At 60.2% G+C, this 230,686-nt stretch carries 193 protein-coding genes and 3 pseudogenes (2 of these 196 cut by a window edge); 91 read left to right on the forward strand and 105 right to left on the reverse strand.

The features are described from left to right. The 4 genes from V7773_RS00500 to V7773_RS00515 form a co-directional block, all read right to left on the reverse strand. A protein-coding gene (locus V7773_RS00500) for a TRAP transporter large permease (protein ID WP_092143479.1) crosses the window boundary here: on the reverse strand, positions 1-1,213 show its 5' portion. It extends 68 nt beyond the left edge of the window; 1,213 of the gene's 1,281 nt are visible here — the first part of the coding sequence; it begins with the start codon at positions 1,211-1,213; its stop codon lies off the left edge, out of view. Further along, complete coding sequence (locus V7773_RS00505; RefSeq protein WP_336071624.1) at positions 1,214-1,831, reverse strand: TRAP transporter small permease subunit; 618 nt, start codon at positions 1,829-1,831, stop codon at positions 1,214-1,216. Between the two features lie 91 nt (positions 1,832-1,922). Further along, on the reverse strand, positions 1,923-2,978 hold the full coding sequence (locus V7773_RS00510; protein WP_336071626.1) for a TRAP transporter substrate-binding protein: 1,056 nt from the start codon (positions 2,976-2,978) through the stop codon (positions 1,923-1,925). Positions 2,979-3,051: 73 nt separating this feature from the next. Continuing rightward, a complete protein-coding gene (locus tag V7773_RS00515; RefSeq protein WP_336071628.1) occupies positions 3,052-3,723 on the reverse strand; it encodes an RraA family protein in 672 nt (223 codons plus the stop codon). Positions 3,724-3,835: 112 nt separating this feature from the next. Between V7773_RS00515 and V7773_RS00520 the strand changes: the two genes are divergently transcribed. Next, positions 3,836-4,735 carry a LysR family transcriptional regulator gene (locus V7773_RS00520; protein ID WP_336071630.1) on the forward strand — a complete coding sequence of 300 codons (900 nt, stop codon included), beginning with the start codon at positions 3,836-3,838 and terminating at the stop codon, positions 4,733-4,735. Positions 4,736-4,817: 82 nt separating this feature from the next. Here V7773_RS00520 and V7773_RS00525 read toward each other — a convergent pair whose 3' ends face one another. The 5 genes from V7773_RS00525 to V7773_RS00545 all read right to left on the reverse strand — a co-directional run bounded on the left by V7773_RS00525 (position 4,818) and on the right by V7773_RS00545 (position 9,363). Further along, entirely contained in the window at positions 4,818-5,633 is an 816-nt protein-coding gene (locus tag V7773_RS00525) for an HpcH/HpaI aldolase family protein (protein ID WP_092143464.1), read from the reverse strand. 38 nt (positions 5,634-5,671) lie between these two features. Beyond that, positions 5,672-6,475 carry a carbon-nitrogen hydrolase family protein gene (locus tag V7773_RS00530; RefSeq protein ID WP_092143461.1) on the reverse strand — a complete coding sequence of 268 codons (804 nt, stop codon included), beginning with the start codon at positions 6,473-6,475 and terminating at the stop codon, positions 5,672-5,674. A 72-nt stretch (positions 6,476-6,547) separates the two neighbouring features. Next, a complete protein-coding gene (locus V7773_RS00535; RefSeq protein ID WP_092224531.1) occupies positions 6,548-7,546 on the reverse strand; it encodes a TRAP transporter substrate-binding protein in 999 nt (332 codons plus the stop codon). Between the two features lie 27 nt (positions 7,547-7,573). Beyond that, positions 7,574-8,857 carry a TRAP transporter large permease subunit gene (locus V7773_RS00540; protein WP_092143455.1) on the reverse strand — a complete coding sequence of 428 codons (1,284 nt, stop codon included), beginning with the start codon at positions 8,855-8,857 and terminating at the stop codon, positions 7,574-7,576. Next, positions 8,857-9,363, reverse strand: coding sequence for a TRAP transporter small permease (locus tag V7773_RS00545; RefSeq protein WP_092143452.1), 507 nt, complete (start codon positions 9,361-9,363; stop codon positions 8,857-8,859). The genes V7773_RS00540 and V7773_RS00545 overlap by 1 nt, the downstream gene beginning before the upstream one ends. Positions 9,364-9,734: 371 nt before the next feature. Between V7773_RS00545 and kdgD the strand changes: the two genes are divergently transcribed. Continuing rightward, positions 9,735-10,646, forward strand: coding sequence for a 5-dehydro-4-deoxyglucarate dehydratase (kdgD, locus tag V7773_RS00550; RefSeq protein ID WP_336071637.1), 912 nt, complete (start codon positions 9,735-9,737; stop codon positions 10,644-10,646). A 122-nt stretch (positions 10,647-10,768) separates the two neighbouring features. Here kdgD and V7773_RS00555 read toward each other — a convergent pair whose 3' ends face one another. Genes V7773_RS00555 through V7773_RS00585 form a run of 7 tightly spaced genes read right to left on the reverse strand, consistent with a single transcriptional unit; the run spans position 10,769 to position 18,716 of the window. After that, positions 10,769-12,013, reverse strand: a complete 1,245-nt coding sequence (locus tag V7773_RS00555) for a TIGR02270 family protein (RefSeq protein ID WP_336071639.1) — start codon at positions 12,011-12,013, stop codon at positions 10,769-10,771. A 15-nt stretch (positions 12,014-12,028) separates the two neighbouring features. Then, positions 12,029-12,895, reverse strand: coding sequence for a hypothetical protein (locus V7773_RS00560; protein ID WP_336071641.1), 867 nt, complete (start codon positions 12,893-12,895; stop codon positions 12,029-12,031). Further along, positions 12,895-13,809, reverse strand: coding sequence for a DUF4150 domain-containing protein (locus V7773_RS00565; protein ID WP_072345251.1), 915 nt, complete (start codon positions 13,807-13,809; stop codon positions 12,895-12,897). Before V7773_RS00565 ends, V7773_RS00560 begins: the two co-directional genes overlap by 1 nt. After that, entirely contained in the window at positions 13,806-14,870 is a 1,065-nt protein-coding gene (locus V7773_RS00570) for a 3-oxoacyl-ACP synthase (RefSeq protein WP_336071644.1), read from the reverse strand. Before V7773_RS00570 ends, V7773_RS00565 begins: the two co-directional genes overlap by 4 nt. After that, complete coding sequence (locus tag V7773_RS00575; protein ID WP_336071645.1) at positions 14,867-16,009, reverse strand: DUF2169 family type VI secretion system accessory protein; 1,143 nt, start codon at positions 16,007-16,009, stop codon at positions 14,867-14,869. Before V7773_RS00575 ends, V7773_RS00570 begins: the two co-directional genes overlap by 4 nt. 12 nt (positions 16,010-16,021) lie before the next feature. Beyond that, positions 16,022-16,474, reverse strand: coding sequence for a DUF6484 domain-containing protein (locus V7773_RS00580; protein ID WP_336071647.1), 453 nt, complete (start codon positions 16,472-16,474; stop codon positions 16,022-16,024). Positions 16,475-16,490: 16 nt separating this feature from the next. Then, positions 16,491-18,716 (reverse strand): type VI secretion system Vgr family protein, encoded by a 2,226-nt coding sequence (locus V7773_RS00585; RefSeq protein ID WP_336071648.1) that lies wholly within the window; start codon positions 18,714-18,716, stop codon positions 16,491-16,493. A 549-nt stretch (positions 18,717-19,265) separates the two neighbouring features. Between V7773_RS00585 and V7773_RS00590 the strand changes: the two genes are divergently transcribed. The 6 genes from V7773_RS00590 to V7773_RS00615 all read left to right on the forward strand — a co-directional run bounded on the left by V7773_RS00590 (position 19,266) and on the right by V7773_RS00615 (position 24,791). Next, on the forward strand, positions 19,266-19,970 hold the full coding sequence (locus V7773_RS00590; RefSeq protein WP_092143433.1) for a heavy metal response regulator transcription factor: 705 nt from the start codon (positions 19,266-19,268) through the stop codon (positions 19,968-19,970). After that, positions 19,970-21,343 carry a heavy metal sensor histidine kinase gene (locus V7773_RS00595; protein WP_336071649.1) on the forward strand — a complete coding sequence of 458 codons (1,374 nt, stop codon included), beginning with the start codon at positions 19,970-19,972 and terminating at the stop codon, positions 21,341-21,343. The genes V7773_RS00590 and V7773_RS00595 overlap by 1 nt, the downstream gene beginning before the upstream one ends. 130 nt (positions 21,344-21,473) lie before the next feature. Then, the gene (locus V7773_RS00600; protein WP_336071651.1) at positions 21,474-21,734 is read left to right on the forward strand and encodes a DUF2790 domain-containing protein; all 261 of its coding nucleotides are present in this window, start codon (positions 21,474-21,476) and stop codon (positions 21,732-21,734) included. Between the two features lie 45 nt (positions 21,735-21,779). Continuing rightward, positions 21,780-22,826 (forward strand): oxidoreductase, encoded by a 1,047-nt coding sequence (locus tag V7773_RS00605; protein WP_336071653.1) that lies wholly within the window; start codon positions 21,780-21,782, stop codon positions 22,824-22,826. Between the two features lie 67 nt (positions 22,827-22,893). Further along, the gene (locus V7773_RS00610) at positions 22,894-24,216 is read left to right on the forward strand and encodes an NTP/NDP exchange transporter (protein WP_336071655.1); all 1,323 of its coding nucleotides are present in this window, start codon (positions 22,894-22,896) and stop codon (positions 24,214-24,216) included. A 71-nt stretch (positions 24,217-24,287) separates the two neighbouring features. Continuing rightward, positions 24,288-24,791, forward strand: a complete 504-nt coding sequence (locus V7773_RS00615; RefSeq protein WP_336071657.1) for a lipocalin-like domain-containing protein — start codon at positions 24,288-24,290, stop codon at positions 24,789-24,791. A 139-nt stretch (positions 24,792-24,930) separates the two neighbouring features. Here V7773_RS00615 and V7773_RS00620 read toward each other — a convergent pair whose 3' ends face one another. Together V7773_RS00620 and V7773_RS00625 are read right to left on the reverse strand one after the other, a co-directional pair. Further along, positions 24,931-25,338, reverse strand: coding sequence for an ACT domain-containing protein (locus tag V7773_RS00620; protein WP_092143415.1), 408 nt, complete (start codon positions 25,336-25,338; stop codon positions 24,931-24,933). 253 nt (positions 25,339-25,591) lie between these two features. Continuing rightward, a complete protein-coding gene (locus V7773_RS00625) occupies positions 25,592-26,323 on the reverse strand; it encodes a hypothetical protein (RefSeq protein WP_336071658.1) in 732 nt (243 codons plus the stop codon). Positions 26,324-26,729: 406 nt separating this feature from the next. On the opposite strand from V7773_RS00625, the gene V7773_RS00630 reads away from it, so the two are divergent. Together V7773_RS00630 and V7773_RS00635 are read left to right on the forward strand one after the other, a co-directional pair. Continuing rightward, on the forward strand, positions 26,730-27,410 hold the full coding sequence (locus V7773_RS00630; protein WP_336071660.1) for a peptidoglycan-binding domain-containing protein: 681 nt from the start codon (positions 26,730-26,732) through the stop codon (positions 27,408-27,410). Continuing rightward, the gene (locus V7773_RS00635) at positions 27,407-29,320 is read left to right on the forward strand and encodes a protein Hnh (protein WP_336071662.1); all 1,914 of its coding nucleotides are present in this window, start codon (positions 27,407-27,409) and stop codon (positions 29,318-29,320) included. The genes V7773_RS00630 and V7773_RS00635 overlap by 4 nt, the downstream gene beginning before the upstream one ends. Here the strand turns inward: V7773_RS00635 and V7773_RS00640 are convergent. From V7773_RS00640 to V7773_RS00680, 9 genes are all read right to left on the reverse strand, one after another. Next, entirely contained in the window at positions 29,315-29,848 is a 534-nt protein-coding gene (locus tag V7773_RS00640) for a carboxypeptidase-like regulatory domain-containing protein (RefSeq protein WP_139232353.1), read from the reverse strand. The two genes, V7773_RS00635 and V7773_RS00640, sit on opposite strands and share 6 nt — an antisense overlap. Before the next feature lie 207 nt (positions 29,849-30,055). Beyond that, positions 30,056-31,024 carry an ABC transporter ATP-binding protein gene (locus tag V7773_RS00645; protein ID WP_092224486.1) on the reverse strand — a complete coding sequence of 323 codons (969 nt, stop codon included), beginning with the start codon at positions 31,022-31,024 and terminating at the stop codon, positions 30,056-30,058. Beyond that, positions 31,024-32,013, reverse strand: coding sequence for an ABC transporter ATP-binding protein (locus V7773_RS00650; RefSeq protein WP_092224484.1), 990 nt, complete (start codon positions 32,011-32,013; stop codon positions 31,024-31,026). Before V7773_RS00650 ends, V7773_RS00645 begins: the two co-directional genes overlap by 1 nt. A 2-nt stretch (positions 32,014-32,015) precedes the next feature. Beyond that, a complete protein-coding gene (ddpC, locus tag V7773_RS00655; RefSeq protein ID WP_092143359.1) occupies positions 32,016-32,897 on the reverse strand; it encodes a D,D-dipeptide ABC transporter permease in 882 nt (293 codons plus the stop codon). A gap of 1 nt (position 32,898) precedes the next feature. Next, a complete protein-coding gene (locus tag V7773_RS00660) occupies positions 32,899-33,915 on the reverse strand; it encodes an ABC transporter permease (RefSeq protein ID WP_003201952.1) in 1,017 nt (338 codons plus the stop codon). A 76-nt stretch (positions 33,916-33,991) separates the two neighbouring features. Next, complete coding sequence (locus V7773_RS00665; RefSeq protein ID WP_336071670.1) at positions 33,992-35,572, reverse strand: ABC transporter substrate-binding protein; 1,581 nt, start codon at positions 35,570-35,572, stop codon at positions 33,992-33,994. A 162-nt stretch (positions 35,573-35,734) separates the two neighbouring features. Further along, positions 35,735-36,274, reverse strand: coding sequence for a D-alanyl-D-alanine dipeptidase (gene ddpX, locus V7773_RS00670; protein ID WP_092412971.1), 540 nt, complete (start codon positions 36,272-36,274; stop codon positions 35,735-35,737). A gap of 38 nt (positions 36,275-36,312) precedes the next feature. Further along, positions 36,313-37,167, reverse strand: a complete 855-nt coding sequence (locus V7773_RS00675; RefSeq protein ID WP_092143349.1) for a MurR/RpiR family transcriptional regulator — start codon at positions 37,165-37,167, stop codon at positions 36,313-36,315. Positions 37,168-37,366: 199 nt separating this feature from the next. Beyond that, positions 37,367-38,743, reverse strand: coding sequence for an XAC2610-related protein (locus V7773_RS00680; RefSeq protein ID WP_336071674.1), 1,377 nt, complete (start codon positions 38,741-38,743; stop codon positions 37,367-37,369). Positions 38,744-38,898: 155 nt separating this feature from the next. Between V7773_RS00680 and V7773_RS00685 the strand changes: the two genes are divergently transcribed. Both V7773_RS00685 and V7773_RS00690 read left to right on the forward strand, forming a co-directional pair. Then, the gene (locus tag V7773_RS00685) at positions 38,899-39,528 is read left to right on the forward strand and encodes a LysE family translocator (protein WP_336071676.1); all 630 of its coding nucleotides are present in this window, start codon (positions 38,899-38,901) and stop codon (positions 39,526-39,528) included. Between the two features lie 63 nt (positions 39,529-39,591). After that, a complete protein-coding gene (locus V7773_RS00690) occupies positions 39,592-40,272 on the forward strand; it encodes a class I SAM-dependent methyltransferase (protein ID WP_336071679.1) in 681 nt (226 codons plus the stop codon). On the opposite strand, the gene V7773_RS00695 is transcribed toward V7773_RS00690, so the two are convergent. From V7773_RS00695 to V7773_RS00705, 3 genes are all read right to left on the reverse strand, one after another. Next, positions 40,261-40,833: a phosphoglycerate mutase family protein gene (locus V7773_RS00695; protein ID WP_092346425.1), complete on the reverse strand. Its 573-nt coding sequence runs from the start codon at positions 40,831-40,833 to the stop codon at positions 40,261-40,263. The two genes, V7773_RS00690 and V7773_RS00695, sit on opposite strands and share 12 nt — an antisense overlap. 166 nt (positions 40,834-40,999) lie before the next feature. Then, on the reverse strand, positions 41,000-42,238 hold the full coding sequence (locus tag V7773_RS00700) for an OprD family porin (RefSeq protein ID WP_336071682.1): 1,239 nt from the start codon (positions 42,236-42,238) through the stop codon (positions 41,000-41,002). Between the two features lie 119 nt (positions 42,239-42,357). Further along, a complete protein-coding gene (locus V7773_RS00705) occupies positions 42,358-43,641 on the reverse strand; it encodes an MFS transporter (RefSeq protein ID WP_336071684.1) in 1,284 nt (427 codons plus the stop codon). 262 nt (positions 43,642-43,903) lie between these two features. Between V7773_RS00705 and V7773_RS00710 the strand changes: the two genes are divergently transcribed. The 4 genes from V7773_RS00710 (at position 43,904) to V7773_RS00725 (ending at position 47,287) form a co-directional block, all read left to right on the forward strand. After that, a complete protein-coding gene (locus tag V7773_RS00710; RefSeq protein WP_336071686.1) occupies positions 43,904-44,851 on the forward strand; it encodes a LysR family transcriptional regulator in 948 nt (315 codons plus the stop codon). Positions 44,852-44,943: 92 nt separating this feature from the next. After that, positions 44,944-45,735, forward strand: a complete 792-nt coding sequence (locus V7773_RS00715; RefSeq protein WP_063321235.1) for a putative hydro-lyase — start codon at positions 44,944-44,946, stop codon at positions 45,733-45,735. A 39-nt stretch (positions 45,736-45,774) separates the two neighbouring features. Continuing rightward, positions 45,775-46,308: a hypothetical protein gene (locus V7773_RS00720; RefSeq protein ID WP_072345300.1), complete on the forward strand. Its 534-nt coding sequence runs from the start codon at positions 45,775-45,777 to the stop codon at positions 46,306-46,308. Positions 46,309-46,366: 58 nt separating this feature from the next. Further along, complete coding sequence (locus tag V7773_RS00725; protein WP_336071689.1) at positions 46,367-47,287, forward strand: LysR family transcriptional regulator; 921 nt, start codon at positions 46,367-46,369, stop codon at positions 47,285-47,287. A 3-nt stretch (positions 47,288-47,290) separates the two neighbouring features. Here the strand turns inward: V7773_RS00725 and V7773_RS00730 are convergent, their stop codons facing one another. After that, positions 47,291-48,469 (reverse strand): FAD-dependent oxidoreductase, encoded by a 1,179-nt coding sequence (locus V7773_RS00730; protein ID WP_336071691.1) that lies wholly within the window; start codon positions 48,467-48,469, stop codon positions 47,291-47,293. A gap of 353 nt (positions 48,470-48,822) precedes the next feature. Between V7773_RS00730 and V7773_RS00735 the strand changes: the two genes are divergently transcribed. The 4 genes from V7773_RS00735 (at position 48,823) to V7773_RS00750 (ending at position 53,483) form a co-directional block, all read left to right on the forward strand. Continuing rightward, entirely contained in the window at positions 48,823-50,202 is a 1,380-nt protein-coding gene (locus V7773_RS00735) for a UDP-glucose dehydrogenase family protein (RefSeq protein ID WP_336071693.1), read from the forward strand. 177 nt (positions 50,203-50,379) lie between these two features. Beyond that, on the forward strand, positions 50,380-51,087 hold the full coding sequence (locus tag V7773_RS00740; RefSeq protein WP_057450721.1) for an HPP family protein: 708 nt from the start codon (positions 50,380-50,382) through the stop codon (positions 51,085-51,087). Between the two features lie 134 nt (positions 51,088-51,221). Continuing rightward, complete coding sequence (locus V7773_RS00745) at positions 51,222-52,328, forward strand: enoyl-CoA hydratase/isomerase family protein (protein ID WP_336071696.1); 1,107 nt, start codon at positions 51,222-51,224, stop codon at positions 52,326-52,328. A gap of 3 nt (positions 52,329-52,331) precedes the next feature. Next, complete coding sequence (locus tag V7773_RS00750; protein WP_092346441.1) at positions 52,332-53,483, forward strand: acyl-CoA dehydrogenase family protein; 1,152 nt, start codon at positions 52,332-52,334, stop codon at positions 53,481-53,483. A gap of 230 nt (positions 53,484-53,713) precedes the next feature. Here V7773_RS00750 and V7773_RS00755 read toward each other — a convergent pair whose 3' ends face one another. The 11 genes from V7773_RS00755 to pssA all read right to left on the reverse strand — a co-directional run bounded on the left by V7773_RS00755 (position 53,714) and on the right by pssA (position 65,704). Next, the gene (locus V7773_RS00755) at positions 53,714-54,487 is read right to left on the reverse strand and encodes an enoyl-CoA hydratase (RefSeq protein ID WP_003202009.1); all 774 of its coding nucleotides are present in this window, start codon (positions 54,485-54,487) and stop codon (positions 53,714-53,716) included. A 13-nt stretch (positions 54,488-54,500) separates the two neighbouring features. After that, on the reverse strand, positions 54,501-55,628 hold the full coding sequence (locus V7773_RS00760; protein WP_063321224.1) for an acyl-CoA dehydrogenase: 1,128 nt from the start codon (positions 55,626-55,628) through the stop codon (positions 54,501-54,503). Between the two features lie 9 nt (positions 55,629-55,637). Then, positions 55,638-56,825 (reverse strand): acetyl-CoA C-acyltransferase, encoded by a 1,188-nt coding sequence (locus V7773_RS00765; RefSeq protein ID WP_336071699.1) that lies wholly within the window; start codon positions 56,823-56,825, stop codon positions 55,638-55,640. A gap of 16 nt (positions 56,826-56,841) precedes the next feature. Further along, positions 56,842-57,603, reverse strand: coding sequence for an SDR family NAD(P)-dependent oxidoreductase (locus tag V7773_RS00770; protein WP_336071701.1), 762 nt, complete (start codon positions 57,601-57,603; stop codon positions 56,842-56,844). 16 nt (positions 57,604-57,619) lie between these two features. Further along, a complete protein-coding gene (locus tag V7773_RS00775) occupies positions 57,620-59,284 on the reverse strand; it encodes an AMP-binding protein (protein WP_336071703.1) in 1,665 nt (554 codons plus the stop codon). A gap of 317 nt (positions 59,285-59,601) precedes the next feature. After that, entirely contained in the window at positions 59,602-61,059 is a 1,458-nt protein-coding gene (locus V7773_RS00780) for an ArnT family glycosyltransferase (protein ID WP_336071917.1), read from the reverse strand. Positions 61,060-61,126: 67 nt separating this feature from the next. Continuing rightward, positions 61,127-61,420, reverse strand: coding sequence for a lipid-A-disaccharide synthase N-terminal domain-containing protein (locus V7773_RS00785; protein ID WP_063321222.1), 294 nt, complete (start codon positions 61,418-61,420; stop codon positions 61,127-61,129). Between the two features lies 1 nt (position 61,421). Next, positions 61,422-62,165: a glycosyltransferase family 2 protein gene (locus tag V7773_RS00790; protein WP_336071706.1), complete on the reverse strand. Its 744-nt coding sequence runs from the start codon at positions 62,163-62,165 to the stop codon at positions 61,422-61,424. A gap of 33 nt (positions 62,166-62,198) precedes the next feature. Next, positions 62,199-63,170 (reverse strand): NAD-dependent epimerase, encoded by a 972-nt coding sequence (locus tag V7773_RS00795; protein ID WP_336071707.1) that lies wholly within the window; start codon positions 63,168-63,170, stop codon positions 62,199-62,201. A 162-nt stretch (positions 63,171-63,332) separates the two neighbouring features. After that, positions 63,333-64,349 (reverse strand): AraC family transcriptional regulator, encoded by a 1,017-nt coding sequence (locus V7773_RS00800; protein WP_092463540.1) that lies wholly within the window; start codon positions 64,347-64,349, stop codon positions 63,333-63,335. An 11-nt stretch (positions 64,350-64,360) separates the two neighbouring features. Then, positions 64,361-65,704, reverse strand: a complete 1,344-nt coding sequence (gene pssA / locus V7773_RS00805) for a CDP-diacylglycerol--serine O-phosphatidyltransferase (RefSeq protein ID WP_092224242.1) — start codon at positions 65,702-65,704, stop codon at positions 64,361-64,363. Between the two features lie 121 nt (positions 65,705-65,825). On the opposite strand from pssA, the gene V7773_RS00810 reads away from it, so the two are divergent. The 4 genes from V7773_RS00810 to V7773_RS00825 all read left to right on the forward strand — a co-directional run bounded on the left by V7773_RS00810 (position 65,826) and on the right by V7773_RS00825 (position 67,869). Then, entirely contained in the window at positions 65,826-66,389 is a 564-nt protein-coding gene (locus tag V7773_RS00810) for a TetR/AcrR family transcriptional regulator (protein WP_092224240.1), read from the forward strand. 45 nt (positions 66,390-66,434) lie between these two features. Further along, positions 66,435-66,914 (forward strand): nuclear transport factor 2 family protein, encoded by a 480-nt coding sequence (locus V7773_RS00815; RefSeq protein WP_336071711.1) that lies wholly within the window; start codon positions 66,435-66,437, stop codon positions 66,912-66,914. A 145-nt stretch (positions 66,915-67,059) separates the two neighbouring features. Next, entirely contained in the window at positions 67,060-67,227 is a 168-nt protein-coding gene (locus tag V7773_RS00820; protein ID WP_158265815.1) for a hypothetical protein, read from the forward strand. A 240-nt stretch (positions 67,228-67,467) separates the two neighbouring features. Then, positions 67,468-67,869 carry a hypothetical protein gene (locus V7773_RS00825; protein ID WP_083569150.1) on the forward strand — a complete coding sequence of 134 codons (402 nt, stop codon included), beginning with the start codon at positions 67,468-67,470 and terminating at the stop codon, positions 67,867-67,869. Positions 67,870-67,905: 36 nt separating this feature from the next. Here V7773_RS00825 and V7773_RS00830 read toward each other — a convergent pair whose 3' ends face one another. The 4 genes from V7773_RS00830 to V7773_RS00845 form a co-directional block, all read right to left on the reverse strand. Further along, a complete protein-coding gene (locus tag V7773_RS00830; RefSeq protein ID WP_336071713.1) occupies positions 67,906-70,329 on the reverse strand; it encodes a TonB-dependent receptor in 2,424 nt (807 codons plus the stop codon). A gap of 67 nt (positions 70,330-70,396) precedes the next feature. Beyond that, a complete protein-coding gene (locus V7773_RS00835; protein WP_063321216.1) occupies positions 70,397-71,341 on the reverse strand; it encodes a FecR domain-containing protein in 945 nt (314 codons plus the stop codon). After that, positions 71,341-71,850 (reverse strand): sigma-70 family RNA polymerase sigma factor, encoded by a 510-nt coding sequence (locus V7773_RS00840; protein ID WP_063321215.1) that lies wholly within the window; start codon positions 71,848-71,850, stop codon positions 71,341-71,343. Before V7773_RS00840 ends, V7773_RS00835 begins: the two co-directional genes overlap by 1 nt. Positions 71,851-72,039: 189 nt before the next feature. Next, on the reverse strand, positions 72,040-72,561 hold the full coding sequence (locus V7773_RS00845; protein ID WP_072345326.1) for an SgcJ/EcaC family oxidoreductase: 522 nt from the start codon (positions 72,559-72,561) through the stop codon (positions 72,040-72,042). A 173-nt stretch (positions 72,562-72,734) separates the two neighbouring features. Between V7773_RS00845 and V7773_RS00850 the strand changes: the two genes are divergently transcribed. Genes V7773_RS00850 through V7773_RS00870 form a run of 5 tightly spaced genes read left to right on the forward strand, consistent with a single transcriptional unit; the run spans position 72,735 to position 78,286 of the window. Next, positions 72,735-73,919 (forward strand): sensor histidine kinase, encoded by a 1,185-nt coding sequence (locus tag V7773_RS00850; RefSeq protein ID WP_092143270.1) that lies wholly within the window; start codon positions 72,735-72,737, stop codon positions 73,917-73,919. Then, positions 73,916-74,584, forward strand: a complete 669-nt coding sequence (locus V7773_RS00855) for a response regulator transcription factor (RefSeq protein WP_336071718.1) — start codon at positions 73,916-73,918, stop codon at positions 74,582-74,584. Before V7773_RS00850 ends, V7773_RS00855 begins: the two co-directional genes overlap by 4 nt. Next, complete coding sequence (locus V7773_RS00860) at positions 74,581-76,893, forward strand: ATP-binding protein (protein ID WP_170862073.1); 2,313 nt, start codon at positions 74,581-74,583, stop codon at positions 76,891-76,893. The genes V7773_RS00855 and V7773_RS00860 overlap by 4 nt, the downstream gene beginning before the upstream one ends. Continuing rightward, positions 76,890-77,357, forward strand: coding sequence for a response regulator (locus tag V7773_RS00865; protein WP_018610463.1), 468 nt, complete (start codon positions 76,890-76,892; stop codon positions 77,355-77,357). The genes V7773_RS00860 and V7773_RS00865 overlap by 4 nt, the downstream gene beginning before the upstream one ends. A gap of 32 nt (positions 77,358-77,389) precedes the next feature. Further along, positions 77,390-78,286 carry a helix-turn-helix domain-containing protein gene (locus V7773_RS00870; RefSeq protein ID WP_336071723.1) on the forward strand — a complete coding sequence of 299 codons (897 nt, stop codon included), beginning with the start codon at positions 77,390-77,392 and terminating at the stop codon, positions 78,284-78,286. Between the two features lie 142 nt (positions 78,287-78,428). On the opposite strand, the gene V7773_RS00875 is transcribed toward V7773_RS00870, so the two are convergent. From V7773_RS00875 to V7773_RS00895, 5 genes are all read right to left on the reverse strand, one after another. Continuing rightward, a complete protein-coding gene (locus V7773_RS00875) occupies positions 78,429-79,244 on the reverse strand; it encodes an energy transducer TonB (RefSeq protein ID WP_336071725.1) in 816 nt (271 codons plus the stop codon). Next, a complete protein-coding gene (tolR, locus tag V7773_RS00880) occupies positions 79,241-79,687 on the reverse strand; it encodes a protein TolR (RefSeq protein WP_063321210.1) in 447 nt (148 codons plus the stop codon). The genes V7773_RS00875 and tolR overlap by 4 nt, the downstream gene beginning before the upstream one ends. 13 nt (positions 79,688-79,700) lie before the next feature. After that, positions 79,701-80,408: a protein TolQ gene (gene tolQ, locus V7773_RS00885; RefSeq protein WP_092224226.1), complete on the reverse strand. Its 708-nt coding sequence runs from the start codon at positions 80,406-80,408 to the stop codon at positions 79,701-79,703. A gap of 64 nt (positions 80,409-80,472) precedes the next feature. Further along, complete coding sequence (locus V7773_RS00890; protein ID WP_442963436.1) at positions 80,473-82,398, reverse strand: phytase; 1,926 nt, start codon at positions 82,396-82,398, stop codon at positions 80,473-80,475. A gap of 162 nt (positions 82,399-82,560) precedes the next feature. Further along, positions 82,561-85,083 carry a TonB-dependent receptor gene (locus V7773_RS00895; RefSeq protein ID WP_336071730.1) on the reverse strand — a complete coding sequence of 841 codons (2,523 nt, stop codon included), beginning with the start codon at positions 85,081-85,083 and terminating at the stop codon, positions 82,561-82,563. A 447-nt stretch (positions 85,084-85,530) separates the two neighbouring features. Here V7773_RS00895 and V7773_RS00900 point away from each other — a divergent pair, with 447 nt between their 5' ends. After that, positions 85,531-86,445, forward strand: a complete 915-nt coding sequence (locus V7773_RS00900; RefSeq protein WP_092143243.1) for a GGDEF domain-containing protein — start codon at positions 85,531-85,533, stop codon at positions 86,443-86,445. Further along, a complete protein-coding gene (locus V7773_RS00905) occupies positions 86,442-87,479 on the forward strand; it encodes an AraC family transcriptional regulator (protein ID WP_063321206.1) in 1,038 nt (345 codons plus the stop codon). Before V7773_RS00900 ends, V7773_RS00905 begins: the two co-directional genes overlap by 4 nt. A gap of 175 nt (positions 87,480-87,654) precedes the next feature. On the opposite strand, the gene V7773_RS00910 is transcribed toward V7773_RS00905, so the two are convergent. From V7773_RS00910 to nirB, 3 genes are all read right to left on the reverse strand, one after another. After that, a complete protein-coding gene (locus tag V7773_RS00910; protein WP_063321204.1) occupies positions 87,655-88,095 on the reverse strand; it encodes a CBS domain-containing protein in 441 nt (146 codons plus the stop codon). Positions 88,096-88,245: 150 nt separating this feature from the next. Continuing rightward, positions 88,246-88,632, reverse strand: a complete 387-nt coding sequence (nirD, locus tag V7773_RS00915) for a nitrite reductase small subunit NirD (RefSeq protein ID WP_063321203.1) — start codon at positions 88,630-88,632, stop codon at positions 88,246-88,248. Next, positions 88,632-91,193, reverse strand: coding sequence for a nitrite reductase large subunit NirB (gene nirB / locus V7773_RS00920; protein ID WP_336071735.1), 2,562 nt, complete (start codon positions 91,191-91,193; stop codon positions 88,632-88,634). The genes nirD and nirB overlap by 1 nt, the downstream gene beginning before the upstream one ends. 558 nt (positions 91,194-91,751) lie before the next feature. Between nirB and V7773_RS00925 the strand changes: the two genes are divergently transcribed. Next, a complete protein-coding gene (locus V7773_RS00925) occupies positions 91,752-92,165 on the forward strand; it encodes a CBS domain-containing protein (protein WP_072345929.1) in 414 nt (137 codons plus the stop codon). Between the two features lie 79 nt (positions 92,166-92,244). Here the strand turns inward: V7773_RS00925 and V7773_RS00930 are convergent, their stop codons facing one another. Next, a complete protein-coding gene (locus tag V7773_RS00930) occupies positions 92,245-92,868 on the reverse strand; it encodes a TetR/AcrR family transcriptional regulator (RefSeq protein ID WP_336071738.1) in 624 nt (207 codons plus the stop codon). A gap of 82 nt (positions 92,869-92,950) precedes the next feature. On the opposite strand from V7773_RS00930, the gene V7773_RS00935 reads away from it, so the two are divergent. Continuing rightward, positions 92,951-93,580 (forward strand): NAD(P)H-dependent oxidoreductase, encoded by a 630-nt coding sequence (locus V7773_RS00935; RefSeq protein ID WP_336071740.1) that lies wholly within the window; start codon positions 92,951-92,953, stop codon positions 93,578-93,580. A gap of 2 nt (positions 93,581-93,582) precedes the next feature. Here the strand turns inward: V7773_RS00935 and V7773_RS00940 are convergent, their stop codons facing one another. Next, positions 93,583-95,145 (reverse strand): L,D-transpeptidase family protein, encoded by a 1,563-nt coding sequence (locus V7773_RS00940; protein ID WP_336071742.1) that lies wholly within the window; start codon positions 95,143-95,145, stop codon positions 93,583-93,585. Between the two features lie 162 nt (positions 95,146-95,307). On the opposite strand from V7773_RS00940, the gene V7773_RS00945 reads away from it, so the two are divergent. Further along, a complete protein-coding gene (locus V7773_RS00945; RefSeq protein WP_336071920.1) occupies positions 95,308-95,991 on the forward strand; it encodes a murein L,D-transpeptidase catalytic domain family protein in 684 nt (227 codons plus the stop codon). 172 nt (positions 95,992-96,163) lie between these two features. Continuing rightward, on the forward strand, positions 96,164-97,126 hold the full coding sequence (locus V7773_RS00950) for a class I SAM-dependent methyltransferase (RefSeq protein ID WP_336071743.1): 963 nt from the start codon (positions 96,164-96,166) through the stop codon (positions 97,124-97,126). Between the two features lie 3 nt (positions 97,127-97,129). On the opposite strand, the gene V7773_RS00955 is transcribed toward V7773_RS00950, so the two are convergent. Then, a complete protein-coding gene (locus V7773_RS00955) occupies positions 97,130-102,226 on the reverse strand; it encodes a leucine-rich repeat domain-containing protein (protein WP_336071745.1) in 5,097 nt (1,698 codons plus the stop codon). A 152-nt stretch (positions 102,227-102,378) separates the two neighbouring features. After that, positions 102,379-103,323 carry a LysR family transcriptional regulator gene (locus V7773_RS00960; RefSeq protein ID WP_063321195.1) on the reverse strand — a complete coding sequence of 315 codons (945 nt, stop codon included), beginning with the start codon at positions 103,321-103,323 and terminating at the stop codon, positions 102,379-102,381. A gap of 126 nt (positions 103,324-103,449) precedes the next feature. Between V7773_RS00960 and V7773_RS00965 the strand changes: the two genes are divergently transcribed. From V7773_RS00965 to aldA, 4 genes are read left to right on the forward strand one after another with little or no spacing between them, the layout of a single operon-like run. Then, complete coding sequence (locus tag V7773_RS00965; protein ID WP_336071748.1) at positions 103,450-104,745, forward strand: MFS transporter; 1,296 nt, start codon at positions 103,450-103,452, stop codon at positions 104,743-104,745. 17 nt (positions 104,746-104,762) lie between these two features. Beyond that, positions 104,763-105,962 (forward strand): L-rhamnonate dehydratase, encoded by a 1,200-nt coding sequence (rhmD, locus tag V7773_RS00970; RefSeq protein ID WP_063321193.1) that lies wholly within the window; start codon positions 104,763-104,765, stop codon positions 105,960-105,962. Continuing rightward, positions 105,959-106,759 carry an HpcH/HpaI aldolase/citrate lyase family protein gene (locus V7773_RS00975; RefSeq protein ID WP_336071751.1) on the forward strand — a complete coding sequence of 267 codons (801 nt, stop codon included), beginning with the start codon at positions 105,959-105,961 and terminating at the stop codon, positions 106,757-106,759. The genes rhmD and V7773_RS00975 overlap by 4 nt, the downstream gene beginning before the upstream one ends. A gap of 11 nt (positions 106,760-106,770) precedes the next feature. Next, complete coding sequence (aldA, locus tag V7773_RS00980; RefSeq protein WP_336071753.1) at positions 106,771-108,204, forward strand: aldehyde dehydrogenase; 1,434 nt, start codon at positions 106,771-106,773, stop codon at positions 108,202-108,204. Between the two features lie 186 nt (positions 108,205-108,390). On the opposite strand, the gene V7773_RS00985 is transcribed toward aldA, so the two are convergent. The 8 genes from V7773_RS00985 to V7773_RS01020 form a co-directional block, all read right to left on the reverse strand. Then, on the reverse strand, positions 108,391-108,993 hold the full coding sequence (locus tag V7773_RS00985; RefSeq protein WP_336071755.1) for a LysE family translocator: 603 nt from the start codon (positions 108,991-108,993) through the stop codon (positions 108,391-108,393). Positions 108,994-109,047: 54 nt separating this feature from the next. Then, positions 109,048-109,884: an AraC family transcriptional regulator gene (locus V7773_RS00990; RefSeq protein WP_092143204.1), complete on the reverse strand. Its 837-nt coding sequence runs from the start codon at positions 109,882-109,884 to the stop codon at positions 109,048-109,050. A 183-nt stretch (positions 109,885-110,067) separates the two neighbouring features. Then, positions 110,068-110,493: a GlcG/HbpS family heme-binding protein gene (locus tag V7773_RS00995; RefSeq protein WP_336071758.1), complete on the reverse strand. Its 426-nt coding sequence runs from the start codon at positions 110,491-110,493 to the stop codon at positions 110,068-110,070. A gap of 69 nt (positions 110,494-110,562) precedes the next feature. After that, complete coding sequence (locus V7773_RS01000; RefSeq protein WP_063321187.1) at positions 110,563-111,345, reverse strand: ABC transporter substrate-binding protein; 783 nt, start codon at positions 111,343-111,345, stop codon at positions 110,563-110,565. 144 nt (positions 111,346-111,489) lie between these two features. Next, a complete protein-coding gene (locus V7773_RS01005; protein ID WP_063321186.1) occupies positions 111,490-111,840 on the reverse strand; it encodes a RidA family protein in 351 nt (116 codons plus the stop codon). After that, on the reverse strand, positions 111,837-113,210 hold the full coding sequence (locus V7773_RS01010) for an FAD/NAD(P)-dependent oxidoreductase (protein WP_336071761.1): 1,374 nt from the start codon (positions 113,208-113,210) through the stop codon (positions 111,837-111,839). The genes V7773_RS01005 and V7773_RS01010 overlap by 4 nt, the downstream gene beginning before the upstream one ends. Continuing rightward, a complete protein-coding gene (locus V7773_RS01015; RefSeq protein ID WP_336071763.1) occupies positions 113,203-113,532 on the reverse strand; it encodes a (2Fe-2S)-binding protein in 330 nt (109 codons plus the stop codon). The genes V7773_RS01010 and V7773_RS01015 overlap by 8 nt, the downstream gene beginning before the upstream one ends. Then, on the reverse strand, positions 113,522-114,646 hold the full coding sequence (locus tag V7773_RS01020; RefSeq protein WP_086936577.1) for an NAD(P)/FAD-dependent oxidoreductase: 1,125 nt from the start codon (positions 114,644-114,646) through the stop codon (positions 113,522-113,524). The genes V7773_RS01015 and V7773_RS01020 overlap by 11 nt, the downstream gene beginning before the upstream one ends. A gap of 157 nt (positions 114,647-114,803) precedes the next feature. Here V7773_RS01020 and V7773_RS01025 point away from each other — a divergent pair, with 157 nt between their 5' ends. The 3 genes from V7773_RS01025 (at position 114,804) to V7773_RS01035 (ending at position 117,880) form a co-directional block, all read left to right on the forward strand. Beyond that, positions 114,804-115,709: a LysR substrate-binding domain-containing protein gene (locus V7773_RS01025; RefSeq protein ID WP_336071767.1), complete on the forward strand. Its 906-nt coding sequence runs from the start codon at positions 114,804-114,806 to the stop codon at positions 115,707-115,709. A gap of 138 nt (positions 115,710-115,847) precedes the next feature. Then, a complete protein-coding gene (locus tag V7773_RS01030; protein ID WP_336071769.1) occupies positions 115,848-116,933 on the forward strand; it encodes an aromatic ring-hydroxylating dioxygenase subunit alpha in 1,086 nt (361 codons plus the stop codon). Next, a complete protein-coding gene (locus tag V7773_RS01035; protein ID WP_336071771.1) occupies positions 116,930-117,880 on the forward strand; it encodes a PDR/VanB family oxidoreductase in 951 nt (316 codons plus the stop codon). Before V7773_RS01030 ends, V7773_RS01035 begins: the two co-directional genes overlap by 4 nt. Positions 117,881-118,063: 183 nt before the next feature. Here the strand turns inward: V7773_RS01035 and V7773_RS01040 are convergent, their stop codons facing one another. Both V7773_RS01040 and V7773_RS01045 read right to left on the reverse strand, forming a co-directional pair. Continuing rightward, positions 118,064-118,777 carry a GntR family transcriptional regulator gene (locus tag V7773_RS01040; protein ID WP_336071772.1) on the reverse strand — a complete coding sequence of 238 codons (714 nt, stop codon included), beginning with the start codon at positions 118,775-118,777 and terminating at the stop codon, positions 118,064-118,066. Positions 118,778-118,877: 100 nt separating this feature from the next. Then, positions 118,878-119,909, reverse strand: a complete 1,032-nt coding sequence (locus V7773_RS01045) for an Ldh family oxidoreductase (protein ID WP_336071774.1) — start codon at positions 119,907-119,909, stop codon at positions 118,878-118,880. Between the two features lie 234 nt (positions 119,910-120,143). Here V7773_RS01045 and V7773_RS01050 point away from each other — a divergent pair, with 234 nt between their 5' ends. Then, the gene (locus V7773_RS01050; RefSeq protein WP_336071776.1) at positions 120,144-124,976 is read left to right on the forward strand and encodes a dermonecrotic toxin domain-containing protein; all 4,833 of its coding nucleotides are present in this window, start codon (positions 120,144-120,146) and stop codon (positions 124,974-124,976) included. 159 nt (positions 124,977-125,135) lie between these two features. After that, on the forward strand, positions 125,136-126,137 hold the full coding sequence (locus V7773_RS01055) for a FecR family protein (RefSeq protein ID WP_072345955.1): 1,002 nt from the start codon (positions 125,136-125,138) through the stop codon (positions 126,135-126,137). Between the two features lie 221 nt (positions 126,138-126,358). Here V7773_RS01055 and pvdQ read toward each other — a convergent pair whose 3' ends face one another. Further along, positions 126,359-128,707, reverse strand: coding sequence for a bifunctional acylase PvdQ (pvdQ, locus tag V7773_RS01060; RefSeq protein WP_336071778.1), 2,349 nt, complete (start codon positions 128,705-128,707; stop codon positions 126,359-126,361). A gap of 295 nt (positions 128,708-129,002) precedes the next feature. On the opposite strand from pvdQ, the gene V7773_RS01065 reads away from it, so the two are divergent. After that, complete coding sequence (locus V7773_RS01065; protein WP_063321175.1) at positions 129,003-129,383, forward strand: hypothetical protein; 381 nt, start codon at positions 129,003-129,005, stop codon at positions 129,381-129,383. A gap of 9 nt (positions 129,384-129,392) precedes the next feature. Here the strand turns inward: V7773_RS01065 and V7773_RS01070 are convergent, their stop codons facing one another. Further along, the gene (locus V7773_RS01070) at positions 129,393-129,581 is read right to left on the reverse strand and encodes a hypothetical protein (protein ID WP_003202135.1); all 189 of its coding nucleotides are present in this window, start codon (positions 129,579-129,581) and stop codon (positions 129,393-129,395) included. A gap of 150 nt (positions 129,582-129,731) precedes the next feature. On the opposite strand from V7773_RS01070, the gene V7773_RS01075 reads away from it, so the two are divergent. From V7773_RS01075 to V7773_RS01150, 16 genes are all read left to right on the forward strand, one after another. Further along, a complete protein-coding gene (locus V7773_RS01075) occupies positions 129,732-129,869 on the forward strand; it encodes a hypothetical protein (protein ID WP_175456207.1) in 138 nt (45 codons plus the stop codon). 230 nt (positions 129,870-130,099) lie between these two features. Next, positions 130,100-130,546, forward strand: coding sequence for a DUF411 domain-containing protein (locus V7773_RS01080; protein WP_092143174.1), 447 nt, complete (start codon positions 130,100-130,102; stop codon positions 130,544-130,546). Beyond that, positions 130,546-130,980 carry a YqaA family protein gene (locus V7773_RS01085; RefSeq protein WP_336071785.1) on the forward strand — a complete coding sequence of 145 codons (435 nt, stop codon included), beginning with the start codon at positions 130,546-130,548 and terminating at the stop codon, positions 130,978-130,980. The genes V7773_RS01080 and V7773_RS01085 overlap by 1 nt, the downstream gene beginning before the upstream one ends. An 85-nt stretch (positions 130,981-131,065) precedes the next feature. Beyond that, positions 131,066-132,097 (forward strand): alpha/beta fold hydrolase, encoded by a 1,032-nt coding sequence (locus V7773_RS01090; protein WP_336071786.1) that lies wholly within the window; start codon positions 131,066-131,068, stop codon positions 132,095-132,097. A gap of 11 nt (positions 132,098-132,108) precedes the next feature. Further along, on the forward strand, positions 132,109-133,071 hold the full coding sequence (locus V7773_RS01095; RefSeq protein WP_336071787.1) for a D-2-hydroxyacid dehydrogenase family protein: 963 nt from the start codon (positions 132,109-132,111) through the stop codon (positions 133,069-133,071). Between the two features lie 633 nt (positions 133,072-133,704). Beyond that, positions 133,705-135,276, forward strand: a complete 1,572-nt coding sequence (gene glgA / locus V7773_RS01100) for a glycogen synthase GlgA (protein ID WP_092143163.1) — start codon at positions 133,705-133,707, stop codon at positions 135,274-135,276. Positions 135,277-135,283: 7 nt separating this feature from the next. Continuing rightward, the gene (gene treZ / locus V7773_RS01105; RefSeq protein WP_336071790.1) at positions 135,284-137,086 is read left to right on the forward strand and encodes a malto-oligosyltrehalose trehalohydrolase; all 1,803 of its coding nucleotides are present in this window, start codon (positions 135,284-135,286) and stop codon (positions 137,084-137,086) included. Beyond that, entirely contained in the window at positions 137,083-139,161 is a 2,079-nt protein-coding gene (malQ, locus tag V7773_RS01110) for a 4-alpha-glucanotransferase (RefSeq protein ID WP_336071792.1), read from the forward strand. The genes treZ and malQ overlap by 4 nt, the downstream gene beginning before the upstream one ends. Further along, a complete protein-coding gene (locus V7773_RS01115) occupies positions 139,158-141,944 on the forward strand; it encodes a malto-oligosyltrehalose synthase (RefSeq protein WP_092224187.1) in 2,787 nt (928 codons plus the stop codon). The genes malQ and V7773_RS01115 overlap by 4 nt, the downstream gene beginning before the upstream one ends. Before the next feature lie 20 nt (positions 141,945-141,964). Continuing rightward, complete coding sequence (locus V7773_RS01120; RefSeq protein WP_063321168.1) at positions 141,965-142,318, forward strand: DUF2934 domain-containing protein; 354 nt, start codon at positions 141,965-141,967, stop codon at positions 142,316-142,318. Positions 142,319-142,547: 229 nt separating this feature from the next. Next, a complete protein-coding gene (glgX, locus tag V7773_RS01125) occupies positions 142,548-144,707 on the forward strand; it encodes a glycogen debranching protein GlgX (RefSeq protein ID WP_092143151.1) in 2,160 nt (719 codons plus the stop codon). Positions 144,708-144,957: 250 nt separating this feature from the next. Continuing rightward, positions 144,958-145,722 carry a PIG-L deacetylase family protein gene (locus V7773_RS01130; protein ID WP_063321166.1) on the forward strand — a complete coding sequence of 255 codons (765 nt, stop codon included), beginning with the start codon at positions 144,958-144,960 and terminating at the stop codon, positions 145,720-145,722. 204 nt (positions 145,723-145,926) lie between these two features. Beyond that, positions 145,927-146,691, forward strand: a complete 765-nt coding sequence (locus tag V7773_RS01135) for an endonuclease/exonuclease/phosphatase family protein (RefSeq protein ID WP_219737683.1) — start codon at positions 145,927-145,929, stop codon at positions 146,689-146,691. A gap of 387 nt (positions 146,692-147,078) precedes the next feature. Further along, the gene (locus V7773_RS01140) at positions 147,079-149,538 is read left to right on the forward strand and encodes an autotransporter family protein (RefSeq protein ID WP_336071798.1); all 2,460 of its coding nucleotides are present in this window, start codon (positions 147,079-147,081) and stop codon (positions 149,536-149,538) included. Positions 149,539-149,832: 294 nt separating this feature from the next. After that, the gene (locus V7773_RS01145; RefSeq protein ID WP_336071800.1) at positions 149,833-150,747 is read left to right on the forward strand and encodes an autotransporter outer membrane beta-barrel domain-containing protein; all 915 of its coding nucleotides are present in this window, start codon (positions 149,833-149,835) and stop codon (positions 150,745-150,747) included. A gap of 196 nt (positions 150,748-150,943) precedes the next feature. After that, a complete protein-coding gene (locus V7773_RS01150; protein WP_336071802.1) occupies positions 150,944-152,569 on the forward strand; it encodes an NADP-dependent glyceraldehyde-3-phosphate dehydrogenase in 1,626 nt (541 codons plus the stop codon). 19 nt (positions 152,570-152,588) lie between these two features. On the opposite strand, the gene V7773_RS01155 is transcribed toward V7773_RS01150, so the two are convergent. Continuing rightward, the gene (locus V7773_RS01155) at positions 152,589-153,482 is read right to left on the reverse strand and encodes a DMT family transporter (protein ID WP_336071804.1); all 894 of its coding nucleotides are present in this window, start codon (positions 153,480-153,482) and stop codon (positions 152,589-152,591) included. Positions 153,483-153,615: 133 nt separating this feature from the next. Here V7773_RS01155 and V7773_RS01160 point away from each other — a divergent pair, with 133 nt between their 5' ends. Next, positions 153,616-154,053, forward strand: a complete 438-nt coding sequence (locus V7773_RS01160; RefSeq protein WP_003202176.1) for an Lrp/AsnC family transcriptional regulator — start codon at positions 153,616-153,618, stop codon at positions 154,051-154,053. 160 nt (positions 154,054-154,213) lie between these two features. Here V7773_RS01160 and V7773_RS01165 read toward each other — a convergent pair whose 3' ends face one another. Both V7773_RS01165 and V7773_RS01170 read right to left on the reverse strand, forming a co-directional pair. Next, a complete protein-coding gene (locus V7773_RS01165; protein ID WP_336071922.1) occupies positions 154,214-155,563 on the reverse strand; it encodes a hypothetical protein in 1,350 nt (449 codons plus the stop codon). Between the two features lie 311 nt (positions 155,564-155,874). Next, a complete protein-coding gene (locus V7773_RS01170; RefSeq protein ID WP_336071807.1) occupies positions 155,875-158,361 on the reverse strand; it encodes a UvrD-helicase domain-containing protein in 2,487 nt (828 codons plus the stop codon). A 235-nt stretch (positions 158,362-158,596) separates the two neighbouring features. Here V7773_RS01170 and V7773_RS01175 point away from each other — a divergent pair, with 235 nt between their 5' ends. Then, positions 158,597-159,292: a pirin family protein gene (locus V7773_RS01175; RefSeq protein ID WP_092143129.1), complete on the forward strand. Its 696-nt coding sequence runs from the start codon at positions 158,597-158,599 to the stop codon at positions 159,290-159,292. A 176-nt stretch (positions 159,293-159,468) separates the two neighbouring features. Here V7773_RS01175 and pgm read toward each other — a convergent pair whose 3' ends face one another. The 4 genes from pgm to V7773_RS01195 form a co-directional block, all read right to left on the reverse strand. After that, positions 159,469-161,115, reverse strand: a complete 1,647-nt coding sequence (gene pgm / locus V7773_RS01180; RefSeq protein WP_092463484.1) for a phosphoglucomutase (alpha-D-glucose-1,6-bisphosphate-dependent) — start codon at positions 161,113-161,115, stop codon at positions 159,469-159,471. Positions 161,116-161,206: 91 nt separating this feature from the next. Next, entirely contained in the window at positions 161,207-162,604 is a 1,398-nt protein-coding gene (locus V7773_RS01185) for an aminotransferase-like domain-containing protein (protein ID WP_336071811.1), read from the reverse strand. A 96-nt stretch (positions 162,605-162,700) separates the two neighbouring features. After that, entirely contained in the window at positions 162,701-164,191 is a 1,491-nt protein-coding gene (locus V7773_RS01190; protein ID WP_336071813.1) for a hypothetical protein, read from the reverse strand. 681 nt (positions 164,192-164,872) lie between these two features. Then, complete coding sequence (locus tag V7773_RS01195) at positions 164,873-165,898, reverse strand: zinc-dependent alcohol dehydrogenase family protein (protein ID WP_072345999.1); 1,026 nt, start codon at positions 165,896-165,898, stop codon at positions 164,873-164,875. Positions 165,899-166,155: 257 nt separating this feature from the next. On the opposite strand from V7773_RS01195, the gene V7773_RS01200 reads away from it, so the two are divergent. Then, positions 166,156-167,070 (forward strand): LysR family transcriptional regulator, encoded by a 915-nt coding sequence (locus tag V7773_RS01200; RefSeq protein ID WP_003202191.1) that lies wholly within the window; start codon positions 166,156-166,158, stop codon positions 167,068-167,070. Positions 167,071-167,167: 97 nt separating this feature from the next. Here V7773_RS01200 and V7773_RS01205 read toward each other — a convergent pair whose 3' ends face one another. Next, entirely contained in the window at positions 167,168-168,151 is a 984-nt protein-coding gene (locus V7773_RS01205; RefSeq protein ID WP_336071924.1) for a 5'-nucleotidase, read from the reverse strand. 304 nt (positions 168,152-168,455) lie between these two features. Here V7773_RS01205 and V7773_RS01210 point away from each other — a divergent pair, with 304 nt between their 5' ends. Together V7773_RS01210 and V7773_RS01215 are read left to right on the forward strand one after the other, a co-directional pair. Next, on the forward strand, positions 168,456-168,746 hold the full coding sequence (locus V7773_RS01210) for a type II toxin-antitoxin system ParD family antitoxin (RefSeq protein ID WP_336071818.1): 291 nt from the start codon (positions 168,456-168,458) through the stop codon (positions 168,744-168,746). Positions 168,747-168,748: 2 nt separating this feature from the next. Further along, complete coding sequence (locus V7773_RS01215; RefSeq protein ID WP_336071820.1) at positions 168,749-169,105, forward strand: type II toxin-antitoxin system RelE/ParE family toxin; 357 nt, start codon at positions 168,749-168,751, stop codon at positions 169,103-169,105. A 142-nt stretch (positions 169,106-169,247) separates the two neighbouring features. On the opposite strand, the gene V7773_RS01220 is transcribed toward V7773_RS01215, so the two are convergent. Next, positions 169,248-170,273: a LacI family DNA-binding transcriptional regulator gene (locus V7773_RS01220; RefSeq protein ID WP_336071822.1), complete on the reverse strand. Its 1,026-nt coding sequence runs from the start codon at positions 170,271-170,273 to the stop codon at positions 169,248-169,250. Between the two features lie 340 nt (positions 170,274-170,613). Here V7773_RS01220 and V7773_RS01225 point away from each other — a divergent pair, with 340 nt between their 5' ends. The 3 genes from V7773_RS01225 to V7773_RS01235 all read left to right on the forward strand — a co-directional run bounded on the left by V7773_RS01225 (position 170,614) and on the right by V7773_RS01235 (position 174,112). Beyond that, on the forward strand, positions 170,614-171,642 hold the full coding sequence (locus tag V7773_RS01225) for a Gfo/Idh/MocA family oxidoreductase (protein ID WP_336071824.1): 1,029 nt from the start codon (positions 170,614-170,616) through the stop codon (positions 171,640-171,642). Then, positions 171,639-172,598 (forward strand): sugar phosphate isomerase/epimerase family protein, encoded by a 960-nt coding sequence (locus V7773_RS01230; RefSeq protein WP_092412948.1) that lies wholly within the window; start codon positions 171,639-171,641, stop codon positions 172,596-172,598. The genes V7773_RS01225 and V7773_RS01230 overlap by 4 nt, the downstream gene beginning before the upstream one ends. Before the next feature lie 95 nt (positions 172,599-172,693). After that, a complete protein-coding gene (locus V7773_RS01235) occupies positions 172,694-174,112 on the forward strand; it encodes a sugar porter family MFS transporter (protein ID WP_336071827.1) in 1,419 nt (472 codons plus the stop codon). Positions 174,113-174,143: 31 nt separating this feature from the next. On the opposite strand, the gene V7773_RS01240 is transcribed toward V7773_RS01235, so the two are convergent. Then, a complete protein-coding gene (locus tag V7773_RS01240) occupies positions 174,144-175,079 on the reverse strand; it encodes a helix-turn-helix domain-containing protein (protein ID WP_336071828.1) in 936 nt (311 codons plus the stop codon). Positions 175,080-175,641: 562 nt separating this feature from the next. On the opposite strand from V7773_RS01240, the gene oxdA reads away from it, so the two are divergent. The 10 genes and pseudogenes from oxdA to V7773_RS30315 all read left to right on the forward strand — a co-directional run. Continuing rightward, on the forward strand, positions 175,642-176,697 hold the full coding sequence (oxdA, locus tag V7773_RS01245; protein WP_092143067.1) for an aliphatic aldoxime dehydratase: 1,056 nt from the start codon (positions 175,642-175,644) through the stop codon (positions 176,695-176,697). A gap of 87 nt (positions 176,698-176,784) precedes the next feature. Further along, positions 176,785-177,651 (forward strand): transporter, encoded by an 867-nt coding sequence (locus tag V7773_RS01250; RefSeq protein WP_092346639.1) that lies wholly within the window; start codon positions 176,785-176,787, stop codon positions 177,649-177,651. A 106-nt stretch (positions 177,652-177,757) separates the two neighbouring features. Beyond that, positions 177,758-178,282: a group I truncated hemoglobin gene (locus V7773_RS01255; protein ID WP_092412946.1), complete on the forward strand. Its 525-nt coding sequence runs from the start codon at positions 177,758-177,760 to the stop codon at positions 178,280-178,282. 236 nt (positions 178,283-178,518) lie between these two features. Beyond that, on the forward strand, positions 178,519-180,033 hold the full coding sequence (locus V7773_RS01260) for an amidase (protein WP_336071831.1): 1,515 nt from the start codon (positions 178,519-178,521) through the stop codon (positions 180,031-180,033). A 76-nt stretch (positions 180,034-180,109) separates the two neighbouring features. Continuing rightward, the gene (gene nthA, locus V7773_RS01265) at positions 180,110-180,742 is read left to right on the forward strand and encodes a nitrile hydratase subunit alpha (protein ID WP_336071833.1); all 633 of its coding nucleotides are present in this window, start codon (positions 180,110-180,112) and stop codon (positions 180,740-180,742) included. Between the two features lie 20 nt (positions 180,743-180,762). Beyond that, positions 180,763-181,416 (forward strand): nitrile hydratase subunit beta, encoded by a 654-nt coding sequence (gene nthB / locus V7773_RS01270; protein WP_336071835.1) that lies wholly within the window; start codon positions 180,763-180,765, stop codon positions 181,414-181,416. Further along, entirely contained in the window at positions 181,413-181,853 is a 441-nt protein-coding gene (locus V7773_RS01275) for a nitrile hydratase accessory protein (RefSeq protein WP_336071837.1), read from the forward strand. Before nthB ends, V7773_RS01275 begins: the two co-directional genes overlap by 4 nt. Before the next feature lie 59 nt (positions 181,854-181,912). After that, positions 181,913-182,590: an energy-coupling factor ABC transporter permease gene (locus tag V7773_RS01280; protein WP_336071838.1), complete on the forward strand. Its 678-nt coding sequence runs from the start codon at positions 181,913-181,915 to the stop codon at positions 182,588-182,590. Between the two features lie 115 nt (positions 182,591-182,705). After that, positions 182,706-183,698 (forward strand): annotated as a pseudogene (locus V7773_RS01285) (PAS domain-containing protein); the annotation flags it as partial. A gap of 30 nt (positions 183,699-183,728) precedes the next feature. Next, a pseudogene (locus V7773_RS30315) lies at positions 183,729-183,989 on the forward strand (methyl-accepting chemotaxis protein); the annotation flags it as partial. A gap of 79 nt (positions 183,990-184,068) precedes the next feature. Here the strand turns inward: V7773_RS30315 and V7773_RS01290 are convergent. Beyond that, a complete protein-coding gene (locus V7773_RS01290; RefSeq protein WP_336071842.1) occupies positions 184,069-185,187 on the reverse strand; it encodes an NADH:flavin oxidoreductase in 1,119 nt (372 codons plus the stop codon). Positions 185,188-185,288: 101 nt separating this feature from the next. Between V7773_RS01290 and V7773_RS01295 the strand changes: the two genes are divergently transcribed. Next, the gene (locus V7773_RS01295) at positions 185,289-185,672 is read left to right on the forward strand and encodes a winged helix-turn-helix transcriptional regulator (RefSeq protein ID WP_336071844.1); all 384 of its coding nucleotides are present in this window, start codon (positions 185,289-185,291) and stop codon (positions 185,670-185,672) included. 18 nt (positions 185,673-185,690) lie between these two features. Here V7773_RS01295 and V7773_RS01300 read toward each other — a convergent pair whose 3' ends face one another. Both V7773_RS01300 and V7773_RS01305 read right to left on the reverse strand, forming a co-directional pair. After that, complete coding sequence (locus V7773_RS01300; RefSeq protein ID WP_336071846.1) at positions 185,691-187,895, reverse strand: TonB-dependent siderophore receptor; 2,205 nt, start codon at positions 187,893-187,895, stop codon at positions 185,691-185,693. A gap of 326 nt (positions 187,896-188,221) precedes the next feature. Further along, positions 188,222-189,079, reverse strand: coding sequence for an AraC family transcriptional regulator (locus V7773_RS01305; protein ID WP_092143037.1), 858 nt, complete (start codon positions 189,077-189,079; stop codon positions 188,222-188,224). Between the two features lie 150 nt (positions 189,080-189,229). Here V7773_RS01305 and V7773_RS01310 point away from each other — a divergent pair, with 150 nt between their 5' ends. Then, a complete protein-coding gene (locus tag V7773_RS01310; RefSeq protein ID WP_092346666.1) occupies positions 189,230-189,613 on the forward strand; it encodes a hypothetical protein in 384 nt (127 codons plus the stop codon). Positions 189,614-189,659: 46 nt separating this feature from the next. Here the strand turns inward: V7773_RS01310 and V7773_RS01315 are convergent, their stop codons facing one another. From V7773_RS01315 to V7773_RS01340, 6 genes are all read right to left on the reverse strand, one after another. Then, positions 189,660-190,940, reverse strand: coding sequence for an OprD family porin (locus V7773_RS01315; RefSeq protein WP_336071849.1), 1,281 nt, complete (start codon positions 190,938-190,940; stop codon positions 189,660-189,662). Between the two features lie 275 nt (positions 190,941-191,215). After that, entirely contained in the window at positions 191,216-191,911 is a 696-nt protein-coding gene (locus tag V7773_RS01320) for a DUF4286 family protein (protein ID WP_057400013.1), read from the reverse strand. A gap of 22 nt (positions 191,912-191,933) precedes the next feature. After that, the gene (locus V7773_RS01325) at positions 191,934-192,827 is read right to left on the reverse strand and encodes a fumarylacetoacetate hydrolase family protein (RefSeq protein ID WP_092143025.1); all 894 of its coding nucleotides are present in this window, start codon (positions 192,825-192,827) and stop codon (positions 191,934-191,936) included. A 3-nt stretch (positions 192,828-192,830) separates the two neighbouring features. Then, on the reverse strand, positions 192,831-193,631 hold the full coding sequence (locus V7773_RS01330; protein WP_336071853.1) for a 2-keto-4-pentenoate hydratase: 801 nt from the start codon (positions 193,629-193,631) through the stop codon (positions 192,831-192,833). After that, positions 193,628-194,434: an IclR family transcriptional regulator gene (locus V7773_RS01335; RefSeq protein ID WP_336071855.1), complete on the reverse strand. Its 807-nt coding sequence runs from the start codon at positions 194,432-194,434 to the stop codon at positions 193,628-193,630. Before V7773_RS01335 ends, V7773_RS01330 begins: the two co-directional genes overlap by 4 nt. Positions 194,435-194,714: 280 nt before the next feature. Next, the gene (locus tag V7773_RS01340) at positions 194,715-195,893 is read right to left on the reverse strand and encodes a fumarylacetoacetate hydrolase family protein (RefSeq protein WP_336071857.1); all 1,179 of its coding nucleotides are present in this window, start codon (positions 195,891-195,893) and stop codon (positions 194,715-194,717) included. Positions 195,894-196,013: 120 nt separating this feature from the next. Between V7773_RS01340 and V7773_RS01345 the strand changes: the two genes are divergently transcribed. The 6 genes from V7773_RS01345 (at position 196,014) to V7773_RS01370 (ending at position 204,078) form a co-directional block, all read left to right on the forward strand. After that, complete coding sequence (locus V7773_RS01345) at positions 196,014-197,000, forward strand: LysR family transcriptional regulator (protein WP_336071859.1); 987 nt, start codon at positions 196,014-196,016, stop codon at positions 196,998-197,000. A 123-nt stretch (positions 197,001-197,123) separates the two neighbouring features. Beyond that, on the forward strand, positions 197,124-198,671 hold the full coding sequence (locus tag V7773_RS01350) for a UxaA family hydrolase (protein ID WP_336071861.1): 1,548 nt from the start codon (positions 197,124-197,126) through the stop codon (positions 198,669-198,671). Positions 198,672-198,731: 60 nt separating this feature from the next. Beyond that, a complete protein-coding gene (locus V7773_RS01355) occupies positions 198,732-200,312 on the forward strand; it encodes an aldehyde dehydrogenase (NADP(+)) (RefSeq protein WP_336071862.1) in 1,581 nt (526 codons plus the stop codon). Positions 200,313-200,513: 201 nt separating this feature from the next. Then, complete coding sequence (locus tag V7773_RS01360; RefSeq protein WP_092143004.1) at positions 200,514-201,956, forward strand: MFS transporter; 1,443 nt, start codon at positions 200,514-200,516, stop codon at positions 201,954-201,956. A 147-nt stretch (positions 201,957-202,103) separates the two neighbouring features. Next, positions 202,104-202,928, forward strand: coding sequence for a shikimate dehydrogenase family protein (locus V7773_RS01365; RefSeq protein WP_092143001.1), 825 nt, complete (start codon positions 202,104-202,106; stop codon positions 202,926-202,928). Between the two features lie 151 nt (positions 202,929-203,079). Then, positions 203,080-204,078 carry a Gfo/Idh/MocA family protein gene (locus V7773_RS01370; protein ID WP_336071865.1) on the forward strand — a complete coding sequence of 333 codons (999 nt, stop codon included), beginning with the start codon at positions 203,080-203,082 and terminating at the stop codon, positions 204,076-204,078. Positions 204,079-204,355: 277 nt separating this feature from the next. On the opposite strand, the gene V7773_RS01375 is transcribed toward V7773_RS01370, so the two are convergent. Beyond that, on the reverse strand, positions 204,356-205,273 hold the full coding sequence (locus tag V7773_RS01375) for a LysR substrate-binding domain-containing protein (RefSeq protein WP_336071866.1): 918 nt from the start codon (positions 205,271-205,273) through the stop codon (positions 204,356-204,358). Between the two features lie 190 nt (positions 205,274-205,463). Here V7773_RS01375 and V7773_RS01380 point away from each other — a divergent pair, with 190 nt between their 5' ends. From V7773_RS01380 to V7773_RS01395, 4 genes are all read left to right on the forward strand, one after another. Next, the gene (locus V7773_RS01380; RefSeq protein ID WP_072346036.1) at positions 205,464-206,213 is read left to right on the forward strand and encodes an SDR family NAD(P)-dependent oxidoreductase; all 750 of its coding nucleotides are present in this window, start codon (positions 205,464-205,466) and stop codon (positions 206,211-206,213) included. A gap of 96 nt (positions 206,214-206,309) precedes the next feature. Next, entirely contained in the window at positions 206,310-207,611 is a 1,302-nt protein-coding gene (locus V7773_RS01385) for an MFS transporter (RefSeq protein WP_336071868.1), read from the forward strand. 17 nt (positions 207,612-207,628) lie between these two features. After that, a complete protein-coding gene (locus V7773_RS01390) occupies positions 207,629-208,477 on the forward strand; it encodes a transketolase (protein WP_336071870.1) in 849 nt (282 codons plus the stop codon). Further along, entirely contained in the window at positions 208,474-209,496 is a 1,023-nt protein-coding gene (locus V7773_RS01395; protein ID WP_336071872.1) for a transketolase family protein, read from the forward strand. The genes V7773_RS01390 and V7773_RS01395 overlap by 4 nt, the downstream gene beginning before the upstream one ends. 249 nt (positions 209,497-209,745) lie before the next feature. Here V7773_RS01395 and V7773_RS01400 read toward each other — a convergent pair whose 3' ends face one another. From V7773_RS01400 to V7773_RS01470, 15 genes and pseudogenes are all read right to left on the reverse strand, one after another. Then, positions 209,746-211,032 (reverse strand): type II toxin-antitoxin system HipA family toxin, encoded by a 1,287-nt coding sequence (locus V7773_RS01400; protein ID WP_336071874.1) that lies wholly within the window; start codon positions 211,030-211,032, stop codon positions 209,746-209,748. After that, on the reverse strand, positions 211,025-211,342 hold the full coding sequence (locus V7773_RS01405; RefSeq protein ID WP_072346046.1) for a helix-turn-helix domain-containing protein: 318 nt from the start codon (positions 211,340-211,342) through the stop codon (positions 211,025-211,027). The genes V7773_RS01400 and V7773_RS01405 overlap by 8 nt, the downstream gene beginning before the upstream one ends. Positions 211,343-211,495: 153 nt before the next feature. Further along, positions 211,496-212,677, reverse strand: a complete 1,182-nt coding sequence (locus tag V7773_RS01410; RefSeq protein ID WP_336071876.1) for a hypothetical protein — start codon at positions 212,675-212,677, stop codon at positions 211,496-211,498. Next, positions 212,674-213,975 carry a trypsin-like serine protease gene (locus V7773_RS01415; RefSeq protein ID WP_336071878.1) on the reverse strand — a complete coding sequence of 434 codons (1,302 nt, stop codon included), beginning with the start codon at positions 213,973-213,975 and terminating at the stop codon, positions 212,674-212,676. The genes V7773_RS01410 and V7773_RS01415 overlap by 4 nt, the downstream gene beginning before the upstream one ends. 448 nt (positions 213,976-214,423) lie before the next feature. Beyond that, positions 214,424-215,128 (reverse strand): phosphoribosyltransferase, encoded by a 705-nt coding sequence (locus V7773_RS01420; RefSeq protein WP_336071880.1) that lies wholly within the window; start codon positions 215,126-215,128, stop codon positions 214,424-214,426. 236 nt (positions 215,129-215,364) lie between these two features. Then, positions 215,365-216,087, reverse strand: coding sequence for a haloacid dehalogenase type II (locus tag V7773_RS01425; protein ID WP_336071881.1), 723 nt, complete (start codon positions 216,085-216,087; stop codon positions 215,365-215,367). Positions 216,088-216,623: 536 nt separating this feature from the next. Beyond that, on the reverse strand, positions 216,624-217,610 hold the full coding sequence (gene acuI, locus V7773_RS01430) for an acrylyl-CoA reductase (NADPH) (protein WP_336071883.1): 987 nt from the start codon (positions 217,608-217,610) through the stop codon (positions 216,624-216,626). A 30-nt stretch (positions 217,611-217,640) separates the two neighbouring features. After that, positions 217,641-218,159: an SDR family NAD(P)-dependent oxidoreductase gene (locus V7773_RS01435; protein ID WP_336071884.1), complete on the reverse strand. Its 519-nt coding sequence runs from the start codon at positions 218,157-218,159 to the stop codon at positions 217,641-217,643. Positions 218,160-218,163: 4 nt separating this feature from the next. Beyond that, positions 218,164-218,313: pseudogene (locus tag V7773_RS01440) on the reverse strand (hypothetical protein); the annotation flags it as partial. Positions 218,314-218,481: 168 nt separating this feature from the next. Continuing rightward, the gene (locus V7773_RS01445) at positions 218,482-222,240 is read right to left on the reverse strand and encodes a M10 family metallopeptidase (protein ID WP_336071885.1); all 3,759 of its coding nucleotides are present in this window, start codon (positions 222,238-222,240) and stop codon (positions 218,482-218,484) included. Positions 222,241-222,332: 92 nt separating this feature from the next. Beyond that, positions 222,333-223,673 carry a TolC family protein gene (locus tag V7773_RS01450; protein WP_336071886.1) on the reverse strand — a complete coding sequence of 447 codons (1,341 nt, stop codon included), beginning with the start codon at positions 223,671-223,673 and terminating at the stop codon, positions 222,333-222,335. Position 223,674: 1 nt separating this feature from the next. Further along, a complete protein-coding gene (locus V7773_RS01455; protein ID WP_336071888.1) occupies positions 223,675-224,985 on the reverse strand; it encodes an HlyD family type I secretion periplasmic adaptor subunit in 1,311 nt (436 codons plus the stop codon). A 19-nt stretch (positions 224,986-225,004) separates the two neighbouring features. After that, positions 225,005-226,720, reverse strand: coding sequence for a type I secretion system permease/ATPase (locus tag V7773_RS01460; protein WP_336071889.1), 1,716 nt, complete (start codon positions 226,718-226,720; stop codon positions 225,005-225,007). Positions 226,721-226,952: 232 nt separating this feature from the next. After that, complete coding sequence (gene fabF / locus V7773_RS01465) at positions 226,953-228,245, reverse strand: beta-ketoacyl-ACP synthase II (RefSeq protein ID WP_336071891.1); 1,293 nt, start codon at positions 228,243-228,245, stop codon at positions 226,953-226,955. A gap of 42 nt (positions 228,246-228,287) precedes the next feature. Then, on the reverse strand, positions 228,288-230,686 hold the 3' portion of the coding sequence (locus V7773_RS01470) for an efflux RND transporter permease subunit (RefSeq protein WP_336071892.1). 682 nt of this gene lie beyond the right edge of the window; 2,399 of the gene's 3,081 nt are visible here — the last part of the coding sequence; its start codon lies beyond the right edge, outside the window — the gene reads right to left on this strand; it ends in the stop codon at positions 228,288-228,290.

Here is a 230,686-nt window from a genome sequence, read left to right on the forward strand (position 1 = left end):
ATACGAAACAGAAGGGCAAGGCGCCGTAGATCACATCCAGGAACTTGCCTTTGTTGCGAATACTTTGCACCACGAACAGATTCATCCCGAATGGCGGGGTAATTTGTCCCATTTCGCACAGGATGATGAGTATCACGCCGAACCACAGCGGATCGAAACCCAAGGCGACAATGACCGGCACCACCAGCGGTGCGGTGGTGATCAACATGGCCAGCGTGTCCATGAAGCAGCCGAGGATGATATAGAACACGATGATGGCCAGTAGCGTACCCATCGGCGACATGTCGAGACCCGTCACGAAACTGACCAGGGTTGCTGTCAGCCCGATGGATGACAGCACGAAGTTGAGGAAGAACGCCGACAGGGTGATGAAAATGATCATCCCGGTCGTGCGCATGGTGGACTCGAAGGCCTGCCCCAGGTTTTGCCAGGTGAAGGCGCGCCGCCACAGGCCCAGGGCGAACGCGGCGATGACCCCCAGGGCCGCCGACTCACTGGCGGTCGCGAAACCGCTGTAGATGGCACCGACCACCAGGGCGAAGATGGCCAGCGGCGGCAGCAGGTCTGGGATGCTGTCCAGTCGTTCGGCCCAGGTCGAGTGCTCCTTTTTGCCGCCCAAATCGGGACGGATAAGGCAAGCGAACACGATGATCGCCACGAACATGAAGCTCAGCAGGATGCCCGGGATCGTAGCCGCCAAGTACAGCTTGGGCACCGAAAGATTGGCGATCAGCGCGAAGAGAATCATGTTGATCGAGGGCGGAATCAAAATGCCGAGTGTACCGCCGGCGGCGATCGAGCCAAGGAACAGCGGGGCAGGGTAGCCTTTTCGTTCCTGCTCCGGCAGGGCTAGGGTCGAGATGGTGGCGGCGGTCGCCACGCTGGAGCCGCTGGTTGCCGAGAACAGCGCCGAGGCGCCTATGTTCGAATTCATCAAGCCACCGGGCAACCACGAAAGCCACTTGGCAACGGCACCGTACATGCGCCCGGCGACGCCTGAACACACCAGTAACTCGCCCATGAGTATGTAGAGCGGAATAGCGACCAGCAAGAATTCGGCGCTGGTGCTCCAGGCAATTTCGCCTATGGCGTTGCTGAGCGGCAGTGTCGAGAACAACTCTGACAGCGAAAGGCCCAGCAGGCCGACGCTGACCGCCGCAGCCACGCTCAAGCCAAGTAGGGCCAGTAGGGTGAATAGGGTAAAGGCGAGCATTTAGTGCGCTCCATTCGACGGAATCGTTGTGTGCCCTGGCGCGGGACGATGGGTTTCTTCTTGAATGTCCTCCTCGACGGAATTGATGCCGATCAGCGCAGTAATCGAGGCCCATCGTTGCTGACGCAGCTGGATAACGCTGGCGCAGCCCAGCACAACGATGGTCAGGGCAAAGAACAGGTAACCGGCGAACCAGGCAGCTTGAGGCACCCACTGCTGGATTTGCAGCGGTGTGGTGGAAGTCGAGCGGTACTGGATGGAATCCCACAGCACGTCCCACGCGTGGAACAGCACGGTGCCGACGAAAAGTGCCATACAGCTCAACGCCAGCAGATCCAGGGAGGTCCTGAATTTGAGGGGCAGGCGCGAATAGACAATGTCCACCCGGATATGGGAGCGTTTTAACAATGCGATGGAAAAGGCCCAGGTGCTGACAATGGCCAGGACATAGCCGGCTATTTCATCGGCACCGCCCATGGACAGGCCGATGGTCTTGCGCAGGATCAGGTCAATGCCGATCATCAGTGCGGTGCCCATCAGGGCAATACCGCCCAGCCAGGCGCTCAGCCTGGCAATGCTGTTCACGAGCCGGATAGCAGAAGATTCAGTGCGTTTCATGGATGGGGTTCTCCGCAAACGTGGGGGCGTTCAGAACGCGCGACAAGCTTTGTCGCGCATGCTCCACAGGTGTTCAACGCATGGGCGCGGGTCAGGGGTTGTGCAGGCTCACGCCAAGGGACGCGCCTGCCGTGGCATTCCAACGCTCGACACACGGCGCACCACAACGCTTGCCCCAGTCGTTGGCAATCTTGAGAACGGCGCTCTGCAGAACCTGCTTCTCGGCATTTGTCGGTGTGCTGACCTGCATATGAGCCGGGTGGTGAATCTGGCAATCAGGTGCACCGATGTTGCAGGCCAATGCAGAGTGATTTTCTTTGGCGGTTTCTTCCCACAACCGGTCTTCCAAGACTTGGGATTGTGCCTGGAGCAGGCGTTGTACAGGCTCGGGCAACGCCTGCCAGCGTTTCAGGCCAATGGCATAGAAACCAACCGACCAGTCCACTGGCAGGTTGTAGAGGTGGTTGGCCACGTCATACCACCTGGCCGCGTTGCCTGAGCCGATGCCTGTCACCGCACAGTCAATGACGCCGGTCTGCATGGCCGTCACCACCTCGGCGAACGGCAAGGTCATGGGCGATCCGCCGAGCGCTTTGATCAACTCGGACATATTGCGCCCGCGTACGCGAATCTTGCGTCCCTTGAGGTCTGCGATGGAATTGACGGGGTCGCGACAGAAGAGCACCTGCGCCGTATAGGGCACCGTCGCCAACAGCTTGACCCCATGTCGTTCGGCCATGCGTTCTGCCAACACTGGTTTGAACGCCGTCGAAACCCGATGAGAGGTTTCAATATCAGCGGCCATGCCGGGCAGGTCGATCCCTTCGAAAAAGGCGTCGTCGCCGGCCACGAAAGCAAAGACGCCCATGCCGATTTCAACCGCGCCAGAGCGGATCAAACGCACCATCTCAGCGCCTTTGAGGCCACTTTCCGATAACCCTCTGAGGCGCGCCGTGACGGCGCCACCGGAACTGTCGGGCAGCGTTTTGTTCCAGAACGGCTTCTCCACCGCACGGAAGGTGTAATTGTGGCTGCCACCGCCAATCACATTGAAGTGGGTGGTCGCCTGGGTGTCCGCCAAGGCTGCTGGCCCGATCAGGCCGTAGAGCATGGCGAAGATCAGAAGGGAAGTCTGGTACGCTTTCATGGTAGTCCTGTTGTTTTTTTGAGGGAGCTACATGGCAGAAACGAAATGGCAACGTGCGTCTGTGTTTTCTTGTTCAGGATCGGCCCAGCGTGGCGGCGTCGATGATGGATCTGGAACCGGTGACATCCGGGAATTTCTCGCCGTTTGCCAGTCTCGCCAAGGTGATTTTTTCGTTCTCCTGAAACGCGATTGCGCGCCGGGCCAGTGGGAACACCTGGCCGGGGGTGATGACGACGATGCCGTTCTCGTCGGCTACCACCGCATCACCGGGATGGACCACGACACCGCCACATTGGACCGGGGTACAAAACTCACCTTCTTCACCCTTGATCCGAGTGGTAATGGCACTGGCGCCCCAAGACCATATGGGAACCCCATGCTGGCGTAACTCGCTCAGGTCGGTGACGAATCCGTCAATGACGATGCCGGCGATTCCGGCCTGTTTGGCTGCATACGCCATGGCGCCGCCCATGGCTGCCGTGACCCGCTCACCGCAACGATCCACGATCAGGAAGTCACCTGGCCTGGCGCAACCCATCGCGTAATGCAAAATGCCCCCATCGGCTCCAGGCATTCTCACTGTGACGGCGGTTCCAACCGCTCTAATGTCTTGGAAATGGGCTTTTATACGGGCACTTAGAATACCTTTAGTGACGAAGTGGCCGATGGTTGCCGGCTCGGCCGCGAGAAGAATCGAAAGTTCTTCCGCGGCGATCTGTTGCGGTAGTTCTTTAATAATATACATGCTGGTATTTACTTGTTTTTGATGAATGTCTGATACAGTCAGTGCAGCCTAACAAGCATGAATCCAATGCGATAATAAAAAACAACGAGTCAACGCCAGGACGATTTTTATCATGAGAATTACCCTGATGCAGATCGAGGCCTTCTATTGGACTGCTCGATTAGGCGGCGTCCATGCTGCCTCGCGACATCTTCATTTAACACAACCGGCCATTTCCTCTCGAATTCGCGAGATGGAGTCGTTGCTGAGCGTGAAACTTTTTGACCGCAGCAAGCAACGCATGATCATCACCCCCGATGGCCTGATCGCCCTGCAGCATGCCGAGATGGTGCTTAACAACAGCGTCAAGCTCGAGCAGTTCGCGGCCAAGCAAAAGCACAATCGCAGATTGCGCGTCGGCGCTGACGAGTGTTCGGCAATGGTTGGGCTGACCGCGGTCATCGCCGAGATCAAGGCGCATTTTCCAGAAATCACCCTTGAAATCACTATTGATGTGGGGGCGGTGCTTAACCGAAAGCTGAACGATCACGAGCTTGACCTGGCGCTTCTGACCAATCCGATGACACGAGACGATGTCACTGACATCTTTTTGGGCTGGATGACCTTCCAGTGGGTCGCCGCCGCCCAGTTGGAAATTGAAGGCGGGGCATTCCTACCCGAACATGCTGGTGCCTATCCCATCGTGACGCATTCCGCGCCCTCGACTTTGTACTCGGTCGTTGAGCGCTGGCTGAAAGAAGGGGGGAATGTGTCCGAGGCTTTTCACTCCAGTAATTCCCTGGCGTTCATCGCGAAGATGATCTCTGCCGGACATGCTATTGGTATTCTTCCTGTTCCGTTAATTCGAGATATGTTGGCAGTGGACATGTTGAAAGTATTGCCCTGTCATCCGCCCATCGCGCCGGCCAGGTTCTGCTTGTCTTATTTAACGGAAAGGCCCGATGTTCAACTCGATGAGTTGGTCGCGCTGACGCGGGCGACGCTGTTGCGTCAGAACTTTCTGGTCAACTAGTCGTTTGCGCATGTAGTTCAAGGCCGAAGCAAGTTTATTGATTCGGCCTTGAACTATGGGGAGGCTTATAAGTTGCGTGGTTTCAGGCGCCAGCGTATTGGGTCCCCTGGAGCGTTTTTTGGATCGCGGCGATGTGTTGTCCCGCCTGATTCAGCCATGAAAGATCACTGCCCATCAGTAACATGTCACAGCCCATATCCAACAGGCGCCTGGCTGTTTCCGTGTCTGCTGGAAAGCAAGGCACCATGACTTGGACCGAGCGCCTGTGGCATTTCTCGATCAGTAACGCCAGGCGCGCCTGGACTTCAGGGTTGCCGAGGCGATAGTCGACCGACAATTGACGGGACAACGAGTAATCCGCCGGGCCGAAATGCACCGCATCGATGCCTTCGACATCGAGGATTTCATCGATGTTGTCGAAGAACTCGTAGCTCTCGGCCATGGGTACGATCACGCTACGGGCGTTTTCCTCTTGCGTGTAGCGGGCCCAGTCAAATCCCGGGCCGGCGTAATTCGCCGAGCGAACCGAGCTGTCACCGCCGCGCCGGCCGAACGGTGGGAATTTGCTGCAGCGGATGATTTCCCGCATCTGCCCAGCATTGTGGACCTGGGGAACGATGACCCCAGCAGCGCCCATTTCCAGGGCTTTACGGATGTCCCATTCGAGGGTGCCACGAACGCGAACCAGGCTGTGGATAGCAGCGTGGTTGGCCGCCAGAATCAGTTTTTCCATGTCTTTATCGACGCCCAGAGCGGTGTGCTCGGCATCGATGAAGACAAAGTCCAGCCCCCAGTTGCCAGCCACTTCGATGGGCATGCAGGCCGTACTGTAGATGTTCATCCCGAACGTTGGGCCGTCCGCCATTCGATCTTTCAGCGAGGTGATCTTCTTGTGCATTGCAATTACCTGAGAATACGTTTTCTGTGGCGGTCGTGTCAGAGGCGATAGGTTTCTGGCAGACGGTCGCGGAAGGGGTGTATCTCGAACACACCAGGGTCGCGGATCAATGACTTGTTGCGCGCTTTGTCCAGGTCGATGTCGACGCTGAAGATGCCGTCCTCTTGTCCGGCGCGGATCAAGGTCTGCCCCGACGGTTCGATGATGTGACTCATGCCGATGAACTGCATGCCGCCGTCCATGTCGTTACGGTTCGAAGCGACGAAATAGACGATGTTCTCGGCGGCGCGCACGTTGCTGAAAATGTCCGGCAGCAAGCGCGCCTGCTCGGGCCAGGCCGCGGGCAGGACAACAATGTCGGCCCCTTCCAACGCCAGGGTGCGTACGACTTCCGGGAAGCGGATTTCGTAGCAGATCGCCAGGCCGATACGGCCGATTTCAGTATCGAATACCGGCGGTGTCCATTCGGCTGGGCGATCAGTGAAGCGATCACCAATCATGAAGGGCAGATGGCGTTTGCGATGCAGGCCGATGATCCCTTTGGGTCCCACCAGTGCGGCGGTATTGAAGATCGACTCGGCGTATTGCTCATAGAAGCCGACGACAATGTGGATGCCGGTTTCAGCGGCAACCGCCAGCAAAGGCTTAAGGGCATCGATGCTGATGGCGCCTTTTTCCAGGTCTTCGCGGCTGTCGAACGAGCCTCCGGTCAGCAGGCATTCGGCAAAGGCGATCAGGCGCGAGCCTTCTTTTGCGGCTTGCCGTGACAGCTCAGCGACGTTGTCGATGGTTTGAGCCGGATTGCCCACAACAGGGTGGATCTGTGCGACCGAAATCTTCATGGTTTGGTTTCCTTGTGATGGATGCTGGGCGTGCGCTGAGTGGGGTGCTCAGCGCAACTGTGGGCGGCGCCGTTATTGCGGGTGGTAATCCACGGCCGTGTAGACTTTCTTAACCAGTTCGGGGTTGATCTGCGCGGCGTATTTATCGAGCACCGGGCGGATTTTTTGCTGGATGCGCGCGATCTCTTCGGGAGCCAGTTCGTTGACTTGCATGCCGGCGCTGCGCAATTCGGAAATCGTCCTGCTGTCGGCCTGGCGGGAAATCTCCCGTTGCTCAAGGCGCACTTCCATGGCGACCTCCGTCAGCAGCGCCTTCTCATCGGCATTCAAGCTGTCCCAGAAGGGCTTGCCGATCAGGACGATCTGCGGGTTGTAGTTGTGATGGGTCAGGCTGAGGTATTTCTGCACTTCATTGAACCTTGAGGCGAGGATCAGGGCCGCCGGGTTTTCCTGACCGTCCACGGTGTGGGTTTCGAGCGCGGTGTGCACTTCGGTGAAGGGCAAAGGCGTGGGGTTCGCCCCGAGCGCCGTCCACACATCCAGGAACAATGGCGATTGTTGCGCACGAATCTTCATGCCGGCGATGTCTTCCATCTTCTGCACCGGCCGCACGTTATTGGTCAGGTTACGCACGCCCAGCTCCCAGAACGCCAGGCCCACCAGGTTCTTCGCGGGCAACTGGTCGATCAGCATCTTGCCGACTTCGCCATCGAGCATGGCGTCGACCTTGGCGGTATCGGTGTAGATAAAGGGGAAATCGAGAATGCCGAAGTCGGTCACATGATTGAGCATCAGGCCGGCGTTCCAGGTCATCATTTCCACCACGCCGCCCTGTAACGAGGACAGCACTTGTACGTCGCCGCCCAGCACGCCATTGGGGAAGGTCCGCACTTTAATCTTGCCGCCGCTGCGTTCATTGACCTTCTTGGCAAACAGCTCCATGCCAATGGCCGGCGGCGTTCCCTTCGGGCTGGTTGCGGCAAACTTGATCGTGCGAGCGTTGTACTCGGCGGCGAAGCTCAAGCTGCTGGCCAGCAGCAGGGCAGCCAGGACGGTTAGATGCTTGATCATGGTTTTTCCTTTTTCTTGTCGGTTGTTTTAGTGGGCGAACCATTGCGCTGGAACAGTGACCAGGTCAGGGAACATCACCAGGAGGAAAAGGACGATAATTTCGGCGATCAGGAACGGGACGGTGCCCTTGAGCAGCGCTTCGTAGCGCATGTTGCCGATGCCACAGACGACGTTGAGCACCGTGCCCACGGGCGGGGTAATCAGGCCGATGGAGCAATTGATCATGAACAGCACGCCGAAGTAGATCGGGTCGATGTTCGCGGCGGTTACGACAGGGACGAGGATCGGCGCCAGCAGCAAAATCGTCGGTGTCAGGTCCATGACCATGGAAATCAACAGAATCAGCAGCATGAGCACCACGATCAACAGCTTCGGGTTGTCCATGACCGGTTGAATGAGGTCGATGATCTGCCCCGGGATGTCCGCGATGGTGATCATCCAGGCCGGGATCGAGGCGGCGGCGACCAGGAACATGACGGCCGCGGTTGTTTTTCCTGCACGCAGTAGCAATTCGCTGAGTGACTTCAGGCTCAGTTCCCGGTAGATCAGCGAGGACACCAGCAGCGCATAGACACTCGCCACCGCACCCGCCTCGGTAGGCGTCACGATGCCGAAGCGCAGACCGACTACGATGATCACCGGCAACAGCAGCGCCCAGGTGCTGTCGGCCAGGGCCTTGATGCGTTCCTTGCCAGACGCCTTGGGGCTCAGTTCGATGTCGTTGTCGCGACGAGACACTAGCCACCAGGTGATGACCAGCGCAGTGGCGATCATCAGCCCCGGGGCGATACCCGCCAGGAACAATTTGGTGATCGACAAGCCGGAGGCGACCCCCAGGACCACGAAACCAATGCTGGGTGGAATAATCGAGCCAAGTACCGAGACCGAGGCAATCAGGCCGCCGGATCGATTGCGGTTATAGCCTGCGATGACCATCATCGGCAGCAGCAGTGCGGTCAGTGACGCCGCATCGGCCAGTGCCGAGCCCGACAGGCTGGAGAGCAGTACCCCGGCGAAGATGGTGACGTAGCCAAGGCCGCCGCGCAGATGGCCGACCAGGGAAATGGCCAGGTTGATAATGCGCTTGGACAGGCCGCCGCTGTTCATCACCTCGCCAGCGATGATAAACAGAGGAATGGCCAGCAATGGGAAGCTGCCCGCTGAGTTGATAATGTTCTGCGCGATGATCTGGCCATCGAACAACCCGAGCAGCCACATCAGGGCAACGCCGCAGAGGATCAGTGCATAGGCGATTGGCGCGCCTATGAATAAGGCGGCCATCAGCACGCCAACAAAAACGCCCAGGGCCATTATTCGAGCACCCCGTGTGCGGCTGAAGACAAGGGCACGCCAGCCGGTGTGGCCAGATGCTTCACCAATTGAGCGCAGAGCAGCAGGGTGCTCAAGATGCAAAAGACCAACCCGGCGCCATAAAACAAGCCCATGGATACTCCGGTGGAAGGGGCACCCACATCCAAGTTGATCAAGGTCTGCTTCCAACTGCCCTGGAGAAACAGCGACGTGGCGAACAGCATCAACAGATAGGTCAACGTCAACAGGTGTTTGGCTATCTTGGGCGAGACACGGCTGGTCAGGATATCGACGCCGATATGACCCTTTTCATGAAGCATGAGTTGGGAGCCGGCGAAGACCAGCCAGACGAATGCCAACCTGGAAATTTCTTCAGTGAAAAACAAGCCGGAATTAAAACCGTAGCGCAACACGACATTGGCGAAAATCAGCGCCGTGATAGAAACCAGGCACGCAATGATCAATACCTTAAGCGCTAGAAAATAGAGTTTCAGGATGTCGTTCATGGCACTTGCACCAGGTTGAGGGTATGGAGGCTGCGCAACGGCGGTGTTGCAAGGAGAACCGCGCCGCTGAGCCGATTGGAGCGAGCTGCAAGAAGATGCGAACGAAACATAAGTAAGGTCACCTTTTTATTATTTGTTATAAGTCGTCGTACGACATGAGTGATTCTTTCCTTCCATCGAAGTTGTGTCAATGCCAATGACAATGTTGGATAAGTCAATGTTCTTATTAGTTAGATAAGGAATATTAATCAGCTTGGAAGAGGGGCGAAAGTTGTGACTACTTGTTTTAAGTGTTGTTTTATTTGTTGTTATATGATGACGTATGACGTCAACAGCTTTTCCAAATGACAATCAAAAACAGGTGATAAACAATGACTCCATCGGAGCTTAAATCCGTGCTTTCCTCGGGACTGCTTTCGTTCCCGCTGACTGATTTCGACAGCCGCGGCGAATTCAATGCCGCCGGGTATGCGCGACGCTTGGAATGGTTGGCGCCGTATGGCACGAGCGCGCTGTTTGCCGCAGGGGGAACCGGGGAGTTCTTTTCCCTGGCGGCCGATGAATACAGCGCAGTCATCAAGACCGCAGTCGATACTTGCGCCAGCAGTATGCCGATCCTGGCGGGGGTGGGCGGATCCACGCGTCAGGCGATTCAATATGCCCAAGAGGCCGAGCGATTGGGGGCCAAAGGGTTGTTGTTGCTCCCTCATTATTTGACCGAGGCGAGCCAGGAAGGTGTGGCCACCCATGTCGAGGCCGTGTGCAAATCGGTCAAGATCGGCGTGGTGGTTTACAACCGCAATGTGTGCCGCCTGACCGCTGCGCTTCTGGAACGGTTAGCCGAGCGCTGCCCGAATCTGATCGGCTACAAGGACGGCTTGGGCGATGTTGAATTGATGGTGTCGATCCGTCGTCGCCTGGGCGATCGACTCTCGTATCTGGGCGGTCTGCCTACGGCTGAAGTCTACGCCGCGGCCTACAAGGCGCTGGGGGTTGCGGTGTACTCGTCGGCGGTATTCAACTTCGTCCCTAAGCTGGCGATGGATTTCTATCACGCGATTGCCAGGGAAGATCACGTGGCCGTTGGCAAAATGATCGACGATTTCTTCTTGCCCTATCTGGACATACGTAACCGCAAGGCGGGCTATGCAGTCAGTATCGTCAAGGCTGGTGCGAGAATTGTCGGCCATGACGCAGGCCCTGTACGTACGCCGCTCACCGACCTGTCTTCGGAAGAATATAAGCTGCTCGCTGCGCTGATCGAAAAACAGGGCGCGCAATAACCCCACCATGATTCAAAACCACTGAAGACACAGTGGTCGGCGAGACACCCTGCAAGAGCAAAGCTCTCGCGGGGTGTTTTGATTTCTGAGAGGGGCGTCGGATTGCGTGATATATCGCCTGCTTATCGCCCGAACAACAACCGCTTTTGCCGCCAGACCGGCGCGCTCGTGGGGAAAAGCACTTCGGTTGGTCGATAGCGGGCGAGACCGCAGGCGGCGGCGATGCGCTGGCGTTGCTGGCCGCGGACAAGGGCTTGCTGAAAGCTGTGTTCACTATGGGCCAATCCCAGCATATAACGAGTACCCTCCTGGAAGTGTCCGCTATTGGCTTGCCACCATCTTTCGATTGCCTGTGAATCGGGCCAGGGCAGGTTTTCATCGGGGTCCATGGCGACATTGGGATCTTCAGGGTTGTCGTTCGGGCCCGCATCGAAATTCGGCAGGGCCTGCAATTCCAGATCAAGCAACGCCAGGTCCGCGCCGGTGATCATGCTGAAGGCTTCGCCGGCGACGCGGGCATAGGGCAGGTCGCTCATCTGCTGGATCAACCAAGGCACGCAGACCGGATCGCCCAGCAGTCCAAGGGACTGGACGCCGATGCGCCGATCCCGGGGATCCTGTACCCATTGCCGTATCCAGGCGATGCTGGGTTCGCGTTCTTGCCAGGCCAGCAGTACGCAGAGCGCGCGGTACTGGAACTCGCCCGGTTGCTCGGCGAATGAGCGCAGAGCCTCCAAGGCTTGCTGGTCGCCCATTTGGCTGGTGGCCCAGTTGGCCCAGAAGCGCGTGGCGGCGTCTTCATGCTGGCGGTGGGCACGAATCGCCGGCAGCAGGTCACGCCGGCGCAGCTCGCCAGCCGTGCGGGCGGCACGTGCCAGCACGCTGGGGTCGGCGTGGGACAGTTCGGTCAGCAGGATAGGGCCGGGATTCTGGCGATGCATGCCGCAGGCCGCCAGGCCGAGGCGGTGAAACAAGGGCTCGGGGGAGGCGAGCATGCGCTCGATCCAGGGCGATACACGCTCCCAGTCTAGCCACCCCAGGGCCATCAGGTAACCTCGTTCAGTTTCCGTGGCACTTCTCAAGTGCTCGCTGAGCCGCGACAGCACCTTCGCATTGGCCGTCTCGAAGGCCAGCAGCACACAGGCGAACATCTCTCCGACGCTGTGCGAGCCCAACTGGGTCAGCAGAATCTCCAGGCTCGTTGAGCCGGCAATACGCAGGCCATCGAGATGAGCGTCGATGCGTTCGTCCAGTTTGCCGAGGTCATCAAGGTCATAGTGGGGCGCGCGCACGGCGTGATCGTGCAGGAGGATGAGGAAGCAAGCTTCTTCGGCATGTTGCTCGATCATTGATGAGATGGGGACCATGACGTCTCTGTCTTGTTACGGCACCAGGTTTCCAAAGAAGTAACGTTTACCGACTTCGAAGTGCAGGGGAGAGGCCATGTATCGGTCCAGGACAGCGGCCGCATTCAGCGGTTGAAACTCGCCTTTTTTTCCGTAGAAGCTGGAACAGTCGACGCCGGAATACACTTCGAATTTACGCCTCCAGATGAGAAAGTTGCTCCAATCGATCCATTCATCAGTGCCTGACGGAACCAGGGACTTTCTCATGACCCAGACTTGTTTGTTCATGTCGACGGGCATCCCCCCGGAAATTGAGCAGCGATCGCTGCCATAAGCGTTCTGCAGTTGGCTGAGTCGTGAATCGACAGCCGCTTTGTAGTCGACTTCGTTCAGGCCACTGTCAAAAAACTCGGGTTCGTTTTCGATGGGGTCAAGAAGATTGGTTAAATTGGCTTCCACGGCGGCTCGGTCGGCCCGACGCGCAAACATGCGCCATGCCTCAACCATGAAAGGTATCAGCCACAGCACACCAGACCACTGGGCTGCCAGGCACGCCTCGATGCGAAGGTAAGTGGGGCCTTCGAGTATGAGTTCGGCCAGGAAATCCAGGTCAGTGTCGAGCCCTGCATCAGCGGTCAGACCGAGGCAGGCCGATACCAGCGTTGGATCGCAATCGGGGTCCACTATCCATTTGCGCAGTTGGGAGACATGGCTGTAATTTCCACGCTTGGCATGCTCCAGAATCGCAGCAAGTGCAATCCACGGGTCATGGCTCATCCATCCGTCAGCTGACAATACTTCTGCCGGAGCGCTACCGCTGTAGTGATATCCGCGTCCTTTCCAATAGAAGCTGTCTTGAAGGAAAGCGGGTCTTTGGGTGTGCTTGTAAATAGAGGCTTTCATCATTCGGGCCTTGGAAAACTATTGATGCGTGTCTCTTGAAGTGCGCTCAGCTCTCCTTCGAGCTTCTCACACTTCTTGCCAGTAGGGGCGAGATTCCCTTGCCCGGACGGACAACCTCCGGCCGCCTTGGGGACTCTATGCGCCACCGGCTCTCCTTGGCCCACTTCTTTCCAACGCATATAGCCTGGCCGGTTAATCGCCCAATCATTTTCAATGTTGGCTTTCTCTCGTTTGCTCGTTACGTAGTACTTATTACAGCCGCTCGGTTGCTTTCCGGCGGGTGGCAACAGGTGCCTGCACTTGGGATTGGCCCGGACTTTGGCGAGGACGGCTGCATTCTTGGGATTTTCTGCGGTGCCGTAGAACTGGTCTTCCGTCATGTACTCCCCGTTCGCTTGAGCCTTGGAGTGCGCCGCGCCGCCGCAACATTCACATTTGTGTTTGCCCGGTACCTTGGCGTCTTGTTGCACCGGACTGTATTTGGCGGTGTTGACCATGGGCACGGCCGCATTCGCTGCGGGGCTGGCATGATTCGATGTGGTGAGATCGGTATGTCGGTCTACGTTCTGGCCTTCGAAAAGAACATCCATTGACCATGAAACAAAATAGGTCTTGCCGGTGATGACATGAGTGATGACACCGGCCCCCTGACTTCTTGTGGCGGCTTCATCGCCCAGCGGGGAGGTTTTATAGAAGGAGCGATTTTTTAACATGATCTCCTTGTTTTCGATCTTGACGGTCTTGCTGCCTTTCTTCATGTCCTTGGAAAACGAAGTGTCCGGATAGGGCACCGGGATGGGTCCCCCCGGAGGTGGCGGTGGTGTCAGGCAGACATCCGGGAACGCCGCGATGACCTTGCCGCCACCCGCTTTGCATGCAATCTCATCGCCGTTTGCGTAAACGTCGCAGCTCATAGGTCCCCCTCTGGCTGGCTAAGGTCGCGCACGACAGCCGCCGCGCGTGCACCGGCCAGGGCACTGCTCAGACAGATCGCGGTGGTTCCCGGTGCATAGCCTTTGCGAAAGGCCTGGTCGGCGAGTATCAATTGGACGATTCCAGCAATGGCCCCGGTGTCACCCATGGCCTCTGCCCAATGCCACAGTGGCTGATCCTCTTTTCGCACTGTCCGAAAAAGCCGGGCCTCCATCAGCGGAAGTTCCTTGAACCCGTATTGCTCTCCCGTGACATCGGACAGGCGCAGATCAATTTCATGCAGACCCAGCTTGGCCTGTGCGAGTGCCGTACGAGCAGCGTCGGTCAGCCCGCCTGCTCGCAGGGGTTTGCTCGACAAAAGAGGCGCCTCTTCTTGCCCAAAGCCCAGGCCTGAGATTTTCAAGCAGGTGCCAGGTTGCCGATAGGCCTGAATCAGAATGGCCGCAGCCCCTTCACCAGGAAACAAGCCGTCTTTGTGAGTGGCCGTTTTCAGCCGGCGATGCTCGTCCAGCCACTGCAGCGTCAAGGCGCTGAGCAGTGAGTCAACACCCGCCACCACACAGGCGGGGACCCGTGTTTCCTGCATTAATCGACTGGCTTCATGAAGGGCGTGCATGCCGGCAACATGGCCGGAGGGGATGACCCTGGAATGCGTTGGATGGAACCGTATGCCCAACTTGGAAGATACGTCCTGTATGACGGCCTGGGCTATTTCCCTGATATTGATTCCGGGGCGCTCCGGTTCAGCCAGGCACAGGAGAAATGGCACTTCTGTCCAATCCAGCTTCGGCGCACCCTGTATCAACTCGACCAGTGCATGCTGCATGAGCTCGGACATGCGCGCTGCTGCCGGCAAAGCCAGGTCAAGGCTGGGCACCGCCGCGCCGATGATCGGTTCGCACGCGTTGTCAAAAAACGGCAGCTCCTGGAGTGCTGACAGCCCGGCGCGCTTGGCAGCACAGGCACTGGCAACGCATAAGCCCACGGGGCAGGCCATGCCCATGCTGGTAATGAAGAGGGCGTGCCCCTGCATGGAGGTCATGTTTCCTCTTCCGCGGGAGGATAGGCGTCCTTTGTCCACGCGATGAGTTGAGCCAATGACTTGAAGTGTTGTTTCGCACGCATGCGTTCTTCGTTGGCCTTGGCCTGTTCGAACTGAGCGGCGGTTTGCCCGACGATGACCTTGGCCACCTCCCTGATGTTGCGCCCGAGGGGTGAAGAAGCTCGCCATGTCAGCGTCAGGCGATTCGCGTCTGGTTCAAGAATGATGGTGTCGACCACGGCGACGGCTTCCCGTGTGCTGTCGTCGTGAAAAACGACAAGCATCGCGAGTTTCAGATTTGCCGGAAGCCTGAATGCCGAGCGGCCTTTATCACTCAGGTTAAGCAGCGCGACTTCTTCGCCCCCACGGGGATAATCGATTTGCTGGTCCTCGGGTGCGCATTGGAAGTAGCGCACGTCAAAATCTTCGGGAAGAAATGGAAATTGATGATCAAGCCACGCCTGATCATAAGTGCCTGCCCATTGGATACGCTGCCGCCATGCCCGACCAATCGGGCCAAATGCCATTGGCTTGTAATGTTCGTGGGGAGCGGTGACCGGCCTGTCCAGTTCTTCGGTATTGGGGAGCGGCAAGCCATTGGTCTGGGTACTGCTTGCCGAGGGGTAAAATCCGACTCCAACCGGGTTCCATGGGTACCATTTGTGTTTGGCCGGGTCTGCATGCGTGCGATCCACGCCGCCGAAAGCCTGCGCGTAGGTAATCGGCATTGTGGTGAATGGAACAGGTTTGCTTATCGAGTGGGAGAGGGCGCTATCCTCATAGTTTCGTGCCCCAATCACTTTGAATGCCTTGACGAGAGTCCCCACTTTCAGCGCTACGTTCACCTCTGTTGCCGGCTCACCGTTGGGGGCGTGGCAGTGGCCGTTAAGCAGAACATCGCAGCGGGGCTTGTGCAGCGCAAAATCGTTTTCGTATAAGGCGGCTGATTCGCAGGGCTCCCCTGGGAATACATCGGCCATGATCAGCGGAACCTGTTGCTCAAGCAGGCGCGGCGGATGTCCAGGGTGATCTGGAATGCCGTAGGTCCCTTTCGCCACCACGACCAGCCATTCACGGCCCGTTTTATCGGTTGAGGTCGTATAGCCGCCGACGAGGCGGGTCTTGTTTACCAATTCCATGGCGTCACTGCCTCAGTTGATCTGTACCGAGCCGCCCTTGATGCGGTTCACGCCGGATGATCGACTCGACAGGTAGGCCCCTCGGATAAGTATCTTGCCTTCGCGCGTGAGGGTAATGCTCGCCTTGCCGCAGCGCAGGACGATTTCCCGTTCTGCGGTGAATTCCAAGCGCTCGCCGTCCAGCTGGGCGACGGCAGGCGCGGCGGTTTGCGGCAGGCGCTGGATGCGGCCGATCACCAGTGGTCGGGCCACGTCGCCGGCCTCGAACATCAGCGCGACCTGGGCGCCGATGTCCTCTCGGCTCAGCGGTGTGGTAGTGCGCGCAGCGAGGCCTGTATCAGCGGGGCAACCGGGGAAGGCCACCACTGGGGCGTCCGCCTTGGGCACATCCAGAAGCACGCCAATCACGACGCCCTCCACGCGCACTGGCGTGGAGGAGGCAGGGAGGTGGTATTCAACGGTCATAGCGCCTACTCCATGGCTAGTTCTGCAGAATCTTCTGGCCTTTGACGACCACATTCTTGCTGGCCTTGATCTTGATGGCACCGGAGCCGTCGATGGTGATGTTCTTGCCGCTGATCATGATCGTGCCGTCCTTTTTCATGGTGATGCTGGCGTCGCCCGTGGTCAGGCTGATGGAGTCACCGGCGGTCAAGGAGAAGTGCTTGCCAACGTCCAGGCTGTCGTTCTGCTTGATGTTGGTGGTGCGGTTCTGGGCGACGTCGCGCGATTCGTTCTGGCCGATCTGGGTGCTCTGGTTGCCGCTGATCTCGATGCCTTCGTTGCCCTGGACCGTTTCGTTACGGTTGCCGGTGATGCCGATGGTCTCGTTGCCGCCCACGTCCTCGGTGCGGTTGCTGGCGATGCTGATTTTCTCGTTGGCACCGACTTTTTCGGTGCGGTCCGCGCCGATGGTGATGGTCTCGTTACTGCCCACGTTCTCGGTGCGATTGGCGCCAATGGTGATTTTCTCGTCGCTGCCCACCTTCTCGGTACGGTTCACGCCAATGGAAATGGTTTCGTTATTGCCGACCTTTTCCGTGCGATCCACACCGATGGTGATGGTTTCGTTGTTATCGACGGTTTCGGTGCGGTCGTGTTTGACGTGCACGGTTTCGTCGTTGTCGATGGTCTTGCGGCGGTCATGGCCAACCCAGTGGGTCTCGTCGTTCTCGACCTCGATGTCCTGGTTTTTCTCGGCGTGGATAAACAGCTGCTCGGCGCCTTTCTTGTCCTCCATGCGGATTTCATTGAAGTTGGCCGGTGAGCCGCCCTTGCTCGAGCGGCTTTTCACCCCGCTCTGGGTGGCATTGGCCGGCAACCCGTAGGGCACGGTCTGTTCGGCGTTGTAGACGCGGCCGGTGATGATCGGCCGATCCGGATCGCCCTCGAGGAAACTGACGATCACTTCCTGGCCGATCCGCGGGAGCTGCACGGATCCCCAGTTCTTGCCGGCCCAGGCCTGGGAAACACGAATCCAGCAGGAGCTGTTTTCATTGGACTGGTCATGGCGATCCCAATGGAAATGCACTTTGACCCGGCCATATTGGTCGGTCCAGATTTCCTCGCCACTGGGCCCCACCACCACGGCGGTCTGCGGTCCACGGACGATGGGCATCGGCGTGAGGGGCAGAGTTCGGAAGGCCTGGTTGGCATCCATGCAGTCCAGTTCGCTGACGAACTGTTCGGCGACGTCCGACTGTCCGCTTTCATAGGCGTCCTGACGAATCTGATAACGGGCGGCCACCACGAGATACTCGCGGTTCTGGTCTGCACGGTCATATCCCGTCAGCGTGAACACATGACCGCAACCGATGCCGCGGGCGCGACCGCGTAATTGCACACGCTCGAACTGGCTGTGAATGGCTTCGATGCGAGTACGCGCATAGTGATCGCCATCGTTGCTCTGGACGTACTCACCGGGGTAGTCGTAGAGCGGGTAGTCGGCGTTGGTGTGGGTGCGCGGCACACTGGAGCGCACCTCAAGGCTGGCGCGTGGACGCAGGAAGTCATAGTCGTTCAGCGCCAGCGAGCCGGGTTGGACTTCCCGTGCCAGTTGCCAGTCGTAGAAATGATCGCGCTCGCGCATTTGCCGATCGGGCGGATAGAAGGGCACCGATTCATAGTCTGCCGCCGTGGAGTGAGCGCCATAGGCGTCGGCCAGCACCAGGACATGCCGCGACTTGTCATGGCGAAAGTAATAATAGATGCCTTCCTGCTCCATCAACCGGCTGACGAAGTCGAAGCTGGTTTCGCGGTACTGCACGCAATATTCCCACTCGCGGTAGCTGCCGCTCAGGCTGTCCTCGAAATCGGAGAAGCCGAGGTCGCGGAACACCTGCTTGATGATGTCCGGCACCGTCTTGTTCTGGAAAATCCGGCAGTCGGAGGTGCGCGTGAGCAGCCAGAACCACGGGCGCAAGCTGACGCGGTAACCGGCGAACTGACCGTGGCCGGTCAATTGCCGGCAACTGCAGACAATGCCGTGAAAATAGCGCTTGCCGCCGTCATACAGCTCCAGGGTCAGGCCCATCGGCTTACCCAGCAATTGGTCGAACGTGATTGCCCGGTCTTCGGAGGTCAGGTCCAATTCGTAGTGAAACAATCGCCCCAGCTCTTCGCTGCCTTCCATGCTTTGCAACAACAGGACATCGCCGCCGAGGGGGCTGTCGACCTGCACCAAACGGTTGTTTTGCGTGATTGCCATGAACGGCTTCCTTTGGCTCGTGTTCGGGCGTCAGTCGGCCGTGGTAAAGAAGGTGGCGTCGCACGCATAGTCGTCGCCATAGGGGATGCCAGGGGAATTCGAGTCCAACACTTGCTGCACATCCACCACAGGGGGATCTCCTTATCGGTATTGCGGTCTTCAATCGAACTGAACGTACGAGCAGATCCTCATCCTGCGGATTGACGTGTGTCTGGAGCCCGTTAGATAGCGTTCCGAGCATCGCCCGGAATGGGACGGATACCTGACGTCAAGATAGGTGACGGAAGGTCGTCTACGTAGTTTCGTTAGCTATAACTGTCATTCCAAAATCGAATAACACTATGAGAGTGACGGACTCGGCCTTTGCAACCTTTCTGACAAGAATGTCAGGAAGCGGTCAGCCTGCGGACACCTTCGCAGCCTAGACTGGGGAAAATGTACATCCAGGCGATCTTGCAGGGGGCTTGAAGCATCAGCCCCCAGCCAAACATCGGGATCGGCTATTGGGTCTCCTAATTTGTGGCACCGTTTTAAGAGAGGCGTTACCCGATGCGTTTGCTCATTGTCGAGGACGAAGAAAAAACCTCCTCCTACGTCCATCGTGGCTTGACCGAGCTTGGCTACATTGTCGACGTTGCCACGAATGGTATCGATGGCCTGCATTACGCACTGGAATGGGACTACGACGTGGTGATCCTGGATGTGATGCTGCCGGGCAAAGACGGCTATGACGTGCTGCAAGGCCTGCGCCTGCACAAGAAAACCCCGGTCATCATGTTGTCGGCCAGGGGGACGGTGGATGATCGCATTCGCGGGCTGCGCGAAGGCGCCGATGATTACCTGGGCAAACCTTTTTCATTTGCCGAACTCGTCGCACGTGTCCAGGCCTTGATCCGTCGTCACGCAGGTGACTCGGCCGACCTGACGCATTTGCGCATCGACGATCTGGAGGTCGACCTGCAAGCGCGCAAGGTGACCCGGGGCGGGCTGCGGCTGGACCTGACGGCCAAGGAGTTCTGTCTGTTGAGCCTGTTGGCGCGGCATCAAGGCGAGATCCTTTCCAAGTTGATGATTGCCGAGCAGGTCTGGGACATGAATTTCGACAGTGACGCCAACGTGGTCGAGGTTGCGATCAAGCGCGTCCGCGCCAAGGTAGATGCCCCGTATCCGCGCAAGCTGCTGCATACCGTCCGTGGCATGGGGTATGTACTGGAAAGCCGAGAGGCAGATGGCAGGCAAACGGGTACGCCTTGATGAAACGATCGATCGCCAAGCGGCTCGCCCTGATGTTCGCCCTCGCTGTCCTGCTGATCATGTCGATCAGTGCGACGCTGTTGCGCTGTTCCTTGAAGCAATCGCTCGATGAGCAGATGCAAAACGAGCTGGTGCTGCGCCATTCCGTGCTCGACCCGGTGCTAGCCAAATACGATTCGCCAGCATTCTGGGTCGGTTTGCGCCAGAAGCTCGACGGCCTGACGCCCGCGGATGAACGAGTGCGCTATTGGATCCTGGTAGACAACCCGGCCTTCAGTTACGGCGGGGCGATGCCCGATGGCCAGGATTGGTCGAAGCGCTCCGATGGGCTTTTTACCCTGGATCTACCTGACCGAGAGCGCCCCATGATGGTGTTGCTCAAGACCATTCCCGCCATGGGCAACCGTCCGGAACTGCGTTTTATCGTGGGGCTGGACTCAACGCCGTTCAGGAAGACCCTGGACCACTTCACCAAGATATTGGTCCTGACCTCGGCGTTGGGCATCGGGCTGGTTGCGCTGCTCGGTTACTGGATCGCGCGTTTTGGCCTGGGACCGGTGAGGCGCTTGAGCCGTCAAGCCAACAGCCTGCCGCCGGGGGATTCGAAGCAGCGACTGGACACCGAAGCGCTACCTGGCGAATTGCAGGAACTGGCGGTGTCATTCAACGGCGCCTTGGCGCGCCAGGAAGCGGCCTGGTGCCAGCTCGAAGGATTCAATGCCAATGTGGCCCATGAGCTGCGAACGCCCCTGACCAACCTGATCGGACAGACCCAGGTGGCATTGGCCCACGGGCGTGAGGTGAGCGAGCTTCAGGACTTGTTGCAGTCGAACCTCGAAGAGCTGGAACGGATGGGCACCATCGTCAATGACATGCTGTTCCTGGCCGGGGCCGAGAGCGGGCAACGAGCAACCGAGCTCAGTGACGTCTCGCTTTATGAAGAGGCGGCGAAGACGGTGGAGTATCTGGAGCCGGTCTTGCATGACAAACAGCTGAGCGTGGTGATCCAAGGCGACATGCGCGTGTGCATCGACCGACGCCTCTTTCACCGCTCCCTGGCCAATTTGATACAGAACGCGGCGCGCTACGCGGTGCCGACAAGCACCATCACGGTGACGCTGGTCAGCCACGGCATGCAGGTCGAGGTGAGCGTTTCCAATGCCGGAGAGCCCATCGACAATTCGCACCTGGAGCGTTTGTTCGAGCGTTTCTATCGCGCCGACACCGCCAGGGCGCGAAGCGATGCGCACCATGGCCTGGGCCTTTCCATCGTGCGTGCGGTGGCGTCCATGCACGGTGGACGCGTGTTTGCCCACAGCGAAAACGGGCTCAACACCTTCGGATTTTCCTTGATGAACCAGACCGCGCGTTAGTCGTCGCCCCTGGGAGTAAAGTCCGCCCGCGTTTGACATCTTCCCGTCAGCCAGCCGTCACCTTGACGTCAGTCGCCCCCGCCTAAAGTGCCACGACCATCCCAACGAGGACAGTGTCGTGGAGCCCACTATGAACATTCGAAACCTGTCGATTGCCGGCCTGCTGGCAGTCATCTCCTTGAGCGGCTCGCCGCTGCTCGCCAAAGAGCAAGCGCAGTTCCCGGCCTACGAATATGGCATGCCGCTGGACATCGCCAGGGTCATTCATATCGAGGAGGCGACATCGCCGGTATGCGAGGTCGTGCAAGCCAATATGACCTATTTGAATACCCAAGGAATAAAGAAGCACGTCAGCTTTCTGCAGTTGGCTGAGGCGTGCTCGAAACAGTGACCGTCCGGCGATGCCGGTTCATTTCTTCAGACAGGGACCCTCACCATGTGGAATAGCACAACAACACCTGCCATTGGCCGCATGAGCCGGCTTGGAAGACTGGCGAAAACCCTCACCGCAGGCATCGCACTGCTCAGTGCAGTGAGTATCGAAGCTTCCAATCGCATTACACCGAAACCAGACTGGTCGACCAGCGACATACCGTCCCAGAAAGGCCGGATTGTCCTGATCACCGGTGGCACCAGCGGCATGGGCTACGAGGATGCGCTGGCCTTGGCGCGTGCCGGCGCCGAGGTCATCATCGCCGCGCGCAACCCGGAGCGCGGCGCACAGGCCATTGCGCGTATCCGCGAGTCCGTGCCCGACGCCAAGGTGCAGTTCGAGAACGTGGACCTGGCTGATCTTTCATCGGTGCGCGGCCTGGCCCAGCGGCTCAATCAGCGACTGCCGCGCCTCGACGTGTTGATCAACAATGCCGCCGTCATGGCGCCTCCCGAGCGAGGTACGTCTGCTGATGGCTTTGAACTTCAATTGGCCACCAATTACCTGGGGCACTTCGCGCTGACCGGCCTGCTGGTGCCGCTCTTGCGTCAAAGCGAGGATGCCCGTGTGGTGAGCCTGTCAAGCATTGCGGCGGCGCGCGGCGCGATGAATCTCGATGATCTGCAGAGCGAGCAGAAGTACGACCCCTACGCGGCTTACGCACAATCGAAACTGGCCATCCTGCACTGGGCCTTTGCCTTGCAGCGGCGCAGTGACGCCGAAAACTGGGGAATTCGCAGCATGGCGGCGCATCCCGGCGTTGCGGTCACCGAGTTGGTCGCGCGGGGGCCAGGCCTGGACAGCGAGTTCGGTCGGCGCTGGGCAAAGGACCGCGATGCGTACCACTCGGCAGCACAAGGGGCGTTGCCCACGTTATATGCCGCCACGGCTGCCCAAGCCGTAGGCGGGGCTTATTACGGCCCGACCGGTGACGATGAACGACGCGGTCCGTTGGGCTTCGCCAAGACGCCGCCCGCCGCCAACACGCAGGCGGATGCCGAGCGACTCTGGGCTGTCTCCGAGCGCCTGACCGGCGTGACCTATCGCTGATGCAACCCTGGGCGCGGGCGTCCGTCCCGCGCTTGACCTTTGCCTTTGCCGTCTCCCCGGAGTCCCTATGAGCACGCCTTCCTATTTGCACCGCCTGAGTCTCGCCCTGAACGCCCGCGACGGCGAGTTACGTCCAGCGTTGTGCGGATTCCTGCTGTTCCTTTGCCTCTTCACCGGTTACTTCATGCTGCGCCCGATCCGTGAGTCGATGGGTATCGCGGCGGGGGTGGAGAATCTGCAATGGCTGTTTACCTCGACCTTCCTGGTCATGCTGGCAGCCGTGCCGTTGTTCGCCTGGCTCAGTTCCCGAGTGCCGCGCCTGCGCCTGATCGACTGGGTGTACGGCTTCTTCGGTTTCAACCTGCTGATGTTCGTCGAGTTGTTCCAGTTCCAGCCGGACAGTGTCTGGCTGGCCCGGGTCTTTTACGTCTGGATCTCGGTTTACAACTTGTTCGTCGTATCAGTGGCCTGGAGCCTGATGGCAGATGTATTCGACAGCGAGCAGGCCAAGCGTCTGTTCGCCTTCATCGCCGCGGGCGCCAGCGTCGGCGGTTTGTTGGGGCCGGCCCTGAGCGCGCTGCTCATCGACCCCCTCGGCGCCTCGGGATTGATGTTTCTGGCGGCCTTGTTGCTCGGTGCCACGCTGGTGTTGAAACGGGCGTTGATGGGGTGGCGCGAAACGGGCGGGGCTGGACGTCCCGGTGCCGCGCCGACGCAAAGCCCCCAACAGCCATTGCACGGTAATCCGTTCAGCGGGTTGACGACGGTGCTCAGGTCACCTTACTTGCTGGGGATCGCCGGCTTCGTGGTGCTATTGGCGACGGTCAGCACCTTTCTCTATTTCGAGCAGGCGCGCCTGGTGGCCGAGCATTTTCCGGATCGCCAGGCGCAGGTACGCATCTTCGGCACCATCGACATCATCGTGCAGGCGGGCGCGTTACTGTCCCAGCTGTTCATCACCGGCCGCATAGCGCCGAAGTTGGGGGTGCGTGCTTTGTTGGCCGTCGTGCCGCTGCTCATGTGCATCGGCTTCCTCGGCCTGGCGTTGGCGCCGGGGTTCGCTCTGCTGGCGGCGGTGATGATCGTGCGACGAATCGGTGAGTACGCGTTCGTTCGGCCGGGTAGGGAAATGCTGTTCGCGTCGCTGGATGCCGAGAGTAAATACAAGGCCAAGAACTTCATCGACACCGTGGTTTATCGCGCGGGTGACGCCATGAGCGGCTGGGCCAAGAGTCTGCTCGACCTGCTAGGGCAGGGGGCCGGTCTGGCCGCGATAATCGGCGCCTGTTGTGCACTGCTTTGGGGTTACCTGGGCTGGCAACTGGGGCGGAGGGCGGATAATGCCACGTTGCGGGAGTTACGTTTGGCGACCATCTCGGCCAGGGCATGAAGACCGTACCGACCAGCATGAAACCCACTCTATTGTCTGCCGCGTCGTTGCGGCGAGGAAAGGTGAAGCGGATGAGTCTGAAAAACAAGGTACTGGCGATCGTAGCGGCGGTTGTTGCTTTCTCGGCGCTCTCCACAGCGTTTGCGGGCAAAGAAAACGCCCTGGTCGGGACATGGCGCATGGTCAGTGCAACCGTTGAGAGCCAGGGCAGTAGATCGGATGCTTATGGCCCCGATCCCCATGGGTGGCTCGTCTTCACGCCAGAGCTGACGTTTGTCGAAGTACTCACGGATCCACGCGTGCCGGCGTTTCGATCCAACGTTCGTGGCGAAGGCACGGATGAGGAAAACCGGGCAGCAATGGCGGGGAGCATCGGTTTTTTCGGGCGATATACCGTCGACCGGAACGGTGAGTTCACAGGCAACACTGTCAAAGGGTCTACGTTCCCGAACTGGGTGGGGGCTGTGCGCACCCGGGACGACCTGCAGTTGAAGGTCGATGGCAACCGGATGGTAGAAGATTTTCGCCGCCCGGATGGGGCGAAGGTTCACATCGTCTTTGAGCGTGTAAGGTAATTTCGAAGCGTCGCGTGCAACCAGATGATGGCCTTTTCCACCGGGCTGACACCGATAGAAAAGGAGCCGCAATCGCGGCTAATGCCAATCAGTTAAGGATCAAGCGACACAAACCGATTCAAATGCCTCAAGGTGCTTCCTAGTCAGCAGATCCAGATCGCGCGAGCGCCTGCAGCACCTCGATTGCTTTCTGGGCATCATCTTTGCCCACAAAAATGTGGTCGTGGTAGTAAGCCGCGATGACATTACAGCTGATGCCAGCATTTCCCAGTGCAGTTGCAAAGGCAGCCGTCAAGCCAACGGCATCCAGCGCCGAATGGACGGTCAAGGTAATCCAGGCGGCGACATATTCGAATTCAAGACCCAGCGCCAGGGCTGCGGATTGCTCGAGGATGACCGTCAGGCCTTCCTTCTCCCGAAAGCTCCCCAGCACTTCCTGCCCCTCCAAGATGTTGCTGTTTTTGACAGTGCAGAAGACATAGTTACCCTCATTCAGTAAAGGGCTCATGCCATGGAGTAGCTTTGCTATTGATTTTTCACCCGACATTTCATAAGTCTCTATTGATTGTTGACGACCCAGTCTCGGCTTTTTTCGCGATAAGAAAAGTTAAATTTCATGATGCAGGATTAGCAGATCTAATATTGCATGAGGGCGTCTGGCATCTTGTCTTGTGACTCCTCTTGGTACCCCTAAATGGGGCTGCGGCCACCACCGTCGCGGGGTGGATAACGGTAATAGCATAGGCGGGAGGAGGGTGACGCCAACACTCAAACGAAGTATTGAATAGGAGATTCCTGTTCTATTTGTTTGATTTAAGTCCATTGTAGAACTCACGCACCATTTCTTCGGAGACGTCCATGTTCTGTCGAAACTTACTCGGGCGCAAATCATGGTCGCCATTGTACTTGGCGTCTATTCCGGAGCCGAAAGCTTCATCTTTCTGGATCATTGAGTTTAGCGCTTTAATCAATGCGCCATCGCTAGTGGCAATCTTATGCGCGCCTACGTAACCATCCACGAGCGTTTCGGCGTACCCATGAATCTCGCAGTTATGATAAAGGTAGAGCTTCATGATGCAGGCAAATGAATGAGCGAAAGATTTTTTGGCGCCGTTTGGCAATGCCGAGTTACAGCCATAAATTTTTATCTTCCCGGCAAAGCTTTTATTCAACGAAACTTCATTTTTTAAAGTTTTAGCCAGGGCAAAGGCAGTGATGGATTCGCTGCTAGCAGAGGTTTCCTTGGACAAGTCAATGCTTCCTGGAGCGCAATGTCCGAAAATGTAGATGACCTCGTTAGGGCCTATGCAGCTCTTCAAACGCTCTTTAAGCCTTTTTTTCGAAGGTCCATCGAACGTGAAGAACTCATAGTCGGCCAGGTCGGTCCGTTCTGTGTTGGCTTCAATCTTCGAGCGCCTGGCTTTTCGCCAGTTTTCCCTCGTATTGACCCATTGCTTGGACTGTCCTGAAAACGGAAATATCACGATTCGTGAGTGATTAGGGGGGCTGTCGTCGTTGCCGTTATCACACATAGCGCTGGCTCCACGTGAAGGATCTCCTTGTCGAAGAGATTCTAGTCAAGCCTGTGGATTTGGTAGCTATTGATGCTTAAGCGTTCTGGTCTTTGGAGCTGAGGGGGAGATAGGAGGCAGATGGCTCAGGCGAAGGAGTAAACATTTACCCATACGCCGTTTAACATAATATACATTATGTGTACTCACAGATATTCCCACGGCCCCCATTGATGGCTGGATTTGAAGCCAATCTCATCCTCTCAATTCAATGCTGTACCGTGACGTCATCGATATCCCTCAACCCACTGTCGCCAAGTTCTCCGTGTTCCCAAAAAGGCAAATAACGTACTAAGGTTTAAATCGCCTGCTGAATGGGTGCGATTTCCTACACACGACCTCAGTGCGACATACAAGGATAGACAGTATGAATGCCAGATCGGACCCTGGCGGTGACGGCATCGTCCTGGCACTGGGAGCCGCCGAAAGCGTCGACAGCGTGGCCTACGCTTATGGACATGTGCGCTCGACACTCTGGGATCACCCACGCAATGCCAATCTGCGCCAGCAACACCCGGACGGGACGACGCTCGCGTCGGGGGATCTATTGTTCGTTCCCCCGCGCACGAAAGCGACCTTCGAACAGAACGCCACCGGGCGAAGGCACACTTTCCGCGTGCTGAACACGCCTGCCTTGCTTCGGTTTCGTCCTTATGCGCTCGCCGGACAAGGCCTGGCGCGCCACTTTGAAGTACTGCGTGGTGACACGCTGCTGGGGCGTGGCACGGCTGAAGCGAACGGCGATATTGTCTGGCCGCTCGAGCCAACCGCCGATGACATCACCGTACGCGTAACCTTTGACGGCTTCTCCCGCGACTACCCATTGAGGCTTCGCGCGCTCGACCCGATCAGCACCCTCAAGGGCGTGCAACAACGCTTACGTGGTCTCGGCTACTTCCGCGGCGAATGCGATGGTCAGTTGAATGACGCGACCCGGGTGGCCATCGGTGCTTTCAAGATGCAGGCCGGGTTGCCTGACGACGATGAGTTGCTGAGCGATGCCGTACGCGCGACGCTCCACGGCTACCATGGAGAGGCCTCCCTATGATCCAGGTTCACAAAACGCCAACGGCCCCTCCCGCGCTACAGCGCTCGCATGCTGAGATGCAAAAAGGCATCCAGCAAGCTGTCCAGGCTGGCGCCATGGTGGTCCTCTGCACCAAAGGCACCAACACCGCCAAAACAAAAAGTGTTCCAAAAGGCGCGGTGAAGATCGTCATCGACGACGATCAGTACAAGCCGCCTCACGCCAAGGCGCTGCTGAAGGTGGACCAATATGGCAAGTGTGCCTTTTGCGAGGCGCGCTTCATGAGCACCGCAGGCGGGGATGTCGAGCACTTTCGACCGAAAAAACGCCACGACGGTTTCGTCCCTGTGGGCGCCCAGGCACTCGATAACCTCGGCTATTTTCAATACGTTTATGACTGGAGCAACCACTTGTGGTCATGCAAGGAGTGCAATGAGACCTACAAGAAAAACTACTTCGACGTGATACCGGACAACCTGACGACCCCACCGCCGCGCCTGGAAGACTTCGACACCGAGGACGAGTTCTGGGCAGCCATTAACGAATGGGGTCGTTTGGGTCCACCGCGACACGACGCATGGAACAACCCGAGCAATGCCGAAAGGCCGGTGTTGATCAATCCTGTCACCGAGAATCCGCGCGAACACATCAGCTTCGATTCAGAGACGGGAGAAGCCGTCCCCGCTCCTCTCGACGACCTTAACCAACAAATGCAGCCCACGAGCGACAGGGGTGGCAAGAACATTCTTGTCCTCGGCCTGAACCGCAAGGAGCTTGTGTTCGCCCGCATGCGGCACCTGGCAATGTTGCGAGGCGTGTTTCTGGAGATGACCCACAGCCTCGACCTAACGATCGAGTTCCTGAAATGGCAGCGTGGAGACGAGTGGTTCAAGACCCTGACGGTGCCAACATTGCGCGACAAAGTGAAACGCTACACCGCTTACCCCGTGTCGGAGAATCAAACCCGCTCGGCCATCGAGTTCTTGTATTACTCCACGACGCCCCAGGCGCCGTTTTCGGCGTTGGCGATGGATGCCCTTGCCTGCTGGAGCCTGGAGCTGACCAGACACGTGCTGCAGTCACGCGAGCACATCACTCAGCTGCAGGCCGCACAAAGCGGGAATGCCCCGGCCACCCGCAGCGTCCACGAACTTCCCCGGCTCGGCGTGCATGCGGTCATCCTGGCTACTTACCAAGCGGACATGGAGGCGCTGAAAGCGTCGCGTGACACCCTTGGTGCGTATGCCCCGTTATGGAATGCCGGATTTGAGCAAACGCACATCGAATACGTCTGCCGGGACCGCCTGGCAAAGGTCATGGCTCTGCACGCCAAATTTTACAAGGACCAAAAAGGCTATCCCCGTCACGACCCGGCTTTTGTCACTGCTTTTCTGAGCCACGAGCGCGATGTCCTTGATGTCTGGAATGCCCTGGAAACCTATGAGTGCGACAAGGATACATGGAGCAGCGCGATGGACACGATGAACCAGAACCTGACGGAATATGGGCCGGATCTCGCAGAAGACCTCACTGTCCATTGCAACCAGATCGTCGTCAGACTCAACCATGCGACACAAGCGTTCAACCTGAATCGAAGCTTGAATCAGACAGCGCCCTGGTGCGACGAAGTGGTCAGGATCGGTCAGGCTGGTGAGCAACTTACCGCTGAGCTCGACCGTCGGTGCCAGGCTTGCGCAAACGAAGATGTGAGCAACAGCACCAGCAGCATGCGCGTCACACTGAAGGAAATTGCCGAGGCCGTCGCTAAACTGAAAATAGGCAATATTCCCGAAACAGTGATGCCATTTCCGTTGCCAGCCCCACCAAAACCCTGGATCACGCCCAAGGCCACCGGGCTGCGCAAACGCGCCGGCATGCCCCAGAATTTGGACGCCGCGTGGCAGCATATCCGTCTCAAGTCCAATTCATGAGCCCTTCCAGCGCTCCACCGCACGCTGATCCAATTCCGGAAACGTCACCTGACAGTTGCCCGGATCAAGGCCATCCACCCTCGCCCGTCCGAACGCGTCAAGCACACCGCTGTGCTGGGTCCCGTTTGGTAATGCAATGACATAGGATTCCCCGGCAACGGGCTGCCCCTGCATATCCAACAACTCGATCTCCACGAATGTCAGTACCACCGGCTCAGGTCGACTGGCAGATTCGGAAGAGGCTTTTACTGGCAGACGCCTGCGGGCTGCGGCGGACACCGGCGCAACGACCTCTTCTACAGCGACCGAGGCCGGTACGCGAACCGGCATCGGCCGTTGGTATGGAAAAACGTAAGCACACAGCTCCCCGCGCCATAATTTGCTGGCTACCTGGCGGTGAACTTCGCGATCATCCAGCAGATGGACCAGAGACTCCTGGGCGGATAACAGCGCGCGCAAACGGTGTATCTGATCGGCTCCGGCAAAATGTCGGTGAATAAAACTGTCGGCCTGCCACGGTTCACGCATTTCGATCCTGGTCGCCCCGCTCCCCCCTTGCTGCATGGACGGACCGTCAGCAAAGCTGGATCGAGAGCCCAGTTCGATGCGATCAGCCCCGTCAAAAAAACATATCCGCATAGGCTGCCAGTCCCGGGCAGGAGGATGAAGGAGCAGTCTAGATGATTATCATGGAGACCCTGCTACAGGCCATTGATAAGTCCGGTGCTCAGTGACTCAATCCTGTAAATGACATCGCACACGCTGCAGCTCATCGCCCAGCAAGGCCTGAGGCTTCTCGCAGCCAGTGGTGCATAGACTGCACCGTTCGCGGAAGAAGCAGCCGCTCGGTAGTCGGCGGTTCCCTGGTAATTCGGTCGGCGCCGCGACTTGCTCGTCGTGCAGTGGCACGCCCAGTCGTGGTACCGCCTCGAGCAACAAACGGGTATAGGGGTGACGTGGCTGATCGAGCACTTGAGCCACGCTACCCAGTTCAACGATTTGCCCCAAGTACATCACCGCTACCCGATTAGCCATATGACGCACCACGGATACGTTGTGAGAAATCAGGATGTAAGTCAGATTGCGGGCACTTTGCAGCTCTGCCAGCAGATTGAGAATCTGCGCCTGAACCGAGATATCCAGCGCCGATGTAGGCTCGTCCAGGACAATGATATCCGGGTCTGACGAAAGGGCTCGGGCGATGGCGATGCGTTGACGCTGCCCACCGGAAAACTGATGCGCGAAGCGGTCCAGATATTCCGGGCGGATGCCGACTTGGGCCGCGACCCTGGCGGCTACATCGCGCATCTGCGCATGGCTGACATGGCCTCGGGCGTATAACGGCTCGGTGATGATTCTCCAGATAGGCAGGCGCGGATCAAGGGACGACTGTGGATCCTGGAAAACAATCTGAACGTTGCTGCGACCTTCGCCGCTGCGATTGGCCCAATTCATCTCCCCGCTGCTGGGCGGCAGCAGGCCCATCAACAGCTGGGCCAAGGTGCTCTTGCCGCAACCTGACTCGCCGACAACCCCCAGGGTCTCGCCTGCCCGCACCTGAAGATCAATGCCGTTCAAGGCGTGGGCATATCCACGCGGTCGCCCCAACCAGTCATTGCTCACGGGGAAACGAACGTGAACATCGTCAAGTTGAAGAATCGTGGGAGCCATTTGGGTGATGGGTTGAAAGACGGCACTGTTCATCACGAAAGCTCCTTGACCGGTAACCAGCACGCGCTTTTACGTTGGTCATTACCGTTGATAGTGTTGAGATTCGGGCGCTTGCTACAAACCGGCATGGCGTATGTACACCGCTCCTGAAAAGTACAGCCCACGGGCAAAGAGGCCAGGTTCGGCACCTGACCGGGAATGGTCAGCAGCGGCTGGCCCGGCTCGACCATTTCCGGCAGACCACTGAGTAAACCTTGCGTATAGGGATGTTGCGGATTTCCCATGACATCGGCCGTGCGGCCCTCCTCGACCACAGCTCCTGTGTACATGACGTAGACCCGGTCGCAGAACTGCGAAACCAATGCCATGTCATGGGTGATGAGCAAGATGGCCGTGCCCCGCTGCCTGGCTTTTTCTCGCAACAGCAACAGCACCTGGCGTTGCACGGTCACGTCGAGGGCCGTTGTCGGCTCGTCGGCAATCAGCAATTGGGGTTCGCAGGAGAACGCCAGCGCGATCATCACCCGCTGGCGCATGCCGCCAGACAGCTCGAAAGGATAGCTCTCCAATACCTGTTCAGGACTGGCGATGTGCATGTCGCGCAACAGTGCGATCGCCTTGAGACGGGCTTGGGCGACGCTGATCCTCTGGTGATGAATGATCACATCGAGCATTTGCCTACCGATGCGCCGGGTCGGGTTCAAGGCGGTCATCGGCTCCTGGAAAATCATCGCGGCATCGCGCCCACGAATCGTCAGTAACTCTTTTTCAGGCGCTGCCAGCATGTCACGACCGAGCATGCTCAAGCTGCCGGCGGTGATGCGATAGCTGCGCTCGGGCAACAACCGCATGCTGAGCATGGCCGTGACCGACTTGCCCGATCCGGACTCGCCGACGACGCCGACGATTTCCCCGGGATTGACATGCAGCGACACGCCGTTCAGCGCTTTGACGTTGTTTTTGTAAGCCGGGAATTCCAGGCTCAGGTTGTCGATGGACAATACTGGACTCGACGTCTGCATGGTCACTTCCCCTGTTGCCGTGGATCGAGCAGATCGCGTACGCCATCGCCCAGCAAGTTGAACCCGGTGGCCGTGATCAGAATCGCCAGGCCTGGAAAGGTCGAATACCACCAGTTATCGAGGATGTAGTTGCGCCCGGTGGCGACCATCGCGCCCCACTCGGCCGTAGGTTGCTGCGCTCCCAGGCCGATAAAGCCCAGGGCCGAAGCCATGAGGATCGCGCTGCCGATATCCAGGCTCAGTTGCACCAGCAATGGCGGCATTGCGTTGCGCGCCACGTGCCAGTGCACCAGGTGCCAGCGCCCTGCCCCGAAGGTTTGGGCGGCCTTGACATAACCCATCTCGCGGATGCTCAAGGCTTGGCCGCGGGCTAGCCGGACATAGGACGGAATTCGTACAAGCGTAATCGCCAGCATCGCGTTGAACAGGCTCGCCCCCAACGCAGCCGCCAAGGCCATGATCAGCACCAGCGAGGGCACCGACAGCATGATGTCCATCAGGCGCATGATCAATGCGTCGAAACGACCACCGATGACCCCGGAAAAGCACCCCAGCAACCCGCCGATAAAACAGGATGCAAAAGCCACGAACAGACCGACACCCACCGACTGCTGGCTACCGAACAGCACGCGGCTGAACAGGTCGCGACCGACTTCGTCGGTGCCGAACCAATGGGTGCTGGATGGCGGCGTCAGGCGTTCGGCCAAGTTCAGCGCGTTGGGGTCGTGACTGGCGAGCCAAGGGGCGAAGATCATGCACAGCAAGACGACACAGGTGATCGCCAGGCCCGCCATGGTCAGCGGACTGCGGCGGACGCGGTAGGTCAGATAGGCGATTTTTTCGTTCCAGCGCGGGCGGCGCGTGGCCATCAGGGTAGCGGACATTTCAACTTACCTCGCCGATGCGTGGGTCGATCACGCGGTACACAATATCGATGGCCATGTTCAGCAGCACATAGATGAACGAAACCAGAATGGCGAAGCCCATCACCGCCGGGAAGTCCAGCGACTGGATCGACTTGACGACATAGGCGCCCATGCCGGGCCAGGCGAAGACCGTTTCGGTCAGCACCGCGCCATACAGCAAATCTCCGAGGGTCAGCCCCAGGACTGTCACCGAAGGAATGAGCGCGTTAGGCAGTGCGTGGCGCAGGATCACAGTCCATCGCGACAAGCCGTAGGCGCGGGCGGTGCGGATATAGTCTTCGCCGAGTTGATCAAGCATGGCTGAACGAATCTGCCGGGCGACGACGCCCAAGGTCACGAATCCCAGGGTCGCCGCCGGCAGAATCAGATGCTCGACGGCATCGAGAAACAGCGCGCCCTCACCGGCGAGCAGCGAGTCGAGCAGATAAAAACCACTGATTGTCGGCGGCGGAGCAAGCCCTTCGGACAGCCGCCCTCCTCCCGGCAACCAGCCCAGATGCCCGTAGAACAGAACGATTGCGCCCAGGCCGAGCCAAAAGGCCGGCGTTGAAATTCCGGTGACTGCAAGCGTGCGGGCGATCTGGTCAATCGCCCGATTGTGATAAACCGCTGACAGCACGCCAAGCGGCACGCCGGCCAGGATCGCAAGCACCAGCGCTACCAGCGCCAGCTCCAGTGTCGCCGGGAAGAACGTCTGCAGGTCTTCCAGAACGGGACGGCTGGTGCGTATCGAGGTTCCCAGGTCTCCCTGCACCAGGTCCATCAGGTAACGACCGTATTGTTGATACAGCGGCAGATCCAATCCCAGTTGATGACGTATACCGGCCACCAATGCATCACTGGCCCGGTCGCCAGCGATCAATCGAGCAGGATCACCCGGGATCAGATGCGAAATTGCAAAGGTAATCAGCGAAACGCCGAACACGACCAGCAACAGGCCGAGCAGGCGCTTGCGCAACAAAGTCAGGAAGGCCATTTTGGCTCCTCGGTAACACCCGCGACGAAAATCAGAAGCCGCGCCAGCCATGAATGGCCAGCGCGAGGGAGTCGGTTTACTTGCTCATACTGCCCAAGTTGAATACCTGTTCGAGCATGGGGTTGAACACGTAACCCTTGACCGAATCACGCATCGGCAAGGTGTAGCTCTTCTGGTAGAGGTAGGCGTAGACGCTGTCCTTGAGCACCATTTTCTGCGCGCTCTGGTACAGCTCGACGCGCTTCGTGGTGTCGCTATTAGCGGCGGCTTCTCGAATCAATTTGTCGACTTGCGGGTTGCTATAGAACGAGCGGTTGCCCTGCAGACCCTGCATCTTGGAGTCGAACCAGAAGTTCATGAACATGTACGGGTCGGCAAAGTCCGGGCTCCAGGCACCGACCGCGATGTCGTAGTCCGCCTGGCCGACGCGCTCACGCAGCGTGGCGTTGGCTAGCTTTTCCAGCTTGAGGTTGATGCCCAGTGGCGCCAATGCAGCTTGCAGGGTCAGGCCGATCGGTTCCCAGTTAGGATCCTTGTCCGAATACATATAGCTGAGGTTGGTGATTTTCTGCGACGTTTTCGCGAGGCTTTCCTTGGCGGCTGCCATGTCCTGCTTCATCGGCGGCAAGGAGCTGTCATACGCCCACATGCCGTCCGGGATTGGCCCGTTCAGGAGCTTGGCCTTGTCCCTGAGAATGCCTTTGACGATGCCGTTGTAGTCCACCGCTTCGGTGATCGCGCGACGTGCATCGACGCTGGTCAGTGGGCCTTTTTTGTTGTTCAGGTAGAGATAGGTGACCCGTAGCGACGGGAACTCCTTCACCGCCACGCCGGGCTTGCTGGCAAGAACGCCGAGCTGGTCTTCGGGCATGTCTTCGATGATGTCCAGGTCACCCCGCTCCAATTGCAGACGACGCACGGAGGGCTCACCGATGATTTTGATGACCACGGTTTTCAGCGCAGGTTTGGGGCCGGCGAAGTAGGTGTTGGGCTCCATGGTCAACGACTGGCCTTTTTGCCAGTTGCTCAAGCGGAAGGGACCGGAGCCTGCGGTGTGGCTCGACAGCCAGGCATTGAGGTCCGCGCTTTTATTGACCACAGCGGGGTTGATGATCGACGCGCCATTGTGGGCCAGGGTAAACAGGAACGGCGAGAAAGGCGTCTTCAGGGTGAACCGGATAGTCTGCGGGTCGACGACCGCGACCACCATGTCCTCCGGAAATGCACCGGAAGGTCCCTGCTTGAGCGTCATCAAGCGATCAAAGGAAAACTTCACCGCGGCGGCATCTACAGGGGCGCCGTCGTCAAATTTGTTACCAGGTTTGATTTTGAATTCCCAGACCAGATTGTCCGGAGAAACGGTCCAACTCTCGGCCAGGTCACCCTGAACTTCGGTGCTGCTTTTATCGCCTTCGACCTTGTAGCCAACCAGGCGCTGGTACGACGGGTAGGTAATGGTCCAGTCGTTGTTATCGAAGGTCACGGCCGGGTCGAGGGTCTGGGGATCAGCGGGTTTGCCGATGACCAGGGTGTCTTGTGGTACAGCCGCTGTCGCGGCCTGCCAGGCACCAAGGCTCAATGCACTGCACAAAACGCTCAGCAATAGCTTGCCGGCGCCGGGAAAGGTTTTGCTGGTCACGGTGTTCATTGGGTTCATGCCGGTTTCCTTGATCATTCGATAGAGGGAAGTACGTCAGGTTTTTTATAAAAGCTATAACCGGGCAGTTGCAGGTGAAACGTAAGTAACGCTGTCTTGTTATTGTGATCAGCCGCACCGAGCGTGGGCTGCGCGGTGCTATCTGTTGGTGAATCAGTGGTTTTAAACGTCTTCCAGCAAGGGGTAATCGTCGGCATTCGGAAGTTCGTAATGCCACCACTCGGTAGCAATCGCCTGGAAGCCGGCGGCGAGCATGATCCCCACCAGCAGCAGTCGATTGCGTTGCACGTCTACTGGCAAGCCGGGATGGAACTGGTGGGATTTCTCCTCCATTGCGTCGAATTCAGTGCCCATATCCAGCGGCTCGCCATCAGTACCGACCAGAGTCAGATCCACCGCCACACCACGGCTGTGATGGGAGCCCAAATGTGGGTCACGCACGTAGTCGTTGTTTGGCAGTGCGTCCCACAACAGGTACTGAGCGTAAGGCGGCCGATAGGCGTCATAGATGCGAAGGGTAAGGCCGGCCTGACGCGCGAGCTGACTGGCCTTGGACAAACAGTCGGCAGCCTGGTGATGTAACAGGCAACGCGCATCTGGATAAATCACTCTTCCTGCCAGGTTGTCTGCACCGGCGTAGATCAAATCGATTTGCAGCTGGTAGCGCTGGGCATCGATCTCTACAAGGGGGCTGTTGTTCACGCCAATACTCCAGTTGGGATTCGGTGGGACGATGAGGATCAGCCTTCGAACTGACCGAAAGCTTTTTGCAATTGACGGTTCTTGGCCAAGCGCTCATCGAGCCGATCCCCGTATTTCTCAGCGACGGCCGACACGATGAGATTTAACAGGCAGGCCAATGGCGCAGGCGAATCCCAGAACTGCCCGACATCGGTTTTCAGTTGCAAGAGGTCAAGTGGGTAGTCCCTGGCCCAGGGGCATTGCAGGTCGGTGATCAGGGCCAATGGGAGGTTGTTATCTATGGCCGCGTCGCAGAAAGTCTGAGTCACGCTGGAATAAGCGCGGAAATCCGCAATGATTGCGTAGGGATTGGCAAAGCCGGAGTTCAGGGTTTCTGCGTAGATGCCGGACAGACCATCGACGTAGTAGACCTTGGGCCGGATGTACTCAAGATGGCTATGGAACGCTGTGAGAATCCCTCGAGTGGACTGAATGCCGAGAATGAACACTGCATCGGCTTCGTAGATACGTTGCACGATATCGGCGAAGGCGTCGCTGCGCGCTAGACCGTAGACATACCGAATGGCCTCGATCTCACGACTCAGGGAACGATCAAGAGCATCTTGCTGATTGCTTTCGGCACGAAAGGCGCCGATGCGATCAGTGATAAGCCACGACGTGGGTGTTTCAACGCGCAGGCTCTGTTTGATTTCATCGATGTTCTGGTAACCAAGGGATCGAAAAAAACGCCCTACGGAAATCCCAGTGGTGGAGGTCTGCTGCGCGATGCTATCGGCCGACTCGAACGGAAGCTGTTCTGGGTTACCCAACAGATAACTGGCGATCCGCTTGCCAGTCGGGGTCAGGTTGGAGAACTCTCGCTCCAGCAACTGCAGGAAGCTGTTCTTTTCCATGGTTTCAGAGCTCCCGAACGCAAAATGTTACCGCGATGACATTAATTTCTATCGTGTTAAAACAATAACATTCGATTTCGAAGCAATACAATGACTATTTTCAGCAGGCGTCCTGCGGTGATTGTGTTGGGTCTCGATGAATAAGCTGGGTACAGGTGGAGGCAAGTGCGGTTTCGGTGCGTCCTAACGGAGGCTGCGTTCACTGCTTCAAATACACCCCCAGCCCCTCCTGCGAATCCGGCCCAGCGTTGTTCCCAATGACCGCGAAGCCTTTCACCAATTGAATGTGATACGGAGCGTTTTTCTCGGAGACTTGCGGCTCGCGCACGATGATCAGGTTTTCGCTTTCCATCGGTACGATGTGATGCTCGGTCACGCCGCCCTTCAAGGTCACGCTCAATTCCGCGATTTCTTTTCCGTTGGCGTCGCGGTCCGGCAGGATCTTCAAGTCCAGGTCGGCGTCGCGCCCCAGGGCGTCCTGGCGCATCTGGTAATGGCCGCTGCGCTGGTCAGCGTCGACGTCGTCGATTTTGTCGCCATCCAATTCCCGTTCTTCATCGTGCAGCAGGATCGCCAACTTGCTGTCGTCGCCCTGAATGCCGCTGACCCAGGTGCCGGTGTGATTGTAGGGTTCGACTGTTTCCCGGGAGATCCGCCAGGTACCGGTTTGACGACCGTCATCGGCGTATTCGTGGAGGCTGATGAGATCGTCGTCGGCGTCTTCCCGGGTTCCCAGCAGCTTGATCGCTTCGCCTGTGCCAGCCTGGGTGTAGCGCACCTCGCCAATGATCACGGTTCCCTGTACCTGGTACCAGAGCTCTACCGGGGTCCTGGCGTCGAGGGTTCCGGCAAGAATCACTGGATCCTCCTTTTCCGGACCTTCCAGGCTCGATTGTTCGAGCCACTGGCCATCTTTCAATTCACCGGTGGTGCGTCGCGTGTAGCCGCTGGGCATGCTGGTATTTTCGCCCTCCTCGGTCGGCTGGATTTGCTCCTCGGTGTCTGAGTGAAGCAGGACCAACTCGTCGCCGCGCATTTTCCAGTGGGTGGCGCGAGTCCAGCAGCAGTCGCGGTCGGTTTGCGAAAGCAGGACGCCGTCCAGCGGGCTGACGGAGAACATGCCTTTGCTGTCCTCCTTTGCCAGGCCCGTCAGCGCAGGATTGAGGACCCATTGGGTTTTCTGCGGGTCTTGCAGGTAGACGTCGAACGCCGGTTTGTAACTCGCGTCGGGATCGTTACCGTTACGAATCGCCAAGTCCAGGCGGCCATCGAAGTTGAAGTCATCGAAGTACAACAGGCTCTGGGGGCCGAGTAACCAGTTATCGACCTTGCCGTTGCGGTCCACGGGCACATTGCCGGCGGGCGTCTGCAATTGCTGCAGGGCTTGGTGGGTGGTGTTGTCGCGAATGGTGATAAAGGCGCGGGCCAGTTGATGCGGGTCTTCCGGCGGCTCCGGGAACAACACGTCGACCAGGTATTGGCCGCTACGATCATTCACCGAAAACGCCCTTGGCTCGGCCATGACCGGGGATACCAGCGTCATGGAAAGAAGCACACTGCTGACGAGCGAACGCATCCACCCACTTCCTTGCTGAAATTCGGGCCAGCAGTTTAGCGATTGCCTTGATGCATCGCGAGAAACGACTGTTGCTATCAGATTGGCCCGGACTGTAACTGACGCCCTCCTCGTCATTCGCTTACTGTCGTGGCTCACCCCACGGAGTGATCCCCATGCCGGATACCGCCAATCTCTACCTGTTCGTGGTTGCTGTTGTGCTTCTGCTGATCGTCCCAGGACCCAACATGGCCTTTGTCACCAGTCATGCGCTGGCCCACGGCTGGCGTGCCGGTATTGCCGCCGCCCTTGGCATTTCCTTTTCGGACGTGCTGATGACGATGATGGTCAGCGCGGGCATTGGTGCGCTGGTGATGAGCTGGGCGCCGGCGTTCGACATCCTGCGCCTGGCCGGGGCTGGTTATCTGCTTTGGCTTGCCTGGCAAGCACTGAGAACGCCAGCAGCGACTCAGGATAGCCAGCTCCAGGTGGCTTCGCTGTGGAAAATCTTCTGCCGGGGCGCCCTCAACAGCCTCTTGAATCCCAAGGCGCTGCTGTTCTTCATGGTGTTCCTGCCCCAGTTCGTCAACGTCAAGGCTGGAGGCGTCAGTGTGCAGTTGATCTTCCTGGGCGCGTTGCTGGCGCTGATTGCACTCGTCTTTCATACGCTGTTGGGTGTTTGCGCCTCTCAGCTCAGGGCGAAGCTGGCAAGCGGCGGGATTTCAAGGCGCCTGGGCACGTATGGTTTTGCCGGGGTCATGGCAGCGCTGGCCGCACGCCTGTTGTTTCTTGACCGCCCGCTTTGACCACTGGCTTCCCTGCGCCAGCGATTGGCCTATGCTTACCCAATCCATTGCGGAGCTGGATCAATGTCGTCTTCGGAAACCGCCCTCCTTCAAAGCTGGCACCACAATGCCCAATCCTGGATCGAAGCCATCCGCACGGGGGCCATCGAAAGCCGGCTGACGGTCACGGACCAGGCCATGCTACTGGTGGTGCAGAGCCGCCAGCCCGAGCGTGTGCTCGATCTGGGCTGCGGCGAAGGCTGGCTGTTGCGGGCGCTGGCTGACAGGGGCATCGAAGCGGTCGGTGTGGATGGCGACGCGACGCTGGTCGAAGCGGCCCGGGCGGCGGGTTCCTCGCCGGTGCATCTGGCAAGCTATGACGCGCTGGTGGAGACGAAGGTGGACGTTGGCAGCGGCTACGACCTGATCTGCACCAACTTCGCCCTGCTGCACCAGGACATCATCCCATTGCTCGCTGCGATGAATGCCCTGCTCAGCCCAGGCGGAGCGCTGGTGGTTCAGACGCTGCATCCATGGACCGTGGCGGCGGGCGATTATCAGGACGGTTGGCGAGAAGAAACCTTCGATGGGTTCAAAGGCCAATGGCAACGTATGCCGTGGTACTTCCGCACCTTGTCCAGTTGGCTCAATGCCCTGGACATGGCCGGTTTCCGATTGGTGCTCCTGCAGGAACCTCAGCACCCACAAAGCCCGGTGCCGCAGTCGTTACTGCTGGTGGCCGAGCAATCCCCGTCATGGCGTTAGCGACTCGACGGTAAAACACCCCGAGCGATACACCCTGCGCGCCTGCAATCCGCGCTTTTGCAGGGTTTTCCTGACGGTTCTGAGAAACATGCCGTGAGACACCACGATCGTGGTCTTCCCCGGTTCGCCGCAACTGTTGTAAAGCTCATCGGCGACACCGAGCGCCCGCTGGTGTTCGGCTTTCCAGCTGGCGGCCCCCAGTGAAATCCCCAGCAACCACAGGATCCTGTGCAAGGCGAACCAATGCCTCACGCCCATTTTCAAGACAGGAATGCTGCTTAACCGCAGGTCGTATTCACGTAGTCGAGCATCCTGTTGGATACGTGTGGCTTCGAATAGCCGGCATGCCGTCGCGTAGGCTCTGTTGACGGGCGAGGAAATGATGTTGGCTTCGGTCGCCAAAAGCGCTTGGGACAAATCCGGTTGGCTCAGGAATGCGGCAATTTCACCCTCATCGATGGACGAGGTCTGATTGTATTCATCCAGCAGCAACTTGGCTGAATGCGCATTGCAGGGCTTGTAATCGATCAGCGGCGTGGCATGGCGTATCAGGTAAATCACAGCGACAGCTCCCTTGTTTTGCCTTGAAAATCCCTTTCGAAGCGCACCTGTATACAGGCAACGACGCCATTGATCGAGTGCAATGCTCCTTTTATCCAAGGAGTGATGACCCTGTGGCGAGGGAGCCAGTTCTTGCGCCACAGGATCGGTTTTACCAGCGATATCTTTACCAAAGCGCCATCGTGTAGCTGACGATCAACCGGTTCTCATCCAGGTCGTTGCCAAAATTCGAGCGCACCGTTGCGTTGCGCCATTTCAAGCCGAGGCCCTTCAAGGTGCCATCCTGTACCACATAGGCAATATCCGTGTTGCGCTCCCATTCCTTGCCTTCGCCCGGTGCGCTGCGCTGGACGTTGTCGCCGGTGATGTAGCGAGTCATGAAGGTCAACCCGGGTACGCCAATAGCCGCAAAGTTATAGTCATAGCGCGCTTGCCAGGAACGCTCGTCGATGTTGGCGAAGTCGCCGATCTGCACAAAGTTGACCAGGTAGGGATCGCTGCGTCCGATGTACGGGAACGGATCGTCGCCGCTCATGCGCTGGTAGCCCAGGCCCAACGCATGGCCCGCCAGGCTGTAGGTGAACATGGCGCCGAAAGCCTGGTTGTCGAGTTCGCGAAAACTGCCGTCTTCGGTGCTGCGCGAATAGCGCACGTCGCTCTTGAACGACTGGCCTGCGCCCAGGTCCACGGTGTGGACGAAGCCGAGGTAGTTCTGCTGGTAGATGTCTTCCAACAGGCTATAGCGGTATTGCGCCGTGAGGTTCGGCAGGAACTGATAGTCGGCTCCGGTGAACTGGAACTTGTCGCTGCTGCCGCCGATGCGGTTGGCGGTCATGTCCTGGTAATCGGTGGAGTCGACAAAATTGATCTGCGTGAGTTGCCCGGCGGTCAGCTTCAAACGATCGATTTCCTGCACGCTCAACAAGCCGCCCTTGAAGGTTCCCGGCAACAGGCGCGTGTCGTTGGAACTTACCGCAGGGTCCTTGATCTGCAACGTTCCCAGCTTCAAGGTGCTGTTGGACACACGGACTTTGGCGGTCAGGCCCAGTTCGCCATAGCGGTCTTGCGAGCCGCCAGACCGATCTGCTGGCAGCAGGTTGGTGCCCGCCGTACCGCCCCCGGAGTCCAGTTTGAAACCGGCCATGCCCAAGGCATCGAGGCCGAAACCCACGGTCCCGGCGGTGTATCCTGACTCCATCCGCAGCAGAAAGCCCTGCGCCCATTCTTCGGCCTTGTCCCGTGCCCCTTCCTGGCGGAAGTCGCGGTTGAAGTAGAAGTTGCGGGCCTCCAGGCTGCCTTTGCTGTCGGCGATGAAGTCGGCCTGGGCGTTCGGCACGCCGATCAGGCTCAGGCCCAGCAACGTACCGGCGGGGGTATAAAACCAGGTGGATGTGAAATGCCCCATGGCATGCTCCTTTTTTATGGACGCGAGCGAACCCTCTCGGGGGCGTTGCAATCGCGTCCGATGGTTGTTGTTTTAAGGGTTGTAGCGGCGTCCGCGCTGTGCGCGGACGTCACGGGTGGTCAGGACTCGAGCTGCCTGCCGCGGGTTTCCGGCAGGCTCAACGCCGCCAGGATCACCACACCATAGGCGCCGGCCGCAAACACGCCGATCCCGGTGCCGATGGGCAAGGTGTTGCTCAACGCGCCGATGAACAATGGGAATAGCGCCGCGATGGAACGCCCGGCGTTGTAGCAAAAGCCCTGCCCCGACCCGCGCATGCGGGTGGGAAACAGCTCGGTCAGGAATGCGCCCATGCCGGCGAAGATGCCCGAGGCGAAGAAACCCAGTGGAAAGCCCAACCAGAGCATCCAGGTGTTATCGATTGGCAATTGGGTGTAGGCCAGGACGATGGCCATGGACCCGACGGCGAACAGGATGAAATTCTTCTTGCGGCCGATGGCATCGGTCAGCAGCGCACTGGTCACGTAGCCGATGTAGGAACCGACGATGACCATCGCCAGGTAGCCGCCCGTACCGAGCACACTCAGGCCGCGCTCGGTTTTCAGGTACGTCGGCAACCACGTGGTGATGGCGTAGTAGCCGCCCAGCGCACCGGTGGTCAACAGCGAGGCGCGCAACGTCGTGCTGAGCATCCGTGGGGCGAAGATCTCGAAGAAGGCCCAGCGAGAGCCCAGTTCCGGCTTGGCCTGGCGCTGCCGCACCGCATGTTCGAAAGTCTCCGACTCCTTGACCAGTCGACGGATCACCAGCACAAACAGCGCCGGCATCAGGCCAATCAGGAACAACGCCCGCCAGGCGTCTTCCGGCGGCAGGAAACTGAACAGCCCGGCATACAACAGCGCCGTCAGCCCCCAGCCCAGCGCCCATCCGGCCTGCACCATGCCCACCGCTTTGCCACGGTCCTTGGAGCGGATCACCTCGCCGATCAATACCGCCCCTGCGGTCCATTCACCGCCGAAGCCAAAACCCATCAAGGTCCGGACCACCAGTAATTGCTCGTAATTCTGCGCCAGCCCACACAAGAAGGTGAAGAATGCGAACCACAGGACCGTCAATTGCAGGGTTCGTACCCGGCCGATTCGGTCGGACAGGATCCCGGCGATCCAACCGCCGGCCGCCGAGGCCAGCAGCGTGCAGGTGCCGATCAAGCCGGCGTCACCTTTGGAAATCCCCCAGGTCGCGATCAGGGTCGGGATGACGAAACTCAGCATCTGTGTATCCATGCCGTCCAGGGCATAGCCGATCTTGCAGCTCCAGAATGTACGTTTTTCATTTTTCGACAGGGGACCGTACCAACTGAACGGGCCCGTGCGCCCTGTCCCGGTGGTTACGCAGTCAGTCATGGTCTTTTCCATGGAAGGTTCCTGCGGCAGCAAGCGAAGATGACGGACACGCCTCGTTATTTTTTTGTGAAGGCGTTGTCGTTGGGGACGCGGACGCAGTGGCTGCGTCGTGGAGCGGATTCTTGGTGGCGGATCGGCACAGCGTCAAACGGGAAAAACACCAGATGGGACATAAGAAAATTTGATGCCCCAACGGCCCGATCTGGAGTGACAATTGCAAAACAATTGCAACATAAGAACCACCCGCCCCCAGAGAGCCCTCATGAACCTCAAATTCCTCGAAACTTTTGTCTGGGTCGCCCGGCTACAGAGTTTCAGCCTCACCGCCGAGAAGATGTTCAGCACCCAGGCGGCGATCTCCAGCCGAATCGCTTCGCTGGAAGAGGAGTTGGGCCTGCGCCTGTTCGTACGGGATTCGCGCGGGGTTTCGCTGACCCCCGAAGGCCTCAAGGTGCTCGACTACGCCGAGCAGATGCTCGAAGTGCAGCGGGCGTTGAAGCAGTCACTGGACACCACCAGTGCGCAGCAAGGCCTGGTGCGCATCGGCGTGATGGATACGGTGATCCACACCTGGCTCAGCCCGTTGATGTCGATGCTGATGCAAGCCTTCCCCGCCGTGGAAATCGAAATCACCGCCGATGCCGCGCGCAATCTCTGTGACCAATTGCAAAAAGGCTACCTGGACATCGTGTTCCAGACCGATCTGGTCCGCCACGAAAGCGTGCGCAACCTGGAATTGGGTCACTACCCCATGCACTGGATCGCCGCCAGCCAGTCGATCTATGCCCGCCCCTACGCGTCACTGGTGGAAATGGCCGGCGAGCGCATCATCACCTTCGTCAAGCATTCGCGGCCGCATCAGGATGTACTCAACCTGTTGTACGCCCATGGCGTGAATGCGCCACGGGTCAGTTGCGTCAACTCGGTGTCGGCCATGACCCGATTGATTCGCGACGGATTCGGCATCGGCGCCCTGCCCGCCGCGCTGGTGGCCAAGCCCCTGGCCAGCGGCGAATTGATCCAGCTCGAACCCGGCACCGCCCTGCCCCAACTCGACGTCGTCGCCTCGTGGCGGGCGGGTGTCGGCCTGGAACTGGTCGAGAACATCGTCCAGATGAGTCGCCAGGTGGTCAGCCAATACGCCGTTGATGTCGGGCCGCAACGCATGGTGGCCGCTCCCGGGCTGAACGGCCAACCACCTCTTGAATAACTTTTAGTTGTCACGGGGTAGCAATATTCCTTGTTGGACGTCATCCCCACGCTGTTCTCAAAGTAGCGAACGAACGCTTGGAGAGCCCCGTAATGATGTCCTTCGAACAACTGCAGCAATGCACACCCCTGGCCCTGCGCCAAAACATCGCCGCCGGTCAGTACCAGGGCCATACCAGCGGCCTGGGCCAGGGCCGCGTGCAAGCCAATATCGTGATCCTGCCCGGCGACTGGGCCAATGAATTCCTGCGCTACTGCACCCTCAATCGCCAGGCTTGCCCGGTGCTTGACGTGACCGAGCCAGGCGATCCGTTCTTCCGTAACCTGGGCGCCGCCATCGATATCCGCCACGAGGTACCTCAATACCGGGTCTACCGCCACGGCGAGTTGAGCGAAGCGCCGCTGGACATCGAACACCTGTGGCAGGACGACCTGGTGGCCTTCGCCCTCGGTTGCTCGTTCTCGTTCGAACAACCCCTGCTGGAGGCCGGCATCCGTTTGCGGCACATTGAGTTGGGGCGCAATGTCGCGATGTTCCAGACCAACATCGACACACGCCCCACCGCCCGCCTGTCTGGCAAAATGGTGGTGACCATGCGGCCGATGAAAGCCGCCGCGGCGATCCAGGCGATCCAGATTACCGGGCGCATGCCCAACGTTCACGGCGCCCCGGTACACATCGGCGATCCGTCACTGATCGGCATTCAATCCCTGGACTCGCCGGATTACGGCGATGCCGTGCCGGTGGAAGCGGACGAGATCCCGGTATTCTGGGCCTGCGGCGTAACGCCTCAATCAGTGGTCCAGGCCTCACGTCCACCGTTGTGCATCACCCACGCCCCTGGCTGCATGCTGGTGACGGACTTATGGAACAGTGATTTGTAAACCTCAGACGAGGCCGTTTTCAACTTGAAGGGACACACGATGAACACCGCTCAGCAATCGATTCAACAATACATCAGCGCCAAGGACGGCAATCGCCCGCACCTGCTGGATCAGGCTTTTACGCCGACTGCTACGCTGCACATGAACGTGCGCACCGGTTCCATCACGTTTCCCGACCACGTCGAAGGCCGTACCGCCATTGGCGACGTGTTGGTTAGTCGCTTTGGCCAGACCTTCGAAAACGTCTACACGTTCTGCCTGGCCGCCCCGCCGCCGGCAAACGCCGAGGCGTTCCAGTGCAAGTGGCTGGTGGCGATGTCCGACAAGAACAGTGGCGAGGCACGCGTCGGTTGTGGCCTGTATGACTGGCAGTTCGATCCGGCGTCGAGCCTGGCCGAGCGACTGACCATCACCATCGAACACATGAAGACGCTGCCGGCAACCGATCTGCCGATGATCATGGCTTGGGCATCGCGGCTGGAGTACCCATGGTGCCAGCCTGAAGCGGTTCTCGATAACGTCCCGGATTCAGGCGCGCTCCAGGATGTTATCCGCTACCTGGAAGATCTTTGATCAGGCCGCCCGTGCGCTTTCAGGAGTCTTGCATGACTGTTTCAAGGAATCGCCCCAAGTGAACATCAAGTTTCTCGAAACCTTCGTCTGGGTCGCCCGCCTGAAGAGCTTTCGCCTCACCGCGGAAAAGCTGTTCACCACCCAGGCGTCCATTTCCAGTCGGATCGCCGCCCTGGAGGACGAAATGGGCGTGCGCCTGTTCGTGCGCGATTCCAAAGGTGTATCGCTGACCTCCGAAGGCCAGCGCGTGCTGGAATACGCCGAGCGCATCATGGACACCATGCAAAGCATGAAAGCCGTGATCAAGGATCCACGCCAGGTGCGTGGCCGAATCCGCATCGGTGCGATGGATACGGTGATCCACACCTGGCTCAGCCCCTTGGTGACGCGCCTGATGGAATGTTACCCGGCCCTGGAAATCGAACTGTCGGCCGACACCGCGAGCAACCTGTGCTCGCAACTGGAAAAAGGCTACCAGGACATCATTTTCCAGACCGACATCCTGCGCCTGGACAGTGTACGCAACGCGCTGCTGACCCGTTACCCGATGCACTGGGTGGTGCGCACCGGCTCCGCCTATGACCGGCCCTATGCGTCGCTGGAGGACTTGTCCCAGGAACGCATAGTGACCTTCTCACGCAACTCTCGCCCCCACCAGGACATTCTCAACCTGCTGCATTCGGCCAACATCGTCTCGCCCCGCATCAACTGCGTGAACTCGGCCTCGGCCATTACCCGCCTGGTTCGCGACGGCTTTGGCATTGGCGCCATGCCCGCGGCGCTGGTCGTCGGCGAACTGGCCCAAGGCACATTGACCTTGGTGGACGGTGTGCCGCTGCCATCGGTCATGGACATCGTCGCCAGTTGGCGGACCGGCGCGGGAATGGAACGGGTAGAAGACATCGTCAGCCTGACCCGGGAAGTGGTCGGCGAATTCGTCGCGCAATTGCCTGCTGCCTACCGACTGGATGCGATTTGAGTTTCAGTAGCGCAATCCCGCCATGACGGCAGCCAGCTGTTCTACGGCATCAGACGCTTCCTGAAAGTCAGGGCTGTCATCCTCATTGTCATAGCTTCCTGCCCGATCGATGTACTGCACGACCAGGCCGTCTCGTCGAGGAATGAAGAGAAAGTCCTGAGCCCTGATTGCATACTTGATTTCCGGTTGCTGAACGAGCCGGGCCGTTTGCCCACGAATCGCGACAATGTCCGGATCGTTGAACAGTGCCTTTGCGCCGTAGCCCGTAGCGTTGATGATTGTTTTCTCGGGCAGGCTCAACAGCTCCTCCGCGCTTTCAAAATGGCGGATATGAATCTTCCCTCCCGCTGCCAGGAAGTCCGACAACAAGAGGCGGGCATAGCTATTGATGTTGAACAACAGGTTTTGCCACCGGCGAACATAAGGGTATGAAAACGGATGCTCATCGGGCGCAAGGTCCACCTGTATCGGCTGATAACGGCGGTTGGGATTGTTGAATTTTGCGAATTCCGGTTCTCCGCGGGGCGCCGCCAAGTCGAATGACGAGTTGCTTAACTTGTAACCGTAATACCATTGCACTGGATCGCCGGGCAGCCCCAGCAGGTCTTGATACATCTTGTAGGAGAAGTCCGCCATTTCAATCCAGCGACTGCACCATCTGGAAGCAAAGGGTGCAGCGCAGAACTGGGAGTCCGGTGACCAATGCCCCGTCGCGCCCATGGACGCTACCTGAGGCGGAATCTCTTTTGCATAGAGGGTAACCGGCAAACCGGCACGCTGAGCGAGAATGGCAGAGGTAAGGCCTATTGGACCGCAGCCGATTACGCCCAGGCGCCTGGTGTTCCTGGCTTTTTTTTGCAGAAGCTGGAGTGCAATCCTGCTCGATCCCCAGGACAAAGACCAGCCGCTGCCACCGTGACCATAGTTGTGCACTATCAGTTTATTGCCCAACTGCTGTGTTTCAATCCGTGGCCCGGTCAATCGGAACGGCCTGAGGCACGTATAGATCTCGGTAATGCGGTCCACTCGGGCGTCGATGGGAGCAAGTGAAACGCTTCCTCGACCGGCGACACCGCGATGTGTCGGTTCGCCCTGTGGAACCGTTACGCCTATAGCCTGAGGGGCCGCTGATGCTAAAGCCAGCGTGGCACCCATGCCTTGAAAGAAATCGCGTCTTTTCATGCGTCATGATCACCTTGGGGAAGCATTTGAGAGTCACCCGCCAGCGCGCTCTTCCTGGATCGAAGCGCTGATTTAGCAGAGAGCGTGCGATTGCCACGATTGTGTTGAACGAGATACCCAAGAGGAAATGAGCAAATTCCGAGAGGTGCGTGAGACGTTTCTTTAAAGGGCCAAGCGTTTCATCGTCAGCGACTAAGACCAGCCGTCAATTGATCCAGGCCACCTTCAGTTGAGGCCCCAGGGGCCGCGCCTGTCAGCGAATTGCAACATCCCCGACTTATTCTGAACCAAGCGCACGGCGGCGAACGCTGGTTGTGCATGTCGCCCGCTCGGAAAGTTCCAGGGAGTTCGCCATGAAAATCAGCGTATTCGGAAGTGGTTACGTAGGCTTGGTCCAAGCTGCCGTGTTGGCCGAAGTGGGCCATGACGTGGTGTGCATGGACATCGACGAGCGCAAGGTCGACAGCTTGCGCCAAGGCCAAGTGAGCATTTACGAGCCTGGCTTGGCCGCGCTGGTGCGTGAAGGCCTGGAAGCTGGCCGCTTGCATTTCACCTGCGACGAACAGCTCGCCGTGCAGCACGGCCAGGTGCTGTTTATCGCCGTGGGCACGCCTTCCCGGGAAGATGGCAGTGCCGATCTGAGCCAGGTCCTGGCCGTCGGCGAGGCCGTCGCCCGCTACCGCGAGCAACCGCTCATTGTGGTGGAGAAGTCCACCGTGCCGGTGGGCACCGGCGACGTTCTGCGGGGGCACATCGACAAATGCCTGCTCAAGGCCAGTCGCCTGCTGCAGTTCGATATTGTTTCCAACCCCGAATTCCTCAAGGAAGGCTCGGCGGTCGCCGATTGCCGTCGTCCGGATCGCATCGTAATCGGCTGCGAGCGCGATGAAGTGCGCGAAACCATGCGCGACCTGTACGCCCCGTTCAACCGCAACCACGATCGGGTCCTGTTCATGGACCTGCGCAGCGCCGAGCTGACCAAATATGCCGCCAACGGCATGCTGGCGACCAAGATCAGTTTTATCAACCAGATCGCCGAACTGGCCGAACACCTGGGGGCCGACATCGAGTCCGTGCGCCTGGGCATCGGCGCCGACTCGCGCATCGGCTATCACTTCATCTACCCGGGATGCGGCTACGGCGGTTCGTGCTTTCCCAAGGACATGCGTGCCCTGATCCACACGGCCGAGCAGGCTCATTGCTCCAGCGACCTGCTGCAAGCGGTGGAAGCCATCAACGGGCGGCAGAAACACAAGCTGTTCGAGCGGATCAACGCGTTCTACCAGGGCGACCTGCGTGGCAAGACCTTCGCCCTCTGGGGCCTGGCCTTCAAGCCCAACACCGACGACATGCGCGATGCTCCGAGCCGTACCCTGCTGGAGTCGCTCTGGGCAGCGGGCGCCAGCGTCCGCGCGTTCGACCCGGAGGCGATGCAGCAGACGCAACTGCTCTATCCCGACGAGCCCCGACTCATGCTGATGGGCACACCGGAATCGGTGTTGCCGGGAGCCGACGCGTTGGTCATCTGTACCGAATGGCAGCCCTTCAAGGCGCCGGACTTCGACCTGATCCAACAACGGCTCAAGGCCCCGGTGATTTTTGACGGTCGTAACCTTTTCGATCCGGAGCGCATGGCCGACAAGGGTTTCATCTATTTTCCGATGGGTCGCGGGCAGTCGCGCAACCTGCCTATCGCCCAGCAAACGTGGTTCCCGGCTTCAAGAAGCGCGTGACCCGTGAGCATTACCTCAAAATTAATGCACTCAACCAGCATTAATATGAATTTGTAAGCAAGAGTTGTGAGCGGCACACTGTGCACCGTTCCTCCCCCAACTGTTGGAACACTTAAAGGGCTTTCTGGGACACTCCCGTAAGCCCCTTTTTTTGTTCGTTTTTTGGATTTTCGCTTAATGCTTTCTCGCTGGTTCCCCGCCGCTATCAATACCCGTCCCACCGAGTGGAGCCGCGCCGCCATCGGCATGGCGCTGGGGACGATGTTCAGTGTCTGGCTTTGTGGCCAGGTCTTCGGCCTTGAGGTGGCGCAACACCTGATCGGCCCCCTCGGCGCCTCGGCGGTGCTGTTGTTTGCGGTGTCATCGGGCGCCCTCGCCCAGCCCTGGTCGATTGTCGGCGGTTACCTGTGTGCGTCGGTCGTCGCGCTGCTGGTGGCCCATGTACTGGGCCGTACGCTGGGTAGCGCCTGCCTGGCGGCGGGCATGGCGCTGGTGTTGATGTGCTGGCTGCGTTGCTTGCATCCGCCGGCAGGCGCCCTGGCGGCGACGCTGGTGCTGGCCGCCCCGTCTATCATTGCCTTGGACTGGCAAGCCGTTGGTGCGGCGATGCTGGCCGGCTCCGGGTTGCTGGCCTTTGCGCTGGCCTATAACAACCTGACGCGGGTGCGCTATCCCAAGCGTGCCAGCGAACCGCTGGCCGTCATACCGGCTGACCACCCTCCCGTCGACCGCCAGGCGATCACGGCCGAAGACCTGAAACTGGCCTTGGCGGAAATGGAAGCGTTCTTTGACGTCACGCCGGAAGATCTTGAGCAGTTGATCCACGCCAGCGAGCGAAATGCCAAGCGCCGCAGCATCGCGGAGGTTCTCTCTAGTCGCGGTTGAGCCTGTGGCTGCTATAAATATGCAGAAAGGACCTGCACGTATCCCGGTTGTGCAATGCAAATTTGCACTGTTACGATCCTGAATAGGTACGCGCGACACAATTCATAAAGAAGAATAAAAGCAGGGAGTTAGCGATGACAGCTCAGGTTTCATCACACGCCGCGGGAACCCTCGACACCGCGGCCTATGAGGTGCTGGTCGAAGTTCGCAATCACATTGGCCATTTGACCCTGAACCGCCCCGCCGGCCTCAATGCTCTCACCCTGGGCATGGTGCGCAGCTTGCAGCAACAACTCGATACCTGGGCCCTGGACCCACAGATCCGCGCCGTGGTGCTGCGGGGCGCGGGCGAGAAGGCGTTTTGCGCCGGCGGCGATATCCGTTCGTTGTACGACAGCCACAAGCAGGGTGACACCCTGCATGAAGATTTCTTCGTCGAGGAATACGCCCTCGACCTGACGATTCATCACTACCGTAAACCAATCGTCGCCTTGATGGATGGCTTCGTGCTGGGCGGCGGCATGGGGCTGGCACAAGGTGCCGACCTGCGGGTGGTGACCGAGCGCAGCCGCCTGGGCATGCCGGAAGTCGGCATCGGGTATTTCCCGGACGTGGGCGGCAGCTACTTCCTGCCGCGCATTCCTGGCGAACTGGGGATCTACCTGGGCGTCAGCGGCGCGCAGATCCGCGCGGCCGACGCCTTGTATTGCGGGCTGGCCGACTGGTATCTGGACAGTCGCAAGCTTGAACAGCTCGATGCGCGCCTCGATCGCCTGGAGTGGGGTGATACGCCACTCAAGGACCTGCAGAGCCTGCTGGCCAAACTCGGTGTGCAACAGCTGCCTGCCCCGCCCCTGGCCGATCTGCGGCCAGCCATCGATCATTTCTTCGGCCTGCCCGACGTGCCGAGCATGGTCGAGCAGTTGCGCCAGGTCACCGTCGCCAACAGCCATGAATGGGCAATAAAGACCGCCGACCTGCTGGACAGCCGCTCTCCCCTGGCCATGGCCGTGACCCTGGAAATGCTGCGGCGCGGTCGGCATTTGAGCCTGGAAGACTGTTTTGCCCTGGAACTGCATCTGGATCAGCAATGGTTCGAACGCGGTGACCTGATCGAAGGTGTGCGCGCCTTGCTGATCGACAAAGACAAGAACCCGCGTTGGAACCCGCCGACCCTGGAGGCGCTGGACGCCGACCATGTGGCGAGTTTCTTCGACGGCTTCGACGACCACGGGAACTGAGCCATGCATGACCTCGAACTGACCGAAGAACAAGTGATGATCCGCGACATGGCCCGGGACTTCGCCCGTGGTGAAATCGCCCCCCATGCCCAGGCGTGGGAAAAGGCCGGCTGGATTGACGACGGTCTGGTGGCGAAGATGGGGGAGCTGGGCCTGCTGGGAATGGTAGTGCCGGAAGAATGGGGCGGTACCTACGTCGATTACGTCGCCTATGCCCTGGCCGTGGAGGAAATCTCCGCAGGCGACGGTGCTACCGGCGCACTGATGAGCATCCACAATTCGGTGGGATGTGGGCCGGTGCTGAATTTCGGCACCGACGAACAAAAACAGACATGGTTGGCCGACCTCGCCAGTGGCCAGGCCATTGGCTGCTTCTGCCTGACCGAGCCCCAGGCCGGCTCCGAAGCCCACAACCTGCGCACCCGGGCCGAATTGCGCGAGGGCCAATGGGTCATCAATGGCGCCAAGCAGTTCGTCAGCAATGGCAAGCGAGCGAAACTGGCGATCGTGTTTGCCGTGACGGACCCGGAACTGGGCAAGAAAGGCATTTCAGCGTTCCTGGTGCCCACCGATACGCCGGGGTTCATCGTTGATCGCACCGAACACAAAATGGGCATCCGCGCCTCGGACACCTGCGCAGTCACCTTGAGCAATTGCACCATCCCCGAAGCCAACCTGCTGGGAGCTCGCGGCAAAGGCCTGGCCATCGCCCTGTCCAACCTGGAAGGCGGCCGCATCGGCATCGCGGCGCAAGCCTTGGGCATCGCCCGCGCGGCGTTCGAAGCGGCGCTGGCTTACGCGCGTGATCGCGTACAGTTCGACAAGCCGATCATCGAGCACCAGAGCATCGCCAACCTGCTGGCCGACATGCACACCCGCATCAACGCCACCCGCCTGCTCATCCTCCACGCCGCCCGCCTGCGCAGCGCGGGCCAACCTTGCCTGTCAGAAGCCTCCCAGGCCAAGCTGTTTGCCTCGGAAATGGCCGAGAAAGTCTGCTCCTCGGCCATACAGATTCATGGTGGTTATGGGTATCTCGAGGATTATCCGGTGGAGCGCTACTACCGCGATGCGCGGATTACCCAGATTTATGAAGGGTCGAGCGAGATACAGCGGATGGTCATCGCTCGGGAGTTGAAACACTACCTGGTGTGATGGCTGGAAAAGCATCGCGAGCAAGCTCGCTCCCACAGGGACTTTGGTCGAGCTCCAATTTCGGCTCCACACAAACCCAATGTGGCGAGGGAGCTTGCTCCCGCTGGTCTGCGAAGCAGGCCTCTGCATTTTTTCAGCCGAACCGCATGATCCGGTTTGCGACTGCTGCGCAGCCGAGCGGGAGCAAGCTCCCTCGCCACGGGTTATGGGGCGTCAATAGAAACGCCGCCTTACTTGTCCTGGAACTCCGCCGCGCGCTTGGCCACGAATGCCGCCATGCCTTCTTTCTGATCTTGCGTCGCAAACGCGGCGTGGAATACCCGCCGCTCAAAACGCACGCCTTCGGACAGGCTGACTTCAAACGCACGGTTGACGCTTTCCTTGACCATCATGCTGATGGGCACCGACTTGGAGGCGATCAACGCTGCGGTTTTCAGGGCCTCGTCCAGCAGCTCATCGGCTGGTAGGATCCGCGCGACGATGCCGCAGCGTTCGGCTTCCACCGCATCGATAAAGCGCCCGGTCAGGCACATTTCCATGGCCTTGGCCTTGCCCACCGCCCGGGTCAGGCGCTGGGTGCCGCCCATGCCTGGCAGCACGCCGAGGTTGACCTCCGGCTGGCCGAACTTGGCGTTGTCGCCGGCCAGGATGAAGTCGCACATCAACGCCAGCTCGCAGCCACCGCCCAAGGCAAAACCGTTCACCGCCGCGATGATCGGCTTGCGACGGTTAGCCACGCGGTCGCTGTCGCTGAACAGGTCGTCCAGGTAGATCTGCGGGTAGGTCAGCTCGGCCATTTCCTTGATATCGGCACCGGCGGCAAAGGCTTTTTTCGAGCCGGTCAGCACGATGCAGCCAATCTTCGGATCAGCCTCCAGGCTATCCAGCGCCTGGTTCAGTTCGCTGACGATCTGCGCATTCAAGGCGTTCAAGGCCTGGGGACGGTTGAGGGTGATCAGGCCGACGCGGTCCTTGATCTCCAATAAAATCGTTTCGTAACTCATGCAGGACTCCTGTTCAAAGATTGCGCGAAATGACCATGCGCTGAATGTCGCTGGTGCCTTCGTAGATCTGGCAGACCCGCACGTCGCGGTAGATGCGCTCCAGCGGGAAGTCGTTCAGGTAACCGTAGCCGCCCAGGGTTTGCAATGCCATGGAGCAGACTTTTTCAGCCATTTCCGAGGCGAACAGCTTGGCCATGGAGGCCTCCACCAGCGCTGGCTGGCCGCTGTCCCGCAGGGCGGCGGCGTAGTGCACCATTTGCCGGGCCACGGCGATCTGGGTCGCCATGTCGGCCAGGCGGAACGCCACGGCCTGGTGCTCGATGATCGGCTTACCGAAACTGGAGCGTTCCCGGGCATAGTCCCGGGCCGCTTCGAACGCCGCGCGGGCCATGCCCACCGCTTGCGCCGCGATGCCCACGCGCCCGCCTTCCAGGTTCGCCAAGGCGATCTTGTAGCCCTCGCCCTCCTCCCCCAGGCGATTGCCCACCGGCACCTTCAAATCCTCGAAGAGGATCTGGCAAGTGTCGGAGGCATGCTGGCCGAGTTTGTCTTCGACCCGCGCGACGCTGTAGCCCGGCGAATCGGTCGGCACGATGAACGCACTGATGCCACGCTTGCCTGCGCTCGGATCGGTCACCGCAAACACAATCACCACCCCGGCGTTCTGCCCGGAGGTGATGAACTGCTTGCAACCGTTGAGCACGTAATGATCCCCCTCCAGCCGCGCCCGCGTCTTGAGGCTGCTGGCGTCCGAACCGGCCTGGGGCTCGGTCAGGGCGAAGGCACCAAGCATCGCGCCACTGGCCAGGGGCGTGAGGAATTTCGCCTTCTGCTCATCGTTGCCGAACTTGAGGATCGGCACGCAGCCCACCGAATTGTGCACACTCATGATGGTCGAGCACGCGCCGTCGCCGGCGGCGATTTCCTCCAGGGTCATGGCATACGCCAGGTAACCGGTGTCGCAGCCGCCCCACTGCTCCGGCACCAACATGCCGAAGAAGCCCAGCTCGGCCATTTCATCGATGGCTTCCCGGGGAAAACGGTGCTCGCGGTCCCATTCGGCGGCGAACGGTTTCAAGCGCTCCTCGGCGAACTGCCGGGCCATGTCGCGGATTTGAGTCTGTTCTTCAGTCGCAAGCATGGTAATTCCTTAATACAGGCATTCGACGGCCATGGCCGTGGCTTCGCCGCCACCAATGCAGATCGCCGCGACGCCGCGCTTGAGACCCTTCTGGCGCAGGGCTGACAGCAGGGTCACCAGGATCCGTGCGCCAGACGCGCCGATCGGGTGGCCCAGCGCACAGGCTCCGCCGTGGACGTTGACCTTGTCATGGGCAATCTCCAGCTTGTCCATGGTCACCAGCCCGACCACGGCAAAGGCTTCGTTGACTTCGAACAGGTCGACTTGATCCAGCGACCAACCGGTTTTCTGCATCAGTTTCTTCACGGCGCCAATCGGTGCGGTGGGAAACAGGCTCGGAGTATCGGCAAACGCCGCGTGACCGTGGATCACCGCCAGGGGCTTGAGGCCACGCTGGGCAGCCTGGCCCTGGCGCATCAGCACCAGGGCAGCGGCACCATCGGAAATGGAACTGGCGTTGGCCGCCGTCACCGTGCCGCCCTCGCGGAACGCCGGTTTGAGCGAGGCGATCTTGTCGATCCGCGCTTTCGGCGGCTGCTCGTCGTGCCGAATGGTCACTTGTTCCTTGCCGACCATGACCTGCAACGGCACGATCTCGGCATCGAAACTGCCGTCCTTGATCGCCTGCTGGGCGCGGGTGGTGGACGCAATGGCGAAGGCATCCTGGGCCTCGCGACTCAAACCATTGGCCTCGGCGCAATCTTCGGCGAAAGTGCCCATCAGCCGACCTTTGTCGTAGGCGTCTTCCAGGCCATCGAGGAACATGTGGTCAAGCACCCGGCCATGGCCCATGCGATAACCGCCGCGGGCGCGATCGAGCAGGTACGGGGCGTTGGACATGCTCTCCATGCCGCCGGCCACCACCACCTCGGCGCTGCCGGCGATGAGCATGTCGTGGGCGAGGATCGTCGCTTCCATGCCCGAACCACACATCTTGTTGAGCGTGGTGCAGCGGGTCGACTTGTCGAGCCCGGCGCCCAGTGCGGCCTGACGTGCCGGTGCCTGGCCCTGGCCGGCGGCGAGCACGCAACCGAACAGCACTTCTTCAACCGCACCCGGCGCGATACCGGCCCGCTCCACGGCGGCCTTGATGGCGGCGGCACCGAGTTGCGGGGCGGTGAGGCTTTTCAGTTCGCCCTGGAAACCACCCATGGGGGTACGGACGGCGCTGACGATGACAATAGGATCGTTGGACATCATGAATCCTCCTTACTTATTTGGCTGCCATACGCAAGGCACCGTCGAGACGGATCACCTCGCCGTTGAGCATGCTGTTTTCAATAATATGCCTGGCCAGCGCCGCGTACTCGGACGGTTTCCCAAGGCGTGGCGGAAACGGCACGCCAGCGGCCAGGGAATCCCGCACCTCGGGGGTCATGCGGGCCATCATCGGGGTTTCGAAAATCCCCGGGGCAATGGTCATCACCCGGATACCGAAGCGCGCCAGTTCACGGGCGGCTGGCAACGTCAGGCTGGCGATGGCGCCTTTGGAGGCCGCGTAGGCGGCCTGGCCGATCTGGCCGTCGAAGGCCGCGACCGAAGCGGTGTTGATGATCACGCCACGTTCACCATCGGCGTCTGCCTCGGTTTCGGCAATGGCCGCAGCCGCCAGGCGCAGCAAGTTGAAGCTGCCAATCAGGTTGACGTTGATCACCTGGCTGAAGCTGTCCAGCCCGTGGGGGCCGTTCTTGCCGAGGATCTTCTCGCCGCGCACGATACCGGCGCAATTCACCAGGCCATTCAGACCACCGAACGCATCGACCGTGGCCTGGACCGCCGCTTCAGCCGCCGCTTCGTTGCTGATATCGGCCACCACGCTCTGGCAGCCCAGTTTTTGCGCCTGGGCGGCCACGGCGTCGGCGTTGAGGTCCACCAGCATCACCTTGGCGCCGGCCTTGACCAGCATCTCGCCGGTGGCCGCACCGAGGCCGGACGCGCCGCCGCTGACGAGGAAAATCTTGTTGTCGATCTGCATCATGGTTTCCTTGGGTTCAAGCTGAAACGTTCTGCGCCGCGGCCTCTTGAGCCTTGGCGATTTCCTGGTTGCGCAAGATAAAGCGCTGCAACTTGCCGCTTGGGGTTTTCGGCAAGTCGCTGACAAATTCGATTTCACGGGGATAAGCATGGGCCGCCAGACGCTTGCGCACATGCAGGCGCAATTCCTCGGCCAGCTCCGGTGAGGCGCGATATTGGGTGCTGAGCACCACGAAGGCCTTCACCAGCTCGGTGCGTTCCGGATCGGGCTTGCCGATCACCGCCGCTTCCACCACGGCCGGGTGTTCGATCAGCGCACTTTCCACATCGAACGGACCGACCCGGTAGCCGGAGGTAGTGATCACGTCATCGCTACGGCCGACGAAGCTGATGCTGCCGTCGGGGTTAAGCTCCACGGTGTCGCCGCTCAAGTAGTAGTCGCCAACGAAGGCCTTGGTCGGCGCACCTTCGTAACCGGCGAACCAGCACATGGGCGACTGGCTGCGGTCCACCGCGAGAATGCCCGGCTGGCCCACGCCCAGCTCGCGCTGGTTTTCGTCCAGCACCACGATCCGATGGCCCGGCGAGGCAAAACCGGCCGCCCCCAGATGCACCGGGTGTTCCAGCCCATGGTGGTTGCACAGCACCATGCCGAGTTCGGTCTGGCCATAATGGTCGTGGATCACCACGTTCAGATTGTCGGCGAACCAACGGATCACCTCCGGGTTCAACGGCTCACCAGCGCTGCTGACGATGCGCAGCTTGCCCTTGATCGAGCGGGCGAACTGCTCGCCCCCGGCGATCAACAGACGGTAGGCGGTGGGCGAACCGGTCAGGTTGGTGATGCCGTATTTGTTGATGACCCGGCAGGTGCTTTCCAGGGTGAACGGGCCATCGTAGAAAGTAATCGGATGTCCCATGGCCAGCGGCCCGGTCACGCCGAAATAAATGCCGTAGGCCCAACCGGGGTCGGCGACGTTCCAGAAGGCGTCTTCAGGTCGCAGGTCCACCGCGTCACGGGTGTAGCTCTGGAACGCAACGATGGCCTTGAGTGGCACCGACAGAGCCTTGGCAGGCCCTGTGGTGCCGGAGGTGAACATCAGCAGGAACGGGTCTTCGCCGGTGAGCATCAGCGGTTCGCACTGGCTGGAGTGGTTCGCCACTTCGGCCCAGAAACTGTAGTCGCCGCGCACGATGCCCTGGCCCTTTTCACCACCGACCGTGACGATGGTGGGGCAACCGGTGATTTCATTGAGCTTGGGACGGTTGACGGCGTCGGTCACGACGATCCGTGCGCCCGAGCTGCCGACGCGGTGCTCGATGGCCTTTGGCCCGAATGCGGTGAACAGCGGTTGATACACCGCTCCGATACGCCAGGTGGCGAGTACAACGATCAAGAGTTCCGCGGTGCGCGGCAGCAGGCCGGCCACTTTGTCGCCCTTGCCGACGCCTTGGGCGCGGAGGAAATTGGCGAACCGCGCGGCGTTGTCCTGCAGGTCACGGTAAGTCCAAGTCGCATCGCTGCCGTCACGGCCCTCCCAGAACAAGGCGATACGACCCGGCAACGCATGCCGGTCGCAACACTCGACACAGGCATTGAGCGCCTCGAGCGAGCCGTGCAGCGCGGCGTTGACGGTTTGCAGGTAATCGAATTGCGAAGTGGCGGACGAATAATCGCGCATGACCAGCATCCCTCTGTGTTTTTTATTGGTTGGGGGAACCGTGGATAGCAGGCAAATACTCGCGCCGAAGGGCTGTGGCGGCAATGGTCAAAGCCATCAAGTTGCTTGACTGGTTTGGCCATGGTTCAGGGGTGTGGTTCAGGGATGTGTTGCCTGTCGAGCCCCCCCCTGTGGCGAGGGAGCTTGCTCCCGCTGGGGCGCGAAGCGGCCCCAGAACCGGACAACCTGGTGTGTCAGGCTAATTGAGTTGACTGCTTTGGGGCTGCTGCGCAGCCCAGCGGGAGCAAGCTCCCTCGCCACAGAGGAGTTTTCAGCCACTACAAAGGATGCGCCCATGTGAATGAGTAAACCTTTTCCGGCACCGGGGACTGGCAGCGCTGGTTATCCGCATCAGCCCCCACCAGGAACCACTCGGCCCTCGAGGTATCGCCGGCCCGGCGAGCCTTTTGCGGGTCGTAACAGCGGGCCAGGTCCCGGGCGGGAACCAGGGCGAAGGCCCGGGGGTGGCTGCGCAGCCAGGTGGCGGATTGTTCCAGGGCGTTGCCGTTATAAAAGCCGAAATGCACGATGGGTTGCCGGGCGAACAGCCAATGGCCCTCGCGCCAACCCACGAGTACCAACTCGGCATTTGAAGTCATCCCCGCGACATCGCGCATCAAGGTCTGGTGGGGGTTGATGCCTTCCTTGTGGGGCTCGACGAAGCCGCGTACAAGCCAGGCACACAACCACAGCGCAGCCAATACGTTGAAAACCCTCCTGCCCCTCGGTCGCGCGCCAAACCAGCAGCGCAGCATCCATGGCACAAGCGGCGCCACCACCAGAATCAACGCGGGTAACGCGGGAAAGATATACAGCTTGCGCTTGCCGCTGCTCAGACTAAAGAACACCAACACCAGCAGTACCCAACCGAGCAGCACCAACACCCGACCGTCGTGCTTGAGCAGTTGTTTACGCCAGGCCGGCACCAGCCAGGGGAGCATGAACACAATCGGCAGCCAGTACTTCGGAATCACCTGGACGAAGAAATACCAGAATGGCTCGCGGTGCTCCCATGCGTTGGCATAACGCCCGGCAGTCTGCTTGAACAGGATTTCCTCGGCGTATGCCAGGCTGTCGGCACTGCCCTGCGAGACAATCATCAGCAAAGGCCCCAGCCATAACGCGATGGCGACCAATGCTACGAGCAGCCCCAGCCACCAGCGTCCCGCCTGGCCAGGCATGGCCACCACCCCCTTCCAACCTTTGCGCAGTGCATAGGCGTAGGGAATCAGCAATAGCACCGGCAGAAACCCCACGCCTTTGCTGATGATCCCCAACCCCATCGCCGCACACGCCACGTAGTACCAACGCCAGGCCGGGCCGAGCAGCATGTGCCGGCACAAGCCATAGATCCCCAGGATGGTCCAGAGCGCAAGGAAACCATCGATCTGCCCGGTGCGCAGGATGCTGTAGGTCTGGTAGGTCGCGAGAAACAAGAGCGCCGCGACCACCCCTACACGCCGCCCCCACAAGCGTCGGCCCAGGTCATACAGGCACGCGGTGGTAACGGCGCCTGCCAGCAGCGCAGGCAAGTACAGGGCAACTTTGGGCAGGTGGGTCAGTTGCACAAACAGCGCCACCGTCCACATGAACAGCGGCGGTTTGTCGGCATAGATTTCACCGGCCCGATAGGGAATGAACCAGGAGCCGTTCTGCAGCATCTCCAGGGCAACGCCAAGGAAGCGCTCCTCATCGACGTTCATCGGTTGGCGCCAGCCAAGGCCAGCGCCCACCATGATCAAGGCCAATACCACAAACGCCAGGAGCTCGAGCCGCGAGGAAGATAGTCGTATCCGCACGGTCTCAGCCTTTTTTGGCCAGTTCGGGGTTTTCCTGTTCATGATGCTTGGCGATCAACTGCAAATTGCGCAGGTAAACGATAAAGCCGAAGGACTGGCCGACAATGAACACCGGGTCTTCGCGGTAGATGGCATAGGCCAGCAACAGCGCGCTCCCGACGATGCTCAGGTACCAGAAACCAACGGGAATCATGCTGCGCTTTTTGTATTCGCTGTACAGCCATTGCAGGGCAAAACGCCCGGTGAATGCCAATTGACCACCGAAGCCAACGGCCAACCACAACGATTCTCTGCCCATTTCAAACCTCGGTTTCTTGTGCGTTGACGTCCAGGCGGGTGCGTTTGATCAGCCACCACACCCCGAACAGATCGACAATGCCCACCAGCGCCCGGTCCAGGTTGCCGTAATTGGACACCCCGGCCCCGCGCTCACGGTGATTGACCGGATGAACCAGCATCCGGCCGTTGTGACGGCGGATCAGCGCCGGAATGAAACGGTGCATGTGATCGAAATACGGCAGACGCAGAAACGCCTCGCGCTCGATCAACTTGATGCCGCAACCGGTATCGGGCGTCTGGTCCTTGAGCAGGCTGGCGCGCAATTTGTTGGCAAATCGCGAGGCCCAACGCTTGCTCGCCGTGTCCCGGCGGTTGACGCGATGCCCTGCCACCAGCTTGACGCCCGCGGGGGTGCCTTCGGAGCCGCGCACCAGGTCGAGCATTTTCGGCAGATCGGCCGGGTCGTTCTGACCGTCGCCGTCCAGGGTTGCCAACCAATGCCCGCGTGCCACTTCAGCGGCGTGGTAGACCGAGGTGCTCTGCCCGAGGGAACGGGTGTGGCTGAGCACCCGCAATTGCTGGTAGCCGCTAACTTGTAAGGTGCTTAACTCAGCGGCGGTGGCGTCGGTGCTCCCATCGTCCACCACGATGACCTCAAAGTTCTCATTGGCCAACGCCGTGCGCACTTCTTCAAGAAGTGGAATGAGATTACCTGCCTCGTTTTTGGCTGGAATCAGGACCGATACATAAGGGGGTTCGTGCATGATGCTCCAGAAAAAAAGCTGGGAAATGAGTGGTTAGACGGCGTAATAGTCGCGGTACCAATCGACAAACGACTGCACACCCACGGGCACCGCGACCTGTGGGCGAAACCCCACCCGCTCCTCCAGTTCACGAGTGTCCGCCCACGTGTCGACCACGTCGCCCGATTGCAGTGGCAAGAAATTCTTTATCGCGCGGATGCCCAGCGCTTCTTCAATGCACTCGATAAACTGCAAAAGCTTCACCGGTGAGCCGAAGCCGATGTTGTAGACTTTGTTGCGCACGCCGGTCTCATCGGTCGGGGGCAGCGGAATCAGGCGCACGAGGCCCTCGACGATGTCGTCGATATAGGTGAAATCGCGAGACATCGCGCCGTCGTTGTAAACGTCGATGGCGCGACCGTTGAGGATGGCATCGGTGAATTTGAAGGGCGCCATGTCGGGCCGTCCCCAAGGCCCATACACGGTAAAAAACCGCAGGCCGGTGGTGGGAATGCCATAGAGATGCGAGTAGGCGTGAGCCATCAGCTCATTGGCGCGCTTGGTCGCGGCATAGAAAGACACCGGCTGATCGACAGGGTCGGTCGTGGCGTACGGCAGGCGGTCGTTCAAGCCATACACCGAACTGCTCGAGGCGAAAATCAGGTGCGCCGGCCGATGGGCACGGCACGCTTCCAATATGTTGAGGAAACCTACCAGGTTGCTTTGCGCATAAACGTCCGGATTGTCGATGGAATAGCGCACGCCGGCTTGGGCCGCGAGGTGGACGACTTGGTCGAAGGCGTGTTCGGCAAACAACTCCAACAGTGCCGGTTTGTCTGCCACATCCAGCAGCTGAAAGCGGAAATCGCGATATTCGGCCAAATGAGCCAGTCGTGCCTGTTTCAGCTCGACGCTGTAGTAATTGTTGAGGTTGTCGATGCCAATGACCTGATGACCATCGCTGCACAACCGCTTGGCGGTATGAAATCCGATGAACCCTGCGACGCCGGTGACCAGTACTCTCATACGCGGCCCAAAACGGTCATTTGCATACATTACCCTGATGGATGGTCCGGCTTTTCCGGGGCTTGCACAGGCTTGTATCAGAAGAAAATGACGGTTTTACGAGCGTAGCGAAAAACCCTATGGGAGCTTGGGTAGGCACAAGATTGGAGGCCACCCGATGGGTCAATCTGGGTCGTTGAGAATCAGGCTGCGATAATGCCCCGGGTTGGACCCGGACCATTTGCGAAACGCCTTGTAGAAGGAGCTGGCATCGGCAAAACCCAGGCGCGAGGCGATTTCGACGAAACTGATGGAGGGCTCGGCCAGCCAGGTGATCGCCAGGTCCTTGCGCACGCTGTCCTTGAGGCCTTGGTAAGTCTGGCCCTCCTCCGCCAGGCGTCGACGCAGGGTGGAGGCGGACACGCACAGCTGCTGGGCCAGGGCCTCGGTTTCCGGCCACTGTTCGGCAGGCAACTGCCGCAGGTCGTGCCGGATACGGCTGGCCAGGCTTTGCGGGTCGCGGTATTTGACCAGGATGTTGGCCGGGGCCTGGGCCAGGAAGCGCTTGAGCTCATCAGCGTTGCGTCTGATCGGCAGGTCGAGGCATTCGGCGGCGAAAATCATCCGGGTGCGAGGCCGGTCAAAACGCAGGTTCTGGGAAAACATCACCCGGTAGTCGTCGCAGAAATCCGGCGCCGGGCAACGCAGCTCGACGGAAAGAATGGGAATGCGCCGCCCGGCCAGCCAGCAGGCCACCCCATGGACGATCATCCAGTAGGTGAAGTAGGTAAAGGCCCGGCGCGGTTCCTGATCGTCTTCCAGCAGCACGATCTCCGCCAGGCTTTGCTGGCGCACCCACTGGGCCGGCAGGTGTTCGAGCATCAGCGACAGAAAGCCCAGCCCCGCCGTCAAGCCGCTCGCCAGCGTCGGCTGGGCCATGGCGCACTGGCAGAGAAACGCCAGGCTGCCGGACTTGAGCTTGCGCGGGTCCATGCCAAAAAACTCGTCATCCAGGCGCCGGGCGAGCAAACGCCAGAGCCGCGCATAGGCATGGGCCGGGACCCGCGCCTGGGCGTCGTCGAGCAATGCGGGATCGATGCCCACCTTGCTCAATACCTCATCGGTAGCCGCTCCGGGAGCGCAGCTTTGCAGCAGCGCCTCACGCACCAACTGAATGGAGATGGTGTCTTTTTTCGACATGGCGCCGGTGTTCACAGGATCCGGTAAAGCAGCCGTTCTATCCGCACCCGGCTGACCCGTTTCAGGAACCTGGCCACGGCGTCGGGGTAATCCGGCAGGGTTTCCAGGTCCAGGTAACGTTCGATCCGGTGAGTGTGGCGGTAGATCTGTTCAAGCTCGGCCTGGCGCGGCGCCAGTAACTCGCCCTTGGGGTCGTCCAGCAACAGCGCGTTTTCCAGGTCCAGGCGAAAGGCCCGTGGGTTGAGGTTGTTGCCGGTCAGCAAGGTGTAGCGCTCGTCGATCCACATGCCCTTGAGGTGATAGGTGTTGTCCCCATCACGCCATAGGTGCAGGTTCAATTGGCCGCTGTCGATAGCGCGCTGATGGCGTTTGGCGAAGCGCCGCAAGCTGATTTCGTAGAGGTATGGCAGCGCCGCGATGATCTTGAACGGCTCGCTTGGCGCAATGTAGAAGTCGTTGGCGGTCTTGTCGCCGACGATGATGTCGATCTTGACCCCCCGGGCCAGGGCGCGATTGAGCTCCCGGGTCACCGCCAGGGGCAGGTTGAAATACGGTGTGCAAATGGTCAGTTGCTGGCGACTGCTGGCGATCAGCTCACCGATCACCCGGCTCAGCGGATTGTTCTTGCCCACCCCCAGCAACGGGCTTACCGACAGGCCGCTCTTATCGAGGCTGCCAACGCTGGTGTCATAGGTCGCGTACTTGAGGCGACTGCGCAGGTCGCCGATGTCCTTGCGCAAACTGCGGGTGCTGGGCAGGTTCGGCAGGTCCAGGCGGTGCACGGCCCTGGAGGTGATCAGGCCGTGCTGCACCAGGTGATGCATCGAATCGGCCAGTGCCGTGTTCTGCAGCAGGTGATAGCGGTCGTAGCGGTATTTGTCGAACTTGTGCAGGTAGACGTTATTCAGGCTGGCGCCGCTGTAGAGCACACAGTCGTCAATCACGAAGCCTTTCAAGTGCAGCACGCCGAACAGCTCGCGGGTCTGTACCGGCACGCCGTAGATCGGCACTTCGCTGGCATGGGTGCGAGTCTGTTCCTGATACCACGCCGAGTTGCCCGGCTGCTTCTTGGCGCCGATCAGCCCGCGCTGGGCCCGCAGCCAGTCCACCACCACGACCACATCCAGTTCCGGACGCGCGGCCTTGGCGGCATGCAGGGCATCGAGGATTTCCTGGCCGGCCTCGTCCTGTTGCAGGTACAGCGCGACGATGTAGATGCGCTGGGTGGCCTGGGCGATTTTCTCCAGCAGGCAACGGCGGAATTGGGCAGCGCCATCGAGGATGGTCACCGCGTCGGCGGTCAGTGCAAAGCTGCGCAGCTTGGGCAGCAGGGAGCGTTTGAAAAGCGACGGCATAGGGCTCGCAAAAGGTCGATTCCGAAGAACGGATGAGCTTACACCATGGATGGGTTTGGGTCTTCCTGTCCTCAAGAAAAAAAGACTTGACCAAGGAGAACGATCATTCTACTTTTGTTTCATGAACGAAATCACTGGTAATGAAACACGAGACATCATCCTCGATGTCGCCGAAAAGTTGATCTATAAAAGTGGCATCGCCGCCACCGGCATGGACCTTCTGGTGAAAACCGCCGGCGTCTCCAGGAAAAGTGTCTATCGCTACTTCGCCAACAAGGACGACCTGATCGTGGCCGCCCTCAGGCGGCGGGATGAGCGCTGGATGCACTGGTTCAGCAGCGAAGTGGACAAGGCGCCGACACCGACGGCGCGGCTGCTCAACCTGTTCACCGTACTCAAGGGCTGGTTCGACAGCGAAGGTTTCCGCGGCTGTGCATTCATCAACACCAGTGGCGAGACAGGCGATCCACAGGATCCGGTCCGCCAAGTGGCGAAGATGCACAAACAGAAGTTGCTCGATTACGTCACCCGGCTGTGCGTCGAACAAGGTGTCCAGAACCCGGACGCACTGGCCCGCCAACTCCTGATTCTGATTGACGGCGCCATTACCGTGGCGCTGGTCATGGGCGACCACAGCGCGGCTGACGACGCCCAGGACTTGCTGAAAAAACTGTTACACGCCTGACCCGTTGAACCCTTGTGCAATTCGTCAATTCACTGGAGATCCGCCATGTCTGCCTCTTCCGAAGTTCGCCCGCCGTTGCCGCCGTTCACTCGTGAATCGGCGATCGAGAAAGTTCGCCTGGCCGAAGACGGCTGGAACTCTCGTGACCCACAAAAAGTATCCCTGGCCTACACGCTGGATACTCAATGGCGTAACCGCGCCGAATTCGCCCATAACCGCGAGGAAGCCAAGGCGTTCCTGACCCGCAAATGGGCCAAGGAACTGGATTATCGGCTGATCAAGGAGCTCTGGGCCTTCACCGATAACCGCATCGCCGTGCGCTATGCCTACGAATGGCACGACGACTCGAGCAACTGGTTCCGCTCCTACGGCAACGAAAACTGGGAGTTCGACGAACAAGGCCTGATGTACAACCGTTATGCCTGCATCAACGACATGCCGATCAAGGAAAGCGAGCGCAAGTTCCGCTGGCCGCTGGGCCGCCGGCCGGACGATCATCCGGGCTTGTCTGAGTTGGGGTTGTAACGCTCTTGACTGGACTGAGTACATATCCATTTCTGCGGTAAAGGCTGCTGGCGGTTCCGCCCTGACGGCGGGTCACTTTTGGAAGAGCGCCAAAAGTAACCAAAAGCGCTTTGCCCCACCACTCGGTGCCTCGCCTAGGCTCGGCATGCCCTCACTCCGGCATTGCTCCGTGGGCCGCCGCGAAGGGCCATCCATGGCCCAGCGCGGCTATCCCGGCATCCATGCCGGGATGCCCACTGCACAATGCCTGCGTTCGGCCAGCGTGGTTAACGGGGCGCCCGAGATCAACGTCCACGCCGAGGCGGCCTTATAGCCGACCTGGCTCCCCCGGTCGTACACCCATCAGATCTGTGGGAGCAAAGCTCGCTCGCGATGGCGGTGGCAAATCCGACAAAGGTGCAGGCTGACTCACCGCTATCACGAGCAAGCTCCCACAGCAGCGCCAGACAAGCGGCCCCTCCAACAGGCTTGACCCACATGCCGCCAGGCATCACATTGCCTGGGCCGGCGATAAGCTCGCTGTTTCGTTGTGCAGCAGATTTTTGTGGAGCCCATGACCGCGTCGATTCCGATCCGTCCCCCCTGCCCGCCCGGCGTCTGCGATTGTGGCCGTGATGCCTTGCTGCAAGCGCCTGGCAGCGACCTGCGCATCCTTTGCCTGAATCGCCAGGAAGAAAAACGCCTGCTTGAACGTTTGGAGAACATCCAGAGCCTCGACGAACTCCAGCGCCTGCAGCAACGCCTGTACGAGAACCTGGGGATCCGCTTGAGCGTCGAGCCCGGCTATAACGAAGTGCGGACCATGCGCGGCATTGCCATCGAATTCCAGGAGCAGCCCGGCCTGTGCCGGAAAATTCGCCAGTCCATCCCCGCCGCCATTCGCCGCGGGCTGGAAAAACGCCCCGAGATCGCCTGGCGGCTGCTGGATGCCCACGATCTGTTTCGCGACATCTGAACCCAGGCGGCTCCTTCCCTGGAGCGGCACCTCGGCCTAGAAATCCACCGTTGCGGAAAGCAGGTAGGTGCGCGGGGTCGACAGCGTCAAGCCAGGCTCACTGTCATCCGACGCGCCGGCCGAACTCCAGTAGCGCTTGTCTGCCACGTTTTCGATATTGGCCCGCAGGGTGATGTGTTTTTCGTCGACCTTGAATGCATAGCGGGCGCCCACGTCGAAACGTTCCCAGGAATCGATTTCCTTGGTGTTGGACTGGTCCAGGTACTGCGAGCTGGAATAGATGCCACGGCTGGTCAAGGTCAGGCCCTGTAGCGTCGGCACGTCCCACTCGGCGCCGAGGTTGACATTGTACTTCGGCGTGGCCGGTGCGCGGTTGCCGTCGAAAGTGCCGTTGGTGGTATGGGTCAATTCGCTGTCGATGTACATCACGCCGCCGAGCAAACGGGTTCCCTTCAGCGGTTCGCCAAACACACTCAACTCCACGCCGGTGTTTTCTCGCTTGCCGTTCGGGCCGAAGACACGCGTCGTCGCGTCGGTCGCATAGGCCGGCTGTTTGATCCGGAACAGGGCGGCGGTGACGGCGAACGGACCGGCATCATACTTGGCGCCCACCTCGACCTGACGGCTGATGAATGGCGGGAAAATCTCGTCCTCGTTCACCGAGGTCGACGGCGCGATCTTGCCCTGGCTCAGGCCTTCCATGTAGTTGGCATACAACGACAGCTTGTCGGTCGCCTTGAACAGGATGCCGCCCGACGGCGAAACCTTTTCTTCGTCGTAGGCGGTGTCGCCCTTGACGTTATTCGTCCAGTCGTCAACCTTCACCCGCTGCCAGCGGGCGCCGAGGGTCAGCAGCAATCGATCATCGAACAGCCCCAGGGTGTCGGACAAGGCCACGCCACTGAAGCGGTTCTCGGTATAGACCTTGTCGTCCTGTCGGGTCGGGTTGCTCGGCGTCGGGGTCTGTACCGGGTCATACAGGTTGCTGCGACCGTTGGCGTAGCGGGCGCCGCCATTTTCGAAGTCCATGTAGAAATAACTGGCCGCCAGGTTGACCTCATGGCTCACCGGACCGGTATGGAACCAGTTGCGCACCCCGGCCGTGGCCGTGCGGACATTTTCGTCGCGGGTAAAATCTCGGGGCTGGACCGTGAAGTCACCGGCGTCGTTGGTGACCGAAACGTTGTGCCTGAGGAAGTCATGCTCGCTTTTGCGCGCGCCGACACCGCCATACAGCATGACGGAATCGTTGACGTCGAATTCAGCGTTCACGGCGCCGAAGGTGTCCTTGGTGCGTGCCTTGCTCCAGGACTGGGCGTAGTTGTCACGTACGTCACTGGCGTGAGGAACCTGTGCATTGGCACCCACCTGCACGCGCTCCTGGGGCGCGTCGGTGTTACGCCCGGTGTGGCCGATGTCCGTCGACAGTCGCAGGCGCTCACCGCGAAAATCCAGGCCCAGCACCGCCATCTCGCGGTCCACGCTCTGGTGATCCCATTCGGTGTCGCCCGCCTGCTTCACGCCATTGAAACGAATACCGAACTTGTCATCCTCACCAAAACGCCGACCGACATCCACGGCACCGCCAAGCTGGTTGTTGGAGGCATAGCTGCCGGTGAACGAGGTGATGGGCTTGTCGGTGGCACGCTTGGGCACCACGTTGATCCCGCCCCCCACGCTGCCCCGCGGCGAGATACCGTTGATAAGCTGGCTCGGGCCCTTGAGGATATCGACGCGTTCGGCCATCTCCATGTCGATGGTGTAGGTCGGCAAGATGCCGTAGAGACCGTTGTACGCCACATCACTGTTAAACAGGCTGAAACCACGAATGGTGAACTGCTCGTAGCGCCCGCCCGCCGGGTTGGTGGCGCGGACCGAGGGGTCGCTGGCGATAAGGTCGCCCAAGGTACGCGCCTGCTGGTTCTTGACCACCGCGCTGGTATAGGTGGTCATGCTGAACGGCGTTTCCATGAAGTCCCGCGAGCCCAGCAAGCCTTGCGAACCGCGACGAGCAACCTGGCCACCGGCATACGCCGGGCTGTCTGTCGACGCCGTGGCGCCGAGAATCGAGGTGGGTGCCAGTTGCAGGCTGCCGCGTTCCGGTGCCGGCGTCAGGATATAGGCCTGCTCACCCACCGCTTGCAATTGCAGGCCCGAGCCCGACAACAGCCGGGCAAACCCCTCCTCAACCCCGAACTCACCCGAAAGGCCGGCGCTGTTGCGACCACTCACCAGGGCCGGGTCCACCGACAGGTTGACGCCCGCCAGCCCGGCAAACCGGGTCAACGCCACGCCGAGGCTGCCAGCCGGCACCTGGTAGCTGCGCCGGTCGGCGTCTTCGGCCAGGCTCGATGAGATAAAGAATGGGCTGGCGCTCAAACTCAGCATGAGGCTCAGGTTCAACAGCGGACGCCAGCCGGCAAAGGCCGGGCGCAAAAGCAAAGGTGCAACTGCGGACATTGGAAAGCGCTCTCATTTTTGTTCAGTTGCCTTGAATGACAAGCGAGACAAAAAAAGGGGACAGGCCTCAGGCCATATTTTTGCGAAGTGTCAACGTGACCCAGTAGCGAGTGCGCATGTGCACGTCCAGCGGTAGGCTGGCCGCAAGCAGCGTGAGGATTCGGTCGGTGTTGTCCAGGCGGAAGCTGCCTGTGATTCGCAGGGGTTCCAGGGTTTCGTCCCAACGCAACACCCCGGGGCGATAACGGCTCAGTTCCCGCAGGAAATGCCCCAGTGGCTGGTCCTGCGCAACCAATACGCCGTCACGCCAACCCAGCTGTGCCACGTCGAACGCCTTCACTGGCCCCGCGCCCGAGTCCTGGATGTTGACCTGCTGGCCTGCTTCCAGGCTCAGCAATGGCCCGCGCAAGGGTTGCAGTTGTGCCGAGCCGCTGACCACCGACACCCGGCAATCGCGTTCGCCCAGGTGCACACAGATTTCGCCACGACCGACGGTGATGAGCCCGTAGGGTGATTGAACGGACAGCGGCGTGCGCCCGGCGAGCGTGAGGGCGATTTCGCCGCGCAACAGCACCAGGCGATGCGTCTTGAGGTCCAGGTCAACGGCGCTGTCGGTGTTCAGTTGCAGCGCACTGCCATCGACCAGCGACCAGCGCCGTTGCTCGCCCGTGGCGGTGTGCAAATCAGCGCGCCAGGCCTCCAATGGCAGCTCTCGCCCCAGCAACCAAGCGGTCGGGACCAATGCGGCGACGCCCAATGCGCGTTTGAGCGCCTCGCGCCGAGCCAGCACTGGGCGGTCCAGCGCTGCCATGCCCAGGGACGCGGGCACCCCGGCAAAGCGCTGGCGCAATCGCTGGGCCTTCTGCCAGGCCGCCTCGTGATGAGCGCTGCTGTCGCGCCAGCGTTGCAGGGCCGCCGAGTCGAACGCATCTGCGTCGAACTCCATCAGGGTCAACCAGCGAGCCGCCGCCCGCGCCGCTTCGCGGGCTTCGGGTGAAGGGGCCGAGCGCATCAGAAGTCCACCAACAGGCAATGCTCATAGGCCTGGGCCATGTAGCGTTTCACGGTGCGTTCGGACACGTGCAGGCGTTCGGCGATCTCGCGATAACCCAGGCCTTCAAGTTGGCTCCAGAGAAAAGCCCGCCGCACCAGGGGCGGCAGGCCATCGAGCAGTTCGTCCAGGGCTTGCAGGGTTTCCAGCAGCAGCCAGCGTTGCTCTGGCGACGGTGCGCAGGCTTCGGGCAGGCTCGCCAGGGCGTCGAGATACGCCTGTTCAAGACTGCGCCGGGTGTAGAAATTGCTCAGCAGACGTTTGCCAACGGTCAGCAGATAAGCCCGGGGTTCTTGCAGGTCAGCCAATGTCTGGGAACTGGAAAGCACCCGCAGGAAGGTATCCTGGCGCAGGTCCGCCGCATCCCAGGCATTGCCCATGCGCCGTCGCAACCAGCCTTCCAGCCAACTACCGTGGTCACGGTATAACGCATGGAGGGAATGCTCCGTCGGCGTAACTGCATCACACATGTCCAGAAGCCTGCGCAAAGTCTTAAATGAGACTGATTCTAATTAATGTTCGCGCGTTAATCCAAGCTCTTTATACAAAGTGTGTCTAAACAGGGGGTGGGATTGATTGGGGGCTGCTACGCAGCCCAGCGGGAGCAAGCTCCCTCGCCACAGGGCAGATTTGGAATCCTGTGGGAGCGAGCAGTGCGATCAGTGACTCGCGTGCAAGGTCTTCGCCACCTCGGGCATGGCCGATGAGTGATGGTTGATGATCTTCCACTGGCCATCGAGGCGCTCATAGAGGAAGGTGTAGCGCGCCTGGACCTCGCGCTTGGAACCGTCGGCCTGGGTGAGCGTGAAGGTATAGACACCACTGTCCATCGCCGCATCGGGGCCCAGATGGCGGATCTCCCGGTAGTTGATTTGCCCGACCGGTTTGCCGGCCAGGAAATGCTCGAAGTAATCCTGGATCTGCGCCGGTGTGTTGCGCACCTTGTTGGAAACAGTCGGTTGCAAAATCGCATCCGGGGCGTAGAGGCCGGTCACGGCTGTGGCGCTACCGGTTTGCAGCGCGGCGTTCCAGCGGTCGAACAATGCCGCGATCTCGCGGTCATTCACATTCTTGGGCAACTCGGCCACCGTGCGATACACATAAGGCGTAGCCTCAAGCGCCTGGACAAGCGGTGCGGCCAGCAGGAACAAAGCAGCAATGGCGCAGGTTTTCATTTTCATCAAAGTGTTCCTTTGGGTTTCAATGGGGCCACTTTGCCGGCCTTCCCTGCCTTCGCCATCGGCCAACCGGTGCCAATCGCCTATGCCGTTCGGCAGATAGGCCCGGTGCCGGTGACACGTTCTAATGACGCCACCGCGAACCGGACCGGTCCTCTTCCACGCTGGAGTTCCCCATGCAAAGCCCACCCCATGACCCCGGCAGCGCCCTGGCCATCCGCAGCCAATATCGCCAGTCGCAAAGCCGCGCCGCACGCCTGGGCCTGCTGCTGGGCACCGGCCATGAACTGACGCAACTGCCCCTGTCGGCCATGCGCCAGCGTGCGCTGCAACGGGCGTGCGCGTTCATGGCCATGGACCATGGCCTGCTGCTGGAGTGGGCACCGGACCACCCGTTGCGCACCCTCGCCAGCCACGGCAGCGCGGAGCGACTCGAGCTGCTCGCCAACCTGGCCCGGCCACAAACGCCCGGCCCACAATGGCTGGAGTCGCCCGGCAGCGCCCTGCCCCAGGTCTTGCGGGTGCCGTTGCGGGCCTCCGACGGTATAGCGTTCGGGGCGTTGTTGCTGGGTAACAGCGTGGCCCTCGGCGCGCCGGACAACGAAGACATCGAATCGCTGCAATTGCTGGCAACGCTGTTGGCGGCGCACTTGGAGAACAGCCGTCTGCTCGAAGCACTCCAGGCCCGCGAGCGGACCATGTCCGAGTTGGTCCACCGCCTGTTCAGCGCCCAGGAAGACGAACGCAAGCGCGTGGCCTACGACCTGCACGACGGCCTGGCACAGAACCTCGCCGGTTTGCATCAGCGCTTGCAGGGCTTCGCCGGTCGCTGCCCGTCGCTACCGCCTGCACTGGCCAACGAGCTGCAAAGCATCCTCGACCTGGCCCAAGGCTGCGTTGGCGAGGGCCGGCAGTTGATCGGTGGCCTGCGCCCCCACGTACTGGATGATTTCGGCCTGTACAAAGCCGTCGACAAGGAAGCCGACCGCCTGCGTGACGCGGACCTGACGGTGACCTGGGTCGAACACAGCACCGCGCGCCTGCCGGGCCACACGGAGATCGCCTTGTTTCGCATTGCCCAGGAAGGCATCAACAACATCCTCAAGCACGCCCAGGCCAGCCACGTGTGTTTGGGATTGGCGGTAGAAGACGGCCACGCTTGCCTGCGCGTGGAGGACGACGGCCGTGGCTTTGCCCTGGAGCAACCCATCGAAACCAATGGCAGTTGCCATCTGGGACTGGCCGCCATGCAGGAACGCGCGCACTTGCTGGACGGCCACTTGAGCTGTTGCAGCCAGCCCGGCGGCGGCACCCGACTGCTGGCCAGCGTGCCGCTACCGGCCCACGGAGGACACCCATGACCCCTCCCTTGCGCCTGCTGCTGGCCGATGACCACGAAGTCACCCGCACCGGGTTTATCAGCATGCTCGCCGGCAACCCGGGATTCGAGGTCGTCGGCCAGGCCCGCGACGGCCAGGAAGCCCTCGACCTGTGCGAGCGGCTACAGCCGGACATCGCGATTCTCGACATCCGCATGCCCGTCCTCAACGGCCTGGGCGCGGCGCGGATCCTGCAACAGCGCCAGCCCGGAATCAAAGTCGTGATTTTCACCATGGATGACAGCCCAGACCACCTCGAAGCCGCCATCGGTGCGGGCGCGGTCGGCTATCTGCTCAAGGACGCCAGCCGCAATGAAGTGCTCGACGCCCTCAAACGGGTCGCCCAGGGCGAAGAGGCGTTGAACAGTTCGGTCAGCGCGCGCCTGCTGCGCCGCATGGCCGAGCGCGGTGCCAATGGCGCCACTCAAGTCCAGGCCCTGACCGCCCGAGAACGCCAGGTCCTGGGTCTGGTGGCCGGCGGTTTCAGCAACCGTGAAATCGGCGAAAAGCTGGGCATCGCGCCCGGCACGGCCAAGGCCCACGTAGAGCGAGTCATCGGCAAACTGGGCGCCGCCGACCGGACCCAGGCCGCCGTGCGCGGCGTTGCCCTGGGCCTGGTGGCGCAACCCTCCGGGCAATGGCCATGAGGTTTCTCGCCGCCCGCCGCTGGGCCGACCTGCCCTTGCGAGGCAAGGCCCTGGTGGTGATTTCCCTGCCGCTGGTGGTCCTGCTGCTGTCGCTGGTGCTGATCTATATCACCGAACGCCAGACCGCACGGGCCGAAGAGGACGTGCGCCGGGTGCTGCTGGTCCAGGGCGATATCCAGACAGTCCATACCCTGTTGGCCGAGGCAGCGGCCAGCGTACGAGGTTACCTGCTGACCCGGCGCGAAGATTTCCTGCCCAGCTACGAACAGGCCACGCCGCTGATCCACGCGGCGTTGCAGCGCCTGGACCACAACATTCGCGATGCCAGGATGCGTGAACACCTCAAGACCATCACCCCGCTGATCGCCGACAAACTCGACGGTCTGCTCGCGTTGCGCAACGGCAAGCGCGACGACCCCGAGGCCATCACCGCGATCCTGATCGAAAACAAACAGGTGCTGGATGTGCTGCGCGAGCAGATCAGCGCCATGCGCATCCGCGAGGACGCCCTGCTCGCCGACCGCAGCGCCGCCGCCTCGGCCACGCGCATGCGCCTGTTGTTCGCCACCTTGCTGGCGGCGGTATGCGGGCTGCTGGGGGCGATTGTCGCGGTGTTGTTCCTGTCCAAGGGCATTGTCGCCCGCGTCCAGCAGGTGCAAGGCAACGCCCAGCGCCTGGCATTGGGCCAACCCTTGTTGCCGCAACCGCCGGAGCAGGACGAAATAGGCCAGCTCGGCACGCGCCTGGTGGAGGCCGGACAGTTGCTCGCCGAACGCGAGCGGGCCCTGCGCGACAACGAGGAGCGCTTGCGGCTGATCATCGATGGCGTGAAGGACTATGGGATCTTCGCTTTGAATGCCCAAGGCTACGTCACCACCTGGAACGCCGGCGCGCAGCGGATCAAGGGCTACACCGAGCAGGAAATCCTCGGCCGCCATTTTTCCCTGTTCTACCTGGCCGAGGAATGCCCGGCGCACCCGGACATGGCCTTGCGCGAAGCCACCCGCGACGGTCATTACATGGAAGAAGGCTGGCGTTGCCGCAAGGACGGCAGCCGCTTCTGGGCCAGCGTGGTCATCACCGCCCAATACGATGGCACCGGCGCCTTGCGCGGTTTTTCCAAGATCACCCGCGACATCACCGACCGGCGCGCTGCCGAGATCGCCCTGCGTACCGCCCGCGAAGAAGCCGAAAGCGCCAGCCGGGCCAAGAGCGAGTTTCTCTCGCGCATGAGCCATGAGCTGCGTACGCCACTGAACGCCATCCTCGGTTTTGCTCAATTGCTGGATATGGACTCCACGGCTGGCCAACGCCCCCAGGTCAGTCATATCCTGCGGGCCGGCCAGCACTTGCTGGCGCTGATCAACGAGGTGCTGGACATTGCCCGGATCGAAGCCGGGCGCCTGCCGCTGAACATCGAGCCGATCGCCCTGTCGACGGTGCTGCACGAAGCCCTGACCTTGGTTTCACCGATGGCCGCCGACGCCGGGATCCACTTGGCCGAGCTGCCAGCGCTGCCCGACGACAGCGGCGTGCTCGCGGACCGCCAACGCCTGGTGCAGGTACTGCTCAACCTGCTGTCCAACGCCATCAAGTACAACCGGCCCGGCGGTGAGGTGCGCATCGAAGTCAGCGTCCAGGCCCATCAGGTGAGCATCGCCGTCAACGACACGGGTCATGGCATTGCCCCGGAACAGCTGGACCAACTGTTCAAGCCCTTCGAACGCCTGGGTGCCGATCCCCAGGTCGAGGGCACTGGCTTGGGGTTGTCGTTGAGCAAGAGCCTGCTGGAAATGATGCAAGGTAACTTGCAGGTCCACAGCGAGCCCGGACACGGCTGCTGTTTCACCCTGCAACTGCCCGGCACCCAGGTAGTTGGCGCGCATTTGCCACCCATCGCCGCCCTGGCGGTGACGCGTTCGCCTCTGGACTATCACGGCAAGGTCCTGTGCATCGAAGACAACCTGTCGAGCCTGGCGCTGATCGAAACCCTGATGCAACGTCGCCCGGGCATCCAGCTGTTGTCGAGCATGCAAGGCCAGATGGGCCTGGACCTCGCTCGCCAGCACAGCCCGCAACTGATCCTGCTGGACGTCAGCCTGCCTGACCTCGAAGGCCTGGAAGTCTTGCGCCGCCTGCGCCAGTCCCCGGCCACCGCCGCCACGCCCGTGCTGATGATCACCGCCGATGCCAGCGACCTGACCCACCGCGCCCTGCGTGACGCCGGCGCCACGGCGATCCTGACCAAACCTATTCATATCCAGGCCTTCCTGGGCCACCTCGAGCACTATCTACCGGAGCCCGCATGAATCGCGACTTGCGCATTCTGATCGTCGACGATCAGCGCCCCAACCTGGACCTGATGGAACAACTGCTGGCCCGCGAAGGGTTGCACAACGTGCTGAGCAGCACCGAACCTTTGCGCACGCTCGACCTGTTCAACAGCTTCGAGCCGGACCTGGTCATCCTCGACCTGCACATGCCGGCGTTCGACGGCTTTGCCGTGCTGGAGCAACTCAACCGGCGCATTCCGGCCAATGATTACCTGCCGATCCTGGTGCTGACTGCCGACGCGACCCGAGACACGCGCCTGCGGGCCCTGGCCCTCGGCGCCCGGGATTTCATCAGCAAACCCTTGGACGCGCTGGAAACCATGTTGCGCATCTGGAACCTGCTCGAAACTCGCGCGCTCTATAAGGCGTTGCGCGAGTTGATCCCGTCCCAGCAGATCGAACTGTTGCGCCAGCACCGTCCTGCTGCCGGCCCGGCTTGACCTGGCGGCCGTTCCATCGAGGCATGCGAAGCATGGAAGTCACTGAACGAACATCAGCAACCGGCCTGCAGGCACACATTCGCGGCGAGCGCCTGGCGACGTCCGACGGCGTATCGGCCAAGGAGATTCTGGTCGAGATCTTCGTCCGTGAGCGCAGCGAAGCACACATCGTCGTGCCGGCAGTGGCCGAACCGTTGCTCGTCTGGGTCCTGTCCGGGGAAGCCATCGTCGAGGAGCGCGTTGCCGACGAGGCGTGGGAAGCGAATACCGTGGGCAGCGGAGATTTTTTCCTGACCACATCCCCGGTTCCTTATGAGATGCGCTGGCAAGTGACCAGTCGCGAGCCGTTTGTGGTCATGCACCTGTACCTGGGGTTGGCATTGCTGGAACGCGCCCTTGCCGAAGCCGGCGGCAGCGGCGCGATCCAGCTGCGGGAAGTCTCTGGCGGGCGGGATGAAGCACTTTCGGCCTTGCTCGAACAGATTCGGGCGGAATTGACCCGGCGCGGTGAAACCAGTGCCTTGCTGATCCAGGGCGTGGCTCAGTGCGTAGCGGTGCACCTGGCGCGGCATTATCTGGATGCCAGTGCCGACGACATGTCCGGACGTAACGCCCTGCCCGCTTTCAAGCTCAAGCGGGTGACCCAGTTGATGGAACAACACCTGGCCGAACCCTTCAGCCTCGGTGACCTGGCCCAAGCCATCGGTATGAGCGAATACCACTTCAGCCGCCTGTTCAAACGCGCCACCGGGCGATCACCTTCGCAATACTTCATCCAACTGAGAATGGCCCGGGCCCGGCAACTGCTGCTGGAAACCGAGCGCAGCGTCATCGATATCGGCCTGGAGGTCGGCTATGGCAGCGCCAGTCACTTCTCCCAGGTATTCCGCCGCGAAGTGGGTGTGGCGCCAAGTCATTACCGCAAGTAAGGACCACACATCCCCTGTGGCGAGGTAGCTTGCTCCCGCTCGGTTGCGAAGCGACCGCAAGATTTTGGGACCGCTGCGCGCTCCAGCGGGAGCAAGCTCCCTCGCCACAATGGGGTTCTTGGCCGATGTCTAGATACGGCGTTTATTTGATCCGGTAGTGGAAGGTATTGCGCACTGCCGGCACCGTCACCGCCTTGCCATCGATGATCCGCGGCTGATAACGAAACGTCTGGGCGGCAGCCAAGGACGGTCGGATGAACAATGGGTGGCAACCGTCGAGCACCTTGGGGTTATCGATCCGCCCGTCCGGCGTCACGCTGTATTCCACGGTGCAATCGCCTTCCAGGCCCTTGTCCAGGGCGCGTTGTGGATAGTCCGGGGCTTGCTTGCTCAGCGGTTGGTAGCTGCGGCTGTCGGCGACGGCCTGGCGCGCCTGCTCGGCTTGGCGTTGCTCGGCAAGTGCTTGCGCCTGCCGGGCCTGACGCTGTTGTTCGGCGACCTGCTGCTCGGCGTCTTGCCTGCGTCGTTCGCTTTCCTGGCGTTCGCGCTGCTGTTGGGCCTGTTGCTCGCGCTTTTGCTCCTCGACCCGTTTGCGGGCCAGGGCCGCCTGCTCCAGTTTCTGTGCCTGGACACGCAGATCGACAACAGGTTGGCTGGGAACGGGACGCGGCGCTTCTACCGGCGCCGAAGTCGGCTCGGCCGATGGCCGTGCTACAGGAATAACAGCGGCCGGTGCAGGCGCTTCGGGCACCGGTGCCGCTGGCAACATCACCAGTTGCGTGCGCAACACCCGGGGCGCCTCGGCGGCTGGCTTTTCCACGCTCCAACCCAGCACCAACAACGCCACCACACCCGCGTGCAGGGCCACGGCGAGCCCCGCCGCCAGGCCGTTTTTCCAGAAGCGACGGCCCAGCGCAGGCACGCTCAAGGAGGGCCTGTGCATGATCATCGCCGTCATTGCGGCGCCTCGGTCACCAGTCCCAGATTGCTCACGCCGCCCTGCTGCAACGCGGCCATGGCTGCAACGACCCGGCCATAATCGGCATGCTCGTCGGCACGGATGTACACCTGGGTATCGCTGCGCTCGGCCACGACCTGCGCCACCTTCACGCGCATCTGCTCCAGATCCACAGCGCTGTCAGTAGCGTGGTGGGTGTCCAGCTCACCGCCCAGGTTCCAGTAGTAACCGCCCTCGGCCTTGACCGACAGGGTGAGGATTTGCTGGCGACTGTCGTTGGCCAGTGCTTCGCTGGCGACCTTGGGCAGTTCGATCTTCACGCCCTGGGTCAGCATCGGTGCGGTGACCATGAAAATCACCAGCAGCACCAACATCACGTCGATGTACGGCACCACGTTCATTTCGGCCTTGGGACCGTGCTTGCGTTGTGGCTTGACGAGCATCTGCCCTCTCCTCTCAAGCGGCCGTGGCCAGGTTTACCGGTGCACCGTGCAGCTTGCGGTGCAGACGCGCCTGCAGCTCGTTGCCAAAGGCGTAGTAACGGGTCAGCAGGGTCTGGCCGCGAGCGGCGAAACGGTTATAGGCAATGACCGCTGGGATCGCCGCGAACAAGCCGATGGCCGTGGCGATCAGCGCTTCGGCAATACCCGGCGCCACAGTGGAAAGGCTGGCCTGTTGCACTTGGGACAGGCCGATAAAGGCATTCATGATCCCCCAGACGGTGCCGAACAAACCAATGTAGGGGCTGACCGAACCGACGGTGGCGAGAAATTGCAGGCCTTTTTCCAGCTGTATTTCCTGTTCGCTGATCGCCACTTGCAGCGCGCGCTCGACGCCTTCAAGCACCACTTCTGGCGTGCTTGAAGGTTGGTTGAGCTGAGTGAAGGCCAGCACACCCGCCTGAAAAATCGGCGTGACACCAGCGTCTTCTTCGCGGACTTGTGCGTGTTCCCGGTACAAGGGCAACAGATCCTGGCTGCTGCGAAAACGCTGCATGAAACCGTGGAACTGACGCTCGTTGCGTTGCAGCACGGCGCTGCGCTGGATGATCAGATACCAGCTCAATAGCGAGGCCAGCAGCAACGTGAGCATGACCGCCTTGACCAGCAGACTCGCGTCACTGATCAGGCCCCAGATCGTCATGTGTTCCAGAGTGGCTTGCATGGTTGAAACTCCTGTCTGGCGGTTATTCGATGAAATGTTCGTGACCGGTTGATGACAGCGTCGCTCAAGGCAGGCGCAGCGCTTTCGCCACGTCGGCCCAGGGCACGAACTTGAAGTTCTGGGTCTGCTCGGGCATGCGCTTGCGTCCATCCTGGACCACCAGCATGCCCTGGCTCCAAGGCCCGCCGAGGTTCATCGAGGTCACCTCCAGGCCATCGGTTTCCGACGCGCCATCAATGCCCGCGGCAGCGTTCAGGCCGACCCGGAAGGCGCCCCGCACGGCATAAGGCGGCTCGGCATCGAGCACCAGGTAGCTGTCGTTGCCCTGGCTGGAGATCACCAGGTAGTCGTGGCCGTTGGCCTGGTACAAGGCCATGCCCTCAACGTCAGCGTGCAACAATGGGCCAACCTTGATCACACTGTTCAAGATCGCCGGTTGGTCGGCCCGGGCATCCACCTCCCAGACGCCTACATCCTCTTCACCGAGAAACAGACGCTGGCGCCGCTCATCTGCCACGCAACCTTCGGGCTGGCTGTCGACGCTGAACTGGCGCACCAACTGGCCTTTCACCACGCCGTCCGGCGCGCTCAGGCGGTACTGCACGAAGCGCCCGTCCTTGCCGTTGGCGAAGGCATACAGCTCACCTTCGGCAGGTTGGAACAGGCAGATGCCGTAGATTTCCTGCAATGACGTCATGATCTCGCCCGCTTCGCGCAACTCGCCACTGGCGCGGTCGATACTGAACAGGCTCAAGCTGTTGCGATCTCGGTTGCTGGCCACGGCCAGATCGACGGTTTGCGTGCCCAGTTTGAAGTTCGCCCGTACATCGACGTTATTCAGGCGCCCGACCGCCAGTTCCTGCAGCAGCTTGCCTTGCAGGTTATAGGCCAGCAGGCCTTGCTTCTTGTTGGTGCCCAGCACCCGGCTCAGCCCGGGCGTCGTTGGATGCACCCAGATCGCCGGGTCATCGGCGGCATCGCCCTGGCGGGCCACCGGTTCGCTCTGGACGATGGCCGTCACAGTGGGCAGTACCGGCGGCAAAGGCACTGGCGTGGGTTTCCAGCTGATTTCACCTTGGTACAGGTGACCGTTGTCATCGTCGCGCAGCAGCACTTCGACGCCACTTTTCGTCAGCCGCGCCGCGAGGTTTTCCGGCTCCTTCAGACCCACCAGCGGCAGACTGGCTTTAGCACTCCACCCCTCTCCCTGCTGCTGATACACATGCAGGCGCGCCGCTTCCGGGTCCAGCCCCAACAGGCCGCCCGGCAACACGGCCATGGCCCCGGCGCGTTGCTGGAGCTCGCCGAACGGTGCGCGCATCGCCACGGGCACCCGCACGGTCTCGGCCTCAGAGGATGCCGGGTAGGCCCACCAACCCACCCGCTCCTCGTTGACGAATAACTGATTAGCGCTGTCCTGCACCTGGCAGGTCTTGGCATCCGGCGGCAACGGCAGGCCCCGCACCCGTTGCGCGGTGTCGCTCAGGCGCTCGCCATTGCCCACCAGCCATTGCTCGCCCTTGCCTTCCTCGCCGACCAGGAACACAAACAGGTTGCTCGCCTCGTCGCGGTACAGGCACAGGCCGTTGACCGGGAAGTCCCGCGTGGGCAGGTACAGCGGCGTGCCCCACTGGCGGCTTTGTGGGTCGAGGCTGACGACCATGGCTTGCTGGCGCTCGCTGTCGAGGCTGGCGACCAGCACGTTCTCGCCTTGGGCACGGCTATCGACACCTTCGAAGGTGCCCTTCAGGCGCGTCAGTTCGCGACCTTGGGCATCGAGCAAGAACAGGCCCTCGCGGGTGCTGGCCAGGCGTTCGGTCGTCGAAGGGCCAGGCAGGAATGCCAGGGCGTTGATCGACCGTTGTTCGGCTTGAGGCCAGGGTTGCAGCTTTAGCTTGGGCGCTGAAGCAGCCGCCAGCGCGGCAGCTGATGCCAGGCTGAGCGCCATCGCCAGTAGGCAGCGCTTGGGTAAGAAAAACATCGTGATCAACGGGAAAATCCTTGTCATTGGGCCAACTTCAGAAATGGCATGTCCACTATTCCTGTGGCGAGGGAGCTTGCTCCCGCTTGGGTGCGTAGCGCCCACACAACAGGTCTGCTGCGCAGCCCAGCGGGAGCTAGCTCCCTCGCCACAGGTGATCTGCATCGGCACCTAGAAATGGGTAAAGGTCAGCCCCAGCTTGTAGGTCGGGCCGTACTCTTCGTACTGGCCGTTGTAGGAGCGGTGGCCGGTGTAGACGAAATACGGCTCGTCGGTGAGGTTCTGGGCCTCGAGGCTGACTTGCAGGTTCTTGGTCAGCGAGTAACGCGCGCTGAAGTCGACGAAGGTCTGGGCATCGACATGCAGGTCATGGTCGCGGTCGCTGATGGACGCCAGCTCGAACAGGTACGCGGATTTGTAGTTGGCCGACAGCCGCAGGCTCAGCTTGTCGTTTTCCCAACCCAACATCAGGTTGCCGACCGTGTCCGACTGGTTCGGCAAGTCGATGCTGCGTTTGCGCTGGGTGCCACTGGCTTGGTCGAAGCCCTCGATCTCGGCGTCCGAACGGCTGAAGGTGGTGTTGGCGCCGAGCAGCAGGCCATTCCAAGGTGCTGGCAGCCAGTCGAACTTTTGCGAGTAGGCCAGTTCCAGGCCGTACAGCTTGGCGCTGTCGCCGTTGGCGTAGCTGTGGGCCTCTGAAAAATCGGTCCAGGCGCCCGTGCCGGCCAGGTCGGTGTTGTAGACAAAATTCTTGATGTCCTTGTAGAACACGAAGGCCGAGACCGTGCCGGCGTGCCCCATGAAGTGCTCGATGCCCAGGTCCAGGTTGCTCGATTCCAGCGGCTTGAGCTCCGGGTTGCCGAACGTGGCCTCGTCATCGTCGATGACAAAACCCGGCGCCAACTGCCCAAAGGTCGGACGCACCACGGATTTGGTCCAGGCCGCACGCACCTGGGTGTTCTTGTCCAGTTGATAGCGTGCATGCAGGCCCGGCAACCAGTGGTGATACTTGCGCCGGGTCTCGGTGTCGGTGAATACGCCGTCGGTGGCGCCGGTGCCCTTGGCGTCGAACTCCGTGCCTTCGTAGCGCATGCCGGCGATGAAGCGCCAGTCATCGATATCGACGGTGTTCATCAGGTATCCGGCGTTGATGTCTTCGCTCATCTTGAAGTCGTTGACTCGCGACTCCTGCTCGTCAAAAAAGTCATCGCGATTCAGACCGCCGAGTAACTGCTTGATCGCATCGGCGCTGATACCCGGGCCGAAGCGGCCGAGGCGATAATCCACATTGCCTTTCTGGAACTGCCCAAGGTTCAACTGCTCGTCGGTAAAACCCAGGTCGTCGAAATCCTCGTAGACCCAGGCATTGAGGTCGTTGTCCTTGTCCCGCCGGCTGACCTTGCCACCGAACTTGACCTGGGACGCGTAGCCACGCAGGTCATAGTCCCGCGCCAGGTCCAGGCGCAGGTTTTTCTCGGTGTCGGTGGTCTTCTGCTCCTCCCAATCCACCTTGTCGAGGCTGAAGTTGGCGGGATCGTAGAACCCCGAGCCGATGATCGGCCGCGGCTTGTCGTTGTCGTAGAAGCCGCCGTTGAAACCGTCGATGCCTTCGAAAGTGGCGCCGGCGATATGGCCGGGGCTGTCTTCGCTGGATTGGCTATAGCCGCCCTGACCGCTCAGGGTCCAGAGCCCGAACAGGCGCTCGCCACCGAGCACGTAGGATTGGATCTGCTGGGTTTCTTCACGTTGCTTGAGTTTGCGCTTGCCCTCAGCGTCCCCCAATTCACCAGCGGCTTGCGGGTCTTCGAAGGCAATGCTGGCGGCGTTGCGGGTTTCGCTGTCCTTGTAGCGGCTGTACAGCGTGCGCAGGTAATAGCTGCTGAAGTCGTCGGGCTTGTAGTCGAAGTTCAACCCGCCACCGGCCCGCTCGCGACGGATGTCGTAGTCGCGCTGTTCGAACTCTTCGAGGCGCGAGCCCTGCTCGAAATCCCAGGCGCCGCCGGTTTCGACGTTGTCCGAACCGAAGTCACGCTTCTGCCAGCTCAGCGCCGCGGCCACGCCGAAATTGTCGATGCCATCGCCGAGGCTGAAACGATCACTGATGGCGCCGGAGAATTTCGGGCTGGTCTGGCTGGTGTTCTTGTCATAGCTGGCTTCGCTGCTGCCGGTGTAGAACAGGCCCTTGTGGTCGAAGGCGGAGAGGCTTTTGACGTCCACCGTGCCGCCCAGGGAGTTGGCGTCCATGTCCGGCGTCAGGGTCTTGATCACCGACAACGATTGCACCAGCTCCGAAGGCAGCACATCCAGCGCAACGGCCCGGCGTTCGCTCTCCGGGGCTGGCACCAGCGTGCCGTTGATGGTCACGCTGTTGAGGTCCGGTCCCAGGCCGCGCACGCTGACAAACCGGCCTTCGCCCTGGTCGCGCTCGACGCTGACACCGGGCAGGCGCTGCACCGCTTCGGCGACGTTTTCATCCGGCAACTGCGCCACACCGTCGGCATGCACCACGCTCTTGATGCTGTCGGCGTTGCGCTGCTCCTTGAGGGCCTGATCGATGCTAGCCGCCTGGCCGACCACTTCAACGTGTTCAGTGGCCGCCTGCTCGGCGGCGCTCAGCCGCTCACTGGCAATGGCCATCGCCAATGCGGTGAACGTGAAACCGACGAGCCCGGCAGTGCTTGTGCGGTGATACATGGTGGTCCTCCCCAGGAATCCGGAAATCCGCCAGGCAATGGCCCGGCAACTGGGAGGGCACGCTAGGGGTGGGGAATGACGGTTCTGTGACAGGGTGTGGCTGGAGGGGCAGCAATCGGCTGATTTAGGGGGGCTGGCGAGCCGGAATGAGCTGAAATGACCTACTGGAACCGCGCTCGGAAACTCCGTGGCGAGGGAGCTTGCTCCCGCTGGGGTGCGCAGCGCCCCCACAACCAGGCGCCACGGTCCTGATAGACAGACCATCTGCGCCTGCTGCGCAGTCGAGCGGGAGCAAGCTCCCTCGCCACAGGGGCGATGTTGTCGCAAAAAAACCAGATGACCGATGAGCTGATTCGACCTCCCCCACCCCATCACCCGCCGTCACCGCACTGTCACATTCATCTGCTGTGCTGGGCCGCATTCCGCTTCTGGCAAAGGATTCCGGCCATGTTCTCCGTGCTGCGCCCGCACTGCCTCAAACTCGCCCTGCTCCTGCTGGCGGCCAACGTCGGGTTGATCCTGCACTTGGCCAGCGGCGAACTCAAACCCGTCGCCGAATGGGTCTGGCTGGACATCCTCGGCGAAGGTGGCTCAGCGCTGCTGGCGCTGGTCTGGTTGGGGCTGGTGCTGAAAAGCCGCCCGACCGGACGGGTCACTAATTACCTGATCCTGGGCCTGGGCTGCATCTTCTTTTCCTGGTGGATCGACAGCCTCGACGAATTCATCCGCTTGCCCGACAGCATCACCTGGGATCACTGGCTCGAATCCGGGCCGATGCCGGTGGGCATGATCCTGTTGACCCTCGGCATCTATCACTGGCACCGGGAGCAACTGGCGATCAACGGGCAGATGGAGAAGCGCGAGCGGCTGTTCCGTGAGCATCGTCTGTTCGACAAACTCACGCCGCTGGGAGGCGCCGACTTTCTCAAGCACGAACTGTCCGCCAGCCTGGAAGACAGTCGACGCCGCCAGCAACCCTTGTCGCTGCTAGCCCTGGACCTTGACAACTTCACCGCCATCAACCAGCGCTTCGGCCACGGCGAAGGCGACGCGGTGTTGCAGGCCGTCAGCCAGTTGCTGGTATTGAACCTGCGGCGCCAGGATCTGCTGTGCCGCCTGGCCGGTGATCGCTTCGTGGTGCTGCTGCCCGATACAGGCGAGAGCCAGGCCCGGCGCTTGGCCCTGGAGCTGGAAATTGCGGTGCGCAGCCTGGCCCACAAGACCCGGCAACACAGCGAACGGTTGCAACTGGTCGCCAGCACGGCGGTGGTGATGGCGTTCGACGAGTCCCCCGAAGCCTTGCTCAAACGCCTGAACCTGGCGCTGGCCCAGTCCCGGACCACATTGGCGAAAAGCGCATGACGCTCAAGACGTGCTGGTACGAAACCGACAGCCGCTTCATTCCGGGGCACTATCAGCCTGCCGCGCTGATCGACCTGGCGCTGTCGCGGGACATCGACAGCCATCGCCTGCTGCGCGGCACCGGGTTGTTTCACGACGATATCCTCGCCGGCCAGAGCCGTATCAGCCCGCAGCAGTTCCTCGGCCTGATCGACAACAGCCGGCGCCTGCTGGATGCCAGCGACAGCAGTTTCCTGTTTGGCCAGCGGCTGTTGCCGGGCCACTACGGGCCTGCGAGCCACGCTTTGCGCCACGCGCAGAATCTGCATCAAGCCCTGCAAACCCTGATCGACCAGCAGGCGCTGCTCAGCCCGCTGGCCGCCCCGAGGCTGCTGTTGGACGAGCACTATGCCTACCTCCATTGGCTTGACAGCTGCGGCGCCGATGAACAATGGCGCTTCGTACTGGAGGCGAGTATGACCTCGATGGTGGCGATGAGCACCTGGCTCAGCGGCGAACGCCTGCCCTGGCAGTGCAGTTTTCGCCACAGCGAGCCGCGCTACGTCGAGCAGTATTGGGTGCACCTGGGTGAGCACACCCAGTTCGACCGCCCCCTGGACCTGATGCGCCTGCCCCGCCACTGCCTCGCCCAGCCCTGGCCCAACGTTTCAGCCACCGCCGGCCAGGTGGCGCGGATCGAAGCCCGGGAACAGCTTGATCAACTGGGCTTCGCTTCAAGCTTTCTGGATTGTATCTACGACTACCTGCACGCTCATGTGCAGCAGACGCTCAGCCTGGAACAGACCGCCCAGGCCTTCGCCATGAGCCCGGCAACCCTCAAGCGCAAGCTGCACAAGCACCACACCGGATTCCAGCAACAGGTGGATCGGGTGCACACACACGTGGCTTTGTATCTGTACCAGGTCAAGGGGTTCAGCAACGAGGAAGTGGCGCAGTACTTGCGCTTCAACGATACGGCGAACTTCCGTCGTTCGTTCAAGCGCTGGACCGGTAGCACGCCGAACCTGATTCGGCAGTTGTTGATGCTGGGGTGAGGCTTATAGGTACTGAAGTCGGACACAACCTTGTGGCGAGGGGATTTATCCCCGTTGGGCTGCGCAGCAGCCCCCCTTTTTATCACCCAAGCATTGAGTCGACTGTGCTTTTTTTGGGACTGCTTCGCAGCCCAGCGGGGATAAATCCCCTCGCCACAAATGCGAGCCTGCGGGCTCAGTGCCCGCGGATGTAGTGTTCCAACTGCCGGATCAAATCCGCCTGCTCGACAATCGCCTCTTTCACCAGGTCGCCAATGGACAGCAGGCCGATCAACTGCCCGTTATCCAGCACCGGCAAGTGCCGCAGGTGGCTGTCGGTCATGACTTCCATGCAGCGATCGATGCTTTGCTGGCTGTCGGCGGTGACCACGGGGGCACTCATAATGGTGCGAACCGTCGTACCCACCGACGACCGCCCCTTGAGCACCATCTTGCGCGCGTAATCGCGCTCGCTGAACACGCCCACCACTTGCCCGTCTTCGATCACCGGCAGCGCGCCGACGTTTTTCTCGGCCATGATTTGCAGCGCTTCGAGCACCGTCTGTTCCGGAGCGATGCTGTGGACCTGCTGGTGCTGCACGCTTTTGAGTCTCACCAGTTGAGCGGCGGTTTTCATTGCTTATTCCCCTAGCAGCTTGCCTGATACGTTCGCTTGAGAACCCCTTGTGGCGAGGGAGCTTGCTCCCGCTCGGGTGCGCAGCGCCCGCAAGATTGTGGGGCCGCTGCGCAGCCCAACGGGAGCAAGCTCCCTCGCCACAGAAGCGGGTCAGTCTTCGCCGATCTCGACCACATCGCCATTGAGACGCACCGGCCAGACCCGCAGGCGCTGTTCCGGGTATTCCAGGCAATGGCCGTCTTCCAGGCGGAAATGCTGTTTGTACATCGGCGAGGCAATCACCAGGTCGCCCTTGATGCTGCCCAGCAAGCCACGACCGATGACATTCGCGCCGGACTTGGGATCACGGTTGTCGATGGCGTACAGCGGCTTGTCCTGATGCTCGGGCAGGTACAGCAGAGCGACTTGGCTGCCGTCGTGCCAGGCGACCACGCCTGAGTTGGGGACCAGATCGTCACGGCTGCACAGGGCACGCCATTGCAGCGGTTCTTGAGCGACATCGCGGACAGGAATACGAACGACGTTTGACTGGCTCATCAGAGCACCTCCTCGGTAACGGGAATCAGGTGGAGTTCGTGGGCGTGAACCGGCCGGCGCTGGCCGCGCTCGCGGACGAAATGAACATCCGGATCGCCGCGCCCGTCGTTGACGAAGGTGCGGAAACGCTTGAGCTTTTCCGGATCCTTGAGGGCATTGGCCCATTCGCATTCGTAACGGTCGACCACCAGTTGCATCTGCGCCTCGAGCTCCGCGCCCAGGCCGAGGCTGTCGTCGATGATCACGTCCTTGAGGTAGTCCAGGCCGCCTTCCAGGCTTTCGCGCCAGACCGAGGTCCGTTGCAACTTGTCAGCGGTGCGGATGTAGAACATCAGGAAACGGTCGATGTAGCGGATCAGGGTCTCGTCATCCAAGTCGGTGGCGAACAGCTCGGCGTGACGCGGGCGCATGCCGCCGTTGCCGGCCACGTAGAGGTTCCAGCCCTTCTCGGTGGCGATCACGCCGACGTCCTTGCTCTGGGCCTCGGCGCACTCGCGGGTGCAACCGGACACCGCGAACTTGAGCTTGTGGGGCGAGCGCAGGCCTTTGTAGCGATCCTCGAGGGTCAGGGCCATCTGCACGCTGTCCTGCACGCCGTAGCGGCACCAGGTGCTGCCCACGCAGGATTTCACCGTGCGCGTGGATTTACCGTAGGCATGCCCGGTTTCGAAACCGGCTTCGATCAGCTCGGCCCAGATGTCCGGCAACTGGTGCAACTGGGCGCCGAACAGGTCGATGCGCTGGCCGCCAGTGATCTTGGTGTAGAGGTCGTATTTCTTGGCGACCACGCCGATGGCGATCAGCTTGTCGGCGGTGATTTCCCCACCGGCGATACGCGGCACCACCGAGTAGGTGCCGTTTTTCTGCATGTTCGCCATGAAGGTGTCGTTGGTGTCCTGCAACGGCACCAGGGACGGGTCCATGATCGGCTGGTTCCAGCACGACGCGAGAATTGAGCCCACCGCCGGTTTGCACAGGTCGCAGCCGGTGTGACCACGACCGTGCTTGGCCAGCAGTTCTTCGAAGCTGATGATGCCTTCCACCCGCACCAGGGCGTACAACTCCTGGCGGGTGTAGGCGAAATGTTCGCACAGGCTCTTGTCGACGCTGACGCCGCGGGCAGTCAACTCATGCTCGAACACTTGCTTGACCAGGGCCGCGCAACCACCGCAACCGGTGCCGGCCTTGGTGTCGCATTTGAGTTGGCCCAGATCGGTGCAGCCGCCGTCGATGGCCGAGCAGATCGAGCCCTTGGTGACGTTATGGCACGAGCAAATCGTGGCGGTTTCCGGCAGCGCCGCCGGACCCAGGGTCGGGGCGCCTTCGGACGAGGGCAGGATCAGGCTGGCAGCGTCCTTGGGCAAGGCGATACCGTTCTGCATGTATTGCAGCAAGGTGTCGTAGTAGCTGTTGTCGCCCACCAGCACCGCGCCGATCACGCGCTTGCCGGCGGCGTCCACCACCAGTCGCCGGTAGCTGGCGCTGGTTTCGTCGATGAATTGGAAGCTGCGCGACCCCGGGGTGTTGCCATGGGCGTCGCCGATGGAGCCGACGTCCACACCCAGCAACTTGAGCTTGGTGGACATGTCGGCGCCGGTGAAGGCGTCAGCGCTTTCGCCGCACAGCCGGGCCGCGACATTGCGGGCCATCTGGTAGCCCGGGGCGACCAGGCCGAAAATGCTGCCGTTCCAGGCCGCGCATTCGCCGATGGCGTAGATGTCTGGGTCGCTGCTCTGGCAATGGTCGTCGATCACCACGCCACCGCGCGGACCGATCTGCAGATCGCTTTGGCGAGCCAAGGCATCCTGGGCACGGATGCCGGCGGAAAACACGATGAGGTCGGTTTCCAGGAAATCGTCGTCGCCGAAATTCATTCGATAACGGTACTGCTCACCGGCGCTGATGGACTGGGTGCCCTTGGACAGGTGCACGCCGACGCCCAGCTTCTCGATACGGGCCTTGAGGGCCAAGCCGCCCTGGGGATCCAATTGCACCGGCATCAGTCGGGGGGCGAATTCCACCACGTGGGCCTCCAGACCCAGGGTCTTGAGCGCGTTGGCCGCTTCCAGGCCGAGCAGGCCGCCACCGACCACCACGCCACGACGGGCATTGCTGGCGGCAGCGCGGATCGCGTCCAAGTCTTCCAGGGTGCGATAGACCAGGCACGAATCGCCTTCGGCACCTTCAATCGGTGGCACGAACGGGTAGGAACCGGTGGCGAGCACCAGTTTGTCGTAGTGAAGGCGATCATGGGCGGTAACGACCTGATGGGCGTCACGGTCGATTTCCAGCACCGGCACACCCAGGTGCAACGTGATGCCGGGGGTCTGGTACAACGACGCTTCGCCAAGGGCCAGGGACTCGGCATCGCGGCCCGAGAAGTACTCGGACAGGTGCACGCGGTCGTAGGCACGCATCGGCTCTTCGCTGAACACATGCACACGGTAATGATTGAGGGCACCGCGCTCGATCAATTGCTCGACGCAGTGATGGCCGACCATGCCATTGCCGATCACGATCAGCGTTTGCAGCTTGTTCAGAGAAGCAACGTTGGAATTCATAAAAAGCACCCGACAAAAGCCCATCACGATTTTGAAAGCAAAAAAAAGACGCCTGAAACCTTGCGGTTCCAGGCGTCTTTGCCTGTTCTGTGCGGTATCGGCCCGGCGACTGCGCCCTGACCTACCGATGTCCCCCGGCCTGCTGGCGCTCGATCTTCGTTGACCGACGGGGCTGCCCACTCGACTGTGTTCACGGTGGGCCTGGATAGCCTCTTGCAGCGAGCGTGCCAAACCTAATCCGCAACGCTGTTGGCAACCTCGCATTCGCCGACGATCCCCCGTGGGAGCGGGCCTGGCCGCGAAACCGTCGGCCCAGCCACCGCGAGCTGAGCGGCCTCTTCCGCCGTTTCCCAAGCACCGCCCACTGCCTTGCGATGGTGCGATCACCCGCCTGCGGCTTCATAAAAGTGCAGCCATTCAAACCTGTCGGGAAAAATCCTGAACCATCACCCACCCGGATTTTCACAATAAGTGAGGCCCCCGTCCGGTGTCGCGCAGGTGACTTGCCCGGCCCGGATCGAGGCTTGCTGTCCAACCCGAGAAAAAGGAGATTCAGCGATGAAAATCAATGAAGTCATGAGTCGGGAAGTACGCACGGTCTCCCCCGAGACTTCCTTGCGCGAAGTCGCGCAAATCATGCGCCAAGCCGACATCGGCGCGCTGATCATCAATCAGGACGACCGTATGGCCGGTATGATCACCGACCGTGACCTGGTGGTTCGAGCCATGGCAGATGGCATGGACATGAACACCCCGGTCAGTCGGATCATGAGCGATGAGGTGCGCTACTGCTTCGAAGACGAAGAGATCGACCATGTGGCCAAGAACATGGCCCAGATCGAAAAACGCCGCCTGCCGGTGGTCAATCGCGACAAACGCCTGGTGGGCATGGTCTCGCTGGCCAACGTCGCCAGTTGCAATGCCGACAAGCTCAGCGCCAATCTGCTGCGTGGTGTGGCCCGGCCCCATTAACCCCCCCCGAAGCAAGCACGAGGCGGTTGTCCGGCATGCACTTTGCGCTGGGAGCGAGCCTGCTCGCGATAGCGGTGGGTCAGCTTGAAGGGTTATCGGCGGTCCTGGTCACCATCGCCACGATACTGGCCAATAACTCTTCCTTCGCCTCGTCAGCGCTGACTTCCCCAGTGGCGGCGGCATTGGACAATGCTTCCGCCGCTCCCAGCATCGCCCGCAAACCGGCCTGGGTGATGCCCTTCGTGCCGGTGAACGGCTCCAGCACCGCGCGGCACTTGTCGAGAAAAATACCCTCGTATTCGCGCTTGATACGTTCCAGCTCCGGCGAACTGGTTAACGCCGCGATCACCCCGGGAATCTCTCGGCCCTGCAACAGCACGCACTCGACGTAGGAAGAAGCAATCACCGCCGCCCGGCTTTGCAGGGTCGCGTCGCTGGCGTCCAGGGCCGCGTCCATCAACGCGGTCTGGCGGGCGTCGAAATCCTGGTACAGCGCCGCCAGCAACCCGGACCGGGTGATGAAGTGGTCGTAGACGATGGGCTTGGTCACCCCCGCCTGGTCCGCCAGCCGCGCCAGCGTCAGGGCGTCGCTGCCCTCCTCCCGCACCAGTCGCCAGGCGACATCCAGCAATTGGCGCTGCCGGTCATGCCGGGATAAACGACGACGAGGTGACGCCTGCGAATGTTCGTCAGTGCTTGACATGCTAACTTTACCAACCGTAACTTACTAAGCGTAACTTAAGCATACCTGTCATCAAGACCTCGTGACCAGAAGGAGTTTCGCCATGCATGCACTCATCGTTGTGGCTCACCACGATCCGCGCTCCCTCACCCACAGCCTGGCCGGAAAAATCGCCGAAGGCATCACCCGCGCCAACCCCGCCGATACGTTCGAGATCGCCGACCTGGCCGCCGAAGGCTTCGATCCGCGTTTCAGCTTTGCCGACCATGCCGTGCACCACCGCGAAGCCTTGCCGCCGGCGGATGTGCTGGCCGAGCAAGCCAGAATCGACCGTGCCGATACGCTGGTGCTGGTCTATCCAATTTACTGGTGGTCCATGCCGGCGCTGCTCAAGGGCTGGATCGACCGGGTGTTTTCCAACGGCTGGGCATTCGATTTCAGCCTCGACAAGCCCTTCATCCAGAAACTGCAGCACTTGCAGGTCCATCTGGTGGGGGTCGGCGGCGCCGATGCCGACAGCTTCCAGCGCCACGGCTACGGTGAGGCCATGACCACGCAGATCGACCATGGCATTTTCGGTTACTGCGGCGCCCGCGTGGTGAGTTCCCAGCGCTTGCTCGACTCGGAAACCGCCGATCCACAACAACATCTGCAGGCCGCCGGCATTATCGGCCAGCGCTTGTTCGCTACGTTCGACGAAACCACCCATGCCCCCGCGACCGCATGCGCCTGAACTCAGAGCGCGCGACCACGGGCGGCCGACAGTGTCGCGTCACGCCCGTAGATATCCGGAACGTACACCGCCTGGCCCTGGCTGTCCGCTTGTGCTGTCCAGTAGCCCAGCAGGATCGGCACGGGCCGGGCCAGCCTGAACTCGTGGGTCGACTCACTGGCCAGCAACGTCTCAGTGCGGGCGCGTTCGGCCGGGCTTACCAGCAAGTCGCGCAGGCGCATCACTTGCTCGATCCGCACGCAGCCTGAACTGAAGGCTCGCGGGCCTTTGCTGAACAGTGCCTGGCTCGGTGTGTCATGCAGGTACACCGAGAACGGATTGGGAAAACGAATCGCCATTTTGCCCAACGGGTTCTTCGGGCCTGGATCCTGGCGCAACATGAGGTTGCCCGGGTGCTCCCAGTCGATATCCTCCGCCAGCAATGGCAGGCCATCACCATCGAGAATCCGCAGGTTGTGGCGGCTGAGAAACTCCGGATCGCGGCGGATCTCGGGCAGTTTGTCTTCGCGCATGATGGTCGGCGGAATGGTCCAGGTCGGGTTGAGTGTCAGTCGGGTGACGTGGGATTTGAGCAACGGCGTCTGCCGTTGCGCACGGCCCACCTGGGTGCGGGTTTGCCACACCGGGGCGCCGCCCTGGTAGACCGTCAACTGCGCCGCTGCCACGTTGACCAGGACACTGTCGGTCTCCACGTCCTGGGCCAGCCAGCGCATGCGCTCCAGGTTGATGCGCAGCTGCTCGCGACGCATGGCCGGGCTGATGTTCAGCTCGGTGACGGTCCACGGCCCCACCACCCCATCGGCCTGCAACGAATGCTGGGCCTGGAAGCTCTTCATCGCCTCCACCAGCATGGGGCTGTAGTGCTCGTCGCTCAACTGCGGCGGCGTACTCAGGTAACCCTCGTTGAACAGTCGTTGGGCCAGGGCGGGTACGCGGGCGTCCTGTTTGTCCGGTTGCAGCAACGGCCCGCCCGGCACCGCTTGCCATTCGGCTAAAGGCTGTTGTCGCAGCCGGGCATAGAGGCCGCGCAGATTGCGGTAGAGGTCCAGGTTCGGCCGTGCCTGTTCAAAAGCGTCGGCCAGGTTCCGCAGGCCCAGCCCGGCGATGGCCAACACCACGGCCGGATGGTCCTGTGGCGGTGGATTGGCCTTCCACACCGGTTCCAGCCGGTCTTGAGGCAGGTAGCCGAAACGCAGGTCATGCAAGGCTTGCAGGTAGCGCCGGCTGATGGCGATGTCGGCACAATGAGGGCCTTGGGTCGCCCCCTCGACCGGCAAGCCATAGCGCACGGGATCGAGACCGTCGTCGGCCAGTTGTTGCAACTGGACCTGCAACGCCCCCCGTCGTTCGTCGTCCGACCAGACTTCCTGGCCTGCGTTTTGCTGATAGAACGCTTGCAAATCGAGCTGCGTCGGAAAGTCGACGCCCACCGCGACGTCCGGGCACGCGACCGCCAATTGCGCCAGTGTGGTCTGCACGAGCGCCGGATCGCTGTCTTCGGCTGTCGCGACCAATGGCGCAGTGAGCAATAAAAGGCTCAGGTAACATGCGGACTTTTTGAACAACTGCTTTACTCCACTCCATGGCCGTCTCGTTGACGGTGAATTTTGCGACAGGTACAACCCGCCATCATGCAAACAAACGAAATCGGACGGGATGCCGCGAACGAACACCACGCTGGAAACGCTTCGCCTGTACAGGGCTTTTTGCGCCGACTCTGCCTGGTCATGCTGGGCCTGGGCGTCATTTGCAGCCCGGCGCTGGCCGAAAAGAAGACGAATTCGCAAACGCTCTACAACAGCCTCGCCCACGCAGCGCCGGAACTCAATCCCCAGGCGCTCAAAAGTGCCCTGAGCGCCATGCAATGCGCGGTCGCCAATGGTGCCAGCCAGGCCCGCCACCTGGCGGTCATCGACTACTCGCAACCCTCCACGGCCCGTCGCCTGTGGATCTTCGACCTGCGTCAAAAGAAGCTGGTATTGCGTGACCTGGTGGCCCACGGGCAAAAATCCGGGGAAAACTTCGCGACGCAATTCTCCAATCGCCTGGGCAGCTACCAATCCAGCCTGGGCCTGTTTCGCACCCAGGAAAGCTACCAGGGCACCCACGGCTATTCGTTGCGCATGGACGGCCTGGAGCCGGGTTTCAATGACCAGGCCCGCGATCGGGCCATCGTGATCCATGCCGCCGACTACGTGAACCCCTTATGGAGCGTGCGCCAGGGCCGCATCGGGCGCAGCCAGGGTTGCCCTGCCGTACGCCCCCAGGTGGCGCGCCAGGTGATCGACAAGCTCAAGGGCGGTCAATTCATGTTTTCCTGGTACCCGGACCCCAGTTGGCTCAAGCGTTCGGCGTACCTCAACTGCCAGCCGCAACAGGTTGCCAGTATCCTTGCGACCAGCGGCAGTTAGACACGGCCCCCGTGGCGAGGGAGCTTGCTCCCGCTGGGGTGCGTAGCAGCCCCCATCAGTAGCAGGCCCAATCAATAGTGTGAGCGCTTCGCACTCAAGCGGGAGCAAGCTCCCTCGCCACAAGGGTCACGGGTGGTTAGAATGCCGGCCCTTCGAATTGCTGGCCTTTGCGATGAACCCTGAAGCCCTTCAAACCCTTCACACCCATTTGCTGACAGCCCTGGAGTCGGCGCCAGAAGAAACCCGGCGCCTGTTCCATGGCCGCGGGCGCTGCTGGCCGGGCCTGGAGCAAATCACTGTCGACTGGTTGCAAGGGGTGGTCCTGGTCTCGCTGTTCAAGGAGCCAGAACCCACGCACCTGGACGATTTGATCGCGACACTGCTGGCGCTCGCTACGTCGCCGGCCTGGCAACACAGCAAGGCCCATACGCTGGCCGTACAGCACCGCTACCTGCCGCAAAGCCTCACCCAATGGCTGGTGGGCGAGCCCATTGACGAATGGACCCTGACCGAAGGCGGCCTGCGTTACCGGATCGATCTGGGCAAGAAGCAGAACAACGGCCTGTTCCTCGACATGCGTTATGGCCGCGACTGGGTGCGGGCCAACGCCGAGGGCAAACGGGTACTGAACCTGTTCGCCTACACTTGCGGCTTCTCAGTGGCGGCCATCGCCGGCGGCGCGCAGCACGTGGTCAACCTGGACATGTCACGTGCGGCCCTGAGTCGTGGCCGCGACAACCATCGCCTGAACGGCCATGACCTGGGCCAGGTGAGTTTCCTCGGCCACGATTTGTTCAAGTCCTGGGGCAAGGTGATCAACAGCGGGCCGTATGACCTGGTGATCATCGACCCGCCCACCTTCCAGAAAGGCAGTTTCCTGCTGACCAAGGATTACCAGCGCGTCCTGCGCCGCCTGCCGGAACTGCTGACCGCCGACGGCACGGTCCTGGCCTGCAGCAACGACCCGGCCACCGGCCCGGACTTCCTCATCGACGGCGTCACCCGCGAAGCACCGGGCCTGGTGTTCGAACAGCGGCTGGCGAATCCGCCGGAGTTTCCAGATGCCGACATGGCGTGTGGCCTGAAGGCGCTGGTATTCAGGATGACGGCCTCTGGCGAGGGTGCCGGCCAGTAACCTCTATTGCGTGCGCAACGACCACCAAGGGCTGACCAGGCCTGTGGTGATCCGCTTGACCATCCCTTCAACCTCCCGGCTCTTGACCGAGCGATAGATGGCCATGGTGCGCCGCAACTGGTCTTCGCTGAGCGTCACCGGCTGGCCGGCGGCCCAATCCACATCCGCCACCGCCTCGAGCCTCACACGGTGCCAGACGATCCCTTCTGGCCCGGTGACGGATTCCAGGGCACTGGGCAGGTCGGCATCCGGGTGTGCCAGGTTATCCAGCAACACCTGGGGCCAATGGGAAGGGTCCACCGGCTCGCTGAAGGCATCCACCAGATCGTCTTCCACGGTGTCCCAGATCGCCAAGCCGTCGGACCACTCGCGGGACATCAACCCCAGGTAGGGACGCCAGGTCAGTTCGCCGACGCGAGGTATTTGATCGTTGCCGTTAAAGGAGTCCTGGGCGTCGCTGAGCCAGTTGATGAAGCCTTCCCGTGTCATGGCCGCCCGCAACTGCGAGACGTCGGGATAACGCCCGCTCAATACCCTGCCCCAATAGTCATGGTGGCGGCCCAGGAAGCTCGCGAAAGGCACCCTTTGCGGTTCAAGGCGGGCACGTTGAACCGCCTGGAACATCAGGAAATGCGCCTCCAGTTCGGGGACGTCCGGCGGTTGCCTGTCCAGCACGCGGGCCTGCAAGCGTGTACGCAGTTGAGCCAATTGCTGGTCGAAATCCGCAACCCGTGCCGAGAGGTCGGCATAGGTGTCCGGGAAACCGGTGTAGTACTGCAGGATGCTGGTCGCCCTTTGTCGATCACCGGCGGCCAACCCGCCCGGCACATCGGCATCGGCGTCACGGATGAGGCCGGAGTACCAATCGATGAAACGCCGCCCGCCGGCATCGTCGCGGGCCACTTCCAACGCCCGCTGGAGTTCGTTGAAGGGATCAAGCCAGTCGTCGACGGTGTAGCGAAAAGCCTGGGGGTCCACGGCCCGCAGGATTCGGATCTGGGCGCTGGGCAGTGGATTATCTTCGAGCCAAAGCCCAAGGGTATTCCCCGTTGGCAGGTTGCCCAGCGCCGGGATCAAGTCACCCTGGATGTCGGTGATGCGATTGCCCTTGAGGTCGATGAAGATTGGCTCGGATGATGTTTTCGAGAGCAACCGCAATGCCAGCGCGGGAACGCGTTCAAGCCCGGCGTTGGCCAGCTCCAGCGCCTCCAAGGACACCAGTTCGGGGAGGTCCGGTAAATCGCGACAGTTGTTACCGCTCAGCCGTAAATCCCTGACGGTCGTGGCGCTACGCAGGAACGCACTACCCTCCTCATCCAGGCGCAGGCCACAGCGAGCCAGGTCCAGGGTGCGCAATCCCGGTAAAGCGGTGATGGCCTGCAATTCCTCGGGGGTGAAATGCAAGTTGTCGGACCATACCAGCTCCCGCAGCGAGGGCAATTCTGCCAAGCGACCGATGGCCACGGCTCGGTCGGTACCGGGTACGGTCCCGCCGCTCACCTCGGACAGGTTCAGCTCCTCTAGACAGGGAGCGCGGTCGGCGCCCAGCAAGGGGGCGAAAGCATCCGCGTCCAGGTTGAGCGGATTCCTGCCCAATGACAGCTCCAGCAGGTTGCGAAACTCGCCGGCCGCCGCTGGCACGGTGGTGAGATTATTGCCGTGCAGGCGCAGCGTCTCGATATTGGGGAACAGCCGCAGGAAATCCGAGGGGTCTTCACTCAAGCCCATGTGCGCCAACATCAGCTCTTCGATATGGTCGAAACGCGCGCTGAGGGGTGGAAGCCGGCCGATGTCCCACCCCGATAGACGCAATATCAGCTCGCTATCTTCCCGGTCCGGATCGGGTTCACGTCGCCAGGCCCGGCGGATTTCCCTCGTCACTTCCCTGCGCACCGAAATCAGTTCATCACGGTTGTAACGGCCCTCGTTAGGGTGATGAAGGCCCTCCTCAACCTCCCATTGGCGCAGCCCTTCATCCAGGGTTGCCCATTCAGTCGTCAAGCGGCCAACCAGGTCATCGAGACTGATGCCTTCTCGCTCGGCCTGCTCGGTCAAGCCGCGTTGCAGCCCCTCGAAGGCAGCCCCGGCGTAGTGGGGATACAGCCGTTCAAGGCGCCCTTGCAGGGTGCCAAGCCAGCGCCGCAACGGCAGTCGGCCACGGCCGCTCATGGGATAACCAAAGTATCCGTTCAGCCACTGCGGCCCCTCATTCATGTTGTCGAAGCGCTTGAGTCGCAGGTACGAACGCAGACTCTGTCGATCATCCAGGGCTTGCTCAAGAAGGGCCTCACGCAGCTTGGCTGCGTCCCAGATATTCAGGCCCAAGGCATTGCGTGCTTCGTCCGGCATCGCCCTGAGCAACGCTTCTTCCAGGCTCGAAGGCCCAGCCAGTTCGTTATCCGCTTCGTCAAAGGGAAGGTATTGGCCGTCCTCCTGGCGAATGACTTTCAAAGGCCCTGCCTCTCCCACCGTGAGCGGGCCTTGCTGCTCGGGCGAGGACAGACGCAGGTGCAGCCGACCGTGTAATCGCGCAGTGTCGCCAAGCAACCCCATGACCATAGCGTCCCGGTCGGCGCTGCTTTCGCCGCGCTCCAGGGCACGCAAGGCGCGGGTCAGGCGCAGCTCGCTCAGGGCTTCTACACATTGCTTGCCCAGGCGCCCGGTCACCCGGCCTTCAAGCAGGCGCAGCCGGTCCTGGCCTCGAGCCTGGCTGGCCAGTTCGTTGGCCAAGAACTCCGGCAGGCCCGGGAAAGCACGCGCCACGGGAACGGCCTGCGGATCGAGCGCTGCGGGCCGGGCCAGGGCAGCGCTCACTTGCGTCCCATGGCGTTCCAGGTAGTCGGACCAGCGCCCGGCCAACAACCGGCTGCGCTCCACCGGGCGCAGTCCGAGGGGGCTTTGCCCCAGCAGCGTGCGCTGTTCATTCAGGCTCAATCCGGCCAGGATGCGACCCGCCCAGGCGTCTTGCTCCAGGTCTGCGTCGTGTACGTCGAGCACGCGCGTAGCGGCTGTGTCACCGGTGACGTGAGCCTGCCCGCCGTCGTGATAACGCAGCCTCAGCTCGCTTGGCCAACCCGGCAAATCCACAAGGGTGTGGGCGATTTGCACAGGCACATGCCCGGGCGCTTCATCACGCCGCAGACGGCCAATGGTCTGCTGCACCTTTTGCCAGTTGCGCGCTTCACTCAGGGCGTCGGCGAATAGCGCCGGCAGCGGCTGTCCTTCCACTTGCAGGTAACGCAGGTGCGCCTCACTGATGCCGGCCTGTCGCTGCAAGGCAAGGATCGTCTTGTCGTCCAGCTCGCCTGGCGTTTCGGCAAAGTCGCGCAGCAGTTCCAGGTTGCTGCGCTGCAATGGGTTGCGGTGCGCCCAGCGCCAGCCGCGAGCACGGCTCCATTCCAGCAGCGGTGTCACGCCTCGATGGCCGGCGGGCAGGCGCAAGCCCAAGGCATCGGCAGTCCCTTGCACCTCGAAATATTGGCCCTCGACCTGCACCCACGCCTGGTCGGCCGTGCGCCAAACGCCCCAGGCGTCCTGTTCAGCCACCAAGGGGGGGCGCTGCCGGGCCTGGAACGGCGTGACATCGCCGTTCCACAGGCGTGTCGTACCGTCACTCAGCGGCATGGGTTCAACGGCCCCACCGATAAACCCCAGGTAGGCACCTTGAGCGATCCCAAACAAGACGTTGAAGATATGGTCGATGCCTTCCTGGGCGTGGCCTTCGTTGAACGCCTGGATACCTTCGAAGAACTCATACACCAGGCGTACCCCGCCCACCGCCGCTGCGGCCATGCCAATCGGTGCGCAAAACGGGATGAAACTGACGGCGAGCATCAGCGAACGCTCCGCGAGGCTTTCCCAATACTCGAAGCGTGCCAGCAGCGCCTGCCAGTCCTGGTCCTTGGTGGGGACCATCAGCGTCGAGGCATTGGCCAGGATATGGGTGCGCCATTCGTGATAGCGATCGTCCCATTGATTTTTGCGCACATCGCCAAGACTCCAGGGCACGTGGGGCGTCGGCACCCGGATACGCCTGGGGTTGCCACCCTCGCCCAGCTCCCCTTCTCGCCAGCCGGTCACACGCGCATGGATTTCCTGGAACAGATTGAGGTTGTCCTTTATCTCCCATTCCACTTGATCATGCAGGGCATCGCCCAGTTGGGCTTGCAGGCGCAACGGGAGGTAACGCATCAGGCTCTGGCGATAGCTGCGCTTGCGCAATTGTTCGGCCAGCTGTGCTGCCATGGCCTGCAGGCTGGGGAATTGCTTGACGGGCGCCACCACGTCATGGGGCAAGTGCAAGACCACCGGGCGTACGCCCTGGGCGTTCCCTGCCACCCCCCAGTAGACCCGAGCACCGAACAACGGCACAGACAGCACTTCCAGTGCCTTGATCTCGCAAGCCAGAGGCTCCACGGGCCGATCTTCGAGCTGCACACCGACATAGGCCAGCAAACGCTCACCGGTCACATCCAGGCGCCCATCCAGCTTCGCCTCGTAGGCGTCGTAGGCCAGCTGACTGCGTGCATAGGCCATGTAGGCCTTGGCAACGGCGGGAACCTCAGCGCCGATATGCGGCAGCCGCTGTTCGAGCAAACGCTGGTAAGCGCCACCCGCGTCCATGCTTCGACACAGAAGGGCGAAACTGGCCGGGGTCATGGGCAGCGGCAGGGTCGCTGACGGAGCGCCCCAGCGATGGAACTCCCCGGGCTGGCCCTTGATGAACAGCTCGCCTTTCTTGTCGAACTCGCTGCCGACGGCGGCATCGGCGGGAGGGTAATTGCGCATGGCCGCTTCGACCACCAACAACGAGGTGCCGAAGGCATCGCGCTTGACCCGTGCCCGACGTACCGCCTCCACGACGCCGCCCTTGCCCTTCACCGGTCCCCAGGCCTGCACGGGCGGCTGAGCCAGCAGCAGGTCGCGCGTAAAGGTATCGGGGGGCGGCAAGTCGACCATCAGCGCATTGAGGGTGTCGCTGTCGCGCTGCAATTGCTGGGTCAGGACCTTGAAACGCTTCTGATGGGCTCGCGAGGCGCGTTTCAACCAGATGGGCAGCCTGGCGTGGATGAACTCGACATGGGTCTCGAGTGTGGACATGTTGGACCTCCTTCCTTGGGGGCGATTGAATGGGCGACGTTGCCACGTGCGCCAGGTTTTGGCGGGGTCGATGCTCTACAAACCGATTGTTTTTTGAAACCGCGCAACCGTTGCAAGGGGTTGCGGGTGTCAGCGCAGCAAGCGAATCGGTGCTACCTTCGCGCCGCGGCCTGGGTGCGTAGCAGGTCAATGAACAGTCCCAGTTCCCGGTTCACCGGCTCACCCTTGCGCCGCAACATGCCAAACGGCGCCAGTTGTACGTCCAGTGCCACTGGCAGCGCCACCACCAGGCCCATTTTCAGGTAATCGCGCAACGCCGTTTCCGAGAGCACCATGATCGCGTCGGTCAGCTGGATCAGCTGCTGCATGGAATACACCGAGCTGCACTCGATGATGTCCGCTGGCATTGGCAACGCCAGGCGTTGCAGCGCCTGATCGAGGCCGATGCGCGCCGGGCTGGTTTCCGGTTGCAGGATCCATGGCCAGTCGCTGACCAGTTCGGCCAGGGCCAGCTTTTTGCGCCGTGCCAAGGGATGGCCGGCGTGGACTACCACCAGCAGTCGTTCATTGCCCAGTTGTTCGAAGTCGTAGTGCTCGCTGTCGGTGGCAGCGTTGCGTCGGGCGATGGCCAGGTCGATGCGACCTTGCTCCAGCAACTGGATCACCTGGTCGCTGGTATCCCCCATGATGCGGATTCGCAGCTGCGGATTGAGCGCCTTGATCCGCGCGATGGAATCCATGACCAAGTCCGGCGCCGCTCCCATGATGGTGCCGATGGACAGGTAACCATAACCGCCCTGTTGGCGCGCCAGCAGATCTTCGGCGCAGCGATCCAGGCCGCTGAGGGCTAACTCGGCGAAGCGGATCAGTTCCTGGCCCAGGGCGGTCGGGCGCATACCCCGGGGTAGGCGCTCGAACAGGTCGCAACCGAACATGTCCTCGATCTCGTGCAGCATCCGGGTGGCCGCCGGTTGCGACATGTTCAGGCTCTGGGATGCCCGGTGCAGGTTCTGGCTGGCGCTCAAGGCCACCAGCATGTGCAAGTGTTTGTAGCGCAGGCGGTTGAACAGACTGCGCGACAATACAGGATGAGTCATTGATAGGCCCCTGATTACCGATACCTTCAAGGTATCGGTTGTTAGCGAAATTCGATTTGTAACGCATCAATCGCCCGCCGTACAGTCCAGCCCATAAGAACAAATACCTGCTAAAGGACTCCCGCGATGAAGACTCTTCCTGTGTCTGTACTGGCCAAGATTTCCTGGCGCCTGCTGCCCTTCCTGCTACTGATGTACATCATGGCTTTTCTCGACCGGGCCAACGTTGGCTTCGCCAAACAGGCCTTCCAGGCCGACACCGGTATCGGCGACGCCGCATTCGCGTTTGGGGCGGGCGTGTTCTTCGCCGGTTACGCACTGCTGGAAGTGCCCAGCAACCTGATCCTGCACCGCGTCGGTGCGCGGTTGTGGATGTGCCGGATCATGGTCACCTGGGGCCTGGTGTCGGCGGCCATGGTCTTTGCCCACAACGAGACCAGTTTCTACGTGCTGCGCTTCTTGCTGGGCGTGGCCGAAGCCGGGTTCTTTCCCGGTGTCATCCTCTACCTCACCTATTGGTTCCCCTCGGCGGCCCGGGGCAAGGCCATGGGCTTCTTCTACTTCGGCGCGCCGCTGGCGTTCATCTTTGGCAGCCCGCTGTCAGGCCTGCTGTTGGAGCTGGACGGTTTTGCCGGTGTTCACGGCTGGCAGTGGTTGTTCGCCGTTGAAGGCCTGATGGCCTCGGCTGTGGGCATCTGGGCCTATTGGTACCTGGACAACCGCCCCGCCGATGCCAAATGGCTGACGGTCGAGGAACGCCGGCAGGTCCAGGCGCTGCTCGATGCCGAGGACCAGCACAAACAATCCCACGGCCGCAGCCTGCTCAGCGTGCTGTGCCAACCTTCGGTGTTGTACCTGTGCCTGATTTATCTGCTGATCCAGGCCAGCGTCTATGGCGTGGTGTTTTACCTGCCGACCCAGGTCGGCGGTCTGTTGGGCAGCAAGGTCGGGCTGATGGTGGGGCTGGTCACGGCCATTCCATGGATCTGCGCGCTGTGCGCGGCCTACCTGATTCCCGGTTACAGCGACCGCACCGGCCAGCGCCGCCGTACCGCCGCGTTGACCCTGCTGATGGCGGCCGCCGGAATCGCCTGCTCGGTGAGCGTTTCCAGCCCATTGCTGGGAATCATCGCCCTGTGCTTCGCCGCTTCCGGCTTCATCGCCGTGCAGCCGGTGTTCTGGACCTTTCCATCCAGCTACCTGGCCGGCAGCGCGGCAGCAGCGGGCATCGCGTTGATCAACTCCTTTGGCGCCCTCGGCGGCTTTATCGCCCCGGTGCTGAAGAATTGGGCCGAAGGCGCCTTCCACTCTCCCGCCGCAGGCCTCTACCTGCTCTCCGTTACCACCGTTATCGCCGCGTTGCTGGTGCTGGGTATCCACTCGCCCGGCCAACGCGCTTCGAAGACGCCCGCTACTGTTTAACTCAAGGAGCTGCACATATGGGTATTCCCACAATCAAACACGTTCGCGCCTTCGTGCTTCGAGGCGGCGGCGCGGACTATCACGACCAGGCCGACGGCCACTGGATCGACGATCACATCGCCACGCCCATGAGCAAGTACCCGGACTACCGCCAGAGCCGCCGCAGTTTCGGCATCAATGTGCTCGGCACCCTGGTGGTGGAAATCGAAGCCAGCGATGGCACCGTCGGGTTCGCCGTGACCACCGGTGGCGAGCCCGCGGCCTACATCGTTGAAAAGCACCTGGCACGATTCGTCGAAGGCGCCCGGGTGACCGACATCGAGAAGATCTGGGACCAGATGTACCAGTCGACGCTCTACTACGGCCGCAAGGGCCTGGTGATCAACACGATTTCCGGCGTGGACCTGGCGCTCTGGGACTTGCTCGGCAAGATCCGCCAGGAGCCGGTGCATCAATTGCTCGGCGGCGCGGTGCGTGACGAATTGCAGTTCTATGCCACCGGCGCGCGGCCGGACCTGGCGCAGAAAATGGGCTTCATCGGCGGCAAGATGCCTTTGCATCACGGCCCGGCCGAAGGCGAGGAAGGCTTGCGCAAGAATCTCGAAGCCCTGGCAACCATGCGCGAGCGGGTCGGCCCCGATTTCTGGCTGATGCTCGATTGCTGGATGAGCCTGGACCTCAACTACGCCACCAAACTCGCGGTCGGCGCCCACGAGCACGGTTTGAAGTGGATCGAAGAGGCGTTGCCGCCCGACGACTACTGGGGATACGCCGCGCTGCGCAACAACGTACCCAAGGGCATGCTGGTGACCACCGGTGAGCATGAGGCCACCCGTTGGGGCTTTCGCATGCTGCTGGAAATGGGTTGCTGCGACATCATCCAGCCGGACGTTGGCTGGTGCGGCGGTCTCACCGAACTGGTGAAGATCTCGGCCCTGGCCGACGCCCACAACGCGCTGGTAATCCCCCACGGCTCCTCGGTCTACAGCTATCACTTCGTCGCCACCCGGCATAACAGCCCATTCGCCGAGTTCCTGATGATGGCGCCCCAGGCCGACGAAGTGGTGCCGATGTTCCACCCGCAACTGCTGGGTGAACCGGTGCCGGTGGAAGGCCGCATGCGCCTGTCGGTCCTTGACCAGCCTGGCTTCGGCGTGACGCTCAATCCGGATTGCCAGTTGCACCGACCTTATCACCGCGAAAGGAGCACGCCATGAACATGCCCCGCAACGCCTTCAAGGCCGCGCTCACCTCAACACAAACCCAGTTCGGTATCTGGGCCGGTTTCGCCACCGGCTATGCCGCCGAGATCATCGCCGGCACCGGTTACGACTGGATGCTGATCGATGGCGAACACGCGCCCAACACCGTACCCAGCATACTCGGCCAGCTCCAGGCCGTGGCGCCCTATGCCACCGCGCCGGTGGTGCGGGCGGTGACTGGCGACGCCAACCTGATCAAGCAGTTGCTGGATGTCGGCGCCCAGACCCTGATGATTCCCATGGTCGAAACCGCCGAACAGGCCCAGGCCCTGGTACGCGCCATGCGTTATCCGCCCCATGGCATTCGTGGCGTGGGCGGCGGCCTGACCCGCGCCACTCGTTGGGACGGTGTGGCGAACTACCTCACCACCGCCCATGAAGAACTGTGCCTGATCGTCCAGGTGGAATCGCGCACGGGCGTGGAAAACGTCGAAGCCATCGCTGCCGTCGAGGGCGTGGACGCGGTGTTCATCGGCCCCGCCGACCTGTCCATCGGACTCGGCCATGCAGGCAACCCGGGACATCCCGAGGTACAGGAGCGCATCCGGCACGCGGTCGACGCCACCCTCGCGACGGGCAAGGCCTGCGGCATCCTGGCGCCCAATGAAGCCGATGCGCGTCGTTATCAGGCTTGGGGCTGCCAGTTCATTGCGGTGGCCATCGACATCAGCCTGCTGCGCCAGAGCGCCCAGGCCACCCTCGCCCGCTATCGCGAACCTGCCACCGTCCAAGCGCCGTCGCGCACTTACTGAAGGAGCCTGCCATGTCATCCGTTCCTGTGTTCCAGAACTTCATCAACGGCCAGTTCACCCACAGCGAAGCACACCTGGACGTGTACAACCCGGCCACCGGTGCATTGCTGTCCCGGGGCCCGGCCTCCACCGCCGCCGATGTCGATCAGGCCTTGGCTGCCGCCCGCGCCGCGCAGAAAGCCTGGTCGGCCGAACCGGCCATCAAACGCGCCGGTTACCTGCGACGCATCGCCGGCAAACTGCGGGAGAACGTTGCGCACCTGGCGCGCACCATCACCCTGGAACAAGGCAAGACCAGCGCCCTGGCCGCAGTGGAGGTGAACTTCACCGCTGACTACCTCGACTACATGGCCGAGTGGGCCCGGCGCATCGAAGGCGAAATCATCACCAGCGACCGCCCCGGGGAAAACATCTTCCTGTTCCGCAAGCCCCTGGGTGTGGTAGCCGGCATCCTGCCGTGGAATTTTCCGTTTTTCCTGATCGCTCGCAAAATGGCCCCGGCCCTGCTGACTGGCAACACCATTGTCATCAAGCCCAGCGAAGAAACCCCGAACAACTGCTTCGAATTCGCCCGGTTGGTGGCCGAAACCGACTTGCCGCCCGGCGTGTTCAACGTTGTGTGTGGCGACGGCCAGGTGGGCGCGACCTTGAGTGGTCACAAAGGCGTGGACATGATCAGCTTTACCGGCAGCGTTGATACCGGCTCGCGGATCATGACGGCGTCGGCGCCGAACATTACCAAGCTCAACCTGGAACTGGGCGGCAAGGCCCCGGCCATTGTGCTGGCGGACGCTGACCTGGCGTTGGCGGTCAAGGCGATTCGCGACTCACGGATCATCAACACCGGTCAGGTCTGCAACTGTGCCGAGCGAGTCTACGTGGAGCGCAAGGTCGCCGATCAGTTCATCGAACGCATCAGCGCGGCCATGTCCGCCACCCGTTACGGCGACCCGCTGGCCGAGCCCGATATCGAGATGGGCCCCTTGATCAACCGCCATGGCCTGGACAGCGTCGAGCGCAAAGTGAGAACCGCCCTGCAGCAAGGTGCCAGCCTGATCAGCGGAGGTCGCGTGGCAGACCGCCCCGACGGTTTCCACTTCCAACCCACCGTGCTGGCCGGTTGTAACGCCTCGATGCAGATCATGCGCGAGGAAATTTTCGGTCCGGTACTGCCCATCCAGATCATCGACGACCTGGACGAAGCGATCGCCCTGGCCAACGACTGCGACTATGGCCTGACCTCTTCGATCTACACCCGAGACCTGGGTCGCGCCATGCACGCCATTCGAGGCCTGGACTTTGGCGAAACCTACGTCAACCGCGAAAATTTCGAAGCCATGCAGGGGTTCCATGCCGGGGTACGCAAGTCCGGGGTGGGCGGGGCTGATGGCAAGCATGGCTTGTATGAATACACCCATACCCATGCGGTGTACTTGCAAAGCTGACCGGTGATAGAGCCAGATGGGCCGGGATACCCATTGTGGCGAGGGAGCTTGCTCCCGCTGGGCTGCGAAGCAGCCCCCGCTCAAGGCCCGCTCAATCAACCTGATTCACCGCGTCGCCAGGTTTCAGGGCCGCTTCGCGCCCCAACGGGAGCAAGCTCCCTCGCCACAATGGTTCTTTCCGATCCCTCAGACCACCAAGGTCAACCACGCCGACGCCAGCAACAGCACCGCCATGGCCCGATTGAACCGGCTCATGGCTACCGCGGAACGACAGAACCGGGCAGCGCCGAGGCCCAGATAAGCCCACGCGGTCATGCACGGGATGGAAATCACGAAAAACGCCAGGGACAGCCAGAGCACCCGCACGGTACGGTCAGCCTCGGCGCCGGCAAACACGCTGACCACCGCCAGCGCCATCATCCAGGTCTTGGGATTCACCAACTGCAACCCCGCCGCTCCCGCCAGGCCCAGTCGCGGGCCTTCGGCGGGCCGGTCCGGGTCAATGGCCTGGGCCGGCGCGCTGAAAATCTGCCAGGCCATCCAGCTCAACCAGGCAATGCCGGCCCATGAGAGCAATGTTTGAATCGTGGCATGACGCGCCAGCACATCCCCCAATCCGGTGCCGACCAGGAGCACCAACAAGGCTGCCGCCGCGCACGCGCCGAGGATGATCGGCAAGGTGGTGGCCAGGCCGAAACGCGAGCTATGGCTCAGCACCAGGATATTGGTCGGGCCCGGGGTGATGGAGGCGACAAAGGCGAACAAGGCAAACGGCAGTAACTGGTCCATGGAGCAACTTCTCGGTGAATGATCGATCGCTTGATCATCCCCATGAAGCCATGGTCAGTCTGGAACAATTGAGCAGCGCTTGCGGTAGTCCGCCGGGCTCAGGCGATAGGCGCGCTGGAACCAGCGGCCCAAGTGACTTTGATCGGCAAAACCGAGCATGGCCGCCACCGCCACGGCACTCTCGCCACGCGCCAGCAGGCGCCGGGCGCGGGCCAGGCGCAACTGGATCAGATAAGCATGGGGCGCCAGGCCGAATGCCGCCTTGAACGCACGGGTCAGGCGGAAACGATCCACGCCGGTGACCTGCGCCAAGTCATCCAGCCCGATGTCTTCGCTCAGGTGACTGTGCAGATAATCCCGGGCCTGCTGCGCCACCAATGGCAGCCGTGGATCCGGGTTGATCCGCGCCCGCCAGTGCAGGTGTTGGGTCAGGTTGGCCAACAGCGTATCGAGGGCCGTCTGGCGCACGATGCGGATCTCCTGCTCGTGCAGGCTCTGGAAGGCCATGGCCGTGGCACTCGCCAGCCGCGCATCGTCCGTCAGGGTGGCGGCAAACCCCAACTGGGCGTTGTCCGGCGCCACGTCGAACAAGGAACGCAATTCGCGCTCCAGCCATTGAGGCTCCAGGTACAACGTGCGGTAGGTAAACCCGTGGTCGTGGGGGGCATTGCCGTCATGCAGCTCGCCGGGCTCGAGCAGGAACACTTTGCCCGGCGTACTGTTGTGCTGCTGGCGGCGGCAATGAAACTGCTGCACGCCCTGCTCGGTCACGCCCACCAGATAGGTGTCATGCCAGTGGGGATCATAGGCATGCCCCTCGAAATGCGCGCGCACGGTCTCGATACCGGACGTGGCGTCCTGCTTGAGATCGATCCAGTTGCGCGCTGTCATGCCCTGTCCCGCTTGGTGAATGTGCTCTTGGCAGATTAACGGCTGATGAGGAGAGTGTCTGGAAGATTTGTGCAAACCTTGTGGCGTTCGGGTCTGCTCACGATGGTGTTCGGTCTGTAGATGCGTCTGTAACCGACCCACCGCTATCGCGAGCAAGCTCGCTCCCACAGGTTGATAGCCATCTCAGGAATCCGGAGTAATCACCGGCAACGCCGTCTCCACCGCCAAACGAGCCAATTCAGCATCCTGCTCAGCCTTGACCCCAGAAACCCCGATGGCACCGATGCACTGGCCGTCATGATGAATGCTCACCCCACCTTCAAGCATGCCCTGCAGGTGCGGAGCGCTGAGAAACGCGTAACGACCACCATTGATCATGTCTTCGAAAACTTTGCTATCACGCCGCCCCATGGCGGCTGTGCGGGCTTTTTCGGTAGCGATATAGGACGACAACGGCGAGGCATCGTCCAGGCGCAGCAGCCCCAACGGGTGGCCTCCGTCGTCTACCACGCAGATCGACACCGCCCATTCCCGCTGGTGCGCTAGATCTTTGGCCGCTACCAGCAACATGGCAACGTCTTGTTCAGTGAGTGCCGCTTTGGTTTTCATGGATCACTCCGTGCTGTGTAACAGGAAGCCCGCAGATATAGCCTGCGGGCCAAAAACCAGCCTCGAATCTCATTCGCCGTAGATATCGAAGTCAAAGTACTTCTGGCGAATCCGCTCGTAAGTGCCGTTGGCGCGAATGGTCGCCAGTGCCTGATTGAAGCGGCCCGCCAGCGTATCGTTCTTGCGTACCGCAATGCCGATGCCGGTGCCGAAGTATTGTTCCTCGGTGAAATTGGGCCCGACAAATTCGAAATCATTGCCCTCGGGACGCTTGAGCAGGCTCTCGTCGATCACCACCGAACTGGCCATGGTCGCGTCCAGGCGCCCGCCCAGCAAGTCGAGGAATATTTCGTTCTGCGAACCATAGCGCACTACCTCGGCGCCCGCCGGGGCAAAGTGATCGGTGACATAGCGATCGAAGTTGGTGGCCCGCTGCACGCCGATCCGCTTGCCGTTGAGTTGTGCCGGAATATCGTTGATGCCGCTGCCCTTGCGAAACACCAGGCGCGCCGGGATTCGGTAATAGCGATCAGTGAAGTCCACCGACTTCAATCGCTCGGGGGTGATGGACATGGAGGAAATCACCGCGTCGACCTTCTTCACCTTGAGCGCTGGAATCAAACCGTCGAATTCCTGTTCCTGCCAGACACAACGGACCTTCATCTCGGCGCAAAGTGCCTGGCCGATGTCGTAGTCGAAACCGACGATGGCGTTGTCCGGAGTTTTTGAGGCGAATGGTGGATAAGCCGCCTCAATACCGATGCGCAACGATGATTCGGCTGCTTGCAGGCTCGTGCCGAAAGCCAGCAGCGAGACGAGACCCAGTTTCAAGGCGATGCGTTTAACGTTCATTCATTTGCTCCAGGTGCGATGTTATTGATTTCGGGCACTGCGCAGAAGTCGCCCGTTATGGCAGCAGCAATGTGAACAAGCCCGGGCGGTGGCTCTGGTGGTCGCCTGCCCGGTGACAGCACAACGGTGATCCGACCGACGGCCTCAGACCGCCGCCGTGACAATCAGCTCCAGCAAAATCTCCGGGTCGTCGAATGCCACCTGGGCCGTGGCCCGCGCTGGCGCCTGCGTGGCATTGAGCCACTCGCTCCACAACGCGTTCATCGCAGCGAAATCCCGGCCCATGTCTTTCATCCAGATCTGCACATTGAGCAGCCTGTGCTTGTCGCTGCCCGACGCGGCCAGCAGCTCATCGATCCGCTGCAGCACCTGGCGGGTCTGGCCCTCGATGTCCTGGCTGCAATCGGCGGCCACGACACCGCTGAGCCAGGCCACGCTGTTGTGCACGACGCTACGGCTCAGGCGTGGGTTGCTTTCGATGCGTTGAATACTCATGAAGGTTCCTCGAGGGAAAGACGCTCACTGGCCAATTGGGCGAGCGTGATGGGTTTGAGGGGTGAACGGATGCGGTAATAGCCCACCTCGGCGGGTGCGACGTGGCGGCGTTCGGCAATGATTTCAGTGACGCTCAGACCGCATTGGCGCCCCTGGCACGGGCCCATGCCGCAACGGCCGAAGGCCTTGGTCTGGTTGGGGCCCAGGCAACCCAGGTCGACGTAACGGCGAATGTCGCCAGCGCTGACCTCTTCGCAGCGGCATACCGTGACGTCATCAGCGGGGATGCGATTCTGGGGCCGGGGGCGATACAGGGTATCGAGCAGCGGCCGTGCGGCGCGGGCGCGGCGTAACAGCTGCTGCAGGGCGCGCGCGCGCGTCGGCTGGCCGGCGATTGTCAATGCGGCCAGGCGCCCCTCCAATTGCGCCACCTGGGCACCGCCGATGGCACCACCGTCACCGGCGATAAAAATGCCCGGCGCGCTGCTTTCACCCCATTGATTGCGACGCGTAATCCAGCACAGTTGCTGTTCGTTCCAGTCGTGCTCCAGGCGCAATGACCAACTGACCTGGGTGTTGGGCACCACGCCTTGATGCAGCAGAACCAAATCGGCGCGAATGCGCTGCGAGCGGCCTTGACTGTCGAAACTCAAGGCGCAGGCCCGATCCGTGCCTTCAACCTGCAGGTTGCGCGCGCCGCGAAAATGCCGGACGCCGGCACGCTTGAGCTCCGTCAGCAGCTTCAGTCCTTTGAGCAGATCACGCCAGCCGCGCAATGCACCGGGAACTTCCCGCCAGGCACGCAGCAGATCGCTCCGATGGCTGGTATCCACCAGGGCCTCAAGCGCGACGCCTGCACGCAGGTATTGCACCGCCAGCAAGTAGAGCAATGGACCACACCCGGCCAGCACCACTGGCGTGGCCGGCACCATGGCAGCGCTCTTGAGCAGAATCTGCCCGGCCCCGGCGGTCATGACGCCCGGCAGGGTCCAGCCAGGAATCGGCATCGGCCGTTCGAAGGCCCCCGTGGCAATCAACAGATGGCGCCCTTGCAAGACTTCGGCACGCCCCTCGAACAGGTAGTGCACCTGACGCTGCGGCGTCACCTGCCAGATGGCTGCGTTGGGCAGATAGCGGGCACCGCATTGCAGAAAGTCGGCGGCCAATTTTGCCCCGGCCACGTAGTCGTCACCCAACACGGCGCGGCGGCGAGCGTCAGCCTGGAGCACCTGGCGATATATCTGTCCGCCTGGGCTGGCCTGCTCGTCCAGCACGACAACCGACAGGCCGTGGGCCCTGGCTTCGAGCGCAGCGCTCATTCCCGCCGGACCAGCGCCGATGATGATCAGGTCGATGATTGCATTACTCATCGCCGCCCTCCTGCCACGGTGCCAGGCACGCGGCTCCGCGTTGGCGCCGCACGCGCATGCCGGAACTCACCGGCACCAGGCAAGCCTGGACATTGGCTTGTCCGTCCACTTCCACCAGGCATTCGAAGCACACGCCCATCATGCAATAAGGGGCGCCGGGGCGACCGTTGATCGCGCTTTCGCGGGTGTGGCGAATGCCACAGGCCAGCAGCGCCGCCGCCAGGGATACCTCGGCGGACACTGTGAGCGGTCTGCCTTCAAATTCGATCTGCACGGTGTGATCTCCCGAGGCCAGCGGCCGGAACAGACTGTCAGCCGACATGACGCACCTCTGCTTGCAGGTTGAAACGCTGCAACCCGAATGGCTTCACCGCCGGCTCATCGAATTCCCCGGCGATCCAGGGCACCAAGCGCAAGGCATGGGCGGCAGCCAGCGTCACGCCGCTGTGGCAACTGATAATCGACAGCCCCGGACAGCCTTGGGGCATTTCGTATATCGGAAAGCCATCGGCACTCATCACCCGCAGCGCCCCCCAGGCCCGCACCACTCGTACCTGGCCCAGCCGCGGAAAACACTGCACCGCGCGCCGGGCAATAGCCGCCATGACCTGGCTGCCGGTGCCGTCATCGAAGCCCGTTGACTCGTGGGAATCACCCAGTTGCAGCGTGCCCTCGTCGGTCTGGCGGACATAGGTAGTGGGGTACTGCAGAAAAGGCTCAAGCCGCTCGGTGACCAGAATCTGCCCACGGTTCGGCTGCACCGGCACGTCCAACCCTACCCTGGCGCCCAACGCCCGATTACCGAGGCCAGCGGCCAGCACCACCTGGCGGGCAGCCCAGCGCTGCTCCCCTGCCCGCAGTTCGAAGCCCGTGGTGCCCGCGTCGATGGCCTCGACGTGATGGCCGTTGATGAGCTTGACCCCGCGAACCTGGCAGGCGGCATAGAGCGAGCGCAGCAGCTTGAGCGGGTTGACGTGGCCGTCCATGGGCGAGAAACAGCCGCCCACGACATCAGGCCCAACGCCGGGCAAGCGGGCGCGCAGTTGCGCGGCGTCCAGCAGTTCAAAGGGGTAGTCGCCAGCAAAGGCGTCACGCAGCCAAGCCAGCCGATGACTTTCCTCGGCCATTTCCGCGTCGCTCAGGCACAACTGGAAGCCACCCTGTTGGCGTAGATGGACATCGATGCCGGTATCGGCTTGCAACGCCGCGGCGAATCGAGGCCAGAGCGCCACCGATTCCCGCGTCCACCGGGCATACGGGCTCATGCGGTAGCCCTTGCCCTGCACCCAGAGCAAACCAAAGTTGCCCCGGGCGGCGCGAATAGCGTCATCGCCCTCGTCGAGCACGCTCACCTGGCGCCCGAGCAAGGCCAGTCCATAGGCGATGGACATACCCACCAGGCCACCCCCTACGACAATGACATCAGTTTTTGACATGGTTTTCTGATCGCTGTTTTCGGCGCCACTGATTCAATCAGACGCCGGCCCATGGCTTGTTCAAGTGCTTTCGGTCGATCCTAGGGCGATGACAGCGCCTTGAAAAATGCTTTATTTTGGCAACCTCATGTCTTTTTGTTATGGGTGGATCCGAGCTATGAATCTCCGTCAGTTGGAAGCCTTTCGCGCAGTGATCCTGGGCCAGACAGTGACGCGGGCTGCCGAAATGCTGCACATCTCGCAGCCGGCGGCGACCCGACTGATCGCCAGCCTGGAAGAGGACATCGGCTTCAGCCTGTTCGACCGGGTCAAGGGGCGACTGCAACCCACCGCCGAGGCCATGACCCTGTACCAGGAAGTGCAGCGTTCGTTGTTGGGGGTGGAACGCATTGCGCGTACCGCCCAGGACATCCGCACGCTCAAGCGCGGTTCACTGCACATTGCCTGCGCACCGGCCATGGGGTTGTCATTCGTGCCCCGGGCGATTGCTGCGTTCATGGCCGAACACGATCAAGTGCAGATATCGCTGGTGGTGCATTCGTCCCGGGAAGTCGTGGACCTGGTGGTGGGCCAGCGCTGCGACCTGGGCCTGATCGTGCTGCCCAACACGTATCCCAGCCCTCGCGCCGAAAAATTGCTGGCCACGCGCATGCTCTGCGCCCTGCCCGCCGGCCATCGCTTACAGGACCAGGCGACGATCCGCCCGGAAGACTTGCAGGGCGAAGCGTTCATTTCCTACCCGCAGTCGATTGCCTCACGCCAGCATATCGATGCGATCTTCGCCGCCCATGGCGTAGACCGCGAACTACGCCTGGAAACCCAGCTCTCGCTGCCCATGTGCGCGTTCGTCGAACAGGGCCTCGGCGTGGCGTTGGTGGATGCCATCAGCGCCGTCGAGTACCGCGGCCAGGGCATCGTCTTCCGTGCCTTCGAACCGGCGATAGAAATGGACTTCAGCATGCTCCTGCCCGTTCAGGGGCCGGTTTCCAAGCTGCAAGCCAGCTTTCTGGAGCACATGCAGCGGTTCATCGAAGCGCAGGTGCCGGCGGCCTATCGGTTCTGATGTGACCGCCAATCGCCCACTAATGGATCCACTGATAAGATAAATTGGTCATTTACGCCGCAATACCGTTGACAACGAAATTAGTTAAGAGAGTTAATGGATCCACAGACAAGAACAACATCCGCCTGGAGATCCCTCATGTACCCCAAAAATGCCTGGTACGTTGCCTGCACCCCCGATGAAATCGCCGACAAGCCCCTGGGTCGCCAGATCTGTGGTGAGAAGATGGTTTTTTACCGGGGGCATGAAGGCAAGGTCGCGGCGGTGGAAGACTTCTGCCCCCATCGCGGCGCCCCGCTCTCCTTGGGTTATGTCGAAAACGGCAACCTGGTGTGCGGCTATCACGGCTTGGTGATGGGCTGCGACGGCAAGACCGTCGAGATGCCGGGGCAACGGGTGCGAGGCTTCCCTTGCAACAAGACTTTTGCAGTACAGGAACGGCATGGGTTCATCTGGGTCTGGCCCGGAGACCAGGCGCAGGCCGACCCGGCGCTGATCCATCATCTGGAATGGGCTGAAAGCGATGAATGGGCCTACGGTGGCGGCCTGTTCCATATCCAGTGCGACTATCGCCTGATGATCGACAACCTGATGGACCTGACCCACGAAACCTACGTCCACGCCTCGAGCATCGGCCAGAAGGAAATCGACGAGGCGCCGCCAGTGACCACGGTCGATGGCGATGAAGTGGTCACCGCCCGGCACATGGAAAACATCATGGCCCCGCCGTTCTGGCGCATGGCCTTGCGCGGCAACAATCTGGCCGATGACGTGCCGGTGGATCGCTGGCAGATCTGCCGTTTCACCCCGCCCAGCCATGTGCTGATCGAAGTCGGCGTGGCCCATGCCGGCAACGGCGGTTATCACGCCGCGCCGCAATTCAAGGCGTCAAGCATCGTGGTGGATTTCATTACGCCGGAAACCGAGACGTCGATCTGGTACTTCTGGGGCATGGCCCGGCACTTCCAGCCGCAGGATGAAGCCCTCACCGCGTCCATTCGCGAAGGCCAAGGCAAGATTTTCAGCGAAGACCTGGAAATGCTCGAACGCCAACAGCGCAACCTGCTGGACCATCCGCAACGCAACTTGCTCAAACTCAACATCGACGCAGGCGGCGTACAGTCCCGCCGGGTGCTGGAGCGCTGGATCGCACGGGAACGGGAAGCACAGGCCGGGTTGATCGCCAGCAGCCATCAACCACAACGGGTGGAGCAACGGCCATGATCGAAGTCCAGGTCGCGGCGCGACACAACGAAGCCCTCGATATCTGCAGCTACGAATTGACGCGTGTCGATGGCGAGCCGCTGCCGGCCTTCACCGCCGGCGCCCATATCGATGTGCACTTGCCCGGCGGCCTGATCCGCCAGTACTCGCTGTGCAACCATCCCCAGGAGCGGCACCGCTACCTCATCGGCGTGCTCAAGGATCCGGCGTCCCGCGGTGGTTCGCGCAGCCTGCATGAGTTGATCCAGCCAGGCATGCGTTTGCACATCAGCGAGCCGCGTAATCTGTTCGCTCTCGCCCCGCAAGCCCGGCGCAGCCTGTTATTTGCCGGCGGCATCGGCATTACGCCGATCCTGTGCATGGCCGAGCATCTGGCCCAGAGCGGTGCCGCGTTCGAGCTGCATTACTGCGCCCGCGCCCGGGACCGCGCGGCCTTTGTCGAGCGCCTGCGCCAGGCGCCTTATGCCGACCGGGTCTTCCTGCATTTCGATGAAGAACCGGAAACCCTGCTGGACGCCGCCAGAGTGCTGGCCGCGCCGAGTGACGATGTGCACCTCTACGTCTGCGGCCCCGGCGGGTTCATGCAACACGTCCTCGACACCGCCAAAAGCCAGGACTGGCAGGAAGCCTGCCTGCACCGCGAATACTTTGCCGCCGCCCCTACCGACACCCGTGCCGATGGCAGTTTTTCGGTCAAGCTGGCCCGCAGCGGCCAAGTGTTCGACGTGCCGGCGGACTGCAGTGTGGTGCAGGCGCTGGAGCGCCATGGCATCGAGATCCCGATCTCGTGCGAACAAGGGGTCTGCGGCACTTGCCTGACCCGCGTACTGGAAGGGGTACCAGAGCATCGGGACATGTTCCTGACTGAGGCTGAACAGGCCTGCAACGACCAGTTCACGCCGTGCTGCTCCAGGTCGAAAACCCCGGTGCTGGTGCTGGATCTCTGACAACCACCGGAAAACAGGCACCCAAATCCCGTGGCGAGGGAGCTTGCTCCCGCTCGGCTGCGCAGCACTCGCAAACCAGACAATGCGATTTACCTGAACGATATAGGGCCTGCTTCGCAGGCCAGCGGGAGCAAGCTCCCTCGCCACAGGGGGATGCGTGCTGGCTACACAAATACGGGCCGTTCACTCCGAACGCAGAATCACCGTCATCCGCTCGTCAGCCAGCGTCGAGCCGAACACTTCGGCGTAGCGCAGGGTCGCGTTGGCATGCTCGCGCATGATTGCCTCGGCGCGGCCGCTCTGGCGGTTGATCAAGGCGTCGAACACCGAATGGTGTTGCATATGGGCATAGTTGAAGCGGCGAAATTCGCCGGCCATGTTCTGGCGATCCACCGCCAGGGCGGTGACTGAGGCGAATGGCAGATGATCGTTGCGGGCCAGGGCATCGGCAATCGCCGGGTTGTGGCTGCCTTCGACGATCACCTGGTGAAAGCGCATGTTGAGGTCGTGATAGACCTCCAGGTCGTCCTCGGTCACATAACCCTTGGCGAACAGTTCATCGCCCTGTGCCAGGCATTGCTCGAGTATCGTACGGGCCTCTTCAGATAAACCGTGCTCGGCCGTCTGCCGTGCTGCCAGGCCCTCCAGTACGCCACGCACCTCCACGGCCCCGGCGATCTGTTCGGCACTGACCGAACGCACCTGGAAACCTCGTCCGCCGAAGCGCACCAGCAACCCTTCCTGCTCCAGGGTGCGGAACGCCATGCGCACCGGCATGCGCGATACGCCGAACAACTCGGCCGTGGGTATTTCCATCAGACGCTCGCCAGCGGCCAACTCGCCCGAGGCGATCATCTTGCGCAGCGCAACCAGCACCGTTTGGCCGGGCTTACTCATCCAGGCGATTCCACAAAAAAGAAGCCGTCATAGTAGAAGGCTTGGCGCAGCGTGTCACGGCAAGGCAGTGGCAGCCAGGCTGGCCGCCACAGCGGATTGTTCAAATCCCTGCCAACTCGCGCAACTGCGCCAGGGTCTGTTCGTCCAAGCTAATCCCATGCTCATTGGATTTGCTGCGTTCGCGATGGCGACGGTCTCCCGGCAAGCGCCGCAACCCGACACCATGCATCTGCCTGACCAGTTCCTGGCTGCGCTCGGCGAAGTTTTGCCCGGCGGTCTTGCTCGGGTCGATCACGATCAACAACTGACCGGTCCACGGGGTCTTGGCGCCCGGATGGTTGTGCCAGTCGAACTCGAAGGAAAAATTGCCGCCAGTCAGGGCTGCCGCCAGCAACTCGACCATCATCGACAGCGCCGAGCCCTTGTGCCCGCCAAAAGGCAAGAGCGCTCCACCTTCGAGAATCGCCTTGGGGTCGCGGGTCGGCTGGCCGAGGCTGTCCACGCCCATTCCTGGTGGCAACAACTCGCCCTTGCGTGCAGCAATCTGTACGTCGCCGTGGGCAATGGCGCTGGTGGCGAGGTCGAAGACAATCGGCTCACCGTCAGCCCGTGGTGCGGCGAAGGCAATGGGGTTGGTGCCGAACAATGGGCGGTCCGCGCCATGGGGCACCACACACGTCATGCTGTTGACCACACTCAACGCCACCAGGCCTTCATAAGCGAACGGCTCGACATCCGGCCAGAGGGCGGCAAAGTGATGGGAGTTGCGAATGGCCAGGACGGCGATACCGGCACTGCGGGCCTTCGCCACCAGCAATGGACGCGCCGCGGCCAGGGCGGGCTGGGCAAACCCGTTGCAGGCGTCCACCGCGACAAACCCTGAAGCGACGTCCTCGACCATCGGCACGGCCTTGCCGTTGACCCACCCGCTGTCGAGTGTCGAGACATAACCGGGAATGCGAAACACCCCATGGCTGTGGGCGCCGTCGCGCTCGGCGCCGGCGCAGTTTTCAGCCAGGCACCGAGCGACTTCGGTCGACGTGCCATGACGCAGGAAAATGTTCTCCAGCAAGCTCACCAGAGCATCGAAAGACAAGGTGCAAGAAGCGGCATGATCGGATGGCACAGACATCTGAAGCTCCAGAATGATTGTTGGAGGTAGCAACAGCGTAAAGGGACCCGCCGGGTGATTAAACACCGGTTCAGACGCGCACTGTCAATCCTTGTCCACGGCATCTGCCCGGCGTGGCAGGTCGAAAACCAGCATGCGGTAACTATGTACCACCTTGGCTCATTCATCGTTGCCTAGTCTGGCGGCTTCCTCCACGTTCGCGCCGCTTTGAGGCGCCCCGATCGAGAAGCAACGATGCTCACTGAAACCATGCCACTTTTATTTCCCGAGGTATTGCACGCCCATCGCCTGGACGAATTGACCGCAACCCACGGACTGACGCAGGCAGACCTCGACTGGTTGCAGCACATCGCCCTGCCCGACCACACCCAGCGCGCAGCGCAGACACCCCCGATGTTCGCCGAAACCATTCTGTTGCAAGCCGATGAAAAACCGCCCATTGCACTGGCCGGCTGCTTTGTCCTCAGCACCTCGTCGAACAGCAGCAAAACCAGCACCCACCCGGCGTTCCTCTACACGCCAAGTGGCGGCATAAAAAAGTTCGACAACCTGGCATCCCTCGAAGAGCAGATTGACCAGATGCGCCGGGACACTGCGCAACGCGACGACCTGTTTCGTCTCTTGTCGATCTCCCAACGCAGCGAACTGAACAGCACCACCGACATCAGGCAGACCCGGCAACTCATCGAAGAGGACGTTTTCAAGACCCAGCTCGAATCCATAGAGCACGCCCAGCGCCTCAATGCCCTGGCCATGGTGAATGAACTGATCAAATTGCCCTCGTTAAGATCGATGCTTGACCAGGTATTGAACGAGGCGCTGCCGGACCTGGATCATCGACAGATCCGCGTGGCCTTCAGCAAGGGGGCTTACCCAGGAAGTCCAAGGGCTATCCAGGTGACCGAAAGCATTCCACTGGGCGATGCCATCCTGGGCTATTTCCATCATCAGGGCTGGCCTGTCGGGCATGACATCGATCTGACTCACCCGGGTACGCCCGCATCGTCCTATAGCCCGCAGCAATGGGAAAACATCATAAAAAACATTGCCAGGAAACTGATTCCAACGCTTATCGGTTGCATCGATGCCTTTTGGGAGAACACGACGACCCACTTTTATATGTCTCGGCGCAAACTGCTTTCCCAAGTCATCCACGACAGACTCTGGGCAACCATCCTGGTCGAGCGGGAAAAAAGACAACTGACGGAGGAACAAAGTCGTGAACTGCTCCGATTGTTCAGGCCCTCGCGCCGGGACGAAACACTGCTGTTCATCGAAACGATTCGCCTCTGGGAATATGAGCCGCACTTTGTAGAACTTGCAGGCTCCTTGATGATCAGCGCCAAAGGCAACTATCTCTACACCCCCATGCAGGGTCTTCAGAAGATAGACAACCCTCCAGGTTTCAAGGCTGCGCTGTTCGGTCACCCCGCAAGCACCGCACAAAAGGAAGCGCTCTATAGCCTGCTGAGCCTGGAAGAGCGCAACCGTTTCCTGCGCTTTGACGAGCCACAGATTTCGGGCAAGCCGCTGGATTTGCCAGTGTCCGAATCCCTGGCGAACGCCATCATCGAAAAACAGAAGAATAACTTTCATTACGCACTGGAAATGTCTCGCCAGGGCGATGTCGACATCCACGCGCTCATCGATAAGGCGTTGGATATACGCACCTTCATCAATAAAAGCCTGTTGGACCCGCCTACTGCCGGACACTGGGGGACTCATCCCGCTTTTCATGGAAGTCTGCGCCCATCCAACTTCATGGCTGATCAGATGCAAAGAAAGGTCAAGAGCTACACCGATGTCGAAGCCGCTTTCGATAGCCTCTTTACCCGGTTGCCGACCTCCCACACCGTTTCGCTGCACAATGGGCTCAGGCAATTACTGGCTGAACTGACCAATGTTTTTTCCTTGGGGATACGGGCCGAGGCCGAACTCAGGGAACTTAACGCGAGCCTGCCGTCGATTGCCAATGACCTGATCAGAACGGTTTTTGCCTACGATTCAGAATACCCGGACCGTGCCCAACGGATCGGCGTCCGGGGCTTCCGGCCGGATGTCTATTCGTTGACGCTGGCCTGTAGCGAAGAAGACCGAACGGTTTATCTGCCCCTTGCCAACTGCTTTTTATTAACTGAGCGCGGAGGCCTCGATACCCCCTATTCGGGCATGGCCATCCTGTGGACGCCCGCCGATGGCTTTCAGGCGTTTTCGTCCGTAGATGTTGCGACCCAGCAATTGAATCGGCACCTGCTCGATTCCCGAAAACGCTTTGGTTTGCTCGCCAACCTCACCCCGGCCCAACGCCAACCTCATGGACGCTATCAACTCCAGGCATATGAACTGATCGAGGACAACGTGCTGGTGAATCGGATGAGTTCGTTCATCAAACACTTTGAGGCCGAGCATGCTTATCTGAGCACCTTGAAAGCCGGAAGCTGGCAACTGACCGGCAAGGCTCTGTCGAGAAGCCTTCAGGCATTGCTGGACAAAGGCGCGCCGACCAATCTCAAGCGCGCCACCCACATTGCCCGGGCCAATAAGCAGCAACAGCAACTCCCCGCCTGGCTCGGTACAGCGGCACTTGACGATCAACGCCTGCACGTCGAGTTGCTTGAGCAATATAAAAACAGCGTGTTCGATGGCAAGGACTATCTGGACGGTATCGAGCCGCTGCGCACCTATGTGCGTAATAAATTGAAAGCACTGCTGAGCGCACGCTTCGCTGCAAACAACCTTGACCCCGACACCCTCCAGATCACACCAAACCTCGCCATAGTCGGACCGGCCAGTTCGCTAACCGACTTCGCCATGCATCACATCGAAGTGACCCGGGAGGGCTTCAAGGTTTCTTCAACGTCCACGCAGAAATTGCCGGACGGCCTGAACGAGATCACCGTCAGGCAGATGCTGTCCTCGTTGAACATCTCGACCGATTTTAAAAATCAGGTGGCGCAGAAACTGTCCGGCCCCACTGCGCAGGCCCGGCAAAGAAAAACGGCCTTCCGCCAACAAATGCCCTGGCAGTTGCTGCAATACGCTCACGCACGTTATCTGCAACAACACCTTTCCCCCTTGGCCTTTGATTTGATTCGTCAGGTGGTGGACATGCCCGATGCCGTCGCTCGCAAAGCCGTTGAGGGTGCCAACGCGTTCATTCGCCCGCTGGAGTTGATCAAGACCGGTGGTGCAGTGCCGGTCAAAGCGCAAGGGCTCTACTTGATCGGCTCGAGCGTCGATGCGACAAGTCCTCAAGTCCTGTATTCGCCCTACCACGAGGGGGAGCACTTCACCGAATTCAAGGATGAAGCGAGCGTCATTGCCGCATTCAATACGCCAGGGATACTTCAGAACCTGCTGATTCGCCGGCTTCCCGAGCACCAGCAGGCCACATTCAGGCACCTGTTCGCCGCCACCGTCGGGCAGCGATCGGAAATCACCCTGGCCTCGAACCCTATCCAGACCAACCTGTTCGACACATTGTTCGACGACAACGCAGCATTGTTATCGGACATGCTGAGCGCACAAACCAATGAAAAACGACAGTTTGACTGGGAAACGGTCCTGCACCTGTTCAGCTCCGGCATCAAGTCAGTGGGGAGGCAACTGTCGGGCAAACTGACTTTTATCGAAACGCTTTGGGAAAGCTACCAGGACTTCAAGGCTTCAGCCGAAGCGTTGCAGCAGCATGACTGGAAAACAGGCCTGCACGATTTTATCGCCGGCGCTGCCGAGATGGTGTCGCTGGGCCTGATGAATCGCGAGGATACATTCGGTCTTCTCGATCCCATTGAACCGCTTTCGCAAGGCGCTACGTTGGCCAATCGCTGGAAGGACATCGCTTCCACCGCCCGGATCCGAACCGACTTGAGCGTTTTCGAGGCCATGGGTATCAGCCTGTCGGACCTGCAACCAGACCTGATCGACGGCACCTACAAGGCACTGGAAAACGGCAGGCGTTATATCCCCCTTGCCGGCAAAGTCTTCCAAGTAGCGAAAGCCGGCCAAACCTGGCGAATCGTGCATGAGCACGCAGAGGGGCCGTTACTGAGAAAGTCACCTGACGGCCGGACATGGGAACTCGATCCACAACGCCAGACCATACGCTTTGGCAAAGCCGGATCGAAAATGGCCGTCACCTACAGCGACTTCAAGGCCAAGGGCTCACTGAATATCGAAGCAAAGGGCATGGCTGAGATACGCAGGAAATATCCGCACCGTGCAAACGCCATTGTGCAGGCACTGGAGACCGCGAGGTTCTATTCATTCAACGCCCTTCACAACCTTGCTCAATTCAAGCGACAACCACTTGCGGGCTCTCGGCTGGATAATTTCATGAGATTGTTTTTTGGGGTCGACAGCGTCGACGCTCGTCTTATCAGCAAGATAGAGACGGCGATCTCGCCCATATGCCGGGCATTGGCCGATCCATCCTGGGCGCAACAGAATGCCGACCGCATCGTGATCGGCAACCTCAAGCACCTGGAAGATCGAGCAACCGCCTTCGTACTCGAGCCGGCAGCCGTCGGCAGAATCTATATCACGCAGTTTTTCTTCGACATGGGTTTGGACTGGTACAAGGCCGTCGTACCCGAGTTCTTCAATGTCGATGCGCATGCCCAGGGAGCGACCCTCATCCACGAAATTTCCCATCAGTTGTTCAATACGTTCGACATCATCTACCTGGACGCCGCACTGCCATTTCTCGATTTGATTTCAACAGCGACTTACGCCGGAAAGTTGCGATACGACGAGCAAAGGGACCTGCAACTCAACGGGCTTTCATTGACCACACCAAAGTCAAAACTGTTCACGCAGTGGGACAGCACGGATAACACTTACAAGAAGCTGGAGCTGTTGCCTGGATACAGCCAAATCACCCGGGAAATCCTGAAGATAACCGGCGCCAGAACCATGGATAACGCTCGCGATGATTTTCTCGATTCGATTTTGCCGGACAAGCGCATCGACGTCATACTTCGCAACGCCGACTCGCTCACACGCTTGATCTGTGAATTGGGACGCCAACTCGACCCCACTCCACCACGGAAAACTACCGTGCCATGAACGGTTTGGGTGGTTGATCTTTTTTTCACGCAATGTATGCGACGGTAGGCGACAACGAGTGTTTGTGTAAAAAAACAGGCGATTGATGCGTAAACGCCATGACGGTTGTTCTCGGCAGCTCATGCCGAAGGTTAGAATGCGGCAAACCAGGAAGAGTCAATGACCGAACATCCCCTCTCGGAAGCCGAATACGACGCCATTACCGATGCCGCTGCCCATTGGTGCATGCGTTTGCATGCCGCCGATTGCACCCATGCCGAACGGCAGGCGTTCAAGCAATGGCACGATGCCGATCCCCTGCATGCTTTCGAATACGAAGCCATGCTGGAGATCTGGGCTGTTGCCGATCATCTGCCGCGTGTCGAGTCAACGCCGACGGCTCCAGCACGCCGCACCCAGTCGCGTTGGAGCCGGTTGGCGGTCGCCGCTGCGGTGTTAGTAGTGGGCACGCCCCTGGCTGCTTACACCGGCTGGAATCTGGGCTGGGTTGCCAATTCCTACCAGCGCTTCGAAGCGGGCGCCAGCGTACGTCATGTCACCCTGGGTGACGGCAGCCAGGTCGAACTCAACCTGGGCAGTGAGCTGGTATTTGCCAACTACAAAAACGAACGCCGGGTGACGCTGAAAAAGGGTGAGGCGTTTTTTGACGTCAGCCATGACAAACAGCACCCGTTTGTCGTTCGGGCTGGCCAAGGCCAGGTGCGTGTGACCGGTACACGTTTCAACGTATGGATGTACCAGGACCAGGTACGGATCACGCTACTGGAGGGCTCGGTGAGGGTGACCAGCAACCAGGCACTCAGCCGTGACGGCCTGCCGCTTTTCCCGGGCATGCAGGCCAGCTACAAGGCTGGCGACCAACAACCGCAAGTTCGTGAGACAGATGCCAATGACAGTTCGCTGGCCTGGCGCAACGGCAAACTGGTGCTGGATAACCTTGCCCTGAGCGATGCACTGCCGCTGATCAACCGCTACCTCGACCGGCCTGTCATGTTGGCCGACAACAGCACCGGGGGCCTGCGTATCGGTGGTGTCTACAACATCAGCGAAGTGCAAAACCTGGTGCCTTCGCTGCCGAAAGTGCTGCCGGTCTACCTGACCCAGAACAAGGACGGCAACCCGGTCCTCAATTCCATCGGGCAACGACCAGCCACTCACTGACAGCTTTTCTCTGTGGGAGCCTAGCTTGCTCGCGATAGCCCGGGTCAGCTTGCCTCGACGTTGAATGCGCCGCCCTCATCGCGAGCAAGCTCGCTCCCACTGGGGATTTGTGTTGGCCGGGAAATCACAGGCTGGCACCGATCCTATGTGTGGAAGCGAGCTTGCTCGCGAAGGCGGTGGATCAGTCTACATTCAGTTTGAATGTGACCGCTCACCAGCGGCTATTGCGTCGCCACCCTGCCCGTCTCATCACGCTCGCGGATAATCAACGCTTGATAGTGCGGATCGGCCTTGATCTGCTGTTCAGTGAATGGCAGCACACTCCACTGCTTCTGCGAAAAGGCCTGGGTCTGGTCCGCCGAATAGGGCGATGCCGGGTCGCTGGAGAGGGAGAATGCCAGCAACCCCTGGGCCTGCGGACCGTTGCCGTCAAACGTCACCACTTGCAGATAACTGGTCCCGCTGACCACCTCCCGCTTGCCGTCCGCCCCGGGCACACTCTGGATCGCGTTGTAGATGCCCAGCTCCCCGGGACCGCCGTGAATCGGTGTCTGTCGGCTGCCGCTGCTGGCCACCTGGACGTCTTGCCATTGGCTGTCCTTCGACAAGCCGGCGACCTTCACCGTCTCCACCGAAGCCAGCATGGCATCGCGCACGGCCTTGAGTACCGCTGGCCGCTCAATCGCCAGGCCACGCGGTGTGTGTTGCGGGTCTTTGGGGTCGAACGCGACGCGCCATGAATCCGGCACCGCCTGCAAGCGGTCCATGATGTGCTGGAAATGCACGAACCCCAGGCCGCTATTCAGGCCGGCCTTGCGATCCCACGCCTTGAGGCTGGCACACGCCTCGACCAATGCCGAAGCATCAGCCCCCAGGTCACCGGCGCACACGCCGAGCAGGTCCGGCATCACTTGGTCAGCCAGGTAAACCTGATCGTCCATGACCATGCGCTGCAAATCCTCGATCTTCACCGGCCCGCTCTTGGCCAATTGGCCCATCCGGTCCAGCGCAAAACGCGCCCGCAGTCCCAGGGGCTGGCCTTGCTGACTGATCAATGGGGAGTAACCGGACAGCGGCTGCGCAGGGTTGACCATCCAAGCCGAATCGTTGGAGTTCTGCACGTAATCGCGGCGCAGCAACTGCGGAAGCCTGTCGGCGGCATAGGTGCCTTTTTGCACGGCTTTGGAATCGATGCCCCAGGCACACTCGCTGCGAGAGCCATCCAGCACGATCAGTCGCAACCCGGCCCGGGGATCGCTGCACCGGGCCAGTTTCTCGGCGTCGACATTCGGCACCACCGACACGTTCATGTAAAGGCTTTGCCCCTGGTCGTCCGCCGCCAGGGTATTGACCCAGGGAATGCCCTGGATCTTATGGACGGCGTCCTGCAGGTCCTTGAGCGTGACCGCCTTGTTCATGGCGTACCACTGCGCCAGCACGCGATCGTTTTCCAGGTTCGCATCCCGCAGGCTGTAGGCGAACCGGTTATCCCAGTCCAACCGGCCAGGCCACTGCACGATCGGGCCGAACTGCGAGCCATAGACCACTCGGGTGACCGTCTGCACCTGTCCATCAGGTTGCTTGACGTCCACCGCGACCGTCTGCTGACTCATCGGCACAGACTTGCCGTCAAGCAGATAGCGGGTCGGGTCCTTAGGGTCGAGTTGCAGGCGGTATAGGGTGAAGTGTTTCGAGCTGTCGACGGTGTGGGTCCAGGCCAAGTGCTGGCTGAAACCGATATTGATCATCGGCAGGCCTGGCAGCGCCGCGCCCATGACGTCCAGCTTGCCGGGAATGGTCAGGTGCATCTGGTAGAAACGCATGCCGCCCAGCCACGGAAAATGTGGGTTCGCCAGCAACATCCCACGGCCGTTGAACGAGCGCTCGCTGCCGATGGCCAGCGCATTGCTGCCGCGCTCCAGGGCAAAACGCTGCTGCCGAGTGGCGGCGGCCGCGAAACCAGCGACCGGGGTGCCCGCGAGCGCGCTCGCCTGGGGCGGTTGCGCGCCGGCCAGGGCCTCGGCGAATTGACCAACGCCGCCTTCCACCAACAACCGACGGGTCAACTTGACCAGGTCCAGCGCCGTGATCGGCCGCACCCACTCGCTGGCACATTGTTCGGGCAGGCCTTTGGCCTTGCGCTCGACCAGCGCACGGTTGTAACCCGCCACGTAGCCTTCGACCAGTTGTTGCACTTGAGGCGTCTGGGCCTGCCAGAAACCGGAAACCGCTTGTGGCGTGTTGAGCCAACTGAAGAACAGATCGCTGACGCGGTTCTCCCGTTGCTCCACCGTCCTGCGCTCGGGCCCGAAATAGCGCGAGCGCTGGGCATTGACCGTGACGAGCTCATTGGCCAGCAGGCACAGGTTGTCCTGGGCGTAGGCGTAGCCGATGCCATAACCCAGCCCGCGCTCATCCTGCGCCCGGATATGCGGTACGCCAAAACGGGTGCGACGGATCTCGGCACTGGCCTGCTGCCCATCGTCTTGCGCATTGACCACCGGACTGAGCCCGAGGGCGATCCCCAGAAAAGCGCCTGCGAGGCCAATCCTCGATAACTGCCCGGACATTCTCACATTCACTCCTGATAAAACTTCAGAAACCAGGACGGCCATCGGTGCGACAGAAGACAAACACTCGACCCGCCTGGGAAATCACATGCCGCTTGCTGAACCGGAATGTGCCTCCCTTGAAAACGAACCGGATGAAAAAAAATTAATGGCTGGCAGCCTTTTGAATATGGGGGTTTGACGCAGCAAGGGCATTTTTTTCACATCATGGCCCTCATGATTGTGCGTCCTCGTTCGTCCTATTACAGGAGAGTATCCGTGACCTTTTCTGATCAGGCTGGTAAGGAGTTTTTGCATGCGTAACGCGCAACTGCCCATGGAGGGCAAGCCAAGGGCGACCGGCGTCTCGCTGAGCGCCCCCCACCGTGTATTCGACAGGCCGGCAGAGCGAGGCGGCAATGACCACATCAGACGCTTGCTCAAGAGCTTCGGGCTCAGGACCAGCCTGATTCGTCTCAAAGTCATCGACGCGCTGCTCAAGGCCGCCCAGGAAAACCGCAGCCTGGGCGTGCGCGGGGTGCACAGCCAGTTATTGGGGCTGGACATTCCATTGTCCTTTCTCAGCGTGCGTGAGGTGTTGAAGCGCTTGTGCAGCGAGGGCGTCGTCACCCTCAACCCGGATAAAAGCTACCGCCTGCACCCCAGTGCGATGGCCGTGCTCAAGGCCGAGGAATGAAGCCGGCGCTCAGGACTTGACCTTGCGCCGCATCACGCCGTTGATCACCACCACGATGACCGCCACGGCGATGGCAATGTATTGAAACAGCTGCTCGCTGATCATGCCCTTGCCCTGCATCCACGACAGCCCCAGCATGATTGCCAGGACGACGAGGACTATCAGAATCGAGTATTTCAAACGTTGTGAATGAGTCATTACCAATTTCCTGAATGTATCCGCTCTGTGTCCGAAGGCTTGCCAAGTCCATACCGTATTGCGGGAATGGCGGGCTGCCAACGGGGTCCCATGGTACAGCCGAAGGAGCGTATTCGCGCAACCGCGGCGGTTAATCATGAGGAATTATGTATGTTTCGTCGTATCAGCCTATTGCTTGCCTTGTTGTTCACCCTGACCCTGAGTGGCTGCCTGTTTTTCCCCCACGACCGCAGTCATGGGGATCGACCTGATCACCGTGGCGGCCCGGGCTTCGACATGCCCCGCTAACTGTCTTTTTGGCGTGGGAGCAAGCTCCCTCGCCAACCTTATGCAACACTGGTTTTATCGCGCCTTGCCTTCCCCTGAAGCGGCGTCACCGCCATCACGAGCAAGCTCCCAAAGGACGTTATTCGCCCCTGCAACCTGACAATTCTGTAATCCCCGCTTCAGCCCCCCGTCAGCTCGCGCTCGCTACTCTGTTATCCTCCCTCCAAACCGTTCGACACGAGACCACCCCCATGGCCCATCCCCTGCACCTGCTCGCCTTGAGCGCCCTGTTCATGACCACCCTGGCCCAGGCAGCCGAACCAGTCACCATCGATGTACACCGCGATGCCAATTGCGGCTGCTGCAAAAAGTGGATCTCGCATCTGCAAGCAAACGGCTTCAAGGTCAACGACCATGTCGAAGCCGACATGAGTTCGGTCAAGCAGCGCCTGGGCGTGGCGCCGAACCTGCGTTCCTGCCACACCGCCGAGATCAACGGCAAATTCGTCGAAGGCCATGTCCCGGCCGACCAGGTGCTGGCGCTGAGCAAGCGCGATGACCTGCTCGGTGTCGCCGCGCCGGGCATGCCCATGGGCTCGCCCGGCATGGAAATGGACGGTATGAGCGATGCCTACCAAGTCATCGGCTTGAAGAAAAACGGGACCCAAACCGTAGTGGCGGATTACCCGGCCCACTAATGGGCGAAGCCTATATCGGCTTGTTCCTGGCGGCTTTCGGCGCGGCAACCTTGTTGCCGTTGCAATCGGAGGCGGTGTTGGTCGGCTTGTTGCTCAGCGAGCGCCATCTGGCCTGGCTGTTGCTGGCCGTTGCCACGCTCGGCAATGTCCTCGGCTCACTGGTGAACTGGTGGCTGGGCACGCGGCTGGAGCACTTCAAGGATCGGCGCTGGTTTCCGGTCAGCCCGGCCCACCTGGACAAGGCTCGCGTGCATTACCAACGCTTCGGCCACTGGTCACTGCTGCTCAGCTGGCTGCCGATCATCGGTGATCCGTTGACCTTGGTGGCCGGGGTAATGGGCGAACCGTGGCGGCGTTTCCTGCTGCTCGTGAGCCTTGCCAAGGGCCTGCGCTATGGCGTTCTGGCCCTGGCGACACTGGGATGGATGGACTGAACGTTCGGGCTGTTCGGTTGCCTGTGGTTAATGTCGCCATAATCGGGTCGCGCCAGGATCGGCGGCGGCCACAAGGAGATTGACCATGCCCCGTACCCCCGCGCGCTGGTTGCCCAGCCTGTTCCTCACCGCCGCCCTGCCCCTGTTCGCCCTGGCCGCCACCCCACCCGAAGGCCCGGCCTACGGAGCGCTGTTGGAGGGCTTCGAATACCCCTACACCCTCAAGCGCTTCGCCTTCCAGTCCCAGGGCCAGTCGTTGCAGATGGGCTATATGGACGTGCCGGCCCAAGGCAAGGTCAATGGCCGCACAGTGGTGCTGATGCATGGCAAGAATTTCTGCGCCGCCACCTGGGGCGATTCGATCAAGGTGCTCAGCGAAGCCGGCTACCGGGTCATCGCGGCGGACCAGGTCGGTTTCTGCACATCGAGTAAACCCGAGCATTACCAGTACAGCTTCCAGCAACTGGCGAGCAACACCCAGGCCTTGCTCAAGGCCCTCGGCGTACAGAAAGCCGTCATCCTCGGTCACTCCACCGGCGGCATGCTCGCCACCCGCTACGCCTTGCAGTTTCCCGACGAGGTCGAACGCCTGGCGATGGTCAACCCCATTGGCCTGGAAGACTGGAAAGCCTTGGGCGTACCCTATCGCACCGTGGACCAATGGTACGCGCGGGAGCTGAAAGTCAACGCCGAGGGTATTCGCAACTACGAGCGCACGACCTATTACGCAGGCCGCTGGAAACCTGAGTTCGAGCGCTGGGTAGACATGCTCGCCGGCTTGAACAAGGGCCCGGGTCATACGCAAGTGGCGTGGAACTCGGCGCTGATCTACGACATGATCTTCACCCAACCGGTCTATTACGAGTTCAAGGACTTGACGGTACCCACCCTGCTGCTGATCGGCACCTCGGACACCACCGCCATCGGCAGCGATATCGCGCCGCCGGCGGTCAAGGCCAAGCTGGGCCACTACGAGGTCTTGGGCAAGCAAGCCGCCCGGCTGATTCCCAGCTCGACGCTGGTGGAGTTCCCCAATCTGGGGCATGCCCCGCAGATGGAAGAGCCGGATCGGTTCCACAAGGCCCTGTTGAGCTGGCTGGACAAACCCATTCCCTGACGAGGTGTTCCATGGCGGTGCAAATAGCAGTCATAGACGATTGGCAAGATGTGGCACGTGACGTCGTGGACTGGTCGGTGCTGGACGGCGTCGGCCAGGTGACGTTTCTCCATGACTATCCCGCTGACCGCGATACCCTCGCCGAGCGCTTGCAGCGCTTCGAGGTGATCTGCGTGATGCGTGAACGCACATTGTTCGACGAAGGCCTGCTGCGTCGCTTGCCCAATCTGAAGCTGTTGCTCACGGGCGGCATGCGCAATGCCGCCCTGGACCTGAAGGCTGCCGCTGAGCTGGGTATCCAGGTATGCGGCACCGACAGCTACAAGCACGCCACGCCTGAATTGACCTGGGCGCTGATCATGGCCCTGACCCGCAACCTGATGCAGGAAGCCAACGCCCTGCGCGCCGGCCTGTGGCAGCAAGGCTTGGGCGGCGACCTGCACGGCAAGACGCTGGCGATCCTCGGCCTGGGCAGCATCGGTACGCGGGTGGCGCAGTTTGGCCAGGTGTTTGGCATGCGGGTCATCGCCTGGAGCCAGAACCTCAGCGCCGAGCGCGCCGCCGAAGTGGGCGTGACGTATGTGAGCAAACAGGCATTGTTCGAGCAGGCCGATATTCTTTCGATCCACCTGGTGCTCGGCGAACGCACCCGCGGCCTGGTGGATGCCCAGGCCCTGGCCTGGATGAAACCCGAGGCGCTGCTGGTCAACACCTCCCGCGGGCCGATCGTCGATGAAACCGCCCTGATCAACGCGCTGCAGCACAAGCGCCTGGCCGGCGCCGCCCTGGACGTATTCGCCCAGGAACCTTTGCCCGCCGCCCATCCGTTCCGAACCCTGGATAACGTACTGGCCACGCCGCATGTGGGCTATGTCAGCCGACAGAATTACCAGCGGTTCTATTCGCTGATGATTGAAGACCTGCTGGCCTGGGCGGCGGGCCAGCCGATCCGGTTACTGACGCCAGCAGGCTGAACCTAGAGCATCAACACACCTTCCCTTGTGGGAGCGAGCTTGCTCGCGATAGCGGCGGATCAGTTGCAAGGTCGGTGACTGGCACACCGCTATCGCGAGCAAGCTCGCTCCCACAGGAGACATCGTGTTTTATTGGCCATTAAAACGCCTCTATACCACCCGCCCTCCAATGGTGCGCCGCGCCATTCCATCGCGCACGCCGATGAAACAACGCCGTTCCCATACACCCCTCTGGTTTCAGAAAACTGCACTTCGTCGGTGCGTATCCCCCTTTGTCATGTAAGAGATTGCCGACAAAAACCGTGATTGTCGGACAATGCGACGAACCGAGCCGCACCGCTCTACGTTCTGACCTAGACTGCCTAACCGGGGGGAAAACCAGCCGGTCATCCAGACGAAAAAAAGTCGAAACTTTTCGCAACGGCGACAGGTCAGGTTAGAGGTAGGGCAACCGCGACTGGTGCAGTCCTTGCACTAGTCATTGCAACAGCTCCTTCAGCTGATTCGCTTCGCCGCATTGGGTAGCCGTTCGCTTTCCTTGCGTAGCGCTTGTGCGCCTGGCCGCAGGATTTGGCCAATGAAACAACAGCTCTGGCGCTTGCCGGAAACAGATCGAGAAAATGGGAGATATTTATGATCAGTGCTGCCTTGGAACCACAACAAGTTCGTTCTCAATTACCGCCCGCGGCCGAATCGCCAACGGCACCGGTGCTGGCCACCGGCGGCAAGGCACTGCTCCCCGTCGTTCGACAGAATCCCAACCGCAAGAAAGTATTATTTGTCACCTCGGAAATCGCCGACCTGGTAAAGACCGGCGGCCTGGGCGACGTCTCCTCCGCACTGCCCCGGGCCATGGCCGGGCTGCATGATGTCCGGGTGCTGATCCCCGGTTATCCGCAAGTGATGAACAGCGGCAATCCGATCCACATCATCGGCGAACTGGGCGGTCACGCAGCACTGCCGCCCTGCAAGATCGGGCGCATGGACATGGCCGACGGCCTGGTGATCTACGTCCTGATCTGCCCGGAACTCTTTGCCCGCGAAGGCTCCCCCTACGGAGCCAACAACGGTCGCGACTGGCCCGACAACCACATTCGCTTCGCTCGCCTGGGCCTGGCCGCGGCCGACATCGCCGCCAACCTCGCGCAGATCCATTGGTGCCCGGACCTGGTCCACGCCCACGACTGGCCAGCGGGGCTGGCGCCGGCCTATATGCACTGGCGCGGGCAACGCACCCCGACCCTGTTTACCATTCACAACCTGGCCTACCAGGGCGTCGTCAGCCTGGCGTCCTGCCCGGAACTGGGCATCCCCGAGCACGCCCTGCAACAGGAAGGCATGGAGTTCTACGGCAAACTGTCGTTTCTCAAGGCCGGGATGGCGTACTCCAGCCATATCACCACCGTCAGTGCCACCTATGCCCAGGAGATCACCACTCCGGCGTTTGGCTGCGGGCTCGACGGCTTCCTCGCTGCCAAGACCCAACAAGGCTTGCTCAGCGGCATTCCCAACGGTATCGATGAAAGCTGGGACTCGGCCACCGACACCCACCTGTTCCGTCAGTTCGCCATGGGCGACTGGGAAGGCAAGGCGGTCAATGCCTCCCATGTGCGCGAACTCTTTGGCCTCGACGACTCCACTGGCCCGCTGTTCGCCGTGGTTTCGCGCCTGGTCTACCAGAAAGGCCTGGACCTGACCGAAGCGGTCGCCGAGTTCATCGTCGAGTCCGGCGGCCAGATCGCCATCATCGGCCGTGGCGAACCGGAGGAAGAACAGGCCATGCGCGAACTGGCCCTGCGTTTCCCCGGACGCATCGGTGTGCGTATCGGCTTCAACGAAACCGATGCACGGCGGATGTTCGCCGGCAGCGACTTCCTGCTCATGCCGTCGCGCTACGAGCCCTGCGGCTTGAGCCAGATGTACGCCCAGCGCTTCGGCTCGCTGCCGGTGGCGCGCAATACCGGAGGGTTGGCCGACACCATCGAAGATGGCATCACCGGTTTCCTGTTCGATGAGTCCACCGCGGAAAGCTACAAACAGGCCTTGAGCCGGGCCTTCAAGGTCTTCGAGTTCCCCGACCTGCTCAACGCCATGCGCTGCCGGGCCATGTCGGCGCCGTTCAACTGGTGCAAGGCCGTGGAACCCTATGCCGAACTCTACGAACAGCTGGTGGCTAAGTCACTGGGAAAATCGGCCAGACAATGAGGTAACAATGACGTCAAGGACGCCTGAGACATGGACCCACGGGGCGGTCATGCTGGATGAAGAGCACACCCGCTTCGCCCTCTGGGCCCCGGATGCATTTTTTGTCAGTGTCGAGCTCGACACTGGAGATTCAATACCGCTACTGCCCCAAGCCGACGGCTGGTTCATGATCCAGACCCGTTGCCCCGCCGGCACCCGCTACCGCTACAACATCGATGGCGAGCTGGAGGTGCCGGACCCGGCCTCGCGCGCCCAGGCCGGCGACATCGACCGCCACAGCGTGGTGGTCGACCCGCATGCCTACTCATGGCGACACACCCAATGGTCCGGTCGCCCCTGGCACGAAGCCGTCATCTACGAATTGCACGTGGGCGCCCTGGGTGGTTTCGACGGCGTCGAACAGCATCTGGCACGCCTGGCCGGGCTGGGCATCACCGCCATCGAGCTGATGCCGTTGGCGCAGTTTCCCGGTGATCGCAACTGGGGCTACGACGGCGTCCTGCCCTACGCGCCCCAGGCCTCCTACGGCACGCCCGAACAGCTCAAGCATCTGATCGACAGCGCCCACGGCCATGGGCTGTCCGTCATCCTGGATGTGGTCTACAACCACTTCGGCCCCGACGGCAACTACCTGCACCGCTATGCCAAGGGCTTCTTCCGTGAAGACAAGCACACGCCCTGGGGCGCGGCGATTGATTTCCGCCGCCGCGAAGTGCGGGACTTCTTCATCGACAATGCGCTCATGTGGCTGCTGGAGTACCGTTTCGACGGCCTGCGCCTGGACGCGATACACGCCATTGAAGACCCGGACTTTCTCCAGGAACTGGCGACCCGAGTGCGCGAGCAGGTCGACCCGATCCGGCATGTCTGGCTGACCGTGGAAAACGAACACAACCAGGCCCACCTGCTGGAGCATGTCTACGACGCCCAGTGGAACGACGACGGACACAATGCCCTGCACGTGCTGCTGACCGGTGAGACCGACGCCTACTACGCCGACTATGCCGAGCAGCCGACCGAACAACTGGCACGTTGCCTGAGCCAGGGCTTCGTCTTCCAAGGCCATCTCAATCGCCATGGCGAAGCCCGGGGCGAGCCCAGCGGCCACTTGCCGCCGAGCGCGTTCGTGCTGTTCCTGCAGAACCATGACCAGATCGGCAACCGTGCCTTGGGCGAACGCCTGCATCAACTCGCCGCGCCCCAGGCCCTGCAAGCAGCGACAGTCTTGTTGCTGTTATCACCGATGATCCCGCTGCTGTTCATGGGCGACGAGGTGGCGGCCGAACAACCGTTCCTGTTCTTTACCAGCCACCACGGCGAGCTGGCAGAGCGGGTGCGCGAAGGCCGACGCAACGAGTTCAAGGCCTTCACCGCCTTTGCCGATCCACAGAAGCGCGAACGCATTCCCGACCCCAACGCCGCCAGCACCTTCGAGGCGTCACGCCCAAGCCTGGAATCGCAAGGCCCGGAGCAACAGGCCAACGAGGCGCTGTATCGGCAGTTGCTGAAAATCCGCCGTGAAGAGATCGTCCCGCGCCTGCCCGGTGCCCAGGCCCTGGGGACCGATGTGCTGGGCCATGGCGCCATCAGCGCACGCTGGCGATTGGGCGATGGCAGCGTGTTGCGCATCGACTTCAACCTGAGCGATCAGCCCGTCGAACACAATGCCCCAGAAGAGGCACGCATTCTTTTCGAACATCCGCAGCAGGTCATGGGTCTGTTGCAACAGGGCGTCCTTGCGCCCTACAGCGCGCTGGTCAGTCTGACGCAGGCGACAACCTTGCCCAACATCACTGGAGAGCGCCTATGAGCGATGCGCAACTGGAAATCCTCGCCAGCCGAGCGGGCCTGGCGGTGGATTGGATCGATGCCAATGGCCGGGCCCAGAAAGTCTCGCCGGCGGTCTTGCGTTCGGTCCTCAGCGGCCTGGGCCATCCGGCCGGCAGCGCCCAAGAAATCGACGCCAGCCTGCTGCAGTTGCAGGAAGCTCAACAGAACCATCAATTGCCACCGCTGATCACCGCCGACGTCGGGGTCAGCCTGGACTTGAGCCGCTACTTCGAGGCCGGGACACCCTGCGAAATCAAACTCGAAGAGGGTGCGACACTGAATTTGAACCTCGATGCCGATGCCAAGCTGCCGGGGATGGTCCCGGTGGGTTATCAGCATGTCAGCATCCAGGACCAGCATTTCACCCTGGCCGTCGCGCCGGCCCGCTGCTACAGCGTGGCCGATGCAGTGGACGACCCGACGCCCCGGGCCTGGGGCCTGAGCGCGCAACTGTATGCCCTGCGCCGCCCCGGTGACGGTGGCTTCGGTGACACCCAGGCCTTGGAGGAGCTGGCGCGGGTGGCCGGCGAGCGCGGCGCCGAGGCCATTGCCATCAGCCCGATGCACGCGATGTTCAGCAGCGACACCGGGCGCTACAGCCCCTACTCACCGTCGAGCCGACTGTTTTTCAACAGCCTTTACGCCGCGCCGGGCACCATCCTTGGTGAACGTGCGCTGCGCACCGCCATCGACGCCACTGGCTTGACCAATCAACTGCGCACCCTGGAAGAGCAGCCGCTGATCGACTGGCCGGTCGCCGCCCAGGCCAAACAGAAAATCCTGCGTGCCCTGTACGACGGTTTCAGCCAGGGTGAGCATCCGTTGCATGAGGACTTCAGCAGTTTCCGCCACACCAGCGGCGAAGCCCTGGAAAACCATTGCCGCTTCGAGGCCTTGCAGGCCGAACGCGCCGCCCGGGGGGAAAGCCTCGACTGGCGCCACTGGCCAGAAGAATGGCGCGACCCGCGCAGCCCCGCCCTGGCCCATTTCGCCGAGGAAAATGCCGATGAGATCGGCTTCTACGCTTTTTGCCAATGGTTGATCGCCCGCTGCCTGGAGCGCGCCCAGAGCGCAGCCAGATCCAGCGGCATGGGCATCGGTCTGATCGCCGACCTGGCGGTGGGTGCCGATGGCGGTGGCAGCCAGGCCTGGAGCCGGCAGGACGAACTGCTCGCCTCGCTGACTGTGGGCGCCCCGCCGGACATTCTCAACCGCTCCGGCCAAGGCTGGGGCATCTCGGCGTTTTCCCCGGAAGGCCTGGTGCGCAACGGCTTTCGCGCCTTCATTGAAATGCTGCGGGCCAACTTTGCCCACGCCGGAGGCTTGCGCATCGATCATGTCATGGGCTTGCAACGACTGTGGGTGATCCCTAACGACGCTCCACCTTGCGATGGCGCCTACCTGTATTACCCGGTAGACGACCTGCTGCGTCTATTGGCACTGGAATCCCATCGTCATCAGGCTATCGTGCTCGGCGAAGACCTCGGTACCGTGCCCGATGGCCTGCGGGACAAGCTCAGCGCCCGCTCGATCCTGGGCATGCGCGTGCTGTTGTTCGAACAGGACAACACCCACTTCAAGCCAATTCTCGACTGGCCGGACAATGCCCTGGCCACCACCAGCACCCATGACTTGCCGACGCTCAATGGCTGGTGGCACGGTCATGACATCGACTGGAACGCCCGGCTCGACCTGATCGATTCCCACACCGAAATGGACTGGCGCAAACACCGCGAGCGCGAACGCGAAGGCCTGCGCCACGTGCTGAACCAGGACCCGCAGAACTTTCGCGAAGAACACCGCGAGACCGACCAGGTGCTCGATGCCAGCGTGCGCTTCCTCGGTCACACCCGCGCACCACTGGTATTGTTGCCGCTCGAAGACGCCCTGGGGATCGAGGAGCAGGCCAACCTGCCGGGCACCATCGACACCCACCCCAATTGGCGCCGCCGCCTGTCCGGGCAAAGCCAGGCGTTGCTGGATCACCCGGACGCTGCCCGGCGTCTGGAAATACTCGCCTGTGCCAGGCTTCAGGCGAACGAGCGTGACCGATGAAACAGACGTTGATCCAACCCCTGCGGGCAACATTGCGCCTGCAGTTTCATAAAGGCTTTACCCTGGACGACGCCATCCCCCAGGTGCCGTACTTCGCCTCGCTGGGCATCAGCCACCTGTATGCCTCGCCGCTGCTCAAGGCTCGCGCCGGGTCCATGCACGGCTACGACGTCGTCGACCCGACCCTGGTCAACCCTGAACTGGGTGGCGAAGCCGCGCTCAAGCGCCTGGTCGCGACCTTGCGCGAACATCGCATGGGGCTGATCCTCGACATCGTGTCCAATCACATGGCCGTCGGCGGCAACGACAACCCCTGGTGGCTGGACTTGCTGGAATGGGGGCGCCTGAGCCCCTACGGTGAGTTCTTCGACATCCAGTGGCATTCCCCCGATCCACTGATGGAAGGCCAATTGCTGCTGCCGTTCTTGGGCAGCGACTACGGCGTGGCGTTGCAGGAAGGCACCTTGCAACTGCACTTCGATGCCAGCCAAGGCAGCTTCTACGTCGAGCACTACGAACACCGCTTCCCGATTTGCCCGATGCACTACGGCGAACTGCTCAAACCCAGCGAAACCTTGCCCGCCGAGCAAACCGAATCGCTCAAGGCCCTGGCCGAGCGCTTCACCACGCTGAATTATCAGACCGATGCCCATACCCTCGCCCGCCCGTTGCAAAAAGAATTGCAGGACTTGGCGGCGCAAGCGGGCATCCTCGCCGCCATCAAGGACAACCTGGACGGCTACGACTCCACTCAACCCGAAGGCTTCGAGCGCCTGCACCAACTGCTCGAGCGCCAGAGCTACCGGCTCGCCAGCTGGCGCACGGCGGCGGACGACATCAATTGGCGGCGTTTTTTCGATGTCAACGAGCTGGGTGGGCTGCGGGTCGAGCGTCCGGCGGTATTCGAGGCGACCCATGCCAAGATTTTCCAATTGATCGGCGAAGGCCTGGTGGACGGCCTGCGGATCGATCACATCGACGGCCTTGCCGACCCTCGCGGTTACTGTCGCAAATTGCGCAGACGCGTCGATTCGCTGTCGCCGACCCGACACCTGCCGATTTTCGTCGAGAAGATCCTCGGCGATGGCGAGACGTTGCGGCAGGACTGGAACATCGACGGCAGCACCGGCTACGAGTTCATGAACCAGGTCTCGCTGCTGCAGCATGACCCGGCCGGTGCCGCCCCCCTCGCCGAATTCTGGAGCCAGCACAGTGAACGGCCAGCGCACTTCATTGAAGAGGCCCGTCTGGCCCGCCAGCAGATTCTCAATGGCTCCCTGGCCGGGGATTTCGAAAGCGTTGCCCAGGCCCTCCTGCAAGTGGCCCGGGACGATGTGATGACCCGCGACCTGACCCTGGGTGCGATTCGGCGGGCCTTGCAGGAACTGATCGTGCATTTCCCGGTGTATCGCACCTACATCACGCCCCTGGGGCGCTCGGCCGAAGACGAGGTGTTCTTCAACCAGGCCCTGGAAGGCGCCCGGCAAACCCTGAGCGAAGCTGACTGGCCGGTGATCGATTGCCTGGCCGGATGGCTCGGTGGGATGCCCTGGCGGCAACGTCCACGCGGCAACCAGCGTAAACGCTTGCGCCATGCCTGCGTGCGTTTCCAGCAACTGACCTCGCCGGCCGCCGCCAAAGCGGTGGAGGACACCGCCCTCTATCGCTCGGCGGTGCTGTTGTCACGCAATGACGTGGGCTATGACACCGAGCGCTTCAGCGCCCCGCCTCAGGTGTTCCACCACGCCTGCCTCGATCGACTCGAACATTTTCCCGACAACCTGATCACCACCGCCACCCACGACCACAAGCGCGGCGAAGACACCCGCGCCAGGCTGGCCGTGCTCAGCGAACGCGCCGATTGGTACACCGCCTGCGTGGAGCAATGGCGCATCCTCTCGCCTTCGCTGCACAGTGACCCGGCGGCGCCCTCGGCCGGGGATGAACTGATTCTGTACCAGGCCCTGCTCGGCAGTTGGCCGTTGGACCTCGACCTCCAGGACCACAAAGCCCTGGCCGCCTACAACGAGCGCCTGTGGCAATGGCAACGCAAGGCCCTGCGCGAAGCCAAGCTGCAAAGCAGCTGGGCGGCGGTCAACGACGCTTATGAGCAAGCCACCCAGATGTTCCTCGAACGGTTACTGCTGGGCGATGAGGGGTTGCCCTTGCGCAGCGCCATCGCCGAGGCGGTCCAGGCCATCGCCCCGGCGGGCGCCCTCAACAGTCTGGCGCAAACTTTGCTGCGCATGACCGTACCCGGCGTACCGGACCTGTACCAAGGCAACGAGTTCTGGGATTTCAGCCTGGTGGACCCGGATAACCGTCGTCCGGTGGATTTCCAGGCACGCCGCGAGGCGTTAGGGGCCGACAGCACGCCAGCCGCGTTGATTCGCGATTGGCGTGACGGCCGGATCAAACAGGCATTGATCGCCAGGACACTGGCCGTGCGAGCCGAGTATCCGCTGCTATGGCGCCAGGGTCGCTACCAGCCGCTGGAAGTGCTCGGCGAGCAAGCGGAGCGAGTATTGGCCTTCATGCGTGAAGACTCGCAACAACGGGCGATCATTGTTGTACCTGTCCATGCGGCGCCGTTGCTGGAAAACAGTGCCACGCCGCTGGTGGCTGCGTCGGATTGGGGCGATACCCGTGTGTCGTTACCGTTCGCCGCCGGGGATGAAAAACTGAAGGGACTTTTTTCAAGCGCAACAGTCACACCCCAAAGGGAGCTGCTGATCAGCACCGCTCTGGGGAATTTCCCGGTCAATGTCTTTATCCAACCTTGAGTTGAATCAGGAGCACTGCGATGAGTACCGACGATAAACGCATTCGCGAATTCGCCTATCAGATCTGGGAGTCCGAGGGTAAGCCCGCCGGGCAGGAGAAACGCCACTGGGAGATGGCGCGCAAACTGGCCGAAGCCGAAGCGCTGGCGCCGAGCAAGCCACCCAAGGCGGCGAGCAAACCAGCGGCCAGCAAAACCGATGGCGCCAAGCCTGCTGCCGCCAAGAGCGCCACGGCCAAGACTGCCGCAAAAAACACGTCGCCCAAGGCCAAGCCTGCGGCCAAACCCTCCGCGGCGACTGCAGCAGTAGTGCCACCCGCCAACAAAACAGCGGACAAGAAGCCCCGGGCACCGCGCAAGCCGCCGGCTGTTTGATTGATCCTATCGGTCTCCTCGTCAGATGGGAGCAACGCCTGCTCGCGAAACCGGCGCCTCGATTCCAGCAGGCGCGCATCGCTGCATCGCGGGCAAGCCTTGCTCCCACAGAGAAACAACTTTTGTCCCGCATAGCGGGGACAAATCCCCTCGTCACAGGTGAAGGGTGGAACCACCCACCCCAAGTGAACCGCATCGCTGAATCTGTCTGTCTTTTGCAGGAGCAACTATGACCCGTCCAAAAAAAAACACGCCGCCGCCCGTGATCGAGGCTTCGCGGATTCGTGAAGGGCTGCCTTTTCCACTGGGTGCAACCTGGGATGGCCTCGGGGTCAATTTCGCGCTGTTTTCAGCCAATGCCACCAAGGTCGAACTGTGCATTTTCGACGATGCCGGCGAGGTCGAACTCGAACGCATCGAGCTGCCGGAGTACACCGACGAGATTTACCACGGCTATCTGCCGGATGCCCACCCGGGCTTGATCTATGGCTACCGGGTCTACGGCCCATACGACCCGGCGAACGGCCACCGTTTCAACCCCAACAAGTTGCTGATCGACCCGTATGCCAAGCAACTGGTCGGCCAGTTGAAGTGGTCGGAAGCCCTCTTCGGCTACACCATCGGCCATCCCGATGGCGACCTCAGTTTCGATGAGCGCGACAGCGCCCCGTTCGTCCCCAAGTGCAAAGTCATCGACCCTGCGCATACCTGGGGCCACGACCATCGCGTCAGCGTCCCCTGGGACAAGACCATCCTGTATGAGACCCACGTGCGCGGCCTCACCATGCGTCACCCTTCGGTGCCTGAGAACCTGCGTGGTACGTTCGCCGGGCTGATGGTCGATGATGTGCTGGAGCATATCCGCAAGCTGGGTGTCTCTTCGGTGGAACTGCTGCCCATCCATGCCTTCGTCAATGACCAGCACCTGCTGCACAAAGGCATGACCAACTACTGGGGTTACAACAGCATCGCCTTCTTTGCCCCGGACCCACGTTACCTGGCCAGCGGCAAGATCGCCGAGTTCAAGGAGATGGTCGCCCACCTGCACGAGGCCAACCTGGAAGTCATCCTCGACGTGGTCTACAACCACACCGCCGAAGGCAACGAACAGGGGCCCACCCTGTCCATGCGCGGCATCGATAACGCCTCGTACTACCGGCTGATGCCCGACGACAAACGCTACTACATCAACGATTCCGGCACCGGTAATACCCTGGACCTGAGCCATCCTTGCGTTCTGCAAATGGTCACCGACTCCCTGCGCTATTGGGCCACGGAGATGCACGTCGATGGCTTCCGCTTCGACCTGGCGACCATTCTGGGCCGCTACCATGACGGTTTCGACGAGCGCCACAGCTTCCTTGTGGCCTGCCGCCAGGACCCGGTGCTGCGCCAGGTGAAAATGATCGCCGAGCCTTGGGACTGCGGCCCCGGGGGCTACCAGGTGGGACGCTTCCCGCCGGGCTGGGTCGAATGGAACGACAAGTTCCGCGACACGGTGCGGGCCTTCTGGAAGGGCGACGACGGCCAGCTTGCCGATTTCGCCAGCCGAATGACGGCCTCGGGCGAGATGTTCAACCAGCGTGGTCGGCGTCCGTACGCCTCGGTGAACTTCGTCACCGCCCATGACGGTTTCACCTTGCATGACCTGGTGTCGTACAACGACAAGCACAACGAGGCCAACGACGAGAACAACCAGGATGGCAGCAATAACAACCTGTCCTGGAACCATGGCGTCGAAGGGCCGACGGACGATCCAGAGATCAACGCGCTGCGTCATCGGCAGATGCGCAACTTCTTCGCCACCCTGCTGCTGGCCCAAGGTACGCCGATGATCGTCGCCGGCGACGAATTCGCCCGTACCCAGCACGGCAATAACAACGCCTATTGCCAGGACAGCGAGATCGGTTGGATCAATTGGGACCTGAGCGAGGATGGCGCGACGCTGCTCAAGTTCGTCAAGCGCCTGATCAAGTTGCGCCTGACCTATCCGATCCTGCGACGCGGGCGGTTCCTGGTGGGTAACTACAACGAGGACATCGGCGTCAAGGACGTGACCTGGCTGGCCCCGGACGGCAGCGAAATGACCATTGAGCAATGGCAGGACAGCCATGGTCGCTGCCTCGGCATGCTGATGGACGGCCGCGCCCAGGAGACCGGCATTCGACGCAAGGCCGGCGATGCGACGCTGCTACTGGTGGTCAACGCCCACCATGACATCGTCAACTTCCGCTTGCCGGAAGTCCCCGAGGGCAGTTTCTGGACCTGCATGGTCGACACCAACCAGCCGACCGTTCGAGGACAAGAGCGCTTCGATTTCGATTCCGAATATTCCGTCACCGGGCGCTCGCTGCTGCTGTTTGAGCTGCAACGCGAAGAAGAGGAATGAAGTACCGGTTGTAAACCGCCAGAGAGACCGCAAGGACGCGGTTTTTCGCTGCACACAGCCCAGTTTGAAGAAAAAAGTGCAGTTCAGACACACATCTCGCAAGACGAATCGGCCGACATGGTCAATACTTCACATGCGGTAGTCTCCAGGATTCGGAGCGCTGTGAATCGCAGCCATACCCACGCGGGCGTCATCGGACAGTAGACCCGGTAGATGGCTGAAAGATTGAATACACACAAGGATGTCTCTCATGAAACCCGCCTCTCGCTTGCCCGGCCGGCAGCATCCGCAAATCTGGAACAGCGCTGCGCAACTGGCCGATATCCCGATTATCAGTACCCAGACGCTCATTCCCGCCGGCGCCCGCGCGGTCGTCCTCTCCCCGCATCCAGGCGATGAGATCGGCGCCTGTGGCGGATTGCTGCAGTTGCTGAACAATCTGGATCAACCCATGTTACTGATCTCGGTCTCCGATGGAGCCCTGATCCATCCCGGTTCACCGTTGTGGACCGATGAGCGCCTGCGTACACACCGCCCTCACCCGCAGGAAAGCGTGGACGCCCTACATCGCCTGGGCATAGCCGCCCATGGCCTGCAATGGGTACGCGGCGGCTTCCCGGAAAAGGCCTTGGCCGAACACGAGGCCGAGCTCACCGACTTCATTGCACGTCACCTGCGCCCCGGTGACGTGGTGTTCAGCACCTGGCGCCAGGATGGCGACAGTGACCACGAGACCGTCGGGCGCGCCGGGGCCCTGGCCGCCGACAGGATCGGGGTGGCGTTCAACGAACTGCCGGTATGGGCCTGGCACTGGCCGGTCCGTGAGCAAAACAAGATCCCCTGGCACCGGGCCCGTAAACTGCGCCTGGATGTCTGGACTACCGCCCGCAAGCGTCACGCCATGTACGCTTACGTCAGCCAACTCAACGGCGAACCGGCGAGCGGCATCGCCCCGCTGGTGCCCCGGGTTATCCTGGATCGGATGGGTATGCCGTATGAGATTGTCTTCATCTGAACACCTGCCTGTAGGAACTGGGCTTGTTCGTGATGGTGGTGGTTCGGATACACCGCTTTCGCGAGCAAGCTCGCGATAGCGCTCGGCACGGCAAGGACACGAAAAATCCGGAACTGCCGACGCCTTGGGTCAGTCGCATGAACAGGTACGTCTGATTCAGGAGGGAACGTGACTCAAGATCCCGATTGGCGGGCCGTCGAACCAATGCCATCGGAGCTGCCTGCGGCGGTTCATCGGCTGCGGATCCTGACGGTCAATACCCACAAGGGTTTCACCGCCCTCAACCGTCGCTTCATCCTCCCCGAATTGCGCGAAGCGGTGCGCAGTACCGGCGCCGACCTGGTGTTCCTGCAAGAGGTGCTGGGCGAACATGACCGACACGCGTCACGCTACGACAACTGGCCCCAGACATCCCAGTACGAATTCCTCGCCGACAGCATGTGGAGCGACTTCGCCTACGGCCGCAATGCCGTCTACCCCGATGGCCACCATGGCAACGCCCTGCTCTCCAAATACCCGATCCGCCAGTTTCGCAATCTCGATGTGTCCATCACCGGCCCGGAGCGGCGCGGGTTGTTGCACTGTGTGCTGGATGTGCCCGGGCACGCCGCTGTCCACGGGATCTGCGTGCACTTGAGTCTTCTGGAAAGCCATCGCCAATTGCAGCTCAAACTGCTCTGCCAACTGCTCGATTCGCTGCCCGAGGACGCCCCGGTGATCATTGCCGGCGACTTCAATGACTGGCAGCTGCGTGGCAACCTCGCCCTCGCCCGCCGTGGCTATCTACATGAAGCCTTCGAGCACCACCATGGTCGCCCCGCCAGGACCTATCCAGCCCGCTTCCCGCTGTTGCGCCTGGACCGTATTTATCTGCGCAACGCCAGCAGCCATGCCCCGCAAATCCTGGGCAACAAACCGTGGACGCACCTGAGCGATCACCTGCCGCTTTCGGTGGAAGTGCATTTGTAGAGCGTAATGCTGTTCACTTAAGAAAATGATGGACCTGTGGCGAGGGAGCTTGCTCCCGCTTGGCTGCGAAGCAGTCGTAAACCGGCGGGTGCGGTGTGTCTGATGCTGCGCATTTGGCAGGTTTAGGGGCCGCTTCGCAGCCCAGCGGGAGCAAGCTCCCTCGCCACGGGTTTGTCGATGGCCTTAAGTGAACGAGATTAATTTGTAGAGCGGGCCTTTTCTGCTCTTCCTGCCCGCGGACCTGTAAGTTCTGACAGTAGCGACGCTGGTTTTTCATTGCTAGGGTGCCATCCCATACAGCGAGCGTTGCCAGGCCCTGTGTGCCATCTGTTGTGCAACCGATGCTGAAACCGGCATTTACGAGATGCCGATGCAGAGGGATAGCACATGATTCGGCACGATAGAGGATTCAATCGGTTGTTCAACGCTGTGTGGATATCAGCCCCCTTCCTGTTACCCGTCCCGGCCGCCATGGCCGCTTGCACGCTGACGCCAACCGCAGGCGATGACGCTTATGTCTGCGACAGCGGCACCAGCCCCGGGCTGACGGACCTTTCGGGTAACAACAGCCTGACCATGCCCGCCAACGGCAGTGGTGTCATTAGCGGCGACGTCACATTCGGTGCCGGCGTCGACCGCATCGTGATCAATGCCAACGGCTTGATTGACGGTGATGTCCAGCAAGGCTCCGGCGTGGACGACTTCATCATGAATGGCGGCAGGATCCTGTCCCTGGCACAAGGTGACGGTCTCGATACGTTCTTGATGACCGGCGGCACCATCGTCGACGCGTTCGAAGACGGCGACGTTGCGCAGATGACCGGCGGCACGATCGGCCGGGTCGACATGAAGCTCGATGACAACGTTTTCGATATGTCAGGCGGGCAGATCATTGGCAACCTGGTGACCGGTTTCGGCCAGGACACCATCATCCTCTCCGCCGGACGAATCGGCGGCAATGTCAGCGTCAGCGGCGGCAACGACAGCATTACCGTCAGCGGCGGCGAAATCCTCGGCGAGGTCCGGGCCAGTGCCGGCGATGACCAGTTGCAGTGGAGCGGTGGCCTCATTCACTCGGCCATCCTGATGGGTGACGGCAGCGACACGGCGCTGTTGAGCAACCTCGATGAAACCGGGCTGAGCATCACCCCCAGCGTGAATGGCGGATTGGGCCAAGACGTCCTGACCTTTGAAGGCAGCACCTCCAGCACCGGCGCCCGTTACCTCAATTGGGAAACGGTCAGCCTCACCCAAGGCTCGCAACTGGACCTTGATGACACGCTGACGTTGGGTGACAGCGCCACCGGCACAGGGACGCTCAACATCGAGAGCGGCAGCACGCTGACGGCGACCCAAGGCGTTGTCGCCCCTTTTACTGCCGGTCAACTGGCGACGCTCAACAATGCCGGCACGATAGACCTTACCCAGGGCAACACCCGCGCCATCGATACCCTCACCGTCCAGGGTAACTACGTCGGCGACAACGGCCAGTTGCACGTGCAAACGGCAATTGGCGCCGATGGCTCCGCCAGCGACAAGCTGGTGGTCAATGGCGGGACGCTCACCGGCAATACCGCCATCACAGTCACGAACCTGGGCGGCACGGGCGCACTGACGACTCAGGATGGCATCGAAGTGGTCCAGGCCCAGGGAGGCGCGGTCAGTAACATCGATGCCTTTTCTCTGGCGCAGTCCGTCTCGGCCGGCGCGTTCGATTACCGCCTGTTCAAAGGCGGCGTGACGGGTAATCAAAACAACTGGTACCTGCGCTCCACCGTGGTCGCCGGACCGGTAGCGGCGCCCATACCGACGGCGCCCCCCGCGCCGGGCGCGCCCCCCGTCCCGACGCTACCGCCCTTGCCAACCGCAGTGCCCGGCGCGGCCCCCATCCCGTTGTATCGCCCGGAAGTGCCGACTTGGTCGGTGCTGCCTCCAGCGGCGGCGCAATTGACCTTGATGGCCCTCGGTACGTTCCATGACCGCCAGGGTGACCAGCGCCTGCTCACGGAAACCGGCGCGTTCGGCGCGGGTTGGGGTCGGGTCTATGGCGTAGACCTGGATAAAACCTGGGCCGGTACGGTGACGCCGCAGTTCGATGGGTCGATCAAAGGGTTCCAGGTGGGCAACGACCTATACAGTTCGCTTCTGTCCGGCGGCCAGACCCAGCGCATTGGCTTCTTCGTCGGGCACACGGAATTGAACGGCAATGTCAAAGGCTTCAACCTGGGTTTCGAAGGCCGACACGCCGGCAAGATAGAACTCGACGGCGACAGCTATGGGCTCTACTGGACGCTCACCGACCCCAGCGGCGGCTACGTCGACACCGTGGTGATGGGCACGCGATTGAACGGCGACAACCGTTCCGAGCGCGGCCTGAAAATCGACAATCGCGGGCACGCCTTGACCGCTTCGGCGGAGACCGGCTACCCCTTCAAGGTGACCGCTGACTGGGACTTTGAACCCCAGGCCCAGATCATCTACCAAAAGGTCTCCCTGGATACGCAAAACGATGGGGTCTCCAAGGTCGAATTCGACTCCGACGGTGCCTGGACCGGCCGCCTCGGTGCGCGCCTCAAGGGCCGCTACCAGGTCAGCGGCATGCCCGTGGAACCGTACCTGCGCGCCAACCTCTGGCATACGTTTTCCGGCACCGACTCAGTGATATTCGACGACACCGAACGGGTCGAGACCCAACAGCGCGCCTCCACCGGCGACCTCGGGATTGGCGTCACCGTGAGCCTGGCGCCCAGCGTCGCCATGTACGCTGGCGCGAACTATAGCCAAAACCTCGACAGCAACCAGCAACACAGTGTCATGGGCAACGTCGGTTTTCGGATCAGTTGGTAGGCAGGGTCTACGACAGAGGTTTGACGCCCGAATACCCACCACAATAACCAATTGAAATCAGCGCTTTATTAGCGCTGATTTCATCTTGCCATTCATCGTTCATTTTCTTGACGCGCCGCCATCGGTCTTCTTGACTACACCGTACTACCCCCGGAAATACAGTCAGGGGCAGGCCTCTGGAACCCGCCAACACGGGCCGCCAGAGGCTTGCCTCAATCCATTCGGTCGCCCCTCATTCGGGGTAGGAGAGACGCCAAAAAGCGAGAAACGCATGCGATTGCAAGGCAGGCCCCCATGAAAACTTCCCTCCGTCCACAAGCGCTCACCACCACTTTCCATACCGTCTCGACATCGTTGCTGCTGCTTTCATCCATGGAGGTCCAGGCCTGGCCTGCCGAGGAGACCGTGCAGCCCTGGTACGACCGAACATCATCCACCCACCTCGATACCGCACTGGTTGGAAGTGAGCCTGCTTCCGGCAAAAGCCCCGCCCTGTTCACAGTGCGAAACGGCGACGGTCATACCCAGCGCATGGGACTGATCAGTGGGCAACAGCAGATCACTTCAACCGGCGGCGGCCTGCTGGTGATGCCCGCGCTGGCCGACCCGGACAAAGATGCCGTCAACCTGAAAGGTTCGAGCCTCGGCGCCTACTGGAGCCTGACCGGCCCCGCGGGCTGGCACGTCGACCTGAGCGCCAGCGGCGGCCGGATCAATGGCTACAGCCGCACCGAACAAGGCCAGCGCCAGGCCACCGAAGGCCATGCGGTGACGCTGTCGGTCGAAGGTGGCTTCCCTATTGGCATCAGCACCCACTGGGTGGTCGAACCCCAGGCGCAACTGATCAACCAGCGCATCACCCTCGATACGCCGAATGCCGAGAGCGGCACCGGCGATGAACTGAGCAGTTGGAGCGGCCGCGTTGGTGCACGCCTCAAGGGTAACTACCAGGTCAACGGCCTCGGTGTGGAGCCTTACCTGCGAACCAACCTGTGGCACACCGTCCAGAACGCCAGCACGGTGTCCCTGGACAAGGTCGACAAGATCAGCAGCAGCCGAAAATCCTCCACCGTCGAAGTCGGCCTGGGCCTGGTCGCCCGGGTCACGCCGGCGGTCAGCCTGTATGTCAGTGCCGATTACAGCAGTGACGTCGACGACAACGACCTCAATGGCATCATTACCAGCATGGGCGTGCGGATGCGCTGGTGAGTCGTAGATAACGCCCACCGTTTTCCAAGGCTGGGCCTGTGGGAGCTGTCGAGCGAAGCGAGGCGGCTCCTGCATAAGTCCGGCACAAGCAAACTGCCGCCACTTAAAAAACACCTCCATTAAGGCGTATAACGCTAAAAGCGATTTATACCTGCAAGCCGTCTGCCCTGGCTCATTTCATTGATGGAGTAACGACATGACCACCGTCCCCTTCCTCGCCAACCTTTTTCCCAGCGCCACCGACATCCCGCCGGCCTACCGCCTCGAAGGCCGGATCGAACAGCGTGAATACCTGGTCGACGGCGTCCTGGAAACCTGGCAAGGGCCACTGGCCGTCGTCCGCAGCCCCGTTTACCTGACGGGTGAGCTGGGTGATGAACAAGTGATTCTCGGCAGCACGCCGCTGCTGGATGCCGAGACCGCCCTCACCGCCCTGGACGCTGCCGTGCGGGCTTACGATCGCGGCCAGGGCCAGTGGCCGACGATGCGTGTTGCCGAGCGCATCCGCCATGTGGAAACCTTCCTGGCACGCATGCGCGAGCAACGCGAGGCCGTGGTCAAGTTGCTGATGTGGGAAATCGGCAAGAACCTCAAGGACTCCCAGAAGGAGTTCGACCGCACCTGCGACTACATCGTCGACACCATCAACGCCCTCAAGGAGTTGGACCGGCGCTCCAGCCGCTTCGAGCTGGAACAGGACACCCTCGGGCAGATCCGACGCGTGCCCCTGGGCGTGGCCTTGTGCATGGGCCCCTATAACTACCCGCTGAACGAAACCTTCACCACGCTGATCCCGGCCTTGATCATGGGCAACACCGTGGTGTTCAAGCCGGCCAAGCTCGGCGTCCTGCTGGTGCGGCCGTTGCTGGAAGCTTTCCGCGACAGCTTCCCGGCGGGCGTGATCAACGTGATCTACGGCAGCGGCCGCGAAACGGTCAGCGCGCTGATGGCCAGCGGCAAGATCGACATCTTCGCCTTTATCGGCACCAACAAAGCGGCCAGTGACCTGAAGAAGCTCCATCCACGGCCACACCGCTTGCGCGCCGCCCTGGGGCTGGATGCGAAGAACCCTGGCCTGGTGCTGCCGGACGTCGACCTGGACAACGCGGTCAACGAGGCGCTGACCGGCTCGCTGTCATTCAACGGCCAGCGCTGCACAGCGCTGAAAATTCTGTTTGTCCATGAGGATGTGGCGCCGGCGTTCATCGAGAAGTTCAACGCCAGGCTCGCCACCCTGAAACCTGGCATGCCCTGGGAGGACGGTGTGGCGCTGACGCCGCTGCCCGAAGCGAGCAAAGTCGATTACTTGCATTCGCTGGTCGCCGATGCACTCGCCAAAGGTGCAGAAGTGAAGAATGCCCATGGCGGCGAATCGCGAAGCTCGTTTTTCTACCCCGCGGTGCTGTACCCAGTGAACACAGCGATGCGGGTCTACCACGAGGAACAGTTCGGTCCGGTCGTGCCCATCGTGCCGTACCGCGACCTCAATACCGTCATCGATTACGTACTGGAGTCCGACTTCGGCCAGCAGCTCAGCATTTTCGGCACCAACCCGGCACAAGTCGGCAAGCTGGTGGACACCTTCGCCAACCAGGTCGGACGCATCAACATCAACGCCCAGTGCCAACGTGGCCCGGACACGTTCCCGTTCAATGGCCGGAAGAATTCGGCCGAGGGCACCTTGTCGGTCCACGATGCACTGCGCACCTTTTCCATCCGCACGCTGGTGGCAACCAAGTTCCAGGAGAGCAACAAGGCGTTGATCAGCGACATCATCCGTGAGCGCGATTCCAACTTCCTGACCACTGACTACATCTTCTGATCCACGCCCGAACGGTGGGCTACGACAGGACTGGGCGCCGCGACTTGATGCCCCAGCCCTGTTGCATGCCGGCAGCCGCCAGCAGGATCGCCGCCACGCCCAACCATTGCAGCGGCTCCAGGCGATGGCCAAAGGCGAACCAGTCGACGAAGATCGCTGCGATCGGGTAGATGAACGACAGCGCACCGGTCAAAGCGGTCGGCAAGCGTTGTATGGCGCTGTACAGCAACACATACATCACGCCAGTGTGCACCATGCCCAGGGTCAGCAGGCTGGCCCAGGCTTCGGTTTGCTGCGGCAACGCCGAGAAGTTCGCCCAGGGCGCCAACAGCAACACGCCGGTGCCAACCTGGATCAGCGCGATCAGATGCGGCGGCGTGCCGGTCAGGCGCTTGATGATCAACGCCGCGATGGCGTACAGCAACGCAGCCCCCAGCGCCAAGGCAATGCCCAGCAGATAATCATCGCCACCCTGCCCTTGCTCGCCATGGGCACTGACGATGGCCAGCATTCCGAGAAACGACACCGCCAACCAGAACAGTTTCTGCGCGGTGATTTTTTCCCCCAGAAACAGCGCCGCCAACCCCACCAACATGAACGGCTGGACGTTGTACACCGCCGTGCCGATGGCAATCGAGGCGCGGGAATAGGAGGCAAACAACAATACCCAGTTGCCGACGATCGCCACACCGCTGAGTACCGCCAGCAGGAAAGTGGTACGGGTGAGGATGCCGGGGCGCAAAAAGCCGAAACCGGCGCAGATCAGCAGCAAGGTCACGGCGCCGAACACGCAGCGCCAGAACACCACATCCAGCACCGGCAGGCCGGAAACCAGCACGAACCAACCAATGGTTCCGGAGATCAGCATGGCGGCAGTCATTTCCAGCGAACCGCGGCGTAAGGTCTTGTCCATCTTCAGGCTCCTTCAGCAAGTGGGCACAGTATGCCGAGCCGTCGGGAGGCTTCTCCATGGTTTGAAAAAGGCTAAACTGCGATTCGACCTTTTTTATCAAGGCAACTTCACACATTCGCCTAATGGAGTTGAAATGACTGACGATATTGACCAGATCCTCATCAGTGCCCTGATGGAAGATTCCCGACGCTCCCTCAAGGCCCTGGCAAACCTCAGCGGCCTGTCCTCCCCCAGTGTCGCCGAGCGCCTTCGCCGGCTCGAAGAACGTGGTGTGCTCAGGGGCTACACCGTCGAAGTGGACCCCAAGTGCTTCGGCTATCAACTCCAGGCCATCGTGCGTATCCGCCCGCTACCGGGGCAGTTGCAGGAAGTGGAGCGGCAGATCCAGGCCATCGCTGAATTCACCGAATGCGACAAGGTGACCGGCGACGACTGCTTCATCGCCCGCCTGCACGTGCGCTCGATGGAACAGCTGGATACGTTGCTGGACAAACTCAATGTCCACGCCGAGACCAATACGGCCATCGTCAAGAAGACGCCCGTCAAGCGGCGGTTGCCGCCGATGGCTTAGGTGCCGCCTGGTTTGAGCGAACGCATGGCCCGGTGGGAGCGGGCTTGCTCGCGATGACGCCGGGTCAGTCACACCGAGGCTGGATGTGCCGGCCTCTTCGCGAGCACGCTCGCTTCCACAGGAAGTTCGGCCTCGGCGCTTGTCCGAGGCCGGGGGCACGCTACTTGAGCTCTTCCAGTTCAGGGCTGCGCTGTACTTTAAACACCTCTTGTTCAGGCGCATTGCTCGCCTTCATCAGGTTAAGGGGCTGGACTTTGGCGCAAGCATTCTTGCCGTCGGCATAGATTCCGCTGTGGTTGCATTTCCATTCATAGAAGTTCGCCAGGGCGCCGGACAATTGCAGGCTGTAGTCCGTGCTGCGGGTGCCCGGCGAAAACGGCTGTCCAGCCGGGATGTTCTGGAACCATTTCATCCATTCCTCGCCTCCCACCGGTGGCGGATTGGCTTGGAAGGTCGGATTCATTGGCGCCAGTTGCTGGTACTCGGCGGTCATATGGCAACTCAGGCAAGAGGCCTGAGGATTGTCCACGGGGCCGTTGAGGCGGCCGTTCCAGCCCAGGTGGGTCGGTGGCAGCTCCTTGGTGTTGGCATTGATCGCGGTCTGCTTCAGCGCCGGGTTGATCTTGGTTTCAGTCGGCGTCGGGTTGGTGAACGCGTTGCCGTTCTCCTTCGGATCGTTCCCCCACATGATTCCCACCGGCACCAGGTTGTCCCAGCCCGATTTACCGGTCATCGCACCGTTGTACTGAAAGGTGCCGAACAACCAGCCGGTATCTTTGACGCGCGTGTCCCGGACGGCGATGTCCATCTGAATCAACGCGACTTTGGTGATGGCGCGTTTGGTTGAGTAGAAGTCCTTGGTGGTGTAGGCACTCCAAAGTACCGGATTGACCAGCGAGGGCACCGTACTGATATCGATGTCTGCGAACAACGCCTTGCACACCACTGTGCCATTGGGAAATCCCTTTGGTTGCGAGGTGTAGCTCGGGTCAGGGTTCTGCGGATCCTTCCAAACCTGGCCGATGGTGTACGCCCCTATATCGTTATAGATGCCGACCGCATAGGTCTGGCCATTCACGGTTTGGGTACTCGCCAACTGTTTGGGCTGGATCGGCGCCTCTTTGGTCAGCCCGTGAATAGCTTCACGACCGTTGGGGCCATAGTGTTGCCAAGGCATGTGATACCACTGACGAACCTTGTTTTTCTGCACGTTCCAGCCGACCTCCGTATTGCCCTCCAGGCAGTAGTTCTTTACCTCGTTCATATAGGCGCGCCAGCTTTCAAAATCATTGCTGAAATTGACGGGCAGGTGCTTGAAAAACGACGGCATCGAAGTCGGGCCCGGCGCCACGGTGGGGTAGTCCTGACTGAGCCGGAAAAATGCGGAGGGATACGAACTTTTGGGTGGCGCGAAGCCGTAATCAGGGAACGTCCCGGCCTGGGCGCCAGCCATGGACAACGTGCCGGTCAGGGCCAGTAGTGCAGCGATCTTTCCTTGGAAATGCTTCATCGATATCTCCTTATCGGGAGACGCCTGCCGTCCCATCGAAGGGTTGAGCGATGCGCAGGGCCTCCTTCTGTTATCAGGCGTTGGCACGATGCCAGACCTGCTCACGGTCCACGCTCAGCGATGTGACGCACCTCCTTGGCGCCCGCCAAGCGGGCACAGTCAGGCCTGGCTCTGGCAGCCGGATGGGAACGATATCGAGGGAGTGTGGCGAAGATTTAACGCGGTGATCGATCGATCAACCGCATGCCGACCTTGGCAATGCAATCCCTTGCCATAGGTGTAGATCATTTATCCAAAGGTGCCATCATGTTTCAGGCTTTTTGCCGGCCATTAGCCACACTCCGGCGATGGTCAGCAAAAAAGGGCTTGTCCCCGGCAATACGATCCGAAGCCTTGGGCCCCTTGGCCGCCTGGCCGTCCTGGCTATCGACGTACCAGTAACAGTGCTGCACCGCACGCGTGATGCCCACATATGCCAGGCGCAGGATTTCGTCCTTTTGCGCCGAGTCGTAAGGTTCGGTATCACCGTCCTTGCCTAGCCCGGCCATTCGGTAGACCTGGTTCTTGTAGGGTGAACTGCTCAGGTGCTGGCAGTCGCCCAGCAGGAACACCGCATCGGCCTGGAGCCCTTTGGCACTGTGGTAAGTCATCTGCCTGAGCCGCCTCGCCTCCCACGGCAAGCTAGAATCCACATTAACTGTTGGCTTAATATACTTTTCTATCAATAGCTTATCGCTGCTTTTTCGATACAGCATCAAGATCGAATCACCCTTGCGGTAGTGCTCATCCAGTCGCCGCGCCAGCCCTTCATCGTCTCGATCCAACACATTGACCGGGCTCAGCGAGCGAGACACGCCACTGGCCTTGGCCTTCTTGCCTGGGATAGCCGCAGCGGCGCGAACAATATGCTCGGCCGCATCGATGATGTGTTGGTGGCTGCGATAGTTGTCAGTGAGCATGACCCGGGTCGTCGTCGGCGACGGGAATTGCTGGTTGAATGCCATGAAATAGCTCGGTGAACTGCCGCGCCAGCCATAGATCGATTGCCAATCATCCCCGACACACAACAAGGAAGAACGCTGGGCGCCGCGCCCCACGTGCATCGCGGGACCACGGCTGCGTACTTCCCGAAGACTGGCTCGCAGCCAGGAGACGATCTGCGGCGACACGTCCTGGAATTCGTCGATCATCAGGTGCGAAAGCGGCCTGAGCAACGCATCCCCCAGCAATTTGAAGTTTTCCGGCGAGTGTTCGCTGAACAGCGCAAACATGCGGTTGTAGGTCATGACCGGCGGCGATTGGTCGAGCAGATGGTCTTCGAATGCCCGCCAGTAGCGACTCAGCGCCTCGAAGAAATACCGATCAGGGTCATCCTGGGCAAAGGACATCCGACCCACGGCATCCGGGACGTCCAGGCCCAGGTTCTCGATAAAGCCTGCCGCCGCGACAAAGCAGTCCAGCAATGGTGCTGAACCCAGCTCGCCCTTGACCTTGTAATCAAACCCAGGCCCGGCACTGGCATCGCCGGCCATGGACGCTAGCACACGTTTTGACGCCTCATAACTTTCTAGCCATATCAGTGGCTTACGACAGAAAGCTTGAAACAGGGTGCGCTTGACCGCCCATTCCGCGCGGATGCTCAACTTGGCGCCCGGACGACTGAGCCGGGCGTCTTCCCGTGGATCGAACCCCAATATTACCCAGGCATCCAGGGAAGGCGCGTAACCATGGCAGTGGAACGTCGACCCATTGATCTCGAACGTTTGTCGTTTCGGCTCGATTCCCTTGATCGGCCAGGCACCCGCGCGCAACCACAGGTCTTCGACGGCATCGCACAATTCTTCATCGCGCTGGGCTGCCAGCTCGGTCACGGCGACCCGCTTTTGCACATCCGGGTGATCGCGCTCCAGCTCCTTGAGCTGCAGCGCATGGCGGGACAACGGCAGGATCAGCTCACGGAAACGCGGGTCACGCTGGTAAAGGTTGTAATAACAGGCGTTGAGTTGCTGGCGCTGGGCGTCATTGATGCGCAAATCAAAAGGATTGCCCTGGGCATCATCGTCACCCGCTTCGGCGCGATGGCTCAGGGTCTCGAACGCCTGGAGCCGTTCGAACCCGGGCAAGCTGCGGACCATGGGCAAGATTCGCGAATGGAATGTCCGCACCAAGTCCCGAGCTTCCTTGAGGCTGACGGTACGTCCCCACAGGGCAAACACTTCGATCAGTTTCTGGATGAAATCCTTACGCGATTCCCGGGTAAACGTCACCACGGTCATCGAGTCCAATTCGAAACCCAGGTAATGGGACAACAGCACAATGCGCAGCACCAGGGTGGTGGACTTGCCCGCCCCGGCCCCGGCGACCACCGAGGTCGAGGGCGTGTCGCTGAAAATCATCTTCCATTGCACGGCACTCGGTTGTGCATGGACCGGCAGCAATCGGGCGACATCTGCCTTGATGCGTTTCTTCAACTCAGCGGTCAGCGGCAGGCGCCAGTCATCGAACAGCAGATCGTCGACCTGCGGTGCCGGATGCTCCGTGCTGCGCGAATCACGGATCAACAGGACCTGACGGCCTTCCTCCAGCCCTTCGGCCCGGCCTTCCTTGTATCCATAGTCAAAACCGGCGGTATGACCGCTGCGGAAACCGTCGGCCTGGCCATGCAACCAGGAGGCACGATGTTGGGCTCGCAGGCGTGTCAGGCCATGGCCGAAGAATCGGGCGGCCAGGCGCTTGAACAGCGGCATCTGGGCCAGGGATAAAAGCTCGGGGGGAAGATCGGGAGTGTGTTGCGCCACGCTGGGACTCCGGTGTTCATGAACCATGACGGCTATGGTGTCTGTATTTGCCGCCAGGTTCCACCAAAAAGCTTTTAAGTCATGGGTTTAGGCGATGAAGTGAAAGTTGGCTCGCGAATTCATATCTGGTTATCCGATAGGTTTGACGCGTTTTTTACGCTTTTTGTCGATGGTTTCCTTCGCGAGAATAGCGCCATCAACCATCGCTTTCGCTCCCAGCGAAAAGGATACGAACATGCTCGAACTCAGACCCTTCGCCACCTTGGGCGCCGCCAACCACGGCTGGTTGGATGCCCACCACCATTTTTCGTTCGCCGAGTATTACGACCCACAGCGCATGAGCTGGGGCAACTTGCGGGTCTGGAACGATGATGTCATCGCCCCCGGCAGCGGTTTTCCCCAACACCCGCACCGGGACATGGAAATCATCACCTATGTGCGCGAAGGCGCGATCAGCCATCAGGACAATCTGGGTAACAAAGGCCGTACGCAGGCCGGTGATGTACAGGTCATGAGCGCCGGCACCGGCATTGCCCATAGCGAATACAACCTGGAGTCGACGGCCACCCGCATCTTCCAGATATGGATCATCCCCAACGAAGAAGGCCTGGCACCGTCATGGGGGGCCAAGCCGTTTCCCAAGGACTCGCGCGAAGGCTTCGTGACATTGGCCAGTGGCAAGGCCGGCGATGACCAGAGCCTGCGCATTCGCGCCGACGCACGACTGGTAGCGGCCAATCTCAAGGCGGGGGAAAGTGCGGAGTATCGGCTGGACGCCGCACGTCGAGCTTATCTTGTGCCGGCCACAGGATTGATAGAAATCAATGGCTTGCGTGCACAAGCTCGAGACGGTGTTGCGATTGAAGATGAACGGATATTGCGAGTGACCGCGATCGAAGACAGCGAAATCGTGCTCGTTGACCTCGCCTAAACCCTGCATCGCAGCACCGCCGCTCTTGTGGCGAGGGAGCTTGCTCCCGCTCGGTTGCGCAGCGGCCCTAGAACCCGGCGACGCGGTGGATCAGGTCGATTGAGTGAGCTTGAGGGGGGCTGCTGCGCAGCCCAGCGGGAGCAAGCTCCCTCGCCACAAAGCTCACATCAGATGTATCACTTGCTGGTGATAGCCCCATCCACCAACGTTTGCGCCTCAGCCACCAATTGCTTGAGGTGCGCGTCGCCAAGGAAGCTTTCGGCGTAGATCTTGTAGATATCCTCGGTCCCGGACGGGCGTGCCGCAAACCAGCCGTTTTCGGTCATGACCTTCAGGCCGCCAATGGCCTGGTCATTGCCCGGCGCATGACTGAGGATATTCTGGATCTTCTCCCCGGCCAGTTCGGTGGAGGCCACCTGATCGGGCGACAGCTTGCTCAACAGCGCCTTTTGTTGGGGGCTGGCCTTGGCATCGACGCGTACGGAGAATGGTTCGCCCAGCTCGTCAGTCAACGCGCGGTAGGCCTGACTCGGGTCGCGACCGGTGCGCGCGGTCATTTCAGCTGCCAGCAGCGCCGGGATCAGGCCGTCCTTGTCGGTACTCCAGACGCCGCCATCCTTGCGCAGGAACGAAGCACCGGCACTTTCTTCACCCCCAAAGCCCAGGGAACCATCGAACAAGCCATCGGCAAACCACTTGAAGCCCACCGGCACTTCATAGAGGCGGCGCCCCAGGCGCTTGGCCACGCGATCGATCAGGCCGCTGCTGACCACCGTCTTGCCCACGGCGGCATCGGCGCGCCATTGCGGGCGATTCTGGAACAGGTAGTCGATGGAGACCGCCAGGTAGTTGTTCGGCGCCAACAGGCCACCGGATGGGGTCACGATGCCATGGCGGTCATGGTCCGGGTCGCAGGCGAAGGCCACGTCGAAACGTTCCTTCAGGCCAATCAACCCTTGCATCGCATGGCTGGAGGACGGGTCCATACGGATCTGCCCGTCCCAGTCGACGGTCATGAAACGGAAGGTGGAATCCACGTGAGTGTTCACCACTTCCAGGTCCAGGCGGTAATGCTCGGCAATGGCCGGCCAGTAGCGCACGCCCGCGCCGCCCAACGGATCGACGCCCAGACGCAACCCGGCGGTACGGATGGCATCGAAATCGATGACGTTGATCAGGTCTGCCACGTAGGTGTTTACATAGTCGTGACGGTGGGTGGTATCGGCTTTCAGGGCCTGCTCGTAGCTGACGCGCTTGACGCCGGCGAGCTGGTTGGCCAGCAATTCGTTGGCCTTGGCTTCGATCCATTTGGTGATGTGGGTATCGGCCGGGCCACCGTTGGTAGGGTTGTACTTGTAACCGCCACTTTGCGGTGGGTTGTGGGACGGCGTGATGACGATACCGTCCGCCAGGCCCGAGGTGCGGCCACGGTTGTAGCAGAGAATGGCGTGGGAAACCGCCGGTGTCGGGGTGTATTCATCGCCTTCGGCGATCATTACGGTGACGCCATTGGCCGCGAATACTTCCAGCGCGCTGGCACCCGCCGGGGTCGATAGCGCGTGGGTGTCGATACCGACGAACAGCGGCCCGTTGATGCCCTGGGCTTCGCGGTACAGACAGATCGCCTGGCTGATGGCCAACACGTGCCACTCGTTGAAGCCCAGGTCGAAGGAGCTGCCACGGTGCCCGGAAGTGCCAAAAGCCACGCGCTGGGTCGCAACCGAGGCATCGGGTCGGCCGGTGTAGTAGGCCGTCACCAGTCGCGGGATATCGATCAACAACTCTGCCGGTGCCGGCTTGCCCGCAAATGGACTGACTGTCATGCAAAACCTCTGAGTGGAGTGGCTCGGTAAATGGGATGCAGTTTACTGACAGTTCGACCATGGCGCGATGGGTTCGATCCATTGCTGCCGACTACGCTTGTTCGAGCCTCAAGGCATCGGCCAGCGCGCAGAGGGCAGCGTCCATGTCCTGTGGCCCGTTCAGGGCGTGGGTGAGGCGCATATGTTGCGCATACAGGCCCTGGAGGCTGAACAACTCCCCTGGCGCAATAACGATTCGCTGGGCAAGCAGCCGATGGAAGACCCGCCGCAAGTCGACCCGTCGCGTCGATTGCATCCAGATCGTCGCACCACCTTGAGGTTCTGCCCATTGCAGGCTATCCCCTAGCCGCTCGCGCAGCATTTGCGTAGTCGAAACCGCGCTTTCGCGCAGCAGGCGCCGCAACACCAGCAAGTGCTGGTCAATCCGACCGTTGCTGTACAGCCGGGCGATGGCTTTCTGGCGAATCGGCGACAAGCAAAACGCGCGCAGCAGGAAATGTCGCTGCAGGTGCAAGGTCAACTGGCGCGACAACACGTAGCCATACGGCGCCTCTGGCCCGATGGTTTTCTCGAACGTCGAATAGACAATCAGCCGGTCCGGGTCGAGCAAGTCTCGAAAAGGCGTCCCCCTCGCCTCGAACGCCAGGTCCGTATGGCTGTCGTTCTCCAGCACCCAAGTTCCGTGCCGCTCCAGCAGATGCGCGATGGCACGACGGTTCTCTTCAGGAACGAGCGTGCCCCTCGGCATGTTCAAGACCGACGACAGCACCACCAGGCGCACAGTTTCGCTCACCAGCAGTTGTTCCAGTTGCTCGACATTGAGCTCGCCGCTGGTCAGCAGTGGCAGCTCGATGACGTTGACCTCCGCCGCCTGCAGCAGGCGCAACACTGCCCAATCGCAGGGCGATTCGATCAGCACGGCGGACCCGCGCAGTGCCAGCACCGCGATCAGGATCTCCAGCACGCCACGCAGGTCAGCGCCAATGTAGACGTCATCGGCATTCCAGCAACGGGCCGGCGAAGACGTGTAGCGGGCAGCCAGCGCGGTGCGCAGCTCCAGCTCGCCCCAGGGTTGCGAGGGTGTCTGCGAGGAGCGTGGGTACTGGCGCAGCAGTTCGCGTTCGAGCAGCAACAGCGGGCTGTCCAATGGCTGCATCGACGCCGGCTCGTCCGCACTGAGCACCCGCATGCCTGGTCGTCGGGCATTGACGTACAAGGTCTCGAGTAAATCGTCACCGCCGTCCAGGGTGGCCATGCTGGGCACGGGCAGCGCGTAGTAACCGGACTTGGCGATCGAATAGACCCGCCCTTCCTTTTCCAGCAGCGAATACGCGTACTGAATGGTCGATATCGATACGTTCAGACGCTCGGCCAGTTGCCGCAGCGACGGCAGGCGAACCCGCGCATCAACCTCCAGCTCGTTGATCAGCGTGGTCAGGTAGCGATAAACCGCCTGGTAGGCGAAGCCTGTCTCCCGGCAACCTTTCATCGGCTCAGGCCAGGACAGCGGGTCGCCGCCGACCCAGTCGCAACGCCGGGTACAAGGACTGGGGACGAGGTAGATGATTGCGTCAAACCTCGTTCCTCAATGCCTTGCCGAGCGTTCATGCAGCCCATCGGCAGGCGACCCGGCTTCTGCAGTGTCGATGCCGTCAATGGTCTGCTGCAGATCGGCGCCCGGGGCAATGTCCGGTTGTTCCGGCAGTGAGACGCTCGCCCGGTACAGCTTGCCAAGGATGTCGATGGGCAGGCCGCTGACCTCGACCATCCACTGCGCAACCTGATCGACGACGGTCGCGCCCTGCATGGCCTTGTGCAGGTCCGGCATCGCCACCAGCATGCCGGGATGGCAGCAACGCAGGAAATGCTCCAGGCCCGCACCCTGCCCCACGAAGGGCGCGAACAGCATGCACACCAGTTGCGTTTCGCTGAGCCCCAGGATCTTTTGCGCTTCAAGGGCGGCGTAGGCACGACGCTCGGGAATCGACGATGGTGAGCCGAACAGCGCCCGGGCCTGTTCGCAGGCGTGTTCCGGCAGTTGCTTGCGATGCATGATCATGATCGCTCGCTGCGCGTAGTCTCCATAGCCGGTTTCATAGCTGCGTCCATGCAGGTAGCAGGCCTGCAGACCGTGCAGATGGGCCGACAGCAGCGGGCTGATGTATTCGTTTTCAGGCGCCGATGGCACAAGCCCCTCGGTCTGCACCCGCAGGAACTCGTTGAAGAGCGGCCAGTTGGTTCCCTCCGAACGAACGACGATCAGGTCGTCGATGCCGACGTGGCCCACTCGCCGGCAAGCCTCGAAGTGACCCTCGGGCCTCCAGGCATCGAGGCGCTCCGGCCCATAGAAATGCCGGTAGATATCACCACCCAGGGTGTCGAGGTGGGCAAAGAGGTTGTCGAAACCGCAGGCGTGCTCGGTCTGCAGGCCGATCTTGCGAGTCGCGCGGCGAAGGCCTGATATGAATTGTTTTTGCTGGCGCGGTGTATCGCTGCTGACCAACGAATCCACGCCCGACTCCCAGCGAGCCATATGCCGATAGAATTCGGCCATCGCCAGGTAGCCGTCATCCCCAATCTCCAAGGGGCTGTCGACCGCACGAAGGTGTCCCAGCACCAGCAGGTCCATGCGATTGGCTTCGTGCCCTGCCACCGACAAGGGCTGCCGGTGATTGAACGGCAACACCTCGCGGTTATCCGCCATCAGCAATTCGACCCGGGGATCATCGTAGACAAACAGCGCGCTGTAGCAGCGGTGGATGTTTTCCAGCGTCGCCTGGGTGGTTTCGCTCAAGCGTGGCGTGGCGACACGCAAGGCGAAGGTCACCGGATGCCGCCCCGCGATACTCAGCTGTGCGGCCCGCAAGGCGGTCAGCACATAAAAGCTTTCCCGGCTCCCGTTCAGGACCGTCAACACGCGATAATCGCCAATCCGCTCGATGCCTCCGGCGGCGACAATTAAACGCTGGATCAAAAGCTGCAACGCGGTACGTTCTGCCCGGGAATAAAAACCTGACAGTCGTTGCAGTATCTGTTGATACACGTGAGTCATTGCCTGCTCATGAATTGCACTCATAGCCATTTACCTGGAAATTCAACTATCGGCGTCGCACCCGCACCAACGTGACTGCACGACGTGTTGGTCTAGATGATTGTTCTAGCACTCAAAGAGTATTAGCAATACGCTCGAGCATTGCTTGTTGTAATTATTTGATACATATACTGAGAGTCGGCTCACGCCCCAGCACTCCCCCGCCGAAAGCCTTGAAATCAGGGGGCCTAACCGACCGAACGGCACGTCCTAGGAGAATTCCGACAACGTCCCACAGACAATGAGTACGAGAAATAAAGAACTTGCCGAACTTTAATTGGCTCTCTACCCCGCCCTGTTTTCCCCAGGGTCGATAGATAGCCCCATACCCATTAACGTTTATTGCCCCTTGAATGCATCTTGAAGGATGAAGACCTTCGAAAAAGTTATACAGCACCACGACTTCTTCCTTGATATGGAAATCAGCGTTCAATTATCAAGACTTAAACAATGATTAGAAGATACAGATTGAGGGCAAAAACCAGTTCAGATGTTGGTCGGCAGACCGCTTCAGGCTTGAGCGAACCGGGACAGGCCATTCAAGGCGCGAAAGGCCAGGTAAGAACGCAGCACCGCCAGGCAGGAGGTGCCGTCAGAAAGGACAAGAAGGTGTCAGGACGAAGGCAGCGCAAGAGCCCAGGCGATGACTCTTGCGCAAGGCAGGGTTCAGACCGGGTCGATGACCTGAAGGGCAACACGTTCACGGCAAGGGCATTCGCCCATGTAGCGGTGAGCCTCGACAAACTCGGAGAACGGGAAGACCCGAGTCTTGAGTGGCAACAGCACACGGTCGGCGGTCAGTTGATTGATATCGCGCAGTGCTCGCTGCAAGGCCACCTGGTCCTGGAGAATGCCCAGTTCCGGCTTGCCGGTGAAATTGCCGATGCAGTGCACAAAGAACTGAATGTTCTTCTGGAACGCCGCGCAGGCTGGAAACGGCGTCTGGTTGCCGCCCTGCAAGCCATACAGCACCAAGCTGCCACGCGGTGCCAACACGTCACCCAGCAGCGACATCTGCGGCCCGCCGAGGCCGTCGAAGACCACATCGACGCCACGGTTGTCGGTGAGCTTGTTGATTTGCATCAGCAAGTCCTGCTCTTCGGTAACGATGACCTTCTCGGCGCCCAGCGACAACAGGTACTCACGCTCGTCAGCCGTCTTGGTGGCCGCGATCACCCGCACACCCAGGGCCTTGCCCAGTTGTACGAAGGAAGGACCGGCGCAATGGCTGGCATCGGTGACCAGGGCGAATTGCCCCGGTTTGACCCGTGCCAGGTCCATGTAGGCGAAATAGGCGATCAGCAGCGGCGTGTAATGCACAGCGGCTTCGATCGGGCTGAGCACGTCGGGATAACGGGTCAGGGCGGTGCGCGGTAGCACGATGACTTCACCGTACACCGGGTAATCGTTCGGGCTTTCGGCCGGAAAACTGGCGACCTTGTCGCCCACGGCCAAGTCATCGACGCCGTCGCCGACGGCCGTGACCACGCCGGCCATTTCATGGCCCAGGCCCGAAGGCAGGCGCGCCTGGGAGGACGCCAGGTTCTGGCGCCACAAGGTGTCGTACCAACTGATGCCGATCGCTTCGACACGGACCTGCACTTCTCCTGGCGCAGGAAGAGCCGCCGTATGCTCTTCGCATTTGAGCACCTCGGCACCACCAAACTTGTGAAAACGGATCGTGCGGGACATCGCAAACCTCGTCAAAGTAACCTCTAATGCCATGAACTCTATCCGGGCTTTGTACCCAAGACCATCAGTGGCTATTAATAGTCGACATGCCTGTCATTGATTCCGCAGCAAGAAAAACCAAGCCATTGCGTAGGACTTAACCTAAGAAAACTCAATTAGCCGGTGCAGAGTACCAGTCTTTCCCCGTAAGATTCATGCCGGCCATTGTTCCCATATGGCCGCTCACGTCAAGCTTGCCGAATCTGCCAGGACCCCAGATGAATCGTAATGACCTGCGGCGTGTCGACCTGAACCTGTTGATCGTGTTCGAAACATTGATGCATGAACGCAGTGTGACTCGCGCGGCCGAGAAACTGTTCCTAGGCCAACCGGCCATCAGCGCCGCGCTGTCGCGCCTGCGCAGCCTGTTCGATGACCCGTTGTTCGTACGTACCGGTCGCAGCATGGAGCCTTCGGCCCGGGCGGTCGAGATCTTCGCCCTGCTCTCCCCGGCCCTGGATTCGATTTCCACGGCGGTCAGCCGGGCGGCGGAATTCGACCCGGCAACCAGCACCTCGGTGTTTCGCATTGGCCTGTCGGACGACGCCGAATTCGCCCTGCTGCCGATGCTGCTCAAGCGCCTGCGGGCCGAGGCGCCCGGCATCGTGCTGGTGGTGCGCCGGGTCAACTACATTCTGATGCCTGGTTTGCTGGCGTCCGGTGAAATCTCCATCGGTGTCAGCTACACCGACGACCTGCCGGCCAACGCCAAGCGCAAGGTCCTGCGACGCAGCTTGCCCAAAGTGTTGCGGGCCGACACCGCGCCGGGACGACTGACCCTGGACGAATTCTGTGCTCGCCCCCATGCCCTGGTGTCTTTCGCGGGTGATTTGAGCGGCTTCATCGATGAAGAGCTGGCGAAACTCGACCGCAAGCGTCATGTGGTGCTGGCCGTACCGCAATTCAATGGCCTGAGCACGCTGCTGTCGGGCACCGACATCATCGCCACCGTGCCCGACTACACCGCCGACGCGCTAACCGCCGCCGGCGGCGTACGCGCCGAAGACCCACCGATTCCAGTGCGTAGCTTTGAGCTGCACATGGCTTGGCGCGGGTCCCAGGACAACGATCCTGGGGAGCGCTGGTTGCGGTCGCGGATTCAGATGTTCTTTGGCGATCCTGAGAGTCTTTAGGTTTCGTCTGGCAGGCTGTTTATCTGATCATTTTTGCCTTGTCCTCGACCACGGAGCTCCATTCACTTCCGTAGTACTACGCGCTCAGGCCACCATGTTACACCACCTGCTGGACCTGATCCGCTTCAGGCTCTAGCGCATCCACAGTAGCGACATGGTTGGTGATGCCGAAAGGAATGTGCACGGATGGAGCAACTGCGCTAGTCGATTTAAGGTGCCCTGATTGGTCATCGAAGAAGATGTGTGGTTTCAATACACCTAAAATTTTTCCTTTCTCGATGCCACCCAGGAAGAATGCGTCATTGGCCATGACCCCCCAACTCTTGAGTGTATTCATCGCACGCTCATGAGACGGAGCATTGCGGGCTGTGACGATCGAGACGCGTATGCGGTTTTCGTATTTAGGATTGAGCTTTTTGTGCTTCTCCTCGACCGACTGGATTTTGGATATCCGCACCATGAATTCCTTCAGCGGCCCAGGGTTATGGGGCTGCATGACGTTCTTCACTTCGTGCGCATGGAACTCAGACAATCCAGAGGCCTGCATGATTGTTTCGGACTCATCGCCGGCGAGCACGCCGTCAAAGTCGAATGCGATGCGTAGGGTTTTATCAGTCTCGTCGTCTTCAAATTTTGAATCGAGCACCTGGCCAGCCGGGTACCCGGCCCTGATAGCCGCTTCCACGTCTTTTTTGTCACCCGACAAAAATAAAGCGATATTCAGTGCTGGTATGTATTCATAAGGAGATTTTCCCTGCATGAAAATCGCCCTTGTCATCCCAAGCCCGTAGTGCTCGATAGTCTTCAGTACGCGCAGCCCAGTGTCGGGATCATTGCGCGAAAGAAGTATTACCTCGACGAGCGGATCCGTAGGATCGACGCTAAGGTCATTCACTGACAGTAAGCGCTTGATGAAGGGGAACGCTATCCCCTTAGGGAGCGGGATGTGAAGATTTTTTTGCTGAAACTTGCGGTATTCCTCCTCCCCCTGACTCTGAAACACTGCGTCCGATGCCAACAAATCAAACACAGCGCTGGAAGCGACGCCGATCACCAGGCGATTTTCTAACTCGTAGGGCATTGGAACCTCTCTTGATGCCTCTAAACGCAAATATTGATGGGCATCGAACATGCCGATCGATTTCAGGGCGGATCGAGAAGCACACATCGCGCGCCTCCTCCCACGCACAGTCAGACATCTCAATCTTCAAATCAATGAGCAGGTTGCTTTATTAAGGGCGGATCACTTTGAACGTTGCCGATTGGCGCCGAGTCAGCCATCCACCTGATCGCCGGATGTCGGCCCCAAGCTATTCTCAAAAGTGAAAATGGCATAATATGCCAACAAATCAAAAGTACCTGTTTACATGGAGCTGGAGCTAGTCATGGCCACGCGAAACGTTGTGCTCACCCCTCATCAGGAACAGGTTATCCATGACCTGGTACAGTCCGGCCGTTATCAGAATGCCAGCGAAGTGATGCGAGAAGGTTTGCGTTTATTGGAGCAGCGCGTCGCCGAAGACGCCGCCAGAATTGAGGCACTGCGTCAGGCGACCTCGATCGGCATCATGGATCTTGAACACGGGAGCTTTACTCAAGTGAACGAAGGCGATCTGGAGCACTATCTCGAGGGCTTGAGCCTGGAGGCAACCCTCCCCGCGCGCGAGAAACACTGAGCATGCCGCAGTATCGGATTTCCAACGCGGCGCGCGCCGATATTGTCGACATCCTCAGGCTCTCCCAGGCGCAGTTCGGCGATCAAGCACGCCAGCGCTACCAGGCGCTGATCCTCCCGGCGCTGCAAGCGCTTGCCGACACGCCTTATCGCGTTGGCAGCCAAGACCGCGATGAGCTTGCACCGGGCCTTCGCAGCTATCACCTCATCTATTCACGCCAGCAGGCCAAACAAACCCATGGAACGGTCAAAAGCCCACGCCATATCGTGTTCTATCGTGTGGCGAACGACGATGTGATCGAGGTCGTCAGACTCCTTCATGACGCCATGGAAGTGCAGTTGCACTTGCCTAAAGACTGATCGGCGACCTGGCCCAACGGCTTAACTGGCCAGGAATAGCGAAGGTAAGGCGCCTCCTATATATCTCAACCTGAGCGCCCTCGTTGTAAGCCGACTCGGCGGCCAATTGAAGCGGGAGGTTCTGGGTCCAACCTACGTGACCTTACGCACCACAGTTATATCGAGTGTGAATCAAGATCTGTGTTGAGGGTGGCGCGCTCGCCGCGCCCTCGATCGCTCCTCGTATCCAGCGCACCGCTGCGGCCGTCTCGCCAACGAAATCATGAGAGATAACGTAATCCATGACGCCGGACTCCAGCATCGCCCGCGTATGAACCGTAAGCTCATGACCAACGAAAATAGGCCGATCCTCGGCCGCAATGGCATCTATTGCGCAAGCAACGCCCCGATTGGCGCCGGCCACGTTGTAGATGGCTGCCGGGTAGTCGTGTTTGGAAAAGTAACGCGTCAATTGTTCAGTCGTGGTCTGAGGGCGATCGTCGGACATCACTCGTTCGTCGATTTTCAGATACGGAAACTCGGAGCGGAGCACCCTGCGAAACCCCATCTCTCGCTCTTGCTGACAGCGAAACGGCACACTGGTCACCAGCAGGATTTTCGCGGGCTCTTTAGGTAACGCATTGCCGATCAGTAACCCGGCGACACTGCCTGCCGCATATTGATCATTGCCAACATAGGCGCTACGCCCGGAGTTAGGTAGGTCGGTGGTCAGGCACACAACTGGAATACCCAGGCTGCAGAGTTTGCGAATCGCTCGGTTGATCGCCGGATGCTCGCGCGATACCACGATCACCCCATCTGCCGAGGCCCCCTGCGCCTGAACCTGATCAGCAAACGTGGCGGGATCGACCTGGTTGGTCGGTTCATAGTAGCCATGCACCACGACGCCTGGCGTCGAAGCGTTCACCAATGCCTCGGCGTCGGCCAACGTTGCATTGAAGGTTTCGCCCGAATCGCAAAAGAGCTTGATCTGCAACGTTGCCATGCCATCAGCCAAGTCCTTCTTTAGCTTTTCCAGGGCCGCCAGCACTTTCAGACGGGTGTTTTCTCGCACGCCGGGGCGGTTATTCAGCACGCGGTCGACGGTGGCTGCTCCGACCCTGGCCACCTTGGCGACCTGTTGAACGGTGGGCCCCTTCCATAAACGCGCCGATGTTTGCGTGGTCATATAGCCTGCCCTCTTTCTTGATGTCATTTACATCATATACGTATTACTGATGGCTGTTTTCAAGCGCAATGAAAACCACTACTACACCTTCAAATTTGAGGTTTTTCACATCATAAATAGCCTATGGCGCGCCTTGATGATTGCTTGTTCGGTGCCAATAATCGAGGCACAACAAACACAACAAACCGCCAGGATAGTCCCATGAATAACTCGCCTCATCGGTTGGTTTCGACCGCCACGGCTACGCCGCTTATGGCCACATGCATCTCCTTTCCCAGTCAACACGCACGCGAGTTCGACGCTGCGTTGATAACTTTCGCCCATCGATAGGTCGTTGAATATGAGCATACGAATCGCCGTTATCGGCGCAGGGATTATGGGGGAGGATCACGCCCGCATCATTGCCCAGGACCTTCCGGGAGCCACTTTGCACGTGGTGTGTGATGCGTCGCCAGAGCGAGCGAAGCTGATAGCTGACCGTTATGGCGCTGATGACGTTTCCACTGATCCACTGTTCACGCTTTCAAGATCCGATGTCGATGCAATCATCATCGCCAGCCCGGACGAAACCCATGCAGTCCTGACCATGGCAGCCATCGAGGCAGGGAAACCCGCACTGTGTGAAAAGCCGCTGTCGCAAAGCCCGGACCAGTGCCTGGCGGTCATCGACAAAGAGGCCTCTCGGGGTCGCCAATTCGTGCAACTGGGCTTCATGCGCCGGTTTGACCCTTCGTATAGGGAAATGAAAAGTGCCTTGAGCGACGGCGTGATAGGTCGGGCTGTGATGATGCACAACTTCCACCGCAACGTAGAAGCCCCCGCCAACTTCAGCGGGCAAATGGCAATCAGTAACTCCGCGCCGCATGAGTTCGATGTGGCACGTCACGTACTCGACACTGAATACGTTGCCATCTCAGTGTTCCAACCCACCCACACGTCTGAGGACGGCGTCGGCGCCCCGGTATTCATGGTGCTGGAAACCCGGGAAGGCCATCTGGTGAACATCGAAATCAACAACAACGCCCATTACGGGTACGACGTCCGTGGCGAGTTGGTGGGTGAGCGAGGTTCCGTGCAACTGAACACACCCGTACATGCTCGTTTCAACACCTGTCTTCAGGGTTTTGAAAGGTACGCGGCCGATTGGCGGCCGCGTTTCGCCGACGCCTACCGCCTGCAGAACAAAGCATTCGTGGCGTTCATCAACACAGGTCGGTTCCCAGTCCATGCCGCGAATGCCTGGGACGGCTATTGCGCAGCCATTGTCGCCCAAGCCGGCATCGAGGCACTCAATCAGCGTCGCCGGGTCGTGTTGCCGACGCTGGAAGCACCGCCCCTCTACCGGTCGCGAGAAGGAGCTACGTCATGAAGCTGGGATTCGTCACCGATAGCCTCGGCAACTTGCCCCTGCGGGAGATGCTCAAGCAGGCTGAACGGCTGGGAGTGTCGGGCCTGGAGATCAACACTGGCGGATGGTCCACCGCGCCGCACTTTGACTTGGCCCAGATGCTCGCCAGCGCCGACCACCGCCAGGCCCTCAAACGCAGCTTCCAGGAACACAATCTGGAGATCATTTCCCTGAACGCCAACGGCAACCCTTTGCACCCCACGCAGCCTGCACAAGGCCAGTGCCTCAGGGACACGATACGCGTAGCCGGTGAGTTGGGAGTCAAGACCGTCTGCACCATGTCTGGCTTACCTGAAGGTCAGGCCGGCGACAGGATGCCGAACTGGGTGGTTGCCTCATGGCCTCCCGAAACCCAGGCAATGCTGCGCTATCAATGGGAAGAACGCCTGCTGCCCTTCTGGAGCGAGATAGCTGATCTGGCCAGCGAAAATGGTGTGGAGCGCATCGCTTTGGAATTGCACGGTAACCAGTGCGTCTACAACGTCCGTTCGCTGCTGAAGCTACGCAATGCCATCGGACCGGTAATTGGCGCCAACCTCGATCCCTCGCATCTGTTCTGGATGGGCGCTGATCCGCTGGTCGCCGCCGAGGCACTGGGCGACGCCATTTATCATGTGCACGCCAAAGACACTTTGCTTAATGCGCCAGTCCAGGCCGTGGATTCACTCCTGGAAAATGGCTCATTGATGGATATCTCATCCCGAAGCTGGTCCTACATCACACTTGGATTCGGCCACGGTGAGCAATGGTGGCGGCAGTTCTGTTACCGCCTGAAGATGGCTGGCTACGATGGCTGGCTATCGATCGAGCATGAGGACGTTTTACTCAACAGCCTCGAGGGTTTGGAAAAGTCCGTAAGACTGCTCCAGAGCGTCATGCCGGTTGCCACCAGCGATTTCAAACCCCAACCCATCTGAATCGCACCACGAGAAAAACCCATGTAATTGCATATTGAAACGCTCACCGCGATGGCGAGTGAGTATCCCCATGAGTTTCAGTCAGGAATATCACAATGACAATTAATTCCTACGGAAATACGGCAGACACTTCAGCCGCCTATGTAAGCCCTGAAAAGCACCAGGCACAGCGCTACCTGCAAAAAATCACTTGGATTGCCACGTTTGGCGGCTTGCTATTCGGCTTCGACACCGGCGTCATCAACGGCGCCTTGCTCTACATGAAAGATGACCTGGGCCTGACACCCTTTACGGAAGGTCTGGTCGCCAGCGCCCTATTGATCGGCGCAATGATGGGGGCACTGTTCAGCGGTCGCTTATCGGACCTCAAGGGTCGCCGCCGTATCATTCTTTTCCTCGCCGTAGTGTTTTTTCTTGGCGCGTTGGCTTGTGCGCTGGCGCCGACCCTCAACGTCATGGTGGCCGCCCGCTTCACGCTGGGGTTAGCGGTGGGCGGCGCATCGGTCGTCGTGCCGGCGTATCTTTCGGAGATGGCCCCATCCAGCATCCGCGGTCGCATCATTACCCGCAACGAGTTGATGATCGTCACCGGGCAATTCCTGGCCTTCACCACCAACGCCACACTGGGCAATTTGTTCAGCGATCTCGACGGTGTGTGGCGATGGATGCTTGCCTTGGCAACCCTGCCAGCAGTGGCACTCTGGTTAGGAATGCTCTACATGCCGGAAAGCCCGCGCTGGCTGGCCACCAAAGGGCGCTTCAGAGAGGGCCTGGAGGTGCTGAAACTGGTACGGGAGGAGTACTACGCCAAGGCTGAGATGGAGGCGATCACCCAGCAGATCAGCAACGAACGATTCATCAAAAAAGGCGGCTGGCGTGACCTGTCTCAAAAGGGTGCGCGGCGAATCTTTTTGATTGGCATCGGTATCGCTGTTACGTCGCAGCTGACCGGAGTCAATTCAATCATGTACTTCGGCACCCAGATCCTCACAGAAGCAGGCCTGGAGCAACGTAGCGCACTGATCGCCAACGTCGTAAACGGCATTATTTCGATTGGCGCAACCTTCGTGGGCATTGCTTTGCTCGACCGCGTAGGCCGTCGTCCAATGATGTTGCTCGGTTTCACTGGCACCACATTGTCTTTGCTGTTGATTGGCCTGGTTTCAGTTTTTGTCGACCCTTCCGTCACTCGCGCCATGCTCATCCTCGGCGCCATGGCGATGTTCCTGGCCTCCATGCAAGGGCTGATCGGGCCTGCTTTTTGGGTGCTTCTGGCGGAAATTTTCCCCATGCGCATCCGCGGCGGATGCATGGGTATGGCGATCGCAGCGTTCTGGTTGACCAACGTGATGATCGGCATGTTCTTTCCATCTTTGGTTGCGATGATCGGGATCGGCCAAACCTTCTTCGTGTTCGTGGGAGCAGGACTCCTGTCCCTGACCTTCGTCGCGATATGGGTACCGGAGACACGCGGCAGCACCCTCGAAGAGATTGAGCAGCGGTTGTATGGTTAGGCTTCGCTTCAGGAGCGATAAAGCCCCTCTTTCACTCTCGTCGCAGGAGAGTATGGGGGGCAACGCCAAAGGCTTTGCGAAAAGCGTGGCTGAAATGAGAGAAGTCGGAGAAACCGAAATCCAGCGCCGCCTGAGAAATACTGCGGACTTGACCGCGCTCAATAGCGTCGCGGCTGGCAAGCAATCGTGCCTTCCAGATTTCTGCGACCGGCGATTTCTGATGACGGGCGAAAGCGCGCGTCACAGTGCGCGTGGAGACATGGTGGGCTTGAGCAATGCGTTCGAGCGACAGGTCCGCCTCGGTCAAATACCGGTGGATGTAATTCATGATCCGGCCATGCAGATCCAACTCGTCATGAGTCTGCTTTAAATCCTGGAGTTCCAGGCTGACCACCAGAAGGTCGAGCAACGTGCTGGAGTAACGACTGGATACTCCTTCGTTATGGAAGCCTGAAGGCATACTCGCGGCTTGACGTAACATCTCGCGTAACGGAATCACTCCCGGGCGACGATCATCCAGAACCACAGCGGTGCAGTCCGCTATGGAGGGCAAGCGCTGACTGAGCAGTTTTCGCGGAATGCGGACAAGGTGGTTATCAGTACCACCGAAACTGAATCTGAACGGCTGGGATGCGTCATAAAGAAACAGATCGTCCGCCACCAGTTTCGTCCGTCGGTCAGCCTGCTCCAGTTCGCCATAACCGCTCCTGGTAAAGCCCAACCACAAGTCGTCATTGGGATCACTGCGCAGGTGTTGGGCGGAGCGCTCCCAATAATGCAAGGGGGCGGACAACGTGCAGATGTCCAACTCGCCCATGCCATGCACCTCCAGCGCCCCGTCAAAATCGCTCTGCGCCAGCAGTTTGCTGTCTGCGTCCAGGCAGTGGTGACAAACCACTTCCTTCCAGTAATCGAACCGGAGGGGGGCCGTAACGGCAAGCGTTGAATACTGACAGGTCTGGCTCATTGCATTCACCTCGCGGCGGCGATTCAACAAAAAAAGCGGGGTAACGTTTTGGCGAGCCAAGCAATTAGCAGGCCATCGCCATCGCCTCATTCCCGCTGTCAGACACCTTGGAAGATAGGTGCCTGCGCGTTACATGGGCCGATTCTTCCAATAACCCTGATGCCACTTCTCGGGGCACCTCGCCCCCTTGATTCACAAGCCCCGCACCATTGCTGCGCGCTGATATGCCGGCCTTTTTTGCCTGTCCTTTTTAACCAAACGGTTGTCCATTCGAGCCAAGCACGTTGCATCCCCCCTGGATAATTTCTACTCCACGCCGTGCCCCTACAAGCACGAATGATGAGGTGTCTCATGCATCCACGAGAACAGCAGCGACTGTCCGATTCATCCTGGTTTTTACAGCGATGGGACATGGCACCCGAAGAGTTTGCCACTTACCTGGTGCAGCTCGGGACCTTGATGCTGCAACGCCGATGGCGCGGTACTCACCGCAAAACAACAACATCCACTGGGATGTAGAACAGCGAACCGTCCGTTTGAGACGGAAATAAAGGAGCCCCCCATGGAATCTGCGATTGATAAACATCTCAAATGTCCCCGGACGTTGTCCCGTCGTGTTCACGACGATTACCAGCCACCCTTCCCGATGTATGTGGGGCGAGCCGACGAAAACGTGAAGCAAGTGGTGATGGCTTACCTCGGGGTGCAATTTCGCGACGAGCAACGCGCCGCCGCCCTGCAAGCCATGCGCTACATTGACGCCAGCTTTGCCCTCGCCGATGGCCCAGGGAATCACGACCTGACCTACCACCTGGATAATCAGGGGTATGGGAACTTCATCGCCGTGGGCTATTGGCGTGATCCCGCCGCCTACCACCGATGGCTACTTTCAGCGCCTGTGGCCGATTGGTGGGGCGACGATGCGCGTCTGAACGAGGGGTTGGGGTATTTCCGCGAAGTCATCGCACCGCGCGCCGAGCAGTTCGAGACGCTGTATGCATTCCAGGACGATTTGCCAGGTGTCGGTGCGATCATGGACGGCATCAGCGGCGAGATCGAGGAGCACGGCTACTGGGGCTCGGCGCGCGACCGCTTTGCTATTTCACAAACCGACTGGATGCAGCCGACCAGCGAACTGCAAGTCATTTCAGGCGACCCCGCCAAGGGCGGCAGGGTCGTGGTGCGCGGCCACGACAACCTGACGCTGATCCGCTCCGGACAAGACTGGGTCGAAGCCGGCGAGGAAGAGCGCGCGCTCTATTTCAACGAGATGCTGCCGCCCCTGCAAGACGGCATGAACTTCCTGCGTGACGAGGGGCAGGCGCTGGGCTGCTACAGCAACCGCTTCGTACGCAACGTCGACCTGGATGGCAATCTTCTCGACATCGCCTATGACATCGGTCACTGGCGATCCCTCGACAAACTGGAACGCTGGGCAGAATCCCACCCCACTCATTTACGTATTTTCACCACGTTCTTCCGAGTAATCGGAGGCCTTTCGAAGCTGCGGCTGTATCACGAGGTCTCGGTAGCGGACGGTAGCCAGCAACTGTTCGAGTACATCAACTGCCACCCGCAGACCGGGATGATGCGCGACGCGCAAGTGTCGCCTACCTGACTTCATCGCTGACTCCACTTTTAGCCCTGCGCATTGCCTGACTGGCGATTGCGGGGCTCTTTTTGCCCGAAAAAAGGATCGTCGATCATGAAACAGTTCCGCTACCTGTCGCTTGCCGCCCTCCTCCCCAGCCTTTCTTCTCACGCGCTTGAGGTGGATCCTGGCGATTACGAGCCGCTCCCCGTCGGAGCGACCATCGGCGTGGTCTACTACCAGCACGCCACCACGGACAGTGCCTATGCCCAGGGTCACAAGACCAGCTCCGATTTCAACCTGACTTCCGATATCGGCATTCTGCGTCTGCTGCACGTCTACCAGTTGAGCGAGCGGCTGACCATCGAGCCCCAATTCCTGTTGCCTTTCGGTCATGTCTCGGGCGGTGGTGACGCTTCTGGTCTAGGCGACGCCAGCGGCATCGGCGACCTCATTCTCACCGCGCCACTCAAGTACCGTCTCAACGACGCCAACGACACCCTCGGTGCGACCGCCTACTTGTACGTGCCGACTGGCGACTATGACAAAGACGACGCGCTCAACATTGGCGAGAACCGTTGGAAGGTTGATCTCCAGGCCGCTTACGTCAAGCACTTCACGCAGAAGTGGGCCATCGACCTCGTCGGCGACGCCATCTGGTACGCAGACAACAATGACTTCGGCGCCAGCTCCGCCCGCCGGGAGCAGGACGTTTCCTACGGTGCTCAGTTAATGGGGCGCTACATGCCCGACGAGACCACGGCGCTGGCTATCGGCTTCGGCCACAGTTGGGGCGGGGAAAACCAGATCGATGGTGTCAACCAGGACGACAGGATGGAAACCACCAACTTCCGTATCACGGCCAGGAAGTTTTTCACCGCCAAGGACCAACTCCAAGTGCAACTTGGACGCGACCTTGCGGTGGAGAACGGCCCCAAAGAAGACTTTCGCATGAACCTGCGTTACGTCAGGGTTTTTTAGACCCGCCCGTCTCTACCACCCGTTGTCCTTATCAACCAAGCGTGTGCCCAACGGCGCGACAGTTGGCTAATGAGATGCCTCTCACCCGAAACGGAGTAACCAGACAATGACCGACCAGCAATCCACCATGGAACAACAACCCTCCCTCTATACCCGTCTTGGCGGCTATGACGCGATCTATCAGTTCGCAGGCGCCGTGTTGAGAAAGACAATGGGACACCCCGCCATCGGGCACATCTGGGCCCATATGTCGGAATCGACGTTCCAAAAGGAACACATCAATTTTGTCGATTTCCTTTCCGAGCACTGGGGTGGAAGCGCCAAATACCGGGGTAGAGACATGGTCACCGCGCATCGCGGGATGGGCCTGACCGAGGTGCACTGGCAAGCGGTGCTCGATTGTCTCGAGGCATGCTACGACGACTACGGCCTGGCCCCGGATCTGCGCAAAGAGGTCAACGACTTCCTCATCAAGTTCAAACCGGCGGTGATCGGGAGCCCCTCCTATCGGGACGTCGTGCTCGCGCACCCGGAAATGGACCCCGCCAAAGGCATGAGAAGCGTTGGGGTTGTCTGGCCAAAACCCGGGAAGTCATCTCGGAAACAGACCACGCCTGAATCCGAAGACTGATACCCCGGCATAAGCCTGAGCCACAGCAATGGAGGGCGACCGTGAAGGGGCAAGCGAGTCCCGCTCAACCAAGCGACTGTCCTCCTCAGCCAAGCGCTGCTCAATCTGTGGAGATAGCTTGATACCAGCCCCGAGCACGGCTCGCCAAGAGTGCGCACCGTGCCCGGGCATCCCCGAGATGACGTTTGAACAGACATTGCCAGCCCCTACGGGTTGGCACAGGAACAGGACACCCCATGGCCATCATCCGCCCGACTCTCGAACACGTGCAGGATCTCGCCAGCCGCCTGCACATACAGCTGACACCCGAGCAAGCCAGCGAATACCTGGCGCTTATGCAATCCAGTTTCGATGCCTACGACCTGGTCGATGAGTTGCCAGACTTCATCCCTCCAGTGCGCTACGAGCGCAGTGCTGGTTACCGCCCTTCAAGCACGGATAATCCGCTGAACGCCTGGTACTACAGAACCGAGGTGATGGGCGCCAGTTCGGGCAAGCTTGCCGGCAAGACGGTCGCGCTCAAGGACAATATTTCTCTGGCCGGTGTCCCGATGATGAACGGTGCCGCACCACTGGAGGGTTTCGTACCGTCGTTTGATGCCACCGTGGTGACGCGTCTGCTCGACGCAGGAGCAACCATCCTCGGCAAAGCCACCTGCGAACATTACTGCCTCTCCGGTGGTAGCCATACCTCGGACCCCGCGCCTGTGCACAACCCTTTTCGCCATGGTTACACGACGGGCGGTTCGTCTTCGGGCAGCGCGGCGCTTGTGGCGACGGGCGCGGTCGACCTGGCTATCGGTGGCGACCAAGGCGGTTCCATCCGCATTCCTGCCGCATGGTGCGGCATTTATGGAATGAAACCGACCTGGGGTCTGGTGCCTTACACCGGGGTCATGGCGATCGAGTCAACCTTCGACCATGTCGGCCCCATGACGAGCAACGTACGCGATAACGCGCTCATGCTCGAAGTGATGGCCGGCGCCGACGGGCTCGACCCTCGCCAGACCGCCCCCAAGGTCGATGCCTATTGCGATTATCTGGAACGAGGCGTGACCGAACTCCGGATCGGGGTTCTCCAGGAAGGCTTCCAACTCGCCAACCAGGATCCACGTATCGCAGAAAAGGTCCGCAGCGCTATCGCCCGGCTCGAAGCTTTGGGCGCGCGGGTCGAGGAGGTATCGGTCCCCGAACACAACCTGGCGGGGTCGTTATGGAGCCCTATCGGTTGTGAAGGCCTGACCATGCAAATGATGCACGGCAATGGCGCGGGTTTTAACTGGAAGGGGCTGTACGACGTGGGCCTGCTGGACAAACAGGCCGGTTGGCGCGACCAGGCGAACGCATTGTCGCCGTCACTCAAGCTTTGCATGTTCGTCGGCCAGTTCGGTCTGGAGCGCTACAACGGTCGCTACTACGCCAAGGCCCAGAACATTGCGCGCTTTGCCCGGGCGGCCTACGACAAGGCACTGGACACCTATGACCTGCTCGTCATGCCGACAGTGCCAATCACCGCTCAGCCGCTCCCGGAACCGGGTTCTTCAATCACCGAGACCGTCACGCGTGCGTTGGAGATGCTTGGTAATACGGCCGCTCAAGACATTACGGGGCACCCCGCCCTGTCGATCCCTTGCGGCCTGGTGGACGGACTGCCCGTGGGGCTGATGCTTGTCGGAAGACATTATGCCGAAGGCACCCTCTATCAAGCGGCAGCGGCATTCGAGGCTTCTGTCGATTGGCGGACGTTGTAGACCTGCGCATCGCATTGGCGAACGAACACCGGCAAGTAGCACTGAAAGTGAGTATCAACTTCAGAGGAGCCAAGACATGAGCCATACCCACGAACATCATCACGATCACGACCACACCGAGCCCCCCGAGGCCATCGCCTTGCGTGTCAAGGCACTCGAATCCCTGTTGATCGAAAAGGGCTTGGTCGACCCCACCGCCATGGATGCGCTGGTGGACACTTACCAGCACAAGGTCGGCCCGCGCAACGGCGCCCAGGTGGTCGCCAAGGCCTGGTTCGATCCCGATTACAAACATCGGCTGCTGGAAGATGCCACCGCGGCCATTGCCGAACTGGGTTTTTCCGGCGTGCAGGGCGAAGACATGGTGGTGGTGGAGAACACTGCGACCGTGCACAACGTGACGGTCTGCACGCTGTGCTCCTGCTACCCCTGGCCGACCCTGGGCCTGCCACCCGTCTGGTACAAATCCGCGCCCTATCGGTCACGGATCGTCATCGATCCGCGCAGCGTGCTGGCCGAATTCGGCTTGATCATTCCCAATGACAAGGAAGTTCGCGTCTGGGACAGCAGTGCCGAGTTGCGCTACCTGGTATTGCCGGAACGTCCGGCGGGTACTGACGGCTGGAGTGAGGAACGACTGGTCGAGCTGGTGACGCGCGACGCCATGATCGGTACCGGACTGCCTAAGAATCCGGATCAAGTAGCCTGAACCTGAGAAGGAGAAAACCCATGAACGGTGTACACGACTTAGGCGGTATGCACGGTTTCGGCCCAGTGCTTACCGAGGAAAATGAACCGATCTTCCATCACGACTGGGAGCGCAGGGTCTTTCCGCTGTTCGCCTCGCTCTTCGTCGGCGGACACTTCAATGTCGACGAATTCCGACACGCCATTGAACGCATGGAACCGGCTGAATACTTGCAGTCCAGTTACTACGAACATTGGCTGCATGCCTTCGAGAACCTGCTGTTGGAAAAAGGCGTGATCAGCACTGGCGAACTGCAGGGTACGGCCAAACCAACCCCACCGGCACAGCCCGTCACGGTTTTAACACCGGACATCGTCGAGGCCGTAGTGCTCGGCGGCGCCTCTTCCCGGGCAAAGGAACCCGTCGACGGCCGCTTCCGGGTCGGTGACCGGGTGCGGACGAAGAACCTCAACCCAACCACCCACACCCGACTGCCCCGCTACGCGCGCGGCAAGGTCGGGACCATCGAGATTGCACACGGCGCGTTTGCCACCCCAGACACGATGGCCCACGGTCTAGGCGAGCAGCCCCAACAGGTCTATGCCGTTCGCTTCAGTGCGACAGAACTGTGGGGAGTGGCGCGACCGGACAGCGTTTGCATTGATTTGTGGGACAACTATCTGGAGGCCGTATGAGCGCCAGCCTGCATCACATCCCCCCAATAGCCGGCCTGTCTTCCGACGATGAGGGCCCGGTGTTCGACAAACCTTGGCAGGTCCAGGCGTTTTCCCTGCTGGTACACCTGCACCAAATCGGTCTATTCCCCTGGAAGGACTGGGTGCAGGTATTCAGCGACGAGATCAAGGCTAGCCCGGCGCAACCCGGAGAAAGCGTCAACGACACTTACTACCGGCAATGGATCACAGCGATGGAAAGAATGGTCACCGCACTCGGTTTAACGGGTATGGAAGACATCACCCAGCGCACCGAGCAATGGCAGCAAGCTTACTTGAATACCCCCCATGGACAACCGGTGACGCTGCTCAATGCGAGTTGCCCACCGGCCTATGGAAACGGCCACGAACACCTGCCGCGGCACGAGCCGGTAGCGATCAGCCGGGCCACCAGTTGAGCCCGGAGTCGTCCTGTTTTTTACTTTCGAGGTCGCGAAGCGGCCAAGGGGCAATCGTCATGCATATCGAACCTAATCTGGTGGAAGCTGGAAAACTCTGGCTGAGCTATGTCACTGCCGCGGGTGCCGGCGCCTACACCCTCAAACTCGCGGCCCAAGCCATAGGCGAGCGTGGGGTCTTCTCGCTGGCGGCTCGCACTGTCACTGCCACGGCCCTGGTATTCAGCTTCTTCGAGCTACTACCGCACCATCCAGTCGGCGTCTCCGAAGTGCATCTCATCCTGGGGTCAACGCTGTTTCTGCTGCTCGGCGCCGCACCTGCGACAGCGGGTCTAGCCCTGGGACTGCTGATCCAGAGTCTGTTCTTCGCGCCATTCGACCTGCCGCAATACGGCATGAACGTCACCACCCTTCTGGTACCGCTGTTCGCAGTCGCCGCCCTGGCGAAACGCATCATCGCGCCAAACACGCCGTATGTGGAACTGAGCTATAGACAAGCGCTGGGGCTGTCGACCGCCTTCCAGGCCGGCATCGTCGCCTGGGTTGCCTTCTGGGCCTTCTATGGACAAGGCTTCACCGCAGGAAACGCCCTGTCAATTCTGACCTTCGGCAGTGCCTACATGACCGTCGTCACCCTCGAACCGCTGTTGGACCTGGCCGTGCTGGCCGGTGCCAAGGCAACACATCGCCTGCGTGGCAGCGCGCTGATCGAGCGCCGTCTGTACCAGTCCGCCTGAGTCGACAAACTCCAGTCCAGGTCAGACAGTCCCCGAGCATTCGAAGACCGGAATGCTCGGGTCATCAAGAACCAGAACCGCCCCGAAACCTCGTGAGTAAAACTAGAGGTATTTGATGTTTTTCAGAAATAGCACCCGCAAGGAATTGAAGCTGCTCGGCGAACGACTGGAACAACCCGACGGCGAGGAAGTATCGATAGCGGCGAAGGATTCGTCACTGCGACGGGTACTGGCCGGCATCGAACGCCTGCTCGCCGATCGCACGGCGCTCCGGGCCAGCGTGGTCGACCTTAATGCTGAACTGCAACGCCTCAAGCTTCAGCTGGGTGAGTACGAAACGCAGTTGCACGATCAAGCGCAACTTTGGCAATTGGCGGCTTGCGGGTCGGGTGATTTGCTCTGGAAATTGCAGTTCAATGGCAGCCTACAGCCCGCCCGCGATGCAGTACTGCAATGGTTCGGCAACCTGCCCACCCAAGCGGATCTCCCCGCCTATCTTGGCCCCTGGAACGATTGTCTTCACCCTGACGACCGCCAGGTCAACCTCGAGGCCCTGGCTCGTCACCTGGCCGATCGCAGCGGGCACGCGCCCTACCGGGTGGAGGTGCGCCTCGCGAGCCACTCGGGAGAATACCGCTGGGTCCGGATCGTCGGCGAAACGCTCCGTGACGAACGGGGGCTGCCACAGATCAGCGTCGGGATGCTGCGTGACATCCACAGACAACGCTTGCAAGACGAAGAATTCGCGATGCTCTCGGCCCGCTTCGAGATTTCCCGCGAATGCATTCAGGATGCACTCTGGGATATCAATATCATCGCAGGCGATCCAGCCAATCCACATAACGCCATCTGGTTCTCGTCACAGATGCGTCGCCTGCTCGGCTACGAAACCATCGAAGAATTTCCCAATGTGTTCGAAAGCTGGTTGTCTCGCCTGCATCCCGAAGACAGCCAACGGGCCGTGCAAGCGTTTGTCGAACATGTCACCGACCGCTCCGGCCAAACACCCTTCGATGTGACCTACCGCCTCAGGCACCGCAACGACGAGTACCGTTGGTTCAGAGGCCGGGGTCAGACCCAGCGAAGCAACGACGGCACGCCCTTGCGTACAGTGGGGGCGATCACAGACGTGCACGCCCATCGCGAGGAAAGCCAGTTGCGTCAGACTCAGGAACGTCAGCATCAAGCGATGCAGGAAAACCTCGCCAAGCTGACGCAGATAGTCGCCGCCATCCAAAGCATCGCCAAACAGACCAATCTACTGGCCTTGAACGCGGCGATAGAAGCGGCCAGAGCCGGTGAGGCCGGAAGGGGTTTCGCAGTGGTCGCCGACGAGGTCCGCAAGCTGGCCACCCGCACCAGCCAGGCCACCCAGCAGGCGGCCGACATGATCGAGAGGTACTGAGTTCAAGCTGTGCATCCATTCTCATTAGATTGAAGGTGTGGCCTGCGCGTAAATGCCCGGGCCACACCGCAATTCAAACCAATTCAGCTAAAGAGGCCGGATTGAAGCCCATCAAATCCGCGTAATCGCCTCTTTCCACCTTGGCGACCCAATCCTTGTCACTCAGCAACACACGCCCTACTGCAATCAGATCGAACTCTCCGCGCTCCATACGCTCAATGAGCCGATCCAGACTCGCGGGGGTTGAGCCCTTTCCGGCGAAGGCGTTAGTGACATCATTCTCCAGCCCAACCGAACCGACGCTGATGGTGGTGGCGCCAGTGACTTTCTTCGCCCAGCCCGCGCAGTTCAGCCCGTCCTCACCGTCAATTTCGGGAAACTCAGGTTCCCAGAAACGGCGCTGCGAACAGTGCAGGACGTCGACACCGGCCTCGACCAGTGGCAACAACCAGTCCTCCATCACCGCCGGCGTTTCAGCAACGCGCACCCCGTAGTCCTGTTGCTTCCACTGGCTGACGCGCATGATGATCGGGAATTCAGGGCCAACAGCCTGACGAACGGCAGAGACGACCTCACTGGCAAAACGCGAGCGTTCCTTGATTGTCGGGCCGCCGTAGCGGTCGGTGCGCAGATTGCTACCAGACCAGAAAAACTGATCGATCAGATAACCATGGGCTCCGTGGATCTCAACGGTATCGAAGCCCAGTCGCTTGGCATCCGCTGCGGCCTTGGCGAAGGCGGCTACCGTGTCGGCAATGTCCTCTTCACTCATCGCCACGCCACGCAGGTCACCTGGCGAAACAAGGCCCGACGGGCTTTCAACGGGTGCATCTGGCTCCCAGTCGTTGATGTAACGCGTGGAGCCGGTGTGCCAGATCTGCGGAGCCATGCGCCCGCCAGCCGTGTGGACGGCATCGATCACGTTCTTCCATCCAGCCAGCGCCGCTTCGCCGTGAAAAAAAGGAATACCGGCATCATTGCGCGATGCCGGGCGATCAATCACGGTGCCTTCCGACAAAATCAACCCGACACCTCCCTCTGCCCGCCGCCGGTAATAGGCAGTACTCGCGTCACCCGGGATGCCCTCGGGTGAGAACAGACGCGTCATCGGCGCCATGACAATGCGGTTTTTCAGTTCGAGCGACCGGATGGAAAAAGGACGGAATAAGATGCTGGTATCGAGGATCGACATCGGATGGACTCCATTTGTTTTCGGAGGCCATAAAGTATATTTTGTAAACCTGATGTCAATTAGGCACTTAAAGTCGCCTAGGTATACGTGAGGAAACTCCAATGCTGGAATTAAAGCCGCAGTGTTTTTCGTCGGAGTGCCCAAGCCGGGCGTTGTTCGACCAGATCGCGGATAAGTGGTCAATGATGGTTCTGGCAGTGCTTGATGACGGGCCGCATCGCTTTAACGCCATCAAACGTCGCCTGGAGGGCGTCACCCAGAAGGCACTTACCCAGTGCCTGCGGCGGCTGGAACGCAATGGTCTCGTCTCGCGCCAGATCATTTCGTTCTCGCCCGTGGCAGTGCAGTATGAGATCACCTCATTGGGTCGAACACTGCAGCAGCCATTTCGCGAATTGCATAAATGGACGCTCGACAAATTGCCCGAGGTTGAAGCGGCCCGGTCGAAGTTTGACGAGGCCGCGGAGCTTAAGGTGATGGAGTGATTCGGTTAGCCGCGCAAACTACAGTTTATAGTTCAACGTCATCAGGGCATTACGCGGCGCTCCGTAACTGACAGTATCGAAATCGCCTTTCTGGGTTGCATATTTTTTATCGAACACATTGTTGACATTGATTGATAGGTCCATGTTCCTTGACAACTCATAACGTGCCATCAGTGACGTCAGCGCATAGGGATCTTGTTCCGCTACCCGTGTGCTCGTACTGCTGCTTAAGAAGCGGCTTTGCCATCTGACGCCTCCGCCCAAAGTCAACTTTTCCAACATGCCAGGTAATTTGTACGTAGTGAACATCTGAGCGGTAGTGCGCGGTACCTGTGCGTTCAGCCTGGCGTCGTTGCCATCCTTGGCAGTGAAGGCGGCGACGCCAGCGTAGATGTTCCAATCGCGAGCGACTTCACCTTGCATGTCAAACTCAATCCCGCGGGATTTGGTGCCGTCAACCCCTTTGTAAGCCTGCGCACCGGCTGGCGTAAGAAGACTGCCATCCGGTTGTGCAGCATTGTCCAGTTCAGTGTCGAACAATGCGACAGACGCATTCAATCGCCCCTCCAGGTATTCAGCCTTGACGCCAATCTCTTTCGTCTTGCCTTCCGTCGGCGTGAGGACATTGCCATTGCTGTCTCGGAACGATGTTTGCGGGTTAAATATGCCGGTATAACTGATATAGACGGAATACGTACTATCAATCTCGTATATCAGACCTGCGTAGGGCGTGAACTCGTTACTCTTTTTATAATTGAATGGCGTCCCACCTGCGGTCTCGTCGATCTCGTACCGACTGAACCGACCTCCGACAACCAGTTTCAATGGGTCGGCCAATGAGAATCTCGCTGTGCTATAGAAGCCGCGCTGTTTAACCTCGGTATCGGTCGGCACAGACGCCATTGAATCAAAGTCGGGCTTGGGGAAATGATTATTCCAATTGTAGATATTGCCGGGCGTGAACCCTACAAAAAAGGGACTGATATCGTCTTTGTTCGAGGTATACCGAGAACTCATAGCGCCTACTACCAGATCATGTTGGCGCCCCATAAAATCGAAGGGACCGCTCGTCATCACATCAAAGGTGTTTTGACGGCTTTTCCCTTTGCCGGCCAACGCAACCGGATAAGCGCCATTAGGGAAAATACCTAATCCAGTCTCCTGGTCGGGTGTACCAAAGCCGCCCAATAACTGGGAGTCATACTTAGTGCGGTACTGGTTCACCATACTGTGAACTTTCCAACCGTTATCAAACCGGTGTTCAAGTTCGGCAAAGGCAGTCTGCCGGGTGCTGTCCCAGCGATTCCAGTCCGCGGCCAGGGATTTGGAGCGCGACCATTCTGCCTCTGAGCCGTTGCTGAACCAGAGAGGAACACCGCCCCATGTCGGTCGCTCAGGGGAACTGTTCTGATAGTCGTACCCTATATCCAAGGTGGTGTCTTCGGTGAGATCTGCCTCAATGATCCCGTAGAAAGCTTGCTTTTGTGTTTGGTAACCATCGATGTAGGAGTGACCATCGTTATTGACCCCTACCATACGTGCTCGGATACGACCGTCGGTTGTCAACGGTACGGAAATATCCCCCATCTCTCGGAAATTGTCCCAAGACCCCGCACTGATAGAAGTGGAGGCCGAGAACTCTGGCGTTGGTCTTTTGCGCACCAAGTTGATCGCAGCTGACGGATTACCCGTGCCGGTGAGCAGCCCGTTAGCCCCGCGCACAATTTCGACACGGTCGTAAAATGCCGTTTCCAGATCGCTGATTCCGCTGCCGTTTATGACATCGCCGATGACGGCGGGTATGCCGTCATACTGGATGTTGTCGATCAGAAAGCCTCGGGAATAAAAACTCGTACGTTGGCTATCTGATTGGTAAGACGAGATGCCAGTCGTGTTCTCCAGCACCCCCTGGACTGTATCCAGCTTTTGATCGTCCATGCGCTGATGTGTTACCACGGAAATGGATTGCGGCGTCTCCCGCAACGTCAGCGGCAAGCGAGTCGCGGCCGTGGTTTGACCGATGGTGTAAAGTCCCGTCCCTTCCGTCGGGGTGGTATCAGGTGTCCTCGTCCCGCTTATCGTCACCGATGGGAGAATTATCACGCCTTGAGACTGAGTGCTCTCATCGGCTTCGACAGGGTCCTGCGCCATTACACAATTCGAACTGCCTAAAAGCACCAACAGCGCTGCAGTAACCGGATTTTTCAGCAAACGCTCAGGCACGCAAGGACGCCTCTCACCGCAGTAAGTCAACGAACTCCACATCAGCCATTCCTTATCAAGAAAAAAACAGACAGCGGCCGACCGTCAAGAGACGGGTTTGAGAAAGGGCCGACAACTCAACCGGCGCCAGGCCGGAGAACAGAAGTGACAAATCAGTCTCAAGTGAAACTGATTTGCATTCGTTGTCGCGCAATCTAGCAACAAGCCGCCGTTGCCAGATATCGAAGGATGGCCAGATTATTTTCCAGTTCAGCCAATGTCAGCGATTGGCCGTTTTCCTTCCGCCACGAGGATTGGTCAGGTTCGGATAGATGGCCTACAAGCCATTACAGGTCGTCAGGAAACAGGATTGACGGCACCGGCAATGATTCACCTGAGATGAGAGCGCTGGCTGAGCGTGCGGAGAGATATTGCACAGGCGGTTTGCCTACGGTTTTGCGGAACATCGTGATGAAACCACTGGGTCCCTCATAACCGAGTTCCAACGCAACCGATTGGACGCTCTCGCCCCTGGTCATGCGTTGCAGTGACACAATCACATGCAATTGCCGACGCCAACGTCCAAAACTCATCCCTATTTCCTGCAGCAAAAGGCGACTCATGCTGCGCTCACTCATGCCAATGCGAGTAGCCCACTCGCGCACCGAAACCTTAACAGCAGGGTCGGCCAAGAGCATTTCAGCGAGCCTGCGCAGACGCGTGTCGCGAGGCATCGGCAAATGCAGGTCCTCCACGGGGGCTGCCGACAATTCGTCCAGCAACGTTGCGATCAGGCGGTCTTCGCGCGCGACATTGACAGCGTCTCCCGAGAACGCCGCCGCCTTCAGCAGCAACTCGCGCAACAGCGGTGATACGCCAATTGTGCAGCAGCTTCGCGGAAGATCCGGAGCGGCATCAGGTTCAACAAACAGGCAATAACATTCTGTTTCTCCTGAACCACGTGTCGCATGTGACAAACCACCGGGTATCCATACGGCACATTGGGGTGGAACGATCCAGACGCCATCTTCTATTTCACAATTAAGGATGCCGCGCACGGAATAAAGCAGTTGCGCCTTACGATGTTGATGGCTGGCCTGCTCCCAATCCTTGCTCACCATCGAAGCGCTGAGGGCAACGACAGGCCGGGAAATGCTGTCGACGTCCCAAACAGTCACCGTGTCTCTATTGGCCGTGTTCGCCATAACAGGTGTGCGCCCCACGCTAATCCCCTCAAAACGGCTGATTTGAACAATATTGTGGCCAGACTGTGCAATTAAGCCGACTCGCTTGCAGAGTATCCTGAAACCGCGGGACATCACAGAAGTTTGGCAACGTGTCGAAGGACTATAGAAATGCGTATAGACGCCACACAATTTCCGTTCGTTTGGATGCAAAGAGCCACACTGGGCCATAGCCAAGAAGAGTCTCTCGCCGAGTTCGAAGCCGTGCTTGCTCGCAATGAGCCCTTCGTATTGATCAGCAATGAAGGTCTGGACAAGGAGCAACCGGAACACTCGCCAGAGGAACTGAAACAAATGACCCTGTGGATGAAGCGCCACAAAAGCGAACTCAAGCGTTATGTCAAAGCCTCGATTCATATCGAATCAAGTCTCGCCAAACGGCTGGCAGGCAAAGCGTTCGCAATCATGTATGAAAAATTTTGGGGTTATCCCATGCTCATCGCAACCACTGAAGATGAAGCCTTGGCGCTGGCGCAGAAATTATTGAAAAAATAGCGGCGTACCTGCACGCCGCTACTCATCAAGTGGAACCGGAGATGTTTTATAGCAGCGAGATAGGGTAATTGATGAAAATCCGGTTTTCATCAAACTCATTCGTGCTGAAGTCCCGGCGAATCGACGCATTGCGCCATTTCACGTTGAGGTTTTTCAGCGCGCCGCTCTGCACGGTGTAGGCCAGTTCGGTTTCGCGACCCCATTCCTTGCCGTCGTCAACGGTGGCGGTGTGCACATTGTCGCCGCTGATGTAGCGGTTCATCAGGGTCAGGCCCGGCACGCCAACGGCGGCGAAGTTGAAGTCGTGGCGCAGTTGCCAGGATTTTTCCTTGGCGTTGTCGTAGCTGGAGTTGTAGCTGTCGTTGGCCAGGGTGCCGCCACTGGTGCCGTTGACGCGCATCCAGGCATCATCGCCGCCGACTTTCTGCAGGCCGACATAAAAGGTGTTGCCGCCGTACTTGGCCGAGAGCATGGCGAACGCGGTTTTGTTGTCCAGGTCGCCGGCCAACGCACTGCCGTTTTCCTTGCCGGTGAAATAGCCGAGGTTGGCGCCCAGGGTCCAGTCGCCGATGGGCTGGCTGTGGGTCAGGTTGAAATATTGTTGCTGGTAGATGTCGGACAGTTCCGCGTACCACACGCCGACCTGGGTGTGTTTTTCGTTGAAGGCGTATTCACCGCCACCGAAGTTGAAACGGTCGGAGGTGAACGCGCCGCGGCCGTTCATGGACATGTCCTCCATGCTCGCGTCGTTGCGCGGGCTGTTGGCGCGGAACTGGCCACCGTACAGCGTCAGGCCGCTGATTTCGGTGGAGGTCACCTGGCCGCCACGGAAGGTTTGCGGCAGGGAACGGCCATCGTCGGAGCGCAGGATCGGCAGCACAGGCATCCACTCGCCCACTTTCAGCTCGGTTTTCGACACCTTGGCTTTCAGGGCCACGCCCAAGCGACCGAAGTCATCGGCGGGGCGACCGTCGTCATGCACCGGCAGCAATTGCGTACCTGCCGTGCCACGGCCGCCGTCGAGCTTGACTGAGTACAGGCCCAGCACGTCCACGCCGAAACCGACCACGCCCTGGGTGAACCCGGACTTGGCGTCGAGGATGAAACTCTGGGTCCATTCCTCGGCCTTGCCCTGGGCGTTGTTCGGGTTGGTGAAGTTGCGGTTGATGTAAGCGTTGCGCAAATTGAGGGTGGCCGTAGCGCCATCGACAAAACCGCTATTTTGATCGGCTTGAACAACAGCTGACGAACCCGCGCATAACGCAAGAGTCAGACTGATGAGCGATGGATGTGCAGGCACGCCGCGGAGAGTAACCGGGTAGCGCATGATGTTTCCTCACAATGAATTATTATTGTTTTTTGTTGCGATTTTTAGCTCGTGGCAACGCATGCACAGACAGCCCGAAGAGCTAACTTCCGAGCGACCGAAGAAGTTATTTATCTAGCCCGTTATTGAGCAACTTGATAATTGTCTAATATCGCCGTAAGCAAAACCCGAGCGTGCGCAGACGCGAGCTAAACTCAATGCCTGTATTGGCACGCTCGTGAGGAATTGCATGAGAACAACGACTGAAAGTTAAAACGTACTCGAACGCTCGGCGATCAACCCGCACTCCCCGGCGTTTTGCAACGTGTGTATTCCAATTGATAAAGCGTGGTTTCCGGTCCCGTCGATTGCCCCTCCAACAGCCGTTGCAGCTCGGCCACAAAAGACTCGCCGGCGACGCGAACGTAGTCAGGCGCACAACCTTCGATCATGACGATCCAGGCCGGTATCTGGGTCCCTTCGGCGCGGGCCTTTTTCTCTGCGGTTTCAACCTTGCTCACGGCCTCATCAGCCACACACAAGTGCACGCCTGTAATACCCTGTTTATCCGCCAGGGGAGGCAGCACGCGCTGACGCAGTGCATCTGATACCGATTTATGTTGCCCTTCGACAACATCGAAACGGACCGTTAACAAATACGCGCCCTGCCCCACACCGCTGGAGTAAGTGACTTCGCAAATGGATCGCGCGACATTGCGATAGGATTTCACCGACTGCTGGGTCCACGCCGTCGGCGTGTTGAGACGCGATAAATAATCCTGCCCGCCCAACACCTGCACGGAATCAGCCTCATAGAGGTTGAAATAGGTCGGTCCGGCATCCAAGGCGATGTACCGGCGCCCGCGCAAAAAGCCCGGAATTCCAGCCCGCTCAGGCATGTGCTCACGGTTATGCCACTCATAGAACTCGTCCCGCGCTTCGGGCAAAAGATCATGCCAGATCGCGACTACACCTGTTCCTGCAAAGCTCATAGCGTTTTTCCTTTAGCGATAGTCAGTCAACATTGGGGTGGCGGCCCGCGCCCCATGCAGCCCCCATTTCAGCAACGTAAGGAACCACGGTCTGAAATTGTTCACCCAATCCCTGGCCACCGACACGCATGGTGTCCCCTGCCTTGAGGAATACCGGTGGTTTCTGCCCGAGTCCCACACCTGGCGGCGTACCGGTAATGATGACGTCACCCGGCATTAGCGGCATGAAGCGACTGAGGTACGCGACAATATGGGCAACGCTGAAGATCATCGTGCGGGTATTGCCGGTCTGGAGACGTTTGCCATTCACGTCGAGCCAGAGGTCAAGTGCCTGCGGATCGGCAATTTCGTCACGGGTGACCAGCCAAGGTCCCAGAGGCGCGAAAGAAAAACCGCTTTTGCCCTTGGTCCACTGGCCTTCGTACTCAAGCTGATAAGCCCGCTCGGAAACATCATTGGCCAGGCAATAACCAGCAATATGATCCAATGCCCGCGACTCATCGATCTGCCAGGCAGGGGTACCGATGACAATGGCCAATTCGACTTCCCAATCCAGCTTTTGAGCGCCCGTTGGCAAGATGACCGGGTCATTGGGTCCGCTGATGGATGCGGTGTGTTTATTGAAGACCACCGGTTGGCTCGGGATCGGCGTATTCGTTTCAGCCGCGTGATCGGAGTAGTTCAGACCAATGCAAATCAGGTTCGGTACGCTGCCCACGCACGGACCAAGACGCGTGCCAGGCGCCACCACGGGCAGCTTTTCAACGTCGACCGCGCGCAGCTTTTCAAGCACTGACGGGCTCAGGGCCGACGCATCGATATCATCGACAATGCCCGAGAGGTCCCGAACGATCCCTTGCGAATCCAAGATTCCCGGCTGTTCCTGCCCCGGTAAACCAAAACGAACTAAGCGCATTTGTTACTCCTCCAGCGTTGAGAAATGGACAGACAATGAGCCTGCTTCGCCGAACTGAACATGCAGTGGCTGGTTAACGGGCACATCGAGAACACCTGCATAGGACCCTGTGATAATCACCTGCCCTGCTTGCAGCCCTATCCCTTGTGTAGACAGAAAATTGGCCAGCCAGACGATCGGCAACAACGGATCCCCGTCCGGATGGCGGCCCTTGATACTCACGAGCTCCGACGTTGCATCGCTCAGGGTGATAGCCAGTTCAGAGGGCATGCTGGCAGTGTTCGACAGCGTGATTGGCGCCCCCAGTACCAGGCCATGATTGAATAGACCATCCGCGAGCAATTGCTCGAACGGCAGTGTGTGTGGATCGGTATAACGGCAGTCGATCACTTCCAATGCCAAGCGCACGTCGCTGATCGCAGCAGCGATCTGTTCAGCGGTATAAGGCTCGACACGTGCCGGCAAATCATGGGCCAGGACGCACGCCAGTTCGGGCTCGATGCGCGCCTTATCGGCGTCAGCGGCCAGTCGATAACGTTCACCTTCTACGATGCTGTCGCTGTAGATCGGGGCGACGATCCACTTGCCAGCCGGCGGTAACGCGCACTTCCAGCCTCCCACGGTTTTTCCAGCCAACAGGCCCACGTGTTGCTGAATGGCAAAACCTTCTGCGAGGCTGCTTGGCAGGTTCGGGCCAGGCAAGGATGCCAGCCGAACCCCCTCCAGCCGTGCACGGACCAAAGCGGCAGCGGCGACTTCCAGCCCTGCCCCCGACTCGGCCCCTAGAGGAGCGAGTTGGCTCATACGCTCTCCGAATGCACGTTGTTCTGGCGCGGCCAAACCGTACCCAGCTTGTTGGCGGCCTCTTCCAGCAGGGCATGCAATTCTTCATAGCGTTCGGGCTGCATGCGCAATACCGGGCCGGCGATACTCATCGTGCCGACCACAGTGCCGGACGGAACCAGCTTGACCGGTACGGCAATCGCCCAGACACCCGCCTCGGCTTCTTCGATGACCAAGCCATACCCGCGCTTTCGGGTCAGTGCCAGCTCGGCCAACAAGCCTTCGATGCTGTTGATCGCTTTCGGCCCGTGCCCAATCCCGGTATCAGCCTTCCCCAGCCCGCTGCGCAGCGCATGCTCAATGGCCAGCTCATCAGACATCGTTGCCAGCCAGGCTTTGCCATTGGCGGTTGCATAGAGATTGATCGGTTTATCCATGGCCGGTGAATACATAAGCCCTGGCGCGGCGCCTTGGGCCGAAGACAACCAGGACAAGGTGCCCTCGTTGACCACTGTCAGCCGCACCAACTCATGACATTGAACAGCCACTTGCTCGATGATCGGCTGGACCAACTCAGGCAAGCCAATGCCATGTAAATAGCGTTGCCCCAACAGTGCCAGCTTCAGTGTCAAGCGGTACTGCGACGTGGCTTCATCCTGCTCCGCCCACCCTTGCTCGACTAACTGAGCAAGCACTCGATGGGCGGGCCCCTTCTCCAAACCCAGCTCGGCAGCGATATCGGACATTCGCATCCAGCGAGCCTCACGGGCCAGCAGTTCAATCGCCTCCAGGCAACGGTCAACAGCACCTTTAACGACTCTCATATTTTTCTCGACTTATCTTTGACAATGAGGTGGATTCGAGCAACATTGTTCGTACTGGAACCGTGTTCCAATAGTATGCAGGCGTCCCCGGATAAGTCAAACCCGCTTGCACAAGGTTGGCCTTATCAAGACAGAGCGGGCTACGGGGTATCCGGGACGTGGGACGCCTGAGGGAGATAAAACCGAACCCTTCGGGTCCGGCTCCTTATCCATAACAAGCGCCTGTGCATGTTCAATCTTTGCGGAAGAACGCCCAATGCCTCTCACCACCCTGCCTTACCTACAGCAATCCGCGGGCAGCAAGATTGTGCATCATGGCTCGCAAGCCGAAAGTCCAGGGCGCAGCTTCATGGCTGTAGGTGACGGTGTTGCGCAGTGTGCCCAGCAACGGACTGCCGATGCTGACCTCATCACCCTGCTTATGAGTGAAGCCGCTTCCTGGCTCCTCACGGTCCTGGGTAGGTGCAAACAATGTCCCGAGAAAAAGCATGAAGCCATCCGGGTACTGGTGATCACCGCCGACCGTCTGGGCCACGAGATCCAACGGGTCACGGCTGATCAGGGCCATGGAACTGCTGCCTTCAAGCGTAAAGCCGTCGTCGCCCTGGACGTGCAAATCCACGACGCAATTGCGCACGTCATCGAGCGTAAACGCTTCATCGAACAGACGAATAAACGGGCCGATCGCACAGGACGCATTGTTGTCCTTGGCCTTGCTCAACAGCAGTGCGCTGCGGCCTTCGAAATCACGCAAATTGACGTCGTTGCCCAGGGTAACGCCATGCACTTGGCCTCGACTGTTCACCGCCAGCACGATTTCCGGTTCCGGGTTGTTCCATTCAGACTTGCGATGAATGCCGATTTCGCTGCCGCTGCCCACTGCGGCCAGAACCGGTGCCTTTGTGAAAATTTCCGCATCCGGGCCGATACCGACTTCCAGGTATTGCGACCACATGCCTTGCTTGATCAGCACAGTTTTAAGGCGCATCGCTTCTGGCGAGCCCGGTTTGATTGCCCGCAAGTTGTCGCCTATTGCTTCGTGCACCAAGCGGCGAACACTTTCAGCTTTGGCTGCATCGCCTCGGGCCTGCTCCTCGATGACCCGCTCAATCATGCTGGACGCGAACGTCACCCCGGCCGCCTTGATGACTTGCAGATCCGCCGGAGGCAGCAGCGATGCCTTGCCGGGATCGGCATGGCTGCCGGTGTTCCCAAGCAACGCGTCGACAGTCCCGATGTACCTGCCTGGCGCCTGACGAACCGCCAACAACGGCGAGGTGTGTTCCAGCAGTTCGCTGATTGTCGAAAAGGTTTCAGCAAGATCGAACACACCTTCATCGCGCAGCACCACCGGCGAGGGGCCGGCAATCGCACCCGGGATCCAGGCACGGCCGATCAGCGTTCCGGCCAGGCCATCCACTGGCAGTGTGTTTTCGCGCGTCAGTTTCAAATTCGCCATGGAGCTTCCAGATCAGTCGGCCATCAGAGCCGTAAAACTAATGGACTGCCCCCGTAAATCCCAATGAAAGAAACTCACTCATCAATGCTGTTTCGTTATCGACAGACAAGGCCTTATCCGATGGAAAACGATCAAATTACTTTTGGCAGTGTCAGCCGATGGCTGAAGATCAAACATTTGGTACTGGTCAATAGCTTGGCCAAGACCCGCAACATGCACGTAACCGCAGAGCACATGAATGTTACGCAGCCGGCCATCAGTAAATTGCTGCGCGACCTGGAAGTTCTCCTCGGTTTTCCGCTGTTTGAGCGTCAAACGCGCAGCCTGGTTCTTACCGAACTGGGGGAGTTCGTAGCCCGTTATGCGCGTATTACCTTGGAGGACACAGAGTCGTTCGTCGACCAAGTCAACAAGCTGCGTAAAGGCGGGCATGGTCATTTAAAAGTCGGCACTATTTTCGCCGCCACATCCGTGGTGCTGCCTGAAGCCATTGCCAGCATAAAACGGGAGCGGCCCCTCCTTTCTATCGAGGTGATCGAACAAACCAGTAACCATCTGCTGGAGATGCTCGAACAAAAGAAACTCGATTTGATCATCGCGCGCTTCACCGATGAGGATTGTCAGCCTTTCGAATTCACATCGCTGGGACCTGAACCCTTTTGCCTTGTCGCGAACAGCACACATCCCTTGTGCCGACTCGAGGAGGTCCCCACTGAGGCACTCAGCGAATGGCCATGGGTCATGTACCCCTTCAATACGCCGATCCGACAACGCATGGAGCGCGCTTTCAGGACGTTCAAGATCGCCCCGCCGACCAACACGGTGGAGACCATTTCCATGCAAACCTTCCTGCAATTACTTCAGTCCGGGCCAATGCTCGCCATGCTCCCCGAGTGCATGGTCCAGTCACAGCTGCAAAATGGGCAGCTTCAAATCCTCAACACGCCCTTCAAAGTTGAATCCCAGGATTACGGGGTTATCACTCGCAAGGATGAGCCCCTGTCAGAGCCGACACGGACGTTTATTGCGACCTTGCTGGCATTCGCCAAACAGCGGCAAACGACTACAGAGAAGAGACACCGCAGCCAGTTCAGAAAAAGTCGATGAGGCAAAGTTATCGAGCAATCGAAAGCTCTCATTAGGCAGCCATTTCCATGAATCCTATAGTGCCGGCACAAAAGTGCGGCGCTACTAGTGACCGCCCACCCCCCAGCAGCCCGTGAGGATGCGATGGAACTGATCATGAAAACCGGCGCAGCAGCTGTGTTGCGCTTGAACCCGCTGGACGATGTGTTGATTGCACGCCGACCGCTACTCGCTGGCGAAGTCCTCGATCAAGAAGGCGTGACTGTCCGGCAAGCGATCGTGCCGGGCCATAAAGTGGCTTCCCGCCGTATCGAAGCCGGTAAACCGGTGAGGCGCTATGGGCAAATCATTGGTTTTGCTGTTGTCGACATAGAAGCAGGCGAGCACGTCCATGTGCACAACCTGGCGATGGGGGAATTCACTCGAGATTATGCTTTCAGCGTCGATGCGAAGCCCAACGTCAAGCCGAGTGAAGCCCCGTCGTTCATGGGTATCGTACGTCCGGATGGACGCGTCGCGACACGCAACTACATCGGCATTCTTACATCAGTGAATTGCTCTGCCACAGTCGCCCGGGCCATCGCCGACCATTTTCGTCGGGACATCAATCCCGCCGCACTGCAAGCGTTTCCAAACGTCGACGGTGTTGTCGCTCTCACGCATTCCGCCGGCTGCGCCGTTGATCCCGCCGGCGACGGCTTGAGCATGTTGCGCCGGACATTGGCCGGCTATGCGACCCACGCCAACTTTGCGGCCGTGCTGGTGATCGGGTTGGGCTGCGAGACGAACCAAATCGACTCATTACTCACAACGCAAGGACTCACCCGTAGCAATACCCTACGCACGTTCAACATCCAGGACAGTGGCGGTACATCCAAGGCCATCGCCAGTGGCATTGACCACGTGAAGCAATTGCTTGGCGAGGCCAATCAGATTCAGCGCGAACCGGTCAGCGCTCGCCATCTGACCGTCGGGCTTCAGTGCGGCGGCTCGGATGGCTACTCCGGCATTACTGCCAACCCAGCGCTGGGCAACGCGGTGGATCGCCTGGTCGCCTGCGGCGGTACCGCGATTCTCTCCGAAACCCCTGAAATATACGGTGCCGAACACTTGCTGACACGACGGGCTGTGAGCCGTGAAGTCGGCGAAAAACTCATCGCTCGCATTCATTGGTGGGAACAGTACTGCGAGCGTATGGGAGCCGAACTGAACAATAACCCCTCTGCCGGCAACAAGGCAGGTGGCTTGACCACCATTCTGGAAAAGTCGCTGGGCGCGGTGGCAAAGGCGGGTTCGAGCAACCTGATGGATGTCTACGAATACGCCCAGGCCGTCACGGCCAACGGGCTGGTTTTCATGGACACCCCAGGCTATGACCCGGTCTCGGCAACCGGTCAGGTCGCTGGTGGTGCGAACCTGATTGCGTTTACCACCGGGCGCGGATCGGCCTATGGCTGTGCCCCTGCCCCGTCAATCAAGCTGGCGACCAATAGCGCCTTATGGGCGCGTCAACGTGAAGACATGGACATCAACTGCGGCGAAATAGCCGAAGACACGTTGACCATCGAGGCATGCGGTGCAGCGATCTTTGAAACCATGCTGCGCATTGCCTCGGGCGAACGCAGCATGAGCGAACAACACGGATACGGACAAAACGAGTTCGTGCCTTGGCAGATCGGCGCCGTCACCTGATTTTCAGTCCTGGGGACGCCTTGCCCTTCTATCACATGCACATTCAACCTGGAGACAACCATGTCCCTCATCACCGGCCAGAACTTTATCGGCGGTCAGCGTAGCGCCGCCGGCACCATCATCGTCAAGAGTGTGGATGCCAGTACGGGGGAAACCTTACCCTATGCGTTCCACCAGGCGACTGCGCAAGAAGTCGAGGACGCGGCTCATGCAGCCCACCATGCTTTTTCCAGCTACCGCACCCTGAGCGCGAGCAAACGGGCTGAATTTCTCGATGCCATTGCGCAAGAGCTAGAGGCTTTGGACGATGAGTTCATTGCGCTGGTTTGCCGTGAAACAGCACTGCCTGTCGCTCGCATCCAGGGCGAACGCGCACGTACCAGCGGTCAGATGCGCTTGTTTGCAAACGTACTGCGGCGTGGTGACTTCTATGGGGCCCGCATCGACCTGGCGTTACCCCTTCGCAAACCGTTGCCGCGCCCTGACCTTCGCCAGTACCGCACCGCAATCGGTCCGGTTGCAGTGTTTGGTGCAAGTAATTTCCCGTTGGCTTTCTCCACGGCTGGCGGCGACACCGCTTCGGCCCTCGCGGCGGGTTGTCCGGTGGTATTCAAAGCCCACAGCGGCCATATGGCCACTGCAGAACAGGTCGCCAACGCGATCATCCGCGCGGCCGAGCGCAGCGGCATGCCCGCCGGTGTCTTCAACATGATTTATGGCAGTGGCGTAGGCGAAGCCCTGGTAAAACACCCGCTCATCAAGGGCGTTGGTTTTACCGGTTCACTCAAAGGTGGTCGAGCATTGTGCGATATGGCCGCCGCTCGCCCCGAGCCCATTCCAGTCTTCGCCGAGATGTCGAGCATCAACCCGGTCGTGATCCTGCCTCAGGCGCTCGCGCTTCGAGCCGACAGTATCGCTCACGATCTTGTCGCCTCGGTGGTTCAAGGGTGTGGGCAGTTTTGCACCAATCCCGGGCTGGTCGTGGGTATTCGCTCGGATGCTTTCAGTGCTTTCCAGGACCGAGTGGCAGCGTTGATCAACGACCAACCGCCACAGACAATGCTCAATGCAGGCACCCTGCGCAGCTACGCGGCTGGCTTGCAGAACCTGCACGCGCACCCCGGCATCGCGCACCTGGCTGGCAGCAACCAACAGGGTCACCAGGCCCAGCCACAGTTGTTCAAGGCCGACGTAGCGTTGCTGCTTAACGGCGACAAGGTTCTTCAAGAAGAAATCTTCGGCCCCACGTCCATCTTCATCGAGGTCGCTGACCAGGTCCAACTCAACTCGGCAATCAATGCCCTTCACGGACAATTGACCGCCACCTTGATCGGCGAGCCAGAAGACCTTGCGCAGTTCATGGAGTTGACGGCTTTGCTGGAGATGAAGGTTGGCCGCATCCTCATCAATGGCTACCCAACAGGTGTCGAGGTCTGCGATTCAATGGTGCACGGTGGCCCTTATCCTGCCACGTCCGATAGCCGTGGCACTTCGGTCGGCACCTTGGCCATCGACCGCTTCCTGAGGCCCGTCTGCTTCCAGAACTACCCCGACGCGTTGCTTCCCGATGCGCTCAAGAACGCGAATCCGTTGAACATTTCGAGGCTCGTCGACGGCTGTCTTTCAAGAGATCGCTTGTAGTTCACCCTCCTAGCAACCATTCGTTCTATTGCATGGGCGGGCTCCAGCGTGCCCGCTCGGCGTGGCGACGCACCCCGCAGATAACCAGCGCCATGCCTTGATCGACCAAAGGAACTCCCTTGACAAGGCGGCGATTCTGGTAACAGAATTACTGATGGAACGACGTTACAATAACAACAATCGAGAATCCGGAGACATGTCATGAGCCAAAGCATTCAAGGCGATCCACACTCCAAACGTCAGTCTAAAAAGGCCGCAGCGAGCGGCTGGATAGGCTCAGCGCTGGAGTACTACGACTTTTTTATCTATGCCACTGCGGCAGCGCTACTTTTCCCACAGCTGTTCTTCCCGTCAGACAACCCGACGGTTGGGATCATCATTTCGCTGGCCAGCTTCGGCGTTGGTTATATCGCCCGGCCACTAGGCGCTGTAGTCCTGGGGCACATGGGCGACCGCCATGGACGCAAGACGGTGCTCGTCTACTGCATGTTCCTGATGGGCGCGTCGACGATGTGCATCGGTCTGCTTCCTACCTATGCACAGATTGGTATCTGGGCACCTGCCCTATTGATACTGTTGCGCCTGATTCAAGGTTTTGCGGTCGCGGGTGAAATGTCTTGCGCCAGTTCCATGATCCTGGAACATGCGCCTGATGGGCGTCGCGGTTACTTCGCAAGTTTTACCCTTCAAGGCGTCCAAGCCGGGCAACTGCTAGCCGCTGCGGTTTTCCTGCCTCTTGCCCAGTTCATGCCAGCCGATCAGTTTGCTTCTTGGGGCTGGCGGATTCCATTCCTGCTCAGCGCAGGGGTGCTCGTCATGGGGTGGATCATCCGGCGTCAGGTTCATGAGGCTCCGATCTTCACTGAGGCGCAGACACAGACCAAGCCCCGCAAGCTACCTGTGATCGAAGTGCTCACGCAGAGTTGGGGCGATCTGCTACGTGTCATCTGCATGGCGCTCTCTGCGGTACTTGCAATCGTCGCCTCTGTATTCGGTGCGACCTATGCCGTGCAACCCGCCTATGGCATTGGATTTCCTTCTGGCTTATTCATGTGGATACCGGTGCTAGGCAATATATGCGCAGTTATCCTTATCCCCTTCGTCGGTAAGCTCTCCGATAGAATTGGCCGCAAGCCTCCGGTGATCGTTGGCGTTCTGTGCGGCGGTATATTGTCATTTGGCTACCTCTATGCGATCAGCATTCACAATATGTGGCTTTCGCTGGTTCTATCGCTGCTCATGTGGGGTGTGGCTTACCAAGGCTTTAATGGTGTGTTCCCAAGTTTGTTCCCGGAACTGTTCCGTACACGGGTACGAGTTACCGGCATGGCCATTGGACAGAACATAGGCGTGGCATGCACAGCGTTTCTGCCGGCCCTTTTTGTATCCGTAGCGCCTCCCGGTAGCGACAATATCCCTCTGAAAATTGGGGCACTGACTTTTGGTATCTGTGTAATCTCCGCTATCGCCGCTATTACTACCCGGGAAACCTTCCGGATTCGTCTGAAAGACCTCGGTGACCCCAATGCTGTCCCGATGTCAAAGGAGGAATACGAAGAGGTGCGGGAAAAATCCAATACCAAGTTGAACGCCAAAGCCTCCGATCAAGCGTTTAAAAAAGCAGAGCCAGTGATGCGCTCCTGACGGCCGCCCTTTCACCACCGCCATGCTGCTCAGTTTTTTGCACAGGACTTCGAGCAGCATGGCAGTGATACGCACGCCCGTCAGGGGTGGATTCCGATATCTACATACCGGCAACTGGCGTGCAATAGCCAATACAAGTAGGTTGACATGCATCCACGCATCACAGGCACCACGCGAATATATGGATTGATAGGCGATCCACTCAAGAGCGCCAGGTCTCCAATGCTGTTGAATAAGCTGTTTGCCGAAGCACAGGCTGACGCCGTCTGCATTCCTTTGGAAATCGGTGCGGGGGGGCTGGCTGAGTTTGTCAAAGGCGTGCGAGCCGTGCGCAACCTCGCTGGACTTCTGGTCACCATGCCGCACAAGCAGAGCATGCTGGACATCGTGGATGAGCTCCACCCTACTGCGCGCCAGATCGGCGCAATCAACGTCGTTCGTTGTGACAATGACGGGCGCTGGGTGGGCGCTGTGTTCGACGGACTTGGCTGCGTAGCTGGCATGCAGCGCCACGGAGTTTCCCTGGAGGGAAAATCTGTTCTGCTTATAGGCGCTGGCGGCTCGGGACGGGCAATCGCGTTTGCCGTTGCCGCTGCTGGCGCACGATCACTGGTCATTGCAGACCTGGATCCGCACCGCGCCTCGGACCTTGCGCACCGCGTTGCCAAAGAGGGTCCGTGTGCTGTGTATGCAGGCCCGGCAGCCCCCGCAGGTCACGACATCGTTATCAATGCTACCCCGCTCGGCATGAACCCTGATGATCCAATGCCTATAGACGCAACGCGACTGGACCCAGCGACGGTGGTGGTCGATATCATCACCAGGTCAGAGCCGACTGCCTTGCTGCTCGAGGCGCAATCGCGCGGCTGTCAAACCCTCAATGGCGAGCCTATGCACGTAGGTCAAGCCCTGCTGGCATTGAGTTTTCTAGGTTTCGAAGATATCGAGCGTCGCTACTCGACCGGATTATAAGAGGTCCCGTACAACCTGCCCCGGCTCCCCTCTTCATAACCCGAACCGAAACGCTTAACAGCGTGGCTCGCGCGCTGTTATGTTCGGGCTTGATCGCACCCGAGGGCACCGGCAAGTTCGTCAAACATACTTATTTATAAGGAATGAGTGCTTGAAAGTCGTTCTTCTTGAAGTAAGCCACTGGCACACTCCGCTCTACCTTGATGCCCTTGAGCGCCTGCCTGATGTGAGCGTCACGGCGGTATCCGACGCCACCGGGTCCCGTGGTCCCGCCCTCGCCCAGCGCTTCGGAGCGCGACGCTACGATCACTGGAAAACCCTGCTCGATAACGAAGAGGCTGATTTCGCCTTCGCCTTTGGCCCGCACGACGAGTTGTATGCCATGGGCAAGGCACTGGTCGAGCGCAACATTCCGTTCGCGATGGAGAAGCCCTGCGGACTTACCCAGCATGAAGTACTGGACCTGCACCAACGCGCCGAAGCTGCCGGCGTGTTCGCGGCGGTGCCTTTGGTTTGGAGGCACAGTGAATTACTGAACCGCGTCAAGCATGCGGCGTTGCAGCGTGGTGCCAGATGGAGAACCCTGTCGTTTCGATTCAACGCCGGCCCGCCCGGACGCTACTTGACGAACAGTTGCTCCTGGATGCTTGACCCGAAACGCTCGGGTGGTGGATGCACGATCAACCTTGCCCCTCATTTCGTCGATCTGGCGCAGCAAATGTCCGGAGAGCGCATATGCAGCGTGTCCGCCGTCATGCATCGCGACCCGCAGCTGACCGCCGTAGAGATAGCCTCAATGATGACCCTGGTGACCGAGAGCGGCTGCATCTGCACCATCGAAACTGGCTACAATTACCCGGCTAACACACCCGAGCAACGGGAGTACTCGTTTTCATTGTCAACCGATCAGTTCTACGTGCGCTCGACCCCGGATGGCTTGCGGCTGATCGACACGGTTGGAGAGGCAAGTGACCTGACCATGAGCCTGAACTCTGACGTGTATTACGATAACTTCGTAACCGATGTCCTCACCCCCGGCCGTGACACAGCCTATACCGGTGCCGGACTTGCAACCATGCACCACGTCATGCACATCATCGAGGCGGCCTATGAGTCAGACCGCCTCGGCGGCACTCCCATCACCCTCTAGCCCCCCTGACACGACGTTGGATGGCCATTGCTGGGCCCGGTGGCCACCCTGAGCGTCGCCGGTCCCATCGCGACGCGATGAGTAATCCGATCCTATCGACTATGTAGAAGAGTTCCTCATCATTCTCCTCTGATTGATCTGGAACTCCCCCTGGATATTTCTTTCACGACCTTGGTTCTATTTGCTACGTCAGAGGCGATTCCAATGATCAGGCCCGGGGCGGACATGATCTACCTCCTATCTGATTCGATCAGCAATGGTGCCCGCGGGGGCTGCGCTAGAACACAAAGCTATGCCCTAACTCCACTTCCATCCAACCCAAGAACCGCCTGACCCTGGGGAAACTGGAGTGAGCCTTGGGGAACACCAAATGGTGGGCGGCGACCGCAGAGCTCAAGGCTTCGGGGGCGACTTCAACCAGCGAACCGTTGACGAGGTATTTTTGCGCCAGCAGCGTGCTTTCAAGGGCGAAGCCCAAGCCGTGGCTCGCGGCTTCCAGGCTCATGTAGGACCGGTCAAAACTCAAGGCGTAGGGCTTTTCGGGGCGCGCCAGACCATGCTGGGCGAACCACTCAGGCCACTTGAGCAAGGTTGCTTCGGAAAGGATCAGCTCTTGCGCCAGAAGATCTGCTGCGTTTTTTACCGCGCAGCGCACGATCAACTTGGGCGAGGCCAGCACAGCGAAACTTTCGTTACGCACGGTGCGCACTTCATAGCTGGGCCAATTAGGCCGGCCGTGACGAATATCGACATCAATCTTGTCCTGACTGAAGTGCAGCGATTCATAAGAACAGGACAAATTGATCTGGATGTCCGGATTGCTCAAGCGAAACGACTCCAACCGCGGCATCAACCAGAGTAAGCCAAAGCTGGGGGAGGAATGCAGCCGCAGGCAATCCATGCTGACGTCACTCGCTGCCCGCTCGGTGGCGACCTCAAGGCTCTGCAACAGACCGGAAATGTCCTTCAAGTACTGCTCACCCACTGGCGTCAGGGTCACCCCACGCGCTGCCCGCACAAACAACTGTCGACCAATCATCACCTCTAGCTTGGCCAATTGGTGGCTGATCGCTGACGGCGTGAGGTCGAGCACTTCGGCGGCTCTTGCCAGGTTGCCAAAACGGGCAGTCTGCTCGAAGGCTTGAATGGCTCTCAGCGGTGGCAGATGAGATGAAGGGAGATCGTCCTGGCGCATCGGTATTCAGCCTGTTTTTTTGGGGTCGCGAGCGGATCGTGCCATTCAAGCATTTGCGGTCCGCATTGACGAGTGCTGAATTTTATTCATCTAGCAGTGACGTTTGCGTTATTGCTCGGCCTGTCGACGGGGACCACTCTGAGCCATCGATCGTTGAATCGAACCATAAAAACAATCAGAGGTATCCCTCATGCTTCTTCAAGGCAAAGTCGCGATTATTACTGGCGCCGCATCCGCACGCGGCATCGGCCGCGCAACCGCGCTCACCTTCGCCCAACACGGCGCCCGCGTTGTAATCCTGGATCTCGACGAATCCGCCGCCCGTGACGCCGCAGCCACCCTCGGCGAAGGCCACCTGGGCCTGGCTGCCAACGTCGCCGATGAGACACAAGTCCAGGCTGCGGTCGCCAAGGTAGTGGAGCACTACGGCCGTATCGACATACTCGTCAACAATGCCGGCATCACCCAGCCCATCAAGACCCTGGATATTCGCCCGAGCGATTACGACAAGGTCCTGGATGTCAGCCTGCGCGGCACGCTGTTGATGTCCCAGGCAGTGATTCCGGTGATGCGCGCTCAGGCTTCGGGCAGCATCGTCTGCATGTCATCCGTATCGGCCCAGCGCGGCGGCGGTATTTTCGGCGGCCCGCACTACAGCGCCGCCAAGGCCGGCGTGCTCGGACTGGGCAAGGCCATGGCACGCGAATTTGGCGCGGACAACATTCGCGTCAACTCCATTACGCCAGGCCTGATCCATACCGACATCACCGGGGGCCTGATGCAGGATGAACGCCGCCACGCAATCATCGAAAGCATCCCGCTGGGTCGGCTTGGCGCAGCGCAGGATGTTGCCAATGCGGCACTGTTTCTCGCCAGCGACTTGTCCTCTTACCTCACCGGCATCACGCTGGATGTAAACGGCGGCATGTTGATCCACTGACCACAGGTGTCAGCACCCGCAGTTCATTAAGTTCAGGATCGAGGATACGCCGGGCTTCAAGCGCGGCGTTCTATAAAAACAAGAGATCAGACCCTCATGATGACCACCATGACGCTCGACACTGTGTCCACAGTGCGCGCAAGCGCGTATCGAAAAACTGCCTGGCGACTGATGCCTTTCCTGATGTTGTGCTACCTGTGCGCCTATCTGGACCGGGTAAATGTCGGGTTTGCAAAGCTGCAGATGATGAACGACCTGTCCCTGAGCGAAACCGTCTACGGGCTCGGCGCGGGCGTGTTCTTTCTTGGCTATTTCCTCTGCGAAGTGCCGAGCAATCTCATTCTCCACAAGGTCGGTGCCCGTCGCTGGATCGCGCGCATCATGATTTCGTGGGGCATTATCTCTGCCCTCTTCGCCTTCGTGGAAACGGCTTGGCAGTTCTATGCGCTGCGCTTCCTGCTCGGCATCGCCGAAGCCGGTCTCGCACCGGGCCTGCTGCTCTACCTCACCTACTGGTTCCCCTCCTACCGCCGCGCCAAAATGACCGTGCTGTGGTTCATCGCCATCCCGCTCTCAGGAATGATTGGCGGGCCACTCTCAGGCTATATCATGACCCAGTTCGCAGGCGTGCATGGCTGGGCGGGCTGGCAGTGGATGTTCGTGATCGAAGCCATCCCGACCGTCATCGTTGGCCTGATGGTGCTGGCCTACCTCAAGGACGGCGTGCACCAGGCGACCTGGCTCACCGATGAAGAAAAAGCGCTGGTCAGCAAAGAACTGGCCGAGGACAACAGCCGCAAAGTCACCCATGCATCGGTCGGCGCATTCCTGCGCGACCGCCGCCTGTGGATTCTCGCCTGCATCTACTTTTGCGTGGTCATGGGCCAATACGCGATCACCTTCTGGCTGCCGACACTTATCCGTAATGCCGGTGTTGCCGATCCGATGCTCATCGGCTTGCTCACCAGCCTCCCCTACCTATGCGCCATCGTCGCGATGGTGCTGATGGGGCGCAGCGGCGACAAGCACCAGGAGCGCCGCTGGCACCTGGTCGGCCCCATGATTGCCGGCGCGCTGGGCCTCACGTTGGCGGCGGTGTTCGGAGCCAACCTGACGTTGTCGGTGTTGTGCCTGTGCCTTGCAGCAGCAGGGGTGCTGTCGGCGTCGTCACTGTTCTGGATGCTGCCGACCACCTTGCTCGGTGGCGTCTCCGCCGCTGCCGGGATCGCTGGAATCAACAGCTTTGCCAATCTGGCGGGTTTCTGCTCGCCCTACCTGATTGGTTGGATCACTACCACGACCGGTTCGAGCGCCATCGGCATGTACCTGATTACCGGTGTGCTGTGCATCGGTGCCTGTTTGGTGCTGCGTATTCCTGCCGCTTCGGTCAATCGTTGAGTTAACGGAGAATTTCCATGACTGCCACCTTATCGCGCGCGTCCTCCATCACACTGGTGCAGCGCGCCCATAACATTCGCCGCCATGCCTTGCGCATGGGCCAAGTCCAGGGCCAGGGCTATGTGGGCCAGGCGCTGGGCGCGGCAGACTTGCTGGCCGTGTCGTACTTCCACGCCTTGAACTACAAGCCCGAAGACCCTGAGTGGGAACAGCGTGATCGCTTCTACCTCTCCATCGGTCACTACGCGATTGCGCTGTATGCCGCGCTGATCGAGGCGCAAATCATTCCACTGGATGAGCTTGAAACCTACGGTTCGGATGACAGCCGCCTGCCCATGTCCGGCATGGCCGCCTACACCCCCGGCATGGAGATCACCGGCGGCTCGCTGGGCCAGGGGCTGGGTATCGCAGTGGGTGCCTGCCTGGGTTTGAAGCGCAAACAGTCCGCCTCATTCGTCTACAACCTGCTGTCGGACGGCGAGCTGAATGAGGGATCCACCTGGGAAGCGGTCATGTCCGCTTCGCACTGGAAACTCGACAACCTGATCGCCATCGTCGACGTGAATAACCAGCAAGCCGACGGACATTCCAGCGAAGTGCTGGCATTTGAACCCATCGTTGACCGATGGCAAGCCTTTGGCTGGTTCACCCAGCGGGTAGACGGCAATGACCTGGACGCCTTGGTCAAGGCGTTCGACGCTGCCCGCAGCCATCCTGGCGCACAACCGCGCGTCATCATCTGCGATACCAGGATGGGCAAAGGCGTGCCGTTCCTGGAAAACCGCGAAAAGACTCACTTCATCCGCGTCGACGAGCATGAATGGGATGTGGCCCTGAACAACCTGGAAGAAGGCAAAACAGTATGAGCAACGCAACCAACATGACGGCTCAGGCGCCTGTAGCGCCGAAGAAAAAGCTGACCACCTCGGCGATGATTGCCTCGATTGCCACTGAAGGCCAGGCCACAAAACCAGCGCCATTCGGTCACGCACTGGCCGCACTCGCGGACCAGCGCCAGGACATCGTGGGTTTATCGGCTGACTTGTCCAAATACACCGACCTGCACATTTTTGCGAAGGCGCACCCAGAGCGCTTCTACCAGATGGGCATGGCTGAGCAGCTGTTGATGAGCGCAGCAGCCGGCATGGCTCGGGAGGGGTTCGTGCCCTTCGCCACCACTTACGCGGTGTTTGCGTCGCGCCGGGCCTATGACTTCATCTGCATGGCGATTGCCGAGGAAAACCTCAACGTTAAAATCGTCTGCGGTCTGCCGGGCCTGACCACCGGATACGGCCCCAGCCACCAGGCAACGGATGATCTGGCGATCTTCCGCGCCATGCCCAACCTGATGATCGTCGACCCTTGCGATGCCCTGGAAATCGAACAAGTCGTGCCCGCCATAGCCGCGCACCAAGGGCCAGTTTACATGCGGTTACTGCGCGGCAACGTACCGCTGGTGCTCGACGAATATGGCTATGAATTCGAGATCGGCAAAGCCAAGACCCTGCGCACGGGCAATGAGGTTTTAATCATTTCCACCGGTTTGATGACCATGCGCGCCCTGGAAGCGGCCAAGGAACTTCAGGCTGACGGCGTGGATGTCGCGGTGCTTCACGTTCCCACCATCAAACCTTTGGATGAGCAGACTATTCTGGCGGAAGCCAGAAAGCCGGGACGACTGGTAGTGACTGCCGAGAATCACTCCATCATCGGCGGATTGGGCGAAGCGGTGGCAACCGTGCTGTTGCGCAATGGCGTTACGCCGACGTTCCGGCAAATAGCGTTGCCGGACGCGTTTCTCGATGCTGGAGCGCTTCCGACGTTGCACGATCGCTACGGTATTTCCACCCAGGCTGTGTGCGCACAGATCAAGGGTTGGTTATAGGGTTTAAACCTGCAAGGGACTGAGTGAGTCCCTTGGCAGGAGGGCCTCCTCCGTTCACTGAAAATATTCCCTGAGAGTCTCTAAGCGTCTTCTGGCAGGCTGTTCATCTGATCATCTGATCATCCTGCCTTTCCTTAGCCCATATTGATGTGATAGCTCCGACCGGACTCTCTGCGAGTCGCTAGACCGATATGAGACTTTCAGCGCAACGGTGAACATGCAGCCGATGAGCATCTGCTCCGCCGATCTTCAACGGCGACCGCCGACCGCATGATCGCGGTGTAACCGAGCTACGTTCTGATCGATGCGGTGTTGGATCGTGCGCAAGGTGTCTCGAGTAATAACCTGTGGGTATAGGTTCTCGGCAATGCTTGCAAACTGGCTCGCCACATCACAAATGCCGTCAATCATTCTGCCTGCGACGTCCGGGGGCACCTCGGCTTCCTCGGCAAGCCGAAGCATTTGCGTGCGGGAAATCGACAGGGCTTCCCCCATCACATCCATCTGGTGATATCCACTTGGCCCCTCGCAGAAGGTCACGTCGTAAGCCGGCGACAGTCTCCACTGACCGTCTTGCGACATGATGTAGGCAAAGTTCTTGGGATGATCGTCTCTGTTGTTGAACGCAACATTGAAGACGGCACGTTCGAAGGCCACCGCCATCTCTCGCACGTCGTTGGTACACATCTGTGTTGCCCGCAAAAAATTGACGTAGTCCAACACCCCCGGAGATTGGTAATTTGCCCCCGTAAAGGCCGCGAGGCTTTGCATGGGTATGCGTAGACCATCCCGGCGGTCAAATCGCTTACTGGCAAACGCTGCCAACCCGTCAGGCAGACTGAAATACTGCGTGTCAGGGGTTTCGATACCGCACATGCGCAGGCACTCGGCGTAGACCATTTCGATTGCGCAAACCTCGGCTTGTTCTTCTTTGGCCGGGAACTTGATCAACCAGGCTTCAAAACCCGGCGTGACGGCAGTGGTAAACCGGCCAGTTTCGGGATCGCGATAGACGAGGGCCTTGGGCCTTGCACCTTGAGGCGAGCCGCCCACCAACAGCAACGTCTGCAGGAACTCGCCACCGTCTCCATGGAGCACTTCCCGCACTTCGGCGGCAAGCTGCTCCAGCGGGATGTGGACATCAGATTCCTGCCCTTCGGGTGCCACGGGCTCAAACGTCATGGCCCCCATTGCATTGCTACCGATGTAGGCCAGCCGTTCCAGTGAGCCGATGCGCGCCGTGGTGAGCCCGCGGCGCCTGAACATACGGTCCATCAGCAACATGCCCCACCCATCCGGCAAGGAGTCGTAAACAGGCCCAGGCAAGTACAGTTGGTGGTCTGGAAAATCTCGGCGCAAGTGAGCCCCCTCCAACGGCAGCGTGTAGGAGGACAGTTCCAAGCCCCTTTGCCTGGCTTCATTGCTGTACTCGAACACGATCAGCGGGCGACCGGTCAGGGCAGTCGTGGAGACCAGCGTGCCCCATTGCCATCGCTCACCCCATCCCTCGTAGAAGACGTTGACCTGCTCAAGCATTGCCGGACTTCCTCTTTGTACGCAGACGATTAGCGCTGTTTTCGTAGCGCCGAATATCCTCGATGCTGTCCAGCTTTGGCAGGAACAGGCCTTCCAGTTCCTTGGTTCGGCCAAGAGCCATCGCCACCCGAACGACGTTCTCGAATCCGACATTGCGCCCGGCTTCAAGGTTGGACACTGTATTTGTGCCGATGCCGGCACGCCCGGCCAAGTCGGCTTGTGTCATATCCCGCGCCAAGCGCTCTGTGCGCAAGCGATCGCAGAGGCGCTTGACGACCTCGCTCGGCTTGCTGAAGCTTAAATCCAACATAACGTGTACCAAGCCCATTCTGCGCCAGTTAGTTCACAAAATTATAGAATTAACGTCCAGCCCTATCAAGCGACTTAATTCCCTAAAGCTGTGTCTTATCGTTTAATTTCTGGCCTTAGCCACAATTTAATGGATTTATCTCATTGAAAGCTGTCAGTTACCCGGATCGTTATTCTTCTTGGGCCCCATCTTCTCCGTTAGCTTCTCGATCAGGTAGGTGTTGACCTTATCCTTGCTCTCAGCTGCTGCCTCAAGAGCTTTGGCGGTTGGCATCTTGTCAGGGCCCTCCGTGACCGTGAGTGCAACGTCCTGAAATCGCTTAGTCTTCTCATCCTCGAACTGGGCGTAATTCCTGGAAAGCTGGAGAGCGCCATACACCGCGCCACTCTTCAAGTGGTCCAATGTAATCGCAGGTTCGTGTTCAGCAAGATTGGTCTTGATAACCAGCTTACGTTCCAGGCCGTTAACCGTGCCCTTATGAAGCGGATAGGGATAAAAAAGATTGGTCGGTACGACTGTGTAAAGAATACTGTCGACTTTCTCAGTAGCGACAACATGCAATTCCAGCACCATTGATGGATCTTCGGTCAACTCGTCAAAGGGCCGGGGCGTACCCTCGTGGGCAACCAAGGGTAGTGGCGAAAAGTAGTCAGTTATTCGCGAAGGGAACGCTTCGTTTTTAGTGGAAAACAGACTCAACAGCCTATCGGACTTTTCCTTGGCGACGCCAGGCTTGTAGTTTCCTGCGACCAAAAGGATACACAAGTCGCTCGCAGAGTTCTCCAACGTGATAGCTGGCGATTTCTCCAGAGACAACGCGACTTGATCAGCCTTATCGGTAGCGTATTTTCTTGCTCGATCCTGATAGTCGTTCTCGCTCTGCCCTTTCTTCTTTGGATGTGACGACAAGAATTCCTCATATGCATTCTGGAGCGCCTCTGACTTTGCCGAGTCATTTTTTCGAGACAGTGCTAGATTCCTGTCTGTAGGCCAATAGCTATCACCCCCAAGTACAATTAGGGATTTCCCGCTAAGACTAACGTCCCCCTTCAGATAATTGGCCTTGTCCGTCATGTACTGGGCGAAATATTCAGTCGCTTGCTTCAAGGCAAATGATGCAATAGCGAGTGCGATTACACCACCTTCAGGGTTCGTGCTCCGATAATCACATTGCGAGCCATTCTTCACGAAGACCCTGGTTTCAGCCCTGGCTTCCGAGGTTTTACTATTGACCGCGCCATAGTCAACCTTCCCCGTATTAAACACGTCGGTGGTGGTCGCACTTGAGCATCCCGCTAATATTGCCAGCGACATCATCATGGTCACTTCTTTCATTTCTTCGCTCCATCAGTGCTTATCAGCCTTGCATAGTTGACAGCAAGCTCTTGATTGTTATCGTCCTTCTGAAGCTCACACCCATTGAACGTACTTTTGGTTCCCGAGTGTATTCCGAGGAGTTTGATTTTGTCTGTCTTCACGTCATAGCTATACATAGGCGCACCCGAAAAGCCTATGACGCTATTGCATCCATGAATAATGCAGCCATTTGTGTATTGCTTTAAAACTTTACAATAGCCCGCGCCATAGGGGCTCCACACGACATGCCTGTTGTATCTTGCCCTTACCTCCTTGGCATCAGGCCTTTGGTAAGCGGTAGCGCCCTTCAATATATCTGCCAAGGGCTCTCCCATTGGCATTCCTAGTACAAGAATGCTCTCTGAGGCGCTGATTTGAGTATCTGCGGCTATCAGGAGCGGATAAACGGCGTCATCCGGTGTATCCATCTCAATGAGAACGATGTCGCACGCCGCTCCGCATCCGACAAATTTCTTCCCGCCAAGAGAAACCACCCTGTTTCCGATGATGACTCCGTTGGTATCGTTCTGGATCACTCCAGAAGCGGCAGTCACGTCATCGTTGATACAGTGGCTGGCAGTAACCCACCAACCTTTTCGGTAGACTGATATGTCACAAACGTGACTCCTTGAGCCGTTGACAATTGAAGTGACATTACTGAGAGCGGCAAGATAAGTCATGGCCGGCAACGTTTCAGGGTAGAACCGCACGGTTTCTTGGTCCAGGCCAGCGAAACATTTCTTGGGATTACCATCATTAATACCCTGCTTGCAATCTACTGGGCCATTTTTAAATACCGAACCCAGAAGCTGACTTCTGTATGTGTTTTTGTATCTTTTATCCTCATAAGGTGGGAACGTCATCATCTGATCTTCTTTTCGCTTGATGAAGCCTCCAAAGTTAGCGGACTGCAAGTTGGAGATAACCAGGTCGTCCGGCAGGATATAGTCTGCTCCCGGAGTGTAGTTATCCTGAAGAAACCTCCCTCTCAACGCCTCATAGGTCTCAGGTGGTGAGTTGTTCTTATTATTTCTCAGCACCTCGACCTTGAACTCATTCTGCAGTTCGAGCAGCTTGTCAAAGTCTGGGCGTGCGCCAAAATAAGGCACATCCTTGCCCGGCTCGATATAGGTAGGATTGGGTCGTTGCGCTGCCCCCTGATTCAGTATTACCTTCCACTGAGGTAGTTGTTCATTTTCATCTTCGGCGGCTAACAAGTCTCCGCCAACCATCAATATCAAAGCGGCAGCGACGGCTTTTTTCTCGTGATTGCGCATGAGTTCCTCAACATCCTATCGAGAGCTGGAGTTATCTCTGTAGCTCACACCAAAGAAAACGTCCAGTTTTCTCAATTGTGAAACAGGGAAACTAAGACAACGCTGGCTTTATGGCGTCGGAAATATGTCAGGCAACCGCGATGCGTTCAGTTATTTAACAAAAACAATCCTAATTAAAATAAAACCTACTGACGCTCAGGAGACTCCAGAGTCGCCCAAGGTCAATTGACGTTTATAGCGATAGGTACAAAATCGACCAGCCACAGTCACACGCATGCGATGTTTCTTGCGTTTTTGAAAATGAATCGTTGCGTATCAATGTCGCCTAGGAAGTCGGACAGCCTCTGAAAGGACTGACCGCACGGTATTTTTTGCCGGTTTGAATCGCCAGTGCCAATCCAGATAACGAAAACGCGCCTGCGCGCCAAGGGCCCGGTGACTTTGTCAATCAAGTATCAGGACACTCCTTCCTGCCACCACTCAAAGCTTCCCGCTGCCAGGCCTGGCGCATGAGCTCAATGACTTCTGCGTCCGACGTCTGGGCAAAATCCAAATACCAATAACCGATCGACATCATCCACTCGGGAATGAACGGGCAAATCACTTCATTCACTTCGCTGCGCAAAGCCTCTACCGTTTCCAGCGGACCAACCGGCACCGCGACAACAATGCGCGCCGGGGACTGCACGCGCACCGCATGGACCGCGGCCATCATGGAGGAACCGGTTGCCAGGCCATCGTCGATCAGGATCACGACCTGGTCCTTGAGCTGCAACGGCGGGCGATTCCCGCGATACAGCTGTTCGCGTCGCAACAATTCCTGCGTTTCCCGGGCGACGACGGCCTCGAAACTGGCGCGGTCGATCGGGTGTACCCGCAGTGCGTCGTCATTGAGGATTTGTATGCCGCCGCTGGCAATGGCGCCCATGGCAAACTCCGGGTGCGACGGGATGCCGAGCTTGCGCACCAGCATCAGGTCCAGGCGAACGTTCAGGGCCGTCGCGACTTCATAAGCCACCGGGACGCCGCCACGGGGCAAGGCCAGGATGGCAGCGTCAGGCCGGTTGGCGTATTTGAGCAAGGGCTCCACCAGTCGCCGGCCAGCCTCGGCGCGGTTCGGCAACGTGGTTTGCAATGAGGGGCTCTGGATCATGGGAACCTCCTGAGGCATTGACGTGATGGACGATCCTGGTCGCGCCAGATGGCTAGTACGCTGGGACGGGTCGCCGTCGTTGCGTTACAACGGGCACCTCCGTTGCAGATTCACCATCCTCTGTCAGAGCAACCTTGGCGTTGATATATATCAAGTCCCTTCGTCAGCCAGGCATCCGACAACTCATGCACGCTGGAAAGGGCTGGTGGTGCACCATGGCGTCGCCCGGCGTTTGATCAGGTAGACATCACCTGAAGCTTGCGATCAAGATCGATGAAACCATCGGCCTGCCAATCCCAATCCTGGGCTTGGGCTGCATCGGGTGCGGGCGCTCCGCCATACTCCATGGGCCGGTCGATATAGGCCGTCATCAGGCCGCAATCCCTGGCTGCCGCAAGATCGCTGTGGTGGCAGGCCACCAGGCAGAGTTCAGCGGGTTTGATGTCCAATGCCCTGGCCGTGGACAGGTACGCCGCAGGATCCGGTTTGTAGGTTTGCGCGAACTCCGCTCCCAGTAGCGCGTCCCATTGCAAACCGTTGTAGCGGTTCATAGCGATCATCAAGGCCACATTGGCATTGGACAAAGTCACCACCGTAAAGCGCCGACGCAACAGGGCCAGGCCCTCGGCCACGTCAGGCCAAGGGTCCAGGCGACGCCAGGCATGGGCAAGCGTGTGCAATACCCCGGGGTCAACCTGGTCGACTTCCAGGCCGTAAGCCGTCAACAATTGGACCAGCATCTCGTAGTGCAATGTGTCCAGGACAACAAAGCCTCCATGCCCCTGGATGCACTCGCGCAACGCTGGCGCATATAACCGGCGCCATTGCATGGCAAATTCCGCGGGGCTGACAGCGGGCAGGTAGGTCGACACGAATGGACTCGCCTCATGTGCGATGCCTGAATGCCAGTCAACCACCGTACCGAACACATCGAATGCCAACGCTCGTGCAAGCGCCATCGCAAGACTCCTCTGCTATTTAGGTCCAGCCTGGCACACCGGCCGCCGAGGCTCTGGAACGCGGGAATCCAATGAGCTTAGCCTTATCCTTTTCATGCGTCATCGATACTGCGCCGCTCCTATAGCTTGTGACTACCCAGCACCAAATACCGTTGCGGTGCCGCCTTGCGCAGTCGCGCCGCGAGGAACACGCCAACCAGCCGCGCTGCGGGGATGAGACCTGAGTCAGGTGCGAGCCGACAACGTGTCGGAAGGCCCTAGATAAACGTCGTGGGATCCTGCTGGGCCTGGAGCGTGGAGACGATCTGGTCAGCTACGACACCGATCACCATCGACCAGACCGATAACGCATATAAACCCGGACCTACGCGTGCTGTCGCTGGCCAATGAGTTCATCTAGCTGTGCAGCGAATTCGGCGTCTTTGTCGACGGCTGGTTCGTCCAACAGGACATCGACTGGAGCGACGCCGACCGCACTGTGCTGACCCGATACCTGCGCGAGCGTGACATCCACGTGGTGGTCCACAAGTGGTTGTTCATGCATTCACGTCCACGACAGTACGCCCGCGCACCTTGCCTTCCAGTACCCGAGCGGCAACGGCCGGCACCTCTGCCAAGCCAACCATCTGGGTGGTGCGGGTCAGCTTGCTCAGATCAAGATCCTGGGCGAGTCGCGACCATGCCTGCAGGCGCACCGCTTGCGGAGCGTTGACCGAATCGATACCGGCCAGGGTCACGTTGCGCAGGATGAAGGGCAGCACCGAGCCAGGCAGATCCGCGCCCTGAGCCAGGCCGAAGGCAGCGACAACACCGCGATATTGGGTCTGTGCCAAAGCATTGGCCAGGGTGTGACTGCCCACCGAATCAATGACGCCAGCCCAGCGTTCCTTGGCGATCGGTGCGCCCGGCTGCGACAAGGTGTTGCGGTCGATAACCTGCGTCGCACCAAGGTCGCGCAGGTAGTCACCCTCCTCTAGTCGTCCGGTCGAGGCGATCACTCGATAGCCCAGGCCCGACAGCAGTGCGATAGCCACCGAGCCGGCGCCACCGCTGCCACCGGTGACCAGGATATCGCCTCGATCAGGGGTCAGCCCGCCATGCTCCAATGCCAGGACGCTGAGCATCGCCGTGTAGCCCGCGGTGCCGATGGCCATGGCGGCCTGGGTCGAGAATACTTCCGGAATCTTTACCAGCCAGTCACCGCTCACCCGCGCCTTCTGCGCAAAGCCCCCGTGGTGGGTCTGGCTCAGCCCCCAGCCGTTGACCAGCACACGGTCGCCGGCCTCGAACCCCGGGTGGCTGGACGTCTCGACGATGCCGGCGAAGTCGATGCCCGGAATCAGCGGAAACTGGCGAATGACGGGGGAGCGTCCGCTGAGGGCGATGGCGTCCTTGTAGTTCACGGTCGAGAACTCGATCGCGACAGTGACATCACCGGGCATCAGGTCCTCGTCCTTGAAGTCAACCAGCTGGGTCGAGATCGCTTCACCGGTTTTGGTCGTGAGCAGCGCTTTGAATGTCATGGTTTTTGTCCTGTTCGTTCAAACGGATCGTCATCGCTGCCCTGCAGATGCAACAGACACGGCAACGGGTATGGCCAGGCCGCAGTGTGCCTGAGAAGGCCACTTGGTTTCGAGCTGCAGCGCCCTGCGGATGCCCGTGTCCAGCAAGCGCGCCGGAACAAAGCTGCGCATGAACTGCAACTGGCCGGCCGCTTTGCCAGCGGTATAGCGCAACTTCGGATGCTCGGCACGCGCGACCTGGAGTACCACTTCAGCCACCACGTCGGGGCCGTCGGCGGTCGCCATGGCCTGGTTCACCACTTTCGTCACTTTTATCCGAATGTCTTCGTACACGTCGAGCTTGGCATCGGGTTGGAGGTTGTTGCTCTCGAATTGAGTCTTGGTATAGCCGGGCTCGACGACGGTGACCCTGATGCCGTGGGTACGCAATTCGTGATCCAGCGCTTGCGAATAACCTTCCACCGCATGCTTGCTGGCTGAATAGAGGGGGTGCGTAAGGAACAGGCACGACGCCGAGGATTGAGTCGATGTTGATGATGCGGCCAGCACCCTGGCGGCGCATGTGCGGCACCACCGCGCGCGTCGTGCGTACGATGCCGAGGAAGTTGGTATCGAAAAGAGCCTTGGCCTGCTCGACGGAACTCTCCTGCGCTGCTGCGTGATCATAATCGTAACGATCAATGTTTTTGATGCTAATCAACATCAATAATGCCGACGGCAGCGCCGCTCCAGCACTTGAATGAGTCAGTGCGCATGAAATAAAGGAATTAATAAGGCAGTCGACGAGCTCGTGGCGAGGACACTCGTTCGCACTTGAGCGGAAACGGTTCCGGGCCCTGAATTCTTTCCCTCAGGGCCCGAAACCGTTATATCAAGCGATCAGGTCATTAGCAGCGAGGGTATTGACACCCACCAGCTGGATTTCAAAATCCGCCCCCAGATCGCCGTTGACATTGCCATACAGCACCTGATCGACGAAGCGCAGTTGTCCTGCAGCCGTGAAGTCATTCGAATCGATGAAGCTGAACGAATCGGCAAACGCAGTCAGGAGATTTGCATCCAGCTTCGACAGGTCCAACTTGTCGCCTTGCAGGCTGCTGAAGTCGGAAATGGAGTCACGGTTAAAACCTGTGCCCAGCTCACCCAGCGTATTGAAAACAAAACGGTCGCTTCCGGTTCCGCCGGTGAGGCTGTCACTGCCCAGGCCGCCGATCAGCGTGTCATTGCCCGCCCCGCCATCCAACACGTTACGCCCGGCGTTGCCGATCAGCACGTTGTCCAGGTCGTTACCGATCCCCATGAAGGCAGTGCCCGTCAGCGTGAGATTCTCCAGATTGGCCCCCAGGATCCAGCCAACCGAGGAACGCACGGTATCGATTTCACTGCCCAGGACGGTGGTTTCGCTGATGACATCACTGAGGTTGTCGACCACGTAGGTGTCGTTGCCGGTACCGCCAATGAGGGTATCGATACCGCTACTGCCGTCCAGTGTGTCGTTGCCTGCCCCACCACTCAATACGTTGTTGCCGGTGTTGCCGATCAGTACGTTGTTCAGGGCGTTGCCGTTGCCATTGAGGTTGGCGCTGCCGGTCAGCGTAAGGTTCTCCAGATTGGCCCCTAGGTTCCAATTCAGGGATGAGCGCACGGTATCGATTTCACCGGCCAGGGTACTGGTTTCGCTGATGACATCATTGAGGTTGTCGACCACGTAGGTGTCGTTGCCAATACCACCAATCAAGGTATCGGCACCCACGCCACCATCAAGGACATCGTTACCCGCCCCACCCTGGAGGTTATTCACGGAGGCGTTGCCCAGCAGGCTGTTATTCAGCTCGTTGCCAACCACCGTGAACGCCCCGATGCCGTTCAGGACAACGTTTTCGACGTTGCGCAGATTGCTCAGGTTCAGGTTGACGACGTTGCTCGACGAACTGGCGGCGTAAGTGACGATCAGGCCATCACTGCCCTGATTGACACTCTCTTGTACCAGGACCAATTCATCGGCCCGATCGAGCACATAGGTGTCATTCCCCGCCCCACCGATCAGGGTGTCCCGCCCGGCTCCACCATTGAGTACGTTGTTGCCAGCGTTGCCGATCAGCACATTGTTCAGCGCGTTGCCGGTGCCATTGAGATGAGCGGAACCGGTCAGGGTGAGGTTTTCCAGGTTGGCACCCAGGGCCCAGTTCACCGAGGAACGCACGGTGTCGATTTCGCTGGCCAGGACGGTGGTTTCGCTGACGATATCCTTGAGGTTGTCGACCAGATAAGTGTCGTTGCCGGTGCCGCCAACCAGGGTATCGATGCCGCCGGCCCCATCCAGTGTGTCGCTGCCAGCACCACCACTCAGCACATTGTTGCCGGCGTTGCCGATCAGCACGTTGCCCAGGGCGTTGCCAGTACCGTTGAGCAGGGCGGACCCGGTCAGGATGAGGGTTTCCAGATTCGCGCCCAAGGTCCAGGTCACCGAGGAGCGCACAGTATCGATTTCGCCGGCCAGGGTGCTGGTTTCGCTGACGACATCCTTGAGGTTGTCGACCACGTAGGTGTCGTTGCCGGTACTGCCAACAAGGGTATCGATACCGCTGCTGCCGTCCAATGTGTCGTTGCCTGCTCCACCACTCAGTACGTTGTTGCCGGCGTTGCCGATCAGTACGTTGTTCAGGGCATTGCCGTTGCCATTGAGGTGGGCGCTGCCGATCAGCGTGAGGTTCTCCAGATTGGCTCCCAGGGTCCAATTCAGGGACGAGCGCACGGTATCGATTTCGCCAGCCAGGGTACTGGTTTCGCTGACGATATCCTTGAGGTTGTCGACCACGTAGGTGTCGTTGCCAATACCACCAATCAAGGTATCGGCACCCACACCACCATCAAGGGCGTCGTTGCCCGCCCCACCCTGGAGGTTGTTCACGGAGGCGTTGCCCAGCAGGCTGTTATTCAGCTCGTTGCCAACCAACGTGAACGCCCCGGTGCCGCTCAGGACCGCGTTTTCGACGTTGCGCAGATTGCTCAGGTTCAGGTTGACGACGCTGCTGGACGAACTGGCGGCGTAGGTCACGGTCAGGCCATCACTGCCCTGATTGACACTCTCTTGTACCAGGACCAATTCATCAGCCCGATCGAGCACATAGGTGTCATTCCCCGCGCCACCGATCAAGGTGTCCCGCCCGGCGCCACCATTCAGCACGTTGTTGCCGGCGTTGCCGGTCAGCACATTGTTCAGGGCATTGCCAGTGCCATTGAGATGAGCGGAACCGGTCAGGGTGAGGTTTTCCAGGTTGGCGCCCAGGGCCCAGTTCACCGAGGAACGCACGGTGTCGATTTCGCTGGCAAGGGTACTGGTTTCGGTGACGACATCCTTGAGGTTGTCGACCACGTAAGTGTCGTTGCCGGCACCGCCAACCAAGGTATCGATACCGCCGCCGCCATCCAGGGTATTGGCGCCGGCGTTGCCATTGATGCGGTTGTTCAACGTGTTGCCCGTGCCGTTGAGATTGGCAGTTGAGCTCAGCGTCAGAGTCTCGATGTTGGCACCCAGGGTGTAATTGATGGACGAGGTGACAGCGTCAATTTCGCTGGCCAAGGTGCTGCTTTCCTGCACCTTGTCACCGATATTATCGACAACGTAAGTGTCGTTGCCCGCTCCACCGATCATCGTATCCTTGCCGGCACGACCGTTCAGAAAGTTGGCCAATGCATTGCCGATCAATGTGTCGTCATTGGCCGAGCCGACCGCGTTTTCAATTTTGGCCCCGTAGGCGATCGCCAATCCTTCATTGAAGGCCGTCTGGGTGTCGAGTTTCAGAAAGGTTTGGCCGATCTTGCTGAACTGGCCTTCATTCAGGTTGATGCGCACCGCTGCCAACTGATTGCTGGCGTCGATCGTGTCATTGCCGCCTGCGTCCCAGATCGTCTCGAAAACCGATTGGCCGACGGCCCAACTGTAGGTGTTGTTACCTGTCTGCCACTGGGTGTTTGCGCCATAGAGACTCTGGATGGCGGCAATATCCAACAACATGGGCGTGGTTGGCTCATAGGAGTAAGCGGTGTTGTAACTCATGATCGTGTAACGGACATCGTCGAACTGTGCGGAGAGCACCGTGGAGTTCGACGAGCTTGGGGAAAATGGATGTTTCAGGCCCAGGGCGTGACCGATCTCATGCATGAACACCAAGTAATCGTAGGTGCCCTTGGCAGGCGCTGGGTCGTTCGTCACTGGCCCCAACCAGACATCGCCGGCGCTGGGGGTATTACCAGGAAAGTAACCCCAGGCAGCGGTGTCATCATCCATGTACAGGTAACCGCCGAATCGCAAGTCACCGACGTTGCTGGCCGTCTCGCTCACCTGTTGGAATTTGATGTTGGCAACCGAACTCCATGTGCCTAGCGCACTGACGATGCCATTCTTCTGTGCCGACGAGAGGACGTAACCGGCTTCATATTCATTTTCGCTGCTGTAGTTGCTGGCGAAATACGAACCCATGGTCATGAAGCTGTACGTCAAGGACGTGGTGAACACTCCCGTGCTCGTATTTCCAGCCCAATAAGTGCCGTAAAGCAAACTGTTGACCTGTGTGTTGCCGGTCAGTTTTGCGTACGAAATGGATGAGTAACCTAATGGACTGGGCATATGTGCTTCCTGTGGGCTAGCTGCGGACCTTCCTGGGATGCGGCCGCTACATAGTGGGTATTTTGCATGAGAAACAAGGGGATTGATATCACTTAGCCACTGCTTTTTAAGCCAGAATCCGACGACGATGGCGCAACCAACCACTCGTTGGCCCGGCGAATATCCCCATCTCCCAATCTTCCGCTCCAGCGATGCAGCACCAGCAAGCTGGTCACGAACTTGTATTGGGACTGATAGAGATCACGCCGCGCACGAAACTCGTCCTTGATACTGTCCAGCACATCGACCGCATTCTTGACGCCATAGCCGAAGGCTTTTTCCGTGGCAACCCGAGACTTTTCAGCCGACTCCAGCGCACGCCGTGTAGCCTTGATCCGGCTGAGCTCGGCCGTCATGCCGAGATAAGCAGTGCGGGTTTCCTTGATGACCTGGCGACGCAAGGCTTCCAGCTCCTGCTGGGCGGCTTCCTTGTCACTTTCGGAACTCGATACCCGTGCACGGGTGGAACCGCCGCTGTAGAGCGGCATCTGTAAATCCAGGGAGGCAACGAGGTTGTCCGAGCGAGGCGTCACGGCGCCTTCATAGCCAATGTCACTGCGTTGCGCCGTCAAATTCAGGCCCAGCCGGGGAAGATGCCCTGCCTTGTTTTCAGCGATGGCCGCCTCGGCGGCGAGGACACTGTGCTCCCGGGCGTGCAGCGCCGGGTTGCTGTCGAGCGCCGTCTGCACCCAGTAGTCCTGCGCTTGCGCTGGCAGGATGAAGGCTGGATTGTCGCCGATGCGCTTAAACCGCTCGCTGACATCGCGCCCCACCAGTTCGGAAATCGCTTCACGACTGACCAGGACTTTGTTGCTGGCTTCGATCTCGTCAGCCTTGAGCGCATCCACTCGCGCCTCAAGGTCGAGTGTGTCGGTCACCATCGCCATCTGCCGCGCGTACAAGGCCTTGACTCGCTTGAGGTTACGCTCGGTCGCCTCCAGCTCGCTGCGCACCAGCGACAACTCGTCCTCCGCAGCAAGAACGGCGAAATAACGCTCGGACAAATCAATGCTGGCCTGCACCCGCGTATCGACCGACTCGTAGCCACTCTGCCGGGCCAACTCAAGGTACTTCTGGTAACTGCGCCAGACCTGGGGATCGTAGATCACCTGATTGAGCATCACGGCCATGCGTTTGCCGTTGTACTGGATACGGTCCAGGTCGTCGTCGCGCCGGCTGCGGTTGACACTGCCGCTGGCGTTGAGCTGTGGTAACAGTTGACCAAAGGCCGCGCGTTCCTTGCCCTCACCGCTTCGAACCAGGGCTTGTGCCCGCAGGACACGCGGATCAGCGCCCTGCGCTTCCTGGTGCAATTGCCACAGGTCGATATACGTATCGTCAGCGAGCGCTCCCAGCGGCAGGAGGGCCAGGCACAGCGTGATCAGGAACTTCATCTCAGTCCTCGATCAACGAACGGGCGAACACATTGCTCGCCGGCTGTATCAAGTATTGCAACAGCGTTCGCGCGCCCGTATTGACCAGCACTTCGACCGGCATTCCCGGCACCAGGGTAAGGTTGCCCAATGTCTGGCGCCCTTTGTCCGTCAAGGCCACGCGTGTCAGGTAATAAGCCGTGCCTGTGTCCTTGTTGATCAGACGGTCGGCGGAAATCTGCACCAGTTGCCCCTCGATGACGGGCGTGGTGCTGCTCTTGAACGCGCTGAAGCGAATGTCCGCCAGCTTGCCCAACGCGATGCGGTCGATGTCCATCGGCGACACCTGCGCCTCGATGATCAGCTCTTCGTTGGCCGGGACGATGTCCAGTAGCGCAGTGCCTGGGCTGACCACGGCGCCGAGGGTATGGACCGTCATGCCCATGACCATTCCGGATTCGGGCGCAAGAATATCGGTGCGCTGATCGCGGTCCTGCAGGGTGGCCAGTCGCTCGCGCAGTTCATACACTTTGGTCCGTGCATCGCCCAACAGGCCGGCGACTTCAGTGGCGAAGGTCTTTTTCAACTGCAGTATCTTCAATCTCGCCTCGTCGATATGGACATGCGCTTGCGCAACCTCGGACTGGCTTTCAGCTATTTCGGTTTGCAGGCGAGAGAGGCTGCGCTCCTGCTCGCGCAGTCGCTGTTTGTCCACATAGCCTTCGGCAAGCAGTGCCCGCAAATCGACTATTTCTTCTTGATAGGAAGCCGCCAGCGCTTGCTTGCTGGCGATGATGGCCTTGAATCCGCGAATCTGTTCTTCGATTTGTCCGATGGTCTTCTCTTGCAAGCCGATTTCGCCCAGCAACGAGGTCCGTCGGGTCTGGAAGATCCGGGCTTCACTGTCGCGGGCTTCTTGCACCCGTGGGTCCGCGGGATCCAGGGCAGGCACCGCCAGAGGCTCGGGCAATGCGTCACGCTCAGCCTCCAACCGGGCCTGCAATTGAAGCGCGGCAATCAACTGGCTGCGCGTCGTTTCCATTTCCGAACGGGCCTGGGTGTTATCGAGCACCAGCAACACATCGCCGGTTTTGACCAAGTCACCATCATGCACGCGCAGTTCGCGCACGATGCCGCCTTCAAGGTGCTGCACCGTCTTGCGGTAGCTTTTGACCGTGACCACGCCCGGCGCGAGTGCCGAGCTGTCGAGCGGGGCCAACGCAGCCCAGCCACCGAACAGGCCGAAGGTGACCAGCAGCATGAGGTAGCCGACGCGCCTTACCGGCGTGTCATCGACAAGCAACGCGGTGGACGAGTGTTTGCTGTTTTGCATGAAATCGCTCATCCGCTTCCTACGGTTGAATCGCGGCAGCCTGGCGGGCCGCGGGCGTCGCATCGCGCAAGCGGGCCAGGACCTGGTCCCGCGGCCCGAACAGACTCAGTTCGCCATGATTAAGCACCAACAATTTATCCACCTGCGCCAACACCCCAGGTCGATGGGTAATCACAAACACCGTGGCCCTGCTCTGCCTGAGTTTTTGCAGCGCCTCGGCGAGCATTTTTTCGCCGGTCTCATCCAGGTTGGAGTTGGGTTCATCGAGCACCACCAGGCGCGGCTCACCGTACAAGGCGCGCGCCAGGCCGATACGTTGCCGCTGACCGCCGGACAATCCACCGCCATTGGCGCCGATCACCGTGTCGTAGCCATCGGGCAATTGCAGCACCAGTTCATGCACACCCGCCATGCGCGCGGCAGCGACCACGGCAGGGGCGTTCACCGGGCCGAAGCGGGAAATGTTCTGGCTGATGGTGCCCTCGAACAACTCGATGTCCTGCGGCAGATAGCCGATGTACGGGCCCAACTCCTCCCTACGCCATTGGTTGATGTCCGCGCCATCCAGGCGTACGGTGCCGGCCAGGCTTGGCCAGACGCCGAGCAGTGCCCTGGCCAGGGTCGACTTCCCAGCGCCGCTGGGACCAATGATGCCCACTGCTTCACCCGCGGCGACCTGAAAGCCCACGCCGCGAATAATCGGCTTGCGAGCATCGGGGGATCCGGCCGAAAGGCCCTCGACGCGAATCGCCCCCTCAGGTGCCGGTAGCGACATGCGTTCAGGCTCGGCGGCAATCTTGAGCAGCAATTCGTGCAGCCGGGCATATTGCGAGCGGGCCCCCAGAAAGCCTTTCCATACGCCGATCAACTGATCGATGGGCGCCAGCGCGCGCCCTAGCAAAATCGAGCCGGCAATCATCAGCCCGGACGAAATCTCGTGATTGATCGTCAGATAGGCGCCCAGGCCCAGCACCAGCGACTGGACGATCTGCCGGAATGTCCTGGACACCGATGTCATGGTTGCGGCGCGGTCGCTGGCCAGGCTCTGCAGCGCAAGGACCTTGTGGGCTCGCCCGCTCCAGTGCTGGCGCAGGCTGGCAAGCATGCCCATGGATTGCACCACTTCGGCATTGCGCAAGCTCTTGTTGGTGAAGGCGGTGGCCGCCACCTGTTCGCGGTTGGCGGCCTGCAGCGGTGAGTGGGTAAGCTTTTCGTTGGCAAAGGCCAGCGCGCCCAACAACGCTGCACTCACGACCCCCATCCAGCCGTACCAGGGATGAAACATGAACATGACAGCCAGGTAGATCGGGATCCACGGCGCGTCAAAAAATGCAAACAGGCCGTTGCCAGTCAGGAACTGGCGCAAACCATTCAAGTCACTCAAAGGCTGGGCCGTGGCATTCATGCCACTGGTATTGAGCGCCTGCTTGAAACTGGCGTCGAACAGACGCTGGCTCAGCAGCGTGTCCAGGCGAGTGCTGATCCGCACCATGATTCGCGAACGGACCCACTCCAAACCACCCAGGGTGATCATCAACAGCAACATGATCAGCGTCAGCATCAACAGCGTCGACAGGCTGGCGCTGCCTACCGCGCGGTCATACACCTGCAGCATGTAGAACGAAGGAACCAGCATCAGCAAGTTGACGAAAAAACTGAAAAAACCAACGGCAAGAAAACTACCTTTGCAGACGGCAAGGGCGCCTTCCAGTTCGGTCCTGGCGTGGGCTGACATGGTTCATCACCTGAGGTCCGATTCTGGTCAAACCTGAAAAATCACAAGGGCACAGGCGCACGAACGCCTGGAATATCGTTCGGCGGGACACCACTGGAGCGCCCGCACAATCGGATCTACCGCGCTGTATCGGCGCGGGTTTGCAGTTCTTAAGGAAAAATCGAAATTGGCGTGACGGGTGATACGCCACGCGCAATAGCCCTTCGCGGTGGGGCGACACCAGATCAAATACTCAAGCCTCAGCCTCCCAACGACGAAACAACACACTGGCATTGACGCCACCGAACCCGAACCCATTGGAAAGCGCATGGGTCATCGGCATCTTCCTGGCCTTCAGGCCAACCAGGTCAAGCCCAGCGGCGGCCTCGTCAGGATTAACCAGGTTCAGGGTCGGCGGCACGATCTGGTCACGCAGCGCCAATACCGTGAAAACGGCTTCAATGCCCCCGGCCGCGCCCAGCAGGTGGCCGGTAGCCGATTTAGTCGAGGTAATCGCCACCCCGGAGTCCGTGCCGAACACCGAACGAATCGCCGCCAGTTCCCCGCTGTCGCCGACCTGGGTAGAGGTCGCGTGGGCATTGATATGCTGCACGTCGGCCGGGCTGACAGCGGCCTGGCGCAGCGCCTGTTCCATTGCGCGGCGGGCGCCGTTGCCGTCTTCCGGGCCGGCCGTCAGGTGGTAGGCATCGGCGCTGGTGCCATAGCCGACCAGTTCCGCCAGGGGCTTGGCCCCACGCGCCAACGCGTGTTCCAGCGACTCGATCACCAGCAACCCCGCGCCTTCGGCCATCACAAAGCCGTCGCGATCACGGTCGAAGGGGCGCGACGCTTCCTGCGGGCGTTCGGCAAAACCGGTGGAGAGCGCCCTGGCCGCCGCGAAACAACCCAGGGTCACGCGATCGATCGCCGCCTCGGTACCGCCGCAAATAGCAATGTCCGCCTCCCCGCTCCGGATCAGCCGGGCCGCATCGCCGATGGCCTGGACGCCGGCGGCACAGGCGGTTACCGGTGCGCCGAGCGGGCCTTTGAGGCCATGCCGGATGGACACGTGGCCGGCCGCCATATTGGCGAGAAACGCCGGTGCAGAGAACGGTGACAGCCGACGCGGCCCCCGCGAGTCGGTGGTGCGTACGGCATCGGCAATGGCGCCAAACCCACCCACGCCCGATGAAATGATCGTCGCGGTCCGCTCCTGGTCGACGGCTTCAGTCGGATGCCAGCCCGCCTGCTCCAGGGCCTCATGGGCGGCCACCAGCACAAACTCGATGAAGCGATCCATTTTCTTGCGATCCTTGGGCGGGATGACGCGTTCGGGGTCGTAACCCGCGCTGGCGTCTTCCTCCAACGACGGCACCTGGCCGCCCACGGCCACACCGGTACCCTCGGTGATATCGCCAGGCAGGATACGAATGCCGGAGCGCCCGGCCAGCAACCGCTGCCATACCTCTTCTACACCGCAACCCAGGGGGCCGACAATGCCAACCCCTGTGACAACGATTCGTTTTTGACCTTTGGGAGTACTCATAAGAACCTCTTCATTTCTCGGTCGTCGCTCACGAACACTCGCTTATATCAGCCGTACTGTTTCAATTGGAGCAGGCTGGCCGGGACGGATCTTGAACCAGATGGAATACATCGCTGGCAGGAACACCAGGGTCATGAGGGTGCCGACGAACGTACCGCCGATCAGCGTGTAGGCCAACGTCCCCCAGAACACCGAGTGCGTCAGGGGAATGAACGCCAGGATCGCCGCCAGCGCCGTCAACAGCACGGGGCGGGCCCGCTGTACGGTGGCTTCGATGACAGCATTGAACGGATCCAGCCCTTCTTGGGCGTTGTGATGGATCTGCCCGATCAGGATCAGCGTGTTGCGCATCAGGATGCCCGACAGTGCGATCAGGCCGACCAGGGCATTGATGCCGAACGGCTGTTGGAATATCAGCAGCATAGGCACCACGCCAATCAGTCCCAAGGGCGCGGTTAAGAACACCATGAGCATCGCCGAAATCGAACGCACCTGGACAATGATGATCAGCAGCGTCAGCGCCACCATGATCGGCAGCAGGGGCAGGATTGCTTGGTTGGCCTTGCCCGACTCCTCGATAGCCCCTGCCTGCTCGATCCGGTAGCCGTCAGGAAGCGTGTCGAGGATCGGCTGCAATAGCACGAGCATCGCGCTCGATACGTCTGGTGGCTGCAAGCCTTCGGCGATGTCGCCGCGCACGGTGATGGTCGGCGTACGATCGCGCCGCCGAAGGATCGGATCCTCCATGCGTACATCCACCTCGCCGACCTGGGACAGCGGGATACGCTGCCCGGCGGCCCCTACCAGCGTAAAGCCTTCGATCCGGGCGGGGTCAAGACGGATGTCACCGGCGGCTCGACCAACGACCTGCACCGAACGGATGTCCTCACGAACCGCCGTGATCGGCACCCCGGCCAGCAGGAATTGCAGTTGCTCGGCGACGGCACTGGATGTCAGTCCGACCGCCTGCAGGCGATCCTGATCCAGGTTGAAATGCAGCGTCGGCACCAGCGGCCCCCAATCGGTGTTGACCGTCCTCATCATCGGGCTGGCTTGCATGACGTCCTGTACGCGTGCGGCAATCTCCCGCAGTTTCGTCGGATCAGGCCCCATCACCCGGTAGGCCACCGGAAACGGTGAATACGGACCGAACACAATCTGGGTCGCCCTGACACGGGCCTCTGGGGCAAGCCCTGCGGCAACCGCTTCGCGAAGACGGAACTTGAGGGTTTCCCGTGCCTCCTGGCTGTCCGTCAGCACGACGATCTTGGCGAACGACGGATCTGGCAGTTCTGGCGCCATTGCCAGGAAGAAACGCGGCGCGCCCTGTCCGATATAGGCGGTGACGATTTTCGCTTCCGCCTGTTTTTGCAGCCAGGCTTCGACCTTGGCCGTGGCGGCGCTGGTCTGCTCGATGGAAGTTCCATAGGGCATTTGCACCTCGACCATGACCTCGGGACGGTCTGAAGTCGGAAAGAACTGTTTTTTCACCAGACCCATGCCCAGGACGGCCACGACAAACAGCGTGATCACCGTACCGGCCACCAGCCATTTGTGGCTGATGACCCGCGCCAGGACCTGGCGGAAGCGATTGTAGTGGCGGGTGTTGTAAATGGCGGCATGTCCGCCTTCGACCGGTTTGATGTCCGGCAACATTTTCATCCCCAGGTAAGGGGTAAAAGCTACCGCAACTACCCAGGAGGCGATCAGGGCGATGCCCACGATCCAGAACATGTTGCTGGTGTATTCACCAGCGGTCGATTGGGCAAACCCGTTGGGCATGAAGCCAATCGCCGTCACCAGCGTACCGGACAGCATCGGTGCAGCCGTGTGACTCCAGGCATAGGCCGAGGCTTTGATCCGGTCGTAGCCCTCCTCCATCTTCACCACCATCATTTCGATCGCGATGATGGCGTCGTCCACCAGCAGCCCGAGCGCCAGGATCAGCGAACCCAAGGTGATCCGGTCAAAGTTCTTTCCGGTAGCCGCCATCACCACGAACACGATGGCCAGTGTCAACGGTACGGCCGCTGCGACCACAACACCTACACGCCAGCCCATGCTGAGAAAGCACACGAGCATCACAACCAGCAGCGCGACAAAAAATTTGACCATGAACTCGCCGACGGCCGAATCGATGTTCACGGCTTGATCGGTCACCTTGGTCAGCGTCATGCCCAGTGGCATGTCTTCATTGATCTTGCTCGTCTCGGCATCGAGCGCCTTGCCCAGATCGAGGCCGTTCCAACCCTCGCGCATGATCACGCCCAGCAACAACGCCTCTTCGCCATTGTTGCGCACCAGGAAGGTGGCCGGATCTTCATAGCCACGTTCAACCGTCGCCACGTCCGAGAGCTTCAACGTGCGCCCCTGGATTGTCAGCGGCGTGTCGCGGATTTTCTCCAAGGTATCGAAGGCCCCTTCCACCCGCAGGAAAACCT

It is taken from the genome of Pseudomonas sp. 3JA, from assembly GCF_036961705.1.
Lineage (GTDB): Bacteria > Pseudomonadota > Gammaproteobacteria > Pseudomonadales > Pseudomonadaceae > Aquipseudomonas > Aquipseudomonas fluorescens_Q.

Coding starts and splice junctions, on each gene's coding strand:
- V7773_RS00505 (WP_336071624.1), bottom strand. CDS start 1,831: ATGAAACGCACTGAATCTTCTGCTATCCGGCTCGTGAACAGCATTGCC.
- V7773_RS00510 (WP_336071626.1), bottom strand. CDS start 2,978: ATGAAAGCGTACCAGACTTCCCTTCTGATCTTCGCCATGCTCTACGGC.
- V7773_RS00515 (WP_336071628.1), bottom strand. CDS start 3,723: ATGTATATTATTAAAGAACTACCGCAACAGATCGCCGCGGAAGAACTT.
- V7773_RS00520 (WP_336071630.1), top strand. CDS start 3,836: ATGAGAATTACCCTGATGCAGATCGAGGCCTTCTATTGGACTGCTCGA.
- V7773_RS00525 (WP_092143464.1), bottom strand. CDS start 5,633: ATGCACAAGAAGATCACCTCGCTGAAAGATCGAATGGCGGACGGCCCA.
- V7773_RS00530 (WP_092143461.1), bottom strand. CDS start 6,475: ATGAAGATTTCGGTCGCACAGATCCACCCTGTTGTGGGCAATCCGGCT.
- V7773_RS00535 (WP_092224531.1), bottom strand. CDS start 7,546: ATGATCAAGCATCTAACCGTCCTGGCTGCCCTGCTGCTGGCCAGCAGC.
- V7773_RS00540 (WP_092143455.1), bottom strand. CDS start 8,857: ATGGCCCTGGGCGTTTTTGTTGGCGTGCTGATGGCCGCCTTATTCATA.
- V7773_RS00545 (WP_092143452.1), bottom strand. CDS start 9,363: ATGAACGACATCCTGAAACTCTATTTTCTAGCGCTTAAGGTATTGATC.
- kdgD (WP_336071637.1), top strand. CDS start 9,735: ATGACTCCATCGGAGCTTAAATCCGTGCTTTCCTCGGGACTGCTTTCG.
- V7773_RS00555 (WP_336071639.1), bottom strand. CDS start 12,013: ATGGTCCCCATCTCATCAATGATCGAGCAACATGCCGAAGAAGCTTGC.
- V7773_RS00560 (WP_336071641.1), bottom strand. CDS start 12,895: ATGAAAGCCTCTATTTACAAGCACACCCAAAGACCCGCTTTCCTTCAA.
- V7773_RS00565 (WP_072345251.1), bottom strand. CDS start 13,809: ATGAGCTGCGACGTTTACGCAAACGGCGATGAGATTGCATGCAAAGCG.
- V7773_RS00570 (WP_336071644.1), bottom strand. CDS start 14,870: ATGACCTCCATGCAGGGGCACGCCCTCTTCATTACCAGCATGGGCATG.
- V7773_RS00575 (WP_336071645.1), bottom strand. CDS start 16,009: ATGGAATTGGTAAACAAGACCCGCCTCGTCGGCGGCTATACGACCTCA.
- V7773_RS00580 (WP_336071647.1), bottom strand. CDS start 16,474: ATGACCGTTGAATACCACCTCCCTGCCTCCTCCACGCCAGTGCGCGTG.
- V7773_RS00585 (WP_336071648.1), bottom strand. CDS start 18,716: ATGGCAATCACGCAAAACAACCGTTTGGTGCAGGTCGACAGCCCCCTC.
- V7773_RS00590 (WP_092143433.1), top strand. CDS start 19,266: ATGCGTTTGCTCATTGTCGAGGACGAAGAAAAAACCTCCTCCTACGTC.
- V7773_RS00595 (WP_336071649.1), top strand. CDS start 19,970: ATGAAACGATCGATCGCCAAGCGGCTCGCCCTGATGTTCGCCCTCGCT.
- V7773_RS00600 (WP_336071651.1), top strand. CDS start 21,474: ATGAACATTCGAAACCTGTCGATTGCCGGCCTGCTGGCAGTCATCTCC.
- V7773_RS00605 (WP_336071653.1), top strand. CDS start 21,780: ATGTGGAATAGCACAACAACACCTGCCATTGGCCGCATGAGCCGGCTT.
- V7773_RS00610 (WP_336071655.1), top strand. CDS start 22,894: ATGAGCACGCCTTCCTATTTGCACCGCCTGAGTCTCGCCCTGAACGCC.
- V7773_RS00615 (WP_336071657.1), top strand. CDS start 24,288: ATGAGTCTGAAAAACAAGGTACTGGCGATCGTAGCGGCGGTTGTTGCT.
- V7773_RS00620 (WP_092143415.1), bottom strand. CDS start 25,338: ATGTCGGGTGAAAAATCAATAGCAAAGCTACTCCATGGCATGAGCCCT.
- V7773_RS00625 (WP_336071658.1), bottom strand. CDS start 26,323: ATGTGTGATAACGGCAACGACGACAGCCCCCCTAATCACTCACGAATC.
- V7773_RS00630 (WP_336071660.1), top strand. CDS start 26,730: ATGAATGCCAGATCGGACCCTGGCGGTGACGGCATCGTCCTGGCACTG.
- V7773_RS00635 (WP_336071662.1), top strand. CDS start 27,407: ATGATCCAGGTTCACAAAACGCCAACGGCCCCTCCCGCGCTACAGCGC.
- V7773_RS00640 (WP_139232353.1), bottom strand. CDS start 29,848: ATGCGTGAACCGTGGCAGGCCGACAGTTTTATTCACCGACATTTTGCC.
- V7773_RS00645 (WP_092224486.1), bottom strand. CDS start 31,024: ATGAACAGTGCCGTCTTTCAACCCATCACCCAAATGGCTCCCACGATT.
- V7773_RS00650 (WP_092224484.1), bottom strand. CDS start 32,013: ATGCAGACGTCGAGTCCAGTATTGTCCATCGACAACCTGAGCCTGGAA.
- ddpC (WP_092143359.1), bottom strand. CDS start 32,897: ATGTCCGCTACCCTGATGGCCACGCGCCGCCCGCGCTGGAACGAAAAA.
- V7773_RS00660 (WP_003201952.1), bottom strand. CDS start 33,915: ATGGCCTTCCTGACTTTGTTGCGCAAGCGCCTGCTCGGCCTGTTGCTG.
- V7773_RS00665 (WP_336071670.1), bottom strand. CDS start 35,572: ATGAACCCAATGAACACCGTGACCAGCAAAACCTTTCCCGGCGCCGGC.
- V7773_RS00675 (WP_092143349.1), bottom strand. CDS start 37,167: ATGGAAAAGAACAGCTTCCTGCAGTTGCTGGAGCGAGAGTTCTCCAAC.
- V7773_RS00680 (WP_336071674.1), bottom strand. CDS start 38,743: ATGCGTTCGCTCGTCAGCAGTGTGCTTCTTTCCATGACGCTGGTATCC.
- V7773_RS00685 (WP_336071676.1), top strand. CDS start 38,899: ATGCCGGATACCGCCAATCTCTACCTGTTCGTGGTTGCTGTTGTGCTT.
- V7773_RS00690 (WP_336071679.1), top strand. CDS start 39,592: ATGTCGTCTTCGGAAACCGCCCTCCTTCAAAGCTGGCACCACAATGCC.
- V7773_RS00700 (WP_336071682.1), bottom strand. CDS start 42,238: ATGGGGCATTTCACATCCACCTGGTTTTATACCCCCGCCGGTACGTTG.
- V7773_RS00705 (WP_336071684.1), bottom strand. CDS start 43,641: ATGACTGACTGCGTAACCACCGGGACAGGGCGCACGGGCCCGTTCAGT.
- V7773_RS00710 (WP_336071686.1), top strand. CDS start 43,904: ATGAACCTCAAATTCCTCGAAACTTTTGTCTGGGTCGCCCGGCTACAG.
- V7773_RS00715 (WP_063321235.1), top strand. CDS start 44,944: ATGATGTCCTTCGAACAACTGCAGCAATGCACACCCCTGGCCCTGCGC.
- V7773_RS00720 (WP_072345300.1), top strand. CDS start 45,775: ATGAACACCGCTCAGCAATCGATTCAACAATACATCAGCGCCAAGGAC.
- V7773_RS00730 (WP_336071691.1), bottom strand. CDS start 48,469: ATGAAAAGACGCGATTTCTTTCAAGGCATGGGTGCCACGCTGGCTTTA.
- V7773_RS00735 (WP_336071693.1), top strand. CDS start 48,823: ATGAAAATCAGCGTATTCGGAAGTGGTTACGTAGGCTTGGTCCAAGCT.
- V7773_RS00740 (WP_057450721.1), top strand. CDS start 50,380: ATGCTTTCTCGCTGGTTCCCCGCCGCTATCAATACCCGTCCCACCGAG.
- V7773_RS00745 (WP_336071696.1), top strand. CDS start 51,222: ATGACAGCTCAGGTTTCATCACACGCCGCGGGAACCCTCGACACCGCG.
- V7773_RS00750 (WP_092346441.1), top strand. CDS start 52,332: ATGCATGACCTCGAACTGACCGAAGAACAAGTGATGATCCGCGACATG.
- V7773_RS00755 (WP_003202009.1), bottom strand. CDS start 54,487: ATGAGTTACGAAACGATTTTATTGGAGATCAAGGACCGCGTCGGCCTG.
- V7773_RS00760 (WP_063321224.1), bottom strand. CDS start 55,628: ATGCTTGCGACTGAAGAACAGACTCAAATCCGCGACATGGCCCGGCAG.
- V7773_RS00765 (WP_336071699.1), bottom strand. CDS start 56,825: ATGTCCAACGATCCTATTGTCATCGTCAGCGCCGTCCGTACCCCCATG.
- V7773_RS00770 (WP_336071701.1), bottom strand. CDS start 57,603: ATGCAGATCGACAACAAGATTTTCCTCGTCAGCGGCGGCGCGTCCGGC.
- V7773_RS00775 (WP_336071703.1), bottom strand. CDS start 59,284: ATGCGCGATTATTCGTCCGCCACTTCGCAATTCGATTACCTGCAAACC.
- V7773_RS00780 (WP_336071917.1), bottom strand. CDS start 61,059: ATGGTGGGCGCTGGCCTTGGCTGGCGCCAACCGATGAACGTCGATGAG.
- V7773_RS00785 (WP_063321222.1), bottom strand. CDS start 61,420: ATGGGCAGAGAATCGTTGTGGTTGGCCGTTGGCTTCGGTGGTCAATTG.
- V7773_RS00790 (WP_336071706.1), bottom strand. CDS start 62,165: ATGCACGAACCCCCTTATGTATCGGTCCTGATTCCAGCCAAAAACGAG.
- V7773_RS00795 (WP_336071707.1), bottom strand. CDS start 63,170: ATGAGAGTACTGGTCACCGGCGTCGCAGGGTTCATCGGATTTCATACC.
- V7773_RS00800 (WP_092463540.1), bottom strand. CDS start 64,349: ATGTCGAAAAAAGACACCATCTCCATTCAGTTGGTGCGTGAGGCGCTG.
- pssA (WP_092224242.1), bottom strand. CDS start 65,704: ATGCCGTCGCTTTTCAAACGCTCCCTGCTGCCCAAGCTGCGCAGCTTT.
- V7773_RS00810 (WP_092224240.1), top strand. CDS start 65,826: ATGAACGAAATCACTGGTAATGAAACACGAGACATCATCCTCGATGTC.
- V7773_RS00815 (WP_336071711.1), top strand. CDS start 66,435: ATGTCTGCCTCTTCCGAAGTTCGCCCGCCGTTGCCGCCGTTCACTCGT.
- V7773_RS00820 (WP_158265815.1), top strand. CDS start 67,060: ATGCCCTCACTCCGGCATTGCTCCGTGGGCCGCCGCGAAGGGCCATCC.
- V7773_RS00825 (WP_083569150.1), top strand. CDS start 67,468: ATGACCGCGTCGATTCCGATCCGTCCCCCCTGCCCGCCCGGCGTCTGC.
- V7773_RS00830 (WP_336071713.1), bottom strand. CDS start 70,329: ATGTCCGCAGTTGCACCTTTGCTTTTGCGCCCGGCCTTTGCCGGCTGG.
- V7773_RS00835 (WP_063321216.1), bottom strand. CDS start 71,341: ATGCGCTCGGCCCCTTCACCCGAAGCCCGCGAAGCGGCGCGGGCGGCG.
- V7773_RS00840 (WP_063321215.1), bottom strand. CDS start 71,850: ATGTGTGATGCAGTTACGCCGACGGAGCATTCCCTCCATGCGTTATAC.
- V7773_RS00845 (WP_072345326.1), bottom strand. CDS start 72,561: ATGAAAATGAAAACCTGCGCCATTGCTGCTTTGTTCCTGCTGGCCGCA.
- V7773_RS00850 (WP_092143270.1), top strand. CDS start 72,735: ATGCAAAGCCCACCCCATGACCCCGGCAGCGCCCTGGCCATCCGCAGC.
- V7773_RS00855 (WP_336071718.1), top strand. CDS start 73,916: ATGACCCCTCCCTTGCGCCTGCTGCTGGCCGATGACCACGAAGTCACC.
- V7773_RS00860 (WP_170862073.1), top strand. CDS start 74,581: ATGAGGTTTCTCGCCGCCCGCCGCTGGGCCGACCTGCCCTTGCGAGGC.
- V7773_RS00865 (WP_018610463.1), top strand. CDS start 76,890: ATGAATCGCGACTTGCGCATTCTGATCGTCGACGATCAGCGCCCCAAC.
- V7773_RS00870 (WP_336071723.1), top strand. CDS start 77,390: ATGGAAGTCACTGAACGAACATCAGCAACCGGCCTGCAGGCACACATT.
- V7773_RS00875 (WP_336071725.1), bottom strand. CDS start 79,244: ATGACGGCGATGATCATGCACAGGCCCTCCTTGAGCGTGCCTGCGCTG.
- tolR (WP_063321210.1), bottom strand. CDS start 79,687: ATGCTCGTCAAGCCACAACGCAAGCACGGTCCCAAGGCCGAAATGAAC.
- tolQ (WP_092224226.1), bottom strand. CDS start 80,408: ATGCAAGCCACTCTGGAACACATGACGATCTGGGGCCTGATCAGTGAC.
- V7773_RS00895 (WP_336071730.1), bottom strand. CDS start 85,083: ATGTATCACCGCACAAGCACTGCCGGGCTCGTCGGTTTCACGTTCACC.
- V7773_RS00900 (WP_092143243.1), top strand. CDS start 85,531: ATGTTCTCCGTGCTGCGCCCGCACTGCCTCAAACTCGCCCTGCTCCTG.
- V7773_RS00905 (WP_063321206.1), top strand. CDS start 86,442: ATGACGCTCAAGACGTGCTGGTACGAAACCGACAGCCGCTTCATTCCG.
- V7773_RS00910 (WP_063321204.1), bottom strand. CDS start 88,095: ATGAAAACCGCCGCTCAACTGGTGAGACTCAAAAGCGTGCAGCACCAG.
- nirD (WP_063321203.1), bottom strand. CDS start 88,632: ATGAGCCAGTCAAACGTCGTTCGTATTCCTGTCCGCGATGTCGCTCAA.
- nirB (WP_336071735.1), bottom strand. CDS start 91,193: ATGAATTCCAACGTTGCTTCTCTGAACAAGCTGCAAACGCTGATCGTG.
- V7773_RS00925 (WP_072345929.1), top strand. CDS start 91,752: ATGAAAATCAATGAAGTCATGAGTCGGGAAGTACGCACGGTCTCCCCC.
- V7773_RS00930 (WP_336071738.1), bottom strand. CDS start 92,868: ATGTCAAGCACTGACGAACATTCGCAGGCGTCACCTCGTCGTCGTTTA.
- V7773_RS00935 (WP_336071740.1), top strand. CDS start 92,951: ATGCATGCACTCATCGTTGTGGCTCACCACGATCCGCGCTCCCTCACC.
- V7773_RS00945 (WP_336071920.1), top strand. CDS start 95,308: ATGCTGGGCCTGGGCGTCATTTGCAGCCCGGCGCTGGCCGAAAAGAAG.
- V7773_RS00950 (WP_336071743.1), top strand. CDS start 96,164: ATGAACCCTGAAGCCCTTCAAACCCTTCACACCCATTTGCTGACAGCC.
- V7773_RS00955 (WP_336071745.1), bottom strand. CDS start 102,226: ATGTCCACACTCGAGACCCATGTCGAGTTCATCCACGCCAGGCTGCCC.
- V7773_RS00960 (WP_063321195.1), bottom strand. CDS start 103,323: ATGACTCATCCTGTATTGTCGCGCAGTCTGTTCAACCGCCTGCGCTAC.
- V7773_RS00965 (WP_336071748.1), top strand. CDS start 103,450: ATGAAGACTCTTCCTGTGTCTGTACTGGCCAAGATTTCCTGGCGCCTG.
- rhmD (WP_063321193.1), top strand. CDS start 104,763: ATGGGTATTCCCACAATCAAACACGTTCGCGCCTTCGTGCTTCGAGGC.
- V7773_RS00975 (WP_336071751.1), top strand. CDS start 105,959: ATGAACATGCCCCGCAACGCCTTCAAGGCCGCGCTCACCTCAACACAA.
- aldA (WP_336071753.1), top strand. CDS start 106,771: ATGTCATCCGTTCCTGTGTTCCAGAACTTCATCAACGGCCAGTTCACC.
- V7773_RS00985 (WP_336071755.1), bottom strand. CDS start 108,993: ATGGACCAGTTACTGCCGTTTGCCTTGTTCGCCTTTGTCGCCTCCATC.
- V7773_RS00990 (WP_092143204.1), bottom strand. CDS start 109,884: ATGACAGCGCGCAACTGGATCGATCTCAAGCAGGACGCCACGTCCGGT.
- V7773_RS00995 (WP_336071758.1), bottom strand. CDS start 110,493: ATGAAAACCAAAGCGGCACTCACTGAACAAGACGTTGCCATGTTGCTG.
- V7773_RS01000 (WP_063321187.1), bottom strand. CDS start 111,345: ATGAACGTTAAACGCATCGCCTTGAAACTGGGTCTCGTCTCGCTGCTG.
- V7773_RS01005 (WP_063321186.1), bottom strand. CDS start 111,840: ATGAGTATTCAACGCATCGAAAGCAACCCACGCCTGAGCCGTAGCGTC.
- V7773_RS01010 (WP_336071761.1), bottom strand. CDS start 113,210: ATGAGTAATGCAATCATCGACCTGATCATCATCGGCGCTGGTCCGGCG.
- V7773_RS01015 (WP_336071763.1), bottom strand. CDS start 113,532: ATGTCGGCTGACAGTCTGTTCCGGCCGCTGGCCTCGGGAGATCACACC.
- V7773_RS01020 (WP_086936577.1), bottom strand. CDS start 114,646: ATGTCAAAAACTGATGTCATTGTCGTAGGGGGTGGCCTGGTGGGTATG.
- V7773_RS01025 (WP_336071767.1), top strand. CDS start 114,804: ATGAATCTCCGTCAGTTGGAAGCCTTTCGCGCAGTGATCCTGGGCCAG.
- V7773_RS01030 (WP_336071769.1), top strand. CDS start 115,848: ATGTACCCCAAAAATGCCTGGTACGTTGCCTGCACCCCCGATGAAATC.
- V7773_RS01035 (WP_336071771.1), top strand. CDS start 116,930: ATGATCGAAGTCCAGGTCGCGGCGCGACACAACGAAGCCCTCGATATC.
- V7773_RS01040 (WP_336071772.1), bottom strand. CDS start 118,777: ATGAGTAAGCCCGGCCAAACGGTGCTGGTTGCGCTGCGCAAGATGATC.
- V7773_RS01045 (WP_336071774.1), bottom strand. CDS start 119,909: ATGTCTGTGCCATCCGATCATGCCGCTTCTTGCACCTTGTCTTTCGAT.
- V7773_RS01050 (WP_336071776.1), top strand. CDS start 120,144: ATGCTCACTGAAACCATGCCACTTTTATTTCCCGAGGTATTGCACGCC.
- V7773_RS01055 (WP_072345955.1), top strand. CDS start 125,136: ATGACCGAACATCCCCTCTCGGAAGCCGAATACGACGCCATTACCGAT.
- pvdQ (WP_336071778.1), bottom strand. CDS start 128,707: ATGTCCGGGCAGTTATCGAGGATTGGCCTCGCAGGCGCTTTTCTGGGG.
- V7773_RS01065 (WP_063321175.1), top strand. CDS start 129,003: ATGCGTAACGCGCAACTGCCCATGGAGGGCAAGCCAAGGGCGACCGGC.
- V7773_RS01070 (WP_003202135.1), bottom strand. CDS start 129,581: ATGACTCATTCACAACGTTTGAAATACTCGATTCTGATAGTCCTCGTC.
- V7773_RS01075 (WP_175456207.1), top strand. CDS start 129,732: ATGTTTCGTCGTATCAGCCTATTGCTTGCCTTGTTGTTCACCCTGACC.
- V7773_RS01080 (WP_092143174.1), top strand. CDS start 130,100: ATGGCCCATCCCCTGCACCTGCTCGCCTTGAGCGCCCTGTTCATGACC.
- V7773_RS01085 (WP_336071785.1), top strand. CDS start 130,546: ATGGGCGAAGCCTATATCGGCTTGTTCCTGGCGGCTTTCGGCGCGGCA.
- V7773_RS01090 (WP_336071786.1), top strand. CDS start 131,066: ATGCCCCGTACCCCCGCGCGCTGGTTGCCCAGCCTGTTCCTCACCGCC.
- V7773_RS01095 (WP_336071787.1), top strand. CDS start 132,109: ATGGCGGTGCAAATAGCAGTCATAGACGATTGGCAAGATGTGGCACGT.
- glgA (WP_092143163.1), top strand. CDS start 133,705: ATGATCAGTGCTGCCTTGGAACCACAACAAGTTCGTTCTCAATTACCG.
- treZ (WP_336071790.1), top strand. CDS start 135,284: ATGACGTCAAGGACGCCTGAGACATGGACCCACGGGGCGGTCATGCTG.
- malQ (WP_336071792.1), top strand. CDS start 137,083: ATGAGCGATGCGCAACTGGAAATCCTCGCCAGCCGAGCGGGCCTGGCG.
- V7773_RS01115 (WP_092224187.1), top strand. CDS start 139,158: ATGAAACAGACGTTGATCCAACCCCTGCGGGCAACATTGCGCCTGCAG.
- V7773_RS01120 (WP_063321168.1), top strand. CDS start 141,965: ATGAGTACCGACGATAAACGCATTCGCGAATTCGCCTATCAGATCTGG.
- glgX (WP_092143151.1), top strand. CDS start 142,548: ATGACCCGTCCAAAAAAAAACACGCCGCCGCCCGTGATCGAGGCTTCG.
- V7773_RS01130 (WP_063321166.1), top strand. CDS start 144,958: ATGAAACCCGCCTCTCGCTTGCCCGGCCGGCAGCATCCGCAAATCTGG.
- V7773_RS01135 (WP_219737683.1), top strand. CDS start 145,927: ATGCCATCGGAGCTGCCTGCGGCGGTTCATCGGCTGCGGATCCTGACG.
- V7773_RS01140 (WP_336071798.1), top strand. CDS start 147,079: ATGATTCGGCACGATAGAGGATTCAATCGGTTGTTCAACGCTGTGTGG.
- V7773_RS01145 (WP_336071800.1), top strand. CDS start 149,833: ATGAAAACTTCCCTCCGTCCACAAGCGCTCACCACCACTTTCCATACC.
- V7773_RS01150 (WP_336071802.1), top strand. CDS start 150,944: ATGACCACCGTCCCCTTCCTCGCCAACCTTTTTCCCAGCGCCACCGAC.
- V7773_RS01155 (WP_336071804.1), bottom strand. CDS start 153,482: ATGGACAAGACCTTACGCCGCGGTTCGCTGGAAATGACTGCCGCCATG.
- V7773_RS01160 (WP_003202176.1), top strand. CDS start 153,616: ATGACTGACGATATTGACCAGATCCTCATCAGTGCCCTGATGGAAGAT.
- V7773_RS01165 (WP_336071922.1), bottom strand. CDS start 155,563: ATGAAGCATTTCCAAGGAAAGATCGCTGCACTACTGGCCCTGACCGGC.
- V7773_RS01175 (WP_092143129.1), top strand. CDS start 158,597: ATGCTCGAACTCAGACCCTTCGCCACCTTGGGCGCCGCCAACCACGGC.
- pgm (WP_092463484.1), bottom strand. CDS start 161,115: ATGACAGTCAGTCCATTTGCGGGCAAGCCGGCACCGGCAGAGTTGTTG.
- V7773_RS01185 (WP_336071811.1), bottom strand. CDS start 162,604: ATGAAAGGTTGCCGGGAGACAGGCTTCGCCTACCAGGCGGTTTATCGC.
- V7773_RS01190 (WP_336071813.1), bottom strand. CDS start 164,191: ATGAGTGCAATTCATGAGCAGGCAATGACTCACGTGTATCAACAGATA.
- V7773_RS01195 (WP_072345999.1), bottom strand. CDS start 165,898: ATGTCCCGCACGATCCGTTTTCACAAGTTTGGTGGTGCCGAGGTGCTC.
- V7773_RS01200 (WP_003202191.1), top strand. CDS start 166,156: ATGAATCGTAATGACCTGCGGCGTGTCGACCTGAACCTGTTGATCGTG.
- V7773_RS01205 (WP_336071924.1), bottom strand. CDS start 168,151: ATGCCCTACGAGTTAGAAAATCGCCTGGTGATCGGCGTCGCTTCCAGC.
- V7773_RS01210 (WP_336071818.1), top strand. CDS start 168,456: ATGGCCACGCGAAACGTTGTGCTCACCCCTCATCAGGAACAGGTTATC.
- V7773_RS01215 (WP_336071820.1), top strand. CDS start 168,749: ATGCCGCAGTATCGGATTTCCAACGCGGCGCGCGCCGATATTGTCGAC.
- V7773_RS01220 (WP_336071822.1), bottom strand. CDS start 170,273: ATGACCACGCAAACATCGGCGCGTTTATGGAAGGGGCCCACCGTTCAA.
- V7773_RS01225 (WP_336071824.1), top strand. CDS start 170,614: ATGAGCATACGAATCGCCGTTATCGGCGCAGGGATTATGGGGGAGGAT.
- V7773_RS01230 (WP_092412948.1), top strand. CDS start 171,639: ATGAAGCTGGGATTCGTCACCGATAGCCTCGGCAACTTGCCCCTGCGG.
- V7773_RS01235 (WP_336071827.1), top strand. CDS start 172,694: ATGACAATTAATTCCTACGGAAATACGGCAGACACTTCAGCCGCCTAT.
- V7773_RS01240 (WP_336071828.1), bottom strand. CDS start 175,079: ATGAGCCAGACCTGTCAGTATTCAACGCTTGCCGTTACGGCCCCCCTC.
- oxdA (WP_092143067.1), top strand. CDS start 175,642: ATGGAATCTGCGATTGATAAACATCTCAAATGTCCCCGGACGTTGTCC.
- V7773_RS01250 (WP_092346639.1), top strand. CDS start 176,785: ATGAAACAGTTCCGCTACCTGTCGCTTGCCGCCCTCCTCCCCAGCCTT.
- V7773_RS01255 (WP_092412946.1), top strand. CDS start 177,758: ATGACCGACCAGCAATCCACCATGGAACAACAACCCTCCCTCTATACC.
- V7773_RS01260 (WP_336071831.1), top strand. CDS start 178,519: ATGGCCATCATCCGCCCGACTCTCGAACACGTGCAGGATCTCGCCAGC.
- nthA (WP_336071833.1), top strand. CDS start 180,110: ATGAGCCATACCCACGAACATCATCACGATCACGACCACACCGAGCCC.
- nthB (WP_336071835.1), top strand. CDS start 180,763: ATGAACGGTGTACACGACTTAGGCGGTATGCACGGTTTCGGCCCAGTG.
- V7773_RS01275 (WP_336071837.1), top strand. CDS start 181,413: ATGAGCGCCAGCCTGCATCACATCCCCCCAATAGCCGGCCTGTCTTCC.
- V7773_RS01280 (WP_336071838.1), top strand. CDS start 181,913: ATGCATATCGAACCTAATCTGGTGGAAGCTGGAAAACTCTGGCTGAGC.
- V7773_RS01290 (WP_336071842.1), bottom strand. CDS start 185,187: ATGTCGATCCTCGATACCAGCATCTTATTCCGTCCTTTTTCCATCCGG.
- V7773_RS01295 (WP_336071844.1), top strand. CDS start 185,289: ATGCTGGAATTAAAGCCGCAGTGTTTTTCGTCGGAGTGCCCAAGCCGG.
- V7773_RS01305 (WP_092143037.1), bottom strand. CDS start 189,079: ATGGCGAACACGGCCAATAGAGACACGGTGACTGTTTGGGACGTCGAC.
- V7773_RS01310 (WP_092346666.1), top strand. CDS start 189,230: ATGCGTATAGACGCCACACAATTTCCGTTCGTTTGGATGCAAAGAGCC.
- V7773_RS01315 (WP_336071849.1), bottom strand. CDS start 190,940: ATGCGCTACCCGGTTACTCTCCGCGGCGTGCCTGCACATCCATCGCTC.
- V7773_RS01320 (WP_057400013.1), bottom strand. CDS start 191,911: ATGAGCTTTGCAGGAACAGGTGTAGTCGCGATCTGGCATGATCTTTTG.
- V7773_RS01325 (WP_092143025.1), bottom strand. CDS start 192,827: ATGCGCTTAGTTCGTTTTGGTTTACCGGGGCAGGAACAGCCGGGAATC.
- V7773_RS01330 (WP_336071853.1), bottom strand. CDS start 193,631: ATGAGCCAACTCGCTCCTCTAGGGGCCGAGTCGGGGGCAGGGCTGGAA.
- V7773_RS01335 (WP_336071855.1), bottom strand. CDS start 194,434: ATGAGAGTCGTTAAAGGTGCTGTTGACCGTTGCCTGGAGGCGATTGAA.
- V7773_RS01340 (WP_336071857.1), bottom strand. CDS start 195,893: ATGGCGAATTTGAAACTGACGCGCGAAAACACACTGCCAGTGGATGGC.
- V7773_RS01345 (WP_336071859.1), top strand. CDS start 196,014: ATGGAAAACGATCAAATTACTTTTGGCAGTGTCAGCCGATGGCTGAAG.
- V7773_RS01350 (WP_336071861.1), top strand. CDS start 197,124: ATGGAACTGATCATGAAAACCGGCGCAGCAGCTGTGTTGCGCTTGAAC.
- V7773_RS01355 (WP_336071862.1), top strand. CDS start 198,732: ATGTCCCTCATCACCGGCCAGAACTTTATCGGCGGTCAGCGTAGCGCC.
- V7773_RS01360 (WP_092143004.1), top strand. CDS start 200,514: ATGAGCCAAAGCATTCAAGGCGATCCACACTCCAAACGTCAGTCTAAA.
- V7773_RS01365 (WP_092143001.1), top strand. CDS start 202,104: ATGCATCCACGCATCACAGGCACCACGCGAATATATGGATTGATAGGC.
- V7773_RS01375 (WP_336071866.1), bottom strand. CDS start 205,273: ATGCGCCAGGACGATCTCCCTTCATCTCATCTGCCACCGCTGAGAGCC.
- V7773_RS01380 (WP_072346036.1), top strand. CDS start 205,464: ATGCTTCTTCAAGGCAAAGTCGCGATTATTACTGGCGCCGCATCCGCA.
- V7773_RS01385 (WP_336071868.1), top strand. CDS start 206,310: ATGATGACCACCATGACGCTCGACACTGTGTCCACAGTGCGCGCAAGC.
- V7773_RS01390 (WP_336071870.1), top strand. CDS start 207,629: ATGACTGCCACCTTATCGCGCGCGTCCTCCATCACACTGGTGCAGCGC.
- V7773_RS01395 (WP_336071872.1), top strand. CDS start 208,474: ATGAGCAACGCAACCAACATGACGGCTCAGGCGCCTGTAGCGCCGAAG.
- V7773_RS01400 (WP_336071874.1), bottom strand. CDS start 211,032: ATGCTTGAGCAGGTCAACGTCTTCTACGAGGGATGGGGTGAGCGATGG.
- V7773_RS01405 (WP_072346046.1), bottom strand. CDS start 211,342: ATGTTGGATTTAAGCTTCAGCAAGCCGAGCGAGGTCGTCAAGCGCCTC.
- V7773_RS01410 (WP_336071876.1), bottom strand. CDS start 212,677: ATGAAAGAAGTGACCATGATGATGTCGCTGGCAATATTAGCGGGATGC.
- V7773_RS01415 (WP_336071878.1), bottom strand. CDS start 213,975: ATGCGCAATCACGAGAAAAAAGCCGTCGCTGCCGCTTTGATATTGATG.
- V7773_RS01420 (WP_336071880.1), bottom strand. CDS start 215,128: ATGATCCAGAGCCCCTCATTGCAAACCACGTTGCCGAACCGCGCCGAG.
- V7773_RS01425 (WP_336071881.1), bottom strand. CDS start 216,087: ATGGCGCTTGCACGAGCGTTGGCATTCGATGTGTTCGGTACGGTGGTT.
- acuI (WP_336071883.1), bottom strand. CDS start 217,610: ATGACATTCAAAGCGCTGCTCACGACCAAAACCGGTGAAGCGATCTCG.
- V7773_RS01445 (WP_336071885.1), bottom strand. CDS start 222,240: ATGCCCAGTCCATTAGGTTACTCATCCATTTCGTACGCAAAACTGACC.
- V7773_RS01450 (WP_336071886.1), bottom strand. CDS start 223,673: ATGAAGTTCCTGATCACGCTGTGCCTGGCCCTCCTGCCGCTGGGAGCG.
- V7773_RS01455 (WP_336071888.1), bottom strand. CDS start 224,985: ATGCAAAACAGCAAACACTCGTCCACCGCGTTGCTTGTCGATGACACG.
- V7773_RS01460 (WP_336071889.1), bottom strand. CDS start 226,720: ATGTCAGCCCACGCCAGGACCGAACTGGAAGGCGCCCTTGCCGTCTGC.
- fabF (WP_336071891.1), bottom strand. CDS start 228,245: ATGAGTACTCCCAAAGGTCAAAAACGAATCGTTGTCACAGGGGTTGGC.